Here is a 210,778-nt window from a genome sequence, read left to right as displayed (position 1 = left end):
CAAGTTGTTTTTCAGCGGGTTATTCTGACTCTCATCAAGTGCATTTTGCTGCGTTGCCGCGGCCCTGCGTCTCAATGTGGGGGCGTATTATAGGCACGCTGACCGAAGAGTCAACAGGCTTTTTGAAGAAAGCCGAAATTAGTTTTTGCGCTGCAACAAGTGCCTTTTCCAGCACTGTTTTATATCGCTAAACAGCAGGCATAAAAAACGCAGCCTTCGGCTGCGCTTTTTATTGCTCATCTTACTTATTAAGCAACGGGATCAGTTTCAGGCAATTTCAGTGAAATAACCGCTGCAGTAGCCAGACAGACAGCACTTACCAGTAAACAAGCTTCAAGCCCCCACAGCTGATATACCCCACCGGACAATACAGTACCCAGCAACCGACCTGCTGCATTAGACATATAGTAGAAACCCACATCGAGAGACGCCCCTTCTGTACGGGCATACCTGAGAATCAGATATGAATGCAATGAAGAGTTCACCGCAAAGACTGCACCAAATATCAGCAACCCGGAAATCAGGACTTCCCCTGACAGCCCTCCGGACAGATCCGCAGCTAATAACATAAGCAAAGGAATAGCACTTAACACTAACACCCAGCCAAAAGCAGCTTTCTTCCCGGGCAACATACCGGCACGGCCACCCGACGCTTTACCTGCGCCTGTAATCATTGGAGCACAAGCCTGTACCACACCATAGCCGATGACCCAGACAGCCAAAAAAGTGCCAACGTCTGTGTGTTCCCAGCCCAGAACCATTTGCAGATAAACGGGTAACGCCACCACAAACCAGATATCCCGGGCACCAAACAAAAACAAACGGGCTGCTGACAACACATTCACCGGCTGACTGTTAGAGAAGATTTCCCGAAACTTTGGCTTTACCTTCATCTGGCCCAGTTCACTACAAATAAGACTTGCTGTCAGTATCAGGACACCAGCCAAAAGACCCGTCATCACCATAAGGCTACCGGCAAAGCCAAACACCTGAAGCAATACCGCTCCCATAAAGAAGCCAACGCCCTTCAAGGCATTTTTAGAGCCGGTCAGCAATGCCACCCAACGGTACAGCCGCCCCTGCTGCTCTTCTGGCAACAATGTTTTAATGGCGCTTTTTGCACTCATTTTATTCAGATCTTTGGCGATACCCGATAACGCCTGTGCCAGCATCACATATACAACCGTCAAGTATTCATCCGGAACTGTCAGCATCAACAGCGCAACTATCTGAAGCAGCAAACCGGCATGCATCGTCCGGTTAAGGCCTAATCGGGTGGCCAGCCAACCTCCCAGCAGGTTAGTCACGACGCCACACACTTCATACAGGATAAACAGCATGGCGATTGCAAACGGGCTGTACCCCAGGCTATTGAAATGCAACACCACCAGCATCCTTAATGCACCGTCGGTGAGTGTGAAACTCCAATAGCTCAGGGTAACCAGCAAATACTGCTGCCAGGGCGACAACACTTTTTTAGTCAGAATACTCACAACTGAGCAGCAACCTTCTTCGTCAGTTCCATCATCCGGTTTACATAACCGATTTCATTGTCATACCAGACCAGTAACTTGACCTGTCGTTTGTTGATAACCATGGTGGAAGGCGCATCAACAATGCCGGAACGGATATCATCAACATAATCAATTGAAACCAGCGGGCGTTCTTCATAGCCAAGTACACCGGCCAGATAAGTTTCCGATGCTTCTTTCAGCACGCGGTTTACTTCAGTGATGTCCGTATCCCGTGATACTTCAAACACACAATCTGTCAGAGAACTGTTTGTCAGCGGTACCCTTACCGCAATGCCATTCAACTTCCCCTGTAACTCAGGGAAGATCAGCGCAATGGCAGATGCAGAACCGGTACTGGTCGGGATCAGTGACATCCCGGATGCCCGCGCCCGCCGTAAATCTTTATGGGGCGTGTCCAGAATGCTTTGAGTATTGGTGATATCGTGAATCGTCGTCATTGAACCGTGCACGATTCCTAACTGCTCGTGGATCACCTTTACTACAGGCGCCAGACAGTTAGTGGTACAGGAAGCTGCAGTCACAATGTGATTCTGCTGCGGATCATACAGGTGATCATTCACCCCCATGACGATGTTTAACGGACCATCCTTCACCGGTGCAGATACCACTACCTTTTTAATCCCCTGCGCAAAGTACGGCTGCAGAGCCGGTGTGGTTTTATGTACGCCGGTACATTCAACAACGATGTCGACCTTATTTTCAGCCAATGGCAGATCTGCGATGTTTCTTTGCTGGTAATACTGAATCTGCTTGTCGGCAACTTTAATCGCTGAACCATCCTGCGAGGCTTCAGCCTGATGTGCCCAGCGGCCATGCTGAGAATCAAAATTCAGCAAGTGAGCAGCAGTCGCTGCATCTGCAGCCACATCATTAATCAGCACAATATCCAGCTCCGGCCAGCCCCAGCATGCCCTTAAAGCCAGACGTCCCATGCGGCCAAAACCATTAATCGCAACACGGATACTCATCACACTCTCCACACAATAAAAGTTAGTCAGTTACGCATCTGCACTTTTGCAGCACGCCAGTTCCGTCAGGGCTTGTAAATCAGTGATCAGTTGCGGCTCGCGTGTCGCTAACTGGTCCAGCATTTTTTTTAGCCATTCCATTTGCCAGACATCAGCCTGTAAGCGGTAGTGCATCCACACCCCTTCCCGCCGGGCTTGCACCAATCCACTGTTCCGTAAGTAAGCAAGGTGCCGTGAAGCCAGACTTTGTGAAATGCCCAGCGCGTCCACCAGATCACAAACACAGACTTCCTCATGCTGATTAAGAATATTCAGCAGGCGTAACCGGACGGGTTCGGATAAAGCTTTAAAAAACTGCGCGCTGGATTCCATGACACACCTTATACGTTTCAGATTCATGACAGACATTATATATCTGCCTATGCGCATATAATAATATTAAAATTCTTCATTGCAATATACTGCTTCATTTTTATCCACAAACACCCGCAACTATCCGAATAGGGTATTCCGACTAAACTTACTCACAGAGTAAAAAATTGTTCAGACCTGTTTATAACTCTCTGCTACATCAGGAGTGTGATACATGGATACAACTGCCAATCTGATCCGGCCGATCACCATTAAAGATCTGGATGTCCTTTACGATATAGCACTGGAAAGCGGCCCTGGCTTTACCTCTTTACCTGCCAACAGGGATTTGCTGGCAGAACGTATCCGTCATAGTTGCAGTGCGATGGAACGATCCGTTTCATCCCCCAAAGGCGAAACTTATCTGTTCGTCATGGAAGATGCTGAATCAGGTGATGTGGTTGGCGTTTGCGGAATAGAGTCAGCGGTGGGACTTCAGCTGCCGTTTTATCATTACCGCATCGGCATCGTTGTACATGCCTCCCGGGAGCTGGACGTGCACAACACCTTTGAAACTCTTTATCTGTGCAACGACTACACCGGCTGCGCCGAGGTATGTACCTTATATCTACGCCCCGGTGCCCGGAAAAATCAGAACGGCAGCCTGCTCTCAAAAAGCCGTTTTATGTTTATGGCCGAGTTCAGAGAGCGTTTCAGCCAGAAAGTGATTGCTGAAATGCGTGGGGTAAGTAATCAGGAGGGAGAATCGCCATTCTGGGATGGTCTGGGACAGCACTTCTTTTCCATGGAGTTTTCACAGGCTGATTACCTTACAGGTACCGGCAACAAAGTATTCATTGCCGAACTCATGCCGAAGCATTCCATTTATATACATTTGTTGCCCGACACCGCTAAGGCAGTCATAGGCGAAGTTCACGAGCAAACTGCTCCGGCAAAGCAAATGCTGGAAAGCGAAGGCTTTCGTTACGAAAACTATGTAGACATTTTTGACGGTGGCCCGACACTGGCCTGTAAACTCAGCGATATCCGCGCAATCCGTGACAGCGAGAGCCTCACGGCCCTGATTCAGACTGATGCACCGGCGGCTGTAATCAGCAACCGCTTTCTGGTGAGCAACTCCAGACTACAGGAGTTTCGTTGCCTGCTGGCCGATGCCAGCCGGGATACCGGGCATATATATCTGCCTGAACGGTGTATCAGCCAGTTACACATCCGCCCGGGAGACCAGGTACGGGTTGTGCCGTTAAAGCCCTGAACTGAATTCAGGGCTAAAACTGACGACAGATTGAATTCACAAAACAACAAATCAATAACTGATACTGACTATTCCAAACCAGCATCAGTCATTAAAATGACACACCACATTACAGAAGCGCCTCTTACTTTTAAAATAAACACTTAAAAAACAATGTGTTTCTGTAACTTATTCAGAAAGGGTGAACTATCAATATATGATATTGATAGTTCACCAATGTTAAGACTCTTTAGCCAGCGGTAAATCAATACATACCTGCAGACCTTTACCCGGCGGGCTACTCGCTTCTATACGCCCGCCCAGCAACTCAGCTGCCCGTTTGGCAATACTCAGACCCAGACCATAACCATTATCAACCTGTTGCTGCCGGTAAAACGGATCAAACAGCCGCTCCAGCTGGGCATCATCCACCCCAGAGCCGTTATCATCAATACAAATCCGGCAACGTGTGCCGGTCTGACTCACACTGATACTGATTTCACTTCCTGCAGGCGTGTGCTTAATAGCATTACCTAAAATATTATCCACCGCACGTCGCAACAGTTCAGCCTGCCCAAACAGTCTTGAACGTTCCCCTTCCTCCTGCCATTTGAGCGTGTGCTCAGGGGCAATAAAGCGGCAATCTTCAACCAAACTGCTCAGTAACGGCTCAAGCTCAAAAAGCTGTGCTTCACCGGACTGACTCTCCAGACGCGCCAGACTCAGAATTTCATCAATCAGCCGGCTCAGCCGCTCACACTCCAGATTAATACGGGTCACCAGGTTCTGATCATCTTCACCCAGCCGCTGTTCCACCAGCCCGGTTGCCATCTGCAAGCGCGCCAGAGGTGCCCGTAACTCATGGGAGACATCCTGCAGTAAGCGCTGATTAGCATTCAGTGCCTGCTCAACATGGTCGGCCATGCGGTTAAATTCCCGGGCCAGATCGCCAATCTCATCCGCCCTTGCAGATAAACGGGTATCAGTACGTACCGAATAATTTCCCTGATAGAGATCTTCTGTATGCTGCCGCAAACGCTTAATAGGCCGGATAACAATCCAGGTTAACAGCAGACTGGCCAGTGCCGAAACGACGATAATAATCACCATCTGCACCGATAACATAAATTTGAATACTGACCAGAACAGCGACTTCCGCGGATTAACATCAACAACCACCAGATAGTTACTGCCGGTATCCGACTGCAGCTTCAAAAACATACTGCCGGCCTTTGCCTCACCCACCGGGCGCTTCGGCCCCGCTATCTGCTGTTTATCTTCGGTATAAATCCTGAGTTTGAAATAGGGCAGGTACTCCCGCTCACGCTGGTTATGCTTACGGCTGTCATGGTCCCGTGATTCACGTTTGTATTCCTGCCCGTCATCACGCCCGTTATCCTTCCGGTCACGGTCATAATATTTCTTACGCCACGGTTCCTGACGCTTAACCGAGCCGGTCTGCTCATAACGTTCCACCAGCACTTCAGCGAACCCCATGGCTTTAGCCACCAGCACTTCCTGATGTTTCTCCCGCTCGACAATCTGCCCCATCACGAAAGCAGTAATCAGCACCACCAGTAAACTGGTAAGCCAGACCGAAAGAAAAATTTTCCAGCCCAGAGACGTAAACCGCTTCATCAAACCGCCCCGTTAGTATCAGCAATAAACAAGTAACCTTCGCCCCGTACGGTTTTGATAATCGCCGTGGCCGGTAACTGCTGCTGAATTTTTTGCCGTACCCGGCTCACATGTACATCAATCGCCCGGTCATAAGCCGTCAGCTTGCGGTGCAGCACTTTCTCGGTAAGCGTGTCCTTACTCACCACCTGCCCCGCATTAACCATTAACTGCGCAAGCACATTAAACTCAGCGCTGGTAAGCGAAAGCTCAGCACCATTTAGCTGCACTTCCCGGCAGGCAGTATCCAGCATAATACCGTGCATACTCAGTTGGTGCTGTTCATCAACCCGCTCAGGAGGATTTGCCCGGCGCAATACTGCACGAATCCGGGCAACCAGCTCACGGGGATTGCAGGGCTTAGCAAGATAATCATCCGCCCCCATCTCCAGCCCCAGAATCCGGTCAACATCATCCCCCCGGCCGGTCAGCATAATCACCGGTGTCTGAACCGCCGGACGAATCTGTTGCAGCAATTCCAGCCCGCTCTGTCCCGGCATCATAATATCCAGAATCAACAAGCTGTAAGTGCTCTTCTGTAAACACGGTAATGCTTCTTCAGCACTGTGCGCGAAACTGATATCAAACCCTTCATGGGACAGATACTCCCCCATCAGCTGACACAGCTCCGGATCATCATCAATTAATAAAATCTGCGGCTTCTCGGCCATATTATTTACGCCTCAGTCATCTCTGCTGCCATTATCTATGCCCGTCAGAATAAGCAAAAGCTGTACGCCTTGCACAGGCTTTACCTAACTTTACACCGACTTAACCCAACTTAGCACTGACATCTCACATACTGCAGTCATCGAATTAAGACGCAGTTTTCAAAGGAGAAAGATCATGCGCAAATCACTCATCATCGCAATCACTACAGCAACCGTTGGCCTGACAACCTTAGGCATCGGCGCCGCACAGGCAGACAGCAAAGAAGGATATGGCTGTGGAAAAGGTGAACACGCAGAGTATTCCCGGGGTGACCGTGGAGACCACGGTAAAGGCCGCCACGGTAAATTCGGCATGAAAGGCATGTCATTGGAACGGCTCGACAAAAAACTCGACCTGACTGACGCCCAGGAAGAAACACTGGCGCCACTGTTTGACCAGCAATTCCTGGATATGCGTCAGCAAATGCGGGAAATGAAATCCCTGCGCCAGGACTTACGCAGTCTGAATGTTGCCGACGCTGACTATTCACAACAGGTTGAAGCGCTGATCAAGCAGGGACAGGAAGCCGCCGCTACACTGATTCGCAGTAAAGCTGAGCTGAAACAGAAGGTATACGCTGAACTGACACCGGAACAGCAGGAAAAATTTGCCAGTCTGGCAAAGAAGTAATCCGGTAAATTTTTATCAGGCCTCACGCTTTATTCACACACAGAGCGTTTTTCAGAGCACCTCAGGGTGCTCTTTTTTTATTAAGCAGCAACGCCACCATCCGTTGTAATTCCGGTATCAGCAACTCTTCAAACCAAGGATTACGCTTCAGCCACAGATTATTTCTCGGGCTGGGGTGAGGCAAAGGTAAATTCCGGATCTGGCCCGGCTCAACATCATAATATGACCGCCAGTTCTTCACCCGCTCAGTAAGATTCTGATCACTCTTTCCCAGATGCCATGCCTGCGCATACTGACCAATGAGCAAATTCAACTCCAACGCTGGCAGGGCTGCCAACATTTTTGCCCGCCATGCAGGGGCACATTCTTTACGGGGCGCCAGATCACCTGATTTGCCGGTACCCGGGTAACAAAATCCCATAGGCACAATCGCAAAACAGTCAGGATCATAAAAGGTAGCCTTATCGACCCCAAGCCACTGCCGTAAACGGTCACCGCTCGGATCATCAAAGGGAATCCCACTGGCATGCACCCTGCGCCCCGGAGCCTGACCGGCAATCAGAATCCGTGCCTGTGCAGATACCTGAAAAACCGGTCGAACACCATGGGGCAACCCCGGTTCACATATTCTGCACGCCCTTGCCTCCCGACTGATCTCTTCAATAGTTTGCATATGTGCAAGCTCACCGTTTCTTCAGCATCATTACAACAGAGCAGACTCTGCTTCCTCACTGCCCTTGCATCATAGAAGCAATGTCAGCAGCAACCAAACCTGATAAGCCATAAAACACTGCAAACCGTACACACTGACAAACAGCCCCATACCTCATCCGAAACATAAGCCAGCCAGACATCTCTCCTGCCTGAGGGATATCCTGATATGAAAATTTACCTGAACCACCACAAAGACTGATCTGTAACAAAGAGAATACACATGTTTTTCACAGGGTTATGATAGAATTCTGAATCAAACTAATTATCATTTATTTTTAAACCTTATGACCCGATCTACTCCACTGCTCTGCGCCGTTACCTTTATGATCGCCACCGCCCAGATTCAGGCGGCTGAAACGGCTCAGACAACCAAAACAGAGCTTGGCAGGGCACTTTTCTTTGATGTAAACCTGTCAGAAAACCGCAACCAGAGCTGCGCCACCTGTCACGATCCCGGCAATGGCTTTGCCGATCCGCGGGATAACGGTGTCGCCGGTGCCGCTTCACTGGGCAGCGACAACACCTCTGTCGGTGACCGCAACGCCCCGACAGCCTCTTACGCTGCATTCAGCCCTGCTTTTGAACTGAAAAACGGTAAATATCAGGGCGGTCAGTTTCATGATGGCCGGGTTAATACACTGGCAGAACAAGCAATGGGACCACCCACTAACCCGGTTGAAATGGCCATGGCTGATAAAGCAGCCATTCTGCAGCGTCTGCTTGAAAACACTGCATATCAGAACAGCTTTAAAGCACTCTATGGCCCTGACGTCCTAAACGATGCTGAGCAAGCCTATCTGGCCATGGCAGACAGTATTGAAGCCTTTGAGAAAACGGAGTTCTTTTCGCCTTTCGACTCAAAATACGACCGCTATCTGAAAGGTGAATACGAACTGACCGCTCAGGAAGAGCTGGGACGTACCCTGTTTTTCTCTCAACAATTCACCAACTGTAATCAGTGCCACCAGCTGCAAAGCCGTCCTGGTGCTGACCAGGAAACGTTTACTAACTACCAGTACTTCAACATTGGCACACCTACCAACACAGCACTGCGCAAAGTAAATGGTGTCAGCCCTGCACATCAGGACCTTGGCCTGCTGGACAACCCCGCAGTGACTGATCCGGCACAGGCCGGTAAATTCAAAGTACCGACGCTGCGTAACGTAGCCGTCACCGGGCCGTACATGCACAACGGTGTATTCCAAGACTTACGTACCGTTGTATTGTTTTACAACAAGTACAACAGCCGCAGTGCAAAACGGCAGATTAACCCGGAAACCACTGCACAGTGGCAAGCACCGGAAGTACCGGAAAACATTGCGCTGAAAGAGCTGGAATCAGGCCCTGCTCTGGATAACAAACGTATTGATGCTTTGGTGGCCTTTATGGAGACACTGACGGATCAGCGTTATGAATATCTGCTTGAGAAAAAATAAATACCCATAAACAAAAAAGGCGCCGAAAAGGCGCCTTTTTTATGCTCAGCTATTCATCATCAGAACACAATGTTCATCATGACGATTAACACGACCAGGAACAACAGCGTCATTACACCGCCGGCCTTCATAAAATCAGGCACCCGGTAACCACCCGGCCCCATAATCAGCGCATTCACCTGATGGGTAGGAATCAGGAACGAGTTCGACGTTGCCAGTGCTACTGTCAAAGCAAACACGGCGGGATCAGCCCCTGCGCCAATAGCGATATTCACCGCCAGCGGTACCAGCAGAACCGTCGCACCGACGTTGGACATCACCAGTGTAAAGAAAGTCGCCAGAACGGCCACTGCCAGCTGCAATCCCCAGATAGGCATGCCGTCGAGCAAGCTCAGGGTCTGATCAGCAATCCAGGCTGCAGTTCCGGTGGTCTCCACCGCCATACCCAGCGGTATCAGACTGGCTAACAGAAACACCGTTTTCCAGCTGACTGACTCGTACGCCTCTTCAATGCTCAGTACACCGGACAACACCATACCTACTGCACCGGTTAACAGTGCAATCGACAGGCGGATATCCGTAAACAGCACCATGGTTAACGCAATCAGGAAGAAGCCCAGCGCCCAGCCAACCTTGTGAGGACGTAAATCTTCTTTCGGGTAGTTACTGGTCACCACAATAAAGTTCAGGCTGTCCTGTGCAACACGGTTCAGTGCTTCCCAGGTGGTATGACATACAAGGGTATCACCGGCCTGAAACTCAACCGTACGAATGCCCTGTCCGGCCATCGACGTTTCACCGGCACGGTGCATAGCAACCATCGCCAGACCGTAGGCGTTACGTAAACGAACATCCTGTGCGGACTTACCCACCAACTGAGAACTTGGTGGAATAACCACTTCGGCAATACCTGCTTTGGCTGCAGACAATGCCTCAGAGAACGAGTCCAGTTCCGGACGGCGATCCAGTTCAAAGTCTTCGGTGAACTTATCCAGCGCATCCGCAGAACCCATGACTGCCAGAATGGTATTCGACTCAATACCCACGCTCCGTTCCAGACCACCGGCACCGATTCGGCGGATACCGTTGGTGAACTGAGCAGCGGTGACACGTACCTGATAAGGCCGCTCAATTTCAGCCAGTGTTTTATCAACCAGGGTGCTGTCTTCCGGTACCCGGACTTCCATCAGTTCATAATCAACGCCATAGGTATCTTTAAAATACTCCAGCGTACTGACGGCCTTACTGTCGCCTTCATTGTTTGGCAGCACAAAGCGACCGGCAATGACGAAATACAGAATACCGGTCAGTACCAGACAAATCCCTACTGGTGTCACAGAAAACAGTGACCAGGTATCCATTTGCTGATCCGCCGGCAATGCCTGATTGGAAGTCAGAATAAGATCATTCAGCAGGATCAGCGGGCTGGAACCGATCATGGTCATGGTACCACCCAGGATGGCACAGAAACCCATAGGCATCAGCAACCGGGACATCGGCAAACCGGTACGGCCCGAAATCCGGCTCACAACCGGCAGAAACAGCGCTGCAGCACCCACGTTCTGCATAAAGCAGGAAATAAAACCGACAGTACTGGAAACAATCGGAATAATACGTTTCTCGGTTCGCCCGCCAATTTTCAGAATCCAGTTAGCAACTTTGCCCATCAGTCCGGTCTTATCCAGACCAGCACCAATGATCATAACCGCAATGATGGATACAACTGCGTTACTGGAAAAACCATTAAACAGGGCAGTGCTGGGCACCAGCGCTTCTTCCAGCCCCATAATCGGCGCGAACAGTCCAGTCAGTCCCAATAGCACCATTATCAGAACGGCTGCGACATCCACGCCCACAATTTCAAATGCAAACAGATAAATTGTCAGTATCAGTACTGCAGTCACCCAGGCAATCTCTATGCTGGGTACAACCTGACTCATCAGAATAGCTAACACCAAAAATACCGCGCCCGCGACGGTTTGTTTCATGGGCAAACGCTTTAACCAACGGAGTGACAAACCCCGGGATTGCGTTTCTGTGCTTGTATTCACAGACTTTTTTCCCCTCACCAAAATTCATGTATACAGATTCCGGGCGTAATTCTAGTTATGTTTTGCTATTCTAAAAAACGAAAAAAACAAGCGACTATGAACAAAAAAACCGAATTACGATTATGGATACCGTTTTACTGAAAACCTTCCTTGAGGTAACACACGCCAGAAACTTCGGCAAAGCCTCGGAAATATTGTGCGTCGCACCATCAACCGTCAGTGCCCGCATCCGCCAACTCGAAGAATTACTCGGTCTAAGCCTGTTTATCCGCAACCATCAGCAGGTGAGTTTAACCCCGGCCGGGGAGCACATGGTGCGTCACGCCCGCTTTATTCTGAATGCCTGGGAACGGGCCTATGAAGACATTGCTCTGAGTGCTAACCTGAATAAACGGCTGGTTGTCGCCGGCACTCCCAGCCTGTGGGATATTTTTTTGCAGGACTGGCTGAACGAAGTACACAGTCAAATGCCGGAGCTGGCCCTGCGGGCAGAAGACAGTACCACCCTGCGGGTCATGGAAAAACTGGAACGGGGCTCTATTGATATCGGCTTTATTTATGAACAACCTAAGCTGGCCAACCTGGTCATAGAAGAACTTAAATCCATTCCACTGCAACTGGTCTCGACCCAGCCGGGGCTGGATGCGGACCGGGCAACCTCCAGCGGGTATATCCGGGTGGAATGGGGCAGCGTCTTTAACTCGCTGCACGAACGCTACTTCCCTCAGCGACCACTGGCCCCGGTAAGGGTTAACAGCATGCGAATCGCCATGAAACTGATGCTCAGCAGCGGCGGCTCAGCCTATTTACCGGTTATCAGCACGGCAGAGCGGGTAAACAGTGGTGAATTATTCGTGGTGGAAGACGCCCCCCGGCTGGAAATGAAAGCCTATGCCGCCTACTCCCCCCACGGCGAACATCACGACCTGATCAAACAGCTGCTGGCCATGCTGTAAGTTTTCCCCAGGCAATAAAAAAGCGCCCTCAGGCGCTTTTTTTAATCACAGTGAAAGAGAATTACATCTCACCTGCGCTGTATTTGTCAGCCATATCTTCCAGAGAGATCGCCGTCAGTTTGCTGGCCTGACCGGCTGCACCGAACGCTTCATAGCGGTCTGTACAGATATCACTCATTGCAACCATGGTTGCTTTCAGGAATTTACGCGGATCGAACTCAGACGGGTTTTCCGCCATGAAACGACGTACTGCACCGGTAGACGCCAGACGCAGGTCAGTATCGATGTTCACTTTACGCACACCGTGCTTGATGCCTTCAACGATCTGCTCAACCGGTACACCGTAAGTTTCCGGAATCTCACCACCAAACTCGTTGATTACTGCCAGCCACTCCTGCGGTACAGAAGAAGAGCCGTGCATCACCAGGTGAGTGTTAGGAATGCGTTCGTGGATTGCACGGATACGGTCAATCGCCAGAATGTCACCGGTAGGCGGACGGGTGAACTTGTAAGCACCGTGAGATGTACCACAGGCAATCGCCAGTGCATCCACGCCAGTCTTGCTTACGAAATCAGCCGCTTCATCAGGATCAGTCAGCATCTGTTCCTGAGACAGGGTACCTTCAGCACCAACACCGTCTTCTTCACCGGCCTGTCCTGTTTCCAGAGAACCCAGGCAACCCAGCTCACCCTCAACAGATACACCACAGGCATGAGCCATTTCTACGGTACGGCGGGTAACGTCAACGTTGTATTCGTAGCTGGAAGGGGTCTTACCGTCGCTCATCAGAGAGCCGTCCATCATGACCGATGAGAAACCCATCGCGATAGAACGCTGACACACAGCTGGAGATGTACCGTGATCCTGGTGCATACATACCGGGATATGCGGGAATTCAGCAATGGCTGCCAGAATCATGTGGCGCAGGAAGTTAGAGCCTGCATACTTACGGGCACCAGCAGACGCCTGCACAATGACCGGAGAATCGGTTTTGCTCGCCGCTTCCATAATGGCGCGCATCTGTTCCAGGTTATTTACGTTATACGCTGGAATACCGTAGCCATTTTCTGCGGCATGATCCAGCAGTTGGCGCATACTGATTAGAGCCATGTTTCCACCTTTAATTTGCTCATGTAAGTGATCGCGCTATTGTAGCATCCAAACCACGATAAACAGACCCCAAAAAAGCTCATACTTAGCGCTGAATACCGCTATTTCCGACAGTTTTACGCACTCTGAATGCGAACAATTATTGATTGCAATTTCAGCGAAAAAAGCTTACAAACATCCCCCGTCAGAGAAACTCACATATAACTTCCGGCATGTTGAAAAAGACCGGGTAAAAGTTCCTGTGAGCAGCGTAAAATTGCCAACTTAGGAGCACCTCACATGGCATCACAGGCCCAGCAAGATATGCTGAAGAAAGTCGCCAGCGATAACGGATTCATTGCAGCACTGGATCAGAGCGGCGGCAGCACCCCAAAAGCCCTACGTTTATACGGCGTGGAAGAATCTGAATATGACGGTGATGAAGCCATGTTCAGCAAGGTGCATGAAATGCGTAGCCGAATTGTTACCGATGAAGTCTTTACCGGTAAACGGGTGCTCGGCGCCATTCTGTTCGAAAACACCCTGGACCGGGAAATCATGGGCAAGCGCTCTGCGCAGTATCTCTGGCAGGAAAAGCAGGTTGTTCCCTTCCTGAAAGTAGACAAAGGACTGGCGGAAGAAGCCAACGGCGTACAACTGATGAAAGACATGCCTGAACTTGACGCCCTGTTGGTAAAAGCTAATGCTCAGGATGTTTTTGGCACCAAGATGCGCTCAGTCATTAAAGCGGCGAACGCAACCGGTATTCAGCAGGTGGTCACGCAACAATTCACCGTGGGTAAGCAAATTCTGGCAGCAGGCCTGGTACCTATTATTGAACCGGAAGTGGATATTCACTGCCCGGACAAAGCCATCGCAGAAGCATTGCTGAAAAAACAACTGCTGGAAGCACTGGACGACTTAAACGACGAACAGAAAGTCATGCTTAAGCTGACCCTGCCTGAGGAAGACAACTTCTATCAGGCATGTATTCAGCACCCGAATGTTATTCGTGTAGTCGCGCTGTCCGGTGGTTACAGCCGTGAGGAATCCAACCAGCGTCTGAGCCGCAACAACGGCATGATTGCCAGTTTCTCCCGGGCGCTCACCGAAGGCCTGTCAGCGCAGCAAAGCGATGCGTACTTCTCCAGAACGCTGGATCAGACCATTGAATCCATTTATCAGGCCTCTGCCAGCTAAATAACGGCCTGAAAAAAATCCAAAAAAAAGCCGGTTTAAAAACCGGCTTTTTTATTTTCAGAGCAGTTTTATGCGCGGCTTTCCAGCATCGCAACAGCTGGCAGCACTTTGCCTTCAACAAACTCAAGGAAGGCACCGCCACCGGTAGAAATATAAGACACCTGATCAGCAATAGCATACTTATCCACCGCCGCCAGCGTATCGCCACCACCGGCAATCGAGAAACCTTTGTTTGCAGCAATCGCAGCAGACAGCACCTTGGTACCGTCGCCAAACTGATCAAATTCGAATACACCGACCGGGCCATTCCAGATAATCGTACCTGCATCCGCCAGCAAGGTAGCCAGCTGAGCCGCAGACTCAGGGCCGATATCCAGGATCATATCGTCTTCAGCAACATCATCAACAGACTTGATTTCAGCCGCCGCTGACTCAGAAAATTCTTTCGCCACAACCACATCGACCGGTAGAGGAATATTCACCTTCGCCATCAGCGCTTTAGCCGTATCAATCAGATCGTGCTCGCACAGGGACTTACCCACCGGCTTACCTGCAGCCGCCAGGAATGTATTGGCAATACCGCCACCAACAATCAACTGATCAACTTTGTCAGACAGCGCTTCCAGTACCGTCAGCTTGGTCGATACCTTAGAACCACCAACGATTGCTGCCATCGGACGGGCCGGGTTATCCAGCGCCTTCGCCAGTGCATCCAGCTCACCTGCCAGTAACGGACCGGCACAGGCTACCGGTGCAAACTTTGCAACACCGTGAGTAGATGCCTGGGCACGGTGTGCTGTACCGAATGCATCCATCACGTATACATCACACAGCGCTGCCATTTGCTGAGACAGTGCTTCGTCGTCTTTCTTTTCGCCCTTGTTAAAACGAACATTTTCCAGCAGTACCAGATCACCTTCAGCGACTTCAAAACCGCCTTCCAGCCAGTCACGGACCAGAGGAACTTCACGGGACAGCAGCTCAGACAGATGAGCGGCTACCGGTGCCAGAGAGCTGGCTTCATCAAACTCACCCTCAGTCGGGCGGCCCAGGTGAGACATCACCATCACTTTCGCGCCCGCTTCAAGTGCGTGCTGAATTGTTGGCAGAGATGCACGGATACGGGCATCGCTGGTCACCTTGCCGTCTTTAACCGGCACGTTTAAGTCTTCACGAATCAGAACCCGCTTACCGCGCAGTTCCAGATCAGTCATTTTCAGTACGCTCATAAGGCTTCCTATCAACTTATTTCAGCGGTCATCCTGCTCGGGACGACACGCCAGCCAGGCCTTTGCCACATCCAGCATACGGTTAGCAAAGCCCCATTCATTATCAAACCAGCACAGCAGCTTCACCAGTGAGCCGCCGCTGACCCGGGTCTGGGTTCCGTCAACAATCGCTGAACGGGGATCCCGGTTAAAATCCACCGAGGCGTGGGGTTCTTCGGTATACCCCAGCAACCCTTGCAACGGCCCTTGTGAAGCCTCCCGCAGCAGTTGATTAATCTGCTGTGCATCGGTGGCGGTACGGACATTCAGGCTAATATCCAGTACCGATACATTAATGGTCGGCACCCGCAGGTGCAGACACTCAAAACGTCCGGACAATTGCGGCAATAAACGCTCAATGCCCTTATTCAGCCCGGTATCCACCGGAATAATGGAGTGCATGGCACTGCGGGTAAGACGAAGATCCGTCTGGTGATAACTGTCGATCACCGGCTGATCATTCATCGCCGAGTGAACCGTGGTGGTCACACCGCTTTCTATACCCAGCTCACGGTCCAGCAGATCAAGTACCGGAACGATGCAGTTCGTCGTACAGGAACCGGCAGCAACAACCTTTTGCTCAGCCGTCAAAATCCGGTCATTAAACCCATGTACGATAGTGGCATCAACATCCGCCTGAGCCGGCTGGGAAAACAGCAAGCGCTCAGCACCGCTATCCAGATGCAACTGCGCTGTAGCCCGGTCACTGAAAGCACCGGAGCATTCCAGTACTAAATCAATTTGCATCTCCTGCCACGGCAATTGACGGGGATCTTCTTCATTCAGAACCCTCACCTTATCGCCGTTAATCAGCAGATTCTCACCATCATGATCCACCGGCACCGGGAAGCGGCCGTGGGTCGTATCATAACGGGTCAGATAGCAGACGGTCTCAATATCTGATAATTCATTCAGAGCAACCACCTGCAACTGATCACGGTATCCGGACTCATAAATCGCCCGCAGCACACTCTGACCGATGCGCCCATAACCATTAATTGCCACTCTGTATGTCATTTACAGTCCGCCATAATCAAAAACGGCCAGTCAAAAGACCGGCCGTTATCGTGTCAGTGATTAAAGTACTGACTTAACTTTTTCTACAACGTTTTCGACAGTGAAGCCGAACAGTTTGAACAGCTCGCCTGCAGGGGCAGACTCACCGAAGCTGGTCATACCCACGATCGCGCCGTTCAGACCCACATACTTGTACCAGTAATCAGCCTGTGCCGCTTCAACTGCAACCCGTGCAGTTACCGCTGCTGGCAGAACCGCTTCGCGGTATTCTGCATCCTGCTTATCAAACAGATCGGTTGCCGGCATAGATACAACACGTACCTGCTTGCCTTCAGCTTCCAGAGCCGCAGCTGCATCCATCGCCAGCGCTACTTCAGAACCGGTGGCAATCAGGATCGCATCAGGTGTGCCCTGAGTATCACGCAGGATGTAACCACCGCGGGAAATGTTCGCAACCTGCTCGGCAGAACGGGCCTGGTGAGGCAGGTTCTGACGGGAGAAAATCATGGCAGTCGGACCGTCGTTACGCTCCAGTGCAGACTTCCACGCTACCGCAGACTCTACCGCATCACACGGACGCCATGTGCTCATGTTTGGCGTGTGGCGCAGGTTCGCAATCTGTTCGATTGGCTGGTGCGTCGGACCATCTTCACCCAGACCGATAGAGTCGTGCGTGTAAACGTGGATAGCACGTTGCTTCATCAGTGCCGCCATACGCAGCGCGTTACGGGCATACTCCATGAAGACCAGGAAGGTAGCACCGTAAGGAATGAAACCGCCGTGCAGTGCAATACCGTTCATGATGGCAGACATACCGAATTCACGTACACCGTAGAACAGGTAGTTACCGGACGCATCATCTTTAGTCACGCCTTTACAGCCAGACCACAATGTCAGGTTAGAACCGGCCAGGTCAGCAGAACCACCCATCAGTTCAGGCAGTAACGGACCAAATGCGTTCAGTGTGTTCTGAGACGCTTTACGGCTGGCGATAGTTTCGCCTTTATCCTGCAGCTGCTGGATGATTTCATCTGCCTGCGCAGAGAAGTCAGCCGGTAATTCACCGCTGTAACGGCGGATCAGCTCACGGGCCAGTTCAGGATATGCCTTGCTGTATGCCGCGAAGCTTTCGTTCCAGTCATTTTCAGCATTCTGACCGGCTTCCAGCGCACTCCACTGAGCATAGATATCTTCAGGGATAACAAAAGAATCGTGCTCCCAACCCAGTTCTTTACGGGCCAGTGCGATTTCTTCTTCACCCAGAGGCGCACCGTGGCAATCCTCTTTACCCTGCTTGTTCGGAGAACCGAAACCGATGATAGTCTTGCAGCAGATCAGAGTCGGCTGTTCAGTATTTTCGTGCGCCGCTTCAATCGCTGCACGGATCTGATCGTGATCATGGCCATCAACGTTTGAAATTACCTGCCAGCCGTAAGACTCAAAACGCTTCGGCGTATCATCGGTGAACCAGCCTTCAACTTCACCGTCGATAGAAATGCCGTTGTCATCGTAGAAGGCAACCAGCTTACCCAGACCCAGTGTACCGGCCAGGGAGCATGCCTCATGGGAAATACCTTCCATCAGGCAGCCATCACCCAGGAATGCATAGGTATTGTGATCGATGATCTCGTGGTCTTCGCGGTTAAACTGCGCTGCCAGAGATTTCTCAGCAATCGCAAAACCTACCGCGTTAGTGATGCCCTGACCCAGCGGGCCAGTAGTGGTTTCAACACCAGGCGCATAGCCATATTCCGGGTGACCTGCAGTTTTAGAATGCAGCTGACGGAAATTTTTGATGTCATCGATAGAAAGATCGTAACCGGTCAGGTGGAGCAGGCTGTAAATCAGCATGGAGCCGTGACCATTAGACAGGACGAAACGGTCGCGATCCATCCAGTGCGGGTTGGATGGATTATGTACCATGAAATCATTCCACAGTACTTCGGCGATATCTGCCATACCCATTGGCGCACCAGGGTGGCCAGATTTAGCTTGCTGTACAGCATCCATGCTCAGTGCACGGATTGCATTCGCCAGTTCTCTACGCGAGGACATTCATTCACTCCGGGGTTGAAACCCTAGTTGAGGTTGAAATAGTTAAATACATTGATGCCACCACCGGCGACATCAAAAAAGTGGCGGTATTTTCCCTCAACCGGCAGGCAGCTTCAAACCTATTTCGAGTAAAATTCATAAAATTGAGCCAAATTCATGATGAATTGCGAAAAAAACCTCTCAAACAGAGATATTCCCCATGCATTCGGGCCACAAGATCATTAAACTATCCGCCAATTTATTTATCTCATCCCCGATGGTCAGACCCGCACAGAGTCACCGACCCCACCGCCCAGCCATAAGCCAGGTATATGCCGGGGAACTTAAAAGTTTTGAGGACTCCTGAACGCCATGAGCGAATATAGCCTGTTTACCTCTGAATCCGTCTCTGAAGGTCACCCGGATAAAATTGCCGATCAGATTTCTGATGCGGTCCTGGATGCCATTATTGCTGAAGACAAATACGCCCGTGTTGCCTGTGAAACGCTGGTTAAGACCGGCGTGGCAATTGTCTCCGGTGAAGTTAGCACCTCTGCCTGGGTTGACCTGGAAGACCTGGTACGCGGTGTCATCAACGACATCGGTTACACATCTTCTGAAGTAGGCTTCGACGGCAATACCTGCGGTGTGATGAACATCATCGGTAAGCAGTCTGTCGATATCGCACAGGGCGTGGACCGTTCCAAGCCTGAAGATCAGGGCGCCGGAGACCAGGGCCTTATGTTTGGCTACGCCAGCAACGAAACCGACGTACTGATGCCAGCACCTATCTGCTACGCACACCGTCTGGTTGAGCGTCAGGCTGAAGCCCGCAAGTCAGGCTTACTGCCATGGTTACGCCCGGACGCCAAGAGCCAGGTGACCTTCCGTTACGAAAACGGCCAGCCATCCGGTATTGACGCCGTGGTTCTCTCTACCCAGCACGATCCGGACATTTCAATGGCCGACCTGCAGGAAGCGGTTATGGAACTGATCATCAAGCACACTCTGCCAGCAGAATGGATTGATGCCAGCACCAAATTCCACATCAACCCGACCGGTAAATTCGTCATCGGTGGTCCTGTGGGCGACTGTGGTCTGACCGGCCGTAAAATCATCGTAGACACCTACGGCGGCATGGCCCGTCACGGTGGCGGTGCATTCTCCGGTAAGGATCCATCCAAGGTAGACCGTTCTGCCGCATACGCTGGCCGTTACGTTGCCAAGAACATCGTGGCTGCCGGTCTGGCAGACAAGTGTGAGATTCAGGTGTCTTACGCCATCGGTGTTGCCGAGCCAACATCTGTGTCAATTAACACCTTCGGTACCGGCAAAATCAGTGATGAAAAGATCATCGAACTGGTACGCCAGCATTTCGACCTGCGCCCACATGCTATTACCCGCATGCTGGATCTGTTGCATCCGATGTATCGCCAGACAGCAGCTTATGGTCACTTCGGTAAGAACCCGTTTGAAATGACCGTCAATGACGAAACGTTTACCGCGTACAGCTGGGAAAAAACCGATAAAGCTGACGCGCTGCGGGCTGACGCCGGTCTGTAATTACCGCTGACTGCTAAGTGCTTAGAATAAGCACTTATTTATAGACGCTTATAAACAAGCATATAAAAAGCATCTGTTCACAGCAGATGCTTTTTTTTCGCCTGCCAAACCCGCTATTATTCCCGTCACAGATAATCACCGACCAGATCAGGCCAGAAACCGCCATGAGAATCCCCCGCTTTTACGAAGACCAGCCCCTGACCAACGGCCAGGAGGTTCAGCTCAGCGATGCGGTTGTACAACACGTCGCCCGCGCACTGCGGATGCGTCCGGATGATCAGTTAACCCTGTTCAACGGCGACGGCAATGAATATCACGCCCGCCTGAGCGAAGTTGCCAAACGTAAAGTCAGCGCACAGATCGAATCAGTCAGTCAGCCCGCCCGGATTTCACCCCTGAATATTCAGATCGGTCAGAGTCTGTCCCGGGGTGAACGTATGGACTACGCCATTCAGAAAGCCACTGAACTGGGCATGGCCGGCATGACACCGCTGTTTTCAGAGCGCTGTGAAGTCAAACTCAACAGTGAACGCCAGGACAAACGTCTGCGCCACTGGCAGCAAATTGCCATCAGTGCCTGCGAACAGAGCCTGCGCTGTGACATACCGGCTATTCAGTCACCGCAAACACTCAGCGACTGGATCAGTACGGTAGAGGCAGATCTCAAGCTGGTACTGCACCATCACACTGAACAGCCACTGGAAACGCTGGAAGCACCAGGTTCAGTCGCCCTGCTCGTCGGCCCGGAAGGCGGCCTCAGTGAGGCAGAAGTCGAACAGGCGCTGGCAGCCGGATTCAAGCCGGTCGCATTTGGCCCGCGGGTATTTCGCACCGAAACAGCACCGGTAGCAGCATTATCTGTGCTGCAGTTCTTATGGGGCGATCTGGGCAATAAATTCTGAACCCAGAGTGACAGATGTTTTCTATAACTCTGTATGGCACAGACACCTGCAGCCAAGTAAACTCTGCAATAACGTATATAAGCCACACCGGTATAACCCGCGTTACACCGGCCACCTGCGGCTCACCAACTACCAGGTTATCGAATGACTATTAAAATCGGCATCGTGATGGACCCTATTGAGGACATCAGCTTTAAAAAAGACAGTTCTCTGGCCATGCTCTGGGCAGCGCAGCGTAAAGGCTGGGAAATCTGGTACATGGAACAGCAGGACCTTTACCTGCGGGACGGCAAGGTACTGGCTAAAATGGCCCCGATGACCGTTGCCATGGACCCGGATAACTTTTTCCAGCGTGGCGAATACCAGATTCAGGAAGTCTGTGCACTTGATGCAGTCCTGATGCGCAAAGACCCGCCGTTCGATAACGAATTCATTTACACCACCCACTTACTGGAAATTGCTGCTGCCGCCGGCGACACACTGATGGTCAACCGGCCGCAGGCCCTGCGTGATTACAACGAAAAAATCTTTGCCACACACTTCCCGGAATGCTGCCCGCCGGTACTGGTTACCCGCCGGGATGACCTGCTGCGCGAATTCCACGCTGAGTACAAAGACGTCATCTTTAAACCACTGGACGGCATGGGCGGTACCTCCATCTTCCGGATTCAGGAAGAAGGGGTAAACCTGGGGGTTATTATTGAAACCCTGACCAAGTTCGGCACAGAAACCATCATGGCACAGAAATATCTGCCGGAAATTGTTGATGGCGATAAGCGCATTCTGCTGGTCGACGGAGAACCGGTGCCATACGGTCTGTCCCGGATTCCGACCGGCGGAGAAGTCCGCGGCAACCTGGCAGCCGGCGGTGTTGGCGTTGGCCGTGCCCTGACAGAACGGGAACTGTGGATCGCCCGTCAGGTCGGCCCGACCCTGAAAGAACAGGGGATTCTGTTTGCCGGCCTCGATGTTATCGGTGACTACCTGACCGAAGTAAACGTCACCAGTCCTACCTGTATCCGGGAACTGGATGAACAGTTTGGTCTGGACATCGGTATGCAACTGATGGATGTCGTGGAAGCTAAACTGGCTGCCCGGAAGTAAGGTCACCTGATGCCGGTTTACCACCACCAGCAACCTGCAGAGCAGTGCCTATGAGCAGTGCTCTGCAATCCCCTGTTTCCTCCGCTGACCGCCTTGGTTTCACAATATTCATGGCGGTCGCCATTCACGCTGTGGCGATTCTTGGCATCAGCTTCTCGCTGCCGGACGTCAGTGAGATTCCTCAGACACTGGAAGTCACCCTGGCCAACTTCAAAAGCGAAGAAGCACCGGACGATGCAGACTTTATCGCCCAGAATAACCAGGCAGGCAGCGGACAGCTGGAAGAAAAGCAATTACCCACCACCCGGGAAAAAGCAGAATTTCAGGCGGACGACATACAGGATGTCACCTCCCGTCTGGCGGTTGATAACCGTCAGCTCACTTATGACGAAATGTCAGCAATTGAAACCGCTCTGGCTGAAATTGATGGCATCAGCCAACAGCAACTGAGTAACAGCCAGCACGAAGTAATCACCAGTCTGGCCAAACAGCAACAACAGGCCGCACCACAGAGTCAGACTAAGCAAGAGCAGAAAAAGTCCTCTGCATCTCTGCCCGGTAATACCGACACGATTCTGACCCGCAGTCTTGAAATCGCCAGTCTGGAAGCCCAGCTAGCTTTACAGCAACAGGCTTACGCAAAACGCCCCCGGGTTAAATGGATGACCTCGGCCAGTACCCTGAGCCATAAAGATGCGGAATACCTCTCCAACTGGAAACGCCGCATTGAGGCCGTCGGCAACCTTAACTATCCGGTTCAGGCCCGCCAGCAACGGCTTTATGGCAGCCTGCGACTGCTGGTTGCCATTCAGCCGGACGGCTACGTAAAAGATATTCAGATACTGCACTCCTCCGGCAGCACTTTGCTGGATAATGCCGCCATGCGGATTGTGGAACTGGCTTCCCCCTTCCAGCCATTCCCGGAAGAAATGCGCCAGACCACCGATATTCTGGAAATAATTCGCACCTGGAAATTTGAGAAAACCACCCGGGTGTACTAGTCCTAGTACTAAGGTCATAACAAATGATCTGCGTGCCGGGGGTTTAAACAACCCGCTTTACACAGCAATGCTGCTTTTGCATCAGCCAGAACCAGCGGCCGAAAAGGAGCCAATAACATGTCCTTACCGCCTGACTCCGACATACCCGGCAACCCTCAGGACACCATGTGCCTGCGGGACCACTTTCTGATCTCAATGCCTCATATGCATGATGGCAACTTTGCCCAGAGCCTTACCTATATCTGTGATCACAATGAACACGGTGCCATGGGCATTATCATCAACCGCCCGCTGGACCTCAGTTTCCAGGCGCTTCTCAGCCATCTGGAGATTGAAACTGACCACGAGGCTACCGCCCAGCCCGTGTTTGCCGGTGGCCCGGTACAGACCGACAAAGGCTTTGTCCTGCACCTGACCGGTGACCGGGAATGGTCATCCTCCTATGATGTCAGTGACCGTGTCAGCATCACCAGTTCACTGGATATTCTTGAAGACCTTGCCAACAGTAAAGAACAGGTTCCCAGCCTGGTTGCATTAGGCTATGCCGGCTGGGGTGCAGGCCAGCTCGAAGACGAAATCCGCCAGAATGCCTGGTTAAGTTGCCCGGCAAATTTAGATATACTATTCCACATGCCTGCCGAGCAACGGCTACATGCCGCCGCTGCAAGTCTCGGTGTGAATCTGGATCTTATGACAGCCCAAAGCGGCCACGCATAAATTTCATAAGAAGTATTAATGAGCGAAACTACTCAAACCGTTCTGGGATTTGATTTCGGTACCAGCCGCATAGGTGTGGCTGTTGGCCAGAGCCTTACTGGCACCGCAGCGCCACTGGAACCGGTGGCCGCCCGTGACGGCATTCCCGACTGGCAGATCTTCGATCAGCTGATAGCTGAATGGCAACCTACCGCACTGGTTGTCGGCATCCCCCTCAATATGGATTCCACCATCAGCGACATGGCCCGCCGGGCCCGTAAATTCGCCAACCGCCTGAAAGAACGCAGCAAACTGCCCTGTTACCTGATGGACGAACGGCTGACATCTGATGAAGCCAAGCGAATCAGTGTGTCCCGAGGCGGCAGCAACAACTTTAAACAAAACTCTGTGGACGGCATCGCCGCCCAACTTATTCTGGAAGACTGGCTGGCAAGCGAAACCCGCATCCCCAGCGAAACCCGACTGGAGGACCTCTATGGTATCGGGCGTAATTAAGGTCGACGCGTTATTAGAAAAAATGACCCTCGAACTGCAAAACTATCTGAAGGCCAGAGCAATCGAAAACCCGATGATCATCGGTATCCGTACCGGCGGTGTCTGGATCGCAGAAGCCCTGCAAAAAAGCCTTGAACTGGACAGCCCTATGGGAGTTCTGGACATCGCTTTCTACCGGGATGACTTCACCCGCATGGGCCTGCACCCGAAGGTGCAGCCGTCTATACTGCCCACCGCAACCGAAGGCAGACACATCATTCTGGTTGACGATGTGCTGATGAGCGGCCGTACGGTACGTGCGGCAATGAATGAAATTTTTGATTATGGCCGGCCAGCCTCAATTACCCTGGCCGCTCTGATCGACCTTAACCGTCGTGAACTGCCCATCCAGGCGGACGTCGTCGGAGAGGTGATGCTGCTGGCAGCCGATGAACGGGTCAAACTGACCGGTCCGGAGCCACTGTCCATCGAAATCAGCAAACGTGCCGACTGAATCCTGGCAAACACAGCGGAATCCCAACATGTTTGAACAACAAGATCCAAACCAAATACAGCTCAACAGCGAAGGTCAGCTGAAACACTTTCTGACCACCGAAGGCCTGAGCCGCGAACTGCTCAGCGAAATCCTCGACACCGCTGACTCCTTTGTGGACATGAGTGCCCAGCAGGTTAAGAAAGTCCCGCTGCTGCGCGGCAAAACCGTTGTAAACCTGTTCTTCGAAGCCAGCACCCGTACAGCCAGCACCTTCGAACTGGCTGCCAAGCGTCTGTCTGCCGACGTTCTGAACCTGAATATCAGCACCTCTTCCACCGCCAAGGGCGAAACCCTCAGGGATACCCTGATGACCATGGAAGCGATGCACTCCGACATGTTCGTGGTCCGTCACTCCGACAGTGGCGCTCAGCATTACATCGCTGAAAACGTTACCCCTAACGTTGCCGTGATCAATGCCGGTGACGGCCGCCATGCCCATCCGACTCAGGCAATGCTGGACATGCTGACTATCCGCCAGCACAAAGGCGACTTCAGCCCACTGAAAGTGGCCATTGTCGGTGACATCCTGCACTCCCGGGTAGCCCGTTCTCAAATCCACGCCCTGCGTACTCTCGGCGCAGCTGAAGTTCGGGTCATTGCCCCGCACACGCTGCTGCCACGCCATATCGAAGCGTTAGGCGTACAGGTCTACACCGACATGAAGCAGGGCCTGAAGGACGTAGATGTCGTCATGATGCTGCGTCTGCAGCGTGAACGCATGCTCAGCGCCCTGCTGCCAAGTGAAGCGGAATTCTACAAACTGTACGGCCTCAGTGAAGACAAGCTGCAACATGCCCACCCGGATGCCATTGTCATGCACCCCGGCCCGATTAACCGCGGTGTGGAAATCGAATCCGCCGTTGCCGACGGTCCCCGTTCCCTGATCCTCAATCAGGTGACTAACGGTATCGCCGTACGCATGGCCGTCATGTCGATGTCCATGAGTGGCCAGACTACAGAAGCTGCGCGCCGGGCTGAACAGCACGCCAGCCGTACAGAATAAGCGGGAATGAAAAACATGAATATTAAAATTCAGGGAGGCCGCGTCATCGACCCGGCCAGCCAGCTTGACCAGATTACAGACCTGTATATCAGTGACGGAAAAATTGCTGCCATTGGCCAGGCACCGGCAGGCTTTAACGCCGACCAGACCATCGACGCCAGTAATCAGGTTGTCAGCCCCGGTCTGATTGATCTTTGTGCCCATGTCCGCGAACCCGGCTATACCCGCAAAGGTAATATAAACACAGAAACAGCTGCAGCCGCTGCCGGTGGTATCACCACCCTGTGCACCCCACCAAATAGCAAACCCATTGCCGACACGACCGCCGTCGTCGACTTGATTCAGGACCGTGCCCGTGAAGCCGGCAATGCCCGCATTCTGCCAATGGGTGCCCTGACCCAGGGGCTGGCCGGTGAACAGCTGAGCCCGATGCACGGCCTCAGCCAGGCTGGCTGCATTGCCTTTACCAACATGCGCCAGCCAGTGAAAAACTCACTGGTCCTGACCCGCTGTCTGGAATACGCCGCCACCCACGACCTGCTGGTAATCTTCCAGGCGGAAGATGCCGGACTGGCAGCCGGCGGTGCCATGCACGAAGACACCACCTGTACCCGTCTTGGCCTGAACGGTATTCCTGAAACCGCAGAAACCATCGAAGTTGCCCGCTGCCTGTTGCTCATTGAACAAACCGGTGTGCGTGCCCACTTCGGCCAGCTCTCCTGTGAGCGTTCAGTGAAAATGGTGATGGACGCCCGTGATCGTGGCCTTCAGGTAACCGCTGACATCGCCATTCAGAACCTGCTGTTAACCGACGAAAACGTCAACGGCTTTGATCCTAACTTCCACCTGATCCCACCACTGCGCAGCCAGCTTGACCGTGCAGGTCTTCGTCAGGCACTGCTGAGCGATGGATTCCAGGCGATCTGCTCAGATCACCAGCCCCATGAAACGGCCGCTAAACAGGCACCGTTTGCAGCCACTGAACCGGGTATGACCGGTCTGGAAACCCTGCTGTCCCTGTCACTGATTCTGGTGGAACAGGAACTGATCAGCCTGCCACAGATGCTTTCCAAGCTAACCTGTGGTCCGGCGGAAGTACTGGGTATTGAAAGCGGACAGATCGCCGAAGGCATGCCGGCCGACCTGTGTATTTTTGACCCGCAGGCAGAATGGTCACTGACCCCGGAAACCAGCCGCTCAGCCGGTCAGAATACCCCGTTCATGGGTCACACCCTGAAAGGCCAGGTCAGCCATACCCTGCTGGACGGTGAAGTGGTATTCCGGCTCGGCTGAATAAAAGCCACCGTAGCGATAAGCCACAAAAAAAGCCGGTATCTTTCGATACCGGCTTTTTTATTTCGGTTATGTAACTGGCCAGAAAGCCTAGGACATATCCGAAATTTCTTTGTTTATCATTTCCCTGATCTGCTCTTCATCCTGAACCATGTCACTGCCTTCCTGACGCAGAGACTTCAGCAGACCTATGGTCATCGCAATGATTACGAAAGTGAATGGCAATGCGCCGGCAATAGAAGCTGCCTGCAAGGCTTTCAACGCTTCCTTACCACCCAGTAACAGGATCATCAGAGTAACCGCACCCAGCAGCATCCCCCAGATAATACGCTGCTGTACCGGCGGACGACGGCCGAATGACAACAGACGGCCCAGTACCAGCGTACCGGAGTCAGCGGAGGTTACGAAGAACACAACCACCACAACCAGCGCAGCCAGTTTGGCAACCGTTGCAACCGCACCTGGCGTTACCACATCAAATGCAGCATACAGGGTACCGGCATAATCCCAGTTGTTAACGGCAGTGTTGTAGATGCTCATATCCGCACCGTAGATACCTTCGTAGATACCTGCAGAACCGATAATACCGAACCACAATACAGCCACCATAGAAGGCACCAGCATTACGCCGAAGACAAACTCACGCACAGTACGGCCACGGGAAATACGCGCAATGAACATACCTACGAACGCTGCCCAGGCAATCCACCAGCCCCAGTAGAAGATGGTCCAGCCACCCTGCCATGTACGTTCTTCAGGGCTGCGGGCTGTCCACAGGGTCATCTGAATCGCTTCAGACACATACTCACCCAGACCGGTCAGTGTGCTGGCAATCAGGTAGTTGGCATTACTGGCAACCAGGAAGTACGCCAGAATGACAATACAGATCCAGGTGTTCAGCTCAGACAGAATCTTGATGCCTTTTGCCACACCGGTGGTTGCAGAGAAGGTTGCAATCACAGTGATCAGCAGAATAGATACGATGGTAACTGTCTGGGATTTCTCTTCCAGTACACCCAGAGACACCAGACCGGAACCGATCTGCTCTACCCCTAAACCCAGTGTGGTTGCGATACCGAAGATAGTACCGAATACCGCCAGGATATCGACAGTGTGACCAATCGGACCGTAGATCTTGTCACCGATCAGCGGATACAGGGAAGAACGCATGGACAGCGGCAGACCTTTACGGAATGCGAAGTACGCCAGCGACAGACCCACAATGGCATACATGCCCCAGGCAACCGTACCCCAGTGGAAGATTGTCAGTTTCAGACCACCGGCAACCGCATCAGCCACCAGATCATTCGGTACAGGGAAACCTTCATCACCCGGCATCAGACCGGCACTCAGTGCTGCCTGCTTCGCTTCAAAGAAGGTCGCCACAGCGGCCTTTACTTCAGAGCTTAGGAACGGGTTACCGCCACTCCAGCCACTGGCGAAATGAATCAGGGGTTCAGACATCGAGAAAAACAGCATACCGGCACCGGTACCACAACCAAACAGCATGGAGAACCATGCAAAATTGGAGAATTCCGGACGGTCACCGTCTTGTCCAAGCCGAATCTGGCCCACTTTGGAGAACATTACGTACGCACAGGCAATAAACGCCATCAGCATCACAGCAATGTAGTACCAGCCTAAAGTCTGTTCAATCCACGCTTTCAGGCCGAGGAACTGTGCACTGGCGGTTTCCCCCAGTAGCACGGTATAAAGAATAAACATCAAAACCATCACAATGGCGGTGATGCCCAGGGTCGAGTTGAGGCCTTTGAGAATGCCCCGTTTTGCTATGAGTTGATCTAACTCTGCATCGTTTATCATCATGCATCCTTCTTATAATTATTTTCAGAAACACAGCCTGACAACTCTCTCTAACCGAAAGCGATATATCCCTATCAGGTCAGGCAATGTGCTGCAATCCAGACTGTATCCGGCCTGCACCGGTAACGGACCCTTAGGCAGACGGCTGATACTCTCCCGGTCAGAAAAGTAACAGCATCCGGCTGCGTAACCGCCCGATACTGCATACAGAAAATGGATCACATCTGTTCAAATGAACAATTGAGCAACCATACGCCGTGGATATAAAGTCCCCAAAAAGGCCTTATATCGCAGCGAAATAGCAGATTCAGCAAATACGCCGAAAATCACGGTAGCAAAGCGGTACGCCAGAAGATTGTTCAGAATCGCCATAAACACGTTTAAAATCGTCATCCTTTAACACATTTGCGACGTGCTCATGTCGTAATGATACATTTATTTCAAAGAAATTAATGTATAAAAATCAACCAATTAACTATTAATTGCCTGCTCAAGATCGGCAATAAGATCACTGATATTTTCAATACCGAGAGAAAACCGTAATAAATCATCCGGCACCGGACTGGTTTCCCCTTCGATCAGAGCGCGGTGTTCCACCAGACTTTCAACACCGCCAAGAGACGTTGCCCGTACAAAATGCCGTAAACGGCCCATAATGCGCGCGGTATTTTCCCGACCACCCTCAAAGCGGATCGACAACATACCACTGAATCCGCCCTGCATCTGCGCGGCAGCAACACTGTGCTGTGGATGGCTTTCCAGCCCGGGATACATCACTGCCTTCACGCCGGGATAGCCTTCAAAATGCCGGGCAAACGCCATGGCATTTTCACAGGCCCGCTGAACCCGCACATGCATGGTGCGCATGCCACGCAGCAGCAACCAGCTTTCAAACGGCCCCAGAATACCGCCGTGCTGGGCACGGATCAGTGCAGCTTTCTGCCAGCGCTCATCTTCACGGGCACAGATCAAGGCACCGGCTACCACATCACTGTGGCCATTAATGTACTTAGTCGCCGAATGGAACACATAGTCAGCGCCCAGTGTAATCGACTGAGTCAGTAACGGTGTACCGACGGTGGAATCCACCACCAGCTGTGCACCGGCCTGATGGGCCAGCTCAGCCGCCCGGGCAATGTCCACCACTTCCCAGGTAGGGTTTGCCGGTGTTTCGGTCCATACCAGCTGTACCGGCGCCGCCTGAATCACATCCGCCAGGCTCTGCATATCCCCGGCATCATAAAAATCCAGCGTAATACCCCAGTCTTCGCAAAAGGTAATCAGCCAGCCACGCAATGACCAGTACATCACCTTTGGTGCAACAATCCGGTCACCAGGTCGCAAAGTCTGTACCAGTGCCGTTGCCGCCGCCATACCGGAGGCAAACAGTTTGCAGGCGGCACCCTTTTCCAGCGTACACAGCAACTGTTCAGCCATCTCAGCATTGACACTCTGATCCCGGGCATAAATACGGCTGCTGTCGTACAGCTCACCCTGCTCATCCCGGGCGAATGTGGTTGACGGCTGAATCGGCGGGACCACCGCACCGGTTTGCTTATCCAGATAATGACCGGCCTGAGCCAGTAACGTTTCAACCTTATCCTGCTGTTCCATAAATACATTCCTTACCGGGTATCAGCATACCGGGCTCATTCAATTATCTCTGTTCACACGTTACCGGCCTGCTGCTTCAGCCAGTTTATAAAAGTCATTACCCGGGTATCATTCAGTAATGCTTTGGGGACCGCAATACCCCATTCGCCATTACCTGCAGTATATTCATTCACTGGCCGGATCAGACGCCCCGCCGCCAGATCATCCTCCGCCACCGGGCCGTTAACCAGCGCGATCCCCTGGCCGGCGATTGCCATTTCCAGCGCCACCGCCAGCGTATCCACCACCAGCGGGCTTTGCCGCCGCTGATTACCGGTCCCCAGCGTCATAAACCACTCATCCCAGCCCCAATAGCCTTTTTCTGTGGAAACCGTCAGTAAGGGATAATTCTCCAGTGCCTCCGGGGTCAGCGGCAGCTGCGCATCTTGCAACAGCTGTGGCGCGCAGACCGGGTACACCTGCGAAGGAAACAATCTGATCCAGTGTAAATGCGACGGCATCTCCGTACGACTGTAAATCAGGCCTATATCGGCATTAGCTTCATCAAATTCCCAGGCAGAATTATTGGCCTGTAAATGAATGTCTATGTCAGGATACTGACAGCGAAAATCACTCAGGCGACCGGCCAGCCAGCGAATGGACAGAGTGATATACGCCTGTAACCGCAACGCCGGATTAGCACTCTGCTCCCGAACGGTTTCACAGCCTTTAATCAGTAATTCCAACGCTGCCCGTACACTGGGGTAAAGTGCCTCCCCTGCCGGTGTCAGCACTACATTGCGGCCCTGTCTGGCAAACAGCTTCACGCCAAGGTCATCTTCCAGCGTATGAATCTGATGACTGATCGCCGGATGGGTCAGGTTCAGCTCATCCGCGGCACCACGGATGCTCTGCAACCTTGCGGCAGCTTCAAAACCTTTCAGTGCCTTAAGGGGCGGTAACTTGCGCAGATCAATGGCCATCGGGAATATCCGCAGACGATAAGAGTTATAAAACGACTTCAATATTTAACTTACCAATTCGGCGATTGGAAGATTTTTTTTACCAATCATGTAAAAAAAGATCAATTGTTGCCAACCGCCACTCCTCCTACCTTTAAGTGCATTCCTTTTTATAAACATTCCAAACCACAAAACACACAATAAAAAAGCAGAGGGTGGCACATGAAAATCGGATTTATCGGCCTGGGTAATGTCGGTGGCAAACTGGCGGGCAGCTTATTACGTAACGGCAAAGACCTGACCGTCCGGGATCTCAACCAGGTATTTGTGGATGACTTCGTCTCCCGGGGTGCGGAAAGTGCCGACTCCCCGAAAGAAATGGCAGAAAAATGTGATGTCATCATTACCTGCTTACCTTCTCCTGCAGCCTGTTCAGAAGTAATGGAAGCCGATGACGGCATCATCGCCGGTCTGTCGGAAGGCAAAATCTGGATGGAAATGAGCACCACTGACGAAGCCGAAGTACGCCGCATCGCCGAACTGGTGGAAGCCAAAGGCGCCATGCCGGTAGACTGCCCGGTTTCCGGTGGTTGCCACCGTGCCGGCACCGGTAACATTTCCATCTTTGCCGGCTGTACCCGGGAAGCCTTTGACCGGGTATTGCCAATCCTCACCACCATGGGCCGGCGCATTCTGCATACCGGCGAACTGGGCTCAGCCTCCATTCTTAAAGTAGTAACCAACTATCTGTGTACAGTGCATCTGGCGGCCCTGGCTGAAGCCCTTACCGCTTCAAAAGTACTGGGCATGGACATGAACGTCACCTATGAAGCGATCAAGGCGTCTTCCGGTAACTCTTTTGTTCATGAAACCGAATCACAGGTCATCCTCAACGGCAGCCGGGACATCAGCTTCACTATGGATCTGGTCCTGAAAGACGTCGGTATCTTTGACGAAGTCACCAAACGTAAAGGTATGCCGCTGGAAATTGCACCGCTGATGGTCGACATATTCCGGGATGGTCAGGACCGTTACGGCCCGCGGGAATTCTCACCCAACATTATCCGCCGGATGGAAGAAGCCTGTGACGTACAGGTACTGGGACAAAACTTCCCGGCTGAAATGGTCGACGACGAACCGGAAGAACCGGGCTACGAAGTGGTCGTGCCGGGACGTCAGGACTACTGATATCCCGCAGCACAGCGCCGGTCAGTCTGACCGGCGTTTGCACATCTATACTCAGTAGCGTCAGACACGCTTTTATCCGCTTTATCAGCTAACAGGCAGACGAATGAAAACCCTCGATAAACTGTATATCAACGGCCAGTGGCAGGCATCCGCCAGTAATCGCTATATTGACGTCACCAATCCGGCTGACAATCAGATTTTCTTACGTGTCCCCCAGGGCAACAATGAAGACGTTGAGCAAGCCGCACAGGCCGCCCGTCAGGCACTGCCCGGCTGGGCAACCTCGCTGGCCAGTATCCGCGCCGACCTGATGCGAAAAATCGCGGCTGAAATGCGTAACCGTTACGACGAACTGGTCGATGCCCATGTCAAATCCATGGGCTGCCCGCGCCATCTGACCGGTGCATTCCATGTGGACGCCCCCATTGAAGCCATGGAATACTACGCCGACCTGGCCTACAAGATGGAAGCCGTCGAAGAGCGCAATGATGTTTTACTGCTGAAAGAACCGGTAGGGGTCTGTGCCTTTATCAACCCGTGGAACTATCCGCTGCACCAACTGATCGGCAAGGTCGCACCCGCGCTGGCTGCAGGCTGCACCATCATCGCCAAACCGGCAGAACAGACCCCGGAGCTGGATTTTCTCATGGCTGAAATTTTTGACACGGCAGGCTTACCCGCCGGGGTCTTTAATCTGGTCTCCGGTCTGGGAACAGAAATCGGCCCGGTTATGTCCAGCCACCCTCAGGTCGACATGGTGTCCTTTACCGGGTCCACACGCGCCGGAGTGCAGGTGGCTGCAGCTGCAGCCCCGGGTGTAAAACGGGTCTGTCAGGAACTGGGAGGGAAGTCCGCCTTTATCATTACCGAGGATGCCGACCTGAGCGCCGCAGTGCGCTACGGGGTTGAAGACGTTATGGCCAACACCGGTCAGACCTGCAACGCCCTGACCCGCATGCTGATCCCCCAAAGCCGCTATGAAGAAGCGGTCGCGCTAGCGGCTGAAATTGCCGGGGAGCAAGTGGTTGGCGATCCTACCGACGATGCCACCACCATGGGCCCGATGGCATCACACCGTCAAAAAGAAACCGTTGAAAACTATATCCGCCTGGGGCTGGAAGAAGGTGCCCGCCTGGTGACGGGCGGGCCGGGCGCACCTGCCGGCCTGCCTGAACAGCTACGTGACGGCGCTTTTGTGCAGCCAACAATTTTTGCGGATGTCCATAACCGGATGCGCATTGCCCGGGAAGAAATCTTCGGCCCGGTACTTTGCATTATTCCTTACAGCGACACTGAAGACGCCATCGCCATCGCCAATGACACCCCTTACGGGCTGTCGTCCGGTGTCTATGCCAAAGACGCCGCCTCGGCCATTCCGATTGCCCGGCGTATGCAGGCCGGCCAGTGCTACATTCAGGGTGCCTATTTCTCCATGGATGCCCCCTTTGGCGGGTACAAGCAGTCCGGTAACGGCCGCGAATGGGGTGAACACGGCATGGATGAATACATGGAAACCAAAGCCATCATCTGTAGCTGAATCCTCCCAGTGCTTATTGCATCAGCCAGTCATTTGCCCACTGGCTGATGCGACCAGCCTTTAACCTTTTAAGGCTTTTATCCGTCTAACCGACTTTAAAAACATGGTCAAATTAACCACAAAAGCTATTTTGTCCATTATTTTTTACACTTGAGCAATTTATTTTTTCCCTGTACGCTCCGCCCCTCCTGAATAATGTACTGTATACACTGGAGAAAACGTCTTTTTTGGTACAGTCAAAAATCCGTTTCGACTAGCCTTTTTGGGCTATTTTTCAGCTTTACCTAAAGTAGTACTGTAAGCGTCGTTGATTGAGATCAATATACACGCTGGCAGTTGCTGATCTGCTCACCGTTACGTCGCAAACAGGTACAGACAAGCGCAGGAACTGCTATATATAATTTTTGTTCAGGCTATCGCCACGGTAATCATCCTGTCATTTAACGATGTTAGTGCACCATGAAATACCCGCTCTCTGACCCTGGTCTGAGCAGCGATAGCGGACTATATTCCATCAACAGCCAAGCGTGAGATTAGGGATAACTATGAAAAGAAGAAATATGCTGAAAGCAGCTGCTGCCGGTATCGCAGCAGCCCCTCTGGCAATGACGGCAACGACAGCTCAGGCTGCAACTGTACGCCTGCGTATGCAGACATACTGGGGCACTGAGTCTGACGAAATCCATAACGAGTTCATCGACGACATTAAAGTTGCTTCCGACAAGACCCTGCGGGTGAAGCGTTTCCGTGGTTCTGAACTGGTACCTAACGCAGATATGATGCAGGCAGTTGGCAAAGGCACAATCGATATGTGTCAGGGCTACTCCGGTTACTGGCCTGGCCAGCTGGACATCGCATCCATCGAAGCCGGCCTGCCAGGTGCATGGACTGACTACGACGAAGCACAGTACATCATGGAATCCAAAGGTCTGATCGACCTGATCCGTGAAGCGTACGCAGAGAAAGGTGTTCACTACCTGGGCCCTATCATGGGCGGTCCTTTCGACCTGCTGACCACCAAGCCTGTTAAGAGCCTGGAAGATCTGAAATCCATGAAGATCCGTGCAACACCTTCTGTTGCCAAGGTTCTGGAAAAATTTGACATCCCTACTGTATACCTGCCAGGCGGCGAGCTGTACCTGGGCCTGTCTACCGGTACCATTGACGGTGTTATCTATGCCGGTACCAACGAGTACAAGGCAATGAAACTGTACGAATCTGCCAAGTACTACACCTTCCTGGGTATGGTTAACCCGGGTTACACCGATGACATGCTGATCAACAAAGCGAAGTGGGACTCTCTGTCCGACGAGCACAAGCGCATCATCGAAATGGCATACGCCAAGCACGCCCGTAAGATGCACACCTGGATGGTAAGCGGTTCTATCGATGCCGGTACAACCGGTCTGTTCGAATTCAACACCCTGCCAGAAGCCGATCAGGCGAAACTGCGTGAAGCTGCCCGTGTTATCTGGGACGAAGAAGCTGCTAAGTCTCCGCGTAACGCGGCTGCCATTAAGATCCTGGAAGAAGCTGCTAAAGCGACCGGGAGAGCATAATGGCCGGGATATCTCGCTTACTTGACCTCCAAGACGGGATATCCGAATTCATCGGCAGGGCCATCTCCTGGATGTGCCTTGCCATGATGGGCGTTCTCGTATTCGAGATCTCCGCGCGATATCTGTTTAACAGCCCAACCTCATGGGCCCATGAAACCACCACCATGCTGTACGGAACCTTCTGTATCCTGGCAGGTGTCTACACCCACAAACACCACGGCCACGTACGCAGTGAGGCGATTTATCACCTGTTCTCACCCCGTGGCAGAGCGATACTGGACGTCATTACCGGCGGTATCGGCCTGGTTGTGTTTGCCGTGTTCTTTAATGTGGCGTTCGAATTTGCCGCCGATTCATGGCGCAGTGGCGAACTGTCATCAAAAAGTACCTGGGCACCACCGATTTACCCGTTTAAATCTGTATTACCCCTGGCCGTTGGCCTGATGTGGTTACAGAGCCTGGCTCACTTTATCCGTGACCTGCGCGTTGCTCTGAATATGGATAAGCCGTCGCAACCGACCGCTGCTTCCGAATAAATAATTAAATAAAGGAAACTAACGGTGTTAGATCTCGATCCTTTAGTCGTCACGGGCGGTATGTTCGGCTGCATGCTGCTGATGCTGATTCTCGGCGCACCTCTTACCTGGGCACTGCTGACCGTCGGTGTCGGTTCTGCCTACTTCCTGTGGGGCGCTGCCGGCCTTGAGCTGCTAGCTATCAGCACCTTCGCCTCCATGGACAACTTCCTGCTGGTCGCCCTGCCGATGTTTATCTTCATGGGCCTGATGCTGCAACGTTCCGGCATCACCGACGACCTGTTCGACATGATTAACAAGCTGATGGGGGGTACCCCCGGTGGTCTGGGTATGGGGACAATTATCGTCTGCGCCCTGATTGCTGCCATGGCCGGTGTATCCGGCGCGGCGACCGTCAGCCTGGGGATTATTGCCCTGCCAGCCATGCTGAAACGTGGCTACGATAAAAAACTGGCCACCGGTACCATTATGGCCGGCGGCGCACTGGGCTTCCTGATTCCGCCAAGTGTACTGATGATCATCTACGCCTTCCTGGCACGGGAATCCGTCGGCAAACTGTTTGCTGCCGGCCTGATGCCGGGTCTGATGCTGGCGGGTATTTACATTCTGTATGTATTTATCCGTGCCAAAATGAATCCGTCACTGGCCCCGCCAATTGACGAATCTGAGCGGGTAGACCTGAAAGGCAAACTGACAGCTCTGAAAGCGCTGATCCTGCCGGGCTCTCTGATTGCCACTGTACTGAGCTTCATCATCTTCGGTATCACATCACCGTCTGAAGCGTCAGCAGTAGGTGCGGTCGGTTCGATTATCTGTGCAGCAATTTACCGCAACCTGACCCGTGAAGTAATGAAAGATGTACTGATCAGCACCACCAAGCTGATGGGTATGCTGTTGTGGATTACTCTGGCGGCGGTCTTCTTCAGTAAGGTGTATATCGGCCTGGGTGCCGGTATGGTTCTGGAAGAGTTCATTGAAGATGCCGAACTGTCTGCCTACTGGGTAATCATCGCCATGCTGGCCTGTTACTTCCTGCTGGGCATGTTCCTGGACGACTTCGCCATTGTATTTATTACGGTGCCGCTGTTCGTGCCAATCGTAGATACTCTGGGCTTTGATACCGTCTGGTTCGCCGTACTGTTTATTATCAGTATGCAGTCTGCCTACCTGACACCACCCTTTGGCTACAACCTCTTCTATATGCGCTCGGTGGCGCCGCCAAGTGTCAGCATTTATGACCTGTATAAAGCGGCGATTCCGTTCGTGTTCCTGCAGATCATTGGTCTGGCACTGGTGGTAATGTTCCCGCAGATCGCTCTGTGGTTACCGGAACAGATTTTCGGCTAACCCCGAATTCAGCACAGAAAAAAGGCTGCCCGGTTACCCGCGCAGCCTTTTTTATACCTGCCATACCTGATCAGTCGAGCAACTCAGACACAATCAGCTTCAGCAAAAACGTTTCCCGGTCGATGGACTGTCCCTTCTTATCACTGCCGGCAATGATTGCCTCGTTATGGCGAATCGCCTCATGAATATTCATCCATACCGGATGCATCCCGTTCTGCAATTCATGGCTTTCCAGCTGAGGTTCTCCCAGTTCCCCCACCAGCTCGCAGCGATAACACAGGGAACGCATCAGTACCCAGTCATATCCAGGCTTATGCCAGGGACGGTACTCATCATACTGACCATAAGGCTGAATATCTGTCACATCCGCAGCACCGGTTTCTTCCCGTAATTCACGGATTAAGCCCTGAATAGCCTCTTCACCGTCATCAATCCCACCACCGGGCAATGAATAATCATCATATCTGGCGGTATAAAGCAGCAGAATATTCTCGCCCTGCAGCACGATTCCGCGGGCAGCAGTACGGATAAACAAACGGTCATCACCGGTCAGCATGTCCGGTTTTACAGCAGGACGAAGTAAACGCATGGTCGTCTCATTCCAACAACAAAAACGCAATTATCCACTGCCCTGCTGAAGACACAACCACTCGCTTACTTTTTACCAATCCCCATCCGATACAGGACATCATGGCCGGCCATGCGATGCTTAACCGCCGCGGCTACATGCAGAACAACCACCGCCAGCAGCGTCCAGGCCAGAATTTCATGGTTTTCAGACGTAAAATCTTCCAGTTTAATGCCCATCCAGGTATCCATGGTCGGAAACAGCTTAGGCATCGGAATCCCAAACAGCGTCACCCCGTGGCCACCAAAATCCGTTTCTGCCCAGCCCAGCGTAATGATCACCGCCGGCAGAATATACAGTGCCAAATGCCCGGCATGTGCCATACGCTTATCCAGTGCTGTAAAACCCTCCGGTAATTCCGGAGGCTTAATCAACGCACGGGCAGCAATTCTCGCGAGCAGTAACATTGCCAGTAATACGCCGATGGAAATATGCATGGCAAAGATAAACTCTTCGCCAGCAGAATCTTCCGCAAAAAAACCATGCATCAGATAACCGCTGCTCCACATCAGCACAAAACCCAACGCCATCAGCCAGTGAATAGTCTTGACTGAAAAGCTATATTGATTATTTAAATTACGATTTTGATTTATTTCAGACATAACAGAGCCCCTTGTCATCAGGCGACCAAACAGGTTATCAGGAAATGTCAGACAGCCTCACCGCTGCCTGAAAGAAAATTAAAAGCTGTGCTGTAGAGAGTTACCGGCGTGTTGAAAACTGATATTCATGACGAATACCTGCTTACGGTAACCGTAGCTCAACTGCCAGCCAAAACGCTTACAGATATCCCGGACAATCTCCAGCCCGTGACCATCCTGCCCCTGCCCGGATTCTGCACCGCTGACAGGATTTAACATTTGCAGCCCCCGCCCGGATAACCGGAACTGGACAAACTCCTCACCGAAGTTCAGACCGTTATGCAGCAGGGCAGTCAGTAATGTATCCACAAGTGCCAGCGGCGCGGTAACACGGGCCTCACCAAACAGTGTGAAAGTCATATCACGGCTGTCTGCTTGCGGCTGGCATTCACGGAAAAGGGCCTCTAAACGTGAGCGTACATTAATGGTTTCACATTCAGATTCTTCCTCAGAGGCCGGTAACGGGTTTATGCGGATCATCCGGCCGGACGGTCCACAGGCCTGCTCACTGCTTAACTGATTCTTCGCAGCGTTACCGATTGATTTCGGTGCCAACGGAACCTCAGCGATTGTACCCTGCAGTGTATGCAATCCATGCCCCGCATACCGGGCAAAGCCGCTTTTCGCCTGTAAGGTTTCCACCAGACGCTGAACCAGATCATTCAGCGCCTGATGAAACGATGACGTATTCAGAGATAACATTCCGCCCCCCAATCATATTTAATCCCGATCAGGTTGAGCATCAATAGGTTACTGCGTGCCAGATCCCGGCTGTAGCCGGCTAAAAGCACACTGATATTTGCTACTGCATACACCTGAACATTCATTCAGGCTGAATGTTAACAGGGCACTTGTGAAAAGATTGTTAAAGCCATTCTTGCCTGCCGTTCAGTCCTTCAGCAGCTGAAAATCACCGTTTTTCTCCATAGCAGACTTATAGGCAGGACGGGCTTCCATTTGCATAATCCAGCGCTGGCAGGCCGGGTAATCCCTCCCCAGCCCGCCCCGGGCCTGAAGTGCACGTACGGTATACCCCATTTGAATATCCGCCGCAGAAAAATCATCTCCTGCAAACCACGCCTGTTGCTCCAGTGTGGTTTCCATACTTTGTAACAACAGGCGGGTCACCGGTCCGGTATAGGTCGCTCTGGCTTTAGACGTCATCAGACGGATAACAGGCTTAAACAACCAGGGAGCCCGCTGATCAAAACGGTTCAGCAGCAATTCCATCGTATTTACATTCATGATGCTGCCTTCCGCCGCGTGCAGCCAGTAGTTATAACCGATTCTGGCATCCGTTCCGGCCTCAGGCCGCAATCCCCTGTCACCGTAGGTATCCAGCAGATACTCAATAATCGCGCCGGATTCAGCAATCATCCGTTCGCCATCAGACAGAAGCGGTGCTTTACCAAGCACATGGAGCTGCTTAAAGCGCGCCTCCGCCATACTGTTTTCCTGCTCACGCTGAAAATGCAGCAGTTCATACTCCAGCCCCATTTCCTCCAGAAGCCAGAGAATCCGTATCGAGCGGGAATTTTCAAGATGATAGAGCGTAATCATGTGGATAAACCTGTCAGGTAAGAATTGCGATAAATCTATCATGGATTTATATTCCATGGAATATAATTAAAAAAACAAATCCCGGCAAAAGCAGCCATCTCCCGGTTAAAGCTTTTTCAGAAGATCAAACAACTGTTGCTGTTCAGCAGCATCCAGCCCCAGTTGCATATTCATCAGGCTGGAGTCAGCATCCTGATGTGTCTGACGGCCAGCATCGGTAATCTTCAGAAACACCACCCGCTGATCAGCATCGCTGCGCTGCTTTACCGCCAGACCTGCAGCGACCAGTTTGTTCAGCGCCCGGGATACATTCGGGCTGTCATCGATCATCAGAGCTTTGAGCTGATTAACCGTCAACCCTTCCTCCGGCGCGTAATCCAGCGCATGCAGCAAGCCCAACTGTAACAGTGAAACACCGGTATGCTGGATCAGCCGGGTCATTTGTACATGCCGCTCATGGCCGACGCACAACAGTAAGCCGGTAACCTTCTGTTCCAAACTCATATCGGAATCAATAATGGCGGTTTTATTAGCCAAGGCAGCATTTCCTTAAAGACAACTGATAATCACGGCCAATTTTCCGGGATCTCCCGGCAAATTACCAGATACCTGCTACGCCAGCCGTAACTGTGTATCAGCAGGCGCTGCCCAGACCGGCTCGCGTATCTCAGCCAGAGACAGGCTCTGCTCCCACAAGCGGGCAAAATCTTCCGGCCTGCCAGTCACACTGTGGCGGTAACGGCCTACTTTAACGCCGTTAAAATAGCCTCCCTGTGAAGGCAAATCAGAGGCTGTCAGTACCTGACGGATTTTCTCAGCTGCATGCTGAGGCGAGATCGCAAACCAGTGGATCATCAAGCGCATCAGATGCCCGCCCTGCCGGTGCATGCCGGTATTCACATAGCCAGGGTTAATGGCATCCACATCAACCCCGTAATCACCCCGGGCATTCAGCCAGTAAGCCAGCAACCCGTTCGCCCGCAGCGCCTCAGTCATACCTTGCATACCCTGATAACGGCGTCCGAAAATACGGCTGTCCAGCTCAACACCTCCGAAATTCGCACAGCCGTTAATCAACACCCGGGGATTCTCTGAAGCAAGTAATAAAGGCCGCAACAATAACAGCAACATAAAACGGTGCAGGTAATTCACCACAAAGGCTTTATCCACACCTTTCTCATCCAACAGGGACTGACGCTGATAAACCCCGGCATTGAGCACCAGCCGGTCCAGCGAGCTGCATTCATGGCAATATTCCGCAGCCACCCGCTTAATATCACCGATATTTCCAAGATCAGCCGGGTAGTAACGGATCCGGCCACGGCTCAGCGCGACCAGGTTCATCCCTCTTACCTGATCCGTCCCGCCAATGACATCCACATCATGCCCCTCCGCAAACAGCTGCATGGCCAGTTGCTGCCCCATCCCCGATGTACCGCCGGTAATTAATACTCGCATAGCTCACCCCCATATTCAGGAACAGCCAAGTATCGCGGCGCAATGGTAAAACGAAGGTTAACAACCGACCGTACACTGAACCGGCAGCCCGGCCACCCGGTCATCACGACACCGCAGACCAACAGAAGTACGCTGAAAAGAACCATAATCATGCTGACAACCCAGTTAAGAATCCGGAAGACGGCCTCACCGCTACCGGTGGAAATATTAAAAGCAGTGCTGCCGGGATTTCTCAGAGGGCTGAAAACTGATATTCACAACAAACACCTGCTTGCGATAACCGTAACTCAGCTGCCAGCCGTAACGCTCACAGATACGCCGGATAATCTCCAGCCCGTTACCGTCCTGGTCCTGTCCGGATTCTGAACCGCCGACAGGATTTAACATTTGCAGCCCCCGGTCAGATAAGCGGAACTGGACAAACTCCTCACCAAAGTTCAGGCCGTTATGCAGCAGGGCTGTCAATAATGTATCCACAAGAGCCGGCGGCGCAGTGACGCGGGCCTCACCAAACAGCGTACAGGTCATATCACGGCTTTCTGCCAACGACCGGTACTCCCGGAACAGGGCTTCTAAATGTGAACGCATATCGATGATTTCACATTCAGATTCTGCCTGAGAAACCGGTAGCAGAATGCTGCGCCTCATCTGCCCTGAGAACTCACTGTTCCGCCCGGTGTCCTGCACATGACCTGGCTGTTGCTTTGCAGAACAGCAGGAGTTCGGGACTATCTTAGCTTGCGGAGCTATCGGAGAATCGGGTATTGAATCCAGCGGTGTACGCAACCCGTAACCGGCACACCCGGCAAAGGTACGCTCTGCCCGTAAAACACCGGCCAGACGCGATACCAGATCGTTCAGCACCTGACTAAACAATGATTGTTTCAGTGACAACAACTTAACACCTCCTGCTATATCCGGCATGCTTCAGGCTGATCGTAAACGGCACTTTCCCAGACAATGCCTGCGGATAAACTGCCCTCTGGCAGAGCTTCCATTTACGTCACCTTCAGTCACATTTGGCCTGCACCATAGCAATACAACCTTAAAAAACTCTTAAAAGGCTCTGAAAACACCGGGAGGTCTGAATCCGTTTTACACGGGAATCCGAAAGGACTTCAACAGCCGGATTCAACAGTCACATACCCGCCATATATAAACCCTGTCAGGTTGCTGATAATCTTAAAGCTGCAGATATCACCGACTTTGCCGGCACCGGCAACAAAGGACAGAAAGCCCCCGGAATCATCAGCTGCATACAGGAGCAGATATGAATCAGACCACTTACGACTTCAGCGCTAAACGGGTACTGATTACCGGTGCCAGCCAGGGCATCGGCGCAGCCATTGCCCAACAGTTTCTCGCCGCCGGTGCACGCTGTATCCTCGCCAGCCGCAGCAAGCCTGATTACCTTCCACTTGAAAATGCCCACTGGATAGCCACGGATCTGGCAGATCCCGCACAGATCGAATCCCTGTTCGATCAGTTGGAAACAGCCTTCGGCGGGGTGGACGTGCTGATCAATAACGCCGGCGTCCAGCTGGCAAAAACCGTCGATGCAACCACTGACGAAGACTGGCAGTGGCTCAGTAACATCAACATGCGGGCCCCGTTCATGTGCTGCCGCCGGGCGGTACAGATCATGAAAAAACAGGGCAACGGCGCCATTGTGAATATCGGCTCTATAGGCGGCATCACCGCCGATCATGAACTGGCCATTTATAATGCGTCAAAAGCCTGGATGCACGGTTTGACCAAAGCCATTGCCACCGACCATGGCAAACATGGCATTCGCTGTAACGCAGTGTGTCCGACCTGGACCCTGACAGAAATGTCCACGGAATTCTTTGACGCCGAGCCCGATCCGGCGGCCGCCCGGCAGGGTGTATCCCGCCGCCATCCCTTACAGCGACTGGCCCAACCCCAGGAAATTGCACAGGCATGTCTGTGGCTGGCCAGTGATCAGGCCAGCTTTATCAGCGGACAGCTACTCAGTGTCGACGGGGGAATGACCGCCAGCTCCGCGGTTGATCCGGTCATCGATATCAGCGGCGTACAGACATGAAAAAGCCGCCAGTCAGGCGGCTTTGAGAGGGAGAAAATGCTGGCGAACTGACAAGCTCAGTTTCGGTCACCGGAGCACTGCAGATCAGGTTACCGGTCAGTCAGCCAGCCCGCTGGCTTACACCAGCTCACCACGTGCCGGATAATCCTTTTCCACCACGAAGTTAACGGCACCCAGTACCTCACGGAACAATGGGCGAGCAAATGGCATAGTGCTGATCTGCGCCCAGTACAGGGTGTTATCCGGGCGTACCAGGAACAGGCCCGGTTCGCTGAATTCAGCCGGTTCTTCAATGCCGATAGACGTCAAACCACGGCCGGCAGAACGGTGCAGACCCCAGGCCTGAGCCTGTTCAGCCGTTAACCCGTAGCCCAGATTAATATTCTTCAGTTCCCAATCCGCCAGCGCCTGTTCAGTGCGGGCTTTATCATCACTGCTCAGGGCCAGTACAGACACGCCTGCTGCAGCAAAATCACCGGCCAGCTTATCCAGCTCTTTCAGATACTTGGCACACAGCGGGCAATGCAGCCCCCGGTAAAACACCAGCATCGTAAAATGTTCCGGAGTCTGATCTGATAAAGACCAGCTACCATTAAGCGTTTCCACATTCAGCGCCGGCACAGCCTGACGGGTCTTCAGCACAACCATTTTGTTCTCCAGAAAACTGACATTTTGATAACTGCTACTTTACCTCCGCACAATGTACGATTAGTATGCATTTTGTGCGGATTTACTATCACTTTGTACCAAGATCATATTCACCGATAGTTATCTCTTTGTTTTAACAACCGGATCACAGCCACTATGGATCGTCTTTCATCACTGCTGCAGACTTTCACCCCTACGGCCCGGCAAATCGGCATGCTGGAGTATGGCCCCCACGGTATGCTCTTACCGGAAGGCTCTAATATTCTGTTCCTTAATAAGGGACAACTCAGCATCGATGAAGCCCCGGAAACAGACATCCGCTGTGGCGACCTGCTGTGGATTACCCATGATGACTACCGCACGCTGTCCAGTCAGAGCGAAGATCTGCAACTGCTGTGCTGCAACATGGACTTTGGCCCCAGCCAGCTGAATCCGGTGTTCGACAAACTGCCCCCGGTGGTACAGATTCACGCGGATGATCAGGCCCGGGAAACCCTCAATCCAACCCTGCAATTACTGCTGCTGGAAAGTATGCAGCACCGCTGTGGTCATGAAACGGTCCTTAACCGGCTGGCGGAAGTCCTGCTGGTACATATGCTGCGCTTCCTGATGAAACATCAGTTGCTGGAATACGGTGTGATTGCCGGGCTGTCGGACATTCGGCTGGCACGGGCAATTACCGCCATGCACAGCCAGCCGGAACAGCGCTGGAGTGTTGAGACTCTGGCCAACGAAGCAGGCATGTCCCGCACTGCTTTTAACCAGCACTTCAGAGATACCGTTGGCTGTCCGCCGGGAGAATACCTGACCCGCTGGCGGATGCGGCTGGCTTGCCAGCTGCTGGAAAACAATCACCTGAGTATCGGCCAGATCGTCGACCAGTTAGGTTACCTGAGCGATACCGCATTCTTCCGGGCATTCCGCAAATCCGTCGGTGTCTCCCCGGGACAATACCGCCAGCAGGCACTGACCCACCAGGGTGGATAAGGCTAAAGTCTGAGCTGCCGGGGCGATAACCTGATCTATAGTAGGTATCCGGCAGACGCCATCATCATAAAGACAGGTACGCATATGCTGACACTGGCATTCGATGTTTACGGCACGCTGATCGATACCAGAGGTGTGGTATCACAGCTACAGGACATGATTGGTCCACAGGCAGAAACCTTCTCCCGCTGCTGGCGGGATAAACAGCTGGAATACAGTTTTCGCCGGGGCCTGATGCAGGATTATAAACCCTTCAGTGATTGCACCCGGGACGCACTGCAATACACCGACAGCTTGCTCAAAACCGGCCTTACTCAGGCACAGCAAACACAACTGATGCAAGCCTATACCCGGTTACCTGCATTTGCTGATGCGGTTCCGGCCCTGACCGCCTTACAGGCAGCCGGCCATCACCTGTACGCATTCTCAAACGGCCAGGCAGAAGCGGTGACTGCATTACTGCAACAGGCCGGCATCCGCAGTTACTTTGAAGCGGTCATCAGCGTCGACACTGTCCGCAGCTTCAAACCTTCCCCTGATGTGTATCAGCACTTTTTACACAGTGCCCACAGCCACCGTCAGCACACCTGGCTGATCTCCGGCAACCCCTTCGATATTACCGGTGCCCGCCACGCAGGCTGGCATGCCGCCTGGATTCAGCGCGACCCGGCGCTGCCTTTTGACCCCTGGGAACAACAACCGGATCTGATTCTTCCCGGGTTGGAAGCACTGGCTGATCATCTGCCACGAACCTGACCTGCTAGCGGATACCGGCACCTGTGACCGCCGGTCTGCCCAGCTTACGGAGCTTAGGGCTATGGTACGCCAGCAGCCCCAGTAATAAGCCCCAGAATGCACTGCTGATCCCCAGCAAACTCACACCGGAAGCCGTCATCAGGAACGTCAGCATCGCCGCCTCCCGCTGGCTGTCTTCACTGAACGCCGCACTCAGGCTGTTGGCAATGGTGGATAACAGTGCCAGCCCGGCAATGCTCATAATCAGTGCCTGCGGGAAGGCTGCAAACAACGCGGCAACTGTCGCCCCGAAAATTCCCGCCAGCACATAAAACACACCGGCCCAGACCGAACTTCGGTACCGCTGTGCGGCATCCGGATCAGCCTCCTCACTCATACAGATGGCCGCTGTAATGGCCGCCAGACAATAGGAAAATCCCCCCAGCGGCGCCAGCACAACCCCCGCCAGCCCGGTGGTGGAAATCAGGGGAGACACCGGTGTGTCGTAACCGTTGGCGCGAATCACCGCCACCCCCGGCACATTCTGCGACGCCATCGTCACTACAAACAGGGGAATCCCCACGCCAATCAAAGCCGTAAGGTTAAATTCCGGCATGATAAACAGCGGCATGGCCAACTGCAGCTCCACCCCCTGCCAAGCCAGCTCCCCCGCCAGCCCACAGCCAGCAATGCCGATACATAACACCAGCGGAATACAGTAACGGGGCAGCACCGGCTTAAGCAGCAGATAACTGCCCAGCATTGTTATCACCAGCCAGAAGCTGGTCTGCGCTGCCAGAAACAGATCCAGCCCGAAATTCAGCAACACCCCGCCCAGCATGGCAGCCGCCAGCGGAACCGGCACCTGACGCATGATCAGGTTAAACCATCCGGTCAGGCCACAAAGCGCAATCAGCCCGGAACTAAAAATGAATACCCCCACGGCCTGCTGCATATTCAGCCCGGCCATCGCAGTCACCAGCAGAGCAGCCCCCGGTGTGGACCAGGCGGTCACCACCGGCTTTTTGTAATACAGCGACAGTCCGATACTGGTTGCCCCCATACCAATCCCCAGCGCCCACAGCCACGAACTCAGCTCAGCGGCTGTAGCGCCTGCTGCAGCGGCGGCCTGAAACACGATGATTGCCGAACTTGAATACCCCACCAGCACCACAACAAAACCTGTGGAAATATGGGAAAGATTTAACCACTGCCGCATATGCACCCCGGCCTTTAGATTTTTTTTGTCAAATTAATCTTCAATACTTTGTGCGTTATAGCGCACGATATAGACAAGCCTAGCAGCTGTGCGCTATAACGTACAAGCCCTAATTAAGCGGAATGAATATGCAGGAAGTTAATACCTACCTCTCCGGTGCCCTGAAAAAGGCCCGTAAAGACAGAAACCTCAGCCTGGATAAAGCCGCCAAAGCGACCGGCGTCAGTAAAGCTATGCTGGGGCAGATAGAACGGGGGGAATCCAGCCCGACACTGGCAACCCTGTGGAAAATAGCCAGTGGCCTGAATCTCTCAATGTCCGGCCTGCTCGGCCCGGCACTCAGCGGGCCACCCACGGTATTCAGAAATGCAGATGCGTTACGGGAGCAACCTACTCAGGACCGGATGCTGGTCGCCACCCTGTTTCCGTTTAATCCGACGCTGGGTTTTGAAATGTTTGAACTGACTCTGTTACCCGGTTATGAACGCTATTCAGAACCCCACGAACCCGGTGTAACTGAACACGTTGTGGTTATCGAAGGGGAAGTGGAAATATTTGCTGATGACCAGTGGCAAAAACTGGCAAAGGGTGACGCTATCCGTTTTGCCGCAGACCGCCCTCACGGCTACCGGAATCTGAGCAACACTTCCGGGGTTTTCCACAACCTGATTCACTATCCGCCACGCTGAATATCCACCGCAATTTTATCACTGGCTGTTCCCTGACCATTCCCCGGAAACGACCGGTTAATAAGGGATACAGCCATTGATACGCAGACTGCAAACAGACTTACCCACAGAATTCGGGGATGACTTTTCTGCTTCAGGGCTTTCTGAAAAATATACTCACCGTGCCTAAAGTCATGCCCCACTTACTGACCCGGGCGCGGTTCACCATTATCTTTTCATCCAGCAGATACATGCGGTCATCAAAATGAACCCGCCAGCTACGCCCCTGAATCAATAAATCCATACTGTAACGCCACGAGAGCATATGCCGCTGGCGGACACCCTGTGCCTGTCCCTGAATATCGGCTGCAGTGCCTGTAAAGCGGTTATCACCTTCATCCGTAATCAGCCAGATCCGCTGACTCTCTTCGCCATCATCGTAGTAAAAATCTTCTGTCAGGCGTAACCGGCCGTCTTCAGTCTCTCCGTGTATACGGACTTTGAAACAGCGCCGCAGCTTACCAAAGCGATCTTCGAAAATGCCATACGCCTGGGTTTCACCCTGAAAATAGTGATAAATATCCAGCGCAGACGGCAAGCTTAATCCCGGCGCATCTGCCCCGTTCTGTTTGCCGGAAGAATGAGATAAAGGCGGTTGCTCCATAGAAAATACCTGCTGACAATCACACCCTGTGTACGCAGCAAACCAGCAAACAGATCAGCACGGCCCTTTAATTTATACCCTCAGGCCTCAACCGGCTGACCGTCCCAGGCAAACACACTGCCTGAGTCATGCGCCTGTAACTGCCCAATCACCTCCAGTAATGCAGCCGCCGCAAACTCCGGAGTAAATAACTTACCGGCAGGGACATTCCGCTGAAAAGGTCCCGACAACCCACTGTCGACCGTGCCGGGATGCAACCCACACACCACCATCTCCGGCCGGCTGCGGCGCACCTCTATGGCCATGTTCTTCAGCAACATATTCAGCGCGGCCTTGCTGGCCCGATAGCTGTACCAGCCCCCCAGACGGTTATCAGAAATACTGCCCACCCGGGCAGATAACGCGCCAAACACACTGTGACTTCCGGAGCGAAACAAAGGTAAGAACGCCCGGGCAACCAGCATCGGCAACAGCGCATTCACCTGCATCACCTGTAAAAAATCATCACTGCTAATATCTGAAAGGCGCTTTTCTGGCTGCAGCGTCCCCTGATGCAATAACCCTGTTGTCACCAGCACCATATCCAGCGGCTGCTCCACGTGGCTAACCCCTGCTGCCAGCGAATTGACGCACAATGGATCGGCCAGAACAGGCCTTATTTTTTCAACTCCCACAATGCCTGAAAAACTCACCGGCTGCCGGGCAAAGGCGTACACCGTATTCACATTTTCACGGGCCGCCAGCGCCGTCACCAGCGCACGGCCAATGGCCCCGCTGGCACCGATAACAGCAACATTCATGGGCTGGGTGAAATACTGCATAATGACCTCCTCTTAATCCCGGAACCAACGTGAACCGCCAGCCGGAGAATTCCGTATACCCTGTTCCTGTAAACTGAAAAAGGCGCTACCCGTGCAAAAACCTCAGGTATTTTTTGATGGCAACTGCCCACTGTGCCGAAAAGAAATCGGCCATTATCAGCGGCTTGATAAAGCCCGGCGGATAAACTGGCTGGATTTACATCAAGCTGCACAGATGCTTGAACAACACGGCATCAGCAAACGTCAGGCGATGCAGGTCTTACATGTGACTGACGAGCAGGGTGCGCTGCACCGGGGTGCGCCTGGCTTTATGGTTATCTGGGACCATCTGCCGGGTTACCGTCATCTGGCATCTGCCGTGCGGCTGTTGCGGCTGGAATCCGTCATGCAGTCTGTTTATCTGCGTTTCGCTAAATGGCGCTTCGGCCGCCGTTGCCGGTCCGGCTGCTCTGCAGAGCAGTAAAAATCATTTCCAACCCTGCAACCAGACGCCACTGTTTTTCAGCTCCCGCCAGTCGATGGGATAGTCATTGCCACTGATAACCGCCTGCAGAACACAGCCGGTTATCCGGTTGGCTTCATCCCGCAACAAGGTTGTCACCATAAAGTGCCGCTCGCGGTTTTGTGGCTTAACAGCCGTCCACTTACTGAGCAGCAACTTATCGGGGTTCAGCCTGCGCATCTTCAGAAACCGGTCACCGGCTGCACCAGACGGCCCAGTAAGGTGGTAAATTTCAGCGGCGCATCCGTGGCAATCAGACAGATACAGTCGACATTACTGTCCACCAGCGGCTGGTGCTCAACCTGCTCATCCAGATCCGCAATGTCTCCCCGGGCAAACCGGCCGATTTCATCACAGAACGACCCCTGTAATACCAGGGTCAGCTCATTGCCTTTATGGGTATGCGGCAAAATATTTTTGCCAGGGGCAATGCGCATCAGCCGGGAAACACCGCCGGACTGGCAATCAAGGTCGTAATAACTGATCCCGGACACCAGTTTCTTCCAGGGCACATCTTCCAGCGCATAAGGCAGGTAGTCCCCCAGCGGAGCTGGTAAATGACTGCCGGTTTGCCGGGCTCTTTCTTCAGGCGCAGTCTCTTTCCGTACAGTCTCAGCCTGTACTTCTGCCATGGTCTCAGCCGATACATCCAGCATAGCCAGCAGGTTATCCAGTGTATCTGCAGATACCTGTGCCGGCGCCAGATCTTCCAGCAACGAACCACCCACGGCTTCCTGGGCTGCCGCGCGTTCACGGCACTGCGGGCACATTGATAAGTGACAGGCAACCACCAGCGCCATGCCCTGCGACAGGGAGCCGGCGGCATAACTCAGCAAAGTTGCCTCATCAAGATGGTGACGAATACTCATACGTCCCTCCAGGCGGCTTTAATTTTTTCACAGGCAAGGCGTATCCGGGACTTTACACTGCCCAGGGGAATTCCCAGCCTTTCCGCTATCTCACCGTGGGCTCTGCCCTCGTAAAATGACATATAAATCACCTGAGCCTGATTCTCCGGCAAAGTCTCGATAATGGCCCCTAAATGGCCACTTACCACCAACTGTTCACCGGCATCTTCAGAGGACTCATCAATCTGATCAAAGGTTTCATCAAACGAATATTCCGGATACTTTTGCTTACGCATCCAGTCGATACTCTGATTCCGCGCCAGGGTAAAAATCCAGGTGCTGGCCGCTGCCCTTTCAGGTTTATACATGTGAGCCTTGCGCCACATCAGTAACATGGTTTCCTGCATCAGCTCTTCAGCCACACTTTCCACCAAACCGAGGCGCAGAATGTAAGCCTTTACCCGGGGCGCAAAATGCCCGAACAGGCTGACGAACAGCTGCTTATCCTGTTTTTCGCCCAGTGCTGCCAGCAATGCGCTCCAGTCATTCACTGAAGCAGATTCCGGTGCATCTGCGGGCTTTAATGCAACAACATTATTCACAGTTTTATCCGGTTGCTCGTGATTCATAACCCCTTCTACGCCACCAGTGCTTATTTAGATCAGTTGTCATTAAAATAGCTCAAACTGACAGATATGATACGGACATCGCCTTTTTTACAGCTAAAATATCCAAATTAATTAATAACATAGCTTATTTAATCAAACACCACGTGATCTGATTTGTTCATTACGCCGTAGATACAATCAACACAATTCAAAACGGACCGAGCCATGAATGTATCTGCCATAAAGCCTAAAAAGATCGCAGTGATCGGTTCCGGTATATCCGGGCTGAGTTGCGCATGGTTACTCAACCGGCAGCATCAGGTCACGCTGTACGAAAAAGATGACCGCCCCGGCGGCCATGCAAACACCATCAGCTTTGACCTGAACGGCCAGCATATCGACGTGGATACCGGTTTTATCGTTTATAACCCGGTTAACTATCCCAACCTGGTTGCACTGTTTGATCATCTGAATGTTCCGAATTGCGAAACTGAAATGTCATTTGCCGTGTCGGTTAATCAGGGCGAACTGGAATACTCCGGCTCAGGTCTGGCCGGGCTGTTCGCTCAAAAACGTAATCTGTTCCGGCCATCATTCTGGAACATGCTGAAAGACCTGCACCATTTCTACCGCCACTCCCTGCTGATTCAGCAGGAAGCCCACATCCGCCAGCTCAGCCTGCGTGAATTACTGGCTGAACAGGGCTACAGCAGCAGCTTCATCTATCAGCATTTACTGCCTATGGGGGCCGCTATCTGGTCAACACCGGTCGAACAAATGCTGGATTATCCGGCAGACAGCTTCATGCGCTTCTGTGAAAACCATGGCCTGCTGCAGGTAAAAGACCGTCCCCAGTGGCGCACAGTGGTGGGCGGCAGCCGGGCGTATGTGAGCAGAATCGCAGCCGAGCTGGATGATATCCGGCTGAACAGCCGTATCCACCGCATTATCCGCCAGCCGGGTAAGGTCACCATTGAAGACCTGCACGGCGGCCAGGAACACTTCGACGATGTGGTGCTTGCCTGCCATTCGGATCAGGCGCTGGCCATGCTGGACAAACCCAGCCAGGCAGAACAGGCATTACTGAGTAAACTCCCCTATCAGCGCAATCAGGCGTTTCTCCATCTGGATACCCGCCTGATGCCCCGCCGTAAGGGGGTCTGGTCAAGCTGGAACTATCTGGCAGAAGGCCGGCAGCACGAACAGGAAGTTGCCGTCACATACTGGATGAACAAGCTTCAGCCACTGCCTACCGACACACCAATACTGGTATCCCTCAATCCGCCAACTGAACCGGCCCGGGATACCATTATTCACAGTCAGTTTTATGACCACCCGGTCTTTAATCAGCAGGCTCTGGAAGCCCAGAAACAACTGTGGCAATTACAGGGCCAGCAAAATACCTGGTTCTGCGGTGCATACTTCGGTTACGGCTTCCATGAAGACGGATTGCAGGCAGGCCTGGCGGTTGCCGAACAGCTGGGTGGAACCCACCGCCCCTGGATAGTCCCCGGTGCCAGCGGACGGATTCATACCGCCGTTGCAGGACACACCGCCACCGAGGTACGCCGGCATGGCTGAAAAACAGCCCCTGCAATCAGGGATATATACCGGCAAAGTCATGCATCAGCGTTTGCTGCCAAAACAGCATGGTTTCAGCTACCGGACATTCTCCCTGTGTATTGATCTTGATGAGCTGCCCCGCTTACAGCAACTGAAACTGTTTTCGGTGAACCGCTTTAACCTGCTGTCATTTTTTGAAAAAGACCATGGCAGCGGCAACGGCGAATTAGCCGCCGGTGTGCGCAAACTGCTGGCAAGGCGTGGCTATGCTCATGCCTGCGCCCGGATCAGACTGCTGTGTTATCCGCGGATTCTGGGCTACGTATTTAACCCGCTGAGTGTCTACTTCTGTTACGACGCGGATGACCAGCTACAGGTTATCCTCTATGAAGTGACCAATACCTTCAGGCAGCGTCACACCTACCTCATTCCCGCCGGCAGTGCGGAAAAATTACAGCACAGCTGCGACAAACAAATGTACGTCAGCCCCTTTATGCCGCTGGATACACGCTACAGCTTTACCATCCGGCCGCCGGGCAGCGCCGTCAGCGTTGGCATTCGCCAGCACGACCTGCAGCAACAGCTGTTATTCAAAGCGACGTTTGCAGGCCAGCAGGAAACATTCTGCGACGCCGCCCTGTTAAAACTCTTTATCAGCCATCCACTGATGACACTTAAAGTCATGGTTGGCATTCACTGGGAAGCACTCCGGCTGTGGCGTAAAAAGCTCAGCCTGCAGCCCAGAGAAAAAGGCCCCAGGAACAGTATCAGCTGGTACGACCAGAACGGAGACTTCCATAATGAAAGCCTGTGAAATTAAACACCCGGTGAAAACCCCAGACTGGCAGGAAAAGCTGTTCCTGCGCTACCTCAGGGGATTTGAAAACCGCCTGCAGGGCAGGCTGGAACTGCAGCTGCCCTCCGGATTCATCTATCAGGCAGGCCAGCAGTCAGCGCCGGCAGCCACATTGCGGCTTAACAGCTGGTCGGCACTGAAAAGCCTCTTTTTCGGCAATATCAGTGGCTGGGCACAGGCCTATGTAAAAGGTCACTGGGACTGCAACGACCTGACCGCCCTGACCCGCTGGGCGCTGGCCAATGAATCACTGTTGGAGAGCATGACCCGGGGCAGCCGGATCAGCACCCTGCTGGACAACCTGTATCATTTCCGACGGGATAACAGCCGCACCGGCAGCCGTGAAAATATTGCCGCCCACTATGACCTGGGGAATGATTTCTATGCCCCCTGGCTGGACAAAACCATGAGCTACTCAGCAGCCATGTTCCGTCATCAGGATGAAGACCTGGCACAGGCACAGCACAACAAATACGGTCGTATTCTGGAGTTACTCGGTGCTGGCAAGGATGAACACATCCTTGAAATAGGCTGCGGCTGGGGCGGTTTTGCCGAACAGGCCAGCTGCGAACATCAGCTCAGGGTTCACGGCATCACCCTGTCGACAGAACAGCTGAGCTGGGCCCGCACACGCATTGCCAACGCAGGAAAACAGGACGATGTCCACCTGAGTCTGACCGATTACCGGGACCTGCACGAACAGTACGACGGTATCGTCTCCATTGAGATGTTTGAGGCGGTGGGCGAAAAACACTGGGACGAATACTTCCGGGTACTGCGCCGCAGCCTTAAGCCAGGCGGCAGGGCAGTTTTGCAGGTGATTACCATTGATGATCAGCGCTTTCACAGCTACCGCAAACAGGCAGACTTTATCCAGCGCTACATTTTTCCGGGGGGTATGCTGCCCAGCCGGGAAGCATTGCACAATACCTTTGCCAAACACGGCTTCACACTTAACCACGAAGAGTTTTTCGGCCTGGATTACGCCCGGACGCTGAACATCTGGCGGAACAGTTTCGAGCAGCACTGGCCCACTATCAGCCAGCACGGCTTTGATGAAGAGTTCCGCCGCCTGTGGCGCTATTATCTGACCTACTGTGAAGGGGGATTCCTGTCCGGCAGCATTGATGTGGGCCTGTTTGTGATTACGCCTGAGCAGACTCAGGCAATGCCAGTTTCTGACGGATCCGGCGAATAACACGCCCCAGCAGGGGCAAACGTTCCAGCAGCAAACTGGCATCCCAGTAATCCGCATGCAGCAGCACCCGACCTTCTGAATCCAACACTACCCGGCTGACACCGTCGATACTCAACTGACCTGTCAGCTTACTGTAACCACTGAATGTCCAGTAAATAAAACCACCCTCCTCTGTTTCAGCTAACTGATGTACTGCAAAACCGACATCATCAAGGCGGCTGTACATATCCTCAAAGATACGCAGAAAAACCGCCCGGCCGGTTACCCGGTTAAACGGATCGCTGAACACGGCCTGTTCACTGAGCAATGCTTCCAAATGGTTAACTGTATCGGGGGTAAGTTCAGTGAGCGCCTGTGCATAACGGGCTAAAGGGGTCATTCAGGGGTGCTCCCGGTAATTTTAGCGATAGCTTTAAAATACCAGTTATACGGCAATAAACGCAGAAATTTCAGCCAGATGACAAACCGGCCGGGAAAGCTGATCTCAAAACGGTCCCGCATCAGGCCCTGTATAATTGCCCCGGCCGCATCTTCCGGCTCCATCAGGGCGGGCATGGCAAAATCATTTTTATCAGTCAGAGGGGTCCGGACAAAGCCCGGATTAATCACCTGAATTCTGACCCCGCTGTCCGCCAGATCCAGATACAGTGATTCACAAAGATTAATCAGTGCCGCCTTACCGGCACCATAAGCAGCAGCTGTCGGCAGCCCCCGGTAACCGGCAACCGATGCCATCACCGCGATATGCCCTCTTTTCAGAGGTAGATAATGCTCCAGCAATGGCTCGATACAGTTCAGGGTGCCGTACAGATTCACGTTCAGCAGCGCCTGGCAGCGCTGTGCTTTAAATGCTTCAACCGGGAACGGGTCGTGGGTACCGGCATTCAGAACCGCTAAATCCGGCAGGGTACCGGCATACTGCCAGCGCTGGAAACAACTCCGGATCTGATCCGGCTGACAAATGTCCAGCGGCTCAATGAGTAACTTCCCGGGCGCATCCGCCAGAGACTGCTGCAGGGCTTCCAGCTCAGTCGCCGAACGGGCAGAGGCCAGTACATCCACACCGGCCCGGCATAACTGCGTCGCCAGCGCGGCACCGATTCCCCGGCCCGCCCCGGTTACCCACACCCGTTCCCAGGGCAATTTCTGATAGTTACTCACAGGCCCTCCGCTACCAGCTGGCAGGTTTCATCGGCAAAGGGTTGTGGCTGATCACTCACCCGGCGGATATGCAGGGTAATTTCTCCAACCCCCAGCCCCAGCTTACTCATCCGGGTGCGGTTGATCAGGTTGTTCTCATCCACCAGATACAGCCAGTCATCCAGCGCCAACTGCCACTCGCTGTCTCCCACCGGCACCCGCAACACATAACGCCAGTGCAGTGTATTCCCTGCCACCCGGCCACGGGCCTCACCGACCACATCGGCAGCTGTACCGGTAAAGACATCACCTTCTTTCTTCAGCTGCCAGCAACGGTTCTGCACCTCACCGTCAGCAAAATAAAAACGCTCATCCAGCACCCCCTGATTCCCCTGCCAGTAACCGTTAATATCCGCACTGAACCGCCGGATCACTTTGCCGCGGTAGTCTTCAACCACACCGGTCGCTTTCAGCTGTCCGCTGAAAAAACGTGTCATCTCCAGGCGGGGGGTATTATCTTTATAGCTGTCCAGTGACACGGCACAGCCCTGTAACAACACAACCATCCCCAGCAACACCAAAAGACACAGGGACAGGGTACGGTAACTTCTCACGGCGGTATTCATTACTCAGCCTCCTCAAGAATCCGGCTCGCCACGTAACTGCTTTGCCATACGCGAATAACGGCCATCATCCGCCAGCCAGATATTAATAAATGCCCGGGCAAAACCGGGATGCTCGACGCTCCCCAGCAACTGGCCGTTAAAATAAAAATCGCCGCTGTCAGATGTCTTCATATGAAAGGTCAGCTGATCATCGGTACGGATATCCGGCCACATGGTCGCCAGCTCCTGCAGCCAAAGCTGCATCTGTGCTTCAGGTACTTTGTTCCTCAGCTGATTAGCGGTTTGCTCGACCAGCACCTGACTGGTGATTTCCCGCCGATAAATTATTTGCAGTACCAGCGGTGCTTTCAGCCCGTCATACTGGCCCTGCAAATTAAAAAGCCGCGCCTGATAGACGTCGTACCAGAGGAAGCTCAGACTGGCTTCCCCCACTGGCCGGAGGCCCTTTGGCAATTCCGCAACTGACGTTACCGGCAGCAGCATAAACAGAGAGAACAAACAGTAACGCAGGTGTTTAAACATAACGTCGCCCCAGAGAATGGCTGAGCCACAGTAACCCCGGAAACATCAGCGCCCAGATCGCAGCCAGTAACAGCACGCTCTCAACATCGCTCCAGCCCAGGGTAACGGCCCCCAGTTCAGCGGCGGCAAAATACGTCGCAGCCCCGGCAACCGCCCCGGACAACATCGCCAGATACCAGCGGCCGACAAAATATTTCAGCCCCTGACGCAGGGTTGCGGCAAAGCCAAGCCAAAGCAGAAAAAGCCAGAACGGCGGTAACAGGGTATCGGGGGAAAAACGGAAGAAACCCAGCAGAGTAAGAAAACTATCAACGATAAAACCAAGGCAACCGCAGGCGGTGATCACCAGTGCCTCAGTAAACAGGTGACGGTGCATTAACAAATGGGCTACCAGCAAGAGCAGAACCGGCCAGCGGGCGCTGTCCGTCTGCAGGATACTCAGCCACCAGAGCAACTGGAACCACAGCAGATTTACCCAGATATTTTCGCTCAGACCATGCCATACATTCCGGTCCATAATCATCACCTCTGAGCATCTTTACGCAGAGGCAACCTTAACGGATCACATACCGCTGTCAGGCCTGTATATAAATAGAGAAATCAGCCGCACATCTGCCGCTGACGGAACTCACTGGGGGAACAGCCAAAACTGCGCTTAAAGCGTCGGCTGAAGTGGCTCGGGTTGGTATACCCCAGGTCATAGCAGATGGCGGTAATGGGTTCACAGGTCGCCAGCCGGCGGGCGGCTTCCTTCATGCGCAACTGATGCTGCATCTCCCCGGGAGAGCACCCCAGCTGCCGGTTAAATTCGCTGTATAACCGGCTGCGGCTCATACACCCCAGCTGACACAGACGGTCGATATCCAGCGGTTCATTCAGCTGCTGCTGTATCGCATCAACCACCGCCGTCATACCGGTATTATCCGGCTGTTCGGCGCAATGCTGCAGAATGAATTCCCGGCCCTGATGGCGCAGCATCCGCATCACCAGTTCCGTCACCCCCAGCTCCACCATCATCGTCCTGTCCGGGTGATTTTCGGCGTACACATGTACCAGATGCTCCAGCAGTGACTGGGTCGCTGAAGCATGGTGAACATGCAGATATTCCGGCAGATACCGCCATTCCCCCAGCCCCTCGACACTGCCCAGTTGCCGGTTCATCCGGTCGGCAATCTGCTGCACCCGTTCCTTACTGATTTCGACCGTCATACAAGTAGTGGGGGACTGATCGCTGGCACCGGGAAAATCGATATTGACCGCTTCACCGGGGGCAATCACAAAGGACTCATGGGGCAGAAAATGCTCCCCCACTTTGCGCCGGCCACTGTGCATAATCTTACGGCCGCTGATCATGCCGCAATACAACAGCTGGTCGGCTTTCAGGCCAACCTTCTCAGCGGGCAAATAGGTATCGTAAATCGACAGTTCCGAATCCGCCGCCCCAAAGCTGACCCGGTTTTCTACCAGCACCTGCGGTCGCCGCAGCTGCGCCAGTCGTTGCGAAGAGATCATATACATATCCTTTGTTGTTATTTTTGTGCAACGCACCAGAACGACAATCAACAGTTCTGGACTGGTGGAACAGTGCTGCAAACTGCCCCCGCGTATGCTGTTCAACAGCTGATTACTTATCAGACAAAAGTATGTGCATTACCGGAAAAAAACAATAAGAGGTCGACTAAATGATATATGCAAAACCTGGTTCCGCCGACGCCGTTGTCAGCTTCAAAGCCCGCTATGAAAACTTCATCGGCGGTGAATGGGTCGCACCGGTTAACGGTCAGTATTTCGATAACCCCACCCCGGTAACCGGCGAAGTTATTTGTCAGATTCCCCGCTCCGGCGCCGAAGATATCGAACTGGCACTGGATGCCGCCCACGCTGCCAAGGCAGACTGGGCAGCCACCTCAGTCACTGAACGTTCCAATATCCTGCTGAAAATCGCCGATGTGATTGAAGCCAACCTTGAGGCGCTAGCCGTAGCAGAAGCCTGGGATAACGGTAAGGCCGTTCGGGAAACCCTGGCAGCTGACGTGCCGCTGGCTGCCGACCACTTCCGCTATTACGCCGGCTGTATCCGCGCGCAGGAAGGTGGTATCGGCGAAATTGACGCCAACACCGTGGCCTATCACTTCCATGAGCCACTGGGCGTCGTCGGCCAGATCATCCCCTGGAACTTCCCGTTACTGATGGCCGCCTGGAAACTGGCACCGGCACTGGTCACCGGTAACTGCGTGGTACTCAAGCCTGCTGAACAGACGCCGGCCAGCATCCTGCTACTCACCGAACTGATTGCCGACCTGCTGCCGGCGGGCGTACTGAATGTGGTTAACGGTTTTGGTCCAGAAGCCGGACAGGCACTGGCGGCAAACACCCGCATCGACAAGATCGCCTTCACCGGTTCCACTCCCACCGGTTCACACATTCTGAAATGCGCAGCGGAAAATATCATTCCATCCACCGTAGAACTGGGGGGCAAGTCGCCGAACATTTACTTCTCCGACGTGCTGGATCAGGAAGATGAATACGTCAGCAAATGTATTGAAGGGGCGGTACTGGCGTTCTTCAATCAGGGCGAGGTCTGCACCTGTCCGTCCCGCCTGCTGGTGCAGGAAGACATCTACGATGACTTCATTGCCAAAGTCATCGAGCGCATGGCACAGATCAAACGGGGCAACCCGCTGGATACCGACACCATGGTAGGTGCACAGGCGTCACAACAGCAGTACGACAAGATTCTCAGCTACTTTGAGATCGCCCGCCAGGAAGGCGCACAGGTACTCACCGGCGGCAGTGCTGCCGCACTGGAACAAGGGTTCAATGAAGGTTATTACATTGAGCCAACCCTGCTGAAAGGCAACAACAGCATGCGGGTCTTCCAGGAAGAGATCTTTGGCCCGGTGGTATCGGTCACAACCTTTAAGGATGAAGCCGAAGCACTGGCGATCGCCAACGACACCGAGTTTGGTCTGGGTGCCGGCGTGTGGACCCGGGACATGAACAAAGCCTACCGTATGGGCCGGGGCATTCAGGCCGGCCGGGTATGGACCAACTGTTACCACATGTATCCTGCCCACGCGGCATTCGGCGGTTACAAGAAATCCGGGGTTGGCCGGGAAACCCACAAGATGATGCTGGATCACTATCAGCAGACCAAGAATATGCTGGTCAGCTACGACATTAATCCGCTGGGTTTCTTCTGATCAGACTTCACCTTTAACCCTGAACCGGCTCACCTGAGCCGGTTTTTTTATGTTTTCTGTCTCTGCCCGGCTGGCGCTGTTAGCTGGCTAACATTTTTTCCACATTTTTTCCGCCATACTGCCGGCAAATTAACCGATGGCAATACAGCATGTTCGCACTACTCCCGCAAAGTGAAGCCAGTATCTACGGCTTCAAAATCACCGGCAAGCTGTCGCTGGACGACGAAAAAACCATGATCCATCTGCTCAATGATGGCATTGCTGACTACGGCAAAGTCCGGGTTCTGGTGGATATTGATGACTACACCGGCGCATCGGCAACTGCACTCTGGGAAGATCTGAAGTGGATGTCTTCCCACATTACCGCAGTAGAACGACTGGCAATTGTCGTGGATTCAGAAGCACTGGCCTGGCTGATCCGCCAGGACGCCCGCATCGCCAAATACGTGGGCGTAGAAGAAAAACACTTCATGCCGGCGGACACAGATAGCGCCTGGGACTGGCTCACCGCTGACTGAGCAGTCAGGCTCTTCTGCAAAGCTCTTCTGAAAGAGCACTTCTGAAAGGCTCTGCTGAAAAGCTCTGCTGAAAGGCACTGCTGAAAGTGCACTACTAAAAAGTTCTCTGTTGTAGCTTTCTCTGCCACAACACTTGCAGCTGACGGAACCGTCAGCTGCTTTTTTTTGCCTGCCCTCTACAGGGTCACCACTAAGGGCCGGTTCTCACGGGGATGGCGCATCACCGTGACATCAATATCGTAAAGTGCCCGAATCTGCTCCGGTACCAGTACCTGATCCACTGTTCCTTCAGCCACCAGCCGGCCACCACCCAGCAGGACAATCCGGTCAGCGTACTGCGCTGCCAGATTCAGGTCATGCAAAATGGCCAGCACTCCGGCACCGTCCCGGGATAACCGCCGGGCCACCTCAAGGGTCTGATGCTGATGGGACAGATCCAGTGCAGACGTCGGTTCATCCAGCAGTAAAAAACGCTCTCCCGCCGGACACGGCTCCCAGATCTGCGCCAGCACCCGGGCTAACTGTACCCGCTGCTTTTCACCGCCGGATAACGCCGGATACAGCGCTTCACTCAGGTGTGCCACATCCAGTAACTGTAATGCCTGAGATACAATTTCCCGGTCACGTACCCGGCCGGTGCTGTGGGGCAGCCGCCCCAGCATCACCACTTCCGCCACACTGAACGGAAACACCAGCTCAGATGACTGGGGCAGCACCCCTACCATCCGGGCAATCTCACCGGCAGACCAGTCTCCGTAATGACGCCCGTTCAGGTGTAACTGGCCGCTGAAAAACCGCTGTTCACCGGCCATAATCTTCAGCAGTGACGATTTACCCGCCCCGTTGGGGCCCAGAACAGCAACCATTTCACCGGGCTGAACCTGAACAGTAACGTCATCCAGAATGGCTTTGCTGCCCGCCTGAAAACAGATATGACTTGCGCTGAAACCCATAAAAAAGACCTCCGTTCAGCCCAGCTTGCGGGCACGGTAAATGACCATGCCTATAAAGAACGGCCCGCCAATGATTGTCGTGATAAGCCCGATAGGCAGTTCTGCCGGCGCGATCAGCGTCCGGGCCAGCATATCGGCACAGAGCAGGAACAGTGCCCCCAGCAACGCGGATGCAGGTAACAGATAGCGGTGATCCGGCCCCAGTGTCAGACGTACAATGTGCGGGACGATCAAGCCAACAAAACCGATCATGCCGGAGACCGCCACGCTGGCACCAACCCCCAGCGCCGTCAGTAAAATAATCCGTTTCTTCACCGCTTCAATGCGCACGCCGAGATGCCGGGCTTCCGACTCCCCCAGCAACAGGGCATTGAGGTTTTTCGCCTGCATTGGCAGGCCCACCAGCGTCACCGTGATCAGCACACCTGCAGCAATGACGGTTTCCCAGGTCGCACCTCCCAGGCTGCCCATACTCCAGAATGTCAGGGTACGCAGCTGGGCGTCATCCGCCATGTATGTCATAACACCCACGCCGGCCCCGGTAACAATACCAATGGCGATACCCGCCAGCAGCATGGTTGTTATAGAGGTGCCATACCGGGTGGTGGCGATTCTTGCCACAATGAGGGTCGTCAGAAATGCGCCGGCAAATGCAGCAACCATCAGCGCATAGGGCCCCAGCCACTGATACACAACGGAGAAATAACTGCCGCCCAGTACAATCACAGCCACCGCTGCCAGCGATGCCCCGCCGGTGACACCGATCAGTCCCGGGTCAGCCAGGGGATTTCGGAATAACCCCTGCATCGCCGCGCCACACACCGCCAGCGCTGCGCCCACCAGCATCCCGAGAACCGTGCGGGGTAAGCGGATTGATTCGACCACCAACTGCATATGCGCAGGCACATCTGCCACCATCACACCGATACTTGCCAGTACCGCATAATAGGACTGCGCCATGCTGATGGACATCGGCCCGACCCCCACAGACAGCAAGACACTGAGCGTCAGGGCCGCCACCAGACTCAGCAGCGACCACTTCACCCGCCGCTCCCGGGCGGTTAATACCATGCCTGTCATCACTGTACTGTCTGGGCTGAGTGCTGAGCTGACAGCTGCCCGGCGTCCGGATAAAACGCCCGGATCAGGCCTTCCACCGCTTCACCGATCCGCGGGCCAAAGCCCAGCATCAGCATGCCATCCATTTTCACCAGCCGGCGCTCGGCCGCTGCCGGTGTCATGGCAAAGCCCGGCTTGGACAGAATTTCACTGTTTACTTCGTGATTACCTTCCCGGGTCATCATCAGAATGATATCCGGCCGGGCCGCAGCAATCGCTTCATCCGGCATGGGCTTATACCCCTCGAAACCGGATGCAGCATTTACCCCGCCGGCCAGACGGATAACGGTATCCGCGTGGGTGTTTTCACCGCCGATAATGGCACTGCCGTTGGCATTGCTCAGCACAAACATCACCCGTACCGGCTGATCAACCGCTTCCAGCTGCCGCTGTGCCTGAGTCACAGAAGCATCTACTGCGGCCCACAGCTCATGCCCTTCTTCAGGTTTATCCAGCAGTGTCGCCAGCCCAATGATTTTCTCCCGCACCGTGGCCAGCGTTGGTGCCGCGCTGTACTGATGAATCATCACCCCTGCGGCAGTAATCTGACGCAGAGTTGTATCCGGACCGGAATCTTCCGTGGCAATCATCACTTCAGGTGCCAGTGATAAGGTGCCTTCTGCGGAGATATTTCGCTTATAGCCTATCTGAGGCAGCTCCCTGGCCCGCTGTGGATAACCGGACGTGGTATCCACCCCGACCAGACGGTGCTCTTCCCCCAGCGCATAGATGATTTCGGTCAGGGAACCGTCGGCAGACACAATGCGCTCCGGCGCCGCCTGTGCCAACGGTGCCAGCATCATCAGCCCGGCCAGCAAAGGCGTAAACAGAGACCGGCGGATCATGCGGCAACCTCCCGCCCCGGCAGGCTCTCTGCCAGATCACGCCAGACGGTATTTTCCGGGTCACCTTCCTGACGCTGGCCGAAGAACTGGGCCACAGTTTCGCCGGCATTGTCATACAGCTCCACCGAAGTAACGATGCCGTCTTCTGTTGATTTACGGATCAGCCAGGCGCTGGCCACACCGCTCTCCAGCAGGTGCAGGTTAAATTCAGGGTCCAGTACATTCAGCCACGGCCCCATTCGCTTAATGGTTTTCACAGGGCCGGTATGAATCTGAATATTGCCCCGGTTACCCACAAAACACATGATGGATAATTCTTTTGCCGCCGCCTGCTCCAGCAAGGTAACAATGCCTGCAGGATCAATCGCCTCGGCATGCGGTGCGCCCACCAGACGGAATGCCTGCTCGCGGCTGACTTTGTGCCGGCGTAACATACCGAAGAACTGATGCACATCGGTCATAGCCAGCCATTCTTCGGTTAACTTCGCCACATCCACCTGTTCATCGGCCGCATATTCCGGTACTTCCCCCGCGTCACTGTAGGTTTGTTCACCGCCCTGCTCAGCGGCACGGAAGGTCTCTACCAGCTCAACGTAGCCCTGTTCGTTACTGTCCGGTTGCAGGAATATCTTCTGGATAGCAGTGCCGGTATTATCAAAAAACTGCAGGCTGAAACGGTCACCCCGGGCGGTTTCTTCCCGCACGGCATAGCCAAATGCCCAGCGGCTGAGCACAATCCGTAAATCAATCTTGCGGTCTTCAGTGATGACCAGCCCCATCGGGCCACCGATACGGACGTTGTCGTAAATACCTTTACGTTCGTGCACAGCATATTCATTTCGGGTCAGGGTCATGATGTAACCCAGCGCTGGCATCGCCCGGATCATGTCGGCAAACTGATCATTCAGTCGCACACTCTGTACTCCGCACTGCTGGTCGATCAGCGCTGCTTCAGATACCTCCAGCTTATGGGCAATATCCCGGCGGCGGATTTCAGGTTCAGCCGCCATCAGCTGAGTAAAACGCTGCTGCAGTGTGCTGTCGGTCAGAGAACGGGTAAATAATTCGGTTAATGGCATTGTCTGTGCTCCACTGTTGCCTGCCTGGCAGGCACATCATCAAAAGTATGTTGTTAACGCGCGATGCCGCGTTGCTTTAAAGGGGGAAAAACAACACGGCATACTGCTTACGCGGGCGGGCTGAAGCCGGTGACCGGCTCCGGCGCCAGTCCTCAGAAGTTATACGAGAGGGATAACCGGTACTCGCGGCCTACTTCCACCGCTTCGGTGTTATCCATCACCCGTTTGTCGCCAAGGTTATAAATCGATGCCTGAATATCGAGGTTCTCCCCCAGGTGCTTGGTAAAGCCAACATTCACCAGGGTATGGCTGTCGATTTCACTGGTATTTGCCGCATCGTTGTACTGCTTGCTCACCGAGCGCACCGCCACATACAGGCTGCTATCAATCGCCGGCAGCATCTGATTCAGTTTCAGGTTGGCGGTATGACGGGGACGTTTGGTCAGTTCTTTACCTTCGTTATCGCCGCTCTTATTTTCGGTATCCAGGAAGGTGTAGTTAAAGCTCAGCTTGCTGGTGTCCGTCACCTGCCAGCCGGCAGATGCTTCCAGACCGTTAATCTGTGCCTTATCCACGTTGTTGTACTGAGCCACCGTCACAAAGCCGTCTACGGTATCAGTGGTGGTGATCAGGTCATCAATCTCGGTATTGAACGCTGCTACCGAAGCATCAAAGGTGTCACCCACATACGCCAGGCTGATTTCCTTGGTTTTGCTGGTTTCCGGCTGCAGATCATCATTACCCTCATAACGGCGCGGGCCGGCTGGGATAACGTACTGGCTGGAACCTTCCCGAATGGACGGGGCGATGTAACCGTGGGAATAACCTGCCTTCATGCTCCAGGCATCATTGATCTGCCAGTTCCAGTAAGCCTTCGGACTGATCTCGCTGTCATAGCGGTTATGGTCATCGTATGCAGCGCCTAACGTCAGGCTGTGTGCGTCGGTCAGGTCGATACGGTCCTGCAGGTACAGCGACCAGGAACGGAATTCATCCGCAAAGTCACGGTCGAAACGGTCAGCGCCTTCAATCCGGCGCTCGATACCGGCACTCAGATAGTTGCTTTCATTCAGCGCACCGTCGAGATCCACTGAGTAGTTTTCTTCGGTGATCTTCCACTCATTAGTGCCCTCTGTCAGGTCTGTCTTGCCCTTAACCGCACCGGTGCTCAGATTGAAACCGCTCACAACGGTACTGTAGTCAACACTGAATAAACGGCGTTCCTGATCCAGTTCATTCTGCACCACGGTGCCCCGGCTGTTATCAATGTCTTCACCGTCTTCATCGCCGGCGATTAAACCGAACTGTAAGCGGCTGACTTCATCCAGGTTAATGCCCAGATCCGCCTGCAGGTTTCTGACATCACGGGCAGACTTAATCGTCAGGCCGTCATCGTCTTCAACCGCATCTGAGTTGCTCTTTTCCAGCGCAATGCTCAGATCAACGGATTCGCTCAGCGGGCCGGCAGCCGTGACAGTAATACCTTCGCCATCGCCACCGCCGGAACCGTCCAGGCGCTGGGCATCCACCGTTACCGAGCCGCTCCACTCATCACCGGCCTGTTTGGTAATGATGTTAATTACACCGGACAGCGCATCTGAACCGTAAATGCTTGAAGCAGCACCGCGGATAATCTCGATCCGCTCAATGTTTTCTACCGGTACCCAGCTATAACGGTAACCCGGGCCAAACGGCAGGTTCCGGTCACTGTTCGGAATACGTTTACCATTCACCAGAATCAGACTGTATTCCGCTTCCATGCCACGGATTTTGATCACTTTGGAAGAGTTGTTACCGGAAATACCGGTGGTGATGCCCGGGGCGGTTTCCAGCGCTTCTACCAGATTGGTTGCACCGCTGGCTTTAATTTCAGCAGCGGTCACCACACTGACCGAACCCGAATATTCTTCAGCCGTCACAGGGGCCTTTGCGGAAACTAAAATGGTATTATCGTCTTCTGCCAGCGAATTTTGGGCGTGCGAAAGCAGCACAGCTGTTGCCAGCAATGAGGGAATGGTTTTCATAATTAAATTGTCAGTTAGTTGTGTACGTAAACGTGCATCAGCATTCACTGATGCACCCTGATCATTCCTTTGAACGATCCACTAACTGGCTGCCGATCTGGTGGCTGGCTTAGCGGGGATATGTAGTGCAGAAACTGCAACGGATAACCTGCTGGCTATCCGGTTAATATTACTTCGTCAGTATCAGCTTGCCGTTACGGGTAATACGCAAACGGTAATCTTCACCGTTATGTACGATGATGATCTGATTGCTCTGTGGCATCAGTTCCTGAAGCTGAATCCGTCTTTCTTCCTGGGAAGTAACTACAACGGGTTTATCGGTCACTTTTTAATTCTCTTATTAAGCAGATTTAGCCCGGAGACAAGCTCAACAAACGCTATTCTTAATGATAAGTATTATCATTTAATCATTTTGCAATACTTTTAGCAACCATAATGTGTACCCGCCTTCATAACAAAAACGTTTAACGACAGAACTAAAGTATTACTACGGAGGAACCCGCCCTATGAGAACACAGTCCTACTGGCCTCACACGGCGGGCAATGCGAAAAACTAGGCGGGGTTATCCGTCTCTTTCTGCAGCGTCTCAATGTAGCTCAGCCAGTTGTTAGCACTGTCCTGAGCCGAAGGGTATTCACTGGCGTGCATAAAGCTCTCACGGGCCTTATCCAGCTGAGCATTATTCAGGCTTGCCATGCCCTGCATGATGTACAACTGGCCGGCATTATCCGGTGCCGCCGCAATGGCTTTACCTAATGCCTGATAAGCGGCCCGCCAGCGCCGTAACTGCATATTCACCTGTGCCAACTGCTGATACATGAGGGTACTATCTGTTCGTTCCGCCAGCATCTCCAGCAACGGCCGTGCGGCCTGATAATCTTTGGCTAACAGATAAGCCTGCACCAGCATCTTCTGGGTCTTTCGGTTATTCTTCAAGCGTTTTTCCGTCAGCGATTCGCGGATAATTTCCACCGCCCGTTGCGGCGACCCTTCCTGAATCAGCAGCTGCGCCAGCCAGCGTACATACTTATCACTTTGCAGAACCCCGTTAACATAGGCGCCGCGCAGGGTAACCAGTACCGATTTATCATCGTTCTGCTGCTGATAACCATAGGCCAGTTGCTGCCAGAAAAACGCATTTTCCGGCTGGCGGGTCACCAGTACTTTGAGCAAATCCGTTGCCTGCTTAAATTGCTTCAGACGCCAGTGGGCCACCAACTGGATCTGATACCAGGCATCCGGTGGTGAAGCATGCAACGCAATGGCCTGCCGGGCCGCAGGAATAACCTTCTGCCAGTCTTTCAGTGCACTGTAAGCCTGTGCCTGCATCAGATAATCATTGGCCCCGGGCTTACCGCCCGCCTGCTGCCAGGCAGAAAAATTCTTCAGGCTGCGCTGCCACTGTTCAGTCTGATAACTCAGTTGGGCAATGTTATGCAGCAATTGCAGCTGCCGCGGCTTTTCCAGCTGTTTAAGCTGATAGGCCTGACTGAACGCCTTCAGCGCCCCTGTATAGTTTTCCTGCGCGAGCCGTACTGCGCCGGACATATGCAATGCCTGCGCCCGGGCATAATCCGACAACTTCTCCGCTAACAGAGCGTTCACCTGCTTAAGCGCCTGGCTGTATGCACCGTTATTGTAAGACTCATGAACCGCCAGCAATTTTTTATACACAGCGGGCGACAGCGTCTTCGCCATAACCGGCGAAGTCATACCCAGTGTCAGACCGGCCATCAGAGCCAGTAACAGCATCCGTATTTTCATACACCTAACCTGTTTTCCCATAGCCGGCAGGTAACTGCCAGTTTCAGTTCAGATTACTTTTCTAACTTGAATTCAAATCGCTGCTGGATTCGATAACTACTGCCTGTTGGCGCATAACGCCAACCAAGCACTGCACGACGAACAGCCTTATCGAAGACTCTCTCAGGCTGGGACTCAACGATCCGGAAAGTATCCGGCAGCACATTTCCGCTGGCGTCCACCTCAAACTCTGCGACGACATAGCCTTCAGCTACGGACTGCAAATCTTGCTGCGCCAGCTTCACTGAATCTGGCATATGTGACGGCCGGGGCCGTACACCATTCAATGGGCTATTCTCCAGCGGTGTATTCTCCTGCTTATACGTCTGACTATAAGCACTATCTTTGTAAGACTCATGAACCGTCAGCAGTTTTTCATACATAACAGGTGACAGCGCCTTTGCCATTACCGGCGATGTCATACCCAATGTCAGACCGGCAATCAGAGCCAGTAACAACCTGCTTATTTTCAAGAGCTTAACCTGTATTTCAGCACCAGCGGGCAGGCGATCACCCAGCCTCCGGATTAATTTTGCATACTAAACTTAAACCGTTGCTGGGTACGGAAGGCACTGCCAGTCGGCGCATAACGCCAGCGCAGGACTGCACGACGAACCACCTTGTCGAAAACTTTCTTCGGTTTAGACTCTAAAACTTTGTAACTGTCAGTCACTATATTGCCGTTAGCATCCACTACAAATTCAACCAGCACATACCCTTCAATTCTGCGACGTCTGGCACGGCTGGGATAACTGGGCTCACCCCGTATTTCAGGTGCAGCAGATACATTCATCGGCAATTGGGCTGACATGGCAGAAGGTGCCACTACTGGTGTTGGCGGAGCATCCGTTGCCGGGGCAGGCGCCTGTACCGTTTCTACAGGCTCAGCCACTGGCTCCGGCTTAGCCGGCTTAGGCGGCGTCGGTTTAGCCACTTCCAGCTGATCCGTATGGGGGGATACTTTAAGTGCCATATCCAGATCAATTTCCGGCAAATCCAGCTTTACTGCCACCGGCTGAATGTCCAGCTGGGGCTTCAGATCCACTTCCGGCTGATCCGGCCGTTGCTGGGGTTGTGACAACTGCGGCGGTGTCAGGGCTTCCCGCTGGCGAACCTGCAACTCATCGTCGAACCGCAACTGCTGCATATTCAGTTTCAGGGTTTCCTGAATCACCTGTTCAACCGGCACACCGATACCTGCCAGCCGGGCCATCACCAGAAACAGCATCAGCGTGACCAGCAGCGCCAGAGGCACAAAGGCTATTTGCCTGACCATTAACCGTCTTCCCGGGTAGCCACCGCCACCTGTTCTATGCCCATCAGATTAATCACGTCCAGCACTTCAATTAACAATCCTGTGCCGGCTTCTTTATCCGCCTGAATCAGTACCCCGAGATTCGGCTCATCGGCCCGCAACCGTTCCAGTGCAGGACGTACCATGCGGATATCCAGTTGTTGTTTGTCCAGCCAGATCTCACCGTCTGCGGTAATCGCGATACGTGCCCCCTGAGCTTTCACCGGCTCAGCACTCTGTGCCTGCGGCCGGTTAATTTCGACCCCGGCATCACGGACAAAGGTGGTGGTCACAATGAAGAAAATCAACATGATGAAAACGATGTCGAGCATCGGGGTCATATCAATGCCGGATTCATCTTCCTGCATTTCAAAATTCGGTCGAACGGCCATCAGCAGCGGCTCCGCCAGTTATTACTTAAGATATTTAAACGTTGCCACTGTTGCTGGCTGTACCGCTTTAAACGGCCATAAAACAGCAGCCCGCTGACTGCCAGCACCATACCGGCCATGGTCGGCAGGGTTGCCTGAGCCACCCCGGCAGCCATCAGACGGGGGTTAGCCGCGCCCCGTAATGCCAGCACATCAAACAGCTGAATCATGCCAACGACCGTGCCCAGCAACCCCAGCAAAGGGCACAAGGCTATGAGGGTTTTAATCATTGCCAGTGAGGTCTGCAGGGCTACATTCGCTGCGCATTTCTGCTGTAAAAAGCTGCCGTAGCTGGTGGCGGTCTGGCAGCCCCGCAGCATCTGCGGGAAACTGCGCAACAGGAACCAGCAGCGTTCCAGCAACAGGGTCCAGAGCAACAGCGCCAGCGCCGCCAGAACCAGCAGGACCGGGCCGCCGGCCTGGAAGAACTCTTCCAGCACCAGCTGCATAAACTGTGTATCAGGCAGCATTGGCCGCCTCCGGATAATCTTCCGCTATAGCTTCCGGCTGCTGGGTTTCTTCACGCTCCACCAGAATCGCCAGGCTCTTCTGCTGCAGGAACTGCAGCGTACGGCGGGTACGGGAAAACAGATGGCTGTGACAGAACAGCAAAGGAATGGCGACACAGAGCCCCAGAACGGTGGTGATCAGCGCCTGAGAGATGCCTCCGGCCATCATCTTCGGATCACCGGTACCGAACAGGGTGATACTCTGGAAGGTGCCGATCATCCCGGTAACCGTCCCCAGCAGACCCAGCAGTGGCGCCACCGCCGCAATCAGCTTCAGGATTGCCAGCCCCTGTTCAAGCTTGGGCGTTTCTGCCAGCAGAGCAGAATCCAGCCGGACTTCCATATCTTCCCGGGTGCCGCCAGCCTGCGCTGCTAGCAACAAACGCCCCAGAGGGTTGTCTTTACGCGGGTTTTGTACCGTGGCCAGCTGCCGGCGAATCCGCAACCCGGTATAACTGCTGACCAGTAAACGCCAGAGCGCCACCAGCAAACCTATAATCCCCAGCCCGATAATCAGATAACCGACACCGCCGCCCTGCTCGATACGCGCCTGCAGCGTCGGCTTGAGTGACAGTAATTGCAGCAACCCGCCCCGGTTAGGATCTACCAGCAAGGTATCGCCTTCTCCGCGGACAAAGGCTGCCGCCTGCTCACGCACTGAGCTGTCCGGCTGACGGGCCAGCTGTTTCAGCCGGTCATCGGCATACACCAGAAATTCACCATCAGCGGTCACCGCATTAAACGCACCCACTCTGATCACTTCTGCGGTGCGGGTTTCACCACTGGTCATCACCACCGGTGCCTCAAACGCTTTAACCTGACCGCTGTAAATTAACTCCTGCTGGAACGTCTGCCAGAGCGCTTCCAGCTCATTGCGGGTCAGCACTTCCTGCTGACCACTGAACTCCAGCTGCTCCGCCCGGCCAGGCAATTCCGCGCTGACCAGCGAATCCATCAGCACTCCCTGTAAATCTTTGGCCTGTTGCTTCACCACACCAAAAATTTCACCCAGTTGCCCGGTCCGGTTCTTCAGCAGGTTTTGCTGCTCTGCCAGCAAAGCTTCCTGCTCATCAAACAGCGCTTTCAGTTCAGTCTGTCGCTGCTGGCTGGCGGCCAGCCGTGCTTCAGCCTGTTGCAGTAATGCCGCCTGCTCCTGGCTGGATCGACGGAAGGTAGCCAGCCGTTGCTGATCCGTTGCCTGCTCCCTGGCAACCCGGTCCTGAACAGTATTCAGCAACGCCTGCATATCCGCTTCTGCCGCGGATACATTAACCGTGCTGCTCAGCAGTAATACGGCCGCCAGTACACAACCCAGTTTCATGGCTGCACCTCCTGAGTGATTGCCGGTAAAGGTAAGGTCAGCAAATCCGGTACCACCTGTTGCCGGGCCAGCTGTATCGCCTTATGAACTGCAACATTCTGGCTGTCCGGCAGGCTGTCCCACTGGCCTGAGCCCGCATTCCAGATACCGCTTTCCTGACCGTCACGGGTCTGGTAGTACAGCGCTGTGCGCCCCAGACGGATAAAATTCACTTCCCGGCTGCCAGCGGCACCGATCAGTTCGCCACTGTAGGCTTCCAGGGTACGGCCATATTCCACTTCGGTCTGGTAGGCATTGAGTAACTGACGGTATTTTTCTGCCAGGCTGACATCCGCCCGGCTCAACAGGTTATCTAATCTTTGCAGACGTTCTTCACGTTCGCTTTGCAGGAACGGCAAATCCGCTTCTACAAAACGTCGCAGTCCTGCCTGCATCTGCTCCAGCAGCGGCAGAACCGTCAGCTCTGTCTGTTCCAGTGATGCCAGTTGCTGTTCTGTGCTGTTCAGTTCCTGCTGCTGGGCAGTGATCAGTTTTTCCAGCTGGCTGTTATAGGCATCCAGCAAATCAGCCTGACGCAGGGTATCCAGATACTGCTGATGATCAGCAATAATTTTGCTGTCCAGCGAATCAATTTGTTGTTGCTTGGCTACTGCCTGCTGTTGTGCATCAGCAAGGGTTTGCTGGGTTTTTTCCAGCGCCGCAGCACCGGAAACAGAGGACCAGAAACAGGCCATACCCGCTGAAAAAGCGAGCAGAAAATGACGAGATTTCATGACTGATTAATCTAAATGAGAATGATTGATCTTTAATTTAGCATACCAATAATACTAAATACCAGTACAAAACCATCACTGCCCGGCATTTAACCAGTCATAGCAAAGATAAGAGGATTGGCGGGCTGCAGCAGAACTGCTCAGCTTACAAACATGTTTATCCACAGTTTTTGTGTATAAACGTTTCTATGCAGACACTGACAGCGCCTGTCGGCTCAGGACGCATCAACCGTTTCAATATCGGTAAATTCTTCAGCCAGCTGACGGGCCTGTAACCGCAGCTGATGAATGAATGCATCTCTGGCAGGGCTTGCCACACTGGCTTTCGGATAGAGTAACCCGAAGGCCATCCAGCGCTTGGGGATAACAGGAACGGTCGCCACTTTAGCCGGGTCGGTGTTGGCCGCAACTAACTGATCAGCAATGGTGATTCCTGCACCGTCGGCCACCAACTGACAGGCCACCTGAGACGATGACACATCACACAGATGCCGGGGAACAATGCCCACCGCACTGAAAATATCATCCAGCTGCTCACGCAATAGTAAGCCACGCATCAGCCGGATAACCGGGTATTCCGCCAGATCTTCCGCCCGCAACTCATCACGCTGCGCCAGCGGATGGTCCACCGGGAGAATCGCCACCGGCCGTGCCCTGAGTAACACTTCGGTGTGAATATCCGGATGATCCACCGGCAGTGCCCCCACGCCGATATCGTATTCCCGGCCCACCAGCCACTCGCCGGCTTCCCGCCGGGCCCTTACATCCAGGCTGACATTGATATCCGGATACTGCTGCAAAAATGCAGCGACAGCAGGACACGCCAACCCCTGCGACACCCGGGGCATGGCAATTACCCGCAGGGTCTGGGTACGGCCTGCACGGATTTCCGCAACGATTCTGGGCACTTCATCAAGGTTATCGAGAATCCGGCCCGCTTCCCGGTAGAAGGCCATCCCTTCTTCCGTGGGAGTCAGATTCCGGCCGGTACGGTCAAACAGATCCAGCTTCAGTTCACCTTCCAGTGAAGTGATCAGACGGCTCACCGCCGGCTGACTGAGGTGCAGTTTCTCCGCAGCGGCTGCTAAAGAGCCACCGCTCAGGGTTGCCCTGAACGCACGTAACGCTTTGATATTCAAATTCCGCACCTCAACATTTTACTTATACGCAAATAAATTAAACATTTTTGCATTTTTAGTAAATGAATATTGCTGCTAATTTGATCAGTATAAGAAAAATAAGGAGACTCAATTATGCAACGCCGTTCCTTCTTCAAAAAGCTGGCCACCGGGCTGGCACTCACACTGGCAGCAGGCACATTTGCCACAGCCACTCAGGCTGCTGACTGGCCCAAGCGCCCGATTAACATCATCGTGCCTTATAAAGCCGGCGGCGGTACCGATGCCTATGCCCGTGCACTGGCGGCTGCCGCCAAAGACGTATTCAAAGTCCCGGTTGTGGTGGTGAACAAGCCCGGCTCCGGTGGTCTGAACGGTGCCAACTCAGCGGTGAATGCCAAGCCGGACGGATACACCTTTATGATGACTTCCGGCGGTTCTTTCCTGCTCTCAACCCTTACCCGCAAGACCAAACTGGATGCGCTGGAATCGTTCCAGTTTGTCGCCCAGATCGGCCTGCTGCAGACCTCTCTGATGGTGCCGGTAAACAGCCCTTTCAAAGACGTAGCTGATGTCATTGCTGCCGCAAAAGCCAACCCTGAAGATCTGCGCTGGGCCCATTCCGGCCGCGGCGGTTTCCACTTCGTTGGCGGTCTGGGTTTTATGCAGAAAAACGGCATTCAGGTACAGGATGTGCCATATAAAGGAGGCGGCCCGACCCGTGCTGCCCTGATCGGTGAACAGGCAGATTTTGGCTTCCTGGGAGTACAACAACTGGCCGGCTTCGAAGGCCAGCTCCGTGCACTGGCGGTCAACAGTGATGCCCGGGACGCCATCATGAAAGATGTGCCATCCTTTGGTGAGCTGGGCATTCCTTTTGCAGCAGTATCATCGCCGGTGATTGTATTCGCCCCACAGGGCACACCCGCTGATATTGTCAGCAAGATGGAAACTGCGCTGGAGACAATTGCCGCCAAACCGGAGTTTGCAGAATTGCTGATCAAACGGGGCACCGGCCCGGTTTATCAGACTGGCAGCAGCGCAAAAACCACGCTGACGGCCATGAAAGCAGACGCAGCCCCACTGGTCGAAGGCTTAGCTAAAAAGTAACGCCAGGCCTCTGAAACCGGAGCCTGAAAGGCTCCGGCACAACACATATCCACACTGATTTTCCGGGAAAGGTTATGGCCATTCGAAATATCTGTGAAGCACTGGTACTGGCATTGCTCAGTGCAGTTGCTGTCTGGGGTGCCCTGCAGGTACCCGATGCCTCTCCGGGAGAAACCTGGGCAGGTATTGTGCCTTTCGGCGCAGCTGTCGCACTGGGGGTGATTGCCGCCATCAGCCTGCTGGACGCACTGCGCAGTCATCGCGCTGACACCGCCGGGCAAAGCAATCAGGGTGCCCGGGATGTGATCATCCTGTTCATCATTGCGGTTCTCTACCAGCAATCCTTCAGCTGGTTTGGGTATCTGTTACCTACCGCAATTGTGGCGCCGGTAGCCCTCTATATGTTCGGCGTGCGTAGCCCGCTGGGGCTGGCACTGTCAGTGATACTGTGCCCACTGGCCTTCCACATCATTTTCTTTATGTTACTGGGCGTTTACCCACCGTACGGTGAAGTATTCGACCTGAACGAATTTATTCAGGGGTAAGTACTATGGAAATCTTTCCGGCCCTGCTCTCTGTGATCACAGACCCGATTCTGCTCGGTGCCATTTTACTGGCTGCGGTCGTCGGTATGGTGGTCGGCGCCACTCCGGGCCTGACCGCTTCCGCCGCCATTGCGATGCTGCTGCCAATCACCTTTCACATGCCGCCGCTGTTTGCCCTGGCGTTCCTCTACGTAATCGGTAAGTCCGGCCGCTATGGCGGTTCCATTGCCGCCATTTTGTTTAATACCCCGGGTACGGCCGCCTCTGCGGCCACCCAGATTGACGGTTATCCACTGGCCCGTGCCGGCAAAGCAGGTAAAGCCATGAAAGTGGCAACCATCTCTTCCGTTATCGGTGATTTCATGGGCGACATTATGCTGGTCGTCGGTGTCGGCTTCATTGCTGCACTGGCCCTGAAACTCGGCCCACCGGAAATCTTTGCCGTCTACTTTGCGGCCTTCGTAGTGATCGGTTCAGTGATCGGTAATTCCGTCCTCAAAGGGCTGGCTTCTGCCCTGCTGGGGATCATTATCGCCATGATCGGTATCGATCCCATTTCCGGCGAAGAACGCTACACCTTCGGCATGTTTGAGCTGTCCAACGGCATCGGTCTGGTGCCCCTGATGATCGGTGTGTTCGTACTGGGTGAAGTATTCGCCCAGATGGAAGAACGCCGTAATCACCCGGCGAAAATCAAAAGCAACGAAACCACTGACCCGGACGGTAATCAGCTCAGCTGGGAAGAATATAAACCCTGCCTGCCCCACGCCCTGCGTGGCGGGGTGATCGGCGCAGCCATTGGCGTGCTGCCCGGGCTGGGCTCAGCGATTGCGGCATTTATTTCTTACGGTGAAGGTAAGCGCCGCGCCAAAGATCCTGAGCAATGGGGGAAAGGAAAACTGGAAGGCGTTGCCGCGCCGGAAGCGGCTAACAATGCGGTATCCGGTCCGTCGATGGCGCCCTTGCTGACCCTGGGTATCCCCGGCTCAACCATTGGTGCGATCTTGCTCGGCGTGTTCCTGATCCACGGTATTCAGGTGGGGCCAACCCTGTTCCTGACCGATAAAGAACTGGTTTATCAGCTGTTCGCCTGCGGCATTCTGGGTATTTTTGCCTACGGTCTGATCGGGTATTTCGGTGCAACACGGGTCTCACGGATTATTCTCAAGATCCCGACCCAGGTGCTCTATCCACTGATCTTCCTGACTGCCTTCATTGCCGCCTTCTCAGCCCGCGGATCACTGTTCGATGTCACCGTGATGACCTGTGCAGGCTTTGCCGGCTGGCTGATGCGCAAATATGAATTCAATGTGGCGGCGTTTGTGATCTCGTTCGTACTGGCCAAAGGGGCTGAAGAAACCTTCCGCCAGGCCATGCTGATGTCTAAAGACGGCGCGATGATTTTCATCGAACGGCCCATTGCACTGGCATTCCTGATTCTGGGTGTCGCCGCCATTGCCCTGCGGGTGCGCAGCATTATGAAACAGCGGCGCAAAGTGAAGGGAGCGCTGGCCGATGCTTAACTGGGCGCTGTACGAATCCTGTTTTTCTACCCTGCACATGCGCCAGATATGGTCTGAAGAGGCCATGCTGAGCGCCTGGCTGAAGGTGGAACAAACTCTGGCCTGCTGTCAGGCGGATCAGGGGCTGATCCCTCCGGCAGTGGCTGAACAGCTGGCTGAGATTTCCGCCTGCCAGCTGAATGAACAAACTCTGCAGGACAAAATGCAGTTAGTCGGCCGACCGATTGTCGGGCTGGTTGAGCAATTGCGTCACTTGCTTGGCCCTGATCACGCCCCCTATGTGCACTATCTGGCCACCACACAGGACATCATGGATACCGCCACCATGCTGCAGATACAGCGGGGCATTACTGAAATCCAGCTGCAGCTTGAAGCCGTACTGATTCAGTTACAGCGACATGCACAGGAACAGCGGCATACCCGCATGCTTGGCCGGACCAACGGCCAGCATGCGGTGCCCCTGCAGTTCAGCACCAAGCTGGAAGTCTGGATTGCCGAGCTGAAACGTCGCCGGGATAATCTGCAGTACGCCACCAGCCACGGCCTGATGGTGCAGGTTGGCGGCCCGGTCGGTGACCTGTCTAAATACCCGGATAACTGCGGTCCAGCAGTTAAAGCTGCAATGGCAGATGCCCTGAATATGGGCTTTGCTGATCCCCACTGGCAAAACGCCCGGGACGGCATTGCCGATATCATCATGGCACTGGGCAGCCTCAGCGCCAGCCTGTGTAAGATTGCTCAGAATGTTAATTTGCTGGCGTCATCGGATATCGGTGAAGTCAGTGAAGGCCACCGGAATGGCCGCGGCGCATCCTCTTCCATGGCGCACAAGAAAAATCAGCGGGCGTCAGAATTTGCAGAGGCAACAGCCCGGCTGGCCCGTCAGCGGGCTGAACAGATCGGTGAACTGACCTTACATCAGCATGAACGCTCCGGCGGGGCGATGATCGGCGAGTGGCTGGTAATCCCGGAAGTATTTCTGCTCTGTTCAGGCGCACTGATGTGGACCGAACAGCTGTTCACCGGTCTGCAGGTGCACAGCGATGTCATGCAGCAGCATATTGAACAACAGGCGGCGTCTCTCTGACAGCACTGCGAATACCGTTCTTTAAAGGCCTGCCACTGTTCCCTGGCAGGCCTTTTTTTATGTATTCCTCAATCTGGGTAATTATCTTTTCAAAAACCGGAATTGATTCAGCGCCAATGCTGGCGGTTAAAAAATGACCTGCTATAATTCCCAGCCTTCAGATGAGAGAACCGGCTGTCCCCGTCTGAATTTACCTTTTAAAAAATTAAGCCTCAGAGAGAGGCCACTGTAAGCACACAGTGAACCGACTGGCATCAGTCAAGGATGAAACATGTACGCCCGCGACCCGCAACAGCACGCTGTTGAAACGCACACCAGCCCAAGCAACACCACCAACCAGAATTCCGGCAGCACTGACCTGGCGATCAACACCAGCGACAGTTCTGTCTATCAGCTCAGCTGTGACTAATCCCACAGCCCTGATACAGAAATGCCGTCTTTATGACGGCATTTTTGTATCGGTAACTGACAGAAAGATCAGGGCCTGCCCCGCTTAAAATCCGCTGACGGTGTCCCTTTAAAGCAACGGGGTATTACCGGCCAGCTATTGGTCAGAAAATACGCATAGGTACCCTGCGGATACTCAGGCGTTACCGCATAACGGCCGTTACACTCATCCAGATCCCCCTGCCCTTTGACGAATTCATAATCCGCAGTAAAGGTTCCGTCGTAATGACCACCAGGGTTACTGCCGCCCGATGGCCGGTGGCCCGCTTTAACACGGTAGCCGGATTGCAGTTCACGGATATCACCGGAGGTGCCGTTTGCATATCCGTACAGGGCATAAATCGGGAAGCCATCTGCAGCCCAGCCAATCTGTGGCGAATGTTGTCGGGAACGGACATTCAGCCCCGCCAGTAACAGGCTGGGCAAACCATGATAATGATAGGCTCCACTGGGCTGAACATGGGCATGGTTCTCATCCAGCCCCAGCGCTACAGCGCCGGATAACGCTTCATACTGCCAGCCACTGCTCCGGTCGCCCCGGTACCACTCAGCTGCACCCGGGTCGAAAGGCACACCGTTTACACTGATGCCGAAATCTCCGAGCGTCAGCGGCGTAACACGGTTACTGAGTGTTGGATTCACAGGCACCCGTAAACGGTATGACTGCGTTTCAATCGAGTGAGGATTACCCCGGTTCGGAAAGGCACCGGTATTATGATCTGAAATACCATTGGCGATCAGTACACGGTTGTTGCCCTCAACTTTCACGGTCATCCGATTAGCCGTGATTGGCGGTGTATCTGCTGCCACCAGGTGCAAGTCCCCATCCGACTGAACTACCGTATGCTGCCGGGTCCCCCGCCCGTCACCGCCACGGGGCGACTGCTGGCTGTGATCCGACATACCACCCTGCATGCGGCCACCTGCACGGTTTCCCTGATGACCGCCTGCTGGCATACAGACCAGTCGGCTCTCTCTGGGCGGCATTCCACAACTGCCCCGTAACTCCCCCTTTGGCGTCTGCATCCGGCAAGCGCTGCCTGCAGTGCTGTTTTGGCAGGCCTCAAAAGCCGCCTGGGGCGGACGGGCCTGAGCACTGTGTCCGGCTGCCAACAATAACGCCGCCGGTAACATCAATAAGGCTTTCATTGGTGAACTCCGTTGCAAAGGAATGGGCATCATTCTGGTACGCAGCCGCTACAGATACAAGCGCACCGACGTACCATGCCCATACTTCTTCCCCCCGGAGCCCGGCAATGATCACAGCCGCTGAATGCGCCGTGCTTCCCGAAGGCCTGACAGATAAGCGCCGTGGGTCGTGGCCGGATAGTCACTGCTGGTTGCCTCACCGGCGAAAAATACCCGGTCGGCCACCGGTGCAGCCAGATCCTCACGCTGTTCCGCCCGGCCGTTCACCGGTGTATAGGAATAGGCCCCCAGAGAAAATGGATCTGCCTGCCAGCGGGTGATATGTACATCAACCGGCGCAGGAATATCATCGCCGTAGAGCTTCTTCAGCACATTCATTGCATCTTCTGTAACGGCATCATCTGACTGCTGTTCCAGTTCGTGCGCATAATATGCAGCATTAAACGCCAGCAATACCGGTTTACCGGAATACTTATAAACGTTGTACCATTCCGCAAAACGGCCTTTTTGTTCGCCCGCATACTGGATCAGATCAATATCCTTATCCTGTTTCCAGAACACCTCAGGGAAGGTCAGCCAGACTTTATTCAGTAATCCCATCGCCAGATCATCAATCGCCCGGCGCTTGGTTTGCGGCAGTACCGGTTCAAAGCGGATCGCGCCAGCTTTCAGCACACCCAGCGAAACCGTCACCAGCACCCGGTCGGCAACAAAGGTTTCCCCCGCATCGACCTCAACCTGACGGTCTGAATAGCGAATCGCTGTTACCGGCCGGTTCAGCCGTATATCCAGCCCTTCAGCTAAATAATCTGTAATGCCGTCATAGCCGTCAGTGAAAAGCACATCTTCACCGGGCATGTCTTCCCCTTCATCGTAGCCTTCAATGCTCAGCTGCTCTGCTTCACCGGCATACTCATGTTCCATCTCAGTATTCAGCAGGAAGGCAACTTGCCGGTCACTGAGAAAATCCAGTTCGCCATTCTTGCGGGCCTGTTCCACAGCATCCGCAACTGACGCATAAGGATTCTCTTCCAGATAAGCTTCAGCGTAGCTTTCAAAGATTTCCTGATATCTGAAGAACAGTTCACGGCTGATCTCATTACGGCTGCCATCCGCACCATAAATCACCGCATTTTCGTACTCGGTAATGTCAGTCATGCCAGTACCGGATTTTTCAGCCAGTTCAGTAATAGGGTTACCTTCAATACCATGAATCCAGCCCGCGCCCATATCATAGGAAATACCTTCACTGCGCAGCGTCCAGATCCGTCCGCCGATCCGGTCCCGGGCTTCCAGTACGGTGACATCGTAGCCTTTCTTCTGCAGGTCTTTGGCGGCGGCAAGGCCGGCAATACCGGCCCCCACCACAAGTACCCGCTCCTGTGCCGCCAGCTGTAAACTCAACAGGCAACCGGCCAGCAGTAATACGCTACGTTTCATAAAATCAGTCATCTTTTTCTCCTGCCTGTCAGCCGGTTAAATCCCGCAGCGCAAAATACAGCATCGCCAGTGCCAGCCCCGGCTTACGTAATAACGTGCCGCCGGGATAGTTACGGTGACGGATCCGGCCAAACAGGTCGAAACGACCGGTTTCTCCGGCAATCGCCTGCGCCATCAGTTTACCGGCCATGCTGGCCATCAGAATCCCATGACCGGAAAAGCCATGGGCATAATAGAGGTTATTCCCCAGCCGCCCGATATCAGGCATCCGGTTCATCGTCACCGCGATATTACCGCCCCAGCAGTAATCAAACTGCGGAGCAGGCAGCTGAGGGAAAATATGTTTAATCCGGGCGCGCATGACCTGCTGCAGGTTTGCCGGCTGTTTCTGTGTCAGCCCGGTACGGCCGCCAAACAACAACCGGCCATCAGCAGACATCCGGTAATAACTGGTCAGATACTTACTGTCGGCAACCGCCATATTATTGCGGATCAGTTCACCGGCCTGCGCACCTAACGGCCGGGTTGCACAGATATAGCTGCCCACCGGCAGAATGCGCTTTTCGATGCCCGGTAACAGGTTTGCCAGATAAGCATTCGCGGCAACCACCACCTGCCGGCAGCGAACCGTGCCCCTTTGCGTTACCACCCGGGGGCTGCTGCCCTGCTGTATATCCAGTACACGGGTAGCGGAAAACAGCTGTGCGCCGGCTTCCCGGGCAGCACTGGCGAGCCCCTGTGTATATTTCAGCGGATGCAGATGGCCACCCCGGGGGTCAAACCAGGCACCGTGATACACCGGGCTGTCCAGCTGTTCACGCAATTGTTGACGGTCCAGCAGTTGCAGGGAATAACTATACTCACTCTCCAGCAGTTCACAGGTTTCCCGGAATTCTTCCATGTGTTCCGGACGGGCCGCCAGCTCAGCCTGACCGGCTACTAAATCACAGTCGATCCGGTAATTCTTTATCCGCTCGCGTACCAGCTGCAAGGCATCCACCGATATCTGAAACGCTTCCCGGGCATCTTCCCGGCCCATCAGTTTTTCCATAGCCTGCGGTGTCGCACCATAGCCCACTATCAACTGACCGCCGGCCCGTCCTGATGCCCCCCAGGCCATTGCTTCTGCTTCCAGCAGCACCACACTGAACCCTTGCAGGCTCAGCTCAAGCGCAGCACTCAGCCCGGTCATGCCGCCGCCGACGATGCAGACATCAGCGGTCATATCACCTGCCAGAGCCGGATCTGCCGGCGCTTCTGCGGCGGTCGCCGCATAATAGGAAGCCGGGTAGGCCGGGCTGACGGACTGATCAGGCATACGGTTGTTCAATCTGTTTCCCCTTATTGATAGACAATGAACACTTTGCGGCTTGGCTGGTGAATTTCCCAGACTCCCAGGCTATTCGCCGGGAAATACAGCAGATCACCGGCACGGATTTCAGTGGTTACTCCGGCTTCATCGGTATAACTGCAGTGCCCCGCCAGGAAGTAACACATTTCTGCGTCTTTAATCTGCCGGCGCCAGCGACCCGGGCTGGCTTCCCAGACGCCTACTTCCACACGGTCATCGTCAAAGGTTTGTGCCAGACCACGCAGTTTAGAAGCCGGACCATCCACAGGCACCGGCGTATCTCCCCAGTCATCCAGTGCTTCTGTCACCGCCCGCTGTACCCCGGCCATCTTGAAAATTGCCATTGCTCCACCCTTTGGTCATTACTACGAACCACGATTGTGCCGCCGGTGAGCACGGCAACACAGCAGGTAAAAGGGACAACAAGGGGTGATATCAGGCCACATTTATGCCCGTGATGGCCATTTACTACTCAGACGACTGCTGCCGGTAGGCCTTGGGTGTTACTCCCGCCCAGCGGCGAAATGCCGCCCGGAAGTTCGCCACATCCCGGTAGCCAAGCTGCAGGCCAATAGTTGCAACTGTCAGCTGGGTGGTCAGCAGTAAATGTCTGGCCCGTTCAAACCGGACCTGATCTAACAGTTCCTGAAAGCTGCTGCCTTGCTGGGCTAAACGGCGTCTCAGGGTACGGGGAGACAATGACAGCCTGGCGGCCGTTTCCGGCAGGGTTATTTTGCCTTCATGCCGCCGCAGCAGACTCTCAACTCTGGCAGCGACACCTGATTCGTTTTGCAGGGCTTTAATACGGTTTTCACACAGCTCATTCATATACTGGCTGTATTCGGGATGAGCAAAGGGAATCACCCGGGCACTGTCTTCTGCAGACAGACACAGCATATTTTCCGGCTGGCCGTAACGGATTTCACAGCCGAGCTGTGCAGCCCAGTGCTGCTGATATTCCTCAGCGGGGGTATGGGTAAAAGAAATCTGACGGCAATGCACCCTGCCGTCCACCAGTTCTGCGGAAACCGCCAGCAACATGGCAAAACAACTTTCTGTTTCGAATACCGAGGTTACGGCGTCTGTCGGCGCCGGCTGCATGAACAGACATAACTGCCCGTCCTGTTCCTGCAGCCGGAAACGGCCGGAATAACTCAGTAAACGGCTGTGCCTGACGGCAACCCGCCAGGCATCGCCCAGGCTGGCGGCACTCATCATCGCCACACCTAGAATACCGAAGTCTTTGAGGGTCTGACGCAGGCCGTGCTTTAACGCCAGATAGGGATCACAGTTAAGATTAGCAATGCGCACATACAGGGTCAGTTCCTGATGTAAAGTCAGGCGGATCGCCGGATCGGCAAAGGCTTCTGCTGACAAACCCAGCCCCTGAAGCAGCTCATCCAGTTCCAGCTGCTGATAACTGATAAGGTCATCTGCCAGTTGCTTGATTTCCAGCCCCAGCCAGATACGGGGTTCCGTGTTGTCTGGTTTCATCGTCTCTTTACATCCACCACAGCAGACACAAAAACGGCGCCGGGTTCGTTAAAACAGGGCGCCGTCATGATCGTTTCTGACCGTTATCGGATACTGTTACTGGATAACAAAACTGGTAAAGAACAGGTCAGATACAAACGCTTCACCTTCTTCCGCAAGCAGCACTTTTTGCACTGCCCCCAGCAGCTCTTTAGCCAGAGCATCCTGTGCTTCAACGGTTTTCAGCTGAGCTTCCTGCTTATCGCTAAGAATCATCAGTACTTCATGGCGGATTTCCGGCTTATAGTAGTTAACCGCATGGTGTGCAGCAGGCGTAGCGACCTGAACAGTCACCTGACATTTCAGGAACCGTAACTTACCGGTGCTGGAAAAGTTAGCAATAAAGGGCTTCATCTCAATATAGTTGATGTAATCCTCAGGTACTGCTTCCCCGTCTTCTTCATCCGCCGCCCAGACCGGCGTTACAAAACAGGCCATCATCAATATTAAAAACCAGCGCCGCAGCATAGTTCACCCTTCCCCGTCTATTTATCTGAACACATTAATTATCACAGTAATCAATGACTTTTGCCCACATTGCGTTAGCAGACATCCCCAAAGTGGCACCAGTATACCGCGAACCTTTGCGGTTGCCATATAGCTGATCCTTGCCACCTGCAATCCGTTGGGATTAGTATGTATCGCAGGGATGGAAAAATCAGATAATCAGGCAACTGCCAGCCTGGGTCAGCAGTCATATAAAGAGGCCTGTGGCACCTGTCTGATGTCTTCACTTGGAGACAGCACCTGCAGGAAAGCGGTATCTTTCTGCGGGTTTCTAAACACAAGGAACACCACCATGTTAGAAAAATGCAAAACCGCTCAGGAACGTTGGGGCGGTGTGAGTGAAATCATCGATAACTGGCTCACCGAGCGTCAGCAACTGATCAGCCACTTCGTCAGCCTCCCGCAGACACCGGTCAATGATCTGGCGGCGCCCATCCAGACCTTCTGTCAGATCCTGATGGATTACCTGTCATCCGGACATTTCGAAGTCTATGAGCAGCTGCTGAAAGAAGGCGGTGAATTCAACGATGGCAGCCTGGAAGCCGCCCAGGATCTGTTTCCGAAAATTCAGACAAATACCGATGAAGCACTGGATTTCAATGACAACTTCTCCAGTTTCAACGGCGAAACACTGAAAGATATGCAGGAACTGGCAGACCGCCTTTCCCACCTTGGCGAATCACTGGAAGAACGCTTCTCTCTGGAAGACCAGATGATCGAAATTTTGCATATCGCCCATAAAGATCAGGTTTACGACACCAGCACTACCTAAGGAAACATAATGGGGAATTCTGTTCGAGTGCTTGCCACGGCACTGTTAAGTGCCGGGCTGTTATCCGGCTGCGGTTCCGGAGATGCGCCCAGCAAAACCTTTGAATATGCACAGAAAGGTGCCTATTCGGCAGAAATATCCCCAACCGGTAAATTCACCGTGCTGGGATCATTTAACCACGGCGGCAGTTTGTGGAATGACCTGCAGCAGGAACGTCTGTATAACTGGAACCACGCCAACGGCGAATACACCATCATTGCAGCCACAGCCTTTGCCCCGGATGAAACCTATGCAGCAACGGCTAACCAGCAGGACCTGGTCCTCTGGAGCCTGCAGGATGGCCGGCCCGCCGGTTTCTGGCGCTCCCCCGCTGAAATTCTCGGCATGGATTTATCCCCCAACGGCGACTATGCGTTACTTGGCCTAGCAGACCATACAGCGGTCTATTTCGACATTAAAAACGGCGGTGTTAAACGCACCCTTGGCCATCAGGCCCGGGTAAAAGCCGTTGATCTGAGTGAAGACGCTCAGTTTGCCCTGACCGGCTCCGACGCCTGGAAAACCAAATTCTGGAACGTCGAGACCAACGAATTACTGCACACCATTGAGCTGGGCAACGTGGTTGATACGGTAGCACTGGCCCCCAACAACGAAAAAGCCTTCAGTTCAGCCAGCCTGGATGACGCCATTATCTGGAATACCAAAACGGGTAAAGTCATTCACGCCCTGACCGATAACCGGGACCTGTTTGCCCGACGTGTCACCTATACCGCTGCGGAGTTTTCCACCGACAGCCAGCGTCTGTTAACCGGGACAAACTCCGGCACGGTTCAGCTGTGGAATGTTGCCACCGGGGAGCAACTGCGTGAATGGGCGATTAAAAAGCGCGATGCTTACGGGCCAAACAGCACGGCAGTTTACGCGGTTGGCTTTGGCCAGGGTAAGTATTACGCGGTGGGCTCCAACGGTATTTTCAACGAGCTGAAGTAAGCCCCGACCCTTATGAAACAGCACTGCAGGAATAACCGTCCTCAGTGCTGATAAATAAACCCGCCGTACATATATTTGGTGGCTTCAGCCCCCAGCACCAGCACCCGCTGACCGCGCTTTAACTTTCCTGAAAGAATCAATCCGTTAAGGCTTGCCCAGATCGCTGCGGAACCAAGATTCCCCCAACGACAGGCATCATTCACGATCCGCTCCCGGGGTAACTGCAAATACTCACTCAGCAAGGCATCAATATGACCATTGGCCTGATGAGGGAGGATAAAATCAAACTCATCCAGCGAGAACCCCAGCCCGGTTACCGCTTCTATCCCTTTGAAGAACAACTGCGGGCCCGCTTCCCGGACACTGTCTGCCCGGTGTAAGAAATAGGGAAGTTTGTGTTCACATACCGGCTGGGCAGAACCACCACCGCACAACTCAAAGCCGGGGGATTTTTGCAGCCCGATATGGCCGCTGAAACAATGGCTGATAATCTGCTCATCACTGCCATCATCCCGGTCCAGCACCACCGCTGCAGCGGCATCCCCCATCTGTACGTAATTAATTAACTGCGGGGTATCTATGAATGCGTTGTCGATATCAAAAAATACCGATCCCACCTCCGTGCCGACAATACAGACTGGCTGCATATGAGGGTTATGGTGCAACATCGGTACGGCAATCTGCAGTGCACTGGCAAAACCAGTACACGCCTGCCTCAGCTCCATGTAAGGGGCATGCAGCTCCAGTTCTTCAGCAATCCAGGCGGCACTTGAAGGTAACAGCGTATGAGGCGAAGCCGTATGGGAAATCAGATAACCCAGTTCAGTATCCGCCGGGCAGCTGCTCAGGGCCTGCCGGATTGCCCGGGCAGACAATGCCGGCGCCGTTTCCTGCGGTTCAGATAAAGCGGAGTCCAACCGTCGGCTCACATAGCGGCCCTCAATGCCTAACCGCCGGGCAATAATCCGTGCCTGACGGGCGGTTTTACGGTCACAAAGCTGCTCCAGATGTTCCAGCAACACATCATTACTGATGTGCTCCCCCGGAAAGGCATTACCACAGCTACGCAGTTTCACCCGGCCGGGCGCCACCTGAACACTCATTATGCTGCTCCCTTAATTGCTGAACCGGAAACCGGAGCCATCTGTATCAGCCGCTGAAACAGGGCATCAGTATCAATATTCAGCATTTCAAACGCTTCGGTCTGCTGCTGAAGTAAACTCACCAGCCCCTGATGGATACTGAAATCCAGCGGTGGCTGTTCATAAATATCTTTCTGTAACCGCACCGCATGGCGGCGGGCAATGCTGACATGCCGTGCTTCGTCCCGTTTGATCAGGCTAAACAGCCCGGCTGCCGGAGTACCTTTAATGCTGCTGTTGGCCACTGCGTTCATCAGCACACAGACACAGGCATCCAACTGGCTGATGGTATAAAAGTGCCGGGCAACACTGTCGCTGGCCTGCTGAATGCGGGCATAGAATAACTGTGCCTGCCGCTTCAGGCGGTGGAGTTTTTCATATTCAGGTAATTGCTGCAGCAGACGCTGCAATGCTATTTCGTGAAGCCGTTCATCCGCTTCGATCTGGGCCAGATAAAACTGGGAATCTTCCCGGCGGCTATATTCTGTATGGAAGACATGAATAGCAGACTGCTCACCACACAACAACAGGGGGACCAGCCGAGCCAGTGCCGTCTGCTGTAATTCAGACAGACCAACAGACAAATCCGGATGGCGCTCCAGCCAGTGCCGCACCGGATGATTCTCCGGTTCGGTAATTGATGCTTCTGGTAACGGAAAACAACGCTGGTTCATATAACGGTCCGGTAAACATAACAGTCAGATAGCCCAGCATCTATATTAAGGATCTACCTGAAATGCCGCTGAAAAAAACGCATCTTTAACAAGCCCGGTAATAAATACATATCCGCCAGTAACGCGATAAAGATAATCACAATGCTGAACAGGCTTATTTCAAAAATAGGCTTAAAATCTGACAGCAGGCCCACCGTTAAGGCCAGAATCATGGTCAGGCTGCTGATGAATACCGCCGGAATAACGTCCGTCCAGAGCCGTTTCAGCGCCGCTGTTTCAGATTCACTACGACGATAACGGCGATATTTGAACAGAATATGCAGACTGTCATCGACAATAATGCCGATGATCATCCCCATCACCACTGCACTGCCCAGGGTGATCGCACCACCACTGATCCCCAGTAAGCCATAAGCCAGAATCAGCGGGGCAAAATTACAGATAAACACCAGGGTCATCAGCCGCCAGCCACGGAACATAAAACCGATGAACAGGCTGATCGCAAACAGGGCAACCAGTAACGACAACAGCATACTCCGGGCGTTGCTGATACTCAGATGAGCAAACATAAGGTCCGCACTGCCACCGGTATAGATATTCAGGCTACCGGGATTATCCTCAACCCACTGGCGAACCCGGTCATCAAACGCGATCATTGCCCGGGCGCTTTGCTGGGGCATACGTACCCTTAGCTTGAGCATATGGGTATCCGGGTTATACAACTGTTCCTCTGCCAGCCGTACCCAGCTGTCCGGCTGTTTCAGCGCACGGCTGCCGGGCACTATTTTCAGCACCTCCGGCTGTTCTTTCAGCCAGCCGGTAAAGCTATCAAGGGTCTTCAGATCCGCCGGAGCGAATGCCCGCCCCTCACCGGCGCTGACCACATAACTGATACCTGACGCCCCGGACAGCTCTGCATCAATGATGTTCACCGACTGGCGAAAGCTGTAATCCTCGGGGAAATACTCATAGACGTTGTCATCCACTGTCAGCTGCGTCAGCCCCCAGCCACCCAGCAGTAAAAGTAACACTGCAGCACTGACCACCCGTTTCTGGCCGCCGCAGGATAAGCGGGACACATTCAGCCGTTCCATACAGCCAGCCGCCACATCCGCCGGCGGTGCAAACCTGAGCAGCCCGGCCTGTAACCAGCTGATTGTCAGCAGGTAAGATACACTCAGCCCCACCGCCGCCGCGATTCCGGTCACCATCACCGGTGGCGAAGGGCTGAACAGGAGTGCGAGAAAGCCCACCGCCGTCGTCAGACAACTTAGCGTCAGGGGCTTAAGGTTCATCTGAAAGCTGTCTTTCACTGCCTGCTCTGCACTTTTGCCTTCAGCCCGGGCCTGATAAAACGACAGCACGTTATGCATGGCTGTTACCAGGCTCAGACCAATAATGATGATCGGTGTAAACGCATTAATGGCGGTGACCGCATGCCCCATCCAGCTGATGGCGCCAAAAGCCGCCAGCGTGGACAGTGCCCCCACGCCCATCAGCATCAGAGGGATGGCAAAACGCCGGAAACTCCACCACAAGAGACCAAACATAATCCCCAGCAGGACAGGGATAAAATATTTCAGATCATGGCGAACAGTATCAATATAAGCATTATTCAGCGCCATGGTGCCGGACAGATAACCGGCAATATCATCAGAATAGGCGGCCTCCACCAGTGCCGTCACCTGACCATTGAACGCCAGAATCTGCCGGGCGGATTTGCGGTTTTGCAGCGCCACGTCCAGCACAATCAGGGCGGTACTGCTGTCGGCAGATATAAAACTACCATCCATTGCGGTACGGGCCTGAGGGCTGAGAAATATGTTCGACTTAAGCTTCAGGGCGGTTAGAAAGCCCCGTACCCGAACCACTTCCGGCAAGCCTTCCAGCTGTTTATGCAGATCTCTGCTCTGACGGTAAAAGCCATCTTCTTCCAGCAGTGAACCGCCATCTTTGCGCTGCACCACCACCAGCAAGCGCTCCCTGCTGGTAAAGTTTTCCTGCAAACGCTGATACTCGGCGAACAAAGGATCTTTCTGATCAAAATACGCCAGAAAGCTGGCATTGGTTGTCAGGTGCTGCAGCCCGGCAATAGTCAGCAACAGCAGCAGAAACATGGCAAGGTTCAGATATTTTTGTCCGGAAAAAAGCTGCATCAGCAGTGGCTCCATATTTAATGACGCACAATTCAGTTTGTTTTCACGTTGGAACGGCAAGCTGTAAATCCGTTCATTCATCAGATAGCAGGTAGATTAGCCTTAGTCTGCCTGACTGCGACACTCAGACAGAGGATAAAACCATGTTCATTCACAGACTTACAACAGGTTTTGGCCAGTACTGGCGGATCCTGACAGTTATCTTCTTCGCATCGGTACTGTCAGCCTGCACCAGTCTGGCTGATCAGCCGGTTTATCAAAACGAAGCCGGGGCCCTTGAAGGCCATGACCCTGTGGCCTATTTCACCGAAGGTAAGCCGGTTAAAGGCTCTGCAGCCTTCACCAGCCAGCGTGACGGCACAACCTGGTACTTTTCCAGCGCAGAAAACAAAGCCCTGTTTGACGGCAATCCGGAAAAATATTCACCACAGTACGGCGGCTACTGTGCGCAGGCAATGGCCCACGGTTTAGTGGTCTCTTCCGACCCAGCGGCTTTCACCATTAAAGATGACAAACTGTTCCTGAATTACAGCCTGGGTGTCCGCAAGACCTGGCTGGAAAATGTCGATGAGAACATCAGAAGCGCCGACCGGGAATGGCAGAAGAAAACCGCCAACCCATAATAAAGGCACTAAACAGCAGACAAAAAAAAGCCGTTGCTCAGCAACGGCTTTTTCATTTCGGGCTATCAGACAGTGATTTCCACCACGCCTTCCGGCGTCCCCATCAGGACGATATCCGCACCGCGCTGAGCAAACAGACCATTAGTCACAACACCCACGATGTTGTTCAGGTAATTTTCCAGGTCTTTTGGCTGTTCAATTTCCAGACCGTGTAAATCCAGAATCACATTACCGTTATCGGTAACAAAACCGTCCCGGTAGACCGGCTGACAATCCAGCTTCACCAGTTCACGGGCAACCTGTGAACGGGCCATCGGAATCACTTCAACCGGCAGCGGGAAAGCGCCCAGTAAATCAACCTGTTTGCTGGCATCCACAATACAGACGAATTCCTTCGCCACTGCAGCAACAATCTTCTCACGGGTCAGTGCACCGCCGCCGCCTTTCACCAGGTTCATCCGGCTGTCAAATTCGTCAGCACCGTCAACGTACACTTCCATCTGATCAACCGCGTTCATGTCATACACGTTGATCCCGTGGCCTTTGAGGCGCTCAGCAGTCGCTTCAGAACTGGCCACGGCACCGTCAAACAGATGCTTAATCTTTGCCAGCTCATCAATAAAGAAATTGGCAGTGGAACCGGTACCGACCCCAACAATGGAATCCTTACCCAGCTTACCCTGAATATGTGCCACAGCCGCCTGTGCCACTGCTAATTTCATTTCGTCTTGTGTCATGCCTGCTACCCGTCAGAATGAGAAATAATTGTGCGAATTATACGCAGCATTGGCGATTGATGTAACAGCCAGAACCCGGCGGATAAAACTATACTGAAAAGACGCTAAACTGCAGGCTTCCCTAGACGACATGGCCGGTAACTTGTAGCATTTGCCTCCTTAAACCGAAGAAAGTACCGGATTTTGCCTGCAAAATTCAGGCACCAGCAAAAAGAACTGAATCATGCCCGACCGTTATATAAAGAAAATCCTCGAAGCCCGTGTGTATGACGTTGCTGTCGAGACACCTCTGGATGAAGCCCGCGGCTTATCCGAACGCCTGAATAACCGTGTTTTACTGAAACGTGAAGATGAACAGCCGGTGTTCTCTTTCAAGATTCGCGGCGCCTATAACAAGATGATTCAGCTCAGCGAAGCAGAACGCCAGCGCGGTGTCATTGCAGCGTCCGCCGGCAACCATGCCCAGGGGCTGGCCATGGCAGCCCAGAAGCTGGGGGTGAACGCCACCATCGTGATGCCGAAAACCACCCCGGAAGTGAAGGTAAACAACGTACGCCGCTATGGCGGTAATGTGATCCTTCACGGCGACGCCTTTGACGCGGCAAATGCCCATGCCAAGGAACTGGTAGAAGAGCGCGGTCTGACCTATGTGCATCCCTTTGATGATCCGGATGTGATCGCCGGTCAGGGTACCGTTGCCATGGAGCTGCTGCGTCAGGAATCTGGTCCGATTAACGCGATTTTTGTACCGGTTGGCGGTGGCGGTCTGCTGGCCGGTGTTTCCGCCTATGTGAAATACCTGCGCCCGGACACCAAGGTGATCGGTGTTGAGTCCAGCGAGTCCGCCAGCATGCATGCGGCGCTAGCTGCCGGCGAACGGGTCACCCTGGATCAGGTGGGAATTTTTGCCGACGGTGTGGCCGTAGCCCAGGTTGGCCAGTACACCTTCGAAGTTGCTCAGAAATATGTCGACGAAGTGATCACCGTCAGCATTGATGAAATCTGCGCCGCCGTAAAAGATATCTACGACGATACCCGCTCGATCTGCGAACCTTCCGGCGCACTGGCTGTGGCGGGTATGAAGAAGTTTGTCGAGCGCGAACAGTGCACCGACAGCACCATGATCGCCATTTCATCCGGTGCCAACGTAAACTTTGACCGCCTGCGGCACATTGCCGAACGTTCTGAACTGGGTGAAAACCGCGAAGCGATTATTGCGGTTAAAATCCCTGAACGCCCGGGCAGCTTCAAGCAGTTCTGCAGCGATTTGGGCAAACGTAATATCACCGAATTTAACTACCGCTATGCCAACGATGAAGATGCACAGATTTTCGTCGGCGTTCAGCTGACACCCGGCCCGGATGCCCGCAGTGAGCTGCTGAGCGACCTGAAAGGCAGCGATTATAAGGTGATTGACCTGTCTGATAACGAAATGGCTAAACTCCATGTGCGCTATATGGTGGGCGGACGTGCGCCGGCGTCAGTGGATAACGAGATTCTCTATCGCTTTGAGTTCCCGGAACGCCCGGGTGCACTGATGAACTTCCTCAGCAAGCTTGGCGGCCGCTGGAATATTTCCATGTTCCACTACCGTAACCACGGTGCGGCATACGGCCGGGTATTAGTGGGTCTGCAGGTACCTGCTGACGAGCACGATAAAGTCTCTGAATTCCTGGATGATATTGGCTATAACTACTGGGAAGAAACCGACAATCCGGCCTATAAGCTATTCCTGGGCTGAAAAAAACCAGAACAAAAAAGGCGACCATGCGGTCGCCTTTTTTAATGTATCTAACAGACAGAAAGTCTTTAGGGCATTTCAGGAGAATGCCGGAACCCTTCACCAAAAAATGCCTGCCAGACAAAGGCCATGATACTGACCAGCCCCCAGGCCAGACCAAATACCACACCGATATCCACAATTCCCCGCCAGGGCTGATCCAGCAGATGCACCAGTTGCACCATCACCAGAATCCCCGCCAGCAGGCAGTAGGTAACAATCATCCGGCGACGACGAATATCAAAAAAGCCCATACAGAACAGCGGTGCCAGAATCAGGCGCAGTGGCGTAACGTTATCTTTGAGAAACAGCAGCCGGGCGGCTACCCGTGGCGAATACGCCTGCTGGAATCCCCGGTAGCCTTCAAATACGCCCATAAAGGCAACACATGCTGCCAGCCCCAGCCAGTGATACCAGTCCAGCGGGTAGGCAAAGCTTTCAAGGCCAATTGCCCCTAACCGGACAATGGCGTTTCCGAGAATAAATGTCAGCCCTAAAAAGCCCCAGCAAACTGCAATGAATCCCAACACTGGCTATCTCTGCTCAAAATTGCAAAGCGGCAATTATAGAGCATCCCCCTGAAGAGACGAAAGATCTGGATCAAACCGCAGACTGACAACAGTAAAAATCCGTACGTAAAAAAGCCTGGATGACGAGGGAGACCACCCAGGCGCTCTGCATCAGAAGCGGAATGGGAACCTCATTGACAGAGCAAAATCGGGCGCATCCGGTGTTAAACCGATACCCAGAGACGTGGACATAGACCACTTATCGCTCAACGCATAGGTCACACCCACTGAGAAGGTTGCAGCATTACCATCACTGCCGATTACTTTCTGCTTGGAAGCACCGTCAAACTGAGTCTCACTCTCCTGACTGATTCGTTGCGATAACGCCATACTCAAACTTGTCCGTTCATTGAGCGCAAACGCCATCCCCACACCGTAATGGATTGAATCCCCCAGTTTTACCTTACCGGGCTGATTACCGGCAGAAGAGCTTATATCACCAAAGCTTTCTTCAAAGTGGTGGGTATAGCCGATATTGGCAAACAGAATCGCAGGGTCGGTTGTCTTCACAAATGATAATCCGGTGGTCAGGCTGTATAAACCACTGCCGGTTGGCAACTCCGCAGGAAAGGTCAGATCATCGCCATTCGAGGCTGTTTTAGTAATCGTAGGAGTTCCGTAGGGGTCCGTACCGGTCGGAATTTTTAAACTGGTGTTCCAGACAATATCCGGACGGGAATCTGTCTCTTTATACAATTGATACGCAGACAGTAATGTAATATCACCTAAACCCGCCTCACTGACTTCAGACTCAACACCGCCACTCACATTCCGCTGAAAATTGGTATTTCGGTACACCCAGGGAACTGTCATCCCCACCTGCCAGCGATCCGTTACGTTGTATCGCCCGGTAATATCAAAAGTAAATATATCCGCCTTTACATCATCTACGGCTATATCACCAAGGAAAATTGCATCCAGTGCCAAGAAACCTTCGAGCACCAGGTCTTTACGGTCGTAATGGCTGTAATTAAACCCAAACTCCACAGTAAACTGATCGCCAAAGAGGACATGCTCTTCCTGCAAAACGTTTTCTACACTGGAACTTGGATCGGCGGACTTCTTAATTTCTTCTTTTTCAGCCCCGGCAGTCTGCTGTCCGGCCTGTTGATCCTGTTGTTGGGCAGGCACCGCCTGCTGACCACTTTCGAGCTGCTGAAGACGACCTTCCATCTTTCTCAGCATATCCGCCTGATTTTTATTAATGAGCTGTAACTGTTTAATTTCAAAGCGAAGCTGGTTTGCTTCATCGGCGGTCATCGAGTCGCCATTTTCGGCAATGACACAGGTTGAAACGGTCATTCCCAGTGCAGCACATACCGCCACGGTACAACTGCTCAGACGAAAATAGACTAGCTTTTCCATGATGTTCCCCTCTTTCTTCAGTCATGCCAGAAGAACTCTGATAGTTCCTGACAGAAAGCGAGACACTGCATGCACATACCCATCAGCAGCCTACAACCCCATCCACAACTGCTTTCCTCACCGGCCTGAACCGGTTTCGCGGTGTTCGCCTGTTGTTATTGTTTCCTTGTTGCTTTGCAGGTATTGCCATGCATGTAACACGGCAATACCCACTAAGCATAGTTTATAACCCCTGTAAGTTGTTCAAAGCTCGCTGGAAATTTCTGGATGCCCCGGATAAATTACCGGATGGAGCTAACTGTACGTTCAAACCGATACGGTTAAATACCTGATTTAAATTACTGTTTAGCTGAGTACTTTGCAGAATATTTCCTGCTGAAAGGATTTGCCGGCGGGAGATGCGCTGAGCGACTGTACCAACATCCGGTACATCCACCTGATAACCAACCCCTGAACCGTTTGCCTGAACCTGGGTTGTTACGCCATTATCATCAGCGAAACTTTCGTGACCGGCACCGATCTGAATCAGATCAGGACCACGTAACTGAGGAGTTCCGGACTCGTCCGTTACTGTCCACTCCACGTTGTTGTGAACACCGTTTTCATCCCCTGCTATCTGAATGTTCTGAACTACCCCGGCAATATCGTCTAATGCACCATTATCCGACACACCACTCAGAACCTGATTACCCGCACCACTACTGGCAACACCCAAATCACGGGTACGGTAAATCGTTATATTCGGACGGAATCCCTGAGAAAAACTGATATCCATATGTAATTCCATGCTGTAATCCTGTCCTGCACGCTGCCATTCCGTAGCCATCACGACACCAAAATAACTCACGTCGCGACCATCGACAAAACGCCCCCTTACATCAGCTAAAACCGAATCAGGAACAATTTCGCCTTCCAGGCCAAAAGGCCCGGCAACAACATTTGGAGCCAGCAACCACACACTAGTGGCAAGGGCTCCGGGTATTACTTTTGTCAACCATCTCATACCTTTCATGATGGTATCTCCTCCCGAAACGGGCGGTTAAAACAACTCCGCATGGGTAAACCCATGTTCAAGAAGTTGCGCATCACTTACAGGAGCAAATACATTCACCAGGTTTCGTGCAGTTAAAGGTGCGGAAGGATTAGCCAATACCGATTGACGGTTATAACCTTTGCCGATAACAGCAAATACCAAACCACTCCAACTCGCTACAAACTCATCCTTAGGCAACACTTTATTGCCTAAAGCCGGGTCAGCAATATACACCAGATCCTCTACTGTCCTTTTCAGCACTACAAAATGTTTGTAGCCTTTCAGATCAAGCAGCACAATCGTAGGTACCTGTATTTTATCAAGGTTTTCGGCATTCATTTTATAGCCTCGACCACGCATTCCCAATTGCTCCACGTAATGCTTAATGTTTAATAAAGAAAAGCCCTGTTCCCGAACTAACTCCTGATTACTCACCGCAAACAAACCGTCCAACATATCTTTTTCTGTAACATCCAGGCCGTAGGCGTAACGTAAAATTGTTGCCAGTGACGCCGCCCCACAACTAAAATCCGTCTCTTGACGGACAATATGCTCGTAGCGCTTCTCACGCATACTGAGCACCTTCTTATGAATAGTTGTCATTTGTGGCATCGCAGCACCAAACTGCACATTGGCAGCCTGCGTACTCCCTGCGAAAACAGATATCACAATAGCCACCGATAATAGCTTTACCGTACTGCTAATATATTTTCCGGAACCGGCCAGCATCGCTTCGAAAACAGGCATACTCCCTCTCCTCAAACAGCGCTTTCACCGATCTAAACCAACATGGTTTTACAGTGAATTCGCCCAAAGAAACCAGGAACAGACATCGCCTGCTCCTGGATAGCTTTCATATAACTTTATTAAAAGTCATTCATCATAAAAGCTATTCTTACTCACCACCCGGACCAGTAGGGCCTTCACCGGCTGCAGGCGCATTCACCCGACTCAGAGCTAAGCTGTTGTTTTGCAGGTTATTAGAGCCAGCTGTGATGTTGACACCAATATTACCCCGTGCGCCTCGCAGCGCATCATCAGCCATGATGGAGTTGTTTTCATGACGCACATAGTGAATCACTGTGTGTACAACTTCGCCGGTGAAAGAACCTGCCAACACCTGGAAACCAGCTTCCTGGAAACGCAGATCTCCGGTATCTTCATTCGGCGTAATGGTTCCGCTCTCATCAAAGTCGAACGTACCTTTCAGGTTACCCTGACCGTTACCGTTCTGATCATCGAAATCAAGGTGGCCCCAAAGCACAGCATTATCACCATTCGCATGGTCACCGTCATCTCTCCAGATTTCAGGATATACACCACCGTCCTGAGTTGACTCGCCGCTGTAAGTAGAAGCAACTGTGTCATAGCTACCGCTACCTCCACCAATATAGAAACCAGCCATAGCGCCAGACAGAGTAACTTCTGTAGATGTTGTCTGTTCAGTTGTATCAGCCATGTTCGTGGTTGTGTTGTGCTCAGTTTCCTGACGGGATGAAACAGTCGCTTCACCCATTGAACCTGAAGCGACTGCACCGGCAAACGCATTCTTCTGCACGTTACCTGCACCGGTTGCAATGTTTACTGCAATATTACCGCGAGCATTCTCAAGCGCATTTCCTACAAACGCAGAACTGTTGATAACACCTTTATTATTGATGGTATTGTCATCTGCGTTCTGATCAGTAAATACCTCGGCATCCGCAGAACCCAATAAAAATCGCATGTCAGCAGCCGCTAAAGCAGCAGAGTTACCCTGAACGTTGTTATCACCGGAACTCATGTTAACCCCGATGTTACCTCTGGCATTTTCCAGAGCATCACCAGCCAGGCCAGAACGGTTATCAACAAAGTTGTTAGTTACTTCGTTGTGATCACTATCCTGCTCATCATTGATGACTGCCATGCCGAGAGAATCAACCTCGATAGTCCCTTTGATTTTAACCTTGCCCTTATATTTAACGTCTTTAGAAACCTTGACGTACTTTTTCAGCGTGGCGCCATCACCACCTCTGTGACCGCCATAGCCATCCCCGCTTGCAGCAGCTGTTCCGGTAAAACTCAGTGCAGCAACGGCCAATGCCAGTGGTGCAATTTTGAATACCTGTTTCATTGTCTTTCTCCTTATTTTCCCCTGAGTACGGGCTTCTGCCCGATCATTGCTCGGCCCCAACCGAAACGGTCAGGCCAAAACTATTACTCGTTGCGTTTCCGGAACCCGCTAACTGATTGATCTGTACCACACCACTTGCGCCTTCAAATGCTGAACCACTGATGGAGGCTTCCCGATGTTGCTGTATCTGCTCCTGGTTCGACAGGCCGCCGGGTTGGCCGGTGACCGTGAGACTTAGCTCACTTTCGGTCACCGCAACCCCGCCAATGGCGAAACCGATTGCGATATCATTAACCTGTGCGTTTGCTACGCCGCTGGCATGGTTGACGGAGATCATTCCAGAGGCATTCGAAAATGCACTCCCCTGGATCAGACTCACCGCAGAATCCGGTGCGTCACCCGGCACCTGAACCCGTTGCGCCGCATGTACTGAAGCGCTGGCAACTCCCTGACCAACACTGAATGCCAGTGCTCTGGCGTTCAGCTGGGCATTGGAATCACCGGAGGCAATATTGACGCCAATTACGCCACTACTGCCCTCCAGGGCCATATCCTGAATTACTGCCTGGGTGGAATATTGCTGCACCTGAGGTACCGGATCAGCGATAACCTGCATCGCCGTACAACCCATTAACCCCAAAAGCAGACTTGCCTTAATCTTTAAGGGTGTCATGATCAGCGACCCCCCAGATTTACTTTGATTGTTATTACCTGGTTGCCCTGTTGTACTGAGCGACTTCCCCGTCCCTTATCAGATGAATCCTCATCCCAGAGGATGATTTCATTCCGCTGTACTGCAGCAACCAATGCTTCACTTCCCTGTCCACGCATACCTGCGAGATGCTCATCGGATAACAATTGACTCTCAAAAAGAGTTACTTCAGACAGATCAAACAAAAAATCTGCATCGGCCTCCAATGCCGCAGGCTGAGCGACAACACTGTTATGCCAACCGCCAACCAGCAGTGCTAATGCAGCTGCAGCCCGGGTAAGCGTTTTAGTGTTGAAATGAAAACTGCTCATTTTTCATACCTGCCTATCGTGTTATCTCGGGACAGGTATTGCGAAAACGGGGCCAGTTTTTATAACTATCTGTATTTAAAAGAATAAAATTCACAGAAAGGAATTCAGGCTCTGAAAAAGCCGTCAATCAGGTCGGAAAGTGTTACATTTGCCTAACACTCAACTTGTGTATGAATATTGAAATTCATATAAAACAGTCAGTTACAATCAAATAAAGATCTGTAACCAAAGTGTTACAGCAGTGATATACCCCATGCCTGTTGTTCTGAAAGTGTTACATATCTGAAACGCGCATATATCAAAAATCACATTAACTGCTTGATAAAAAAGAAAAAGCCCGCATTATGCGGGCTTTAGTAGCAGATGTATCAGCTGAAACGGTCAGCTCACCATACTGCTGTCATCAAAACCGATTTCGTATTTCGCCAGTAACCGGTACAGCGTCACTCTGGACACACCTAAGGTCTTTGCTGCCTTGCTCATGTTAAAACGGCAATGCTGCAAAGCATTTTCAATGGCCTGGCGCTCCGCAACATTCCTGGCATCCGCCAACGACATCACATCCTTGGCGACAAAACCATCCACCAGTCCCAAGTCCATCGGACATACCAGCCGGCCCTCACACATCACCACCGCTCGCCGGATCCGGTTAATCATCTCCCGGACATTACCGGGCCAATCGTAGGCAGTCATTGCCTGCAACGCCTGCTTCGAAAAGCCTTTAATCTTGCCATGCCCTTCACCGCGAAAATGCTGAAAGAAAAACCGGGCCAGTAATTCAATATCATCATCCCGGTCCCGTAAAGCCGGTGGGCGAAGCTGCAAAACATTCAACCGATAGAGTAAGTCCTCACGGAATTTCTGTGCCTGAACCGCCTCATCGAGATCCACATGGGTTGCCGCCAGTACCCGGACATCCACCTTGATATCCCTGGTTGAGCCAACCCGCTGGATCACCTGCTCCTGCAGAAATCGTAATAAATTCACCTGCAGCGGCATCGCCAGGTCACCGATTTCATCCAGAAACAAGGTGCCGCCATCGGCGGCTTCAATCCGGCCGATCTGTTTCTGAACCGCACCGGTAAAAGCGCCTTTCTCGTGGCCAAACAGTTCTGACTGAATCAGATGCTCAGGTAAAGCACCGCAGTTCACCGTGATAAAAGGTTTACCGGCCCGGCTGGACCGTTCATGTACTGCACGGGCGATCAGTTCCTTGCCGGTTCCGCTTTCGCCGCGTATCAGCACCGGTGCATCCACCGCCGCCACTTTGCGAATTCCACTGAATAATTTCAGCATCGACTGACTGGTACCTACCATGTGGTAGTCGTCGTAATGCCCTTCGGTCAGCTGCTTAGACAGGCTCGCCATTCCATAAGCATGTCCCAGCGTCGTGACCAGACTGGACACACCACCATCATCTAACGGCAGCGTGTAATAATCGTAACAGGCGTGATGAATTAACTGGCAAAGGTCACTTTCATCCAGGCAACGGTGCCGGGTCAATAACAGCCACTCAGTGTTTTTATTACGCGCAAACAGATCATCCGCGGCAAGCAGATCAGCCGTTTCAACCTGTTCAAGATGGACAATACCTACCCGGTAATCCTTAGGTCTGGCCTGTTGATGGGCCTGTTGAAATGTATCAACGCGGTCAACCCGCCACCCGTGTTCAGCAATTATTTCACTTAACTGTGTTGATCGGGACCCGGTCGTATCGACATAAAGTAATGGCCGCTCCTGATCAGAAACCAGCGAAGTATCCATAGAAATCCCCCGTTTAAGCTCCCTGCCCTTCATCCCTGATTATTATTATTTGAGTAACCCTTTTTTTATGTGTAGCAAGATTGAGGATAGTTAAGAAAACAGCCAAGCATAGGAAAAAAATTTATTGTACCCATTTATAGGTGATTATTTCTCACACAAAAAAGGCCGCATAATGCGGCCTTAAACAAAAGTTTGTTTGGCTTAGTAGCCCCGTAGCTCGTCTATATATTCCGGCAAGAATAGTGATATTTGCGGAATATACGTGATCAGAACTAAGAAGAATAAAAGTAAACATAACCACGGCAGACATGCCTTGATCACCCAGACCATATTCTTGCCGGTTATCCCGGCGGTGACGAACAGGTTGAGCCCTACCGGCGGTGTCAGCATACCGATTTCCATGTTAACCACCATGATGATCCCCAGGTGAATCGGATCAATACCCAGCTGGGTAGCAATCGGAAACAGGATCGGTGCCATGATCAGAATGATCGCCGATGGCTCCATAAAGTTACCGGCAATCAGTAACAGAATGTTCACCACAATCAGGAAACCCCAGGCCGGCAGGCCCCAGGTAATGATTGTTTCAGCAATCGCATGGGGGATACGTTCAGTGGTCAGTACATGGGCGAACAGCATCGCATTGGCAATGATGAAAAGCAGCATCAGGGAAACCTTGGCGGCATCCATAATAACCTTACGCACATCAGGATGGCGAACTGACTGAGGCAGCGCCCACAGCATCTGCAGACAGTTACGGCCAATGGCCCGTACCAGCGCTTCCCCTTCGTTGCGCCAGGCAATGCCCTTCATCGGACCGATATCCCGGTACCCCATCACCGAGACCAGATAGGCATATACCGCCGCCACAGCCGCCGCTTCCGTCGGGCTGGCAATACCGCCATAAATAGACCCCAGTACGATAAAGATCAGCATCAGGCCGCCAAGGGCGATGAAGAACGACTTAGCCAGTGCACCAAAGCCCGGAAACTTCTCGGACGGCAGCTTCATGATCCGTGCGGCAATATAAATCGCCAGCATCAGAATACCGCCCATCATCAGACCCGGAATAAAACCGGCCATGAACATCCGCGAAGCAGACACTTCCGTCGCCGCGGCATACACCAGCATTACAATGGATGGCGGGATCAGAATCCCCAGGGTACCGGCGTTTGCGATTACCCCTGCCGCAAAAGACTCCGGATATCCGGAACGCACCATACCGGCGATAACAATGGTACCGATGGCTGCCACCGTTGCCGGAGAAGAACCGGAAACCGCTGCAAACAGCATACACGCCATTACCGACGCCATGGCCAGACCACCACGGATATGACCAACACTGTCGATGGCAAAACTGATCAGACGCTTTGCCACACCACCGGTGGACAGGAACGCAGAGGACAAAATGAAAAACGGAATCGCCAGCAAGGTGTAATGCTCTGATGTTGCCTCAAAAAACTTCAGTGCAACGGATGCCAGAGAATCGTTCGAGAACAGCAGAATGGTTGCCACGCTGGACAAACCCAGCGCAATGGCGATTGGCATACCAATAAAAATGCAGCCAAACAGCAGTATAAAAAGTACAGCAGTGGTCATGACCGGTCCCCCTTATGCTGATCCTGTTGCGGGTCCTGTCCGTCTGACGCACGCTGACTCTCCTCAGCCTGTAATTCTTTGGCAATTTCCATACTTTCTTCAGCTTCATCAGTGAAATGGAAGCCATTGATTTCGCCTTTAATAATCCTGAAGCCCAGCTGCAAGAGACGAACAATCAGCATGACAAAACCGATCACCAGAATGCTCATCACCGTCCACTTCGGAATCGGTAAATCTTCCAGCTCAATGCCGATCATTTTCATCTTGCTGAGGTAAACCCATGAACCGTACAGCAACAGCCCTGCATAAGTCAGACACAGGCCCAGCGCGATAATTGTCAACGCCCGGTGAATCTTGTTTGGCAACAGTTTTACAAATACATCCACACCGATATGAACACCGGCTTTAATGCCGTAAGACGCCCCATACAGAACGAACCAGGCAGCAATCAGCAGGGTAACTTCCTGCGCCCAGTGAATACCGGCATTGAAACCAAAGCGCATCACCACTTCGGCAAATACCAACAGGGTCATGCTGACCAACAACAGAGACAGAAACGTTTCTTCCAGCTCTGTAACAACTTTACGAACCATATGGCCCCCTGCACGGGTGATTCCCGTTATTCTTATGATATTTCCGGCACTGCGAAGTCAGTAAGCGATTACTTACTTCACGAATTCACATGCCGGAAAAGCAAATACTTTGCAGATATCCGTCGGACCTGTCCGGTACATACCGGCTGACCCATCTGCAAAATATCCGCTATATGAAAGGTGCCCCGACCGGCCCTATACACCGGCCGGAGCGATACAACTCAGCGGATCAACGTCTTAGTTGTTAGACTGTGCAGCCGCATCAATCAGGTCAGCACCGATCTCGTCAGCAAACTGGTTCCATACTGGCTTCATTGCGCTTACCCACTGAGCACGCTCAGCATCGGAAATTTCCAGTACTTCAGAACGCTTGGAATCAATGATCGCCTGCTTGTCGCTCTGTGCTTTTTCAGCCGCTACCTGGTTACCGAAAGCAATGGCTTCATCCAGGGCTTTCTTCACTTCAACACGGATATCGTCATCCAGGCTGTTCCAGAACTCAGCGGAGCTCACAACCATGTAGTCCAGAACACCGTGGTTAGATTCGGTGATGTATGGCTGAACTTCGAAGAACTTCTTGGAGTAGATGTTAGACCAGGTGTTTTCCTGACCATCGATCGCTTTGGTTTGCAGCAGGGTAAATACTTCAGAGAAAGGCTTCTTCAGAGGCACCGCTTCAACCGCTTCAAACTGTGCCTGCAGCACGTCAGAGGTCATGATGCGGAATTTCTTACCGGATGCATCTCCAGGTACACGCAGCGGCTCGCTGGCAGACAGCTGCTTCAGACCGTTATGCAGGTAACCCAGACCTACCAGGCCTTTGGACTCAACAGAAGACAGAATCTTCTGACCGGCTTCACTCTGTTGGAAACGCTCTACAGCCGCCATATCCTTGAACAGGAACGGCAGGTCAAATAACTGCAGCTGCTTGGTGTATTTCTGGAACTTGGACAGAGACGGTGCCGCCATCTGAACATCACCCAGCAACATTGCTTCCAGTACTTTGTTATCGCCGAATAACTGCGAGCTTGGGAATACTTTTACTTCCACCTTACCCGGCAGACGCTCAGCAACCAGCTCAGCAAACTTGTTAGCCATCTGACCTTTAGGGGTGTTTTCTGCCACCACGTGGGAAAATTTAATTTCAATTGGCGCGGCCGTTGCGGCAGTCGCACCAAACATTAAAGCCATTGAAGTAACAGCTGCAGTCAATAAACGCATAACGCTCTCCTGTTGTAATTATTCGCGTTGTCATTGAGCTCACCGGCCCAAGGATCATGATTCTCGTGATTGAGATGCGTATATCCTTTGCAGAGGTCGTGCCAGATAATAAAAAACACTTAAAATTAAAAATAAAATATATAATATTCAATCAGTTAAAAGATCATTAGAAAAATTCACCCAAACAATAACTGATTAATTTTTGGGTGGTTTCCCACCCATTTACAGCCTTCTACACCGGGGGATATTCACCCATTACGAGTGAGAAACCACACCGGACAAGCACAGATAATTTATGCAAATCTGCCAATAACTTGCGCTGGATCAAGTGATTTTTTGTCTCTTATCAGCGACTACCCAATTTAGTTACTCCCTGTATAGAAACCCTTTAAAAGGGATGGTTATATGAACATTAACTGAACAGTTACCTTCTTCTCAGGCCTGAAAATCATGACGATCCAAAGCAAAGTAAACCTCAGCCTCGCGGCTGTTTTTCTGCTGGTATTGCTCACTTCAATTACAACGGTTTATCAAAGTGAAACATCACTGGCGCTGACGGTTGCCGAACACAATACCCAAACCACCGCCGACAACTATTTCGACAGCATCAATATCATGATGCTCAGCGGCGCAATGGCTAACCGTAAGGCCCTGCAGGACAAAATCCTCAGCAACCCGGAATTAACCGAAGCCCGTATCATCCGGGCTGAACCGGTCAGTAAAGTCTTCGGCCCGGGCCTGCCCGATGCCGTGGTCATTGACGAACTGGACCGTCGCGCCATGGCCGGTGAAGAAATCAGTGAAGAAATGAATGATGAGCAGGGCCACCGCCTGACCGTGGTTAAGCCGATCCTTGCCAGTTCTTCCTACAAGGGTACCAACTGCCTGACCTGCCACCAGGTGGAAGAAGGCACCATTCTTGGCGCCGTGCGGGTGACTTACTCTTTTGAAAGCCTCGACGCCTCCATCATGAGCAATGTTACCCGGGTGGCACTGCTGGAACTGGGCATGTTCATTGTTGCTCTGTTTGTGATCGGTACATTACTGCACCGGATCGTGGTGAAACCCCTGCGCCGGATGAGCAAAACCATCCATGAGATCGAGCAGAACTCAGACCTGACTCAACAGCTGGATATCCAGAATAACGATGAGATCGGCCAGACCGCAGCCTCGTTCAACAGCATGCTGCAGACATTTCGTGGCAACATCCAGCACGTAGTGACCTCCATTGATTTGCTCAGCAACAGCAGCCAGCGCATTTCAGACATTACCGTACAGGCCAGCAGCTCATCCCAGAACCAGATGCAGCTCGCCAGTGAAGTATCAGACGCCATGGCCACCATGAGTGAAGCCACCCAGAGTGTCTCCAGCAGCGCTGATGCCACCGTATCCGCCTCCGGCCAGGCACTGGCTGAAAGTAACAAAGGGGCACAGGTTTCCGCCCAGACCCAGCAGATTATCGAACAGCTGCAGGGCAAGATTCTGCAGGCCGCTGAAGTGATTCAGAAGCTGGAACAGGAAAGTCACGAAGTAGATACAACCCTCAGTGTGATTCAGGGCATCGCCGAGCAGACTAACTTACTGGCCCTGAACGCCGCCATTGAAGCCGCCCGTGCAGGCGAACAGGGACGGGGCTTTGCGGTGGTTGCCGATGAGGTCCGCTCTCTGTCGCAGCGCACCCAGACAGCGACCATTGAGATCAACACCATGATCGACTCGTTCAAGAACAATGCGCAGCATGCGGTGAATGTGATGCAGGAAGCCAGTAACAGTACCGAACAGAGCGTTGAACAGGTTCAGAGCACGGTTACCTCACTGACCAATATCACCACTGAAATGGAGGCCATTGCCAACACCAACAACGCCATCAGCGACGCCGTGCACCAGCACAGCGATGCTACCGTGCGGGTTGAAGAAAGCATTGCCACCATTAACCGCGGCACTGAAAGCGCCATCAGCCGGGTAGAACAGCTCAGCGAAGTATCCCAGCAGATCACCAATCTGGCTGAAGAGCTGGAACAACGGGCACAGCAATTCAAAGTGTAAGCCTGAATCACAGGCACAAAAAAGGCTGCCAACCGGCAGCCTTTTTTATACGCACACTCAGTGCTTGAATTCGCTTTTATCCAGCCCGTACTTTTTCATTTTGTCATACAGGGTTTTACGGGGCAGCCCCAGTTCTGTCTGGGTATCCTTGATCGAGCCCTGACAGCGGCCCAGCGCTTTCTGCAGAATCAGCCTCTCAAACTGTTCCACCTGCTCCGGCAATGTCAGCCCGGTTTTGGCAGCACCGTCCTGCTCGTCGAAATCAAAGGTATAGGCCTCACCCAGCAGTACATAACCTTCTGCAACATTGCGCAGCTCCCGGACATTCCCCGGCCAGTTATGGGCCATCAGTAACGCCAGCTTGTCACTGCTCAACTGTGGTACCTCCCGGTGATACTGGGCCGAAGCGATCAGCGCGAAATGCTGAAACAACATGGGGATATCTTCCCTGCGTTCCCGTAACGGCGGAATCGGCAGCTGCAGAACATTCAGACGGTAATACAGATCCTGCCGGTACTCCCCTTCTTCACTAAGCTGTTTCAGATCCACCTTGGTGGCGGCAATCACCCGCAAATCCAGCGGAATCTGCTGGTTTGAACCCAGCCGTTCAATGCTGCGCTCCTCCAGCACCCGCAACAGTTTCACCTGCAGTGCCAGGGGCATACTTTCAATTTCATCCAGAAACAGGGTACCGCCGTTAGCATGCTCAAACTTGCCGATCCGGCGCTGTTTGGCATCGGTAAAGGCACCCTTTTCGTGACCGAACAACTCACTTTCAATGAGGTTTTCAGGCACCGCACCGCAGTTAATGGCAACGAAGTTTTTATCCCGGCGGTTACTGTGCTCGTGGATATAGCGGGCCACCAGATCCTTACCGGAACCGGTTTCGGCGTGTAACAGAATATCCGCCGGTGTATCCGCCACATGCTGAATCATGTTCCGTAACTGCTGAATGCTCGGCGACTCACCGATAATCCGTGGCCCTATCCCTCCCTGAGCCTGCAATGCTTTACGCAGGTTACGGTTTTCCAGGGTGAGATTGCGCTTCTCCTGTGCCCGGCGGATCACATCCACCAGCAACTCAGAAGAGAAGGGTTTTTCAATGAAGTCATAAGCGCCGTCGCGCATGGCCTGAACGGCCATCGAGATATCACCGTGGCCGGTGATCAGAATCACTGGCAGGTCGGCATCCAGCCGGCGAACCCGCTCCAGCAGGCCCAGCCCGCCCATGCCCGGCATGCTGATGTCAGTGACCACAATGCCCGGCCACTCGCTGTTCAGATGGGTTAATGCCTCTTCAGCGGCTTCACAGGCAGTTACGTCATAACCGGCCAGCTCAAGGGTTTGCCCCACCGCCACCCGGATATGCTTCTCGTCATCTACGAGCATGATTGAATTTGGCATCTGCTATTCCCGTCCGCGCCTGAGCCCCGATATCTGCCCGGATAGTATCACGCCTGAACGGAGGAAGGCACAGCCGGCAGCAGCACCGTAAACACAGCGCCGCCTTCCGGATGGTTAGTCACCGTCAGCTGGCCGCCCATGCTGAGAATAATCCGGTGGGAAATCGACAGCCCCAGACCCAGCCCCTGCTTATCAAGCTTGGTGGTATAAAAAGGTTCGAAGACCTTTTCCAGATCCGACTCAGGTACCCCTGGGCCAAAGTCCCTTACCGCAATGCTCATCATACTGTCCTGCCGGCCCGCGGAGATTTCAATCCGGGGAGCAGTCTGCCCTTCCATCGCCTGCATCGCATTACTGATCAGATTAACCAGCACCTGCTCCAGCCGGAGCATATCCCCCAGCATATAAATATCCGCCGCATCCTGCGGCCAGATAATATCCACTTTGGCTTTGGCCAGCTGCCCGTACATGATCGCCATCGCCCCGTCTTCAGCGGCCTGCAGGCTGATTGGCGACAACTGCCCGGTGGTTTTACGGGAGAACTCCTTTAAAGGGCCGATAATCTTGGCCATGCGTTCGGTCAGTAAACCGATCTCACTGAGGTTATCCTTTGCCGGTTCAGGCTTATCCATTTCCAGAAAGGAACGGGCGTTATCGGCATAGCTGCGAATCGCCGTCAGCGGTTGGTTCAGCTCATGATTAATCCCCGCCGACATCTGCCCCAGCACCGCCAGTTTGGCCGCCTGTATCAGCTCGTTCTGGGTATTCTTATGCTGTTCCATTTCGGTCAGTAACCGGGCATTGGCTCTGGACAGATCTTCCGTCCGTTCATCCACCCGGTGCTCCAGCATATCCCGGGCTTTACGCAGCTTCTGTTCATACTGCTTACGCTCGGTCATATCGTGCACGGTGACGATAAAATAGCGGTCCCCTTCACGGGTCATCCGACCGATCACCAGCTCCACCGGAATCTGTGATTCATCCGCCCGACACCCCAGTGCTTCAATCATCAGCTCGGTATCATCATCGGTACTGGTGGTGATGTGCTGCCAGCAAACCGCCCGGTCCTGCTGCGCCAGCAAGTGGCTGAAATACTTGCCCTGTACCTCTTCCGCCGGATAGCCAAACAGCTTTTCCGCCGTCGGATTAAAGGATTCAATGCGCCCCAGATGATCCAGTGTAATTAAACCCGCATGGGTATTATCAATGATCGCCCGTACCCGGGCTTCGCTGCTCTCCAGTGCCTGCTGTTCCTGACGCTTGAACTCCTCCCGCTGATCCGCCACCCGCCGGCGGGTAAACAGGAACAACAACAGGAACACCAGCGCCCCGTAACTGAAGCTGGCCAGCAATACATTGGTAAATACCTGCCGCTCCACCGCTTTGATATTAGCCAGAATAGAGACATTAAAACCGGCATCTTCAACCTGCCGGGTCTGCTGCAGATACTGGCGGGTCTTCACACCGTCCAGCGACTCACTGGACGCCCAGTCACCGTCCACCAGGGTCACAACCTCGGTGCCATCCCCCCGGTCTTTCCGCCGGATAACATTCAGCGCTTCCAGTGCTTCTTCACCGTAACGCAGGCTGCTGAGAATTCGCTGTAAATCCGCCTGTGACAACGGCGCCAGGGTACGGAATTTCCACTCCGGCCGGGTGCTGAGGAAAATCACGCCATCCTCATCGGTCACCAGAATATCCGTCAGCGGATCATTCCAGTCATTCTCAATATCGTTGATGTCGATCTTAACGACGATCACCCCCAGGGTTTTACCCCGGTAATGCACCGGATAAGAAAAGAAATAGCCCCGTTTCTTGGAGGTGGTGCCTAACGCAAAATAGCGGCCTGCCTTGCCGCTGAGGCCGTCTTTAAAGTAAGGCCGGAAGGCAAAATTACGCCCCACGAAGGTTTTTTCTTTATCCCAGTTACTGGCAGCCACCGTCAGGCCTTCGGTATTCATCAGATAGGCATCCGATGCGCCGATGGTTTCGTTCACCTTTTCCAGATAAAGGCTGGCACGGGCTTCCGCATCGCTGCCGGGATGTAACAGGGGATTGAGTAATTCAGAGTGGGTACTGATCAGCTTGGGAATGTCTTTGTAGCGGTCCAGTTCCTGTTGCAGGCTCAGGGAATACCGGCCCAGATCCGCCGCTGTGCGGTGCTGTAAATCCGCCAGCGCCCGCTCGCGACTGATAGTAGCGGTCTGATACACCACCAGAATAAGCACTGCTATTAAACACAAAGCCAGGAAAGGCCTGGATGTTAATCGTTCCTGAGTTGCCACTGTTCAGCCTTAGAAATCATCGTCATTCTTATTATTTTTTTTCAGGCTAAGGAAGTGTCGCGCACGTGTTCGCCGGTTCCAGAAGCAGCCTTGCCGGGATGACCGGCAGTATTTTCACTCTCACACCCTACCTGTGAAAGCTTGTCGTTGAAAAAGTGTCAGCATCCCGTTAGACATAAGTCGACTACAGCCGTGCGCGCATAACAACCTTTTTAGCCACCAATCCGACTAAAGTCTAACAGGATTTTCCTGCATCCGGTGACTACTGCTCTTTCTGGCCGACAGGTATGATAAGCCTTTAACTGTTCTGAGTTACCCAGGTTTCCGATGACTTCACTTGCCCAAGACCTTGCCACCGATCTGAACATCCGAGCTCAACAGGCTGAAGCGGTTATCCGCCTGCTGGATGAAGGCGCCACGGTTCCGTTCATTGCCCGCTACCGTAAAGAAGCCACCCAGGGCCTGGATGACGCTCAGCTGCGCCAGTTGGCTAAACGGCTGGAACAGCGACGGGAACTCAACGCCCGCCGGGACACCATCCTGCAAAGTATCCGCCAGCAGGACAAACTCACCCCTGAACTGCAGGCCGCCCTGCAGGCCGCCGATACCAAAAGTCGGTTAGAAGATCTCTACCTGCCCTATAAACCCAAACGCCAGAACAAAGCCGAACTGGCCCGGACCGCCGGTTTACAGCCGTTAGCTGACACCCTCAGCCGGCTGCAGGGCACCCCGGAAAAACTGGCCACCCGTTACCTGAATCCGAATAAGGGCATCAACACCACAGAAGACGCACTGGAAGGGGCCCGGCAAATCCTCACCGAACAGATCGCCGAACACGCCGATCTGCAAAGCCAGCTGCGCCAGTGGCTGTGGAACCGCGGCGAACTGAGCAGTAAAGTCATCAAAGATAAACAGCAGGAAGGGGCTAAATTTGCTGATTACTTCGACTTCAGCCAAAACATTAGCAAGCTACCCTCCCACCGGGCGCTGGCAATCCTGCGGGCCCAGCAGGCTGGCATTGTCCGCTATAAACTGCGCCCCACCGACGCCGATGCGGACCGGCCCGCTGAGCTGATCAGCCGCTTTACCGGCTGGCGCTGTGACAACAGCCCGGCCGGGCGCTGGCTGGCCACCTGTATTCAGCAGGCCTGGCAGAAAAAGCTGCTGCCATCGCTGGAAAATCAGCTAATCAAACAGCTGAAGCAGGACGCGGATGCAGAAGCGATCAGCGTCTTCAGCCGTAATCTTAAAGATCTTTTGCTGGCCGCCCCCGCCGGCCTGAAAGCCAGCCTCGGGCTGGATCCGGGCCTGCGTACCGGGGTCAAAGTTGCGGTGCTGGATAACACCGGTAAAGTGCTGGATCACACCACGGTTTATCCCCATGCCCCACAGAAACAGTGGCAGGCCGCACAGGGCACCCTGGCCAAACTCTGTCAGAAATATAGTGTAAATCTGATTGCCATCGGCAACGGCACCGCCTCACGGGAAACCGAACAGCTGGTCAAAGACCTGCTGAAACACCATCCGGATATTCAGGCCGTGCCCGTGGTCGTCAGCGAAGCCGGCGCTTCGGTATATTCCGCCTCAGAACTGGCCAGTGAAGAGCTGCCAGAGCTGGATGTTTCCATCCGCGGAGCCGTATCCATTGCCCGCCGTCTGCAGGACCCGCTGGCCGAACTGGTGAAAATCGAACCGAAAGCCATCGGCGTGGGCCAGTATCAGCACGATGTGGATCAGAACGCCCTGAATCAGTCGCTGGAAGACACTGTGGAAGACTGTGTTAATCACGTCGGCGCAGACCTGAACACCGCCTCTGCCCAGCTACTCAGTCAGGTGGCCGGGCTGAACATGACCACCGCACAGAATATTGTCGCCTATCGGGATCAGCACGGGGTCTTCACCAGCCGGAAACAACTGCTAAAAGTCCCCCGCCTGGGGCCAAAAGCCTTCGAACAGTGTGCCGGCTTCCTCAAGATCAGTAACGGAAAGAACCCACTGGACGGTTCAGCGGTGCATCCTGAGGCCTACGCTGTGGTCGAGCGCATCGCCAAAGCACAGGGTTGCAAAGTCAGCGAGCTGATCGGCCAGCAACAACGGCTGCAACAGCTGCGTTTAGAGGACTACTGCGACGCCCAGTTTGGCCTCTATACCCTGCGGGATATCATCCGTGAACTGGAAAAACCCGGCCGGGACCCGCGCCCGGAATTCCGCACCGCCAGTTTTCAGGAGGGCGTAGAAACCCTGGCAGATCTGCACCCGGGCATGCAGCTTGAAGGTTGCGTGACCAACGTCACCAACTTCGGTGCCTTCGTGGATATCGGCGTACATCAGGACGGACTGGTACACATATCCCAACTGGCGGACCGCTTTGTGAAAGACCCACACAGCATTGTAAAAACCGGCGATATCGTCAGTGTACGGGTGCTGGAAGTGGATCAGCCACGTAAACGGATCTCTCTGTCGATGAAAGCAGGCTAAGCCGGCACAGAATGTCGGATTTTTAGCAGAACCGGCATGATTCGTCGTACAGAGTCAATTCTGAACGCAACAAACTTGTCCTCAAACAGTATTATGTTGCTTTATCAGTAGGCTATAATGGCCGTTCTTTTTTACCTGCGAAGGAAGCTGTATTTTGTCTGCGGCACTGGAAAAAAATCTGCAACGCCTGACCGAAAGTGGTCTGGCATCAAGCCTGAAAGGCATGCTTCACGGCATCGAGAAAGAAGGCTTACGGGTCGACGCTGAAGGCATTATCAGCCAGACAGGTCACCCGGCTACTTTAGGCTCTACCCTGACCCACGGCCACATTACCACCGACTACTCTGAAGCCCTGATGGAATTCATCACCCCGGTATTCAGCGAGTCCGGTGACGCCTTACAGTTCCTGCAGGACCTGCACCACTTCAGCTTCCAGAAGCTCAACAGTGAAGAACTGTGGGCATCCAGCATGCCGTGCCGTATCGACGGCGACGCCATGATCCCGATTGCCCGTTACGGCAGCTCCAACGTGGGCCAGATGAAATACACCTACCGTGTGGGTCTGGAACACCGCTATGGTAAAATGATGCAGGCCATTGCCGGCATCCATTACAATTTCTCCCTGCCGGATGGCCTGTGGGAAAACCTGCAAAAACTGCAGGACAACAAAGACAGCCTGCAGACTTTCCGGTCCGACAGCTACTTTGCCCTGATCCGCAACTTCCGCCGCTATTCATGGCTGCTGCTGTATCTGTTCGGTGCCTCACCGGCGCTGTCCGCCAGCTTCATGGCCGGCCGCGAACACGACCTGGAAAGCTGGGACGAAAACACCCTCTACCGCCCGTATGCAACGTCACTGCGTATGAGCGACCTGGGCTACTCCAACAAAGCTCAGGCAGACCTGAACATCTGCTTTAACCATCTGGATACCTATACCAGCTCCCTGCAGAAAGCCATTCAGACCCCGTATGCCCCTTACGCAGAAATGGGCATTAAGGTTGATGGCCAGTACAAGCAGCTGAACAGCAATGTGCTGCAGATTGAAAATGAATATTACAGCGACATCCGTCCCAAGCGGGTTGCCCAGAGCGGTGAAAAGCCAATCCACGCCCTGCAGGAACGCGGTGTTGAATACATCGAAGTACGTAATACGGATATCAACCCTTTACTGCCACTGGGCATCGACCAGAGCCAGTCTGACTTCCTCGATGCTTTCCTGGTGACCTGTCTGCTATCCAACCCGGCGGAAATTCCGGAGCAGGAATGCAAACGCATCGGTGAAAACAACGATCTGGTGGTCAACCGTGGCCGTGAACCGGGTCTGACCCTGAACAACAACGGCACCCAGATGACCGTTGCCCAGTGGGGACAGGAAATCCTTGCAGATATCCACAAAACCGCAGCCCTGCTGGACGAAGTCTACGGTTCTCAGCGCTTCAGCACCGCCGTTAGCCAGCAACAGGAAAAACTGGATAATCCGGCACTGACGCCATCAGCACAGGTGCTGGCAGGTATGAAAGCCAGCGGCCAGGGCTATGAAGCCTTCGCACTGGAAAAAAGCCGCGAGCACCGGGCGACCATCAGCCAGAAAGCCATCAGCGCCGAACAGCAGGCGTATCTTGAAAAGCTCAGCAGTGAATCCCTGCAGGAGCAAAAAGAGATCGAGCTGGCGGACAACATCGACTTCGACCAGTACCTGGCTGACTACATGGCCAAGTAAATACACACTGAACAAAAACCGCTGCCAACAGCGGTTTTTTTATACCTGAAGAAACCGGCAGGAAGCACCATGTTCATCGTATCCATCAGTTATCAGCGCCCGCTCAGCGAAATCGAAATCTACCTTGAAGAGCATATCGCCTTTCTGAACCATCATTATGCCAACGGTACCTTTCTGGCATCCGGGCCAAAACAGCCCCGCACCGGCGGTGTGATTCTGGCGACCGCACCGACCAGAGAAGCACTGGAAGCGATTCTTGAGGAAGATCCGTTCAAGCGTGAACAGCTGGCCGCTTACGAAATTACCGCATGGCTGGCCAACCGAAGCGCACCGGGGCTGGAATTGTTACTGAACGCATAAATCATTTCACCAATGAGTCACCCAGCGCCCCAGGCGAATAATCTTGCGCCAGCAATAGCCCATCAGCCCCGGGAATAACCGGGGAAAACAAACACCGACAAACACTAACGCCCCCAGTAATATCCAGAAGCCACTGCCTGTCAGGTATAAGCCGCCGGCAGTGGCATCCGGATTCTCCAACGCCCAGTCACGGTTCAGACCGAACCACAACAACAGTGCCGTGGGTACCGAAAACACCACGCTGGCGAACAAATTCATAATAAAACCGATAACCGGCCCTTCTTCCCTGTTCCCTGCCATTACCCTCTCCTGACTACTCTGTTTCAGCTACAGCTTAGCTCACCTCTTCCAGTAACCAGTCTTTAAACACTTTGGCTGCTTTACTCAGCGGGCTGTCCTGCCGGTGGGTCAGGTAATAACTTTCGGTACTGCCCACGTAATCCTCCAGCGGTGCCACTAGCTGCCCGGCGGCTACCTGTGGGGCAACGATCTCGTCATAACTCAGACAGATGCCACAGTCCGCTACCGCCATTGCAACAGTGGTCGCGGCACTGTCCATTTTATGAATCAGGGGCTGCTCTTCATGCTGTAAACCGTACTGTGCCAGCCAGGCATGCCAGTTCTGCTGATTACCGATGACATTCAGCAGCGGCCAGTTCAGTACATCCGCTGTCTGATTAATTTCAGCGGCCATCTGCGGGCTGCAATACGGCCGCAGGCGGGGCATGATCAACCGGGTAAAATCCAGCTCCGGCCAGTCGCCGGTACCATGACGTAAAGACAGCTCTGCTGTACCGGCGGTAAACTCGCTGTCCCAGTTGGCATTAATAATTCTCAGGCTTAAACCGGGATATTCATCAGTAAATTTTTTAATGCGCGGCGCCAGCCAGAGAATGCCAAAGGCGGTATTGACCTCGATGGTGACTTCACCGTCTTTCAGCGGCGAGAAGATATCCGAGGTCCCCCGCTGCAACTCCTGCAGGGCTCCCTGTACCACCGGCAGATAGGCCCGGCCCCGTTTGGTCAGGCTGATCTGCCGGGGCATACGGTTAAACAGCGGCTCCCCCAGATTATCTTCCAGCAGACGGATCTGCTGACTGACCGCCGACTGGGTCATATTCAGCTCCCGGGCTGCCACGGTAAAGTTCAGCTCCCGGGCGGCAACTTCGAAGGTTCTCAACCAGTTCAAAGGGGGTAATTTAACCGGCATATCTGTCTCTGTATTCGGCTCTGTGGCACAGTTATTTTGCGTTGTTTAAGGGTACCATTAGCTGGGCTTATGGTGACCCCCCATATTCATCGTTTGTCGTTTTTCAGCAGCCCATTATCATTTGCAGCCTGTCGCTCACAATGTACATACCAGACGCATTTGAGCCAGTTTTCGGATTTGCATAATAATATACGGGCACACTTCTATGTTAGACGGTACACCAACAGCCGGCGGGGCAACCGACAGCCGCATCGCCAATATCACCCAGCAACCACGCAGCCTGAACATTGAATGGGATGACGGCCGGCACGCCAGTTTCCACTTCCTCTGGTTACGGGATAACTGCCCAAGCGGCTTCCACGCTGATACTCAGGAACGTACCTTTGATCAGTTGTCTGTCACGGCTGACATTCATCCGCTGGCCATCGATTACGATGCCGACACCCTGAACATCGACTGGTCTGAAGGCGAGCACCGCAGCACTTTCTGCCAACAGTGGCTACGCAGCCACGCCTACTCCGGTAACCTTCGCCAGCGTCAGAGCTCTACATACCAGAGCTGGAACAACAGCTTCATTAATAACATTCCGGAAGCCGACAACGGCGACATCATGCAGGACGACAAAGCCCTGTTTGACTGGATGACCGCCCTGGACCGTGACGGCCTGGCCATTGTCCGCAACATGCCGATCACCGACGAAGCGGTAGTAGATGTAGCCCAGCGCATCGATTACCTGCGCCGCACCAACTTCGGGGTGACCTTCAATGTGATCTCGGTACCGAACCCGATTAACCTGGCGTACACCTCCATCGCCCTGCCACTGCACACCGACCTGGCCAACCAGGAAGTCCCGCCGGGCTACCAGTTCCTGCACTGCCTGGCGAACGACAGTGAAGGCGGCGCATCCGTTTTTGTTGACGGACTGCGGGTGCTGGAAGACCTGCGCGGCGAATGCCCGGAAGATTTCCGCCTGCTGGCAGAACATGCCATCCCGTTCCGTTTCCACGATGAAGGCCACGACATCCGCCAGCATCATCCGGTGATCAACCTGAACACCTTTGGCGAAATTGTTGAGATTAAATACAACGCTCACCTGGCGGATATTTTCGACCTGCCGGAAGAGATCATGCATGAATACTACCTGGCCTACCGTAACCTGATGGGCCGTCTGCGCGATCCCCGTTACACCATCAAACTGATGCTCAACGGCGGCGACATGGTAGTCTTCGATAACCGTCGGGTCATGCACGGCCGTGATGAGTTTGATCCGAGCACCGGCACCCGCCACCTGCGCGGCTGCTACGTAGACCGGTCTGAATTCCAGAGCCGCCTGCGGGTACTGGGCCAGAAATACGCCTGATACCACCGCTGAGCAACGCTGAATAACGCCGCGTCAGGGTTTTCCTGCCGCGGCGTTTTTACGTCACAGACACTCTGAATCACCCTCTGGCACAAAAAATTCCCTGTTTTTCTGATTCTGCGGTAACCTAACGCCGCTGTAAGAGTCATACCTGCATATCTGAAGCTTTCAAGGAATTGTTATGTTCTCCCGATACACCTCCGCCTTTATTCTGGGCAGTATGGCCCTGCTACTGAGTGCCTGCAGCAGCCAGCCGGATATCAGTAACACGCCACAACCACTGGACGGCAGCTGTGACTATGACCGCCGTACCCTGCTGGCACAGTTACCGGCGCTGGCCATCGAGGTAAACGGTGAAACCGAACTGCAGAGCGCGAACAATGAATATATCAGCGTGCCGGCCGGACAACTGAAAGCCTACCCGAAAGCCCGTTACTTTGAACTGGACGTCAGCACCCGTATTGGCGGTGACTGCCAGCCCACCCGGGTCCACAGCATCGCCCCGCTGCAGATCGACAACCTGGACATTGCCCCCAGCGACAGCCGGCTCTACCAGAGCAGTGCGGTGCTGAAAGCCGCCAAAGCCTGCCTGGCGGAGTACTCCCTGAGCTTCTGTCGGGAAAACGGCCTGATCAGCACCGAAGATCAGGAGCAGGCCAGCCTGATACGCCAGAGTCAGCCAAGACTACTGCGTCAATGCTCGGTGGATACCCTCACAACCCTCCGGTCTGAGTTAACCACCGCAGCCGGCGATGCCGGCTACCTGATCTGCTCACCGGGGCTGGACAGCGACGAAATTGCTATCCAGATCAAAGCCTCCGGCGGTGCCTCCGGCAGCGTCTACAGAGCCCTGGAAGCCCGCTGATATCAGCCCTTCAAAAACACATCGAATTTCCTGCGGTCAGCCATCGAATTTATTGATAGCTGGCCAGCGGGATTTGATTGACAGAACAAAAGCTTAGGGCATAAAGTCGCGGAAAAACGCCCTAAGGAATTGCACTCAATGACGGCGACGCTGATCTCCCTGATATCCCTCTTTCTGAGCGGATTTATCATGAATCTGGGTCACGGCCTGAATAACATTCTGGTCCCTACCCGCCTCAGCTCTGAAGGTATCAGTGCCGACAGTATCGGTCTGGTCATGGCCATGTTTTCGGTCGGCCTGCTGCTGGGTGGACTGTATGCCAGACGGCTGTTAATCCGGGTGGGTCATATCCGCCTTTATGCCGCCAGTGCCGCCCTCGGCGCCATGAGTATTCTGGTTTGTTTCCTGTGGCTCAACGAATGGGTCTGGGGCGCGATGCGCATCATCATCGGCTTCAGCATCGCCGCTACCAACATCGTAGCGGATGGCTGGCTGAGCGAACGGGCCACCAGTAAAACCCGCTCGCGGATTCTGGCCACCAACCAGACCGTGGTGCTGTCTGCCATGTTCCTCGGCTCCTTCCTGATCAACTTTGGCGAAGTGAATCAGGCAGAACTGTATATCATTGCCGGCCTGCTGTTCTGCGGCGGCCTGCTGCCTATCGCCATGAGCCGGGTATCCGCCCCGGAAGTGGATGACACCCCACGGATGCCACTGTTTGATCTGAGCAAAACCTCCCCGGTGGGCGTTATGTCCGTACTGATGTGCGGCCTGTTGCTGGGCTCCATGCTCAGCATGCTCGCGGTATACGCAGAGAGTAAAGGCATCAGCGGCGTTAATCTGTCGATGCTGATCGGCTCCGCCATCATGGGCGGCTTTGCCCTGCAGTTCCCGGTGGGCTACCTGGCAGACCGTTTTGACCGCCGCTCAGTGATGCTGCTGATCGTGCTGGTCTCCATGGTACTGATTGCGCTGGTGCCGTTCAGTGTGGAACTGGACCTGTTTATCGCCACCCTCATTTTAGTGGGCCTGAGCAGCGGCATCATGGCGGCCCTCTACCCGCTGGGGGTCTCTGAAACCTTCGACCGCCTGCAGCAAAATCAGATGACCGCTGCCATGGGCACCATGATGATTATCTACGCCATTGGCGGAACACTGGGGCCAACCGCCGCCGGTTTTATCATGGAAAATGCCGGCGATAACTACTTCTTTGCCATGCTGGCGATTCTGCACGCGGTCTTCGCCCTGTTTATTTTCTACCGTTCCAAAGTACGGCCATCCATTCCTGTCGATCAGCAGGAAGCATTCGTGCCACAGGGGGCAACCGGTATGGTCAGTGCCGATCTCGATCCCCGGACCGAATACACCGACACCGCACCGGAAATCAGCCCCGCTGCTCAAACCGCGATGGATATGGCCACCCACCATCCGGAACTGGCCATCGACATGGTTATGCTGATCGCCAAAGCCAATCCGGAACAGGTCAACGAAGTGGCCGGTGCAGTCGCAACGGTAGAGGGTATCGACGTCACAGAACTGTATAACCGCCTCAACGAACTGACTCCCGAACAGGATACCGAACTGGCGCAAAGCATCATCGCCGCCTCCACCGAAGCCCCTGCTGAGCTGGTCAGTGCAGTATTTGAAGAAGCAGAATCAGAAGACATACCGGAACTGGCCGCCTCCATGGCAGAAGCCGCACCGGAACAGACAATGGAAATCATCGAAGCGGCCACCGAAGCCGTACTGGAAGACGACAATCCGGAAGCCGTGGTGGAAATTGCCGAAGCCTACCTGAGCAACGTCTCCGACAGTCTTGAAGACATGCGCTACGCCGACCGTCTGGCGGATGAAAGTGAGCAGAACGTCACCGACATGGTCTCAATGATCGCTGAGAAAGCCCCGGAACAGGCCATGGATGTGGCCACCGCTGCGGTGGAAGCCGTCCCGGAAAGTGCCTCAGACGTGGTGGAAGTGCTCCATGAACATGACGCCATTGATGACCTGGTATCTGATCTGAAAGACCGGCCGGAACCGTCATAACAAGCTATTAGCCGGGCAGATCAGCTGTCCGGTTAGTCCTGAATACAGTCGAAAAACGCCGCCACATGCGGATTCTGGCGGCCGTTTTTCAGGCAGACCACCTCATCCCAGTTAACCGCCTCCATACCGGCCACCGGCACCGCACGGACCCGCGGGTCCTGATTCACCTCACGGTTATACAGAAACCCCACACCCATCTTGCGCACCACCGCTTCAAATACCGCCTCCCGGCTACCCATCACCAGCCCGGGCTGAACACTCAGCCCACGCTCCGCCAGAGCTGACGCCAGTTTTTGCTGAGTATTCGAACCCTGTTCGCGAAAAATCAGCACCTCTTCACACAACTGCTCCAGCGTCAGTGACGCCGCACCGACAAGAGGATGATCCGCCGGTAACAGCGCCATCAGGCTCTGCCTGGCGGCCAGTTGCTTATGCACCCGCTGATGCGCCGGCGACCCCGCCAGCACCGCCACATCTACCTGTAAATTCAGCAAATTCAGCCAGGTCTGTTCCGCATTGGAAAACAGGGTTTCCACCTTAATCTGCGGGTATCTGCTGCGAAATTCGGCGATCAGGTCCAGTGCCACATGAGGGCCATCGGCACCGATCACCAAACTGCCCGTATGCCGGCTGTCCGGCGACAGCAACTGCCGGGCCTCCGCCTCCGCCCGAAACATCTGCCGGGTGACAGCAAACAGTTCCTGCCCCTGTGCAGACAACTCCAGCCGGTGACCGGCTTTGCGGAACAGCACCTTGCCGCTGTCCGCCTCCAGCGCCTTAAGCTGCACACTCACCGCCGGCTGGGTCAGGCTGAGACGCTCCGCCGCATCCTGAACGGATCCCGTCAGGGCCACTGCGTGGAAGGCTTTAAGCTGCGCATGGGTCATTCCGTCACCTGGCTGTAAAAATAAATTTATAAATTTGTTAACGGCATTGTTTTGACCACCGCCGCCGGCCTGCGGCATAAATACCCCGTGACTTATCGCAACCGGCCAACACCACAATAAAAGACCGACGAGAGCAGCCCAACAATGAACGATACTTCAGCCCCAAACTATATCTTTGAAGCCAGTGAGAAACCAACCCGCCCGCTGCATCAGGTGCCCCTGATTGTTGCCACGGAAGAATCCGTTAAAGGCTACGGCTGTCTGGTGGATGATCCGGATAATTTTGAAATCGAAATCGTCCGCTGGCCGGCACAGGGCTGGCGCCCGGTGGATGAAGGCACCGGCGACGAAGCCGGCTGGGTAGAAGGTGTCTTCCACGGCGAATGGCGCGGCGACATCCTCCACGGCAGCAATGAAGCGGTGAACGGTGAATATGTGCTGGGCTGGTCCTGCGACCCGCAACAGGCCCAGAGTGATGTCGCCAGCGTCCCCCGGGATCAGGTGCTGCTCTGGCACATGAATTATCACCCGGACGGCGGGCAGATGTTCTATCCATTGGATAACAAGCCGTTTGTAGTGCCGGTGGCATTACCCGGCGATGATCTCACCCCGGATAAGGTGGTAGCGTTCTGGTGTGATGGCAGCCGTGGGTTGTATATCCATCCAAATATCTGGCACGAGGGTATTTTCCCGGCTGAAGATAAACAGCGTTTTCAGGACCGCCAGGGACGGGTTCATGCGCGGGTGAGTTGTGACATAGGGGAGGAGTTTGGGGTTTATCTATCAGTTCCTCTGAAACTGTGATCAGTTAATTCCTCTTTTTGATACTGCTAGGGGTATTTGCTGGGGCAAATACCCTGCTAATTCGACGTTTAGTGCTTATCGTTGTTAGTGTGCTGATTTTTTATTTCAGATAATCTTTTTCGCTTACGCGACTCAAGACCTTTAAACGGCTAAAGGTCTTAAGAATCTAAAGGCCGCCCCACTACTCGCCTGGCTTCGCCAGGTTCCCTGCGTGTTTCGCGAGCAACAGGCCTCCTGAAAACTCGACCGCTTCGCGCTCTCAAACAATTCATCCGGCTTATCTGTTACTCGCTGCAATACTCGGCTTCGCAGAAGGGGATCATCAGCCCGTGCCAACGGAGAGGATTGATGTATATCTATGGATTTCAAAGGTTTCGCTACGTATAGTCGATAGCAGATAACAGCATTAATTACCCACTCAATGCTTTCTCATCACCTAATCTAATGCGCCAAATAGCGCTACGGCTTTAACCATTTAAACTAAGGAAAGTTAATGAAAGCTATTTACGCAATTGTATCCATACTCACCCTATCAGGCTGCGTTGCTACTCCATCATTATCACCCAAAGTAGAATGGATTTCAAAAACGAATATTGATGAATTTACTGATAAACAAACATGCTCAGTAACGGTTGGTAGCCTCTATAGTCAAAACTCAGTTTACACGTACAACAATCACTATTATCCGTATATTGATGTTGTAAACGGTAAAGCTCGAGTTGGAATAAGAAGCGGGGGGAAAATTAAAATTCCTGTAGGCGATGTCCAAATAAGAATTGATAGCAACAAAGCCTGGACGATTAGCTCAAGCGAAACACCTTTAGATTACGTTCCTGAAGGAACAATGAGCTCTATTGATGCATACGCAAAGAATCTACCTAAGCAGAATCAAGCACTTTTGAAAGATACGTATAAAACTACTATGGAAACTGCTGTCAAAGCGATGTCTCCTTTTACAGCTACAACAGGAAATAAAGCCAAAAACATTCTCCGTGAAATGCTCACTGGGGAAGTCATTAAATATCGGACGATTGGTCTTAACCAAGCAGCCTCATCAACAGGTGAGTATAAACTAGGGGAATCACTCAAAACTGCTCTGAAGCAGTGTGGAGTAGATATAGACCAAGAAGCCTAATCTTTCATTTATCTTAAGATCTAACATGGGGTAGCTCTTTCCTTTTTCCTAAACGCCCCACCTGCAGTTGGCACCCGCTTCCCCTTATGCGCAGCTGAGCAATGCAGGCATTGAATGATCAGCAGCGCAAACTGTTTGAAGGAGCGGAGCGACTGAGTTTTTGTGCTGCCATTCAATGGCGAAACGCGCAGGGCACCCGGCGTAGCCGGGCAAGCATTGGGGCGGCCTTTAGATTCTTAAGACCTTTAGCCGTTTAAAGGTCTTGAGTCGACGAAGTCGAAAAAGATTATCTGAATTAATAATTCAGCACTGAAACAGAGAAAAAAACTTACGACAAGAAATACAAAACCATCAGAGTTGAACCTCAACTCGGTTCCGGCCACCCTCTTTGGCCCGATAAAGCGCCTCATCCGCTCTGGCAATAATCGCCTCTATAGAATCGCCACTCTGCGACAGAGTAAAACCAAAACTGGCACTCACACTGCCCACGTCCTCAAACCCCTCACCGGCAATCTTCACCCGCAACGCCTCCAGCAAAACAGTCACCACCTCAAGATTCGACTCAGGGAAAATAATAATAAACTCCTCCCCTCCATAGCGGCCCACATAATCCGTTTTACGTAAACTGCTCACCAGCAGCTCAGACACCGCGACCAGCACACTGTCACCCGTCTGGTGCCCGAAGGTATCATTCACCTGCTTAAAGTGATCGATATCGAGAATAGACAGACAGAAATCCCGCTCAAACCGCTCTTTCCGGTCCAACTCGATTTGCAGTAGCTCTTCCAGCTTACGGCGGTTAAACAGACCGGTCAGGTTATCCGTCTGCGCGAGCCTCTCCAGTGCCTTATTCTTATCCTCAATATCCCTCTGCGCCTGCTTCAGCAGCTTATTGGCTTTGGTCACTTTGGTGTTCCAGTACATCAGCAGCAACACAATCAGCAACGCCACCAGAACCACTTCCCAGATCAGCTTATAATCGATGCCCTTCTCATATTTGATCGGAATCCACTTATTCAGAATCTTACGGTGCAGCTCATTGGTAATGTTATTCACCGCCTTCTGCAGCACCGCCAGAAGCGTCTCATCATCGTTACGTACTGCAATAGAAAGCTTAAGCTTTTCATTGATCTTGCCGGCAATCTTCAACTCACCGAAATACTGACTCTGGAACTCATAGCCAATGCTGGCCAGGGTATCGATAAAGCCAAACAGCTGACCATCTTTCACTTTATCCAGCCCCTCGTAGATATCATCTACCTCCACAAGCTCGAGCGAGGGATAGCGGCTTCGCAAGATATTCACAAAGGCGTCACCGCGGATAATGCCAACCTTCTCCCCTTCCAGATCCAGAATGTGATTGATGAAAGGCACATCCACCCGGGTCGCCACCACCAGAGGCACTTCCAGATAGCTGCTGGTGAAGTTGAGATAACTTTTTCGCTCCGGGGTTTCCATGCCCAACGCCAGCATGTCACAGCGCCGCTGCTTTATATATTCCAGCGACTGGTTCCAGCTGTTAGTACTGACCAGCTCAAATTTCGCAGACAGCATCTGGCTAAACAGCTGGTAATAATCCGCACTCATCCCTATGTGTTCGCCTTTCTCATTCAGCCCTTCGAAAGGCAGGCCCTTAGGGTTAATGCAGTATTTAATCCGGTTGGTATTTACGTACGCAATTTCATTCTTATTGAGCAGAATATGGCCGCCCACGTATTCTTTAATCGAGCCGATCCATTTATCACTTAATGCCGCTTTTTCCTGCTTCATCATGGCACTGAGCGTCTTCTGAACGATCGAGCTTAACAATGGCAGTTCAGGCTGAATGCCAAAGCGCAGATCTTCCCGCTTAGTATTAGGCAGCGAAAGCTCGCTGGCCAGGGTGATATTCGTGTAAAGGTACTTCTTAATCAGATGGTTAATATTCGGCAGATTCTGCATCAGCGCATCTATCTTGCCGAAGACTAAATCTTTAGTAAGGGCATCATAGCTGTCGTAATACACCAGATTCAGATTACCTACTTTTTTCAGTTCTTCGATATAGAACACATCTTTCAGCACCCCGACTTTCTTACCTTCCAGGCTTTGCAGACCTTTGTATTCACCAAAGTTATCTTTCACAAAGATCATGATCGGAATGTTGTAATAGGGGCTGGTGAACAGGGTAAAAGGCTCGCGGTATTCCTTGTAGGAAATACTGCTGATCATATCCACTTCTTTGTTTTTAAAAGCGTTATAGATTGTGGTCCACTTATCGGTGCGGATTTCAAAGCGCAACCCGGTTTTCTCTGATATCAGCGCCAGCAGGTCATGTTCAAAACCCACCAGCCCGGCACCGGACTTATAAGAAAACGGCGTAAAGTCCGGCATCATCGCAACTTTGATCACCGGATGACTGGCAATGAAGGCCTGCTCTTCTTCAGTCAGCACAACCTCACTGGCCAGCGTACTGAACGAAAGGCACAGCATAAGAAACAATCGGGAAAAAAAGACCTTCATTACAATCCTTGGTATATCACTATTTAAAGGCCAACAGACAACACGAACAGAAGAAATCCGCTCACCGTGCAGGCAGCATTAAATTTACCATTTAGTAAAGTAATTATCCCTACCCCGGCACTCACTCTGATCAGTAAAAAGCCCGACAACTGCTATACCACCAACCATGTACTATAAGTTCTTATAGTTCGAACCAGCCCTCAAAGTCACTGCCACTGCAGCCCCAGATAAATAACGAAAGGAATCAGGTAGCTTGAAACATGATGGAATATTTAAAGAAATATGGATGGATAGCACTCACAGCAGTAATGGCCGATTTTGTTGCTTTCATATATTGGCAAAGCTATCTATCCACAGGATCAATTCATGACTCTAAACATAACTTCACATTTACCGGCGAAGCGGCACACTCTCTGCTTGCCATCATGACCCTGTTCGCAACTGTATGTACGTATTACTTTATAAAATCACTGATACTCTTCCACCGTAACCGCTAAAGCAAAACAGAAATAAAGGAAAAAGAACTCTCTGTTTGCCTCTTCAGAACACCTCACCCACAGTTGGCACCCTGCTTCCCCTTATGCGCAGCCGAGCATCGCAGTTTTAAAATGGAGTAATGCGAGGACTGTCTGAGCGAAGCGGCCATCTGTTTTAAGGAGAGTGCAGCATCCATTTTAAAATGAGAAGCACAGAGCACACGGCGAAGCCGGGCAAGCATTGGGGCGGCCTTTAGATTCTTAAGAACTCTTTTTGACAAGCTTTGGCCGTTACAAAAGTCTTGAGTCGCGTAAGCGAAAAGATCATCCGAAATAAAAATTCAGCACAACAATAGCGACACCAGCCAAACAATCAGCCCACTCAACCCCGAATACACATCTGCATGAAAGCGCTGAGTAACAGTCAAAAGAACAGAATCAAACCAACAACTTCTCAACTGAAGTAGCCAGCTTAAAATCCCGCTCACTCAAGCCACCCACATCATGGGAAGTAAGCGTAATATCCACCGTGTTATAGCAATTAAACCACTCCGGATGATGATTCTGCTTATCACAGATAATCGCCACCGAACTCATAAACCCAAATGCCCGCACAAAACTGCGAAACGTAAACTGCTTAAAAATGGTATCGCCCCGCCGTTCCCACGGGGTTTCCAGTCCGTCGTTCAGGGTGGCCAGTGCAGCTTCAATCTGTGCTTCACTATAGGCTTCCGACAATGCCATGATCCGTCTCCTGTATTGATATATCTGTTAGCTTAGTCAGCCTCAGCCCGGCTTTCACCCGGAGGCAGGTATATTCATTCAGTTTGCCATTGCAGCCACAGAAAGCCCACCGGCGTCAGGCATAAAAAAAGGAGCATCAGTGATGCTCCTTCTTAGTGTTTAACAGACGGTCAGCGATCAGTTTTCCTGAGAAATCGCCTCTCCCTCACCAGTCTGCTTTTTCTCCATGAACAGGGACTTCAGTACTCCCAGTGTCATCAGAATGATCACCACACTGAGCGGCAGTGCCGCAGCAATATTGGCGGTTTGCAAGGCACTGAGGCCGCCGGCCACCAGCAGGGCTGCCGCCACAAAGCCAATAATGATGCCCCAGAACACCCGGAAGGTTTTTGGTGGATGCTCGTTACCGAAGGACAGAATCGTAGTCAGTACCAGGGTACTGGAGTCTGAAGAGGTCACGAACCAGCTCAGCAGCAGGAAGACCATCATGGCAGACAGAATCCAGCCCATCGCGCCGGTACCGGCGATGCCATCAGAGCTGGCAAACAGTGCCGCCGGCAGGTTCCAGGCCATTACCAGATCAATGATCCCGGCGGTGCCCACACCGGCTTCCGCGTACAGTTCCTGATACAGGGCGGTGCCGCCGAAAATACCCAGCCAGACGAAGATGATGATGGTCGGCACCAGCAATACACCGATAACGAATTCACGCAGGGTACGGCCTTTGGAGATACGGGCAATGAACAAACCGATGAACGGCGCCCACGCCAGCCACCAGCCCCAGTAGAATACGGTCCAGCCGTTTTGCCACTTAGCCGGGCCTTCCTCTTCCGGGAACCACAGACCCATCTGTACAAAGCTGCCCAGATAATCCGCAATGGAGTCGCCGAAAATGCCCAGTAACCAGGCGGTCGGGCCGCCAAACAGGAAGAAGGCGACCACCAGAATCGACACCAGAATATTCAGCTCAGAAATGATCTTGATGCCCTTATTTACGCCGGAAAGGGCCGACAGAATCGACACCACGGAGATCATAAAGATCAGGATCAGCTGGGTCATGGTACCCGGATCAACGCCGATCAGGCGTTCCAGCCCTACCGACATCTGGCTGACACCCAGACCCAGCGAGGTGGCCACACCGAACACACAGCCCAGTACACCGAAGATATCCACCGCATGGCCAATCGGCCCGTAGATACGCTCACCGATGAACGGATACAGGGAAGAACGCAGCGCCAGTGGCAGTTTTTTACGGTAAGCAAAGTACGCCAGTGACATACCCACAATCACGTAGACCGCCCAGCCGTGGAAGCCCCAGTGGAAGAAGGTTACCCGCAGAGCATCCACCGCCCGGTCGTAGCCCAGCGCCGTGGCGCCGGCCATGTCCGCATAGGGATTATTCGGGTAGCCGAAGCCACCGCTGTTATCCAGATAGAAGATCGGTTCCGCGACCCCGAAGAACAGGATACCGATACCGATACCGGCGGAGAACAGCATTGAGAACCAGGCGAAATTGCTGAATTCCGGCCGACTGTCATCGTCCCCCAGCCGCACCTTACCGAACGGGCTAACCACAATGTAAAAACACACGGCGATCAGGAAAACCACGGTCACCAGGTAGTACCAGCCAAAGGTGGATTCAATCCAGCTGCGGGCGCTGCCAAATACTGTGCCAGCCAGATCGGTATTCGACCCGGTGAACAGTACAAACAGCAATACCAGTGCCGCTGAAGTGATGGTCATTCCCTTGTGCATATCTTTGAACAGCCCGGTCTGGGCCAGCATATCTGCCCGAAACACCGTACTTTCCGGTGCCGGACTGCGAGAGTCTTGCGACATAACGCATCCTCCATCTTGTTATTTTTGTAGATGAATTAACCTTCCGGTCGGAAGGCAGGAAAGGAAAAAGGCCGGCTTGCGCCGGCAAACTCGCTGATCCGCCAACATCAGGCGAACGGATCAGGCAGGCATTTTCCGAAACGGTTTAACTGTGGTTTACGCCAGTGTGTGGGTATCACCGTCGACGCTGATCACCTGACCAGAGACTCTTCGGCCTCCCTCAGACGCCAGGAACACCGCCATAGCGGCAATGTCTTCAGGGTCCACAAAAGTCTGCATCGAGCACTGGCTCACATAGGCAGCGCGTACTTCGGCTTCTGAGGTGTCGCGGGCGCGGGCTTCGTTGGCAATCACCCGGTCCATCCGCTCGCCTGAGACCGCCCCGGGGCAAATCGCATTCACCCGGATATTGTCGGTACCGCACTCCATCGCCAGAGACTTGGTCAGCCCGGTCACTGCCCATTTGGCAGCCGCATAAGGAGTACGCAGGGGATAGCCCATGATTCCGGCGGTGGAAGATAAATTGATAATGGCGCCGGACTGCTGTTCTTTCATCAGCGGCAGGGCCTGCTTACAGGCGTAGAAGGTGGCATTAAGGTTTATCTGTACGGTTTGCTGCCATGCATCAGAATCCAGTGATTCCAGCACCCCGGCCGGGCCGCCGATACCGGCGTTATTCACCAGCACATCAATGCCGCCCAGTTGCTCAAGACCTTCACGGAAGAAGGCTTCGACCTGAGCTTCATCCCCCACATCTGTCAGGCTGCAGCTGATCTGATCAGACTCCGCCGCCATGGCATTCAGGGCATCCTGATCAATATCACAAATGTGTACCCGGGCACCGGCAGCGACAAAAGCCCGGGCAATTCCCCGGCCAATACCCTGCGCCGCTGCTGTTATAAATACCCGTTGTTGCTGTGACTGCCCGCTCATGAACACCTCCGCCAGCGGCAACTGTCAGTGAAGGCCTCACCTGTCTGTCAGCTGCACGCTTATTGTTATTATCTGCCTGCTAAAGTACCGAAGGCAGCGGCTGAGGTTTTCAGAAAAAACGACTATCTGTTGATAAAAATCGAATATAACCGGACAAAATCGTCAATCTGCGCCTAACGTTCGTGACTGGGTTTGATATTGAAATAGCGCTGATAGCAGCGGCTGAAGTGCGCCACGGAGCTGAAACCGCAGGCAACGGCCACATCGGTCACGCTGTGGCTGGTCTGCTGTAGCATCCAGCGTGCCTGATTGAGCCGTAGGGTACGGTAATAAGTGCCGGGGGTCTGCTGCAGGTAATGTTTGAAAAGCCGTTCCAGCTCCCGGTTAGACACCCCCAGATGCACGGCAATCTCCCCCATGCTGAGGGGTTCTTCAATGTTGTTTTCCATCAGCTGTACCGCATCCGCCAGACGGGGATTACGGCTGTCGAGCCGTTTCTGCAGCGAGGCCCGCTGGGGATCAGAATGGTGTCTTTCATGGGTGACTATCAGTTCATCCGCCACCGTCACTGCCAACCCGTTACCGTGCTGGGTACGGATCAGGTGCAGCATCATCTCCAGCCCCGACAGTGCACCGCTGCAGGAAAACCGTTTTCCGTCCACCACCAGCAGCTCCTGCACCCAGCTCACTCGGGGGTAAACCGCCATCGCAGCAGGCAGATTTTCCCAGTGCATGGTGGTGCGGTAACCGTCCAGTACTCCGGCTGCGGCAACGATATAGGCTGCGGTATCCTGGCTGCCGATCTCGGCACCGTGGCTGGCCTGCTGACGAACAAAACTCAGTAATCCGGGGGTAATGTTCTGTTCCGGGTTATCACCGGCACAGACAATCAGCATCTGCACTTTCCCGACATCCCGGAGGCTGTGCTGGCTCATAATTTCAATGCCGTCACTGCTGCTGATCAGCCCGCCCTGCTCACTGATCAGCCGCCAGCGATACAATTCGCGCTCACTGGTGCGGTTAGCATGACGCAGAGGGTCCAGCATGGAGGTTAAGCCAAACAGGGAAAACCCGGGGACGAGCAGAAAATCTATCTGCTGGGGAAAACTCACCGGCCGATCACCGAACATAATGCACCTCCTGCTCAGGCGTAAATAAACCCACGTGTTTCAGGCCCCGCCTGTCACCGGTATAGCACAGTCTGCCTGGACGATTCCGACAAAACCGCCCAGACAAAACAAGCCTACTAAGATACTGACAAAAACCGACGATCTTTATCTATATACGAATAAAAACATAACACAAGCGAATATATCGACACGATTCCTGCAGAATAAACAGCACTGGCACCGGTACTACAGGCACAAAAAAACCCCGCGTGCGGGGTTTTCTTCAAAACAGACCTTCAGCCCTGCTGCCGGTCTCTTTCAGCCCGGGCACGGAACTTGGCTTTCACCATCCGGGTCACCGACTGAAACGGAAACAGTTGCTGCCGGAACATACCCACCGGCACGTAATCTCCCACCACACCATAGGCATCCGGCCATTCTTTCTGGCCACGCACAGCCGTGCCAAACAGGTAATCCAGAAAGGCAAAGTGGGCGGCATAATTACGGTCAATGGCCGCATCATCAGATGAATGATGCCAATGATGGAATTGCGGCGTCACAATGATGTATTTCAGCCAGCCAAACTTCACATTCACATTGGCGTGGTTAAACACCGCCTGCAGACCCACAATGATCACATATATATCAATCACTTCCTTTGAGAACCCGAGCACGAAAATAGGCGTCAGCACCAGACAGCGGGTAGCGATCAGCTCGAGAATATGCTGCCGGGAACCCGCCAGCCAGTCCATGTGCTTGGCACTGTGGTGCACCGCATGAAAGCGCCACAGCACCGGCACTTCATGATAAGCCCGATGGGCACTGTACTGCACCAGATCCGCCGCCAGCACGATCAGGAATATCTGCACCGCCAGCGGCAGCCCGGCAATAAAATCCTGCACTTCAGAAAACACCGCCCAGCCAAACGCCTTGTGAACAAACAGATTGGTCACCAGCAACACAAAGCCGACAATCAGGTGATTCACAAAGAAGTGGTTCAGATCCCCCTGCCATTCCGGCCGTAAAACAGCCTGCTGACGGTTATGGGGGATCAGTTTTTCAATGAAAATAAACACCAGGGTAGAGCCCAGCAAATCCAGAATGAACCAGTCCATCCCCAGATACAGCGTAGGTGTGGTGAATTCCCCCACCTCAACCTGATGGCCCCCCAGCATGATTGTCAGAATCAGAAACACCCAGGCAAAAGCCCCCATCCGTTTTTGCCGGTTGCGGACAAAGTTAAGCAAGCCAAGGCTGCCCGCCAGCACCATTGACCAGAACATCAGCTGGCGCAGAAACTCCACATCATAGGCCTGCCGCAGTTCGGGGGTAGTGAGGTATTGGGGAAAATGAAATGCCAACACCCCTAAAAATGACAGTACCGCCAGTAAACAGGCGATGTAGCCACTGATATTGCCGGCACCAAACTGAAAGGTATCGTCCTTAAAAATCCTGCTAAGCATGAGAAATCCCTGTGCTTCATAAGTATCAGCCGGATACTTTACCGGAATTATCCGCTAAAACGAAAACAGGCAGCCTCAAGGGCTGCCTGTCATAAACGGCGCGCACTGTGCAGACCGCTAAAAATACCTATGCTCTGGGGCCTACACAAAGCAGTGCTGTGGGCTCCAGCAAACCGGACTGTGGCAATAACTGACATACGGCCACATCATCGAAGCCTCCGACTAAAGTCATGCCCAGCCCCAGCGCGGTAGCCTGCAAATGAATGTTCTGGCTGACGGCACCGGTTTCCATATACACATAGCGTTCACCGCGCCAGCCCCGGGGGGCCTGTTCGGCAAATGCCTGGCGCATACTCTGAATATCCGCCAGCACTACAATCACCGCGGCGGCATCCGCCAGCCAGGGCTGATCACCGATTGCCGCTGCGGCGAATCCCGCACTGCGCTCACCTTCATCCAGAAAATTCAGGCTGTGGCTCGCACCGTTATAACCGTAAACACCGGGAATCAGCCCCCGCACATGGCGGACATACACCTGCAACGACAGCGGGCACAGGCCATTGGCGGAAGGCGCCATGCGTTTCCCGTTAGACGTACCGCCCCGGGTTTTGCGTTCCCCCTGACCGGCCCATAGCAATGCCGATAACTGCTCCAGATTGAGCCCCTGTTCAACGTTAAACGAACGGACTGTCTCACGTTCTTTGAGCACCATCTGCAGGTCACATGGCGGTAATTGCAGTTCCGGTAACGGCTTAATCATCACATTCCCCTGTTTGCTCATGCTTCTGCCAGCTCGCCACAAACCCTAACGGCGGATTCGCCGGTACATGCTGTAACTCAGCACAATAATTACCAATGTTTTCGGCGACTTCCTCAAACCAGCATAACTGTAACTGTTGCCCCAGCGCCGCCTGTAAAATGTCTGCCAGGGTATGCTGAAACCAGTAATTGGGCGTTGCCTCATAGGCTTCGCCGGTAAAGTAATCCAGCCCGGAGGTATCCTCAAAAGGTGCCCGGTTAAAATATGAATACTGCAACAATGGGCCGGCTTCAGTTTCATCGTACATATTCAGCAGCGGGTGAATATCCTCAATGAACAGCTTGCCACCGGATTTAAGAAAGCGATGGCATACAGCCATGAAGCCCGGTAAATCCGGCATCCAGTTAAGTACACCCACTGTCACGATCAGAAAATCAAACCGCTGCGTCAGGGTTTCCGGAATGGCATACACGTTATAGCAGTAAAACTGCATATCCGGATGCCCGGCCAGTGCCGCCAGTTCCTGCGCCTGCTCAACAAAGTTTGCCGCACCGTCAATGCCGGTACACTGCCCCGCGCCCATCTTTTTCACCGACAGCAGATCAATGCCATTATTGCAGCACAGCTGCAAAACCGACTTCCCCTCCAGCGCTTCTTTTTGCAGCAAAGCATGCAAACCGGCATTCAGATTATTAAAGCCGGGCCGCTGAACCTGCTGCCGTAATTCGGCATTCACTCTGGCATGCACCGGCGCTGCCTCATTCCAGGAAGCCAGGGTGCTGCGAATCAAATCCTGATGTTTAGTATCCATACCTACTTCTTTTTACAGGGTTACGGGGCATCTGATAACGACTTTTGCCCCCATTGTGGTTTTTCCTGTGCTTCAGAACTAACTGAAAGAACTGCTTTTATCCTATCCGGCGTTAACAAATCCTGACTCAAAGCTCTTTAATAAAGCTCTTTAATAAAGGTCACTTCCGCCAGCCGGTAGCCCTGCCGGGTATAGCTGTCACGGGCCAGATGGTTGTCTGCCAGCGCCGTCACCAGAATCCGGGCCAGCCCCATATCCCGGCAATGGGCCTCAGCCGCTGCCATCAGCCGGGTCGCAATGCCTTTACCCCGGCATTCCGCAGCCACACAGAGATCTGTCACCAACCCCCAGGTTTTATATTCCGGATACAAATGCAGATCATCCACATGCTCCGACTCAGTGATCACCACCAGAAAACCGCACACCTCTTGCCCCTGCAGTGCCACAAACACCTGACCACCGGACGCTTCACAGGCCCGGCGCAGATAACGGAAATGGCCGGCAGCAACTTCATTACCCGGTGGCCGGTCGCTGCTGAGCTCCCGCTCATAGTCCTGCAGCACGGCCATCAGAGCGACAACACCGTCATGATGTTCCGCGCCGTAAGCCTGAATTTCAGTTGTCACTGCCATTAAAAACCTCTCCCTGTGGATGAAATGTGTACCAGGCGAACCAGAAACTGTTCACCACGGGTAATTCCTGTTCTGTCCCGGCCAGCCAGATCCGGCCGCTGCGCTGTTCCGCATCATAGCGAATGAGCAGTTGCTGTCCGGCAAACGTGTCCCGAACCTCCCCTGAGGCGCCAGCTTTAGCCAGCTCCGCAAACGGATAGGCCTTGAACTGACCGTTCAGTTCCAGCCCCAGCACCCGCTCTTTCGGGTGATAAGCCTGGCTGAGAAATTCCACCGGGAAATACAGATTCGTCGACGTATCATAGTCGCCATAAGGTGAACGGTCATAATTTCGGTTAAAGCCGGTCTCCCGGGATAACACCTGCGTTTCAGGATACTGGGCCAGCCAGCTTTGCCAGGTGGTGTACCAGGACGGCACCATCTGCAGCGCCTGCCCTTTGTACTCCCCCGTTACCGCCCGGTTCTGCAGCTGCGACCAGAGTGACTCGGTCTGGCGGTCATAGAGCAGCACATCACTGTTATAGAGCAAACCGGACACACCGAATGACAACGCGTTTCCCGCAGGGGCCGCCTGATACACAACGCCGGTGCCGCACAGCGGGCAGTAAGTAATCACCAGTGCATTAACCTGCCCTGAGCCAAAACGGTCATTGACGATTTCATGCCAGTCAAGAATCGCAATGGGGTAGGCTTTGGCGATGCCGTTATGCACCACGCCCATTACCCGGGCATCCGGGGCCAGCCATCCGGCCGCATCGGCCTGAGTGAAACGGGGATTATCAATGGAGGGAATACCGTCCCGGGGTGGGCCTCCGGAGAGAATTTTCCGGCTATCCAGCAGGCTGTCACTAAGGTCAAAACCGTTCAGGGTGCGGGCCTGTAACGGCATGCACAAACTGCCGAACAGCACTCCTGTCAGCAAGATCCTGAACCAGAAAAAGCGGTAAAGCGAAGAGATAAATAACGGCATAGGCTGATCCTCCTCCAGGATCATCATATACCGGGCTGCGGCACATGAGTACCGCAGGCAACTGACTACCCGGCTGCGACAGCCCCATCCGGCTGCGGCAGGCGTTCCAGCCACTTCAGCCATACCAGCAGCACAGCTCCCAGCAACATCATTCCTGCCGCCAGATAAAGCCCCTGTGCATAACTGCCACTGCCCGCCGCTAACCAGCCGGTAACCGCCGGTGCAACTATCTGAGCAATCCCGTAAGAAATGGTCATCCGGCCCATCATTTTGGCCGGGCGGGTCGGGTAATAACGGCCGGCCATGGCAAGCACCAGGCTGACCATGCCCACAAAGGTGGCACCGAACAGAGCGGCACCGCAGAGGGCAAACCACAGGCTGCTGCCCAGCAGCGGCAGTACAATTCCTACAATCTGCAACAGACAGGCCAGCAGCAGGGCATACACATCACCGGTGACCCTGGCGACCCGGTCCCAGATAAAACAGGCCGGCATGGCCCCAATGCCCACCAGCATAAAGGTAATACTGCCCTGCCCCTGCATGCCCGGCAGCGCTTCCACGATAGCGCTGATAAAGGTGGCACTCACCGCATAGCCAATACCGGCACAAAAATACGCGGCCATAAACACCCAGATGAACAACCGGCCCGGCGGATTATCCGGCATGGGCTGCCCGGTGGTGGTCATACCGCTGGTATCCGGTGCTGGCATCCAGCGCCAGGCCAGCACAGTTAACACCAGCGCTAGAAGAGTGAGCAGATACCACTGCTGCTGCCAGTCAGCCACACGTACCGTAACCTCCACCAAAATGGCACAACAGGCGATGCCCAGCCCGATACCACCAAAGTGAATGCCCAGCTCACCCCGCTGCCCGTTGCGCATCAGCCAGTTGAGCACCAGCCCGGAGCCCAGCAGCATCCCGGCGGCACTGCTCAGCCCGGCAAAAAATCGCGACACAGCCCAGAGCCACAGATTATCCGTCATCCCCATCATCAGGGTGGTCACCACCGCCACCAGCAGGCCAATGCGGAACAGCCGGTCTTTCAGCTGCAAGTCACTAATCAGCGAAGCGATCACCGCACCACTGAGATAACCCACATAGTTCAGTGCGGCCAGCCAGCCCCCTGCAGCCAGGCTCAGGTCCGTATGCTGCTGCATAATGCCCAGCAACGGGGTGTAGGCAAACCGTGCCACCCCCATGGTAATCACCAGCCCTAACACCCCGGCAGCCAGTACCCGAAACTTTTCTGAAAACTGCAACACTGACCCACTCCTGTAAAGCCATTCAGCACCGGCAGGATTTGCCCATGCGCGGCATACGGTACATAATGCCAACCATCTCAACAAGCGAATCATTTTGATATAAACATTCTGTCTAACAGATATATTGATAATCGAGTAACGAAAAAAACCGACTATGGACCTGCCTGCCCTTCATACCTTTATCAGCGTCATTGAACAGGGCGGCATTCTGGCCGCGTCCCGTCATCTCAATACGGTACAGTCCAACGTCACCTCACGGATTAAACGGCTCGAAGAAACACTGGATACCCAGCTGTTTTACCGTCAGGGCCGGGGGCTGGTGCTGTCCCCTTCAGGGCAGGTACTGGAAAGCTATGCCCGGCGCATGCTGCAACTGGAAATTCAGGCCACCCAGGCGGTCCGGCAGGCGGGCAATCAGAGTGGCGAGCTGCGCATCGGCACCATGGAATCCTTTGCGGCGTTGCGTCTTTCACCGATTTTGCAGCAACTGCGCCATGACCATCCAGGCCTGCAGCTACAGATCAGCACCAACACCACCGCCGATCTGATACAGGATGTGCTGCAACATAAGCTCGACTGCGCCTTTGTGGGTGGTCCGGTAGAGCACCCGGATATTCAGGTCAGTCAGGTAATCGAAGAAGAACTGGTACTGGTAAGCAGTAATCAGTCCGGCACGCCGGCAATTTCCCAGTTACCGCTGATCCTGTTCAGAGACGGCTGCGCTTACCGTACCCGGGCACTGAACTGGCAACGGCACAGTGGTAATCACACACAGCAATTAATGGAAATGGGCAGTCTGGATGGCATTCTCAGTTGCGTCGCTGCCGGCCTTGGTTGCACCCTGCTGCCGGCGGCAGTGGTTGCGGCCAGCAGTCATCATCCGGCGCTGCACACGGAACAGCTTCCCACCGAACTGGGACGCGTACCGACACTGATGATTCAGCATAAAGATGCGCTACCACTGCCCGCCCTGAAGGACTTAAGTGTGCAGGTCAGCCAACTGCTATCTGAACAGGCTGTCTGAGTCAGACCGGCAAACCACACCGGCTCAGGCCAGTACCGCCACACTCTTGATCTGAGCATATACCTGGCTACCCGGATGCAGGTTCAGCTCAGCTGCTGATTTGCGGGTAATCCTCGCCAGAATCAAATCATTCCCTATCCGTAACCGCACCGTTACCTGCGCGGTACTGGTTTCCGCCAGCGCTTCCACCTGCGCAGGGAAGATGTTCAGAATACTGGTATCACTCTGCCGGTTCAGGGTCAGGCTGACATCCCGGGCCTGAATCTGCAGACGGGCCCGCTGGCCCTGTGGCATGCGCTCCCCGGCTACTGCAAAACGGCCACCGGAAAACACCAAATAGCTCAGGTCGTAAGCACCGTCCCGGCCTGCCACCACCGCCTCAATGACAGTTTCCGCATCCGGCCCCTGAGCCAGCGGCATATCCAGGCTGGTAAATACCGTTTCCAGCGGGCCTTCAGCAACCGCACGGCCGGCCTGCATCATCACCAGATGGTCCGCCAGACGGGCCACTTCATCCCGGGAGTGACTCACGTACAGTAAAGGAATATCCAGCTGCTGATGGAGGTTTTCCAGATAGGGCAGAATTTCCTGCTTACGGGCATCATCCAGCGCCGCCATGGGTTCATCCAGTAACAGCACCTGCGGGCTTACCGCCAGTGCCCGGGCAATGGCCACCCGCTGCTGCTCACCGCCGGATAACTGATAAGGCTGACGTTTCAGCAGATGACCGATCCCCAGCAGCTCAACAGCCGCATCCAGCGAAATGGTTTTATCACCGTCAGGCTTACTGCGCTTCAGGCCAAATTCGATATTCTTCTGCACACTCAGGTGCTCAAACAGGCTGGGTTCCTGAAACACATAGCCGATCGGCCGTTTGTGCACCGCCAGCCGGGTACGGCTGTCCTGCCAGACCTGATCATTCACCCGCAGCTCACCCTGTGCCTGCGGCTCCAGCCCGGCGACTGCCCGTAACAAAGTTGTTTTACCGCAACCTGAAGGCCCGAAAATGGCCGTAACGCCTTTGGCAGGTAGCTGCAGATCCACATCCAGATCAAACTCACCGCGGCTCAGCTGAAAACGCGCCTGAATACTCATAAGCGCACCACCATAAAACGACGGTTCAAGGCATACACGGCCATCAGCATGACAAATGACAGGGCCAGCAAACCACCGGACAACCAGTGGGCCTGACCGTACTCCAGCGCTTCAACATGGTCATAAATAGCGATAGAAACCACCTGGGTTTCGCCGGGAATATTACCGCCAATCATCAGCACCACACCGAACTCACCCAGAGTATGGGCAAAGCCAAGCACTGCGGCGGTCAGAAACCCCGGCCGTGCCAGCGGTACTGCCACACTAAAGAAGCGGTCCAGCGGCGCCGCCCGTAAGGTAGCTGCCACTTCCATCGGCCGGCAACCAATGGCCCGGAAGGCGTTCTGCAGTGGCTGCACCACAAAGGGCAGGGAATAAAATACCGAACCGATCACCAGCCCGGTAAAGCTGAAAGGTAGCGGATCACCTCCCATGGATTTCACCAGACTGCCCACCGGACCATCCGGGGCCAGCGCCAGCAACAGATAAAAACCCAGTACGGTGGGCGGTAATACCAGCGGCAGGGCGACAACCGCTTCTATGAGGAATTTGTAACGCCAGCGGCTGCGGGCCAGCCACCAGGCAAAAGGCGTTCCGACCAACAGCAGAATCAGGGTGGTCACCCCCGCCAGCTGTAAGGTAATCAGTAACGCATCAAGGTCTTGTTGAGTCAGCATTATTGGCCATCATCTGTGGCACTGTCATAACCGAAACGGCTGATGATCTCAGTGCCTGCCGGGCTTTGCACAAACTGCATAAACTGCTGTGCGGCCGGCGTATCTTTAAGTAATACCGCCTGCTGGCGGATCGGTGTATAGCTGTTCTGGTCCGGTAACCACTGGGAGCCGCCGGCATCCGGTAAGGCTTTCAGCTGTGAATAGGCAACAAACCCCAGCTGGGCATTACCACTGCGGACAAACTGAAACGTCTGGCCGATGTTCTCCCCCCGCACTGCACGGCTTCGCAACCCGGGCCATACCCCCGCCTGCTCCATCACCTCCTGTGCTGCACGGCCATAAGGCGCCAGCTTAGGGTTGGCCATCGCCAGATGACGAAATGCTTCGGATTGCAGCACCTGTCCCTGTGGATCAATCAGGCTGGCATCCGGGCTCCACAGCACCAGCTTGCCGGTAGCATAGGTAAAACGGCTGCCAGGCACCGCAATACCTTCTTTCTCGAGCAGTTGCGGCCGCTTGGTATCCGCCGCAAAAAACACATCAAAAGGCGCGCCGTGTTTAATCTGCGCGTAGTGTTTACCGGTGGAACCGAAAATCAGCTTGGTGCTATGACCACTGTCCGCCGTAAAGCGTTCCGCCAATGCTTCCATTGCAGCAATAAAATTACTCGCCACAGCAATACGGACTTCCGCCGCGCCGGCATTTGCCGCCAGCAGCAGACTGCATCCCAGAAACACACTTCGCAGCAGCACTTTCATTGTCATTCACGCCTATTTGAACAGATATCCGTCATCTTACAGTTATGACGATTTTATAGCAGATCGGGCCAGCCAGTGGCAGCAGAATTGCCCCGCAACCGGGGCACATTGATAACTCAGATCAGATTTACCGCAAAATCAGAACGACGGCGGTGTGTGAGCACTGACAATCCGGCACTGTTTATTGGTTTTATTACGGAAACGGTGGGGAATTTTTGTCTGGAAGTTATAGCTGTCACCCTGCTCCAGATTGAAGACTTCACCGCCAACGGTCAGCTCAATCTTCCCTTCAATCACCGTACCGGCTTCTTCGCCTTCATGCTCCATCAGTTCAGTACCGGTATCCGCACCCGGCTCGTAACATTCGATGAAGAATGCCAGGGTCCGTTTGTTATCCGGATTACCCACCAGCTTCCAGTGGATATCATCGGTGCCCATATCGATCAGTTCATCAGGGCGATAAACCACCTGCCGTTTGGCTTCAATATCGGCGGTAAAAAACTCAGTGACCGTCATCGGAATGCCGCTGAGAATTTTCTTCAGCGAGGCCACAGACGGGCTGACCGCATTACGCTCGATCATCGAAATAGTGCTGTTAGTTAAGCCAACACGTTTCGCCAGCTCGCGCTGGGAAAGCCCATAAATCTGGCGGATTTTTTTTAACCGGTCACCTACTTCCACGCATTTACCTTTCGTTGACAGCTCGTTTGAGCAGCATTGTATCAGCAGACGGCACACGAATGCAGACCCACATACGCCGTGCCGTCCCAAAGCATGACGCTTAACGCAGCTTTTCCAGCATGCCGTAGTACCACATCCCTGCGGCCATCATCTGGCCACTGACCCATTCACCAAATGGCAAACGGATATGGCTGATGTCGGCAAAGACATCAAACTTCTCCATGGATCCGGCAACCGCATCCCCCATAATTTCCGCAATGATGTGGGTTAGGCCGATGCCGTGGCCGGAATATCCTTGCGCGTAATAGACGTTATCCGACAGCTTACCCAGCTGCGGAATCCGGTTGACCACAATGCCCATCATGCCACTCCAGGCATATTCGATCTCCACACCTTTTAAGCGGGGGAAGGTCTTTTCAATGCCTGGGCGCAGCTCCGCACGGATATCCCGGGACTCCCGGCCGGAATAGTTTGCGCCGCCGCCGAACATCAGCCGCTTGTCGGCGGTCAGGCGGTAATAATCCAGCACGAAACGGCAGTCATACACCGCCAAATCTTTCGGGTTTATCTGGCTGGCGACCTCGTCCCCCAAGGGTTTGGTCACCACGTTGCCACCGCAGGCTGGAATGATCATGCCTTTCATCTTCATTCCCCCGAGACGGTGGTAGGCATTGCCCGCCAGAATCACCGACTTGGCGGTCACCTTACCCTGTTCCGTAATCACCGCCGGCGTTGCACCGTGCTGAATATCCAGCACCTTTGAATTTTCAAAAATCAGCGCCCCCATAGACTCGGCCGCCCGGGCCTCGCCGATACACAGGTTCAGGGAATGCAGGTGCATATTGCGAGTATTCAGCACCCCGCCGTGGTAAATATCGGTTTCCAGATAGTCAGGAATCTGTGCGGCTGACAGCAGGGTGACATCATCCCCCATGCCCCGCTCCACCGCTTCGTTATAACTTTCTTCCAGTTCCTGCATATGAGAAGGCTTATAGGCAGTGTGCAGATGCCCGTGCTTAAGGTCACACTGGATACCGTATTTTTCCACCCGGGACTTAATGATTTCATGGCCCCGCCAGCGCAGGTTCCAGACAAAGTCTTCCCCCGCCTTACCCATTTTCGGTACCAGTTGTTTCAGCAAAGCTTTGTCACCGGACAGCGACCCGGTGACCTGACCACCGTTGCGGCCGGTTGCTCCCCAGCCAATTTTATTCGCTTCAATAATGGCCACTTTGTAGCCTTTTTCCGCCAGCTCAACCGCGGTTGCCACACCGGTAAATCCGCCTCCGACGATCGCCACATCCACCTGATGCTCACCTTCCAACCGGGGATAGTCGGTGGTCCCGTTCAGGGAATTCGCGTAGTAATTATCACAGTATTGCGCCTGCATCTGCTCTCTCCGAAGTAACGTGTTATAGCCGGCTGAAGTGAATTTTGCACAATCTTCTGCCCGGCACGCCATGAACAGAAAACAACAAAAAAGGCCTATTTAAGCCCTGCAAAAAACAGTGATCTATCTAAAAAAACTTACTAACACATTGATTAAATTAAGATTTACAGAAAAATCACCTTTAAAAACAGCCACACCAAGTGATCATTTTTTTGATCATATTATGGATATAAAGGCCTTTAGACAATAGTATTGTAAAAAATATGATCAATTTTCTCTTGACTCATACCCACCAAAAACCTAATTTAATACCCAGTTGAACATTATATTGATCACTTGCATAAAACCCGACGCACTTAATAACAGGTTTCCGGGCCACGCAGTACAAAAACAAAAAGGCATCCCATGTCCGAGCAATCACAGAATCACAGTCACCAACACCCTGCCACCGCCGCCCTGCTGGATAAGCACCCTGAAATTAAAGCTGTGGATTTACTCATCAGCGATCTGAACGGCGTCACCCGGGGCAAGCGCATTGAATGCAGTGCACTGGACCATGCAATGGAAGACGGCGTTAGTCTGCCGGCCTCCCTGTTTTCACTGGATATCACCGGTAAAACGGTAGAAGACTGTGGGCTGGGCCTGCATATCGGCGAACCGGACAGGCTGTGCCTGCTCAACCCTGAGAGCCTGACACTGGCACCCTGGCAGCGCCGCCCGACCGCTCAGGCACTGATGAGCATGTACGAGCCGGATGGCCAGCCTTACTTTGCCGACCCCCGCCACGTGCTGAGCAACATCACCAAACGCCTGACGGATATGGGGCTGACCCCGGTGGTTGCAGTAGAGCTGGAGTTTTATCTGGTTGATCCCAAGCGTGATAGCAAGGGCTTCCCCCTGCCACCGATCTCTCCCCGTACCGGCCAGCGTGAAGAACACACCCAGGTGTACTCAGTAAACATTCTTGATGAATACAGCGAATTCCTTGAAGACATCGCCAACTACACCGCCGCGCAGAATATTCCGGCGGATACCGCCGTGGCCGAATATGCGCCGGGCCAGTTCGAAATCAACCTCAAGCATCAGGATGATCCGCTGGCAGCCTGCGATAACGCCATCCTGCTCAAGCGGGTGATTAAAGCCGTCGCCGAAAAACACGGTATGGAAGCTTCATTCATGGCCAAGCCATACGAAGAGGAAGCCGGCAGCGGCACCCATATTCACGTCAGTCTGGTGGATGAAGCGGGTAACAATGTACTGGCCGAAGAAGGCCGAGAGTACAGCCAGACAATGGAACATGCCATCGCCGGCCTGCTGGAATTCATGCCAGCCTCCATGGCGTTTTTCTGTCCGAACGTAAACTCCTACCGCCGCATGCGCCCGGAATATTACGTGCCAATGGCCCCTAACTGGGGTGTGGATAACCGCACCACATCACTGCGGATTCCTGCCAGCGGCAACAGCGCCAAACGGATTGAGCACCGGGTTTCCGGCGCGGATGCCAACCCTTATCTGGTCATGGCATCCATTCTGGCCGGTATTCACTACGGCGTGAGCCAGGCTCAGGCGCCGGCGAAACCGCGCATCGAAGGCAACGCCTTTGCTCAGGACGGTGTCGGCCTGCCAACCCGGATGCATGACGCCCTGCAACAGATGCAGGACAGCAACCTGCTACGCGAATACTTCACCCCGGAATTTCTGGATTTATACATTGTTTGCAAACGCGAAGAATTGTCTGAGTTTGAGCGTCATGTCACGGCGCTCGAAAGCCAGTGGTTTCTGACCACGGTGTAATTACCTTAACCGGCCCGCGGTACCTCACCGCGGCAACCGGATGTTAAACAACAATAAAAACGAGGTTACACAAAATGATCGACGTTTCCGCTTCCCGTACTACTCTGGCCGCCGCTGTTGCCCTGAGCACCGCACTGGCCATGCCGGCATCCGCCAGCGAAGAAAGCCTGAAGTTCTACAACTGGTCGGACTACATTGCCGGTGACACCATCGACAACTTCCAGAAAGAAGCAGGCTTTGATGTTACCTACGACGTATTCGACAGTAATGAAGTACTGGAAGCCAAGCTGATGGCCGGCGGTTCAGGTTTTGACCTGGTCGTACCGGGTTCACAGTTTCTGGGACGTCAGATCACCGCCGGGGTTTTCCAGCCACTGGATAAGTCCAAACTGACCAACTATGCCAACCTTGATGAAGGTCTAATGAAGGTGCTCACCGAAGTTGATCCGGAAAACAAATACGCCATTCCGTACCTGTGGGGCACCACCGGCATTGGTTATAACGTTGAGCAGGTTAAAGCCGCACTGGGTGAAGACGCCCCGGTGGACAGCCTGGATCTGGTATTCAAACCGGAAAACATGGAAAAGCTGGCCAAGTGTGGCGTAGCCTTTCTGGATGCACCGGGTGAAATCGTGCCGATTGCCCAGAACTATGTGGGTAAAAACCCGAACAGTTTTGATAAAAAGGATTACAGCAAAAACTCCGACGCCGGCAAGCTGCTGAAATCAGTCCGTCCGTATATCACCTACTTCCACTCCTCCCAGTACATCAACGATCTGGCCAACGGTGACATCTGCGTTGCCATCGGCTGGTCCGGTGACGTGCTGCAGGCCGCTGCCCGGGCGGAAGAAAGTAACAACGGTGTGAAAGTCGCCTACAGCATTCCGAAAGAAGGTACTGCGGTATGGTTCGATATGCTGGCCATCCCCGCTGACGCCAAAAACACCGACAAAGCCCACGAGATGCTGAACTATCTGCTGCGCCCTGAAGTAATTGCCGGTATTTCCAACTACGTGGCGTACGCTAACGCCAACAAGGCATCCACCAGCCTGATTGATGAAGCCATCGTTAACGATGAAACCATCTATCCGCCGGAAGATGTGAAGCAGAACCTGTTCTCACTGAAAGTACTGCCGAAGAAAATCGACCGGGTACTGACCCGTCTGTGGACGGATGTAAAAGCCAACCGCTGATCACCGTCGGTCACCGGCAGTACTGCTGCCGGTGACACCCGATGGATAAACCTTTGTCATGACCGTCATCGGCAGACATAACAAAGGTTTATCCATTAACCGTGAGAAGCTGGTACCGCGCAGGCCCAGAGCCCGCCGTGCCATTGTCATCAATAATTATAAGACGTCATCGGAGGCCTCCCCATGACACACGCGCAACGCATCGATACCGACGGCACTGAACAGCCGAATATCGCCCCTGTGGACCAGATACCTGCCTGGAAACAGGACGGCGCCCAGCCATTCCTGCGGATTGAAAACATCACCAAGAAGTTTGGTGACTTTACCGCCGTGGACAACATCTCGCTGGATATCTACAAGAACGAACTGTTCTGTCTGCTGGGCGGCTCCGGTTCCGGTAAGAGTACCCTGTTGCGCATGCTGGCCGGTTTTGAGACACCTACCTCCGGTAAGATCATCATCGACGGCGTGGACATGTCCGGCATTCAGCCGTGGAAGCGGCCAGTGAATATGATGTTTCAGTCTTACGCGCTGTTCCCGCACCTGAGCGTGGAAGAGAACGTGGCCTTTGGTCTGAAGCGTGAAGGGGTGCCCCGTGCAGAAGTGCGCGAGCGGGTTGCTCAGATGCTGGAACTGGTACAGATGGGCCACCTGAACAAGCGTAAACCGCATCAGCTATCCGGCGGTCAGCGTCAGCGGATCGCCCTGGCCCGTTCCCTGATCAAACAGCCAAAACTGTTATTGCTGGATGAGCCTCTGGGTGCGCTGGATAAAAAGCTCCGGGAAGAGACCCAGTTTGAGCTGATTAATATTCAGGAAAAACTCGGCGTAACTTTCGTGGTGGTGACCCACGACCAGGAAGAGGCCATGACCCTGTCGACCCGCATCGGCGTTATGGATCAGGGCAAGATCGTCCAGACCGCTGAACCTCACGACGTGTACGAATACCCGAACAGCCGCTTCGTGGCAGAGTTCATCGGTTCGGTGAACATGTTCGAAGGCAAGGTCATCGAAGATGAGCCGGACAGTGTGCGAATTCACTCCAAAGAAGCCGGCGGCGAGCTGTACGTGGATCACGGCATTAGCTGTGCGCCGAACCAGAAAGTCTTTGTGGCCCTGCGCCCGGAGAAGATCAAGGTCAGCCGCCGTAAGCCGGACCAGGACGTTAACTGCATTGTCGGCACCATCGAAGAAATCGCCTACATGGGCAGCATGTCCGTATTCCGCATTCGCCTGCCGAGCGGCAAAGAAGTGCGGGTTACCCAGCCAAACTTCTCCCGCAACATGGGCGAACGCTTCACCTGGGAAGATCAGGTCTACCTGTCCTGGAACGCTGACAGCAGCGTGGTACTGACCTCATGAACGCCCCGGTTTCCCTGAATATTCCCGGCCAGAAGCCGGCGTCAGGCATGGGGCGCCTGATTTATGCATTACGCCACCTGAGCATTGGCCGCTGGACGGTCATCTCCCTGCCAAGCCTGTGGCTGGCAATCTTCTTCTTTGTGCCGTTTCTGGTGGTGTTCAAAATCTCCCTGGCGGAACCGACCATTTCGATCCCGCCGTACAGCTCCCTGCTGGAGTGGGACCCGGAAGAGTCTTTCGCCACCCTGAAGCTGAACCTGGGCAACTACCTGTACCTGTTTGAAGATGCCTTCTATCTGGAGGCCTATTTAAGCTCGATCCGCATTGCGGCGGTGTCCACCTTCTTTACCCTGTTAGTGGCCTTCCCGATGGCGTACCTGATTGCCCGCAGCAAATCCACCACCCGGATTTTACTGCTGTCGCTGGTGATCCTGCCGTTCTGGACCTCCTTCCTGCTGCGGGTATACGCCTGGATGGGCTTCCTGAAAAAGAACGGTCTGATCAACGAATTCCTGATGACCTTCGGTCTGGTGGATCAGCCGCTGACCATGCTGCAGACCGACTTTGCGGTCTACATCGGCATTGTTTACACCTACCTGCCGTTCATGGTGTTGCCGCTCTATACCACGCTGGAAAAAATGGACCTGACGCTGCTGGAAGCGGCAGAAGATCTGGGTGGCCGCCCGCTGCAGAACTTCTTCCTCATTACCCTGCCACAGGCGATACCAGGCATCATCGCCGGCTGCTTACTGGTATTCATACCGGCGGTGGGTGAGTACGTGATACCGGCCCTGCTGGGCGGCTCCGACACCCTGATGATCGGTAAAGTGCTGTGGGACGAGTTCTTCCTCAACCGTGACTGGCCAATGGCGTCTGCCGTCGCGACTGTGATGCTGATCGTGCTGGTACTGCCGATCATGCTGATCCGAAACACTAATTCCGGGAAGGAGCTTGCCTGATGCAACAACGTAAATCGCTGTTCCTGAACACCAGCGCGACACTGGGCTTTATCTTCCTGTACGCACCGATCATTGCGCTGATCGTCTACAGTTTCAACAAATCCAAGCTGGTGACCGTGTGGGGCGGCTGGTCCCTGAAATGGTACACCGCGCTGTTCAGCAATGAACAGATCATGACCGCCGCCTGGCTGAGTCTGAAAGTCGCTTTCTTCAGTGCCACCATTGCGGTGGTGCTGGGCACCCTGGCGGGTTTCGTGCTGTCACGGATGGGCCGTTTCCCGGGCAAGCTGATTCTCTCCGGGTGGATCACCGCGCCGCTGGTGATGCCGGAAGTAATCACCGGTCTGTCCCTGTTGCTGCTGTTCGTGGCGATGGAAGGGGCCTTTGGCTGGCCGTCCGGCCGGGGCATCGGCACCATCATCATTGCCCACAGTACCTTCTGTCTGGCCTATGTAGCAGTGATCGTGCAGTCACGCTTATCGGCCATGGACGAATCGCTGGAAGAAGCGGCAATGGACCTGGGCGCCAAGCCCTTCAGCCTGTTCTTCCTGGTAACGCTGCCGCTAATCTCCCCAGCGATCATCTCCGGCTGGCTGCTGTCATTCACCCTGTCGCTGGATGATCTGGTCATCGCCAGCTTCGTTTCCGGCCCGGGTAACAGCACCCTGCCAATGGTGATCTTCTCCAAGGTACGTTTAGGGGTAACGCCGGAAGTGAATGCACTTGCCACCATCATGATCGGCATTGTGGCGATCGGTGTGATCGGTGCCATCTGGCAGATGCGCCGCCAGAACCGGATGCTGAACCGGATTGATTAATACAGTTAGCCGCCATTCCGGTCATCGCCGGACGGCGGCTAAAAACAGATCAGCGGTGGGGATAACACTGTTAACCCTTCCGCACTGATTATAAAATAACCACCATTATCAGGTGCGCTGAACACCGCACCGGAACAATTTGCAGTTAACTCTTCAGTAAAGGCTTTTTATGAAAGTTGGTATTCTCGCCGCCGGCATCACACCGGAGGAATTACAGGCTCAGTTCGGCACCTACGCCGATATGTTCGTTCAGCTGTTCAACACCGCTGAATATGACTTTGAGTATGATATTTATGACGTTCGCGAAGACGTATTCCCTGTCGGCCCGGAAGTGTGCGACAGCTGGATCATTACCGGCTCTAAATCCGGCGTCTACGAAAATCAGCAATGGATGCAGCGCCTGAAAACCCTGATCATGGAGATTCACCAACAGCAAAAACCGTTACTGGGCATCTGCTTTGGTCATCAGATTATTGCGGAAGCGTTTGGCGGCAAAGTCATTAAATATAACGGAGAATGGGGCCTGGGCCTGCAAACCTATCAACTGGTCAGCGACAGCCCGTATATTCCAGCAGAAGTAGCCGGTAAGCCGTTTACCATCAACGCAGTTCATCAGGATCAGGTGGTGGAGAAACCGGCCAGCGCCGAGGTGTTTGCCAGCTCTGATTTCTGCCAGTATGCCGGCCTGCTGTACGGTGACCGCATCATGACCTTCCAGGGCCACCCGGAATTCACCATGGAATTTGAAGATGCCCTGCTGCAGTTCCGTGACGGAGCTGGCATCCCCCACGAGCATGCACAAAAAGGACTGGAGTCACTGGCCGCTGAAAACGCCCGTATCGACTCTGCCGAAGTGTCCCACTGGATGGCCAACGTCCTGTTACAGCGCCCGGCAAACTGAGCCGGCCAGCCTCTCTGAAAACAAAAAGCCCGTGCAGTGCACGGGCTTTTCTTTATGCCTGACAGCCGGTTATTCAGACAGTGCAGCAATCTTATCCAGCAGTTCCTGCGGAACTTCCACGCCGTCACGTTCATGCTGTTCACGCAGAGACTGGCGGCGCTCGCCCGGGATACGGACATCGTTGTCATCAGTCAGCGCCGTAAACATGGTTTCCAGATGCTGCAGATAGCCTTCGCTGTAGAAGTCAGGGTTAAATGCAATGATGGTCTGGCCAACGTTTGGTGGGCCGCCGTCATTGGTAGAGAACATGGATGCTTCATAGGAGCAGTTACTGCCGGTCAGGGCACCGCCCAGCAGATCCACGATTAAGCCAATGCCAAACCCTTTCGGACCGCCTACCGGTAACTGAGCACCTTTCAGTGCGGCAGCTGCATCGGTGGTTGGATTACCATCAGCATCAATGGCATGTCCCAGTTCGATCGGTTCACCGGCATTGGCGGCTTTCACAATGTTCACCCGGGCAGTAGAGGCCGTCGCCATGTCCACGATCACCGGAGAGTGACCATCCCTTGGAGAACCAAAGGCAAACGGGTTGGTACCGAAGAAAGGTACCTTACCGCCGTGAGCGGCAACCGCTTTGGAGGAGTTAGCAAACATCAGAGAGACCAGGCCACGCTGTGCCAGACGTCGCACGAACCAGCCCAGTACACCGGCAGAGTATGACTGCTGGATTGCCAGCATACCTACACCCTCACGCAGGGTCGCTTCGATCAGCGCTTCTTCAGCATGCAGATACGCCGTATGACAGAAGCCATGACGGGCATTCACCAGCGTCGCTGCAGCACTCTGACGTACGATTTCAGGCTTGGCATCGCCGACTACCTTGCCGCATTTCAGATGATTCAGGTAGAGATGGATATACCCCAGACCCACGTTACGGATTCCTTCGGCTTCCGCATCCATCAGTTCAAGTGCCACCGCAGTAGCGTGTTTTTCGTTGGCACCACAACGGCGCAGTGCGTCATAACTCAGCTGACGAATCTCTTCCAGTGATAAAACCGGCATATATCTTCTCTCCTGTCATTCAATTCCGGGGCTCTGCATGTACCGGTACCCTGAACGCACACGGGATAAACCGGCTTAGCGCCGGTTTATCCCGTTGAATTCAGATACTCAGTGACCTGCAGAGAACATAATTTATACGCTTATTCTCCTGCTCCCTGACGTGAGCTTTCGCTGTTTTCAACCAGTACCGCATTGCCAATATCATTGATACTGGCCCACAGCTGAGCATCAATATGGATACCCTGATCCAGTGAGATCCGGCCGTTTTCTTCCAGCTGTTGCGGACTCAGTTCCAGCAGGCCTTTCCCCTGGCGCTGATTACGCAGGGATGAGGTCAGGTTCAGCTGGCGGGTGCAGAGTAATGTCAGGCTCTGATGCTCCACCGCTTCTCCCTGTGCTTCAGGGGACAGCTCTACCCGGGCATAATTCGGATAGCTGTCGCCGGCTCTGATGGCCGCAGTATGTTCGGTAATAACATCCGAACCATTCTGCCAGTAAGCCACCGCACTCAAGCCTCTGCGACCACAGTCCGCCAATGCTTTCATCACAAACATACGGTTGTGGCAGTTATGCAGTGTCAGGGTGGCAATACCCGCATGGCGGGCTTTAACCTGTACCAGATCCACAGCGGCAGCGACACAATTCAGGGCGCTGCGACCGGTACATTCCAGTACCAGGGAAGAAGCATCTTCATAGCTGATCTGGCTGCCGGGTTTTACCTGATCGGTTTCCAGAAACGGCAGTGAGCGGTACAGCTCATCCAGCCCTTTGCAGCCATGCTGTTCCAGCCAGACAATGGCATTGGCGGCATCTTCATACTGGCCAACGCTGTAACCGTTTGCTTCAAAGCAACGGCGCAACGCGGCACTCAGTTCATTCAGTGATACGTACATGGCAGCGTCCTAACGGTCAGTCTGTGGATTGGATTGCGGATTCAGCGGCATGAACCAGTCATCAGCAAACGGCTTGCCAATGTCTTCCAGTAACGGCGCGCCCTGGAACATGGTGTTTCGCACCCATAGCTTAGAACGGGGATCAAACTTACTGACCCCGAAGAATGCCAGCTTGGCCCGCAGCAGGTGCATTGGCAGCACTTCTTTATCCAGCAGGTTGGCGCGGATTTCTCCAAACAGTGTCTGACTCATCGCCTGAATACGGCGGACAATGCCGCGGGACTGCGGCTGCTGCAGTAAGAACTCTGCACAGGTTGCCTGTTCGTTATCAGCAAATGCCTGCAACTGGTCATAACACTGACGGACCAGATAACCGATCCCCAGAGGCATCTGCTTATCGGCACCGGGCTCCAGTGAACAGTCGCCTAACCGGGGTTCCATTTTCTCTTCAGAGCGGTACCAGAAGGTTTGCTTCGCTTCCGATTGTGAGAAGTCGATATCCAGCGCCCAGTCATAATGGGTTTCAATCAGTGACTTCAGCTCAGCAAGTGTCATTTGCGGATCCAGGTCCATACCTTCATTGGCACAGCAGTGGTTTTCCAGCTCATCGACCAGGGTCGGATACAGCTCAAGCAGTACAGATACCAGAAGCTCCTGTCCCTGCAGAGAGCAGTTTTCAGTACTCCATTGCAGCAGACTGTTCCAGTCAGTAATACCTTCCAGCATTTGCTGCTTCAGACGCTGCAGGTCATCCAGTAGCATCCGGTTATTATTTTCCTGCCATTCGTCTTCACAGAACACTTCACGGGTGTGCTGATCACAACGCTGCAGCAACGCACCAAAGCGGTCACGGACACTGCTGTCCGGCTCAGCCATGGCACAGATCCGGGCCAGCGCCAGTTCGCGCATTTCAACCCAGCGGTTAATCAGTAACGGATGGTTAATCAGGTACGGCGCCATCCCCAGGCCGGTAGAGTTACCGATACCGAAGTAGCGTTTGAGCCCCAACTCCATTGGTGTAAAGGTGTCCGGGCTGCGGGTTTTGGCAATGTGCTCCGCCTGTAACAGGCTGAAATTACGTAGCATGAAACAGACAAACATTTCAGCGCTGAACGGCCGGGCAAAGTCCAGCCAGTGGCTCTGCACTTTTTGCCAGTCAGCCATGCCCAGCTTGCCGCTGCCATACACAGCAGTGGTGCGGTAAAGGTAGCCAACTTTGGCAATTTTTGCGGCGTCCGGCTGTTCGCCACGGGCCAGCTGTTCAACCACATAGTCGAAGTTACGGGCACTGCGGTTCGCACGGGACAGCACAAATACCCGGCTGTCGACCCGGCCGGCTTCCTGTTTTGGCACGTTGTCACGCAGTTTCTGCAGGTAGCTTTCATCACCTGCTGCCACTTCAGCAGCCAGATCGCCGGCAACCAGTGCCATGGTCAGGTCCCACTTCGTGGCAATTACCCGGTCATTACGGTCTTCAGGGGATAAATAATCAGAGAAGAGTACGAAGCTGTAGCACCCCTGTGGTGCCTGGATACGGTAGATAACCCGGCCATAGCCCTGATCATCCAGCTCCATCAGCGCCGGTGTGATTTGCCAGCGTTCGCGCATAATGCGACGCACCAGCGAGCGCATAAAACTCAGCCGGCTCTGGTGCATTGCACCCAGACGCTCAAGTTGCATAACCTGCCCGGCGGGCCGGAGTGGCAGTGCATGGCTGCCGTATAGTGATGCCTGAATTGCTGCAGACCCTGTCATTGTCTTAACCTCATGGAACACCTCAGTCTCGTGGTTAGAGAACCTGCGAACCGACTTATACACACGTGTATACGGAAAAGACGGAGGCGCAGATCCCTCAGAGCAGCATAGAAAATTATGGTGCAGTACCCGGACCGGGCCGCTGATTATTATAGTTAGGGCCAGACATAATCACCGCGCATCGCTGGCATTATCCGAAGCTCCCTTACAAACCATAATCAGCGGATTTGGCTGCAGCATCAAATCAAAAGGTTATATCAAGCGATAAGCAAAACTTACTAAATTACCGAATATATTATTTTTACTAAGGATTTACAGGCTTCAGGGGGCTACCCGGTATGTCTGAGAAAAACAGCACCGGATACCATTTCCGGCCAGAATATACTTCGGCAGCTACTGAAATTCAGCCCTCACGGCAAACATTCGGCCTTAATGATTGCCGGGTTCACCTTCCTGATCGCTGCAACATTGCTGCAGTATAAATTTATAAAAGGCTTCGGCCGGGGGCGACAGTGAGCGGTTCGTCTGCTGCACCACCCCGATCCGGCGAATCACCTGCGGGGAATGCAGCGGTACAAAACTCAGGTCCGGATTGTTTTCAGGAAACGCATAGCGCGGCAGCGTGGTGATACCAAAGCCGGCATCCAGCATGGCCAGCAGGGAAATCATATTGGAGACATACAGCGGCGACTTATCCAGCAGGCCAGCGGCATCTGTGCCTTCCAGCAGCCGGGAGGTACCGTTGCCGATTAACCGGTAATTCTTCAGCACTTTCCAGTCGATACTTTCTTCACCGGCCAGCGGATGCCCTGCCGGACACACCACGCCCACTTCATCCTGCCAGATAGGGGTAAAGGTCAGGTTGGTGTACTGATCCGGTTTTAACAGGTTGGTCAGGCCAAAATCCACCTGCTGGTTTTCGATCATCCGGATCACTGCATCGGAGTTATCGTCAAAACAGCTGATGTGCAGATCAGGGGCCTGCGTCACAAAATCCTGCAACAGCGCCGGCAATACCCGGCTGGCGATTGAAGGCACCGATGCCAGCCGCAAATGTCCGGTGCGGTGCTTGGCCAGCAGCTCCATATCTTCGGCAACACGGTCATGATGACTGATCAGTTCTTTGGCCTTAGGCAGGAAATAATGCCCGAACGGTGTCAGTTCAGTCTTATTGGTCTTGGAATGATGCTTCTCAAACAGTGCTTCGCCAAGCTTATTTTCCAGATCGCGGATCGATAAGGAGATCGCCGGCTGGGTACGGTGCGCCCGCTCTGCAGCGGCATGAAAGCCTTTGAGTTCAGCCACCCAGATGAAGTGACGCAGCTGCGCAATCTTCAGATCTGCCAACATAATAAGAACTCCTTATCACAAAATATTATTTATTAATTTTTATTATTACAGCACGAGACCTATTATGGTTCCAACAGATTTTTATATTGCGCCCCTTATCTAACAGTTAAGCACAAGCAGTTAAGGACAGGCGCCACATCCCGATAGTCAGGAGATCAATATGTCAGATCAGGTATTCAACAACTACATCGCCGGTGAATGGCAGCCAGGCAACAACGGCAGCATTGCTAACATCAGCCCGGCAGATACCCGTGACGTTATTGGTCAGTACGCTCAGGCTGACAGCGCACAGACTGAAGCGGCTATCCAGGCGGCGATTGCCGGTCAGGAAGAGTGGGCTAAAAGCGGTCTGGAACAGCGTTACTCTGTACTGATGGCTATCGGTGACGAACTGATCGCCCGTAAAGACGAGCTGGGCAACATTCTGGCCCGTGAAGAGGGTAAAACCCTGGCTGAAGGTGCCGGTGAAGTTTACCGTTCCGGTCAGTTCTTCCATTACTACGCCGCTGAAGTGCTGCGCCAGATGGGTGAAACCGCAGAGTCCGTTCGTCCGGGCATTGAAATTGAAACCCGCCGCGAGCCGGTCGGTGTTGTCGGTATCATCACGCCATGGAACTTCCCAACAGCGACCGGTGCCTGGAAAATCGCTCCAGCACTGGCATTCGGTAACGCGGTTGTATGGAAACCTGCTAACCAGGTACCTGCATCTGCTTGGGCGCTGACTGAAATCATTTCCCGTCAGGGTCTGCCTGCCGGTACGTTCAACCTGGTCATGGGTCCGGGCAGCCAGGTCGGTGATGTCCTGATCAACTCCCGCGATGTAAACGCACTGACGTTCACCGGTTCTCTGGAAACTGGCCGTAAAGTTGCGTCTGCCACTGCCGGTAACCTGGTTAAGTGCCAGCTGGAAATGGGCAGCAAGAACGCCCTGATCGTTCTGGACGACGCTGATCTGGATAACGCGGTTGAATGTGCTGTAGGTGGTGCGTTCGGCGGTACCGGTCAGAAATGTACAGCCTCTTCCCGTCTGATCGTTACCGAAGGCATTCACGACCGTTTCGTAGAAGCGATGCAGGCCCGTATGGCTAAGCTGGTTGTGGGTCACCCGCTGAAGGAAGGCGTACACATCGGTGCAGTTGCGGATGCCCGTCAGCTGGAACAGAACGTTGAATATCTGGAGCTGGCCAAGAAAGAAGGCGCGACTCTGGTTTGCGGCGGTGAAGTATTCACTGAAACCTTCAACGGCGAAGAAGTTGAAGGTTATTACATGCAGCCTGCGCTGTTCACCAACACCACCAATGACATGACCATCAACCGTGAAGAAGCGTTCGCGCCACTGGCCTGTGTCATTAAGGTTAAAGATTACGAAGAAGCACTGGCGACCCTGAACGATACCAACTTCGGCCTGACCGGCGGTATCTGCACCCAGTCTCTGCAGTACGCAACGCACTTCAAGCGTAATGCCAAGACCGGTTGCGTAATGGTTAACCTGCCAACTGCCGGTACCGATTACCACGTACCGTTCGGTGGCCGTAAGGATTCAAGCTTTGGCCCGCGTGAGCAGGGTACCTATGCGAAAGAATTCTACACCGTGGTTAAAACCAGCTACATCCGCGCCTGAAGTCAGCCGCCTTTAATCAGTCATCAGGAGAGCTAAACATGCATCTGGATATACATCGCCAACAGATCGTCATCGATGGCCTGCAGTACTCCAACTGGAGCCGTGAGATTTTCGAACAGCTGCAAGCCGGCGGTGTCACTATGGTTCACGCCACCATCGTCTATCACGAACAGATTCGCGAAACCCTGTTACGAATCGGCGAATGGAACCGTATGTTCGAGCAGCACGGCGATCTGATTATGCCGGTTAAATCCGCTGACGATATCCGTCTGGCGAAACAGCTGGGGAAAGTCGGCATCATGTTCGGCGCGCAGAACTGCTCGCCGATCGAAGATGACATCAACATGGTTGCCATTATGCGTGAGCTGAATCTGATGATTATGCAGCTCACCTATAACAACCAGAGCCTGCTGGCCTGCGGTTGCTACGAAGCTGAAGACAGCGGTGTCACCCGCTTTGGCCGTCAGGTTATCGCGGAGATGAACCGGGTCGGCATGATCGTGGACATGAGCCACAGTGCTGAGCGCAGCACCCTGGAAGCCATTGAGATTTCCAGCCGACCAATCGTGATCTCCCACGCTAACCCGAACAGCTTCCATCCGGCTAAGCGGAATAAATCCGATACCGTTCTGAAAGCACTGGGTGAGTCCGGCGGCCTGCTGGGCTTCAGCCTGTACCCATTCCACCTGAAGAACGGTCCGGACTGCACACTGGAAGAATTCTGCGACATGGTTGCCCGTACCGCTGATCTGATGGGTGTCGATCAGATCGGTATCGGTACTGACCTTTGCCAGCAGCAGCCACTGGAAGTACTTGAGTGGATGCGTAACGGCCGCTGGTCCAAAGAAATGGATTACGGCGAAGGCTCAAAGAGCAATGCTGACTGGCCCCGTCCGCTGGAATGGTTCAAAGACAGCCGCGATTTCCCGAACCTGACAAAAGGCCTGTTAGACCGTGGCTTCAGCGAGCAGGACGTTGCCAAAGTAATGGGCCTGAACTGGTTAAACTTTTTTGATGAGGCACTGAAACCCGCATAATAATTATTGAATGTTATGCATGTTTTTTTAAATGAATATTTAATTAAAAACTGACAGAAATAATATTTTTGCCTGTATGTAAAATTGCTAATTATTTTCGCTTTTATGATATAGGCATTAAATAAACGCTGTTAGATTGAATGGTTAGTCTGGCGACTTAATTTATTTTTATTGGGTGTATAAAAATAAAAATGTTACCTGAAAAGGCAACCGACATTACGGTTTCCAGGCTAAGCATACCGCGCGCAAATGCGCTTATCACTGCGACAGGCATGCAGCTGACAAGGCGTTGAAGGCATTAACGGAACATACCTGTGCGGTATAAAAACGGTGCTGCTGAACAGAATACGAGCCTGCTCATATTTACGTAGCAGCAAAGTTAATATTTTAAGGAAAGGATCACCTTATACGCTCCCGTTAAGTACTCATAAAAATAACAACATGAGGTAATAACATGAAAACCCCACCGCCGTTTACGGATATAGAGGTAAAAACCTCTCCCGAAGGCTTTTATAAAGGTTACAGTTTACCTATTGCCATGCTCAGTAAAGTCTCTATGACATTACTGGTTCTCTGGGCACTGGTCTGGCCTGATAATGCCGGCTCTATGCTCTCTTCATTGAACGGTACTCTGCTGAATACCTTCAACTCCTTCTACATCGTTGTAGTTGGTCTGTTTGCTTTCTTCTGTTTTGCTGTTGCTGTCGTCCCTTCCTGGGGTAGCCGCCGGCTCGGTAAAGAAGGCGAAAAACCTGAATTCTCAAATTTCTCATGGTTCTCCATGATGTTCGGCGCAGGTCTGGGTGTTGGTCTGATGGTTTACTCCACCGCCGAGCCTATGGGTCTGTGGGGTTCTAACCCGGTTGTACTGGCGGGCGATGCGGTTGCGAACACCGCCGGTGCCGTTGAGTCCGGTATGCGTTATACCTTCCTGCACTACGGCTTCCACGCCTGGGCGATCTACGTGGTAACCGGTCTGTCTCTGGCTTACTACGCGTACACCCGTAACATGCCACTGACAATCCGTTCTGCGCTGACCCCTCTGCTGGGTCGCCACCTGAACGGCCCTGTTGGTCACCTGGTTGACGTACTGGGTGTTGTGGCAACCATTCTGGGTGTATCTGTAACCATCGGTTTCGGTATCAGCCAGCTGGTTGACGGTGTTTATGCCATTACCGGTATGGAATGGCTGATGAAAGATCTGGACACGAAACCGGCACCAAGCACTGTTGGTTTGCTGGCGGCTCTGATCACCATCATGGGCATGTCGATCATTTCTGCAGTATCCGGTGTGGGCCGCGGGGTAAAATACCTGTCTAACCTGAACCTGGTGCTGTCTCTGATCCTGTTGCTGACCTTTGTATTCTTCGGTTCATTCGGCTTCGCCATGACCACTTACGGTACAGCACTGGTTGATTACATCCTGAACTTCATTTCACTGTCGTTCGGCGCTTACGGCCCGACACCATACGACAGCTTTGTTGCGTCTCTGCCTGAAGTTGCGCGCTCTCTGCCACCTGCTGATCTGCAGGCGATTCATGCAACCGGCCCATGGGGTAACTTCGAATCCTTCAAGGCTGGCCTGCCGGCTGCCCTGCAGGCAACCGATAACTTCGACGCTACTGCTGCGGCAATGTGGGAAGTAACTGAAGAAGGTCGTCAGTTTGGCTGGCAGTCTGCCTGGACCACTTTCTACTGGGCATGGTGGATTGCATTCTCACCATTCGTAGGTCTGTTCCTGGCTCGTATCTCTAAAGGCCGTACTATCCGTGAATTCGTTCTGGGTGCGGTAATTGCGCCGGCACTGGTATGTTTCGCCTGGATGACTATCCTGGGCGGTACTGCAATCGATCTGGAACTGTCCGGCGTAGCTGAAGGCAGCATCATCGGTGCATCTGCTACCGCTAAGCTGTTCGCGACTCTGGCACTGATGATTGATGGCGGCCTGCTGTCTGCAATCACCATCATGTGTGTGGTTCTGATCATGACCTTCCTGGTTACCTCTGCTGACTCCGGTATTCTGGTAATGAACACCATCATGTCCGGTGGTGCTCAGGAAACCGGTCACCTGCACCGCATCATCTGGGGTGTTTTGCTGACACTGGTAATTGCTACCCTGCTGATCGCCGGCGGCGGTGGTATGGATGCCCTGAAGAACGCAATGATCATCGGCGCACTGCCGTTCACCATGATCATGTTCCTGATGTGTCTGGCAATGATCAAAGCACTGATCCGTGACGACATCCGCGATAAAGAAGGTCTGGGCGCTGAACCATCAGCCACCACGACTAACTAAACCGCTGTAATAAAAAAGCCCCCGTCAGGTAACTGACGGGGGCTTTTTTATGTGCATTTCATTATCACCCAACCGGTGACTACACCTTACAACTGCCGTTTAAGGTGCTTCAGACGCCGCCGGTACAGCTTCATATTTGCCCCGGATTCAACATCATACTGCGCCTGTCCGGCGGCATCCGCCCAGGCCATCAACGCATCAGCACGGTCCGGAAAAACAGCCGCAACACGGCGACAGTATTGCTGCAATGTCTCCCCGGCAGCCCTTGCAAGTTCCGGCTGTTTTCGGCTCAAACGGTCTGACAGGTACTCGGCATCCAGTGAAATCTGATCCCGGTAACGGGGTCTGGGCCGCAGCAGCCACCAGCCAATCACCACCAGTAGAAGCGTAACCGGCAGCAACACCAGCAATACCGATTTAAGATAATCCAGGGTACCCAGCCAGTTTTTCAGTAAGTCTTCCTGACGGCTGTCATACCCCAGCACCCAGCGGTGCCAGCTGTAATTCAGGCTCTGATAACGTAAGCGCAGCTCAGCTAACAGGGCAAACTGCTGCTCCAGCCTGACCATACTGAGCGGCTGATCCGCCAGATAACCGGGAGACTGCTGTAACAGCTCCTCTATACCGTCCAGAACCCGCTCCGGCGCAACCGCACTGGTAGGATCAATCCGTTGCCAGCGGCCATCCAGCCAGGCCTCAACCCAGGCATGGGCATCCCGCTGCCGGATCAGCAGATATTCACTGTAAGGGTTCCATTCGCCCCCCAGATAGCCACCGACAAGACGGGTGGGAATACCCGCCATCCGCAACATCAGCCCGGTGGCACTGGCAAAGTGTTCACAGAAGCCTTCCCGGGTTGAAAAGAAAAACTCATCCACCCGGTGCCCCTGCAACCGGGCCGGCGACAGGGTATAACTGAAATGCTGCCGGTACTGCTGCAGAATCGCCGCCAGAATCTGTTGTTGTGTCAGCCCCTCGGCCAGCCACTGATCCACCTGCGCCCGGGCCCGGGGATTACCCTCCGGCACCTGCAGGTAACGGCGCCTGTCCGCCGTGCTGAGCGTTTCACGGGTATCGCCCTGCAACGGCAGGTTGTAGGTAAAACGTTGTTGTAAGGGTTCAGGCGCTCTGACAGTGCCATCCGGAAACAGCTTCAACCCGCCGGTGCCACGGCTCACCGGCGTTAGCGCAATCAGCCAGGCGCTGCTCGCCGGTTCCGCTATGACCTGATAATCCCCTTCATAGGCGGTATCCGGCAACTGCCTTTGCAGTTCAGCATCATCAATCTGCCAGCGCTGGCCATCAAAATGATCAAAGGTCATCGCCCGCCAGTAACGCATCTGTTCCGGCACCGGATCACCGGAAAAGCTTACCCGGAATGCCATTTCATCAGAACGCAACAGATTACTGATTTCCCCCGGTGCGAGACTGTCTGAAAGCCCGGTGCGTGCAGACGGAGTTGCCAGCTCCAGACTCCACAAAGGGCCTATTCTGGGAAAAATAAGAAAGATCAGGACCGCCAGCGGCAAAGCCTGTAACAGTAGCACACTGGCCGTTTTCAGCGGCTGCCAGCGTACAGTCCACAGGGAAGAAGAATCACTGTGTAAGGTAATCAGGCTGGCTAACAGGACGATGATAGAGAACACCCCGTACGCCCCGGACAGCATACTGGTAGAAAACAGATAGGCAGCGGCAATGATAAAACAGTTCACCAGCACCACCACCCAGACATCCCGCCGGGTGCGCAGCTCCAGTAACTTCAGGGTATTGGCCATCACCAGCAGAATCACCAGACCGAGCAGGGTAGATTTACCCAGTACGCTCAGTGCGGTCACCGTCAGAACGACTAAGACCGCCAGCACTTTCAGCAATCGCGGTGGCTGTGCAATGCCCCGGTTCAGACGCAAACCGGCATACACCAGCAAAACCCCGGCCAGCAATGACATCCATACCGGCATATGCAGCGCCTGAGGCAACATACACAGCACCGTGCTGAAGAATATCCAGCGGCGGGCGTTCAGTGCCGGCAACGCCTCTTTAGGCACGGTTTTCTGATGGGCAAACAGACTCATCACGGCTCCCCGCTGCCGGACGTTCCTGCCGCGCCGGGGCTCAGCGCCAGCTGTTTGAGCACGGTATCCAGATGACTCCGTCCCCGGTCCGGTGAAATTTCTGTACCGCCCAGCCGCACGCCGTAAGTCTGATCCTGAGCGTGATACTGTAATGCCTGCCAGGTCATTTCTGACAGTTTAACCTCCTGGCTGCCGGGCCAGACACTGGCATCCAGCCAGAACTCCTGTCCCTGTTCCGCGGTATAACTGCGGACCTTCAGCCCCTGACCACTGGCCAGTTTCTTCCAGGCAATACGGCTCATGGAATCCCCCGGCTGATAATCATCGAGCCCCTGAAACGCATCAGTCCCGGATAACCGACTGCCAACAGGACGTCCACCCTCTGCCGCTGCCGGTGATAAAGGCGGCGGAAGCTTTGCCTGCAGCGGCTTGGGATACACCAGACAGCGGTTTTGCAGCGACGCCCAGCTCCATGCCCGGAATAACCCCAGCGGATAGCGGGACTCCACATACAGCGCTCCGGCCTCATCCCAGCCCCGCTGCTGTGCCTGTCGGAACAGCGTCAGTCTGACTGTTTCTCCCGCTTCGATGGCCACTGAACGCAAATCCGCATCATGAATCGCCAGGGTAATCTGATTCACCCGGCGGTCCGCCGCCTGTAGCTGATAGGTAAAGCCGATATCCTCGCCGACAAACACCGGATCACAGCGGCCGGTTTCGATCACCACGCCGGACAGGCAGGCATAGGTATGCAGAATCGACACCAGAAAGACTGCCCCAAGCATGAAGCACACCGCATAGGCCAGATTATTCTGATAGTTAATGGCCAGCAGCAGAATCAGCAGGTTTACCCCCAGGTAGGCAAAGCCCGCCCGGGTAGGAAAAATATAAATAACCCGCTGAGTGAGCTCGATATGATGCCCCGATGGATGCCGGGAAATGGCCCAGCGCCGCATCCGCCGCGCCAGCCGCTCTGCCAGAGAGAACCGGGCAAGCATCAGCTGAGCACATCTACCTGAGACAACAGGTAGGTCGCAGGATCGTGTTCGGAACCGGGATGCAGCAACTCCCGACCCACCAGACGGTGCCCGGCAACCGCCGGGAACACCTGCTGAACATCATCCGGTAATACATAGGCCCGCCCCTGCAGAAATGCCCATGCCTTAGCGGCATTCAGTACCGCCAGACTGCCCCGGGGAGACAAGCCGAGACTGAAATGCTGGCTGTCCCGGCTGTACTGTGCCAGCCGCTGTAAATAACTGACCACCGCTGAAGAAACCTGTAACTGACTGACCAGCTTCTGAGCTTCCAGCAGTTGCTCCGGTGTCAGCAGTTGCTGCACTCCGCCAAGCTGATCCGCAGCACCTCCCTGTAGCAGCATTTTTTCCTCAGCTTCAGCAGTGGGATAGCCGATGGATAGCCGCATCAGGAAGCGGTCCAGCTGAGATTCCGGTAACGGAAAGGTACCGTACTGTTCAGTGGGGTTCTGGGTCGCGATGACAAAAAACACTTCCGGCAGAGCATGGCGCTGGCCGTCCAGCGACACCTGCCGTTCTTCCATTGCTTCCAGCAAGGCGCTCTGGGTCTTGGGTGAGGTACGGTTAATTTCATCTGCCAGCAGCAGCTCGGTAAACACCGGGCCTTTATGCAAACGAAAGCCGGACTGCTGCTGATCATAAATGGCACCGCCAAGAATATCCCCCGGCAACATATCGCTGGTGAACTGTATCCGCTGGTAATCAAGTCCCAGCACCTTAGCCAGCGCATGGGCCAGTGTAGTTTTTCCAAGCCCCGGCAGATCTTCAATCAGCAGATGTCCCCGCGCCAGTAAACACGCCAGTGATAAGCGGATAACTTCCGGCTTACCCAACAATACATCATCAATTACCGCTGCCAGTTGCTGCAGTCTCTCCTGCATGGATTATGTCCTTTTCAGTTCAGAAGGCAGTCAAACCGCCGGAAGTATTCTTTTGTCACATATATAGTGCAGCATTGCAAACCTGTTAAATTGGCACACAGAATTTCCCCACCGGCGGCGAAATCTGTGCACATTCAGGATCTTATACGTGGATTATCTGTATATCTCTGTGGCCGGGCTTTTCGCCGGCACACTGGCGGGTATCATCGGCACCGGCTCTTCCATCATTTTGCTACCGGTACTGTTCTACACGCTGGGCGCGCAGACGGCAGTACCGGTCATGGCGGTTGCCGCAGTGCTGGCAAACCTTGGCAGAGTAGCCATCTGGTGGCGGCAGATTCACTGGCACGCAGTATTGACCTATTCAGTCACCAGTATTCCCGCCGCGATGCTGGGAGCCAATACCCTTATCACTCTTTCAGAGCGCAGCGCCAACCTGATTCTCGGCAGCTTCTTTCTGGTCATGTTGCCTTTGCGCCGCCATTTACAGCACAGGCAGTTCACACTGCAACTCTGGCAACTGGGAGTAGCGGGTCTGTTTATTGGTTTCATCACCGGAATCGTCGTCTCTTCCGGGCCACTAAGCATTGCTGCGTTTACCGCCTCCGGGCTGTTACAGGGGCCGCTTATTGCCAGCGAGGCAGCAGCTTCAATGCTGGTCTATCTGGCGAAGTTGGCGGCATTCGGCAATGCGGATGCACTGAATAACCACATTCTGATTCAGGGTGCCGCACTGGGGGGCATTCTGATTATCGGTGCCTGGCTGGGAAAACACATCGTTCTGCGGATGAGTACCGCCCAGTTCAACAGAATTCTCGATTTAATGATGCTGATTGCAGGCTTTTCTCTGCTCATTGCATCCGCATCAAACCATTGAAAAATAAGAACAAATGAAAGCCGCTCACACACTGATAAAATTATATTATTTAAAAATATAAATAATTAATTTTTATTATCAGACAGTTGTTCCTATCATTCTTTTAACCCAAGCATCGCCAATTAGCGCATGCATCACTTCACCATGAATGACAAGACAACTGGTACCCCCATGAAACAAGCTGTAAAAACCGACCTATTCGCATCGAAAGCGCCATTAGAATGGGCCGTCACGGCAAACGGCCATCTGTCTACGGCACAGATTCCGATTAACGCTGAAGGCCAGGTTGTTGAAGGCGGCATTGAGGCACAGGCCCGCCAGACCATGGAGAACTTTAAACATACGATTGAAGCTGCCGGCCTGACCATGGCTGATGTTACCCAGGTACTGATTTACGTGACCCACCGTGATCAGTTGCCGATCTTCAATCAGGTGTATGCAGAATACTTTGAAGCTCCGTTCCCGAACCGGGCTGCCATGATCGTTGCAGGTCTGGCCCGCGAAGAAATGCTGTGCGAGATCGTCGCCTACGCCGCGATGAAAACTCAGCTGGCAAGCTAGCACCAATCGGCAATGGGATGTCACTCCGACCGGACATCTCATTGCCGATTTTTTATATCCTTCCTGTTACGCCCGAATATGCTGCGCACCAGCGACCATGCAGTTTCAGCCCTGACCTTCCTGCCCTGTAAAAGATAATACCGGTAATCAATAGCGCCACTGCTGTCCCGGCGGATACTGTCTTCGCCACTCTGGTTGTCAGTTATATCTGTCATCTTACTGTACCTCTGTCTCAGGCCGGATAATTTTTCCGGGTTTACAAAGGCCAGTTTAAAGACGACAATAGATCATTAATAACGATTTATAATTATCATTTCGTTCGTGAAATACGATTAAACAATCCTGAATTAAACAGTCTTGGATTAAACAGTCTGAACAGGTGACCGGTTATGTCAGCCAATCTTTCCTCTGAACTGCTCAATACGTTCGTTACCGTGGTGCATGAACAGGGCTTCATCAAAGCGTCGGAGCGGTTACATAAAACCCAGTCAACGGTCAGCCAGCAAATCAAAAAACTGGAACAGGAAATCGGTGTCTCCCTGTTCCAGGCAGAGGGCCGCAAACGGGTACTCACCCCTGAAGGCGAGGTATTTCTGGGCCACGCCCGGCGTATTCTCAGCAGCCATCAGGACGCTGTCGCCGCGGTTACCGGCCCCCGCCAGTATCAGCAACTGAAAATCGGTATATCTCAGGCATTATCAGAAACACTGCTGCCATCACTACTGGGACAGTTCAGGCAGGCCAATCCACAGCTGGCCTTAGAAGTACACTGCGGTTTCAGCCAGGATCTGGGTAAAGAATTTGATGCCGGAAATTATGATCTGGTGCTACTGCTGCAACCCCGGCAGAGTGCCCTGACCGGGCTGCAGATCAGCGAAGAGCCGCTGGCCTGGGTGGCATCGCCACAGTTTTATCCACAACCGGGCACGCCCCTGCCGCTGGCATTCCTGTCCCCCCGGTGTCAGTTCCGCCAGCGCGGCATTGATGCACTGGATCAGGCAAATATCGGCTGGCAACAGGTCTACCATACCAGCAGCTTCGCCAGCCTGATGATGGCTGTCCGGGCTGGCCTTGGCATCACCGTCCGCCCGCTGCGCGGCCTCGGTCAGGACTGGCAACTGGCGGACCTGCCCCACCTGCCGGAACTCCCCCCCATGTATATCGAGCTGCGCAGCCGACCATCGGCACCAGCTCAGCAACTGGAAAAACTGCTCGCCCGTCAAAACCTGATCATTAGCTGAGCTGGCGGATTTATCTTTGTTACCCCGGACATCACTTCCGGAACAACGCCACAGCCATCACAGACACTGCAACTTCTACCTGCCAGCCAGTCACAGCTACACTGATAGACAGTAGAACTTTGGTCGCCCCGGTGGATAATTTTTAACCACACTGATTGACATCCATATTAGGCTGATCTAATTTATATATTCCATTTAGTTTTATGCTTATAACCAAATTACAATAAATTCGGTACAGCCTTATGTCAGCCAATGCCAAACCTGCAATTGTCACCGCCTTTTTTGATGAGCCTTCTTTCACCTTCAGCTATGTGATTCAGGACCCGGAATCCAACCACTGTGCAATCATCGACTCCGTGCTGGATTTTGATTATGCCTCCGGCAAAACAAACACCGCTTCCGCCGATGCATTACTGGCCTTCGTCGACCAGCACTCTCTGACCGTAGACTGGATTCTGGAAACCCATGTCCATGCTGATCATGTGTCCGCTGCGCCCTATCTGAAAGCCAGAACCGGCGGCCTTATCGGCATTGGCAAACAAGTCTGCACCGTACAGAAAACCTTCGGCCAGGCATTTAACGCTGAGAAAGAATTTGCCACCAACGGTAGCCAGTTTGATGTTCTTCTGGAAGACAACGACACCATTCAGATTGGCCAGCTGACCGGCCAGGCACTGCATACGCCGGGTCATACTCCTGCCTGCATGACCTATGTATTCAGCGATGCTGCGTTTGTGGGCGATACCCTGTTCATGCCCGATTACGGTACTGCCCGCTGCGACTTTCCCGGTGGTGATGCCGCCATGCTGTACCGCTCAATTCACCGTATTTTCCAACTGCCGGATGAAACCCGCCTGTTCATGTGCCACGACTATAAGGCGCCAGGCCGGGATGAATACGCCCACCAGACCAGCGTAGCCGAGCAGCGCCAGCACAATATCCATATTCAGGAAGGCGTTAACGAAGCCGACTTCGTTGCCATGCGCACCAGCCGGGACGCCACCCTGAGTATGCCCAAACTGATCCTGCCTTCAGTACAGGTGAACATGCGTGCCGGGCATCTGCCCCCTGCAGAGGACAACGGTCAGCATTATCTGAAAATCCCGCTCAACCTGTTCTGATTTCAGGCTAATCATCACCGGATACTTTTAATCCGGACACTCTCTGTGCCGGCTGTACACTGCTGCAGCCGGGTATTACCCGCATCCGGAAACCAGGAGAACGCTCTCATGGACGTACGTCAGCTCAGCCCTTTTATCAGCATAAGCCCGCAAATTACCTCCGCCGATATTGGTCTGGCGGCCGCACAGGGATTCCGCACGATTATCTGTAACCGGCCAGAAAATGAATCTGAAGATCAGCCGGACAACCGGCTGTTAGAAGAAACCTGCCAACGGGCCGGGCTGAGCTGGCATTACTTACCTGCAGAAGCCGGTAATGTTACCGATGCCAACGTTGCAGAATTTGCCACCCTGATGAATCAGGTGCAGGGGCCGGTGCTGGCCTATTGCCGTACCGGTACCCGCAGCGCCACACTCTGGGCGCTGTCGCAGGCTCCCCGCCTGGATGTCGCTGCCATTCTTACAGCCACGGCACAGGCAGGCTACGATCTGGCCCCCCAGAAGCAGCGGATTCTGAACGCAGCGAATCAGCAGGTAAGTGATCAGGAAAGCCAGCCGGTTACTGCCGGCCGACAGCACGATATCCTGATTGTCGGCGGTGGCGCCGGTGGTCAGGCAACGGCAGCCAGCCTGTTAAAACGCCAGCCGGATCTGGACATTGCCATCGCTGAACCCAATACCGAACACTATTATCAGCCTGGCTGGACACTGGTTGGCGGTGGCGTATTCAACCGTAAAGATACCGTGCGTCCAATGGCCGATGTCATGCATCCGGACTGCCACTGGTATCAGGCAGCCGTCAGCCACTTCGAACCGGAACAGCGTCAGTTAGTTCTCGAAGACGGTGAGCGGCTGGGTTACCGCATCCTGATCATCGCCCCGGGACTGACGCTGGATTGGGACGCAATACCCGGCTTACGGGAAAACCTTGGCAGCCACGGTGTAACCTCTAATTATCAGTTCGATATGGCCCCCTACACCTGGGAGCTGATCCAGAACTGCAAATCCGGCAAAGCTCTGTTTACCCAGCCCCCTATGCCGATCAAATGCGCAGGCGCGCCGCAGAAAGCCATGTATCTGGCCTGCGATCACTGGTTACGCACTCAGCGGCTGGACAACATTGATGTGGAATTCTGTAACGCCGGCCCCGGCCTGTTCGGTGTCGCCGACTACGTACCCGCGCTCATGGAATATGTGAAGAAATACAACATCGCGCTGCAGTTTCAGCACACGCTTACCGCTATCGACGGCCCGGGCAAAACCGCAACATTCAGCGTCACCGACGGTGAGGGCGAAAGCAGGGAGATTGAGAAGGCTTTCGAGATGATTCACGTCTGCCCGCCACAAAAGGCCCCGAAGTTTATCAGCAACAGCCCGCTGGCGGACGCCGCTGGCTGGCTGGATCTCGATCCGGAAACCCTGCAGCACAACCACTACGGAAATATCTTCGGCCTGGGAGACGCAGGCAATACGCCGAATGCAAAAACCGCAGCAGCGGTACGAAAACAGGCGCCGGTGGTGGCGGAAAATGTCCTGCTGGCCCTCAAAGGCGAAGCCCCCAGAGCCATTTACGCCGGCTACGGTTCCTGTCCGCTGACCGTTGAGAAAGGCAAAATCGTACTGGCCGAATTTGGTTACGGCGGTAAGCTACAACCGACCTTCCCCACCTGGCTGGTACAGGGTACCCGGCCATCCCGCCTGTCCTGGTTACTGAAAGAAAAGATGCTGCCATGGATCTACTGGAACGCCATGCTGAAAGGCAAGGAATGGCTGGCAGAACCGGAAATTCTCAGCCATCGCCCTACCAAACATGAAGCCTCCGACGCGCTGGATAAATAAAAGGGCGGGCATAAAAAAACGGGAAGCTAAAGCTTCCCGTTTTCTGTATCGCTAAACCTAAGACTTAGCCTTCCGGATTGATTTCCAGTAATTCAACTTCGAATACCAGTGTCGCGTTCGGTCCGATGGTACCGCCAGCGCCAGCCGGGCCGTAAGCCAGGTCAGCCGGGATAACCAGACGGGCTTTACCGCCACTCTTCATCAGCTGAAGACCTTCTGTCCAGCCAGGAATAACGCCGTTCAGCGGGAAGGAAACCGGCTCACCGCGGCTGTAAGAGCTGTCGAACTCAGTACCGTCGATCAGGGTACCTTTGTAGTGCACCATTACAGAATCTTCAGCGGTCGGGCTTTCACCTTCACCTTCGGTCAGGTGCTCGATCTGCAGGCCGGAATCAGTAGTCGTCACATTCGGCTTCTTGGCATTTTCTGCCATGTAGTCCATACCGTCCTGCTTGTTCTTGTCAGCCAGTGCTTCAGCTTCTTTCTGGGCTTCTTCAACCTTCTTCTGCTGCGCTTCCATCAGCACTTTTTCAACTTCTTCGCGGCTCATCAGGCCTTCATCGCCGGCATACGCTGCTTCAACACCGCGGCGCAGTGCATCGTAATCCATTGTTTCGAAATCAGCTTTTAAGCGCTCACCCAGCACCATACCCAGGCCGTAGCTCAGTTTTTTCGTTTCAGTATCCAGAGTGTAAGGCTTCTCTACCGGTGCAGGGGCTTTCTTCTCTTCACCACACCCCACCAGGAACGCACTTGCAACGGCAACAGCAACCAGCGTCTTTTTCATTTCATTTCCTTAGTTTTGTCTGTCCGAGTATCGGAATCGGCAGCTTTCAGCCTGAGATCTCTGCTTAAAAGCATCTGTACAGAATCTGTACGTAAGGCTCAACTTATCATAGCTGCTTCTATATATCCTGCCTTAGTGGGGGCAGGCAGTGAAAAGTTCAACCTAAATGCCAGTTTCTGTATATAAATCAAGCAATGTTTGTAAAAGTCCGGACCACTGCCCCTGCACCGTTTGCAGATACACTTCCAGATTGGCTCTGGCCAGATCATCCGCCGGCAACGAAAGCGCCGGGCAAAGGTCATTCGCCGTTGCCAGGTCGTACAGCATCTGCAGTTCGGTTTTTTCACAGGCCAGTTCCGCCTGCTTAAGCTGTTCATAGGCAGCTTCCAGCCGGTTATCCTGCTGACGTTCCTCACGCACGCTGTAACGCAGCGCCCGCAGTGGCAGCAGGCGCTCGTAATGCCAGTGTTGCAGGGCTTTATCGCTGAACAGTTCCGCCACGACCCCCTGCTGTTGTCTGGCCAGCCACAGACAAAAGATCACCCGGTTAACCGCCAGCCCCTGCTCGGACTGTAGCCGCAGGCACAGAGGCGCAACTCCCGGGCGGCTGTAAAAGGCCAGTGCAAAGCGCCATAAACTGTTATCTGCTGACTGTATTTCCGACATTCTGTGCCTCACTCAAACGCTTATTCACCGGCTGATTTGTGCTAGAATCCGCAGCCAAAATCAGCGCCGGATGTTCACCGGCATCCGATATTAGCCTGCCAGTCCGGTAAGAACCATGATTCAGTTAAACCAGCTCAGCCTGCAACGGGGCCCGCAACGTCTGCTCGAACAGGCCCAGTTGACCATTCACGCCACCCAGAAAGTCGGTATTATCGGCGCGAACGGGGTTGGTAAGTCATCACTGTTTAAGCTGATTCTGGGTGAGCTTCAGGCTGATGAAGGCGACCTTTCGCTGCCGACTAATCTGATTATTGCCCATATGGCACAGGAAGTATCGGACTCCGACCGCAGCGCACTGGAGTATGTGCTCGACGGTGACCGCCGGCTGCGCCATATTCAGCAACAACTGGAAGAAGCCGAAACCAGTGGCAACCATCACCGCAGTGGCGAGCTGCATGCAGAGATGGCAGCGATTGACGGCTACACGGCAGAGTCCCGCGCCTACCAGTTACTGAATGGTCTGAGCTTCAAGCCAACTGATGCCAGCCGTCCGGTGAGCACCTTTTCAGGGGGTTGGCGGATTCGCCTGAATCTGGCACAGGCGCTGATGTGTCACTCTGACATTCTGCTACTCGATGAGCCCACCAACCACCTTGATCTGGATGCCACCATCTGGCTGGAACAGTGGCTGCGCAGCTATCCGGGCACCCTGTTACTGATTTCCCATGACCGGGATTTCCTTGATGCTGTCACCACCCATATCGTGCACATGCACCGGCAAAAAACCGATCTGTACAAAGGCGGTTATTCAGACTTCGAAGTCATGCGTGCGGAACGGCTTGCCCAGCAGCAGGCCCAGTATGAGAAACAGCAACAGCGGATTGCCGAAATCGAAAACTTTGTCCGCCGCTTTAAAGCCAAAGCCTCCAAAGCCAAACAGGCCCAGAGCCGGGTAAAAGAACTGGAACGGATGGAAACCATTTCCGCCGCCCACGTCGACAGCCCGTTCAGCTTCGGCTTTCAGGCCAGCGATAAGATCTCCTTCCCGTTGCTGACACTGGATAAAGCTGATCTGGGTTATGACAAAGCAATCCTCAAGCAGGTTTCCCTGAGTCTGGTGCCCGGCGCCCGTATCGGCCTGCTGGGCCCGAACGGTGCCGGTAAATCCACCCTGATTAAGTCCCTGACCGAAGACCTGCCATTACTCAGCGGTGAACGGAAAAGCGGCGAACATCTGAAGGTAGGCTACTTTGCCCAGCATCAGTTGGAAGCACTGGATCTGGAAGCTTCACCGAGTCTGCACATTAAACGCATAGCTCCACAGGCCAGCGATCAGGAAATCCGTAACTTCCTTGGCAGCTTCGACTTCCATGGTGATCGCGCGCTGGAACCGGTCAAGCAGTTCTCCGGCGGTGAAAAAGCCCGGGTAGCACTGGCACTGATTGCCTGGCAGAAACCGAATCTGCTGCTGCTCGATGAACCGACCAACCACCTGGACCTGGAAGTCCGCCACGCTCTGACACTGGCCCTGCAGGGCTTTGAAGGGGCGCTGATTCTGGTCTCCCACGACCGTCACTTATTACGTAACTGTGTGGATGAATTCCTGCTGGTTGCCGATCAGCAGGTGGCGCCGTTTAAAGGCGACATGGACGACTACCAGCAATGGCTAGCGAACCAGCGCCGGGAAGACAATCAGACTGAACAGCCGGAACGGGAAAACCGTTCTGCCAGCGCCGCTGAACGTAAAGAACAAAAGCGTCTGGCCGCTGAGCGCCGCAGTATGCTCCGCCCATTAAAGAAAGCCACCGAAAAGCTGGAAGCGGAAATGGAAACCCTGGCAGAACAACTGTCAACGGTGGAAGAAAAGCTGGCCGATACCTCTATTTATGAAGAAGCCCGAAAGGCTGAGCTGAAAGATGTGCTGCAGCAGCAGGCCACGCTGCAACAGCGCAGCGAAGCGGTCGAAACCGAATGGATGGAAAAGCTCGAAGAACTGGAAGAACTTGAGCAACTGACCGCCGAATAACAGCTGGGCTCAGGTCACTGAGCCCCCTGCCATTTACGCGACAAACATCAGGCCTCAAACGAGGCCAGTTTAATTCCGAACGTCACAAATACAGCGCCGGTCACCGCTTTCAGTGCCCGCTGCATCACACCTGCCCGGGTAAAACCCATAAACCGGGACAGCAGCATCACCATGCCTGAGAACCACAGCAGATTGATCAGTGAATGAATCAGCACCAGCAGGAAAGCTGACGAAGCCCCCTCGCCCAGCGGTATAAATTGCGGAAACGCCGCCAGATAAAACATCGACACCTTAGGGTTAAGTGCATTGGTCAGAAACCCTTCCACCCAGGCGTGCCTCAGGCTTTGTAACTTTACCGGTGTTTTAACAGATACCGGACCAGCCGTGCCACCGTTGCCTTTCAGCGCAGCCCGCAAGGCATTAATGCCGATCCAGCACAGGTAGGCCGCCCCCAGCATTTTTACGATAAAGAACAGCTGGGCTGACTGCACCAGAATCACCGATATTCCCAGTACCGACAAAGCACCATGAAGGTAAAAAGCGCCGACAAACCCCGCTACGTTGGCAAACCCGGCCGCTTTACCTGACGTGGTGACCGACTTAACAATCAGTACGCCATTTGGCCCCGGTGATATAACCAGCAGTGTCGCGACCAGTGTAAAGGTCAGTATCTGTGCTAAATCCATCTATCCTCCTGCAGCTGAAAACAAAAGCTAAAAACAAAAAAAGCGCCGCGGCATCTGCCAGGGCGCTTTCATTAACAGGCTTAACTTAACTGGCCAGCTTAACTGGCTTTTGCCGGTGCGATTGAATTCACCAGGGCTTCCAGTTCTGTTCGGTTCTCGACGATCTTCTCTAACGCTTCATCTGCGTCTTCCCGGCTGATCTGTAAACGCTTGAACAGTGCACTGGGAATCTCTTCTTCCGGGCCGTCACCCAACCCTTTCGAGCGTAACAGACGGGAAGCGATGTATAACAGGCCGACTTCCTGCTGAGCATCACCCTGATAGTTCGGATCTTGCTGATGGCGTACCGCTTCACAAACTTTGTCCGGCAGTGACCAGCTGTCCAGCAACCATGAGCCAATCTGCTCACGGGTCACGTTCAGTACCTGCTGCTCAATGTACTCAGACGGCATATGCGGGTTCGCCTCAATATACCGGGATAACAGCGAGAAATACGACGGGAATACGTGAGCCAGTACCAGATAACCAAAGTTATGCAGCAAGCCCGCCAGATATACCATCCCCAGCTTAGGCCGCACCGCAACCGGTACCTTCTTACACAGCAGTTCACACAAGGCCGCGGTATACACCGCCTGCTGCCAGAACGGTACACCTTCGCGAGGAGTATCATCCGGCACCGCCAGGGTCTGCCCCATCGCAACACCTAAAGCCAGATTCAGTACCAGATCAAAGCCCAGTACCCGTACCACGGCATCATCAACAGACTGCACATCCGTTGGCGCTGCATAATACGGAGATGCGGCCCAGCTCATTACCTGAGCCGCCAGACTCGGATCAACCCGTACCAGCGGTACCAGGTCATCAATCCCGGCGATCGGGTCAGAACGCAGGGCAATCAGTTTCTTCATGGACAACGGCAACGCCGGCATCCCCAGTGTATCTTCCAGACGCTGCTTCACCCGCAGGCTGGTAAAACGCTCCACCGCCTGGGTAATAACCTTGGTATCGCTGCCGCCAGGCTGGGCATTGCTGATAGACGTAGTAGTCAGCGCCAGCGCCTTAAGCACCACAGGCTGCTGAATCCAGTGACGGCGAATTTCAAATACCCGGCCGGTATAAGGCTCAACGGCTTCAATGACATCAAGATCATTCAGGCCGGCATCCATATAGACCTTCAGGCCCATCAGCTTTTGCAGACCTTTTTCGGTTTTCAGTGCCGCCTGACCAAAAAACTTGATCGCTTCGCGGCTGCGCAAAGGTTGCAGACGTAGCTCTGAATGGTTCCAGATGCTGACCAGATCCAGTAACTGATCAGACGGCACCAGTACCAGCGCTTTCGTGCTGGTATCGTGCACCATAAGGATGCGATATTTAGGCTCATCAGCGTGAGCGGGTTGCATTGATTGCATACTGTGAGTCGCCAAAGCCATCTCCATCCACCAGTTTATTCAGGCTTTTCAATTCAGGCCGCTAAAGTTTGCGGTTTAGTTAACCAGACTACAAAGTCAGCCCGGCAGTGTCCATGCTCAGCCTCCCAGTTTGGGGGCTAAAACCCAGCACAACCGGGTGATTAACCGACAGACAGGGTATCGGTCACCCCGGGCATTTCATGAGCAAAAAATAACCGGACGAAAAAAAAGCACTTCTGTTCGGAAGTGCTTTTTCTGATCAGAGAATCTTTATTCCTCAGACGCGGGTAAGTTTGTATACCGCCGGCAGGGACTTCAGTTTACGCATCACCCGGGCCAGATGGATCCGGCTGGTAACGGTGATATCCATGTGCACAGTACTCAGAGGCGAGTCTGTCTCGGTAATATCAATCTTAAAGACGTTGGAACCTGCACCGGCTGCAGTGGTTGCCAGCGAAGCAATCAGGCCTCTGGCCGGCTCAACCTGCAGATCAAGATTCACAGTGAATTCTTCATCAATGGTCGCCGACCATTCCAGATAAACACATTTCTCAGCGTCATCTTTCATAAAGGCGATGTTGCGGCAGTCAGTGCGGTGAATAACCAGCCCTCTGCCAGAGGAAATATGGCCTGTAATCTTGTCCCCTGGGATCGGGCCGCAACAACGGGCATAGTGCATGACCATGCCTTCTGTGCCCTTGATGGCAAACGGTTTGTCGCTGGTAACAGGGCCCAGATCTTTACTGCCCTCGTCCTCATCAGAACGAGGCCGCAGGCGACGTGCCACCACGTAGGCCATGCGGTTACCCAGGCCAATGTCCACCAGCAGATCATCCAGGCTGTTAAGCTGCATCTCTTCCAGCAGTGTCTGCAACCGGGTCGGATCGACCTCATCCACCGAGGTACCGAAGTTACTCATGAACTGATTCAGCAGACGACGGCCCAGCTCGACGGATTCATCACGCTGCTGTTGCTTAACAAAGTGACGGATCGCTGAACGTGCCTTACCGGTCACCACAAAGTTCATCCAGGCGATGTTAGGACGGGCACTGGCAGTGGTAATGATTTCCACGGTCTGGCCACTTTCCAGTGTCTGGGATAACGGCGCCAGCCGGCGGTTAATCCGGCAGGAGATACAGGAGTTACCCACATCCGTATGAACGGCATAGGCGAAGTCCACCGCAGTGGCCCCCTGTGGCAGTTCGTAAATCCGGCCTTTCGGTGAGAATACATATACTTCGTCGGAGAACAGGTCGGTTTTTACCGTTTCAATGAACTCCATGGAATCGCCGGCACGCTTCTGCATTTCCAGCAGGCTCTGCACCCACTTACGGGCACGGTTATAACCGTCCACCGCACTGCTGGAATCCCCGTAAATCTTGTAATGGCTGTGCTCCGCAATACCCTGACTGGCAACCGCATCCATTTCTTTGGTGCGGATCTGTACTTCAATGGTGATATTACGGGCGCCGAATAAATCTGTGTGCAGGGACTGATAGCCGTTGGCTTTAGGAATGGCGATGTAATCTTTGAATCGCCCGGCAACCGGCTTGTACAGGCTGTGAATAACCCCCAGTACCCGGTAACAGTCATCAACACTTTCGGTCACGATCCGAAAAGCAAACACGTCCATGATTTCCTCAAAGGACTTACCCTTGCTCTTCATCTTGCTGTAAATGCTGTAGAGGTGCTTTTCCCGGCCGGATACCACTCCGCCAAAGCCTTCCTGACTCAGGCGGCTGCGGATGGATTCTTCAATGCTGGAAATAATATCCTTGCGCTGACCACGGGCCTGTACCACCGCCCGGCGAATGTATTTGGAGCGCATCGGGTGATACGCCTGGAACGCCAGATCTTCCAGTTCCAGCTGCATATCCCGCATACCCAGACGGGCTGCGACCGGCGCATAAATATCCAGCGTCTCACGGGCAATACGGCGTTGTTTCTCCGGTGGCATGGCCCCCAGGGTACGCATGTTGTGCAACCGGTCCGCCAGTTTCACGAGAATAACCCGGATATCCACCGCCATTGCCATGACCATCTTCTGGAAGTTTTCCGCCTGCGCTTCTGCACGGGTTTCAAACTCCAGATGGGTCAGCTTACTGACCCCGTCAACAATGTCGGTGACCTGATCACCGAACTGACCGGCCAGACCGTCACGGTTTACTTCCGTATCTTCAATCACGTCATGGAGCATCGCCGCCATCAGGCTCTGATGATCCATATGCATGCCCGCCAGAATAGACGCCACCGAAAGCGGGTGGGTCACATACGGCTCACCACTTTTACGCCGCTGGCCATCATGGGCCTGTTCTGCGTAAAAATACGCCCGCCGCACGGCCCTGATCTGCTCGAGATCAAGATAGCCGGATAACCGGTCAGAAAGCGCATCAATGGTTGGCATCAGGTACTCCTGCATGATTTACGGATAACTTACTGTTAAAACTACAAAACTACACCTGTATTGTGCAAGTGCTAAATACTCTAAAACAGAGGATTTACGCCCGGAATATCAGCTTAGCAGCAATATGGGCAGATTTCTGACTGTATAACGACGCCAAACGGCGTACTGGCGGGTCATTCCGGTTACTTATTTTGGCAGCCGGAAATAAAAATGGCCGGTAAAAACCGGCCATTTTTAACTGAGTCATCAGGGGATGCTGTAAACGGTGTTTTCAGCGACTCACCTGACGATTGCAGGAAGTAAGCAGTTACGCTTCTTCGACTACATCAATTGTTGCTTTGCTGACATGCTCTTCAGCAATTTCACGCAGCGCAACAACAGTCGGCTTGTCATTTTCCCACTCTACCTTTGGCTCTTTACCGCCGGTAGCTAGTTGACGGGCACGCTTGGACGCAAGCATGACTAATTCAAAACGGTTGTCTACGTGTTCCAGACAATCTTCAACGGTTACGCGAGCCATTCGGGACCTCGGTACTTTCGTACGTAAAAAAATGTATAAAAATTGACCCGAAAGTTTACCTAAGTGCGCTTAAGCTGACAAGAGCCCGGCCAGTAAACCCTGATGCTTTCGCTGCTGACGGTTTAATGTCAGACGCTGACCGGCAAATACCGACTGTAATTCACCCAGTGCAGTCTGGAAATCATCATTGATGATCAGGTAATCAAACTCACCGTAATGGCTCATTTCGCTGATCGCCTGAGACATTCGGTGCTCAATGACCTCTGCGGCATCCTGACCGCGGCCGGTAAGACGTTCACGCAGGGCTTCAGTTGATGGTGGCAGAATAAAGACAGATACGCTCTCCGGCATCAGGCGGCGAACCTGCTGGGCACCCTGCCAGTCGATTTCCAGAATCACATCCAGCCCCTGCTCCAGTTGCTGCTCCACCCAAACCTGAGATGTACCGTATTTATTGGTGAACACTTCAGCATATTCAAGAAACTCACCACGGCCGATCATCGCATCGAAGTCGCTCAGGGTAACAAAGTTATAATCTTTGCCATCCACTTCGCCCGGACGCATGTCACGGGTGGTATGGGAAACCGATACACAGATCTGCTGATCCTGTTCCAGTAACGCCTTTACCAGACTGGTTTTACCCGCGCCGGACGGCGCAGAAACGATATAGAGGGTGCCTAACTTGCTCATGGGGAAGAACTCTCGAACATTAAAAATGCAGGCATTGTAAAACAATCCCCGATGGGCGGACAGCATTAGCCACCGCACCGGGGACCCCGTCAGGGTTCCTGGCTGCCCGCGAGCCGGTTAACAGCGCTCGCAGACCTCACTGTTCAGCGGTTTGCCGGTGGCTATCCGGGTTTTGCGTCAGGGCAAACAACATGCCCTTTTCTACCCAGATTTTGACCGGTAAACCTTTTCCGTAAGCAATCACCGGCGCTTCACCCCGGCCAATATCCGGCAGCGGACCAAACACCTCAGGCTGATAATCCACCTGATACCAGGTTTGTTCCTCACCATTCACATCTTCAACCCGGAACTGAGCAGCCCGGATACTGCTCAGGGAGCAATACCGGGCACCCTGAAACACTTCCCTGCCCAGCAGGCTGGAAAGCACCGGCTCGAACTGCAGCTGGGTAAAATACCCGCTGAGTTTCGGAAAACTGCTGCCACGGGTTTCCAAGGGTCGGCGATTGAAATGGTTATACGCCACTTCCGCCGCGATCTCATGGGCTTTCGGATAAGGCCCGCTGGCAATGTGCGGCCACCACAGTTGCACAGCCAGTAACAGCAGCGCACAACAACCGAACAGCCAGCCGCCATACTGTTTAAACTGCTGCCGGCCTGAGAAAGACTCACGGGCCACGGACTGTGCCGGCACCTGCATTGCCTGTAAGCGCTGCAGCTGCTCCGGTGTCAGCTCAATGCGCTGATAATAATCATGCACCATCTGTTTCAACGGTTTTTCACTGTGCTGAGTCATAAACTCACCCCGCAATTATTCTCCCTGGCCTTGCTCTGATGCAAGCGCTGCCGCAAGCGGTGTATTTTAGATAACACGGTGCCCTTTGGTAATGCCATCAGGGTCGCCACTTCCTGAGTGCTGTAGCCCTCCACCGCCCAGAGGAACAGCATTTCACGTTCCTGGTCATCCAGCATGTTCATCAGGTAATTCACCTGACGTTCGTTCACCATCACCGTTTCCAGCACTTGCAGATCATAATCAGCAGCCTCTCTGTGCTCATCCTGTAACGGAGTGCTCTGCACCTTCTGATCCCGGCGGTAGATATCGATATAACGGTTACGGATACTGGTAAACAAATAAGGGATCGGATCATCGAACTGTTTAACCGGCGGCTCCAGAAAGCTCGCCAGCGCGCTTTGCACCAGGTCAAAGGCATCATCCCCATGACGGCATAAAGACACCGCATACCGGTGTAGGCGATTAAGCTGGGCCTGATCAATCATGGGCCACCAGCCACTGCCGGACTAACCAGCTCTGCAGGGTTTCGCTGACCGCCAGACCACGGGCTGAAAAGTTTTCTGCCACATCGGTCAGCAACACATGATCAATATTGTTTAGCATACCGGCCTCTTCAGCGGTCGCTGCCAGTGCAGCAATGTGCCAGCCCTGCCTTGCCGAGCGCTGCATACTGATCACCAGATTAAAGGCACCATGCTGGAGCTGAAAGTCACCCTCCGGCTGGCGATGCCACAACCACAAGTCATGAATGTTATGCTCGCACTTCAGCTGCTGTAAGCTCCGGGGCGTGCAGACCCGCAGCGTTTCAAGCTGCTGCTCATCGCTCTGCATCAGCGCTTCACCACTCAGTACAACCTCTAATGGCGCAAAGCGGGCGGCCTGTACACACCACTCAAATGCGGCCATTTCGGCCACGTAGGGCAGTTCCTGCAACGGCTGACAGTCACGCAAAAAGTCCGCGAACTGATCCCCAAAGGTATCAAGATCCGCGGCAACTGCCGGATACCGGGTAACATAATCACCTGCATAGGCGGCAAACGCAGCATTTCCCAGCAACTGTTCCACCACAGGAAAGGTCACCTGCAATGCCCGGATGCGCCCTTCCCGGGTATTGTTCCGGTAAGCGTCCAGCACTGTTGCCGGTGAAACGTTACCGGCCGCCTGCCAGTCACGGGTATCCGCCCGTTCCTGCAAAGCATCGTTTAACAACTGCGGCCAGTGCTGAGGAGAAAAAGCATCACCATCCGGCAGATTATGAACTTCCACTAAGCCACCTCCCGCTGTTGTAAAATCTGATCCGCCCGGGCAGCCTCTTCCAGCAGACGGGGCAGTTCAGGAATATCATTGTCCCATTCAATCAGCGTGGGCCGCGCACCGGTTCTTGCGACAGTGTCAGCGAACAGCTCCCAGACATCCGGCCAGACCTCTTTGCCATGGGTATCCAGCGCGCCCCAGTCAGTTTTCTGATATCCGCCAAGATGCATCTGACGAATCCGGTCTGCCGGTAAGTAACCGATCTGTTCCCTGGGATCATCACCGAAGTTGATGCTGTTCACCTGAAAGTTATTCACATCCAGCAATAAATCACAGTCCGCCAGCTCTGCCACCAGCGCCAGAAACTGCCCTTCAGGCAAGCCGGCCACCGGAGGCCGTAAGTAGGTAGAGAGGTTTTCCAGCAGAATCCGCTGTTCCAGATAGTCCTGAACCAGACAAATTCTCGCCGCCAGATGTTCAGCATAAGCTTCGGTCATCGGCAGAGGCAGTAAATCATGGCTGTGAGCATTGCCATGGCTGCAAAAACAGGCGTGATCGGAAATCCAGGCAGCACCGGTATCCTGTGAGAGACGCTTAATCCGCTCCAGATAGACAAAATCCAGCGGGTCATTACCGGCCAGATTCATCGACACACAGTGCAGTGCAACCGGGTAACGTTCTGCCAGCGCCATCATCCGGTGATAATCCAGATTGCCGGTATGCAGATGATTATCTGCCAGCAATTCCAGCCAGGCCACATCCGGCTGTTCCGCCAGTAACTGATCGATATGCGGCCAGCGTAAACCTATCCCGGCACGGGCGGGTAGCGATCCCATCAGTTGATGATTACTCAATCCTGACTCCTTCGGTATGCATATGCTCTCTGAAGCGTTCGTGGATACAAGCGCTTGTAACAGCATAGTCACACGGCGGTGTTACTTACCCGGAAAAGCTGGCAGCCTCGCTCCGCCAGCCTCCGGGCAGGAACCGGGTTATGCCTTCGCTGGCTTAACCTTAGCGACTTCGCCACCGATCTTGGCACAGGTACCTTCCGGCACGTATACCCATTCGTTAGCCGCGTTATCTACCGTAGACTGACCGGCACAACCGTGTTTACCGTCCAGCGCACCACAGTCGTTCTTACCCGCCATCGCTACGCCGGCGCACTTTTCCCACGCGGCTGGCTGATCCGGCACAGCCATCGCTGCAGAGGCACCCGCCAGGGCAATACCGGCAATCGCTGTTTTCAGTGCTAGTGTTGATTTAGACATGATCGATATCCTCAGATTTTTTATATTTTCCTGACTGATCATCAAACCTGCGAACAGAACTGTTATTCCCCTTAGCATTCACAGGCCTGCGAGGCAGGTCTTAAGAGTCATTTTTGTTGTGACTCATAAGGGTTAACGAACGTGCTTCAGGTTTGATTGCAAAAAAATGAAAAAAATCAGTATTTATCGCAGAACAGCGATCGGCATGGAGGGAAAAATCCGGGATCCCGGTACCGGACAGCACCGGGGAAGCGTACTTAGAAAAGCAGATCAGTTACGGCACGCCTCAGGACAGCGTTCCAGATAATCAGGGTGCTTACGCTGACAGGGGCCACCCACACCGGCATAACAGGCACCGCCCACCCCTTTATAAAGCGGACCACCTTTTCCGGCGTAAAGCTTACCGCCAACCCCTCGGTACCGCGGACCACCCACACCCGCATAACAGGGACCACCCACACCCGCATAAGCAGGCCCACCTACACCGGCATACGCCGGGCCACCCACGCCGGCATAACACTCACCTCCCGGTTTCTTACTGCCTTTACAGTCACAGACATCCACCGCATAAGCGGGCAAAGCCAGTACATAAACAAACAGCAAAGTGAGCAGGCGCATAATTGAATTTCCATATCAGGGGGTAACAGGAAAATTGTCCACCAGGCCGGCCATAAATGCAAAACACGTCCGTCTGAAGCCCTTTTACTTGCCTGTTTAGCCTGCCTCACACCGGGTAAAACATCCGCATAAAGCCGTTTAAAACACCGGAACTGCCCAAAACAGTTATGCTTAACAGCCGTCATATCCGCCGGATCCATTGAGTTTTTTCTTCATAAAATCATAGCGTTGCTAAATTAACCGAGCAAAGGCGCAGGTAAAAACTTCCTTTCTCAGTACAAATAATCACCGGATATGACCTACATTTAACTCAATAACGCCAATAACGTTCCGCAGGATACAGCTGCAGGCGCTGAGGCATTAAACACCATAAGGAAATCTACAGGACCAAAATCTGTGGCCAGTAGCAGTGTTGTTAATTCATTAATGATCAAAGTCGGGGCGGTGATCTTTATCACAACGCTGGTCATTGGTTATCTGTGGATAGACAGCGAATACCGTGACCTGGCTGACACCAACCGGCGCTTTGCAGAAAACTATCTGGAAGAGCAAAAACAGATTTTACGCAACGATGTTCTGCGGATGCGTGAATTCGTTCATCAGCAACAGGCGCGGGCCAGTACCGAACTGCGCCATCATCTGAAAAACCATGTGTATCAGGCTCACAGTGTCGCCACGGGAATTCACCGCCAATACCATAAACGCCTGCCGGACTTTAATATTCAGCAACGGATAATCGACGCTCTGCGGTACAGCCACTTTGCCAACTCCCGCAGTTATTACTTCATTGACTCATTCAACAAAACACCCCTGCTGTACCCGCCTGACCCGACGATTGAAGGGCACACCATGGACGCCAGCCTGCACGCCAGGGAAAAACACGAGGTCTCCCAGAAGACACTTGAACTGGTCTCCACCGAAGATGAAGGCTACATCCTGTATGACTGGTATCCCCCGGAAGATAACAGCACCCTGGAACGTAAATACAGTTTTGTAAAACGTTTCGAACCCTATAACTGGATCATTGGCAGCGGTGATTATCTGGAAGACTTTGAGCAGCGCAACCGCACCCGTATTCTGCAGGACATAGCACAAACCCCGACATCCAAAATGGAACCGGATTACTTCTTTGTGGTGTCTTACACCGGTGACCTGTATGCCGCACAGGGTAAATATCTCGCAGGTAAGACCAATATATGGGAACTGCAGTCCCCAAAGGGAAAAAAAGTGGTTCAGGATTCCGTCAAACTGGTCAACAAGTATCCTGACGGAGGCTTTTACTCTTATTTCTGGGAAAAACCTGACGGTGACATCGCTGAGAAAATTGCCTTTATGGTGGGCATTGATGAATGGCAGGTCTATATCGGTACCGGCGCCTATCTGGATACGATCGATGCTGAAATAGCCCGGCGCAGTGCGGAGTTCGCCAGCAAGGTAAACACCCGGGTACAAACTGCTATTCTCATACTGCTGACAGCTACACTGCTGATTTTACTGTCAGCCTATTTCTTCAGCCGCCGTTTGCAACATAACTTAATGCTCTTCCAGCACGCCTTCAACGACGCGGTTGAAAATGGCATCCACCTGAATAAAGACAGCATATTCTTTAACGAATTCAAGCAGCTGGCCGGCAGCGTCAACCGGATGATTGATCGCCTGAACCGGCAAACCAGCATCCTGCGCCACACCGCTCAGCACGATGCCCTGACCGATCTGCCAAACCGCCTGACCGGTAACGATCATCTGGAAACCATGCTGCAAACCGTCGCTGAGCATAACGCCTCACTGGCGTTGTTTTTCATTGATCTGGATAACTTTAAAGAGGTCAACGACACCCTCGGTCACAGCGCCGGCGATCAGTTGCTACGTCAGGTAGCAGAACGCCTGCAGGGAACATTACGGGAGGAAGATCACCTGGCCCGGCTTGGAGGCGACGAGTTCACCATTGTGACCGGCTTTATGCCCGACAAAGATGACGCCGTCACCATTGCTCAGAAACTGCTGGACTGTTTTACCGCCCCATTCACGGTCGGCGAGCAACAGATTTTTGCCGGCGCCAGCATCGGCATCGCCATTTATCCTGAACACGGCCACAGCTCCGAATTGCTGTTACGTAATGCTGATGCTGCAATGTATCAGGCAAAACGTAACGGTAAAAACGCCTTCGCCTTCTACGACAGCCATCTGACGGTCAACCTGCAACACCGGATCAATATGATCGACAGCCTGCGCCGGGCAATCGATAACCAGGAATTCTGTCTGCATTACCAGCCACAGGTCTGTGTTAAACGCAGCCTGACAGTCAGCTGTGAAGCCCTGATTCGCTGGCCCCGTGAGCAGGGATGGATCAGCCCCGCTGACTTCATTCCCTACGCCGAATCCAGCGGGCTGATTAACCCGATCGGCCGCTGGGTCATCCGGGAAGCCTGTGAGCAATGGGTGCGCTGGCGGGATCAGGGGCTCAGCCTGCGGGCCATTGCGGTGAACATTTCCTGCCACCAGCTGCAGGAACCGGACTTCATTGATCATATTGTCAACTGCCTGACGGAAACCGGCTGCCCGGCACAGGCGCTTGAGCTGGAGGTAACAGAAAGCGCCTTACTGGATACCCCGGAAAAACTTACCCGGCTATATAACATGGGCATCCGGCTGGCACTGGACGACTTCGGTACCGGCTATTCATCACTCTCATATCTGAAGCAGTTGCCACTGAACAAGATCAAAATCGACCGTAGCTTCATCGACCATATCGCCCATGACGTCAATGATCTGGCCATTACCCGGGCCATACTCACCCTGGGGAAAAGTCTGAAACTGGAGGTCATCGCCGAAGGAGTGGAAGAAAATCAGCAATTAGATGTCCTGCGGGATGAGCAGTGTCCGCTGATTCAGGGCTTTATTTTCAGCCCGGCGCTGGCCGCCGATGACTTCTTTGAATATGCCATGCGCCACGGCAAGAACGAAGACCGTATCACCCGGATGGGCTAACCTCAGGACAGCACCGTCTATTCCCAACTGGCTTCATCTTCATGAAGAAGAAATTCAACACTGCGCTCATCCCCGGTCAGTTGCTGAATCGTCACCGGTGCGCCTTCATGATCCAGCTCCAGCCAGCCAATACCTGACGCATTCAGCAGCCTCTCGCCGCTGCGGGCATTCGCCGGTTTATAAGGAATGATCTTCATGCCCCGCCGCTTGGTAAACCAGTTCAGCGGCGACAAAGGGGCATACAGCCAGCGGTTCAGACGGTCGAATACGTCCAGCAGTTTTGCCGGAAATTCATTGCGGATACCGCTGCTGGTAATTTGCCAGATTTCAGGTCCGCCCTGACGGCCTCTCAACTGAATATCGTAGGCAAAGGAGTAATGCACATCACCGGAAAGAATCACAAAATTCTTCGGCGTGCGGGGGTGGCGAAACATGTTCAGCAATGCGTGCGCAGAGCCCGCATGGGCCATCCAGTTTTCCGCATCCACCAGCAAGGGCTTACCCACCCAGGTAAAGATCCGCTGCACGGTCTCAATCAGTTTCACCCCGAAAATCGGCGCCGGTGAGACGATAACCACTGACTCATGGCCCAGAATATCATTCTGCAAATCCGTCAGGGCCTCCCAGTCCATCAGACCGGATGGCCAGTTAAGATTCTTCTCGGAACGCCAGCGATGGGTGCGGGTATCCAGCACCACCAGCGGCGTGTGATAGTCCCAGTGATAATGCCAGCGCGGGAATTTGAGCAGCTCATCCAGCAAGACATCATACTGCTCACTGCCCGGTTGTTGCAGGCCGGTGACCACCTGTTCCAGCAGCGGCTCAGGGAAGTGCTCCGGGGCATTACCCCAGCCCTGACAGATCAGATACCCCAGCAGGGCATTTCCGATCACCCGGCGGGAAAACGGATTTGAATATGCAGACTGTTCCCAGCCCGCCGTCAGATTCCAGTCATCGGTAATATCGTGATCATCAAAAATCATTGCCACCGGTAGATGGGCCATTACCCGGCGAACCCGCGGTAATCCGGCAATGAAATGGTCCAGTGAATGGCGCTCTTCGCTGTACAACGCCTGCTGGGCGTCATCCAGCGCCGGCGGTGCCTGCAGCGACAGTTTTTCCCAGGCAGCCGGAGACCAGACCAGCAGATACATCGCCAGCACTTCGCCCAGAGTAATCAGGTGGTTATGGGCATGGTCGGAGGTAAAGACCGGCTTTTCGACACTGCGGAACAGTACGTCCTGCAGGCCACTGCTCTGCTCTGTCGGCAGCAGCGTATCACGCCGATAATAGTGGGCATCCTGATCATGCAGCCGGGCTTCGCTGCTCTGCACCTCAGCAATGTTTTCCACCGGCAGACCCAGTTCAGCCAGCAGACCATGAATGGCCACCAGCATCGGGCCGCCCACATCATCCACATACACCTGATCACCGGACATCATCAGCACCGATGGCCAGTGTTGCGGATCAATAAAGTGTTGCTGCAGTTTGGCATCGGCAAACAGCAAACCGTCAGCACTGTCATAGTGAGGTTTACGGCATGAACCGTGCAGTACCCTATCCAGCCGTGAACGCAGTACAAATCCCGGGCGTGGCTGGCCGGGATAGCAGATATCACTGGCCCATTCAGTTACCGGCTGCCAGTGTTCTGTATTTACCGGGCGTAATTGCAGGTCATAACCAATGAAACAGTCATAAGGTAGCGCCTGCTGCAGAGGGATATCGAACAGATAGAAAAACAGTTCTTCACCCGCCTGCCAGCAACGGCAATGAGCACCTGCATCAACCTCCTGCTGTGATTCGCCGTCAGGATATAAGTGTAACCGGCTCTCCAGCGGCCGGGATGCCGCCAGCCACAAGGTCAGCTTTTCGGGAGTCAGGCGACGTAAGATCGGGCCACAAAGTACCAGTGGCAAAGCAGTAGCAGTCATAGATTCACTATCTGGCGATGTTCAAACACAACTTAAGCATACCCGGGCGGTGATTAAAACCGCCATAGCTGGCGCATGCGTTGATTTTCAACAGTTTCCCCCGTCACAAACATTTAAACAAGTGTTAGAAAACATCGCTTCACCGGGTCCAAAATACCATGGTTTTGTTATCCCGAACGGATAGTTTTGTGATAACTGCCTGCAAGAATGTCCCTCACCCACAATACATTGACCGCCTTTGCTGTGACTGAAACGTGCCCGGAATTCCTGATCAGCAGCGGCCTCCCATGAGGTGATGTTATGACACTGCAAACCACAGGCACCGACAGACAGCTTCTGCGCCGCCCGAACACCACACCAGACACTCTGCCCGAAGATCAGCCACCGGCAACGTATCAGATACCTGCCGGGCATCCGGCAATCGCCCATTTACCGGCGGCGGAACAACAGCAGTTTTGTCAGTTTGGTACTGGGCCATCCGTCAGCCCGGACTTTGAACTGATCCATCAGGGCTTTGAACACTTTGCAGCCCTGCAGCCGGATGCCTGTGCCGTCCGTGAAGCCGGCGGCCGGGAAATCAGTTACCGGACGCTGAACACCCAGGCCAACGCGCTGGCCGCACACCTGCAGCGCAACCAGGTCAGCCGGGGTGACAGCGTTTGCCTGTTTGTGCGCCGAGGGATCGAAATGGTGGTCGGTATTCTCGCCTGCCTAAAGCTTGGCGCTAATTATGTGCCCCAGGATATGCAGTTGTGTCCGTCCCAGCAACGCCGTCACATTGTAGAAACGGTTGCCGCCACCATTATTCTGACCACCCGCCAGTATGAACAGGCGGTCAGTGAAGACGGTGCGCAGAAAGTCATCGCTATTGACCGTTTTCTGGAACAGCCGGCCGGGATTCACATCGAACAGCGTTTCTTCAGAGCCGCCCGCCCGGAAGACACGGCAGTGATCATCTTTACCTCAGGCACCACGGGTAAGGCCAACGGCGTACAGGTCAGCCACGCCAATCTTGTGAATATTCTCCTGACAGCCCCCGGCAACATGGGCATCCGTCCCGGTGACAAGGTTGCCCAGCAACTGAACATCGCCTTTGATATGGCCGCCTGGGAAATCCTTGGTTGTCTGGGCAATGGCGGCACCCTGCTGATCCGCAACAAAGATTTTCAGGCCACCGCCGAACAGGCCGACGTCTTAATCGCCACCCCCAGCATTCTGGCGACACTGGATGCCAGCCGCTGCCATCAAGTCAGAGCGGTGGCGGTGGCCGGTGAACCCTGCCCGCAACCGCTGGCGGATATCTGGGGCGCATTCTGCGATTTCTATAATTCCTGTGGCCCTACCGAAACCACCATCATTAACACCGCTGAGACATACCGTCCGGGCGATCCGATACTGAGCATCGGCCGGCCAACGCCAAACAACACCGTGTATGTCCTCAACGACAAACTGGAGCCCTGCGGCATCGGCGAAACCGGTGAAATGTGGGCCGGAGGTGTCTGTGTCTCCAAAGGCTATATCAATAACCCTGAACTGACGGCGGAACGCTATCTGGACGACCCGTTTCTCGGTCACGGACTCAAGATGTTCCGCACCCGTGACCTGGGCCGCTGGACCGCCGACGGCACACTTGAGCACTTCGGCCGGGTAGATGATCAGGTGAAAATCCGCGGTTTTCGGGTCGAGCTGGATGCGGTTTCCGCGGTACTGGAACGGGCAGAAAACTGCAGTCATGCGGTCGCTCTGAAACTCAACAGCCGTCACCTGGCGGCTTTTGTCAGCCCAGCCAGTGTGGACCCGGATGAAGCCCGCCAGCACGTGCTCAGCGCCCTGCCTTACTACTGTGAACCCCTGTTTATTATCGCCGTCGATGAACTGCCCAAAACTATCCGGGGCAAAGTCGACAAGCGCGCGCTGGCAGCCAGCGCCGCTGAATACCACCGCTCTATTGAAACGTCCGGAGAACGCGCATGACCAGCCAGCACATGCCAATTGAACTGCCAGCCCCCCGTCAGGGCTTACGCAGCACCATCAAACAACCCCGTTACATGCACTATAACCGGCTGATTACGCTGATCTTCCTGATTAACGCGGCGGCGCTGGGCTACGGCTTTACCCAGTCATGGTGGACCGGCGGAGGCGTTGCCCTGCAGGTACTGGCCGACCTGACCCTGTTTAACCTGGGGCTGGCCATTCTCGCCCGCCAGCAATATGTGATTAACTTTCTCTTCTGGTTATTCACCCGGGCGCCCACCAGCTGGCCGCTCGCCATCCGCTGGACGCTGGGTAAGGTTTACCATTATGGCGGCCTGCATAAAGGCGGTGCACTGGCCGGTACCCTGTGGTTCATTATCTTTGCCGGCAGTGCCAGCTATCAGTTCCACCAGAACCTGCCGGGGATCTCTGCGCAGAGTCTGGGGCTGATTTACGGCCTGCTGGTTCTGTTAGTGCTGATTGTGGTGATGGCGCAGAAAAATATCCGCGCCCGGTATCATGATGCTTTCGAACGGACCCACCGCTTTGGTGGCTGGCTTTCACTGGCACTTTTCTGGGGGCTGACCCTGTCCTTCATTGACGATCAGCGCGGCGCCCAGAGCTTCAGCGATGCCCTGACCGGTGCCACCAGCTTCTGGATTCTGTGCCTGCTGACCGCCAGCATCATCCTGCCCTGGTTACGGCTGCGCCGGGTACCGGTTCAGGTGGAGACACCCTCCAACCACGTGGCAGTAGCAACCTTCGACCACGGAGTGACCCCGTTCGCCGGTTCGTCCACCGCAATCAGCCTGAACCCGTTAATGGAATGGCATCACTTTGCCAACGCACCGTCTCCGGACAAAGACGGTTTCCGGCTAGTGATTTCCCGGGCCGGTGACTGGACCGGCAACTTCATTGAGCAGAAGCCGAGCCATGTCTGGGTTAAAGGCATTCCACAGGCCGGTGTGGCTTACATCGAAGTGCTGTTCAAAAAGGTGGTGTACGTTGCCACCGGCAGCGGCATTGGCCCGGTATTGCCACACCTTCTGGCGCAGGAAGTGCCGATCCATCTTATCTGGTCGACCCGTGAACCGCGCAAAACTTACGGTGACGCACTGGTGGATGAAATCCTCAGTGTGCAGCCGGATGCCCACATCTGGGATACCGATGCCAACGGCAAGCCGGACCTGGTCAAACTGGCCTATCAGGCCTGTCAGGAACACGGGGCAGAAGCGGTTATCTGCATCTCCAATGAAAAACTCACCTGGCAGGTGGTATACGGCATGGAAAGCCGGGGCATTCCCGCCTACGGGGCTATCTGGGATTCCTGAACAGGAGACACGCTATGTCAGACTTGCTACCCGATAACAACAGCCCCCTGCTAGCCGAACGCCACGGCAGAGTGGTGGTACTGCGGCTCAACCGCCCGGCGGTTCTGAATGCCCTCAACAGCCAGTTAATGCGGCAGTTAGTGGCCACCTGCAATGAGCTGGATGCCGATCCGGATACCGGCTGCATCATTCTTACCGGCAACGAACGGGCTTTTGCCGCCGGCGCAGACATTGAAGAGCTGGCAGCACAGCGGCATCTGGATATGTTTCAGCAAGGATTCTTTGAACCTTGGGACCGGTTTGCCGCTCTAAGAACTCCGATCATCGCTGCGGTATCCGGCTATGCATTAGGCGGCGGCTGTGAACTGGCCATGATGTGCGACATCATTTTTGCCGCCGACAACGCCCGCTTCGGCCAGCCGGAAGTCAAAATTGGTGTTACCCCCGGCATGGGCGGCTCACAACGGCTGACCCGGCTGATTGGCAAATCACGGGCAATGGATATGATCCTCACCGGCCGGATGATGGATGCGCAAGAAGCAGAACGGGCCGGGCTGGCAGCCAGAGTGATACCGGCAGATGAACTGTTCAGCACCGCGCTGGAAGCCGCTCAGCAGATCGCCGGGTACAGCAAAGCCATCACCATGACCGCCAAGGAAATGGTCCGGCAGGCAGAGCAAACCAGCCTGCAGGACGGCGTTCTGTTCGAACGGCGCAGTTACTATGCTCTCTACGGCAGCGATGATCAGATTGAAGGCATGCAGGCGTTTATGGAAAAACGTCCGGCGGTATTCCGGCGGTGAATACCGGTTATATACAGGACGTGACCGTGAGACAGGATTTACCCATGGAAAATAAGAAAATACTCATCGTCGAAGATCAGGATGAAATTGCCGATCTGCTGCAACTGCACCTGTCTGATCTGGGGGCTGAAATCACCCGGGTCAGCGACGGCCACAGCGGCATGCGCATGGCCTGCAGCATGGACTGGGACCTGCTGATTCTGGACATCCAGCTGCCCGGTCCGTCCGGGCTGGAAATCTGCCGCAGTGTCAGACGTAACCAGAACTACGTCCCCATTCTGCTGCTCACCTGCCGTTCCAGCGAACTGGACCGGGTACTGGGGCTGGACCTGGGGGCCGATGATTACATCACCAAACCGTTCAGTGTGATGGAGCTTATTGCCCGCATTAAAGCGATGTTCCGGCGGGTCAGCGCTATTCAGAATGCCAACCCCAAAGAGCAGGACACCCTGACACTGGGCAAACTGTCCATTGATGAAAAGCTCCATGAAGTGAAACTGGCGGGTAAAACCATCGACCTGACCGCTCGGGAATTTGACCTGCTGCGCTATTTTGCCTGCCAGCCGGGTCGGGTATTCCGCCGCTCCGAGCTGCTGGACAATGTCTGGGGCTACGGCCACGCCGGTTACGAACATACGGTCAATTCTCATATCAACCGGCTGCGGGCAAAAATTGAAAACGATTCCAATAATCCGGAAATCATCGTCACCGTCTGGGGGGTTGGCTATAAGCTGGATACTGAGAGGCTCAGCCTGTGACGCCTGCTGAATCCGCCACCCAGCCGGCAGAACGGATGCAAAAAGGCCTGGTGGGCACCCTGAACACCCGGCTGTCACTGGCGCTGATGTTCATTGTTATCGCCGTGGGCGTCGCAGTGATGCTGGTCAGCCAGAACTGGATGCGGGCCTACTATGAAGAGCTGACGCAAAAGCTTAACTTCAGCATTGCTATGTACGTCACCGACACGTACAGCCTGATCACCCAGAACGGCGATACCGCCCGGGTCCAGGTTGATGCCATTGAAGCCCTTGCCCAGCAGGCCATGGTGATTAACCCGCTGGCTGAAGTCTACCTGCTGGATGCCCGGGGCAATATTCTCGCCCACGCCCTGCAGGACGATAACCTGGCCCGGCGCAGTATCCCGCTGGGGCCGTTACAGGACTTTATCCGGGGGGATATTGAATATCCTCTGCGTGGCGCAGACCCCCGCCATATGCATGCCGAAAAAGTTTTCTCCGCCGCAGAAATCCGCCAGAACGGCCAGTTGCAGGGCTACCTGTACGTGATTCTGGGTGGCCAGCTGTACGACAACATTGAAGACGGCATTCAGGACAGTTACAGCCGTTCCATGGTGCTGGTCGCCATTGCCGTGATTACCCTGGCAGCAATCCTCGCTGGCTGGCTGATTTTCCGCTTACTGGTGCGCCGCTTAGGCATGCTCAGCCAGGCTATGCACAGTTTCAGCGAACAGAATCTGGATCACTGCCGCAGTGATCTGCAACAACCAGCCACGGCCCCCCTGCCTAAAGATGAGATTGATCTGCTGGCCCAGACGTTTGAGCGAATGTCAGAAAAAATCGGCATGCAGTTTGAAATGCTTCGCGAAGCAGATCAGACCCGCCGGGAGCTGATCAGCAATGTATCCCACGATCTGCGCACCCCGCTTTCAACCATTCAGGGCTACCTGGAAACCCTGCTGATCAAAAACAGCAGCCTGAACGAAACAGAGCGGATGGAATTTCTGCGCACCGCCATGCACAGTTCACACCGGCTGGGACAGCTGATTCAGGACTTATTCGAACTGTCCAAGCTGGAAGCCAAGCAGATGAGCGCCAGCTGCGAGCGCTTTTCACTGGCAGAACTGGTCTTCGACACCATTCAGGAATTCCGCTTACAGGCAGAGGCCAAAAATATTCACATTGAAGTGGTCAACCTGCAGAACAATGCCTTTGTATATGCGGATATCAGCCTGATCCAGCGGGTCTTTGAAAACCTGCTGCGCAATGCGGTGACCTACACGCCGGAGAATGGTGAGATCCGCCTGCAGATTGAAGCGGACGCTGCCCGGCCGCAGGATGCCGTCAGCATCAGTATTGCCGACAACGGTCAGGGGATCAGTCCTGAGCATCTGCCGTATATCTTCGACCGTTTCTACACCCAGCAACAGGCAAAGAGTACCAATACCGGATCTACCGGACTGGGGCTGGCCATTGTGAAACGTATTCTTGAACTGCACAGCAGTGAAATCGAGGTACAAAGCCAGCTGAATCAGGGCAGCTGCTTCCGCTTTTCCCTGCAGTCTGCTGCCTGAACACCGCCAAAAACACCCTCCACTGGCAGGGTGTTTTCTTTAAAGTTGCCTGAAAACTGGTCTGAATGACTAAGGTCAATTGCCCCCGTTGACCTTAGACGATTCTGTTTATACTCTATCTGACACATTAATTACGCATCACATTGCGAAATTACAGTGTGTGATCAGCAACGTCAGTACCTGACCGACATCATCACTGTAGGAGACAGCGACAGGGCTCTGCAAACATCAGACCTGTACACGCTCTCGGATTTTCCTGAAGTATTAAACGGATAAACAGTTTATAGGAGCTATCAATGAGCGTCTCCTGGTGCAAGTCGTATCTGCTGCCAGCCAGCCTGTTGTTATCATTATGTCTTAGCCTGATTGGCTGTATTAATCAGGAGCCGGATTCAGTTTCCTGGCGTTTACAAACTCAGGCGACCAAAGAAAGTATCGATTATCAGGGGCTTTTAGAGCTTGCTGATAACGTCAGCAAAATGAGTTCCGGCCGTCTGCAGCTGGAAATTATTCCCAGTGATGAAGTCGCTGCCGGACCGGATATTTATACCGCGGTTCAGGAACGCCGTATTGAAATGGGTAATGGCTGGCCAAACTGGTGGTCGGGCCAGCATCCGGCCTGGGCCCTGATGAATGCAGGCCCGTTCGACTTCATGAATCTGGATGCGTCCATGATGTTTTTCCTGGCCGGTGATGGCACCAAACTGGCTAACAATCTCTCCTCCCCGGACGGCATTATGTGGCGGCCTGCCTGGTGGCCGGGCATGGAATTTGGCCTGATCTCCAAAGACCCAATCACGGGCCTGGATGATTTGCGCAATAAAAAAGTCCGCATTGGTCCGGGTCTGCCCAGCGAAGTGCTGACCGCCGCTGCCGGCGCCTACACTATTCCGCTGGTACCGAATGAAATCCGTCCGGCACTGGAAAACGGCGACATTGACGCGGTTGAGTGGACTACCGCCCGCGGCGCCTGGGATCTGGGCCTGCATGACATCGGCAAGAACGCCATTGTCCCGGCAATCTGGCAACCTTCCGTATTATCCGATTTCCTGATCAACCAGGCAGCTTATGATGAACTGGCGCCGGATCTGCAGGCGATTCTGGAATCGGCGATTAAGTCCTATACCCTGAGCGTCACCATGAAGGCTAAAGTCTCTGATTTTGAAGCCTTTAAGCAACTGGCCGACAGTGGTGTAAACATCAACAGGTGGTCGCAGGAAGACATCGACCGCTGGCGCGAAGAATCAGATAAAGTGCTGGTTAAGTACGCCCAGAGGGACCCGCTGACGAAAGAAATCATTGAGAAAAAACGCAGCTTTAAAAAGGAATTTAACCAGTATTACGACTGGTTCGGGAATTATGAACAGCAATGATTAACCGCTTAACGATCCGTCTGTTCTGTATCGTTAGCCTCATCACCCTACTGGTGATGAGCTCCTTCGTCGCAGTCCGGTATGTGGCGAATGCTGAGCTGATGGAAAGCACCTCCCAGGAACGGGGGCTGGCGGTTGCCAAACGGGTAGCCGCCTCAGTTAAACCCACCATCTGGAACATCTACAACAAATCCTACAACCGCACCTATACCGCAGAATTCGCGGATGCCATTCTGGATGCTGAAATGGATTCTGAATTTATTCAGGGCATCAAGGTATTCGGTAATTTCGGTCACCTCTACATGGGTAAAATCAAGCGCGATAATCAGCAGATTGAGCGCTTCAACGCCGACAATGACGAGCTGAACTGGAAGCAGCAACCCAACCGCATCAGTTATCCGGTGTCACTGGGCGCGATGACTATCGGGCACGTGGAAGTCAGCTATTCCGATAAAGAATTTGCCGAAACCCTGCGCAGCTCCCTGTGGGTGGACATCACTCAGGTAGCCATTGTCAGCCTGCTGTTCGTCGGCTCATTGTATATTGTGTTACGGCTGGCACTGGTCTCGCCGATGCAGTCCCTGCAGGTTGCCCAGCATGCACTGGACGCCCTCGACGAAGCAGTTTTTGTGGTCAACAAAGACGGTCACGTCATCGACATAAACCCCAGTTACACAACCATTACTCACTATAAAGAATCCGAAATACTCCACCGCCCTCCGGCCATTTACGCCACCGACCGCGCCCAGTTACCCATTTTTCAGTTTGCCGCCGATACTCTTAAGAAGAAAAAAAGCTGGTCCGGTCAGGTCGTCGGGCAGCGCAAGGACGGCAGCACATTCCCGGGCTGGCTGAACATCAACATTGTTGAACCGGTTGAAGGCGTACTGAACGATACCAACACCACCTATGTGGGGGTGCTGACAGACATTGCAGAAAAGCAGGAAGCGGAACAGAAACTGCATCATCTGGCTTATTTCGATACCCTCACCCAGATCCCCAACCGTTACTCTTTCATGCTGCGCCTGGAAGCAGATATCCATCTGGCCAGCCGCCAGTCCAGCGCATTGGCACTGCTGTTTATCGATCTGGATAACTTTAAATGGACCAACGACAGCTTTGGCCATGAAGCCGGTGACCTGTTACTGATCGAAATTGCCAACCGGCTGAAAGCCCGGTTGCGTAAATCCGATACGGTATACCGGATCGGAGGGGATGAATTTACCGTGATTGTGTCCAGCTATATGGATAACGACAGCCTGGTTCAGCTGGCGGAAGATCTGGTCGGCACCATCGGGCGCACCTTCTATGTTGATGAACATAAGATCAAACCCGGTGCCAGTATCGGTATTTCCACCTTCCCCGGCGATGCGGCCAACGCCCATGAACTGATTAAACGGGCGGACTCCGCCATGTTCCAGGCCAAGGAACAGGGCCGGGGTCAGGTATGCTTCTTCTCCTCCCATCTGGAGCAGCAACGGCAGCGGGATCAGATGATCATCGAAGGCCTGAAAGAAGCCATTCAGGAAGACGAACTGGATCTGCACTACCAGCCTAAAGTGATGCTCCGCCCGGATGGCTTTGAGGTGATCGGTGCTGAAGCCCTGTTACGCTGGCACCGCGACGGTGAAGTGGTATCCACGCCAGACCGGTTCATTCCGATTGCCGAACAAAGCAACTTGATCTGTGAACTGGGCTACTGGGTCATTGATAAATCCTGCCGACAGATCGCCGAGTGGAAAGAGCAATCGCTGGGGCCTCTTACAATCGCCGTTAACCTGTCACCACGGCAGTTTAAAGACAGCCAGCTGTGTGATTATCTGGATAGCTGCCTGCAGAAATACCAAATCCAGCCCGGCGAACTGGAACTGGAAATCACCGAAAGCGCGGTGATCGAAGACATTCAGGGCTCAATTAAAACCCTTACCCGGCTGCAGTCGATGGGCATTTCAATCGCCATGGATGACTTTGGCACCGGTTATTCTTCACTGGGATACCTGAAACAATTACCGATAGAAGTGCTGAAAATTGACCGCTCATTCATCAGCACCATTCCAAACCCGGATGATAACGATGCCATCGTCAAAGCAATCTTCTCCATGGCTAATGCTCTGGGGCTTGAAGTGGTTGCTGAAGGCATTGAAAACCAGCAGCAGCTGGAGTTTCTGGTGGCTAACAATTGTCAGGTGGGACAGGGCTACTACTTCTCCCAGCCACTGCCGGTGAAGCAGTTCAAACACTGGCTGACCGCTCAGGCACGGCCGCTGCTGAGCAAGGCTTAAGCCTAGATACCTTCAAGGGCAACGCCCTCAACAGTCACAACCCCAATAAACACACCACGCTCCCCGGCTGACAGCACTTCGCTACAAGACGCCGGGCATAAAAAAACCATGCCGCGGCATGGTTTTTCAGGATCAAGGGTAAAATCAGTCCCGCGGGCTGAAGGCTCCGCTGGTACGCATCTCACCACCAGCAACAGTTTCTTCCGGTACCGCTGGCTCAGTCACCTCAGCACCTTCGTACTCTTTGGCGTATTCCTGCCTCAGTGAACGCAGCAGCGACCAGATCATAAAGCCGATACCAATCGCAAACGGACTGCCCGCCACAATGGAGGCGGTTTGCACCGCTTTTAATCCGCCACTGAGCAGCAGCACAATTGCCAGCATACCGGTAAACAGACCCCAGGTGATTTTCATACCGAAGGCCGGCTCATAAGCCCCTTTGGACATCTGCATCGCCACAAAGAAGCAGGCCGAATCTGCAGAGGTCACCAGGAAGATGATCATGCTGACGAACACCACCAGGCTGAGCAAACTGCTCATCGGGAAGCTTTCAAGCATCACATAAATTCCGGAACCGACATTCGCCTGTACCGCTTCAAACAGTTTCACTTCGCCACCGGCTTCCAGCCCGATCGCGGAACCGCCGATCACCGCAAACCAGAGCATGGAGCACAGGGTCGGAGTCATCACAGCAAAGAGGATAAACTCACGCAGGGTACGTCCACGGGAGATCCGCGCCACGAAACCGCCCACAAACGGCGACCAGGAGATAACGATCAGCCAGTAAAACACGGTCCACCAGTTAATCCAGCCGCTCTTCTGCAGCGGATCAGCCCAGAACGTCATCGGCAACAGGTTACCCAGATAGTTACCGATGCCGGTAACGTAGTAGCGAAGCAAGGTGTTGGTTTCACCGGTTAGCAGGATGAATACACAGAATGCCACCACGATCACCACGTTAAGAGTACTCAGGTAGGCAACGCCGCGTTTCAGACCAGAGACAGCAGACAAGCTGTACAGCAGCGCCAGTAAGGCAATGATGATCACCTTGCCGGTATTACCGGTTTCAATACCGAAGATATGGTTCACCCCGTAATCAATGGAGATAACCCCTAAGCCCAGTACCGTCGCGATACCGCCGATGGTTGCCACGGCACCGATCAGATCCAGTAACCGTGCCCAGACGCTGCCTTCGGTACGTTCACCCAGCAGGCCGTACAGGGCAATACCGATGTTCATCGGCTTACCGTAACGGAACGCCGGGAAAGCAATACACAGGCCGACTATGCAGTAGCCCATCCAGGTATGCAGCCCCCAGTGCAACGACGTGATCTGCAATGCCACTGGAATGGCTTCAGGTGTGGCAGGTTCCGCCATGTAAGGGGTTTGCATGTAGTGGTACAGCGGTTCCGCAACGCCCCACAGCAGAAAACCTACACCGATGCCGCAACTAAACAACATGGCCACCCAGGTGAAGGTGGAGAATTCTGGCGTATCGTCTTTTTTACCGAGTTTCAGGTTACCGTAGCGGCTCAGACCTACCCAAATGCCAATACCCACATACAGGGCAAGTGCCAGCACATAGGCCCAGCCAAACTGACTGCTCAGGTAACTCTGGGCATTGCTGGCATAGGTTTTCAGGGTGTCCGGGCTGATGACCCCGAGGGCAACAATCAGCAGTGTGATACCCGCTGTCGTCCAGAACAGGGGCTTGTCATAGTCCCCGAGGAATCCACCACGGCGGGTGGCTGACAGGTTATCCATCATCTTTCTCCTATTTATTTTTATTGTCGGATGTATTTCAGGTCTTAGGCTTACTCAGATGCCGGCCGGCAACAGATTTATTTGCGGTAAACAATCTCCCCGTTGGATATCGTCATGTAGATTTCCTGCTGGCTGATTTCAGCAACCGGCACACTCAGGAACGCCGCATCGATGATGGCCAGATCCGCCAGTTTGCCCACTTCCAGCGAACCTTTACGGGTTTCGTGATAAACCGAGTAAGCAGCATTCCAGGTATAGGAACGGATCGCTTCCAGCACAGAGATGCGCTGACCTTCCCCCATATCCCGGCCGGTCAGGCTCAGGCGGTTGACCGCGGCACTGATGGCATCAAAAGGCTTATAGGACTGTACGAAAGCATCGGTGCTGATCACCGCCGGTACACCGTCATCCAGCATGTCCCGTAGCGGACAGAAACGTTTGGCACGGCGCTCGCCATAGATGCTGGTCAAATCGTCGCCGGTTTCATGCACCTGACCCGGCTGAGTCACGGGAATCACCCCAAGGCGTTTAATACGGGCTACCTGCTCGCGGGTTGGCCCGTGGCAGTGTTCGATACGGTGGCGGGCGTTACTGCGGGGAAAGCGCCGCTGGGCTTCTTCAACCGCATCCAGCACGATGTCCATCGCCATATCGCCCTGGGTGTGCACACCAAACTGCATGCCCCGGCTGTGGGTATCAATCAGGGCTTCTTTAAAGGCCTCAATGTCCGGCCAGTAGGTATAACCGCGGCCCGCGCTTTTATTACACTTGCAGCCATGGTCGGTCTGGGGTTCATCCGCATAGAACAGTGCGGTGCCACCGATCAGTGCACCGTCGCAGTAATATTTCATGGGACCGATAGAGAGCAGGTCATTGCCAATATGGTCAGTGATGCCCAGTTCATTAATGGCATCCTGATGGTTCGAGAGATACATGCAGGTAGTTTTGATAGTCAGCTTGCCCTGCTGACGGGCAGCCATGTAGCCGGGCATTTCCCGGGTGGTCACCTGGGGATCAACAACCGATGTGATACCCACTTTCAGGTAGGCTTTACAGGCACGGTCGATGTCATCCACCAGTTCTTCCAGCGGTAGGTCATAACCGATATCCGGGCCATGATGGCCCACATCCACGCTAGTCGGAATCACCAATTGCTGGGCACTGTCATAGGCATAGCCAGTAATGCGGCCCTGTTCGTCACGGACAAACATGCCACCGGCCGGATCAGGCGTATCATCTGTTACACCCGCCATTTCCAGTGCCAGGCTGTTAACCAGTACGTTATGGCCGCTGACATGGACGATGCATACAGGATGGTCAGGGGAAATGTCGTCAAGATCCCAACGGGTGGGTTGCTGGCCGCCGGCAAACTTCTCGTAGTTCATACCCCAGCCACGGATCCACTTACCCGGGGCGCTGTTTTCTGCCGCCTCACGGACGGCATTACGAAGATCTTCAATGGAAGCCACCGCCGGATAACCGAAGTCGACCGTGGCAAATGCGGCACCCTGATGGGTCAGATGGTTGTGCGCGTCAATGAAACCCGGCATCAGAGTCCGGCCCTGCAAATCGATCACCTGATGATCGTCTGCCTGTGCCAGTATTTCAGCATCACTGCCGACTGCAGTAATGTGCTTTCCCGTTACCAGCAGCGCAGAACAAATCCGGTCCTGAGCATCAACGGTGATCACCTCACCGTTAATAAAAGCATAGTTGGCCATATGCACCTCGAATTATTGTTATTTGTAGCCATTCGGATCCGCCACCCTGTGCTGTGCGTAAATCCTCTGATTAACCAGTCTATGGAAGGGTTTAGTTCGGTAAAATCATCAATAACAGAAAATTACTTTGGAGATATCTGAAGTAACGGGACGGGTAGCAATTCACCTCACGACAATGATTTCTCACCGTTATCAAGGGCTTAAAGCGACAGGAGCAAAGAGGATTCCATCTGTGAATAGCGAACAGGCAGCCGCCTGAGCCGGCGTGTTGAAAATTTTTCTGCTTGTACTCTTTCCTGCGCCCTATCAAGATGAACGGTGCATACTCATAAAAATAACAACGGAACCGCCAATGCCTTTACACCACAACAGTGATTATTCCATCGGCAAAACCAGCAGCATTGATATCCGGCTGCTGAGTATTTTTGTCACGGTGGTGGAAAGCGGCGGATTTACTCAGGCACAGGAACCGCTGAACATCGCCCTGTCCAGCATCAGCACCTATATTCAGGATCTGGAAACCCGTCTGGGCATCAAACTGTGCAACCGGGGCCGGGGTGGCTTTTCCCTGACGGAAAACGGTCAGGTGGTGTATGCCGAAGCCTGTAAACTGTTTGCCAGTGTGGACCAGTTCAATGCCAATGTTGCCAGCCTCAATGGCAAGCTGACCGGGGAACTGAAAATCGGCATTCTGGATAATTCCACCATGTCGCCGAACACCCGGGTGCAGGATGTCATTCACCGCTTTTCTGCACAGCATCCTGATGTACATATCATCATTAAGGTGCTGTCTTCCGATGAAATAGAAGATGAGCTCAGCGCCGGCACCCTGCATTTAGGCATTGGCCTGTTCAGCGATGCAGGCAAGCACTTACGGGTTATTCACCGCTTCCCGATCAGCGTAGATCTGTTCTGCGGCTACCAGAGCCCGTTATTTACAGAAGACACCATTGATATCGAAGCGATACAGGAAGCAGGCTATGCCAAGGGCTGTTACGCCCCGGATATGAAATCACCGCTGGCCCAGTCTCTGCCACCGGCGACTGCTTCTTCTTATCTGTCAGAAGGGCTGGCATTCCTGATATTATCCGGCCGGTACATCGGCTTTTTGCCCCGCCGGTATGCGGCAAACTGGGTCAGCAATAAGGAAATGCGTACCCTTCCGCAGGAATTATTCAGCCATGAAGTGCAACTGGCGCTGGTCGTCCGCAAAGGCGAGCATGTGGGGCCGGTACTGCATACCTTTTTGGAAAGCTTCGCTGCTTTTACCGCCAGCGACTGATTTTTTACTGCACAGATTCAGCCCCTCCCCAAAGTGAGGAGTCTATCTGCGACAAACCCCGTCGCACTCCTACAAATCGCGACATTTAATGGCATACTCGGTCGACTTAAGAATAATAAAGTGCGGCCCCGACGGAGCGATATGGCCAGCGCAGGCTCTCGGGTTGTTTGGAATTGTAGTGGACACAATCATCTTCCGAACCACCAAACTGGAAGATGTACAATGCTTAAAAACCTATCTCTGAGGGCAAAGCTTGGCTCTGTCCTGATACTCACACTGCTCAGCTGTGCCGCCCTGGCTTATGCTGCCCTGACCTCTATTAACCAGGTTTCCAGCAGTGCCGGACAAACCATTCAGGTGAATACCCAGCTGGCTCAGTTACAGGAACTGCGTTTAGGGCTGTTCGAATTTGAACGGGCTGAAAGCCATGACCTGGCTGCAGTGGATGCACTGGTACTGAACCAGAGTGAACAAATTGCTTCGCTCAGCGCGCTGGCAACTGAAGCGTCACTGGCGGCTGATGCCCAGGCATTGGAAGCGAACTACAACCTGTACATTGATAATCTGCGTAAGCTGGCACAGTTAAATCAAACCCTGGGTCTGAGCGACAAAGAAGGCTTACGTCAGGCAGTGAATGTTGTCGGTGACGAGCTGACCACCAAGGTACTGGGGGCTCTGAAGCCTATCCAGCGGGATACGACAATTCTGGTTAACATCTACTTTGAGCAGCACAGAGTCTCACAGCACGATGAAATCCGTGAGCTGTTCACCAAGTTCAAAGCCGCTGCAGACGAAATTAACCTGTATGACTTCTATCAGGAAAGCTTTGAAGCATACGTTGCCAGCTTTGATCAGGCAGATACCGTGGTGACCGATATCCGTAACACCCGCCAGGCTGCCGACGAACAGCTGGGGAATATTCGCACCAATGTTCAGAACCTGATTCAGCAAATGAAATCCACCGTGCTGCAAAAGGTGGAAGCAGATATGCAGAACACCATCAGCGATGCCCGCCTGATGGTAACCGGTGGCGGCTTGCTACTGGCAGCCATTCTGTTTGTACTGATCTTCAATATTGCCCGTACCATCACCGCATCCATGAGCAGCATCATTGACTGCCTGGAAGGGATTGGTGCCGGCAACCTCAGCCTGCGTCTGCCGATTAACGAAAAGCGTAACGATGAGTTTGACCGCACCGCCAACGCCGTTAACCACATGGCTGATGAGCTGGAAGGCATCGTCGGGCAGGTGAAAAATACCAGCCTGGAACTGACCAACGCTGCTGGCGTCCTGCACACCTCCATCGAACAGGTAAGCCAGACCACCGATCAGGTGACCGGACAGACCACCACGGTAGCATCCGCCACGGAAGAGATGAGCGCGACGCTGCAGGATCTGACCAACACCACCAATGATGCGGACTCCATGGCACGGCAGTCTTTCGAAACCGCCGTAGAAGGTTCCAAGGTTATTGACCGGGCGGTGAATTCATTCACAGAAACCGCCACCCTGTTCTCTCAGGTGGATCAGGAAATTCAGGAACTGAACCAGCATTCATCCAAGGTCGACAGCATTACTGACATGATCAGTGATATTGCCAACCAGACTGGCCTGCTGGCACTGAACGCAGCCATTGAGGCCGCCCGTGCCGGTGAACAGGGCCGGGGCTTTGCCGTGGTAGCAGATGAAGTCCGGACGCTGGCGGAGAAGACCGTCCACGCAACGGCAGATATCACCTCGATCGTTGACAGCATGGCAACCCTGACCCGCTCGCTGATCAAGAGTATGGAAAGTGCCCGCGAATGTATCAGTGTCGGTCAGGGTCACAGTGAAGAAGCACTGGCGGTTGTCAGCGCGATCAACGAAGGCATTCAGGGTGTAACTGACCGCAACCATCAGGTAGCGGTAGGTATTGAGGAAATGGCCCGGGTAACCCAGGAAATTTCTGCCAACATGGAAGAAATTGCCGGCGCCATGGTTGAAAGTAACCAGTACACCTCGGATATCCGTGACCAGAGTGTTCAGGTATCCAGCCGCGGTCAGGAACTGGTTGAATCGGCAGAATGCTTTCAGGTAGAAGCCCGTCAGGCATAAAGCTTGTCAAAGCTCCCCGCCGATATGACGGGGAGCTTTTTTACTTATTTCCGCTACTTTTAACTCCGTTACCCATCACCCCGAACAGACCCGGCTCTTACTCCGAAGCAATTCCTTCTGCCTCTGCCCGTTCATATTCGTTACTCCGGTTGCCAGTGACTGTCTGTCACCTGATGATCATTTTCACGCAACAAACGCTGCAACGTTTCGATCAGGGTGTCACCATGCTGTAAAACATTGTGCCCTGACAACCGCTCCAGCATGCTGCGCTGTTTCGTGATGGTGAGTTTCCATTCAATCTTTGGCCCAATTTCAGTGCCGCTGACACCCAGATAGTATCCCTGTTGCTGGCCGTCATGGAGCACATCCAGACGCATCTCCCAGCCCCAGTCCTCTTCGTATGAGTCTTCAACCACGACACCAAAAACAGCCAGCTTAGTTGCCAGCCAGTCAGCAATGGTCTTACCGGGTGTAATCTGATTCTCTTCGCCGGGGGTAAACTCTTCCCGTCCGGCATCAGCATTAAACGTCATAATATAAATCATCATGCGCTCCTTGCTGTTTTACTGAAGGTTAATCTTCTCTATGTTGCGCAGCACACTGTTTGATGAATACCTGCTGGGATTTATGCGGCAGGTAACCGGCCCGCAAATAGAATCCGTGCGCCTCTTCACGGCGTGTATTCGCCCGGATACGAATGCTGCCGACCTGCGGTTCAAGCCATGCTTGCGCAGCCTGCAGCAGTGCATATCCGGCACCGCTACCGCGGCATTCATCTAATACCACCAGGCTGACAATTTCCCCGACACAGCCTTCCGCCAGACGCATATCAAGAATAGCACTGATACAGCCAACCACCCTTTCCTCACTTCCGGCGGTTACCTGACAGGCCACCCAGACTTCGTGCCCTTTCTCCCGCAAACGCGGCACATGTTCGGCCAGTTGTGACGGCGTCCAGTGATACCCCAGTTCTGCCATTAAACCCACAAGGGCGGCATTATCACGGGCAAGTGCCGGCCGGATAAAAACCTCTGGATTCATTCCTGTCATCGCCTCCTGTCATTCACTCTTACAACCTTCTCCTGCTACTCAAACTGTGTTGTCCGGGATGAACTGCACCGTTAACTGTGCTATTTATATTTTTCTCATTATCCTGCCCTCAGGGGAAGTATTATGCGCGTTGCAGTTCCGTTGTATATTCACTCCCTGATGCTGCTTATCAGCTTGTTTCTCAGCCCTTTCAGTACTGCTCAGCCGCTGGCGATGAAAATCGCCTATGCCGAATATGAACCCTACAGTTTTACCGATAACGGCCAGGTGCGTGGCATTGAAGTCGATGTGCTTAACGAAGCCCTCGGCACCCGCATGCAGATACCGCTGCAACACAGTGTACTCCCCTGGAAACGGGTACAAACCTATGTCAGAAACGGTGAAATTGATGCCTACGTTGCAGTCGCAACGCCTGAGCGACTCAGTTATGCCTTTGCCAGCGAAGAAGCAGTCACCTTTGGCAGTGTCTCAGTATTTATGAACCAGGCTGATCCCCGTCTGGAAGAAACTTCGAGCCTGTCACTTGAAGCGTTAAAACCTTACCGGATAGGTGTTACAGCAGGGAGCGGCTGGGCTAAACGAAATCTGAACCAGCACCTTATACAGCCAGCCTATTCAACCTCATCGCTGGCAGATATGCTCAAAATGAAGCGTATCGATATGATTGTCGAGAATCCTTATATCTTCAGCTATCACCTGAAACAGTTTGCTGATGATGATTTCACTGTCAGGGAAATTCCCGTTGCCGGCCAGCAGCTATCTTTACTGCTGTTCATCAATAAATCGTCAACCTTCGCTGACATTCTGCCGGTATTTAATGCCACGCTCCGCGCGATGAAAGAAGACGGCACCCTCGACAGAATTCACGCCCGTTACCGCTAACGGGCCAGGTGGGCAATCGCTGATTCCAGCCCGGCCAGCGTCAGAGGATACATGTGGCCATCAAGCTGCTTGCTGATCATTTGTGTACTGCGGGTATATTGCCAGTAATCTTCCCGGGCCGGATTCAGCCAGACAGCTTTATCCCAGACATCCAGAATTCGCTGTAACCAGACCTGTCCGGCCTCATCGTTCATATGCTCAACACTGCCGTAGCGCTCAAGCAGTTCATAAGGTGACATGGCCGCATCACCGACAAAGATCACCCGGTAATCCTTCCCGTACGTCCGCAGTACCTCAACGGTCGGCACGGTTTCCTGAAAACGCCGCTGATTATCCTTCCAGAGTTTTTCGTACACACAATTGTGAAAGTAATAGTACTCAAGGTGCTTAAACTCACTGCGCACCGCAGAGAAGAGCTGTTCACAGATACGGATGTAAGGATCCATGGAGCCGCCGACATCGAGAAACAGCAGTACTTTTGCAGCGTTGTGCCGTTCCGGTACGAGTTTTATATCCAGCAATCCGGCATTATTTGCTGTACTGCGGATGGTGTCCGGCAAATCTAATTCTTCAGCGGCCCCTTCTCTGGCAAAACGGCGCAGTTTGCGAAGGGCTACCTGAATATTACGGATCCCCAGTGTCTGAGAGTCATCCAGATTACGGAATTCCCGTTTTTCCCAGACTTTAACCGCCTTCTTATGCCGGCTTTCACCGCCGATCCGGATCCCCTCAGGGTTATAACCACTGTGCCCGTACGGTGACGTACCGCCGGTACCGATCCACTTATTGCCGCCGGCATGCCGGCCCTGCTGCTCATTCAACCGTTGCTGCAAAGTTTCCAGCAACTTATCCAGACCGCCAAGCGCTTCAATCTGTTGTTTTTCAGCATCGGTCAGATGCTTCAGAAACTCTGCACGCAACCAGTCCTCAGGCAACTCTGCTTCGGGAAACAAGGCTACCTGTTCCAGCCCCTGAAAGTAGGTGCCGAACGCCTGATCAAAGCGGTCAAAATACTTTTCATCCTTCACCAGACACAGACGGGCCAGCAGATAAAAATCATCCAGACTGGCAAAGGCAACCTTCTTCTGTAACGCGTCAAGTAGAACTAGTAACTCATTCAGACTCACCGGTACCCGCGCTTTTCGCAAGGCAAAGAAAAAATCGATCAGCATGATTATCAGCCCTGCTGACGGCGGGCCATAAACGCCAGACGTTCCAGCATATGCACATCCTGCTCATTCTTGAGCAAGGCACCGTGTAACGGGGGAATTGCTTTACTGGTATCCCGGCTGTGCAGAATGTCAGCAGACAGCTTGTCCGCCATCAGCAGCTTCAGCCAGTCTATCAGCTCCGAGGTCGAAGGCTTTTTCTTTAAACCGTTTACATTGCGAACCTGAAAGAACACTTCCAGCGCTTCCTGGACCAGTTGTTTTTCCAGATCAGGAAAATGCACCTTTACAATTTGCTGCATTGTCTCCGCATCAGGGAACTGAATGTAATGAAAGAAACAGCGTCGCAAGAATGCATCCGGCAGTTCTTTTTCATTATTCGAAGTGATGATGATAACCGGCCGGTGACGGGCAACAATTTCTTCACCGGTTTCGTACACGCTGAATTCCATCTTATCCAGCTCGACCAGTAAGTCATTCGGGAACTCGATATCTGCCTTATCGATTTCATCGATTAACAGAACCACCTGCTCATCAGCCTCAAACGCCTGCCAGAGCATGCCTTTCTTTATGTAGTTCCGTATATCATGTACCCGTTCATCGCCCAGCTGAGAGTCTCTGAGGCGGGATACCGCATCATATTCGTACAAGCCCTGCTGAGCCTTGGTGGTTGACTTTATATGCCAGCGCAACAACCGCATTCCCAGTCCGGCCGCAACCTCTTCTGCCAGCATGGTCTTACCTGTACCCGGCTCTCCTTTCACCAGCAACGGCCGCTGCAGGGTAATTGCTGCATTCACCGCCATCTGCAAGTCAGCGGTGGCCACATACTTTTCAGTGCCTTGGAATTGCATAGCCGCCCCCTTACTCACCGATGTCTTCGTTCCAGAGCTCAGGCTTCGCTGCAATGAAATCCTGCATCAGCTGATAACATTCCTGATCATCCACCAGGGTAAGCTCGACACCACGGGAACGTACATATTCTTCAGGGCCTTTAAACGTCCGGTTCTCTCCGACCACAACCTTGGGAATGCCGTACAACAGAACTGTGCCGCTGCACATGTCACAGGGAGACAGCGTTGAATACAGGGTTGCACGCTTATAGTCAGCAGCTGTCAGGCGTCCGGCATTCTCAAGGCAGTCCATTTCAGCATGCAATACACTGCTTCCCTTCTGAACCCTCTGATTATGACCACGGGCCACAATTTCACCATCTATAACCAATACAGAACCAATCGGAATACCGCCTTCCTCCAGCCCCTGTTTCGCTTCATCGATTGCTGCCTGCAGAAATTTATCCATATATCACCTTTAAATCACTGAAAACCGTCGCATTAAATAGCAAATTCTAAAATGGCTTTGCTAAAATTCCGCGTTCAAATCAATTAACTTACACGGGACGTAATCCATATGAAAGCTGTATTCCTCGCGCTTACAATGCTGTTTATTGCTGGCTGTACTACTCAGCCAATTAAAAATGTTGATGATCATGCGGTGTTTAATGCAAACAACTCAATGACTCAGGACAGCCTTGGAAAACATATTCACAGAGCCGCCAGCCAGCTTGGCTGGTCAATCAAACAAAGCAACGCTGGCCATATGGTTGCCGAAATTAAACCCCGCGGTAAGCACTTCGTGGCTATCGATATTTACTACGATAACGACTCCTACAGCATCCATTACAAAAAAAGCAGCAATATGAAATACGATGCTGAGAAAAACGTTATTCACAGAAACTACAATAACTGGGTTGCTAACCTGGTCAAAAGAATCGATCAAAGTACTTTTAACGAGAGCTAATCATTACTCCCTCAGGGCTGAGCGATCAGCCCTTATAGCCTCCTCTGTAACACTTCCCTTTTCTCTTTAGAAATCATCTCTCTCCCGGAATAACACACGCGCCAGACGCTATACCCCCACTACCTTGCAATACACATTAGCCACTCCGGCATGGAAAGACTGATGTATCTTTCACGCTAGTTGCTCGCGGGAAATCTTTATTAGGCGCCAAACAGCAGCCTGCACAAAAGGTCTATGACCCAGTGCCGGCTATGTAGTTGTATTGAGAACATTGATAATGAACCAGGAGAGCGGCTATTTGCTACAGACGAAAAATCTCTACAGCGTAGCACCTTGATCGTATCGGGAATTTTGCGCAAGTGCCTGACAAGAGCTAACCAACTAAACAGGTATTTCCTGCAGACGAAAAAACCGCTATCGCGTAGCGGCCAGTTTCTTAAAGAGAGTCTTAATTAGGTGCTTGGCGATGGTAGTCCTCACAGCAAGCTGTAAATCTCTGCTCATGCCCTCTAGCGATAGGTTTCTTTCATCAGCATTTCCTGCAGACGAAAAAAAACCCTGCTACAACGTAGCAGGGCTTTCTTAATTAGGTGCTTGGCGATGACCTACTCTCACATGGGGAAGCCCCACACTACCATCGGCGCTAAGACGTTTCACTTC

At 53.5% G+C, this 210,778-nt stretch carries 197 protein-coding genes; 77 read left to right on the top strand and 120 right to left on the bottom strand.

All coding sequences use genetic code 11. The annotated features are described in order from the left end of the window. On the top strand, window positions 1-191 hold a 191-nt coding region (locus JYB63_RS19725; RefSeq protein ID WP_205659640.1), incomplete at its 5' end, for a hypothetical protein. Window positions 192-248: 57 nt separating this feature from the next. On the opposite strand, the gene arsJ is transcribed toward JYB63_RS19725, so the two are convergent. Genes arsJ through JYB63_RS19710 form a run of 3 tightly spaced genes read right to left on the bottom strand, consistent with a single transcriptional unit; the run spans window position 249 to window position 2,875 of the window. Then, window positions 249-1,487, bottom strand: coding sequence for an organoarsenical effux MFS transporter ArsJ (gene arsJ / locus JYB63_RS19720; protein WP_205659649.1), 1,239 nt, complete (start codon window positions 1,485-1,487; stop codon window positions 249-251). A 2-nt stretch (window positions 1,488-1,489) separates the two neighbouring features. After that, on the bottom strand, window positions 1,490-2,503 hold the full coding sequence (locus JYB63_RS19715; protein WP_205659639.1) for an ArsJ-associated glyceraldehyde-3-phosphate dehydrogenase: 1,014 nt from the start codon (window positions 2,501-2,503) through the stop codon (window positions 1,490-1,492). Between the two features lie 30 nt (window positions 2,504-2,533). Next, complete coding sequence (locus tag JYB63_RS19710; RefSeq protein ID WP_205659638.1) at window positions 2,534-2,875, bottom strand: ArsR/SmtB family transcription factor; 342 nt, start codon at window positions 2,873-2,875, stop codon at window positions 2,534-2,536. Between the two features lie 214 nt (window positions 2,876-3,089). On the opposite strand from JYB63_RS19710, the gene astA reads away from it, so the two are divergent. Next, window positions 3,090-4,130 carry an arginine N-succinyltransferase gene (gene astA / locus JYB63_RS19705; RefSeq protein ID WP_205659637.1) on the top strand — a complete coding sequence of 347 codons (1,041 nt, stop codon included), beginning with the start codon at window positions 3,090-3,092 and terminating at the stop codon, window positions 4,128-4,130. A 219-nt stretch (window positions 4,131-4,349) separates the two neighbouring features. Here the strand turns inward: astA and JYB63_RS19700 are convergent, their stop codons facing one another. Beyond that, on the bottom strand, window positions 4,350-5,747 hold the full coding sequence (locus tag JYB63_RS19700; RefSeq protein WP_205659636.1) for a sensor histidine kinase: 1,398 nt from the start codon (window positions 5,745-5,747) through the stop codon (window positions 4,350-4,352). Beyond that, window positions 5,747-6,457, bottom strand: a complete 711-nt coding sequence (locus JYB63_RS19695) for a response regulator transcription factor (RefSeq protein WP_205659635.1) — start codon at window positions 6,455-6,457, stop codon at window positions 5,747-5,749. The genes JYB63_RS19700 and JYB63_RS19695 overlap by 1 nt, the downstream gene beginning before the upstream one ends. Before the next feature lie 175 nt (window positions 6,458-6,632). Here JYB63_RS19695 and JYB63_RS19690 point away from each other — a divergent pair, with 175 nt between their 5' ends. After that, on the top strand, window positions 6,633-7,127 hold the full coding sequence (locus JYB63_RS19690; RefSeq protein ID WP_205659634.1) for a Spy/CpxP family protein refolding chaperone: 495 nt from the start codon (window positions 6,633-6,635) through the stop codon (window positions 7,125-7,127). Window positions 7,128-7,188: 61 nt separating this feature from the next. On the opposite strand, the gene JYB63_RS19685 is transcribed toward JYB63_RS19690, so the two are convergent. Next, window positions 7,189-7,800, bottom strand: a complete 612-nt coding sequence (locus tag JYB63_RS19685; protein WP_205659633.1) for a uracil-DNA glycosylase family protein — start codon at window positions 7,798-7,800, stop codon at window positions 7,189-7,191. Between the two features lie 325 nt (window positions 7,801-8,125). Here JYB63_RS19685 and JYB63_RS19680 point away from each other — a divergent pair, with 325 nt between their 5' ends. Further along, window positions 8,126-9,277, top strand: a complete 1,152-nt coding sequence (locus tag JYB63_RS19680; protein WP_205659632.1) for a cytochrome-c peroxidase — start codon at window positions 8,126-8,128, stop codon at window positions 9,275-9,277. Between the two features lie 59 nt (window positions 9,278-9,336). Here JYB63_RS19680 and JYB63_RS19675 read toward each other — a convergent pair whose 3' ends face one another. Continuing rightward, window positions 9,337-11,265, bottom strand: coding sequence for an SLC13 family permease (locus tag JYB63_RS19675; RefSeq protein WP_205659631.1), 1,929 nt, complete (start codon window positions 11,263-11,265; stop codon window positions 9,337-9,339). 185 nt (window positions 11,266-11,450) lie between these two features. On the opposite strand from JYB63_RS19675, the gene JYB63_RS19670 reads away from it, so the two are divergent. Next, window positions 11,451-12,284: a LysR family transcriptional regulator gene (locus JYB63_RS19670; RefSeq protein WP_205659630.1), complete on the top strand. Its 834-nt coding sequence runs from the start codon at window positions 11,451-11,453 to the stop codon at window positions 12,282-12,284. Between the two features lie 61 nt (window positions 12,285-12,345). Here JYB63_RS19670 and fba read toward each other — a convergent pair whose 3' ends face one another. Continuing rightward, window positions 12,346-13,395 (bottom strand): class II fructose-bisphosphate aldolase, encoded by a 1,050-nt coding sequence (fba, locus tag JYB63_RS19665; protein WP_205659629.1) that lies wholly within the window; start codon window positions 13,393-13,395, stop codon window positions 12,346-12,348. Between the two features lie 279 nt (window positions 13,396-13,674). Between fba and JYB63_RS19660 the strand changes: the two genes are divergently transcribed. Further along, window positions 13,675-14,574 carry a fructose bisphosphate aldolase gene (locus tag JYB63_RS19660; RefSeq protein ID WP_205659628.1) on the top strand — a complete coding sequence of 300 codons (900 nt, stop codon included), beginning with the start codon at window positions 13,675-13,677 and terminating at the stop codon, window positions 14,572-14,574. Between the two features lie 68 nt (window positions 14,575-14,642). Here the strand turns inward: JYB63_RS19660 and JYB63_RS19655 are convergent, their stop codons facing one another. Genes JYB63_RS19655 through tkt form a run of 3 tightly spaced genes read right to left on the bottom strand, consistent with a single transcriptional unit; the run spans window position 14,643 to window position 18,914 of the window. Beyond that, window positions 14,643-15,803, bottom strand: a complete 1,161-nt coding sequence (locus JYB63_RS19655) for a phosphoglycerate kinase (protein ID WP_205659627.1) — start codon at window positions 15,801-15,803, stop codon at window positions 14,643-14,645. Between the two features lie 21 nt (window positions 15,804-15,824). Next, window positions 15,825-16,859, bottom strand: coding sequence for a glyceraldehyde 3-phosphate dehydrogenase NAD-binding domain-containing protein (locus JYB63_RS19650; protein WP_205659626.1), 1,035 nt, complete (start codon window positions 16,857-16,859; stop codon window positions 15,825-15,827). Between the two features lie 60 nt (window positions 16,860-16,919). Next, window positions 16,920-18,914, bottom strand: coding sequence for a transketolase (tkt, locus tag JYB63_RS19645; protein ID WP_205659625.1), 1,995 nt, complete (start codon window positions 18,912-18,914; stop codon window positions 16,920-16,922). 351 nt (window positions 18,915-19,265) lie between these two features. On the opposite strand from tkt, the gene metK reads away from it, so the two are divergent. From metK to JYB63_RS19600, 9 genes are all read left to right on the top strand, one after another. Beyond that, window positions 19,266-20,456 (top strand): methionine adenosyltransferase, encoded by a 1,191-nt coding sequence (metK, locus tag JYB63_RS19640; RefSeq protein WP_205659624.1) that lies wholly within the window; start codon window positions 19,266-19,268, stop codon window positions 20,454-20,456. 164 nt (window positions 20,457-20,620) lie between these two features. Then, window positions 20,621-21,358, top strand: coding sequence for a 16S rRNA (uracil(1498)-N(3))-methyltransferase (locus tag JYB63_RS19635; RefSeq protein ID WP_205659623.1), 738 nt, complete (start codon window positions 20,621-20,623; stop codon window positions 21,356-21,358). Between the two features lie 144 nt (window positions 21,359-21,502). Further along, complete coding sequence (gene gshB, locus JYB63_RS19630; protein ID WP_205659622.1) at window positions 21,503-22,462, top strand: glutathione synthase; 960 nt, start codon at window positions 21,503-21,505, stop codon at window positions 22,460-22,462. 50 nt (window positions 22,463-22,512) lie between these two features. After that, the gene (locus JYB63_RS19625; protein WP_205659621.1) at window positions 22,513-23,463 is read left to right on the top strand and encodes an energy transducer TonB; all 951 of its coding nucleotides are present in this window, start codon (window positions 22,513-22,515) and stop codon (window positions 23,461-23,463) included. 117 nt (window positions 23,464-23,580) lie between these two features. Further along, window positions 23,581-24,180, top strand: coding sequence for a YqgE/AlgH family protein (locus JYB63_RS19620; RefSeq protein WP_243432078.1), 600 nt, complete (start codon window positions 23,581-23,583; stop codon window positions 24,178-24,180). Window positions 24,181-24,198: 18 nt separating this feature from the next. Continuing rightward, on the top strand, window positions 24,199-24,675 hold the full coding sequence (gene ruvX / locus JYB63_RS19615; RefSeq protein WP_205659620.1) for a Holliday junction resolvase RuvX: 477 nt from the start codon (window positions 24,199-24,201) through the stop codon (window positions 24,673-24,675). Continuing rightward, complete coding sequence (gene pyrR / locus JYB63_RS19610; RefSeq protein ID WP_205659619.1) at window positions 24,656-25,168, top strand: bifunctional pyr operon transcriptional regulator/uracil phosphoribosyltransferase PyrR; 513 nt, start codon at window positions 24,656-24,658, stop codon at window positions 25,166-25,168. The genes ruvX and pyrR overlap by 20 nt, the downstream gene beginning before the upstream one ends. A gap of 28 nt (window positions 25,169-25,196) precedes the next feature. Continuing rightward, window positions 25,197-26,213 carry an aspartate carbamoyltransferase catalytic subunit gene (locus JYB63_RS19605; protein ID WP_205659618.1) on the top strand — a complete coding sequence of 339 codons (1,017 nt, stop codon included), beginning with the start codon at window positions 25,197-25,199 and terminating at the stop codon, window positions 26,211-26,213. 15 nt (window positions 26,214-26,228) lie between these two features. Continuing rightward, window positions 26,229-27,506: a dihydroorotase gene (locus JYB63_RS19600; protein ID WP_205659617.1), complete on the top strand. Its 1,278-nt coding sequence runs from the start codon at window positions 26,229-26,231 to the stop codon at window positions 27,504-27,506. Between the two features lie 90 nt (window positions 27,507-27,596). Here the strand turns inward: JYB63_RS19600 and JYB63_RS19595 are convergent, their stop codons facing one another. From JYB63_RS19595 to JYB63_RS19580, 4 genes are all read right to left on the bottom strand, one after another. After that, complete coding sequence (locus tag JYB63_RS19595; protein ID WP_243432077.1) at window positions 27,597-29,333, bottom strand: BCCT family transporter; 1,737 nt, start codon at window positions 29,331-29,333, stop codon at window positions 27,597-27,599. A 225-nt stretch (window positions 29,334-29,558) separates the two neighbouring features. Beyond that, on the bottom strand, window positions 29,559-29,723 hold the full coding sequence (locus tag JYB63_RS19590) for a hypothetical protein (protein ID WP_205659616.1): 165 nt from the start codon (window positions 29,721-29,723) through the stop codon (window positions 29,559-29,561). A 78-nt stretch (window positions 29,724-29,801) separates the two neighbouring features. Continuing rightward, window positions 29,802-30,944, bottom strand: coding sequence for a trans-sulfuration enzyme family protein (locus JYB63_RS19585; RefSeq protein WP_205659615.1), 1,143 nt, complete (start codon window positions 30,942-30,944; stop codon window positions 29,802-29,804). Between the two features lie 53 nt (window positions 30,945-30,997). Then, window positions 30,998-31,906 (bottom strand): LysR substrate-binding domain-containing protein, encoded by a 909-nt coding sequence (locus JYB63_RS19580; protein WP_205659614.1) that lies wholly within the window; start codon window positions 31,904-31,906, stop codon window positions 30,998-31,000. Window positions 31,907-32,107: 201 nt separating this feature from the next. On the opposite strand from JYB63_RS19580, the gene JYB63_RS19575 reads away from it, so the two are divergent. The 5 genes from JYB63_RS19575 (at window position 32,108) to JYB63_RS19555 (ending at window position 38,052) form a co-directional block, all read left to right on the top strand. Then, entirely contained in the window at window positions 32,108-33,073 is a 966-nt protein-coding gene (locus tag JYB63_RS19575; RefSeq protein ID WP_205659613.1) for an NAD(P)-dependent oxidoreductase, read from the top strand. Between the two features lie 103 nt (window positions 33,074-33,176). Next, entirely contained in the window at window positions 33,177-34,610 is a 1,434-nt protein-coding gene (locus JYB63_RS19570; protein ID WP_205659612.1) for an aldehyde dehydrogenase family protein, read from the top strand. A gap of 545 nt (window positions 34,611-35,155) precedes the next feature. Continuing rightward, a complete protein-coding gene (gene dctP / locus JYB63_RS19565; protein ID WP_205659611.1) occupies window positions 35,156-36,169 on the top strand; it encodes a TRAP transporter substrate-binding protein DctP in 1,014 nt (337 codons plus the stop codon). A gap of 83 nt (window positions 36,170-36,252) precedes the next feature. Then, on the top strand, window positions 36,253-36,705 hold the full coding sequence (locus JYB63_RS19560; RefSeq protein WP_243432076.1) for a TRAP transporter small permease subunit: 453 nt from the start codon (window positions 36,253-36,255) through the stop codon (window positions 36,703-36,705). Window positions 36,706-36,729: 24 nt separating this feature from the next. After that, the gene (locus JYB63_RS19555; protein ID WP_336510912.1) at window positions 36,730-38,052 is read left to right on the top strand and encodes a TRAP transporter large permease; all 1,323 of its coding nucleotides are present in this window, start codon (window positions 36,730-36,732) and stop codon (window positions 38,050-38,052) included. Between the two features lie 70 nt (window positions 38,053-38,122). Here the strand turns inward: JYB63_RS19555 and JYB63_RS19550 are convergent, their stop codons facing one another. The 7 genes from JYB63_RS19550 to JYB63_RS19520 all read right to left on the bottom strand — a co-directional run bounded on the left by JYB63_RS19550 (window position 38,123) and on the right by JYB63_RS19520 (window position 43,233). Continuing rightward, a complete protein-coding gene (locus JYB63_RS19550; RefSeq protein WP_205659609.1) occupies window positions 38,123-38,641 on the bottom strand; it encodes an NUDIX domain-containing protein in 519 nt (172 codons plus the stop codon). Window positions 38,642-38,706: 65 nt separating this feature from the next. Continuing rightward, entirely contained in the window at window positions 38,707-39,282 is a 576-nt protein-coding gene (locus JYB63_RS19545; RefSeq protein ID WP_205659608.1) for a cytochrome b, read from the bottom strand. 78 nt (window positions 39,283-39,360) lie between these two features. Continuing rightward, window positions 39,361-40,023 (bottom strand): ATP-binding protein, encoded by a 663-nt coding sequence (locus tag JYB63_RS19540; RefSeq protein ID WP_205659607.1) that lies wholly within the window; start codon window positions 40,021-40,023, stop codon window positions 39,361-39,363. Window positions 40,024-40,209: 186 nt separating this feature from the next. Continuing rightward, window positions 40,210-40,881 carry a glutathione S-transferase family protein gene (locus JYB63_RS19535; RefSeq protein ID WP_205659606.1) on the bottom strand — a complete coding sequence of 224 codons (672 nt, stop codon included), beginning with the start codon at window positions 40,879-40,881 and terminating at the stop codon, window positions 40,210-40,212. 105 nt (window positions 40,882-40,986) lie between these two features. Then, window positions 40,987-41,418 (bottom strand): MarR family winged helix-turn-helix transcriptional regulator, encoded by a 432-nt coding sequence (locus JYB63_RS19530; RefSeq protein WP_205659605.1) that lies wholly within the window; start codon window positions 41,416-41,418, stop codon window positions 40,987-40,989. A gap of 75 nt (window positions 41,419-41,493) precedes the next feature. Next, window positions 41,494-42,339, bottom strand: a complete 846-nt coding sequence (locus JYB63_RS19525; protein ID WP_205659604.1) for an SDR family NAD(P)-dependent oxidoreductase — start codon at window positions 42,337-42,339, stop codon at window positions 41,494-41,496. Between the two features lie 207 nt (window positions 42,340-42,546). After that, window positions 42,547-43,233, bottom strand: coding sequence for a hypothetical protein (locus tag JYB63_RS19520; protein WP_205659603.1), 687 nt, complete (start codon window positions 43,231-43,233; stop codon window positions 42,547-42,549). Window positions 43,234-43,609: 376 nt separating this feature from the next. Between JYB63_RS19520 and JYB63_RS19515 the strand changes: the two genes are divergently transcribed. Further along, window positions 43,610-44,404, top strand: a complete 795-nt coding sequence (locus tag JYB63_RS19515; protein ID WP_205659602.1) for an SDR family NAD(P)-dependent oxidoreductase — start codon at window positions 43,610-43,612, stop codon at window positions 44,402-44,404. Between the two features lie 117 nt (window positions 44,405-44,521). Here the strand turns inward: JYB63_RS19515 and JYB63_RS19510 are convergent, their stop codons facing one another. Continuing rightward, window positions 44,522-45,052, bottom strand: coding sequence for a peroxiredoxin-like family protein (locus JYB63_RS19510; RefSeq protein ID WP_205659601.1), 531 nt, complete (start codon window positions 45,050-45,052; stop codon window positions 44,522-44,524). Between the two features lie 156 nt (window positions 45,053-45,208). Between JYB63_RS19510 and JYB63_RS19505 the strand changes: the two genes are divergently transcribed. Together JYB63_RS19505 and JYB63_RS19500 are read left to right on the top strand one after the other, a co-directional pair. Further along, window positions 45,209-46,039 (top strand): AraC family transcriptional regulator, encoded by an 831-nt coding sequence (locus tag JYB63_RS19505; RefSeq protein WP_205659600.1) that lies wholly within the window; start codon window positions 45,209-45,211, stop codon window positions 46,037-46,039. Between the two features lie 84 nt (window positions 46,040-46,123). Next, the gene (locus tag JYB63_RS19500) at window positions 46,124-46,795 is read left to right on the top strand and encodes a haloacid dehalogenase type II (RefSeq protein ID WP_205659599.1); all 672 of its coding nucleotides are present in this window, start codon (window positions 46,124-46,126) and stop codon (window positions 46,793-46,795) included. 4 nt (window positions 46,796-46,799) lie between these two features. On the opposite strand, the gene JYB63_RS19495 is transcribed toward JYB63_RS19500, so the two are convergent. Further along, window positions 46,800-47,999: a benzoate/H(+) symporter BenE family transporter gene (locus JYB63_RS19495; RefSeq protein ID WP_336510911.1), complete on the bottom strand. Its 1,200-nt coding sequence runs from the start codon at window positions 47,997-47,999 to the stop codon at window positions 46,800-46,802. Window positions 48,000-48,121: 122 nt separating this feature from the next. Between JYB63_RS19495 and JYB63_RS19490 the strand changes: the two genes are divergently transcribed. Continuing rightward, window positions 48,122-48,682: a helix-turn-helix domain-containing protein gene (locus JYB63_RS19490; protein WP_205659597.1), complete on the top strand. Its 561-nt coding sequence runs from the start codon at window positions 48,122-48,124 to the stop codon at window positions 48,680-48,682. A gap of 133 nt (window positions 48,683-48,815) precedes the next feature. On the opposite strand, the gene JYB63_RS19485 is transcribed toward JYB63_RS19490, so the two are convergent. After that, window positions 48,816-49,325, bottom strand: coding sequence for a DUF3833 family protein (locus JYB63_RS19485; RefSeq protein WP_205659596.1), 510 nt, complete (start codon window positions 49,323-49,325; stop codon window positions 48,816-48,818). A gap of 80 nt (window positions 49,326-49,405) precedes the next feature. Beyond that, the gene (locus JYB63_RS19480; RefSeq protein ID WP_205659595.1) at window positions 49,406-50,146 is read right to left on the bottom strand and encodes an SDR family NAD(P)-dependent oxidoreductase; all 741 of its coding nucleotides are present in this window, start codon (window positions 50,144-50,146) and stop codon (window positions 49,406-49,408) included. 91 nt (window positions 50,147-50,237) lie between these two features. On the opposite strand from JYB63_RS19480, the gene JYB63_RS19475 reads away from it, so the two are divergent. Beyond that, window positions 50,238-50,609 (top strand): thiol-disulfide oxidoreductase DCC family protein, encoded by a 372-nt coding sequence (locus JYB63_RS19475; RefSeq protein WP_336510910.1) that lies wholly within the window; start codon window positions 50,238-50,240, stop codon window positions 50,607-50,609. A gap of 3 nt (window positions 50,610-50,612) precedes the next feature. Here the strand turns inward: JYB63_RS19475 and JYB63_RS19470 are convergent, their stop codons facing one another. Genes JYB63_RS19470 through JYB63_RS19460 form a run of 3 tightly spaced genes read right to left on the bottom strand, consistent with a single transcriptional unit; the run spans window position 50,613 to window position 52,125 of the window. Next, window positions 50,613-50,828, bottom strand: a complete 216-nt coding sequence (locus JYB63_RS19470) for a TIGR02450 family Trp-rich protein (protein ID WP_205659594.1) — start codon at window positions 50,826-50,828, stop codon at window positions 50,613-50,615. A 2-nt stretch (window positions 50,829-50,830) separates the two neighbouring features. Continuing rightward, a complete protein-coding gene (locus JYB63_RS19465; RefSeq protein WP_205659593.1) occupies window positions 50,831-51,517 on the bottom strand; it encodes a ChrR family anti-sigma-E factor in 687 nt (228 codons plus the stop codon). Continuing rightward, on the bottom strand, window positions 51,514-52,125 hold the full coding sequence (locus tag JYB63_RS19460; protein ID WP_205659592.1) for a sigma-70 family RNA polymerase sigma factor: 612 nt from the start codon (window positions 52,123-52,125) through the stop codon (window positions 51,514-51,516). Before JYB63_RS19460 ends, JYB63_RS19465 begins: the two co-directional genes overlap by 4 nt. Window positions 52,126-52,329: 204 nt before the next feature. Between JYB63_RS19460 and JYB63_RS19455 the strand changes: the two genes are divergently transcribed. The 3 genes from JYB63_RS19455 to JYB63_RS19445 are packed head-to-tail and all read left to right on the top strand — an operon-like array spanning window position 52,330 to window position 55,721. Continuing rightward, entirely contained in the window at window positions 52,330-53,685 is a 1,356-nt protein-coding gene (locus JYB63_RS19455; RefSeq protein WP_205659591.1) for an NAD(P)/FAD-dependent oxidoreductase, read from the top strand. Continuing rightward, complete coding sequence (locus tag JYB63_RS19450) at window positions 53,678-54,481, top strand: DUF1365 domain-containing protein (RefSeq protein WP_205659590.1); 804 nt, start codon at window positions 53,678-53,680, stop codon at window positions 54,479-54,481. Before JYB63_RS19455 ends, JYB63_RS19450 begins: the two co-directional genes overlap by 8 nt. Then, window positions 54,468-55,721, top strand: a complete 1,254-nt coding sequence (locus JYB63_RS19445) for an SAM-dependent methyltransferase (protein ID WP_205659589.1) — start codon at window positions 54,468-54,470, stop codon at window positions 55,719-55,721. The genes JYB63_RS19450 and JYB63_RS19445 overlap by 14 nt, the downstream gene beginning before the upstream one ends. Here JYB63_RS19445 and JYB63_RS19440 read toward each other — a convergent pair. The 6 genes from JYB63_RS19440 to JYB63_RS19415 all read right to left on the bottom strand — a co-directional run bounded on the left by JYB63_RS19440 (window position 55,669) and on the right by JYB63_RS19415 (window position 59,521). Then, window positions 55,669-56,100, bottom strand: a complete 432-nt coding sequence (locus JYB63_RS19440) for a nuclear transport factor 2 family protein (protein ID WP_205659588.1) — start codon at window positions 56,098-56,100, stop codon at window positions 55,669-55,671. The two genes, JYB63_RS19445 and JYB63_RS19440, sit on opposite strands and share 53 nt — an antisense overlap. Then, window positions 56,097-56,882 (bottom strand): SDR family NAD(P)-dependent oxidoreductase, encoded by a 786-nt coding sequence (locus tag JYB63_RS19435; RefSeq protein WP_205659587.1) that lies wholly within the window; start codon window positions 56,880-56,882, stop codon window positions 56,097-56,099. Before JYB63_RS19435 ends, JYB63_RS19440 begins: the two co-directional genes overlap by 4 nt. Further along, window positions 56,879-57,487, bottom strand: coding sequence for a DUF3833 domain-containing protein (locus JYB63_RS19430; protein WP_205659586.1), 609 nt, complete (start codon window positions 57,485-57,487; stop codon window positions 56,879-56,881). The genes JYB63_RS19435 and JYB63_RS19430 overlap by 4 nt, the downstream gene beginning before the upstream one ends. Window positions 57,488-57,499: 12 nt before the next feature. Further along, complete coding sequence (locus tag JYB63_RS19425) at window positions 57,500-58,009, bottom strand: chalcone isomerase family protein (protein WP_205659585.1); 510 nt, start codon at window positions 58,007-58,009, stop codon at window positions 57,500-57,502. Next, window positions 58,002-58,526 (bottom strand): DUF2878 family protein, encoded by a 525-nt coding sequence (locus JYB63_RS19420; protein WP_205659584.1) that lies wholly within the window; start codon window positions 58,524-58,526, stop codon window positions 58,002-58,004. The genes JYB63_RS19425 and JYB63_RS19420 overlap by 8 nt, the downstream gene beginning before the upstream one ends. 83 nt (window positions 58,527-58,609) lie before the next feature. Further along, window positions 58,610-59,521 carry a helix-turn-helix domain-containing protein gene (locus tag JYB63_RS19415; protein WP_205659583.1) on the bottom strand — a complete coding sequence of 304 codons (912 nt, stop codon included), beginning with the start codon at window positions 59,519-59,521 and terminating at the stop codon, window positions 58,610-58,612. A gap of 170 nt (window positions 59,522-59,691) precedes the next feature. Here JYB63_RS19415 and exaC point away from each other — a divergent pair, with 170 nt between their 5' ends. Next, window positions 59,692-61,212: an acetaldehyde dehydrogenase ExaC gene (gene exaC, locus JYB63_RS19410; protein ID WP_205659582.1), complete on the top strand. Its 1,521-nt coding sequence runs from the start codon at window positions 59,692-59,694 to the stop codon at window positions 61,210-61,212. A gap of 149 nt (window positions 61,213-61,361) precedes the next feature. Continuing rightward, on the top strand, window positions 61,362-61,730 hold the full coding sequence (locus JYB63_RS19405; RefSeq protein WP_205659581.1) for a SpoIIAA family protein: 369 nt from the start codon (window positions 61,362-61,364) through the stop codon (window positions 61,728-61,730). Window positions 61,731-61,906: 176 nt separating this feature from the next. On the opposite strand, the gene JYB63_RS19400 is transcribed toward JYB63_RS19405, so the two are convergent. From JYB63_RS19400 to JYB63_RS19335, 14 genes are all read right to left on the bottom strand, one after another. After that, complete coding sequence (locus JYB63_RS19400) at window positions 61,907-62,683, bottom strand: heme ABC transporter ATP-binding protein (RefSeq protein ID WP_205659580.1); 777 nt, start codon at window positions 62,681-62,683, stop codon at window positions 61,907-61,909. Between the two features lie 15 nt (window positions 62,684-62,698). After that, window positions 62,699-63,763 (bottom strand): FecCD family ABC transporter permease, encoded by a 1,065-nt coding sequence (locus tag JYB63_RS19395; RefSeq protein WP_336510909.1) that lies wholly within the window; start codon window positions 63,761-63,763, stop codon window positions 62,699-62,701. Beyond that, window positions 63,763-64,647 carry a heme/hemin ABC transporter substrate-binding protein gene (locus tag JYB63_RS19390; RefSeq protein ID WP_205659579.1) on the bottom strand — a complete coding sequence of 295 codons (885 nt, stop codon included), beginning with the start codon at window positions 64,645-64,647 and terminating at the stop codon, window positions 63,763-63,765. The genes JYB63_RS19395 and JYB63_RS19390 overlap by 1 nt, the downstream gene beginning before the upstream one ends. Beyond that, window positions 64,644-65,726, bottom strand: a complete 1,083-nt coding sequence (locus JYB63_RS19385; protein WP_205659578.1) for a hemin-degrading factor — start codon at window positions 65,724-65,726, stop codon at window positions 64,644-64,646. Before JYB63_RS19385 ends, JYB63_RS19390 begins: the two co-directional genes overlap by 4 nt. A gap of 152 nt (window positions 65,727-65,878) precedes the next feature. After that, window positions 65,879-67,798 carry a TonB-dependent receptor domain-containing protein gene (locus JYB63_RS19380; RefSeq protein ID WP_205659577.1) on the bottom strand — a complete coding sequence of 640 codons (1,920 nt, stop codon included), beginning with the start codon at window positions 67,796-67,798 and terminating at the stop codon, window positions 65,879-65,881. Window positions 67,799-67,919: 121 nt separating this feature from the next. Beyond that, the gene (gene hemP, locus JYB63_RS23670) at window positions 67,920-68,075 is read right to left on the bottom strand and encodes a hemin uptake protein HemP (RefSeq protein ID WP_205659576.1); all 156 of its coding nucleotides are present in this window, start codon (window positions 68,073-68,075) and stop codon (window positions 67,920-67,922) included. Between the two features lie 228 nt (window positions 68,076-68,303). Beyond that, on the bottom strand, window positions 68,304-69,515 hold the full coding sequence (locus JYB63_RS19370) for a tetratricopeptide repeat protein (RefSeq protein ID WP_205659575.1): 1,212 nt from the start codon (window positions 69,513-69,515) through the stop codon (window positions 68,304-68,306). Between the two features lie 53 nt (window positions 69,516-69,568). Further along, complete coding sequence (locus tag JYB63_RS19365; protein WP_205659574.1) at window positions 69,569-70,027, bottom strand: TonB family protein; 459 nt, start codon at window positions 70,025-70,027, stop codon at window positions 69,569-69,571. A 53-nt stretch (window positions 70,028-70,080) separates the two neighbouring features. Further along, the gene (locus JYB63_RS19360; protein WP_205659573.1) at window positions 70,081-70,830 is read right to left on the bottom strand and encodes an energy transducer TonB; all 750 of its coding nucleotides are present in this window, start codon (window positions 70,828-70,830) and stop codon (window positions 70,081-70,083) included. After that, entirely contained in the window at window positions 70,830-71,240 is a 411-nt protein-coding gene (locus JYB63_RS19355; RefSeq protein WP_205659572.1) for an ExbD/TolR family protein, read from the bottom strand. Before JYB63_RS19355 ends, JYB63_RS19360 begins: the two co-directional genes overlap by 1 nt. Continuing rightward, entirely contained in the window at window positions 71,240-71,749 is a 510-nt protein-coding gene (locus tag JYB63_RS19350) for a MotA/TolQ/ExbB proton channel family protein (protein WP_205659571.1), read from the bottom strand. Before JYB63_RS19350 ends, JYB63_RS19355 begins: the two co-directional genes overlap by 1 nt. After that, the gene (locus tag JYB63_RS19345) at window positions 71,739-73,109 is read right to left on the bottom strand and encodes a MotA/TolQ/ExbB proton channel family protein (protein ID WP_205659570.1); all 1,371 of its coding nucleotides are present in this window, start codon (window positions 73,107-73,109) and stop codon (window positions 71,739-71,741) included. The genes JYB63_RS19350 and JYB63_RS19345 overlap by 11 nt, the downstream gene beginning before the upstream one ends. After that, a complete protein-coding gene (locus tag JYB63_RS19340; RefSeq protein ID WP_205659569.1) occupies window positions 73,106-73,882 on the bottom strand; it encodes a DUF3450 domain-containing protein in 777 nt (258 codons plus the stop codon). The genes JYB63_RS19345 and JYB63_RS19340 overlap by 4 nt, the downstream gene beginning before the upstream one ends. Window positions 73,883-74,097: 215 nt before the next feature. Next, window positions 74,098-75,021 (bottom strand): LysR family transcriptional regulator, encoded by a 924-nt coding sequence (locus tag JYB63_RS19335; protein WP_205659568.1) that lies wholly within the window; start codon window positions 75,019-75,021, stop codon window positions 74,098-74,100. 114 nt (window positions 75,022-75,135) lie between these two features. Here JYB63_RS19335 and JYB63_RS19330 point away from each other — a divergent pair, with 114 nt between their 5' ends. The 5 genes from JYB63_RS19330 to JYB63_RS19310 all read left to right on the top strand — a co-directional run bounded on the left by JYB63_RS19330 (window position 75,136) and on the right by JYB63_RS19310 (window position 79,674). Further along, a complete protein-coding gene (locus tag JYB63_RS19330; protein WP_205659567.1) occupies window positions 75,136-76,110 on the top strand; it encodes a Bug family tripartite tricarboxylate transporter substrate binding protein in 975 nt (324 codons plus the stop codon). Window positions 76,111-76,184: 74 nt separating this feature from the next. Further along, window positions 76,185-76,655 (top strand): tripartite tricarboxylate transporter TctB family protein, encoded by a 471-nt coding sequence (locus JYB63_RS19325; RefSeq protein ID WP_205659566.1) that lies wholly within the window; start codon window positions 76,185-76,187, stop codon window positions 76,653-76,655. Between the two features lie 5 nt (window positions 76,656-76,660). Further along, window positions 76,661-78,178, top strand: a complete 1,518-nt coding sequence (locus JYB63_RS19320) for a tripartite tricarboxylate transporter permease (RefSeq protein WP_205659565.1) — start codon at window positions 76,661-76,663, stop codon at window positions 78,176-78,178. Beyond that, window positions 78,171-79,265 (top strand): lyase family protein, encoded by a 1,095-nt coding sequence (locus JYB63_RS19315; RefSeq protein ID WP_205659564.1) that lies wholly within the window; start codon window positions 78,171-78,173, stop codon window positions 79,263-79,265. Before JYB63_RS19320 ends, JYB63_RS19315 begins: the two co-directional genes overlap by 8 nt. 271 nt (window positions 79,266-79,536) lie before the next feature. Continuing rightward, a complete protein-coding gene (locus tag JYB63_RS19310; RefSeq protein WP_205659563.1) occupies window positions 79,537-79,674 on the top strand; it encodes a hypothetical protein in 138 nt (45 codons plus the stop codon). Window positions 79,675-79,742: 68 nt separating this feature from the next. Here the strand turns inward: JYB63_RS19310 and JYB63_RS19305 are convergent, their stop codons facing one another. From JYB63_RS19305 to JYB63_RS19280, 6 genes are all read right to left on the bottom strand, one after another. Further along, entirely contained in the window at window positions 79,743-80,861 is a 1,119-nt protein-coding gene (locus JYB63_RS19305) for a YHYH protein (RefSeq protein ID WP_205659562.1), read from the bottom strand. A 111-nt stretch (window positions 80,862-80,972) separates the two neighbouring features. After that, window positions 80,973-82,313, bottom strand: coding sequence for a flavin monoamine oxidase family protein (locus JYB63_RS19300; protein ID WP_205659561.1), 1,341 nt, complete (start codon window positions 82,311-82,313; stop codon window positions 80,973-80,975). Between the two features lie 16 nt (window positions 82,314-82,329). Then, a complete protein-coding gene (locus JYB63_RS19295; RefSeq protein ID WP_205659560.1) occupies window positions 82,330-83,631 on the bottom strand; it encodes an NAD(P)/FAD-dependent oxidoreductase in 1,302 nt (433 codons plus the stop codon). Window positions 83,632-83,642: 11 nt separating this feature from the next. Continuing rightward, a complete protein-coding gene (locus JYB63_RS19290; protein WP_205659559.1) occupies window positions 83,643-83,996 on the bottom strand; it encodes a cupin domain-containing protein in 354 nt (117 codons plus the stop codon). Window positions 83,997-84,120: 124 nt separating this feature from the next. Continuing rightward, complete coding sequence (locus JYB63_RS19285) at window positions 84,121-85,146, bottom strand: AraC family transcriptional regulator (RefSeq protein WP_205659558.1); 1,026 nt, start codon at window positions 85,144-85,146, stop codon at window positions 84,121-84,123. Window positions 85,147-85,242: 96 nt separating this feature from the next. After that, on the bottom strand, window positions 85,243-85,626 hold the full coding sequence (locus JYB63_RS19280; RefSeq protein ID WP_243432075.1) for a flagellar basal body-associated FliL family protein: 384 nt from the start codon (window positions 85,624-85,626) through the stop codon (window positions 85,243-85,245). Between the two features lie 358 nt (window positions 85,627-85,984). On the opposite strand from JYB63_RS19280, the gene rsd reads away from it, so the two are divergent. Then, the gene (gene rsd, locus JYB63_RS19275; RefSeq protein ID WP_205659556.1) at window positions 85,985-86,464 is read left to right on the top strand and encodes a sigma D regulator; all 480 of its coding nucleotides are present in this window, start codon (window positions 85,985-85,987) and stop codon (window positions 86,462-86,464) included. A 9-nt stretch (window positions 86,465-86,473) separates the two neighbouring features. Then, window positions 86,474-87,454, top strand: a complete 981-nt coding sequence (locus JYB63_RS19270; RefSeq protein ID WP_205659555.1) for a WD40 repeat domain-containing protein — start codon at window positions 86,474-86,476, stop codon at window positions 87,452-87,454. Between the two features lie 41 nt (window positions 87,455-87,495). Here JYB63_RS19270 and JYB63_RS19265 read toward each other — a convergent pair whose 3' ends face one another. Genes JYB63_RS19265 through JYB63_RS19255 form a run of 3 tightly spaced genes read right to left on the bottom strand, consistent with a single transcriptional unit; the run spans window position 87,496 to window position 91,426 of the window. Then, a complete protein-coding gene (locus JYB63_RS19265) occupies window positions 87,496-88,557 on the bottom strand; it encodes a 3-oxoacyl-ACP synthase III family protein (RefSeq protein ID WP_205659554.1) in 1,062 nt (353 codons plus the stop codon). Continuing rightward, window positions 88,557-89,270 carry a hypothetical protein gene (locus JYB63_RS19260; protein WP_205659553.1) on the bottom strand — a complete coding sequence of 238 codons (714 nt, stop codon included), beginning with the start codon at window positions 89,268-89,270 and terminating at the stop codon, window positions 88,557-88,559. Before JYB63_RS19260 ends, JYB63_RS19265 begins: the two co-directional genes overlap by 1 nt. A gap of 53 nt (window positions 89,271-89,323) precedes the next feature. Then, on the bottom strand, window positions 89,324-91,426 hold the full coding sequence (locus tag JYB63_RS19255) for an efflux RND transporter permease subunit (protein ID WP_205659552.1): 2,103 nt from the start codon (window positions 91,424-91,426) through the stop codon (window positions 89,324-89,326). 143 nt (window positions 91,427-91,569) lie between these two features. On the opposite strand from JYB63_RS19255, the gene JYB63_RS19250 reads away from it, so the two are divergent. After that, window positions 91,570-92,049 carry a YHS domain-containing (seleno)protein gene (locus tag JYB63_RS19250; protein WP_205659551.1) on the top strand — a complete coding sequence of 160 codons (480 nt, stop codon included), beginning with the start codon at window positions 91,570-91,572 and terminating at the stop codon, window positions 92,047-92,049. 65 nt (window positions 92,050-92,114) lie between these two features. On the opposite strand, the gene rpiA is transcribed toward JYB63_RS19250, so the two are convergent. After that, a complete protein-coding gene (gene rpiA, locus JYB63_RS19245) occupies window positions 92,115-92,786 on the bottom strand; it encodes a ribose-5-phosphate isomerase RpiA (RefSeq protein WP_205659550.1) in 672 nt (223 codons plus the stop codon). Between the two features lie 223 nt (window positions 92,787-93,009). Between rpiA and ilvA the strand changes: the two genes are divergently transcribed. After that, window positions 93,010-94,527, top strand: coding sequence for a threonine ammonia-lyase, biosynthetic (gene ilvA / locus JYB63_RS19240; RefSeq protein ID WP_205659549.1), 1,518 nt, complete (start codon window positions 93,010-93,012; stop codon window positions 94,525-94,527). A 68-nt stretch (window positions 94,528-94,595) separates the two neighbouring features. Here the strand turns inward: ilvA and JYB63_RS19235 are convergent, their stop codons facing one another. From JYB63_RS19235 to JYB63_RS19185, 11 genes are all read right to left on the bottom strand, one after another. After that, a complete protein-coding gene (locus JYB63_RS19235) occupies window positions 94,596-95,096 on the bottom strand; it encodes a hypothetical protein (protein ID WP_205659548.1) in 501 nt (166 codons plus the stop codon). Window positions 95,097-95,246: 150 nt separating this feature from the next. After that, window positions 95,247-96,500, bottom strand: coding sequence for a transporter (locus JYB63_RS19230; RefSeq protein ID WP_205659547.1), 1,254 nt, complete (start codon window positions 96,498-96,500; stop codon window positions 95,247-95,249). A gap of 223 nt (window positions 96,501-96,723) precedes the next feature. Then, on the bottom strand, window positions 96,724-97,512 hold the full coding sequence (locus tag JYB63_RS19225; protein ID WP_205659546.1) for a hypothetical protein: 789 nt from the start codon (window positions 97,510-97,512) through the stop codon (window positions 96,724-96,726). A gap of 27 nt (window positions 97,513-97,539) precedes the next feature. Next, window positions 97,540-98,280 carry a C39 family peptidase gene (locus JYB63_RS19220; protein ID WP_243432074.1) on the bottom strand — a complete coding sequence of 247 codons (741 nt, stop codon included), beginning with the start codon at window positions 98,278-98,280 and terminating at the stop codon, window positions 97,540-97,542. Window positions 98,281-98,428: 148 nt separating this feature from the next. Further along, a complete protein-coding gene (locus tag JYB63_RS19215) occupies window positions 98,429-99,646 on the bottom strand; it encodes a FapB/FapC family functional amyloid domain-containing protein (protein ID WP_205659545.1) in 1,218 nt (405 codons plus the stop codon). Window positions 99,647-99,689: 43 nt separating this feature from the next. After that, complete coding sequence (locus JYB63_RS19210; RefSeq protein WP_205659544.1) at window positions 99,690-100,319, bottom strand: FapB/FapC family functional amyloid domain-containing protein; 630 nt, start codon at window positions 100,317-100,319, stop codon at window positions 99,690-99,692. A gap of 2 nt (window positions 100,320-100,321) precedes the next feature. Beyond that, entirely contained in the window at window positions 100,322-100,669 is a 348-nt protein-coding gene (locus JYB63_RS19205) for a hypothetical protein (protein WP_205659543.1), read from the bottom strand. A gap of 381 nt (window positions 100,670-101,050) precedes the next feature. After that, window positions 101,051-102,433, bottom strand: a complete 1,383-nt coding sequence (locus JYB63_RS19200; RefSeq protein ID WP_205659542.1) for a sigma-54 dependent transcriptional regulator — start codon at window positions 102,431-102,433, stop codon at window positions 101,051-101,053. A 201-nt stretch (window positions 102,434-102,634) separates the two neighbouring features. Further along, complete coding sequence (locus tag JYB63_RS19195; protein WP_205659541.1) at window positions 102,635-104,032, bottom strand: TRAP transporter large permease; 1,398 nt, start codon at window positions 104,030-104,032, stop codon at window positions 102,635-102,637. Beyond that, window positions 104,029-104,625, bottom strand: a complete 597-nt coding sequence (locus JYB63_RS19190) for a TRAP transporter small permease (RefSeq protein WP_205659540.1) — start codon at window positions 104,623-104,625, stop codon at window positions 104,029-104,031. Before JYB63_RS19190 ends, JYB63_RS19195 begins: the two co-directional genes overlap by 4 nt. A 237-nt stretch (window positions 104,626-104,862) precedes the next feature. Continuing rightward, window positions 104,863-105,846, bottom strand: a complete 984-nt coding sequence (locus JYB63_RS19185; protein ID WP_205659539.1) for a TRAP transporter substrate-binding protein — start codon at window positions 105,844-105,846, stop codon at window positions 104,863-104,865. A gap of 450 nt (window positions 105,847-106,296) precedes the next feature. On the opposite strand from JYB63_RS19185, the gene JYB63_RS19180 reads away from it, so the two are divergent. Further along, complete coding sequence (locus JYB63_RS19180; protein WP_205659538.1) at window positions 106,297-107,892, top strand: methyl-accepting chemotaxis protein; 1,596 nt, start codon at window positions 106,297-106,299, stop codon at window positions 107,890-107,892. Between the two features lie 57 nt (window positions 107,893-107,949). On the opposite strand, the gene JYB63_RS19175 is transcribed toward JYB63_RS19180, so the two are convergent. After that, complete coding sequence (locus JYB63_RS19175; RefSeq protein ID WP_205659537.1) at window positions 107,950-109,296, bottom strand: sigma-54-dependent transcriptional regulator; 1,347 nt, start codon at window positions 109,294-109,296, stop codon at window positions 107,950-107,952. A gap of 47 nt (window positions 109,297-109,343) precedes the next feature. Continuing rightward, the gene (locus JYB63_RS19170; RefSeq protein WP_243432073.1) at window positions 109,344-111,539 is read right to left on the bottom strand and encodes a PAS domain-containing sensor histidine kinase; all 2,196 of its coding nucleotides are present in this window, start codon (window positions 111,537-111,539) and stop codon (window positions 109,344-109,346) included. A 369-nt stretch (window positions 111,540-111,908) separates the two neighbouring features. Between JYB63_RS19170 and JYB63_RS19165 the strand changes: the two genes are divergently transcribed. The 3 genes from JYB63_RS19165 to JYB63_RS19155 all read left to right on the top strand — a co-directional run bounded on the left by JYB63_RS19165 (window position 111,909) and on the right by JYB63_RS19155 (window position 116,139). Next, window positions 111,909-114,059 (top strand): Tex family protein, encoded by a 2,151-nt coding sequence (locus tag JYB63_RS19165; RefSeq protein WP_205659535.1) that lies wholly within the window; start codon window positions 111,909-111,911, stop codon window positions 114,057-114,059. A gap of 154 nt (window positions 114,060-114,213) precedes the next feature. Next, the gene (gene gshA, locus JYB63_RS19160; protein ID WP_205659534.1) at window positions 114,214-115,779 is read left to right on the top strand and encodes a glutamate--cysteine ligase; all 1,566 of its coding nucleotides are present in this window, start codon (window positions 114,214-114,216) and stop codon (window positions 115,777-115,779) included. Between the two features lie 69 nt (window positions 115,780-115,848). Continuing rightward, complete coding sequence (locus tag JYB63_RS19155) at window positions 115,849-116,139, top strand: YciI family protein (RefSeq protein WP_205659533.1); 291 nt, start codon at window positions 115,849-115,851, stop codon at window positions 116,137-116,139. Window positions 116,140-116,145: 6 nt separating this feature from the next. Here JYB63_RS19155 and JYB63_RS19150 read toward each other — a convergent pair whose 3' ends face one another. Further along, window positions 116,146-116,439 carry a hypothetical protein gene (locus JYB63_RS19150; RefSeq protein WP_205659532.1) on the bottom strand — a complete coding sequence of 98 codons (294 nt, stop codon included), beginning with the start codon at window positions 116,437-116,439 and terminating at the stop codon, window positions 116,146-116,148. 34 nt (window positions 116,440-116,473) lie between these two features. Then, window positions 116,474-117,349, bottom strand: coding sequence for a LysR substrate-binding domain-containing protein (locus tag JYB63_RS19145; RefSeq protein WP_205659531.1), 876 nt, complete (start codon window positions 117,347-117,349; stop codon window positions 116,474-116,476). A 205-nt stretch (window positions 117,350-117,554) separates the two neighbouring features. On the opposite strand from JYB63_RS19145, the gene JYB63_RS19140 reads away from it, so the two are divergent. The 3 genes from JYB63_RS19140 (at window position 117,555) to JYB63_RS19130 (ending at window position 121,617) form a co-directional block, all read left to right on the top strand. Continuing rightward, on the top strand, window positions 117,555-118,709 hold the full coding sequence (locus JYB63_RS19140) for a TauD/TfdA family dioxygenase (protein ID WP_205659530.1): 1,155 nt from the start codon (window positions 117,555-117,557) through the stop codon (window positions 118,707-118,709). Window positions 118,710-118,890: 181 nt separating this feature from the next. After that, window positions 118,891-119,574 (top strand): hypothetical protein, encoded by a 684-nt coding sequence (locus tag JYB63_RS19135; protein WP_205659529.1) that lies wholly within the window; start codon window positions 118,891-118,893, stop codon window positions 119,572-119,574. A 138-nt stretch (window positions 119,575-119,712) separates the two neighbouring features. Next, a complete protein-coding gene (locus tag JYB63_RS19130) occupies window positions 119,713-121,617 on the top strand; it encodes an MFS transporter (protein ID WP_205659528.1) in 1,905 nt (634 codons plus the stop codon). Between the two features lie 32 nt (window positions 121,618-121,649). Here the strand turns inward: JYB63_RS19130 and JYB63_RS19125 are convergent, their stop codons facing one another. After that, window positions 121,650-122,504 (bottom strand): LysR substrate-binding domain-containing protein, encoded by an 855-nt coding sequence (locus JYB63_RS19125; protein WP_205659527.1) that lies wholly within the window; start codon window positions 122,502-122,504, stop codon window positions 121,650-121,652. Between the two features lie 144 nt (window positions 122,505-122,648). On the opposite strand from JYB63_RS19125, the gene JYB63_RS19120 reads away from it, so the two are divergent. Together JYB63_RS19120 and JYB63_RS19115 are read left to right on the top strand one after the other, a co-directional pair. Beyond that, window positions 122,649-123,308: an ureidoglycolate lyase gene (locus JYB63_RS19120; RefSeq protein ID WP_205659526.1), complete on the top strand. Its 660-nt coding sequence runs from the start codon at window positions 122,649-122,651 to the stop codon at window positions 123,306-123,308. 493 nt (window positions 123,309-123,801) lie between these two features. Next, on the top strand, window positions 123,802-124,443 hold the full coding sequence (locus tag JYB63_RS19115; RefSeq protein ID WP_205659525.1) for a hypothetical protein: 642 nt from the start codon (window positions 123,802-123,804) through the stop codon (window positions 124,441-124,443). Window positions 124,444-124,794: 351 nt separating this feature from the next. Here the strand turns inward: JYB63_RS19115 and JYB63_RS19110 are convergent, their stop codons facing one another. Next, window positions 124,795-126,942, bottom strand: coding sequence for a transporter substrate-binding domain-containing diguanylate cyclase (locus tag JYB63_RS19110; protein ID WP_205659524.1), 2,148 nt, complete (start codon window positions 126,940-126,942; stop codon window positions 124,795-124,797). A gap of 260 nt (window positions 126,943-127,202) precedes the next feature. Between JYB63_RS19110 and JYB63_RS19105 the strand changes: the two genes are divergently transcribed. Continuing rightward, a complete protein-coding gene (locus JYB63_RS19105) occupies window positions 127,203-127,439 on the top strand; it encodes a hypothetical protein (protein WP_205659523.1) in 237 nt (78 codons plus the stop codon). Window positions 127,440-127,856: 417 nt separating this feature from the next. On the opposite strand, the gene JYB63_RS19100 is transcribed toward JYB63_RS19105, so the two are convergent. The 10 genes from JYB63_RS19100 to JYB63_RS19055 all read right to left on the bottom strand — a co-directional run bounded on the left by JYB63_RS19100 (window position 127,857) and on the right by JYB63_RS19055 (window position 137,941). Continuing rightward, window positions 127,857-128,162, bottom strand: coding sequence for a 4a-hydroxytetrahydrobiopterin dehydratase (locus JYB63_RS19100; RefSeq protein WP_205659522.1), 306 nt, complete (start codon window positions 128,160-128,162; stop codon window positions 127,857-127,859). 177 nt (window positions 128,163-128,339) lie between these two features. Then, the gene (locus JYB63_RS19095; protein WP_205659521.1) at window positions 128,340-130,001 is read right to left on the bottom strand and encodes a BCCT family transporter; all 1,662 of its coding nucleotides are present in this window, start codon (window positions 129,999-130,001) and stop codon (window positions 128,340-128,342) included. A gap of 156 nt (window positions 130,002-130,157) precedes the next feature. Beyond that, window positions 130,158-130,934 carry an SDR family oxidoreductase gene (locus tag JYB63_RS19090; protein ID WP_205659520.1) on the bottom strand — a complete coding sequence of 259 codons (777 nt, stop codon included), beginning with the start codon at window positions 130,932-130,934 and terminating at the stop codon, window positions 130,158-130,160. Window positions 130,935-131,107: 173 nt separating this feature from the next. Continuing rightward, window positions 131,108-132,064, bottom strand: coding sequence for a GlxA family transcriptional regulator (locus JYB63_RS19085; RefSeq protein ID WP_205659519.1), 957 nt, complete (start codon window positions 132,062-132,064; stop codon window positions 131,108-131,110). A 275-nt stretch (window positions 132,065-132,339) separates the two neighbouring features. Further along, on the bottom strand, window positions 132,340-133,506 hold the full coding sequence (locus tag JYB63_RS19080) for a sterol desaturase family protein (RefSeq protein WP_205659518.1): 1,167 nt from the start codon (window positions 133,504-133,506) through the stop codon (window positions 132,340-132,342). A 127-nt stretch (window positions 133,507-133,633) separates the two neighbouring features. After that, window positions 133,634-134,266 carry a SagB family peptide dehydrogenase gene (locus JYB63_RS19075; protein WP_205659517.1) on the bottom strand — a complete coding sequence of 211 codons (633 nt, stop codon included), beginning with the start codon at window positions 134,264-134,266 and terminating at the stop codon, window positions 133,634-133,636. Further along, window positions 134,259-135,077 (bottom strand): class I SAM-dependent methyltransferase, encoded by an 819-nt coding sequence (locus tag JYB63_RS19070; protein ID WP_205659516.1) that lies wholly within the window; start codon window positions 135,075-135,077, stop codon window positions 134,259-134,261. Before JYB63_RS19070 ends, JYB63_RS19075 begins: the two co-directional genes overlap by 8 nt. Window positions 135,078-135,214: 137 nt before the next feature. Further along, complete coding sequence (locus tag JYB63_RS19065) at window positions 135,215-135,709, bottom strand: GNAT family N-acetyltransferase (RefSeq protein WP_205659515.1); 495 nt, start codon at window positions 135,707-135,709, stop codon at window positions 135,215-135,217. Next, window positions 135,693-136,679 carry a DUF3179 domain-containing protein gene (locus JYB63_RS19060; protein WP_243432072.1) on the bottom strand — a complete coding sequence of 329 codons (987 nt, stop codon included), beginning with the start codon at window positions 136,677-136,679 and terminating at the stop codon, window positions 135,693-135,695. Before JYB63_RS19060 ends, JYB63_RS19065 begins: the two co-directional genes overlap by 17 nt. A 65-nt stretch (window positions 136,680-136,744) precedes the next feature. Then, window positions 136,745-137,941, bottom strand: a complete 1,197-nt coding sequence (locus JYB63_RS19055) for a YbfB/YjiJ family MFS transporter (protein WP_336510908.1) — start codon at window positions 137,939-137,941, stop codon at window positions 136,745-136,747. Window positions 137,942-138,095: 154 nt separating this feature from the next. Between JYB63_RS19055 and JYB63_RS19050 the strand changes: the two genes are divergently transcribed. Next, window positions 138,096-138,965: a LysR family transcriptional regulator gene (locus JYB63_RS19050; protein WP_205659513.1), complete on the top strand. Its 870-nt coding sequence runs from the start codon at window positions 138,096-138,098 to the stop codon at window positions 138,963-138,965. Window positions 138,966-138,989: 24 nt separating this feature from the next. Here JYB63_RS19050 and modC read toward each other — a convergent pair whose 3' ends face one another. The 5 genes from modC to JYB63_RS19025 form a co-directional block, all read right to left on the bottom strand. After that, entirely contained in the window at window positions 138,990-140,060 is a 1,071-nt protein-coding gene (gene modC, locus JYB63_RS19045; protein ID WP_205659512.1) for a molybdenum ABC transporter ATP-binding protein, read from the bottom strand. Further along, the gene (modB, locus tag JYB63_RS19040; RefSeq protein ID WP_205659511.1) at window positions 140,057-140,737 is read right to left on the bottom strand and encodes a molybdate ABC transporter permease subunit; all 681 of its coding nucleotides are present in this window, start codon (window positions 140,735-140,737) and stop codon (window positions 140,057-140,059) included. The genes modC and modB overlap by 4 nt, the downstream gene beginning before the upstream one ends. Further along, entirely contained in the window at window positions 140,737-141,501 is a 765-nt protein-coding gene (modA, locus tag JYB63_RS19035) for a molybdate ABC transporter substrate-binding protein (RefSeq protein WP_205659510.1), read from the bottom strand. The genes modB and modA overlap by 1 nt, the downstream gene beginning before the upstream one ends. Window positions 141,502-141,633: 132 nt before the next feature. Further along, window positions 141,634-142,176 carry a cupin domain-containing protein gene (locus JYB63_RS19030; RefSeq protein ID WP_205659509.1) on the bottom strand — a complete coding sequence of 181 codons (543 nt, stop codon included), beginning with the start codon at window positions 142,174-142,176 and terminating at the stop codon, window positions 141,634-141,636. A 100-nt stretch (window positions 142,177-142,276) separates the two neighbouring features. Further along, entirely contained in the window at window positions 142,277-143,566 is a 1,290-nt protein-coding gene (locus tag JYB63_RS19025) for an NAD(P)/FAD-dependent oxidoreductase (protein WP_205659508.1), read from the bottom strand. A 405-nt stretch (window positions 143,567-143,971) separates the two neighbouring features. Between JYB63_RS19025 and JYB63_RS19020 the strand changes: the two genes are divergently transcribed. The 6 genes from JYB63_RS19020 (at window position 143,972) to JYB63_RS18995 (ending at window position 150,593) form a co-directional block, all read left to right on the top strand. Then, window positions 143,972-145,360 (top strand): glutamine synthetase family protein, encoded by a 1,389-nt coding sequence (locus tag JYB63_RS19020; RefSeq protein WP_205659507.1) that lies wholly within the window; start codon window positions 143,972-143,974, stop codon window positions 145,358-145,360. A gap of 74 nt (window positions 145,361-145,434) precedes the next feature. Then, window positions 145,435-146,553, top strand: coding sequence for an extracellular solute-binding protein (locus JYB63_RS19015; protein WP_205659506.1), 1,119 nt, complete (start codon window positions 145,435-145,437; stop codon window positions 146,551-146,553). Between the two features lie 183 nt (window positions 146,554-146,736). Continuing rightward, the gene (locus JYB63_RS19010; protein ID WP_205659505.1) at window positions 146,737-147,915 is read left to right on the top strand and encodes an ABC transporter ATP-binding protein; all 1,179 of its coding nucleotides are present in this window, start codon (window positions 146,737-146,739) and stop codon (window positions 147,913-147,915) included. 47 nt (window positions 147,916-147,962) lie between these two features. Further along, complete coding sequence (locus tag JYB63_RS19005) at window positions 147,963-148,874, top strand: ABC transporter permease subunit (protein ID WP_205658396.1); 912 nt, start codon at window positions 147,963-147,965, stop codon at window positions 148,872-148,874. Further along, window positions 148,874-149,692 carry an ABC transporter permease subunit gene (locus JYB63_RS19000; RefSeq protein WP_205658230.1) on the top strand — a complete coding sequence of 273 codons (819 nt, stop codon included), beginning with the start codon at window positions 148,874-148,876 and terminating at the stop codon, window positions 149,690-149,692. The genes JYB63_RS19005 and JYB63_RS19000 overlap by 1 nt, the downstream gene beginning before the upstream one ends. A gap of 169 nt (window positions 149,693-149,861) precedes the next feature. Beyond that, entirely contained in the window at window positions 149,862-150,593 is a 732-nt protein-coding gene (locus JYB63_RS18995; protein WP_205659504.1) for a glutamine amidotransferase-related protein, read from the top strand. Between the two features lie 69 nt (window positions 150,594-150,662). On the opposite strand, the gene JYB63_RS18990 is transcribed toward JYB63_RS18995, so the two are convergent. The 4 genes from JYB63_RS18990 to JYB63_RS18975 all read right to left on the bottom strand — a co-directional run bounded on the left by JYB63_RS18990 (window position 150,663) and on the right by JYB63_RS18975 (window position 155,656). Next, a complete protein-coding gene (locus tag JYB63_RS18990; protein WP_205659503.1) occupies window positions 150,663-151,658 on the bottom strand; it encodes an Ldh family oxidoreductase in 996 nt (331 codons plus the stop codon). A gap of 140 nt (window positions 151,659-151,798) precedes the next feature. Further along, entirely contained in the window at window positions 151,799-152,551 is a 753-nt protein-coding gene (locus tag JYB63_RS18985; protein ID WP_205659502.1) for a DUF3726 domain-containing protein, read from the bottom strand. Window positions 152,552-152,560: 9 nt separating this feature from the next. After that, window positions 152,561-154,306, bottom strand: coding sequence for a hypothetical protein (locus tag JYB63_RS18980; protein WP_205659501.1), 1,746 nt, complete (start codon window positions 154,304-154,306; stop codon window positions 152,561-152,563). A 429-nt stretch (window positions 154,307-154,735) separates the two neighbouring features. Next, entirely contained in the window at window positions 154,736-155,656 is a 921-nt protein-coding gene (locus JYB63_RS18975; protein WP_205659500.1) for a LysR family transcriptional regulator, read from the bottom strand. A gap of 160 nt (window positions 155,657-155,816) precedes the next feature. Between JYB63_RS18975 and JYB63_RS18970 the strand changes: the two genes are divergently transcribed. From JYB63_RS18970 to JYB63_RS18960, 3 genes are all read left to right on the top strand, one after another. Beyond that, window positions 155,817-157,277, top strand: coding sequence for an aldehyde dehydrogenase family protein (locus JYB63_RS18970; RefSeq protein WP_205659499.1), 1,461 nt, complete (start codon window positions 155,817-155,819; stop codon window positions 157,275-157,277). A 38-nt stretch (window positions 157,278-157,315) separates the two neighbouring features. Next, window positions 157,316-158,314, top strand: a complete 999-nt coding sequence (locus JYB63_RS18965; protein WP_207758417.1) for a dipeptidase — start codon at window positions 157,316-157,318, stop codon at window positions 158,312-158,314. Between the two features lie 454 nt (window positions 158,315-158,768). Further along, window positions 158,769-160,610, top strand: coding sequence for a BCCT family transporter (locus tag JYB63_RS18960; protein ID WP_205659498.1), 1,842 nt, complete (start codon window positions 158,769-158,771; stop codon window positions 160,608-160,610). 86 nt (window positions 160,611-160,696) lie between these two features. Here the strand turns inward: JYB63_RS18960 and JYB63_RS18955 are convergent, their stop codons facing one another. The 3 genes from JYB63_RS18955 to JYB63_RS18945 are packed head-to-tail and all read right to left on the bottom strand — an operon-like array spanning window position 160,697 to window position 164,600. Continuing rightward, a complete protein-coding gene (locus JYB63_RS18955; RefSeq protein WP_205659497.1) occupies window positions 160,697-162,682 on the bottom strand; it encodes a transglutaminase TgpA family protein in 1,986 nt (661 codons plus the stop codon). Further along, on the bottom strand, window positions 162,682-163,680 hold the full coding sequence (locus JYB63_RS18950; protein ID WP_205659496.1) for a DUF58 domain-containing protein: 999 nt from the start codon (window positions 163,678-163,680) through the stop codon (window positions 162,682-162,684). The genes JYB63_RS18955 and JYB63_RS18950 overlap by 1 nt, the downstream gene beginning before the upstream one ends. Beyond that, window positions 163,680-164,600 carry an AAA family ATPase gene (locus tag JYB63_RS18945; protein WP_205659495.1) on the bottom strand — a complete coding sequence of 307 codons (921 nt, stop codon included), beginning with the start codon at window positions 164,598-164,600 and terminating at the stop codon, window positions 163,680-163,682. Before JYB63_RS18945 ends, JYB63_RS18950 begins: the two co-directional genes overlap by 1 nt. 148 nt (window positions 164,601-164,748) lie before the next feature. On the opposite strand from JYB63_RS18945, the gene JYB63_RS18940 reads away from it, so the two are divergent. After that, entirely contained in the window at window positions 164,749-165,477 is a 729-nt protein-coding gene (locus JYB63_RS18940) for a TSUP family transporter (RefSeq protein ID WP_205659494.1), read from the top strand. Window positions 165,478-165,648: 171 nt separating this feature from the next. Next, complete coding sequence (locus JYB63_RS18935) at window positions 165,649-166,038, top strand: RidA family protein (RefSeq protein WP_205659493.1); 390 nt, start codon at window positions 165,649-165,651, stop codon at window positions 166,036-166,038. 38 nt (window positions 166,039-166,076) lie between these two features. Here JYB63_RS18935 and JYB63_RS18930 read toward each other — a convergent pair whose 3' ends face one another. Next, window positions 166,077-166,253 carry a hypothetical protein gene (locus JYB63_RS18930; protein ID WP_205659492.1) on the bottom strand — a complete coding sequence of 59 codons (177 nt, stop codon included), beginning with the start codon at window positions 166,251-166,253 and terminating at the stop codon, window positions 166,077-166,079. A 174-nt stretch (window positions 166,254-166,427) separates the two neighbouring features. On the opposite strand from JYB63_RS18930, the gene JYB63_RS18925 reads away from it, so the two are divergent. The 3 genes from JYB63_RS18925 to JYB63_RS18915 all read left to right on the top strand — a co-directional run bounded on the left by JYB63_RS18925 (window position 166,428) and on the right by JYB63_RS18915 (window position 170,239). Then, on the top strand, window positions 166,428-167,279 hold the full coding sequence (locus JYB63_RS18925) for a LysR substrate-binding domain-containing protein (protein ID WP_205659491.1): 852 nt from the start codon (window positions 166,428-166,430) through the stop codon (window positions 167,277-167,279). Window positions 167,280-167,521: 242 nt separating this feature from the next. Next, window positions 167,522-168,400, top strand: coding sequence for an MBL fold metallo-hydrolase (locus tag JYB63_RS18920; RefSeq protein ID WP_205659490.1), 879 nt, complete (start codon window positions 167,522-167,524; stop codon window positions 168,398-168,400). Window positions 168,401-168,508: 108 nt separating this feature from the next. Beyond that, window positions 168,509-170,239 (top strand): bifunctional protein tyrosine phosphatase family protein/NAD(P)/FAD-dependent oxidoreductase, encoded by a 1,731-nt coding sequence (locus JYB63_RS18915; RefSeq protein ID WP_205659489.1) that lies wholly within the window; start codon window positions 168,509-168,511, stop codon window positions 170,237-170,239. 64 nt (window positions 170,240-170,303) lie between these two features. On the opposite strand, the gene bamJ is transcribed toward JYB63_RS18915, so the two are convergent. Then, window positions 170,304-171,026, bottom strand: coding sequence for a BamJ family beta-barrel-assembly machinery protein (gene bamJ, locus JYB63_RS18910; protein ID WP_205659488.1), 723 nt, complete (start codon window positions 171,024-171,026; stop codon window positions 170,304-170,306). A 162-nt stretch (window positions 171,027-171,188) separates the two neighbouring features. Further along, window positions 171,189-171,692, bottom strand: coding sequence for a TIGR02444 family protein (locus JYB63_RS18905; protein WP_205659487.1), 504 nt, complete (start codon window positions 171,690-171,692; stop codon window positions 171,189-171,191). Window positions 171,693-171,807: 115 nt separating this feature from the next. Here JYB63_RS18905 and JYB63_RS18900 point away from each other — a divergent pair, with 115 nt between their 5' ends. Beyond that, window positions 171,808-173,718: an ATP-binding cassette domain-containing protein gene (locus JYB63_RS18900; protein WP_205659486.1), complete on the top strand. Its 1,911-nt coding sequence runs from the start codon at window positions 171,808-171,810 to the stop codon at window positions 173,716-173,718. 47 nt (window positions 173,719-173,765) lie between these two features. Here JYB63_RS18900 and JYB63_RS18895 read toward each other — a convergent pair whose 3' ends face one another. The 11 genes from JYB63_RS18895 to JYB63_RS18845 all read right to left on the bottom strand — a co-directional run bounded on the left by JYB63_RS18895 (window position 173,766) and on the right by JYB63_RS18845 (window position 183,363). Continuing rightward, window positions 173,766-174,404, bottom strand: coding sequence for a LysE family translocator (locus tag JYB63_RS18895; RefSeq protein ID WP_205659485.1), 639 nt, complete (start codon window positions 174,402-174,404; stop codon window positions 173,766-173,768). Window positions 174,405-174,502: 98 nt separating this feature from the next. Next, on the bottom strand, window positions 174,503-175,828 hold the full coding sequence (locus JYB63_RS18890) for an HDOD domain-containing protein (RefSeq protein WP_374730442.1): 1,326 nt from the start codon (window positions 175,826-175,828) through the stop codon (window positions 174,503-174,505). Between the two features lie 262 nt (window positions 175,829-176,090). Further along, complete coding sequence (locus JYB63_RS18885; protein ID WP_205659483.1) at window positions 176,091-178,217, bottom strand: RelA/SpoT family protein; 2,127 nt, start codon at window positions 178,215-178,217, stop codon at window positions 176,091-176,093. A gap of 307 nt (window positions 178,218-178,524) precedes the next feature. Then, window positions 178,525-178,737 carry a DNA-directed RNA polymerase subunit omega gene (gene rpoZ, locus JYB63_RS18880; RefSeq protein WP_205659482.1) on the bottom strand — a complete coding sequence of 71 codons (213 nt, stop codon included), beginning with the start codon at window positions 178,735-178,737 and terminating at the stop codon, window positions 178,525-178,527. Window positions 178,738-178,806: 69 nt separating this feature from the next. Then, window positions 178,807-179,427 (bottom strand): guanylate kinase, encoded by a 621-nt coding sequence (gene gmk, locus JYB63_RS18875; RefSeq protein WP_205659481.1) that lies wholly within the window; start codon window positions 179,425-179,427, stop codon window positions 178,807-178,809. A 136-nt stretch (window positions 179,428-179,563) separates the two neighbouring features. Beyond that, window positions 179,564-180,220 (bottom strand): hypothetical protein, encoded by a 657-nt coding sequence (locus JYB63_RS18870; RefSeq protein ID WP_205659480.1) that lies wholly within the window; start codon window positions 180,218-180,220, stop codon window positions 179,564-179,566. After that, entirely contained in the window at window positions 180,217-180,705 is a 489-nt protein-coding gene (locus JYB63_RS18865; protein ID WP_205659479.1) for an RNA polymerase sigma factor, read from the bottom strand. Before JYB63_RS18865 ends, JYB63_RS18870 begins: the two co-directional genes overlap by 4 nt. After that, window positions 180,698-181,486, bottom strand: a complete 789-nt coding sequence (locus tag JYB63_RS18860; RefSeq protein ID WP_205659478.1) for an HvfC/BufC family peptide modification chaperone — start codon at window positions 181,484-181,486, stop codon at window positions 180,698-180,700. The genes JYB63_RS18865 and JYB63_RS18860 overlap by 8 nt, the downstream gene beginning before the upstream one ends. Next, the gene (locus JYB63_RS18855) at window positions 181,486-182,328 is read right to left on the bottom strand and encodes an MbnB/TglH/ChrH family RiPP precursor modification enzyme (RefSeq protein ID WP_205659477.1); all 843 of its coding nucleotides are present in this window, start codon (window positions 182,326-182,328) and stop codon (window positions 181,486-181,488) included. The genes JYB63_RS18860 and JYB63_RS18855 overlap by 1 nt, the downstream gene beginning before the upstream one ends. Window positions 182,329-182,466: 138 nt before the next feature. Continuing rightward, window positions 182,467-182,745, bottom strand: coding sequence for a BufA1 family periplasmic bufferin-type metallophore (locus tag JYB63_RS18850; protein ID WP_205659476.1), 279 nt, complete (start codon window positions 182,743-182,745; stop codon window positions 182,467-182,469). A gap of 270 nt (window positions 182,746-183,015) precedes the next feature. Beyond that, a complete protein-coding gene (locus JYB63_RS18845; RefSeq protein WP_205659475.1) occupies window positions 183,016-183,363 on the bottom strand; it encodes a hypothetical protein in 348 nt (115 codons plus the stop codon). A 396-nt stretch (window positions 183,364-183,759) separates the two neighbouring features. On the opposite strand from JYB63_RS18845, the gene JYB63_RS18840 reads away from it, so the two are divergent. Then, window positions 183,760-186,351: an EAL domain-containing protein gene (locus tag JYB63_RS18840; protein WP_205659474.1), complete on the top strand. Its 2,592-nt coding sequence runs from the start codon at window positions 183,760-183,762 to the stop codon at window positions 186,349-186,351. A 17-nt stretch (window positions 186,352-186,368) separates the two neighbouring features. Here JYB63_RS18840 and JYB63_RS18835 read toward each other — a convergent pair whose 3' ends face one another. Next, window positions 186,369-188,282: an alkaline phosphatase D family protein gene (locus JYB63_RS18835; RefSeq protein ID WP_205659473.1), complete on the bottom strand. Its 1,914-nt coding sequence runs from the start codon at window positions 188,280-188,282 to the stop codon at window positions 186,369-186,371. 300 nt (window positions 188,283-188,582) lie between these two features. On the opposite strand from JYB63_RS18835, the gene JYB63_RS18830 reads away from it, so the two are divergent. The 7 genes from JYB63_RS18830 to JYB63_RS18800 all read left to right on the top strand — a co-directional run bounded on the left by JYB63_RS18830 (window position 188,583) and on the right by JYB63_RS18800 (window position 198,356). Further along, complete coding sequence (locus JYB63_RS18830) at window positions 188,583-190,256, top strand: amino acid adenylation domain-containing protein (RefSeq protein ID WP_205659472.1); 1,674 nt, start codon at window positions 188,583-188,585, stop codon at window positions 190,254-190,256. Beyond that, a complete protein-coding gene (locus tag JYB63_RS18825) occupies window positions 190,253-191,587 on the top strand; it encodes an FNR domain-containing protein (RefSeq protein WP_205659471.1) in 1,335 nt (444 codons plus the stop codon). Before JYB63_RS18830 ends, JYB63_RS18825 begins: the two co-directional genes overlap by 4 nt. 14 nt (window positions 191,588-191,601) lie before the next feature. After that, entirely contained in the window at window positions 191,602-192,390 is a 789-nt protein-coding gene (locus JYB63_RS18820) for an enoyl-CoA hydratase-related protein (RefSeq protein ID WP_205659470.1), read from the top strand. 44 nt (window positions 192,391-192,434) lie between these two features. After that, a complete protein-coding gene (locus tag JYB63_RS18815) occupies window positions 192,435-193,148 on the top strand; it encodes a winged helix-turn-helix domain-containing protein (protein ID WP_205659469.1) in 714 nt (237 codons plus the stop codon). Further along, on the top strand, window positions 193,145-194,701 hold the full coding sequence (locus JYB63_RS23665; RefSeq protein ID WP_205659468.1) for an ATP-binding protein: 1,557 nt from the start codon (window positions 193,145-193,147) through the stop codon (window positions 194,699-194,701). The genes JYB63_RS18815 and JYB63_RS23665 overlap by 4 nt, the downstream gene beginning before the upstream one ends. Window positions 194,702-194,997: 296 nt before the next feature. Next, complete coding sequence (locus JYB63_RS18805) at window positions 194,998-196,074, top strand: TRAP transporter substrate-binding protein (protein ID WP_205659467.1); 1,077 nt, start codon at window positions 194,998-195,000, stop codon at window positions 196,072-196,074. After that, the gene (locus JYB63_RS18800; protein WP_205659466.1) at window positions 196,071-198,356 is read left to right on the top strand and encodes a putative bifunctional diguanylate cyclase/phosphodiesterase; all 2,286 of its coding nucleotides are present in this window, start codon (window positions 196,071-196,073) and stop codon (window positions 198,354-198,356) included. The genes JYB63_RS18805 and JYB63_RS18800 overlap by 4 nt, the downstream gene beginning before the upstream one ends. A 144-nt stretch (window positions 198,357-198,500) precedes the next feature. Here the strand turns inward: JYB63_RS18800 and JYB63_RS18795 are convergent, their stop codons facing one another. After that, window positions 198,501-200,123 (bottom strand): BCCT family transporter, encoded by a 1,623-nt coding sequence (locus JYB63_RS18795; RefSeq protein WP_205659465.1) that lies wholly within the window; start codon window positions 200,121-200,123, stop codon window positions 198,501-198,503. A 74-nt stretch (window positions 200,124-200,197) separates the two neighbouring features. Then, window positions 200,198-201,841: an amidohydrolase gene (locus tag JYB63_RS18790; RefSeq protein WP_205659464.1), complete on the bottom strand. Its 1,644-nt coding sequence runs from the start codon at window positions 201,839-201,841 to the stop codon at window positions 200,198-200,200. A gap of 352 nt (window positions 201,842-202,193) precedes the next feature. On the opposite strand from JYB63_RS18790, the gene JYB63_RS18785 reads away from it, so the two are divergent. Together JYB63_RS18785 and JYB63_RS18780 are read left to right on the top strand one after the other, a co-directional pair. Next, window positions 202,194-203,123 (top strand): LysR family transcriptional regulator, encoded by a 930-nt coding sequence (locus tag JYB63_RS18785; RefSeq protein ID WP_205659463.1) that lies wholly within the window; start codon window positions 202,194-202,196, stop codon window positions 203,121-203,123. Window positions 203,124-203,345: 222 nt separating this feature from the next. Beyond that, complete coding sequence (locus JYB63_RS18780; RefSeq protein ID WP_205659462.1) at window positions 203,346-205,217, top strand: methyl-accepting chemotaxis protein; 1,872 nt, start codon at window positions 203,346-203,348, stop codon at window positions 205,215-205,217. Window positions 205,218-205,357: 140 nt separating this feature from the next. Here the strand turns inward: JYB63_RS18780 and JYB63_RS18775 are convergent, their stop codons facing one another. Together JYB63_RS18775 and JYB63_RS18770 are read right to left on the bottom strand one after the other, a co-directional pair. Continuing rightward, entirely contained in the window at window positions 205,358-205,765 is a 408-nt protein-coding gene (locus JYB63_RS18775; protein WP_205659461.1) for a hypothetical protein, read from the bottom strand. A gap of 25 nt (window positions 205,766-205,790) precedes the next feature. Continuing rightward, window positions 205,791-206,258: a GNAT family N-acetyltransferase gene (locus tag JYB63_RS18770; RefSeq protein WP_205659460.1), complete on the bottom strand. Its 468-nt coding sequence runs from the start codon at window positions 206,256-206,258 to the stop codon at window positions 205,791-205,793. A gap of 132 nt (window positions 206,259-206,390) precedes the next feature. Here JYB63_RS18770 and JYB63_RS18765 point away from each other — a divergent pair, with 132 nt between their 5' ends. Next, window positions 206,391-207,149 carry a substrate-binding periplasmic protein gene (locus JYB63_RS18765; RefSeq protein WP_205659459.1) on the top strand — a complete coding sequence of 253 codons (759 nt, stop codon included), beginning with the start codon at window positions 206,391-206,393 and terminating at the stop codon, window positions 207,147-207,149. On the opposite strand, the gene JYB63_RS18760 is transcribed toward JYB63_RS18765, so the two are convergent. From JYB63_RS18760 to JYB63_RS18750, 3 genes are read right to left on the bottom strand one after another with little or no spacing between them, the layout of a single operon-like run. Continuing rightward, a complete protein-coding gene (locus JYB63_RS18760) occupies window positions 207,146-208,321 on the bottom strand; it encodes a vWA domain-containing protein (RefSeq protein WP_205659458.1) in 1,176 nt (391 codons plus the stop codon). The two genes, JYB63_RS18765 and JYB63_RS18760, sit on opposite strands and share 4 nt — an antisense overlap. Before the next feature lie 5 nt (window positions 208,322-208,326). Beyond that, a complete protein-coding gene (locus JYB63_RS18755; RefSeq protein ID WP_205659457.1) occupies window positions 208,327-209,172 on the bottom strand; it encodes an AAA family ATPase in 846 nt (281 codons plus the stop codon). A 10-nt stretch (window positions 209,173-209,182) separates the two neighbouring features. Then, entirely contained in the window at window positions 209,183-209,620 is a 438-nt protein-coding gene (locus JYB63_RS18750) for a nucleoside deaminase (protein ID WP_205659456.1), read from the bottom strand. A gap of 108 nt (window positions 209,621-209,728) precedes the next feature. Here JYB63_RS18750 and JYB63_RS18745 point away from each other — a divergent pair, with 108 nt between their 5' ends. Further along, window positions 209,729-210,118 (top strand): hypothetical protein, encoded by a 390-nt coding sequence (locus JYB63_RS18745; protein WP_205659455.1) that lies wholly within the window; start codon window positions 209,729-209,731, stop codon window positions 210,116-210,118. Window positions 210,119-210,778: the final 660 nt, after the last annotated feature.

The organism is Aliamphritea spongicola (assembly GCF_017051665.1).
GTDB lineage: Bacteria > Pseudomonadota > Gammaproteobacteria > Pseudomonadales > Balneatricaceae > Amphritea > Amphritea spongicola.
The sequence above is the reverse complement of the archived record's forward strand: the minus strand, read 5'-3'. Positions and strand labels throughout refer to the sequence as shown.

Excerpts from the sequence above, each read along its gene's own strand:
- JYB63_RS18760 (WP_205659458.1), bottom strand. The coding sequence starts at position 208,321 with ATGCTGATCGATTTTTTCTTTGCCTTGCGAAAAGCGCGGGTACCGGTG.
- JYB63_RS19390 (WP_205659579.1), bottom strand. The coding sequence starts at position 64,647 with ATGATCCGCCGGTCTCTGTTTACGCCTTTGCTGGCCGGGCTGATGATG.
- JYB63_RS19430 (WP_205659586.1), bottom strand. The coding sequence starts at position 57,487 with ATGAATACCGCCGTGAGAAGTTACCGTACCCTGTCCCTGTGTCTTTTG.
- JYB63_RS19635 (WP_205659623.1), top strand. The coding sequence starts at position 20,621 with ATGAGAATCCCCCGCTTTTACGAAGACCAGCCCCTGACCAACGGCCAG.
- JYB63_RS19700 (WP_205659636.1), bottom strand. The coding sequence starts at position 5,747 with ATGAAGCGGTTTACGTCTCTGGGCTGGAAAATTTTTCTTTCGGTCTGG.
- JYB63_RS19075 (WP_205659517.1), bottom strand. The coding sequence starts at position 134,266 with ATGATTAAGCCGTTACCGGAACTGCAATTACCGCCATGTGACCTGCAG.
- ilvA (WP_205659549.1), top strand. The coding sequence starts at position 93,010 with ATGCCCGACCGTTATATAAAGAAAATCCTCGAAGCCCGTGTGTATGAC.
- JYB63_RS19625 (WP_205659621.1), top strand. The coding sequence starts at position 22,513 with ATGAGCAGTGCTCTGCAATCCCCTGTTTCCTCCGCTGACCGCCTTGGT.
- JYB63_RS18885 (WP_205659483.1), bottom strand. The coding sequence starts at position 178,217 with ATGCCAACCATTGATGCGCTTTCTGACCGGTTATCCGGCTATCTTGAT.
- JYB63_RS19050 (WP_205659513.1), top strand. The coding sequence starts at position 138,096 with ATGGACCTGCCTGCCCTTCATACCTTTATCAGCGTCATTGAACAGGGC.
- JYB63_RS19670 (WP_205659630.1), top strand. The coding sequence starts at position 11,451 with ATGGATACCGTTTTACTGAAAACCTTCCTTGAGGTAACACACGCCAGA.
- JYB63_RS19455 (WP_205659591.1), top strand. The coding sequence starts at position 52,330 with ATGAATGTATCTGCCATAAAGCCTAAAAAGATCGCAGTGATCGGTTCC.
- JYB63_RS19580 (WP_205659614.1), bottom strand. The coding sequence starts at position 31,906 with ATGGCCATTGATCTGCGCAAGTTACCGCCCCTTAAGGCACTGAAAGGT.
- JYB63_RS19605 (WP_205659618.1), top strand. The coding sequence starts at position 25,197 with ATGTTTGAACAACAAGATCCAAACCAAATACAGCTCAACAGCGAAGGT.
- JYB63_RS19070 (WP_205659516.1), bottom strand. The coding sequence starts at position 135,077 with ATGGATACTAAACATCAGGATTTGATTCGCAGCACCCTGGCTTCCTGG.
- JYB63_RS19575 (WP_205659613.1), top strand. The coding sequence starts at position 32,108 with ATGAAAATCGGATTTATCGGCCTGGGTAATGTCGGTGGCAAACTGGCG.
- JYB63_RS18965 (WP_207758417.1), top strand. The coding sequence starts at position 157,316 with ATGCATCTGGATATACATCGCCAACAGATCGTCATCGATGGCCTGCAG.
- JYB63_RS18905 (WP_205659487.1), bottom strand. The coding sequence starts at position 171,692 with ATGTCGGAAATACAGTCAGCAGATAACAGTTTATGGCGCTTTGCACTG.
- JYB63_RS19155 (WP_205659533.1), top strand. The coding sequence starts at position 115,849 with ATGTTCATCGTATCCATCAGTTATCAGCGCCCGCTCAGCGAAATCGAA.
- JYB63_RS19680 (WP_205659632.1), top strand. The coding sequence starts at position 8,126 with ATGACCCGATCTACTCCACTGCTCTGCGCCGTTACCTTTATGATCGCC.
- JYB63_RS19570 (WP_205659612.1), top strand. The coding sequence starts at position 33,177 with ATGAAAACCCTCGATAAACTGTATATCAACGGCCAGTGGCAGGCATCC.
- rpoZ (WP_205659482.1), bottom strand. The coding sequence starts at position 178,737 with ATGGCTCGCGTAACCGTTGAAGATTGTCTGGAACACGTAGACAACCGT.
- JYB63_RS19360 (WP_205659573.1), bottom strand. The coding sequence starts at position 70,830 with ATGGTCAGGCAAATAGCCTTTGTGCCTCTGGCGCTGCTGGTCACGCTG.
- JYB63_RS18960 (WP_205659498.1), top strand. The coding sequence starts at position 158,769 with ATGAAAACCCCACCGCCGTTTACGGATATAGAGGTAAAAACCTCTCCC.
- JYB63_RS19105 (WP_205659523.1), top strand. The coding sequence starts at position 127,203 with ATGATGGAATATTTAAAGAAATATGGATGGATAGCACTCACAGCAGTA.
- JYB63_RS18850 (WP_205659476.1), bottom strand. The coding sequence starts at position 182,745 with ATGTCTAAATCAACACTAGCACTGAAAACAGCGATTGCCGGTATTGCC.
- JYB63_RS19515 (WP_205659602.1), top strand. The coding sequence starts at position 43,610 with ATGAATCAGACCACTTACGACTTCAGCGCTAAACGGGTACTGATTACC.
- JYB63_RS18980 (WP_205659501.1), bottom strand. The coding sequence starts at position 154,306 with ATGACAGGGTCTGCAGCAATTCAGGCATCACTATACGGCAGCCATGCA.
- JYB63_RS19330 (WP_205659567.1), top strand. The coding sequence starts at position 75,136 with ATGCAACGCCGTTCCTTCTTCAAAAAGCTGGCCACCGGGCTGGCACTC.
- JYB63_RS19195 (WP_205659541.1), bottom strand. The coding sequence starts at position 104,032 with ATGACCACTGCTGTACTTTTTATACTGCTGTTTGGCTGCATTTTTATT.
- JYB63_RS18915 (WP_205659489.1), top strand. The coding sequence starts at position 168,509 with ATGGACGTACGTCAGCTCAGCCCTTTTATCAGCATAAGCCCGCAAATT.
- JYB63_RS19620 (WP_243432078.1), top strand. The coding sequence starts at position 23,581 with ATGTCCTTACCGCCTGACTCCGACATACCCGGCAACCCTCAGGACACC.
- JYB63_RS18930 (WP_205659492.1), bottom strand. The coding sequence starts at position 166,253 with ATGACAGATATAACTGACAACCAGAGTGGCGAAGACAGTATCCGCCGG.
- JYB63_RS19180 (WP_205659538.1), top strand. The coding sequence starts at position 106,297 with ATGACGATCCAAAGCAAAGTAAACCTCAGCCTCGCGGCTGTTTTTCTG.
- JYB63_RS19485 (WP_205659596.1), bottom strand. The coding sequence starts at position 49,325 with ATGGAGCAACCGCCTTTATCTCATTCTTCCGGCAAACAGAACGGGGCA.
- JYB63_RS19415 (WP_205659583.1), bottom strand. The coding sequence starts at position 59,521 with ATGATCTCTTCGCAACGACTGGCGCAGCTGCGGCGACCGCAGGTGCTG.
- JYB63_RS19280 (WP_243432075.1), bottom strand. The coding sequence starts at position 85,626 with ATGATGGCCTGTTTTGTAACGCCGGTCTGGGCGGCGGATGAAGAAGAC.
- fba (WP_205659629.1), bottom strand. The coding sequence starts at position 13,395 with ATGGCTCTAATCAGTATGCGCCAACTGCTGGATCATGCCGCAGAAAAT.
- JYB63_RS19510 (WP_205659601.1), bottom strand. The coding sequence starts at position 45,052 with ATGGTTGTGCTGAAGACCCGTCAGGCTGTGCCGGCGCTGAATGTGGAA.
- JYB63_RS18970 (WP_205659499.1), top strand. The coding sequence starts at position 155,817 with ATGTCAGATCAGGTATTCAACAACTACATCGCCGGTGAATGGCAGCCA.
- JYB63_RS19450 (WP_205659590.1), top strand. The coding sequence starts at position 53,678 with ATGGCTGAAAAACAGCCCCTGCAATCAGGGATATATACCGGCAAAGTC.
- JYB63_RS19685 (WP_205659633.1), bottom strand. The coding sequence starts at position 7,800 with ATGCAAACTATTGAAGAGATCAGTCGGGAGGCAAGGGCGTGCAGAATA.
- JYB63_RS18770 (WP_205659460.1), bottom strand. The coding sequence starts at position 206,258 with ATGAATCCAGAGGTTTTTATCCGGCCGGCACTTGCCCGTGATAATGCC.
- JYB63_RS19340 (WP_205659569.1), bottom strand. The coding sequence starts at position 73,882 with ATGAAATCTCGTCATTTTCTGCTCGCTTTTTCAGCGGGTATGGCCTGT.
- JYB63_RS19115 (WP_205659525.1), top strand. The coding sequence starts at position 123,802 with ATGAAAGCTATTTACGCAATTGTATCCATACTCACCCTATCAGGCTGC.
- tkt (WP_205659625.1), bottom strand. The coding sequence starts at position 18,914 with ATGTCCTCGCGTAGAGAACTGGCGAATGCAATCCGTGCACTGAGCATG.
- JYB63_RS18925 (WP_205659491.1), top strand. The coding sequence starts at position 166,428 with ATGTCAGCCAATCTTTCCTCTGAACTGCTCAATACGTTCGTTACCGTG.
- JYB63_RS19505 (WP_205659600.1), top strand. The coding sequence starts at position 45,209 with ATGGATCGTCTTTCATCACTGCTGCAGACTTTCACCCCTACGGCCCGG.
- JYB63_RS19020 (WP_205659507.1), top strand. The coding sequence starts at position 143,972 with ATGTCCGAGCAATCACAGAATCACAGTCACCAACACCCTGCCACCGCC.
- JYB63_RS19120 (WP_205659526.1), top strand. The coding sequence starts at position 122,649 with ATGAACGATACTTCAGCCCCAAACTATATCTTTGAAGCCAGTGAGAAA.
- JYB63_RS19585 (WP_205659615.1), bottom strand. The coding sequence starts at position 30,944 with ATGGAACAGCAGGATAAGGTTGAAACGTTACTGGCTCAGGCCGGTCAT.
- JYB63_RS19140 (WP_205659530.1), top strand. The coding sequence starts at position 117,555 with ATGTTAGACGGTACACCAACAGCCGGCGGGGCAACCGACAGCCGCATC.
- JYB63_RS19440 (WP_205659588.1), bottom strand. The coding sequence starts at position 56,100 with ATGACCCCTTTAGCCCGTTATGCACAGGCGCTCACTGAACTTACCCCC.
- JYB63_RS19185 (WP_205659539.1), bottom strand. The coding sequence starts at position 105,846 with ATGCGTTTATTGACTGCAGCTGTTACTTCAATGGCTTTAATGTTTGGT.
- JYB63_RS19085 (WP_205659519.1), bottom strand. The coding sequence starts at position 132,064 with ATGTTCGGTGATCGGCCGGTGAGTTTTCCCCAGCAGATAGATTTTCTG.
- JYB63_RS18775 (WP_205659461.1), bottom strand. The coding sequence starts at position 205,765 with ATGATGATTTATATTATGACGTTTAATGCTGATGCCGGACGGGAAGAG.
- gshB (WP_205659622.1), top strand. The coding sequence starts at position 21,503 with ATGACTATTAAAATCGGCATCGTGATGGACCCTATTGAGGACATCAGC.
- JYB63_RS19590 (WP_205659616.1), bottom strand. The coding sequence starts at position 29,723 with ATGACGATTTTAAACGTGTTTATGGCGATTCTGAACAATCTTCTGGCG.
- JYB63_RS19325 (WP_205659566.1), top strand. The coding sequence starts at position 76,185 with ATGGCCATTCGAAATATCTGTGAAGCACTGGTACTGGCATTGCTCAGT.
- JYB63_RS19465 (WP_205659593.1), bottom strand. The coding sequence starts at position 51,517 with ATGAGTATTCGTCACCATCTTGATGAGGCAACTTTGCTGAGTTATGCC.
- JYB63_RS18765 (WP_205659459.1), top strand. The coding sequence starts at position 206,391 with ATGCGCGTTGCAGTTCCGTTGTATATTCACTCCCTGATGCTGCTTATC.
- JYB63_RS18920 (WP_205659490.1), top strand. The coding sequence starts at position 167,522 with ATGTCAGCCAATGCCAAACCTGCAATTGTCACCGCCTTTTTTGATGAG.
- JYB63_RS19005 (WP_205658396.1), top strand. The coding sequence starts at position 147,963 with ATGGGGCGCCTGATTTATGCATTACGCCACCTGAGCATTGGCCGCTGG.
- JYB63_RS19100 (WP_205659522.1), bottom strand. The coding sequence starts at position 128,162 with ATGGCATTGTCGGAAGCCTATAGTGAAGCACAGATTGAAGCTGCACTG.
- JYB63_RS18975 (WP_205659500.1), bottom strand. The coding sequence starts at position 155,656 with ATGTTGGCAGATCTGAAGATTGCGCAGCTGCGTCACTTCATCTGGGTG.
- JYB63_RS19550 (WP_205659609.1), bottom strand. The coding sequence starts at position 38,641 with ATGCGTTTACTTCGTCCTGCTGTAAAACCGGACATGCTGACCGGTGAT.
- JYB63_RS19310 (WP_205659563.1), top strand. The coding sequence starts at position 79,537 with ATGTACGCCCGCGACCCGCAACAGCACGCTGTTGAAACGCACACCAGC.
- JYB63_RS19355 (WP_205659572.1), bottom strand. The coding sequence starts at position 71,240 with ATGGCCGTTCGACCGAATTTTGAAATGCAGGAAGATGAATCCGGCATT.
- JYB63_RS18935 (WP_205659493.1), top strand. The coding sequence starts at position 165,649 with ATGAAACAAGCTGTAAAAACCGACCTATTCGCATCGAAAGCGCCATTA.
- JYB63_RS18790 (WP_205659464.1), bottom strand. The coding sequence starts at position 201,841 with ATGGCCAACTATGCTTTTATTAACGGTGAGGTGATCACCGTTGATGCT.
- JYB63_RS19010 (WP_205659505.1), top strand. The coding sequence starts at position 146,737 with ATGACACACGCGCAACGCATCGATACCGACGGCACTGAACAGCCGAAT.
- JYB63_RS19470 (WP_205659594.1), bottom strand. The coding sequence starts at position 50,828 with ATGCGCAGGCTGAACCCCGATAAGTTGCTGCTCAGTAAGTGGACGGCT.
- JYB63_RS19345 (WP_205659570.1), bottom strand. The coding sequence starts at position 73,109 with ATGAAACTGGGTTGTGTACTGGCGGCCGTATTACTGCTGAGCAGCACG.
- JYB63_RS19065 (WP_205659515.1), bottom strand. The coding sequence starts at position 135,709 with ATGGCAGTGACAACTGAAATTCAGGCTTACGGCGCGGAACATCATGAC.
- metK (WP_205659624.1), top strand. The coding sequence starts at position 19,266 with ATGAGCGAATATAGCCTGTTTACCTCTGAATCCGTCTCTGAAGGTCAC.
- JYB63_RS18995 (WP_205659504.1), top strand. The coding sequence starts at position 149,862 with ATGAAAGTTGGTATTCTCGCCGCCGGCATCACACCGGAGGAATTACAG.
- JYB63_RS19210 (WP_205659544.1), bottom strand. The coding sequence starts at position 100,319 with ATGACACCCTTAAAGATTAAGGCAAGTCTGCTTTTGGGGTTAATGGGT.
- JYB63_RS19190 (WP_205659540.1), bottom strand. The coding sequence starts at position 104,625 with ATGGTTCGTAAAGTTGTTACAGAGCTGGAAGAAACGTTTCTGTCTCTG.
- dctP (WP_205659611.1), top strand. The coding sequence starts at position 35,156 with ATGAAAAGAAGAAATATGCTGAAAGCAGCTGCTGCCGGTATCGCAGCA.
- JYB63_RS18815 (WP_205659469.1), top strand. The coding sequence starts at position 192,435 with ATGGAAAATAAGAAAATACTCATCGTCGAAGATCAGGATGAAATTGCC.
- JYB63_RS19135 (WP_205659529.1), top strand. The coding sequence starts at position 118,891 with ATGTTCTCCCGATACACCTCCGCCTTTATTCTGGGCAGTATGGCCCTG.
- JYB63_RS19150 (WP_205659532.1), bottom strand. The coding sequence starts at position 116,439 with ATGGCAGGGAACAGGGAAGAAGGGCCGGTTATCGGTTTTATTATGAAT.
- bamJ (WP_205659488.1), bottom strand. The coding sequence starts at position 171,026 with ATGAAAAAGACGCTGGTTGCTGTTGCCGTTGCAAGTGCGTTCCTGGTG.
- JYB63_RS19535 (WP_205659606.1), bottom strand. The coding sequence starts at position 40,881 with ATGATTACGCTCTATCATCTTGAAAATTCCCGCTCGATACGGATTCTC.
- JYB63_RS18755 (WP_205659457.1), bottom strand. The coding sequence starts at position 209,172 with ATGCAATTCCAAGGCACTGAAAAGTATGTGGCCACCGCTGACTTGCAG.
- JYB63_RS19715 (WP_205659639.1), bottom strand. The coding sequence starts at position 2,503 with ATGAGTATCCGTGTTGCGATTAATGGTTTTGGCCGCATGGGACGTCTG.
- JYB63_RS19560 (WP_243432076.1), top strand. The coding sequence starts at position 36,253 with ATGATGGGCGTTCTCGTATTCGAGATCTCCGCGCGATATCTGTTTAAC.
- JYB63_RS19595 (WP_243432077.1), bottom strand. The coding sequence starts at position 29,333 with ATGATGATAAACGATGCAGAGTTAGATCAACTCATAGCAAAACGGGGC.
- JYB63_RS19130 (WP_205659528.1), top strand. The coding sequence starts at position 119,713 with ATGACGGCGACGCTGATCTCCCTGATATCCCTCTTTCTGAGCGGATTT.
- JYB63_RS18955 (WP_205659497.1), bottom strand. The coding sequence starts at position 162,682 with ATGAGTCTGTTTGCCCATCAGAAAACCGTGCCTAAAGAGGCGTTGCCG.
- JYB63_RS18985 (WP_205659502.1), bottom strand. The coding sequence starts at position 152,551 with ATGTACGTATCACTGAATGAACTGAGTGCCGCGTTGCGCCGTTGCTTT.
- JYB63_RS19090 (WP_205659520.1), bottom strand. The coding sequence starts at position 130,934 with ATGAGCGGGCAGTCACAGCAACAACGGGTATTTATAACAGCAGCGGCG.
- JYB63_RS18795 (WP_205659465.1), bottom strand. The coding sequence starts at position 200,123 with ATGATGGATAACCTGTCAGCCACCCGCCGTGGTGGATTCCTCGGGGAC.
- JYB63_RS19400 (WP_205659580.1), bottom strand. The coding sequence starts at position 62,683 with ATGGGTTTCAGCGCAAGTCATATCTGTTTTCAGGCGGGCAGCAAAGCC.
- modA (WP_205659510.1), bottom strand. The coding sequence starts at position 141,501 with ATGACAATGAAAGTGCTGCTGCGAAGTGTGTTTCTGGGATGCAGTCTG.
- JYB63_RS18820 (WP_205659470.1), top strand. The coding sequence starts at position 191,602 with ATGTCAGACTTGCTACCCGATAACAACAGCCCCCTGCTAGCCGAACGC.
- JYB63_RS19300 (WP_205659561.1), bottom strand. The coding sequence starts at position 82,313 with ATGACTGATTTTATGAAACGTAGCGTATTACTGCTGGCCGGTTGCCTG.
- JYB63_RS19285 (WP_205659558.1), bottom strand. The coding sequence starts at position 85,146 with ATGAAACCAGACAACACGGAACCCCGTATCTGGCTGGGGCTGGAAATC.
- JYB63_RS19080 (WP_205659518.1), bottom strand. The coding sequence starts at position 133,506 with ATGCTTAGCAGGATTTTTAAGGACGATACCTTTCAGTTTGGTGCCGGC.
- JYB63_RS19350 (WP_205659571.1), bottom strand. The coding sequence starts at position 71,749 with ATGCTGCCTGATACACAGTTTATGCAGCTGGTGCTGGAAGAGTTCTTC.
- JYB63_RS19260 (WP_205659553.1), bottom strand. The coding sequence starts at position 89,270 with ATGAACCAGCGTTGTTTTCCGTTACCAGAAGCATCAATTACCGAACCG.
- exaC (WP_205659582.1), top strand. The coding sequence starts at position 59,692 with ATGATATATGCAAAACCTGGTTCCGCCGACGCCGTTGTCAGCTTCAAA.
- JYB63_RS19255 (WP_205659552.1), bottom strand. The coding sequence starts at position 91,426 with ATGCAGCTTTTTTCCGGACAAAAATATCTGAACCTTGCCATGTTTCTG.
- JYB63_RS19220 (WP_243432074.1), bottom strand. The coding sequence starts at position 98,280 with ATGCCTGTTTTCGAAGCGATGCTGGCCGGTTCCGGAAAATATATTAGC.
- JYB63_RS19445 (WP_205659589.1), top strand. The coding sequence starts at position 54,468 with ATGAAAGCCTGTGAAATTAAACACCCGGTGAAAACCCCAGACTGGCAG.
- JYB63_RS18805 (WP_205659467.1), top strand. The coding sequence starts at position 194,998 with ATGAGCGTCTCCTGGTGCAAGTCGTATCTGCTGCCAGCCAGCCTGTTG.
- JYB63_RS19690 (WP_205659634.1), top strand. The coding sequence starts at position 6,633 with ATGCGCAAATCACTCATCATCGCAATCACTACAGCAACCGTTGGCCTG.
- JYB63_RS18800 (WP_205659466.1), top strand. The coding sequence starts at position 196,071 with ATGATTAACCGCTTAACGATCCGTCTGTTCTGTATCGTTAGCCTCATC.
- JYB63_RS18870 (WP_205659480.1), bottom strand. The coding sequence starts at position 180,220 with ATGACTCAGCACAGTGAAAAACCGTTGAAACAGATGGTGCATGATTAT.
- JYB63_RS19305 (WP_205659562.1), bottom strand. The coding sequence starts at position 80,861 with ATGAAAGCCTTATTGATGTTACCGGCGGCGTTATTGTTGGCAGCCGGA.
- JYB63_RS19545 (WP_205659608.1), bottom strand. The coding sequence starts at position 39,282 with ATGTCTGAAATAAATCAAAATCGTAATTTAAATAATCAATATAGCTTT.
- JYB63_RS19145 (WP_205659531.1), bottom strand. The coding sequence starts at position 117,349 with ATGCCGGTTAAATTACCCCCTTTGAACTGGTTGAGAACCTTCGAAGTT.
- JYB63_RS19425 (WP_205659585.1), bottom strand. The coding sequence starts at position 58,009 with ATGTTTAAACACCTGCGTTACTGTTTGTTCTCTCTGTTTATGCTGCTG.
- modC (WP_205659512.1), bottom strand. The coding sequence starts at position 140,060 with ATGAGTATTCAGGCGCGTTTTCAGCTGAGCCGCGGTGAGTTTGATCTG.
- JYB63_RS19695 (WP_205659635.1), bottom strand. The coding sequence starts at position 6,457 with ATGGCCGAGAAGCCGCAGATTTTATTAATTGATGATGATCCGGAGCTG.
- rpiA (WP_205659550.1), bottom strand. The coding sequence starts at position 92,786 with ATGACACAAGACGAAATGAAATTAGCAGTGGCACAGGCGGCTGTGGCA.
- JYB63_RS19110 (WP_205659524.1), bottom strand. The coding sequence starts at position 126,942 with ATGAAGGTCTTTTTTTCCCGATTGTTTCTTATGCTGTGCCTTTCGTTC.
- JYB63_RS19270 (WP_205659555.1), top strand. The coding sequence starts at position 86,474 with ATGGGGAATTCTGTTCGAGTGCTTGCCACGGCACTGTTAAGTGCCGGG.
- JYB63_RS18830 (WP_205659472.1), top strand. The coding sequence starts at position 188,583 with ATGACACTGCAAACCACAGGCACCGACAGACAGCTTCTGCGCCGCCCG.
- JYB63_RS18990 (WP_205659503.1), bottom strand. The coding sequence starts at position 151,658 with ATGCCGGTTTTATCACTGGAAGAGATTCGTCAGCTGAGTTATGACGCA.
- gmk (WP_205659481.1), bottom strand. The coding sequence starts at position 179,427 with ATGAGCAAGTTAGGCACCCTCTATATCGTTTCTGCGCCGTCCGGCGCG.
- rsd (WP_205659556.1), top strand. The coding sequence starts at position 85,985 with ATGTTAGAAAAATGCAAAACCGCTCAGGAACGTTGGGGCGGTGTGAGT.
- JYB63_RS19205 (WP_205659543.1), bottom strand. The coding sequence starts at position 100,669 with ATGAGCAGTTTTCATTTCAACACTAAAACGCTTACCCGGGCTGCAGCT.
- modB (WP_205659511.1), bottom strand. The coding sequence starts at position 140,737 with ATGCTGACTCAACAAGACCTTGATGCGTTACTGATTACCTTACAGCTG.
- JYB63_RS19125 (WP_205659527.1), bottom strand. The coding sequence starts at position 122,504 with ATGACCCATGCGCAGCTTAAAGCCTTCCACGCAGTGGCCCTGACGGGA.
- JYB63_RS18750 (WP_205659456.1), bottom strand. The coding sequence starts at position 209,620 with ATGGATAAATTTCTGCAGGCAGCAATCGATGAAGCGAAACAGGGGCTG.
- JYB63_RS19370 (WP_205659575.1), bottom strand. The coding sequence starts at position 69,515 with ATGAAAATACGGATGCTGTTACTGGCTCTGATGGCCGGTCTGACACTG.
- JYB63_RS19315 (WP_205659564.1), top strand. The coding sequence starts at position 78,171 with ATGCTTAACTGGGCGCTGTACGAATCCTGTTTTTCTACCCTGCACATG.
- JYB63_RS19405 (WP_205659581.1), top strand. The coding sequence starts at position 61,362 with ATGTTCGCACTACTCCCGCAAAGTGAAGCCAGTATCTACGGCTTCAAA.
- JYB63_RS19675 (WP_205659631.1), bottom strand. The coding sequence starts at position 11,265 with ATGAAACAAACCGTCGCGGGCGCGGTATTTTTGGTGTTAGCTATTCTG.
- JYB63_RS19500 (WP_205659599.1), top strand. The coding sequence starts at position 46,124 with ATGCTGACACTGGCATTCGATGTTTACGGCACGCTGATCGATACCAGA.
- JYB63_RS19000 (WP_205658230.1), top strand. The coding sequence starts at position 148,874 with ATGCAACAACGTAAATCGCTGTTCCTGAACACCAGCGCGACACTGGGC.
- JYB63_RS19600 (WP_205659617.1), top strand. The coding sequence starts at position 26,229 with ATGAATATTAAAATTCAGGGAGGCCGCGTCATCGACCCGGCCAGCCAG.
- JYB63_RS19165 (WP_205659535.1), top strand. The coding sequence starts at position 111,909 with ATGACTTCACTTGCCCAAGACCTTGCCACCGATCTGAACATCCGAGCT.
- JYB63_RS18900 (WP_205659486.1), top strand. The coding sequence starts at position 171,808 with ATGATTCAGTTAAACCAGCTCAGCCTGCAACGGGGCCCGCAACGTCTG.
- JYB63_RS18785 (WP_205659463.1), top strand. The coding sequence starts at position 202,194 with ATGCCTTTACACCACAACAGTGATTATTCCATCGGCAAAACCAGCAGC.
- JYB63_RS19015 (WP_205659506.1), top strand. The coding sequence starts at position 145,435 with ATGATCGACGTTTCCGCTTCCCGTACTACTCTGGCCGCCGCTGTTGCC.
- JYB63_RS19250 (WP_205659551.1), top strand. The coding sequence starts at position 91,570 with ATGTTCATTCACAGACTTACAACAGGTTTTGGCCAGTACTGGCGGATC.
- JYB63_RS18945 (WP_205659495.1), bottom strand. The coding sequence starts at position 164,600 with ATGCAGGAGAGACTGCAGCAACTGGCAGCGGTAATTGATGATGTATTG.
- JYB63_RS19460 (WP_205659592.1), bottom strand. The coding sequence starts at position 52,125 with ATGAATCACGAGCAACCGGATAAAACTGTGAATAATGTTGTTGCATTA.
- JYB63_RS19290 (WP_205659559.1), bottom strand. The coding sequence starts at position 83,996 with ATGGCAATTTTCAAGATGGCCGGGGTACAGCGGGCGGTGACAGAAGCA.
- JYB63_RS19385 (WP_205659578.1), bottom strand. The coding sequence starts at position 65,726 with ATGCCATTAACCGAATTATTTACCCGTTCTCTGACCGACAGCACACTG.
- JYB63_RS18825 (WP_205659471.1), top strand. The coding sequence starts at position 190,253 with ATGACCAGCCAGCACATGCCAATTGAACTGCCAGCCCCCCGTCAGGGC.
- JYB63_RS19175 (WP_205659537.1), bottom strand. The coding sequence starts at position 109,296 with ATGCCAAATTCAATCATGCTCGTAGATGACGAGAAGCATATCCGGGTG.
- astA (WP_205659637.1), top strand. The coding sequence starts at position 3,090 with ATGGATACAACTGCCAATCTGATCCGGCCGATCACCATTAAAGATCTG.
- JYB63_RS19225 (WP_205659546.1), bottom strand. The coding sequence starts at position 97,512 with ATGAAAGGTATGAGATGGTTGACAAAAGTAATACCCGGAGCCCTTGCC.
- JYB63_RS18745 (WP_205659455.1), top strand. The coding sequence starts at position 209,729 with ATGAAAGCTGTATTCCTCGCGCTTACAATGCTGTTTATTGCTGGCTGT.
- JYB63_RS19060 (WP_243432072.1), bottom strand. The coding sequence starts at position 136,679 with ATGCCGTTATTTATCTCTTCGCTTTACCGCTTTTTCTGGTTCAGGATC.
- JYB63_RS19230 (WP_205659547.1), bottom strand. The coding sequence starts at position 96,500 with ATGGAAAAGCTAGTCTATTTTCGTCTGAGCAGTTGTACCGTGGCGGTA.
- JYB63_RS19480 (WP_205659595.1), bottom strand. The coding sequence starts at position 50,146 with ATGCAGTATTTCACCCAGCCCATGAATGTTGCTGTTATCGGTGCCAGC.
- ruvX (WP_205659620.1), top strand. The coding sequence starts at position 24,199 with ATGAGCGAAACTACTCAAACCGTTCTGGGATTTGATTTCGGTACCAGC.
- JYB63_RS19215 (WP_205659545.1), bottom strand. The coding sequence starts at position 99,646 with ATGAAACAGGTATTCAAAATTGCACCACTGGCATTGGCCGTTGCTGCA.
- JYB63_RS19490 (WP_205659597.1), top strand. The coding sequence starts at position 48,122 with ATGCAGGAAGTTAATACCTACCTCTCCGGTGCCCTGAAAAAGGCCCGT.
- JYB63_RS18780 (WP_205659462.1), top strand. The coding sequence starts at position 203,346 with ATGCTTAAAAACCTATCTCTGAGGGCAAAGCTTGGCTCTGTCCTGATA.
- pyrR (WP_205659619.1), top strand. The coding sequence starts at position 24,656 with ATGGTATCGGGCGTAATTAAGGTCGACGCGTTATTAGAAAAAATGACC.
- JYB63_RS19265 (WP_205659554.1), bottom strand. The coding sequence starts at position 88,557 with ATGAGTGTTCAGGTGGCGCCCGGCCGGGTGAAACTGCGTAGCTGTGGT.
- JYB63_RS19420 (WP_205659584.1), bottom strand. The coding sequence starts at position 58,526 with ATGGACCGGAATGTATGGCATGGTCTGAGCGAAAATATCTGGGTAAAT.
- JYB63_RS19660 (WP_205659628.1), top strand. The coding sequence starts at position 13,675 with ATGGCATCACAGGCCCAGCAAGATATGCTGAAGAAAGTCGCCAGCGAT.
- JYB63_RS18895 (WP_205659485.1), bottom strand. The coding sequence starts at position 174,404 with ATGGATTTAGCACAGATACTGACCTTTACACTGGTCGCGACACTGCTG.
- JYB63_RS19095 (WP_205659521.1), bottom strand. The coding sequence starts at position 130,001 with ATGTCGCAAGACTCTCGCAGTCCGGCACCGGAAAGTACGGTGTTTCGG.
- JYB63_RS19320 (WP_205659565.1), top strand. The coding sequence starts at position 76,661 with ATGGAAATCTTTCCGGCCCTGCTCTCTGTGATCACAGACCCGATTCTG.
- JYB63_RS18845 (WP_205659475.1), bottom strand. The coding sequence starts at position 183,363 with ATGCGCCTGCTCACTTTGCTGTTTGTTTATGTACTGGCTTTGCCCGCT.
- JYB63_RS19200 (WP_205659542.1), bottom strand. The coding sequence starts at position 102,433 with ATGGATACTTCGCTGGTTTCTGATCAGGAGCGGCCATTACTTTATGTC.
- JYB63_RS19395 (WP_336510909.1), bottom strand. The coding sequence starts at position 63,763 with ATGACAGGCATGGTATTAACCGCCCGGGAGCGGCGGGTGAAGTGGTCG.
- JYB63_RS18950 (WP_205659496.1), bottom strand. The coding sequence starts at position 163,680 with ATGCTTGCCCGGTTCTCTCTGGCAGAGCGGCTGGCGCGGCGGATGCGG.
- JYB63_RS18865 (WP_205659479.1), bottom strand. The coding sequence starts at position 180,705 with ATGATTGATCAGGCCCAGCTTAATCGCCTACACCGGTATGCGGTGTCT.
- JYB63_RS19710 (WP_205659638.1), bottom strand. The coding sequence starts at position 2,875 with ATGGAATCCAGCGCGCAGTTTTTTAAAGCTTTATCCGAACCCGTCCGG.
- JYB63_RS19025 (WP_205659508.1), bottom strand. The coding sequence starts at position 143,566 with ATGCAGGCGCAATACTGTGATAATTACTACGCGAATTCCCTGAACGGG.
- JYB63_RS19525 (WP_205659604.1), bottom strand. The coding sequence starts at position 42,339 with ATGCGAGTATTAATTACCGGCGGTACATCGGGGATGGGGCAGCAACTG.
- JYB63_RS19655 (WP_205659627.1), bottom strand. The coding sequence starts at position 15,803 with ATGAGCGTACTGAAAATGACTGATCTGGAACTGCGCGGTAAGCGGGTT.
- JYB63_RS19650 (WP_205659626.1), bottom strand. The coding sequence starts at position 16,859 with ATGACATACAGAGTGGCAATTAATGGTTATGGGCGCATCGGTCAGAGT.
- JYB63_RS19540 (WP_205659607.1), bottom strand. The coding sequence starts at position 40,023 with ATGTTATCTCTGAATACGTCATCGTTTCATCAGGCGCTGAATGATCTG.
- JYB63_RS18835 (WP_205659473.1), bottom strand. The coding sequence starts at position 188,282 with ATGACTGCTACTGCTTTGCCACTGGTACTTTGTGGCCCGATCTTACGT.